Here is a 225181-nt window from a genome sequence, read left to right on the forward strand (position 1 = left end):
CGCTGCGCCTCAAATTGATGTCGGACCTCGATATTTCCGAAAAGCGCTTGCCGCAGGACGGTCGCTTCGCCATCCGCGTAAAAAACCAGCGCATCGACGTGCGTATTTCCACCATGCCGACGCAATACGGCGAATCGGTGGTAATGCGGCTGTTGAACCAGGGCGGCACTTCGCTGCGCCTGGACGCGATCGGCATGCCGCCGGCGCTGGTCAAGAAATTTCGCGCCATCGTGCAGCGCCCGAACGGCCTGGTGCTGGTGACGGGCCCGACCGGTAGCGGCAAGACCACCACCCTGTATTGCGCGCTGGCCGAACTGAACTCGGTGGAAAAAAAGCTGATCACGGTCGAAGACCCGGTCGAATACCGCCTGCCCGGCATTAACCAGGTGCAGGTCAACGACAAGATCGAGCTGAACTTTGCACGCGTGCTGCGCTCGGCCCTGCGGCAAGACCCGGACATCGTGCTGGTGGGCGAGATGCGCGACCAGGAAACAGCGCAGATCGGCCTGCGGGCCGCCATGACCGGTCACCTGGTGCTTTCCACCCTGCACACGAATGACGCGGCCAGCACCCCGCTGCGCCTGATGGACATGGGCGTGCCGCGCTATATGGTCGGCAGCTCGCTGCAAGCGGTGCTGGCGCAGCGACTGGTGCGCGTGATCTGTGAAAGCTGCACCACGCCATATGTGCCGACACCGACCGAAGCCGAATGGCTGCGCATGGAACTGGGCGAGCTGGTCGACCGTACCCAGTATCACCACGGCAAGGGTTGTTCGCACTGCAACGGCATGGGTTACCGCGGCCGTACCGGCGTGTATGAACTGCTGGAAATGACGCGCGCAGTGGTCGACGCCGCCAACCATGCCGACCCCTCGCACTTTTTGAAGGCCGCGAACGCCGAGATGGCCGGCGAAACCCTGCGCCGCCACGCGGTGCAACTGGTGGTCCAGGGCCGCACGACGATCTCCGAAGCGATGCGCATCAGCAACCAGAACGAGGAGTAACGTGCCGTTTTTTGCCTACAAAGCCCGCAGCGCCAGCGGCGAACTGCTGCAAGGCGTGATGGAGGGCGCCGATAGTGGCGCGGTGGCCAACCAGCTGTTCGCCACCGGCGCCACGCCGGTCGATATCGTGCAGACTAAAAAAGCGGTGACCGCCAGCAGCGATATCGGCCTGTGGCAGCGCCTCTCCGAGAAAAAAGTCACCTCGATGGATGTGCAGCTGTTCAGCCGCCAGATGTACACCCTGCTGAAAGCCGGCGTGCCCATCATGCGCGGCCTGGCCGGGCTGCAGGAGTCGGCCGTCAGTCCCGCATTTGGCCGCGTGATCAAGGACGTGCGCGAATCGCTCGACGCCGGGCGCGAACTGTCGGCTGCGATGGCGCGCCACCCGGCAGTCTTTACGTCGTTTTACCTGTCGATGGTGAGGGTGGGCGAAATGACGGGACGCCTTGACGAGGTCTTCCTGCGCCTGTTCGACCACCTGGAGTTCGACCGCGACATGCGCGCCCGCGTCAAGTCGGCCACGCGCTACCCGACCTTTGTGATTGTTGCCATGATCCTGGCGATGGTGATTGTCAATGTGTTTGTGATCCCCCAGTTCGTCAAGGTGTTCGCCAGTTTCAAGGCCGAACTGCCGCTGATGACGCGCATCCTAATCGGTACGTCTTCGTTTACAGTCAATTACTGGCCAGCACTGCTGGCCCTGAGCATCGCCGGCGTGGCCGGTTTCAAGGCATGGCTGCGCACGGTGCCTGGGCGCTATAAATGGGACCGCGTGAAGTTGCGTTTTCCTGTGGCGGGCAAGATTCTGCTCAAGGGCACCATGGCCCGTTTTGCGCGCAGCTTCGCCTTGTCCAGTTCCAGCGGCGTGCCCATCGTGCAGGCGCTGACGGTGGTGTCGCAAACCGTGGACAACGCCTATCTCAGCTCGCGCGTGGACCAGATGCGCGACGGCGTCGAGCGCGGCGAGAGCATCTTGCGCACTTCGGTGGCCGCCGGCGTTTTCACGCCGGTGGTGCTGCAGATGATCGCGATTGGCGAGGAATCGGGTTCGCTCGATGAGCTGATGGATGAAATCGCCGCCATGTACGAGCGCGAAGTCGATTACGAACTGAAAACCTTGTCGGCACAGATCGAGCCCATCCTGATCGGCTTCCTGGGCGCCATGGTGCTGGTGCTGGCGCTGGGCATCTTCCTGCCGATCTGGGACCTGGGCCGCGTGGCCATGAACAAATGACAGGGCGTATGTCGATACCGCAGAAGCTGGTGCGCGGCCAGCGGGCAGGGCAGGGCTTTACCCTGTTCGAGCTGGCGGTGGTGGTGGCGGTGATCGGCGTGCTGATGGTGGTGCTGCTGAGCCGGCTTGCCTTCTACCGCGACCAGGCCGAGCGGCTGGCCTATGAACAAACGGTGATGGCCTTGCGCACGGAAGTGCAGTTGCAAGCCTATGCCTTGATGATTGCCGGGCGCACGAAAGACATTGCCGCGCTGGCCGGACAGAATCCCATGAACTGGCTGGCGCAGAAGCCGGCCAATTATCTGGGAGAATTTTATTCCCCGGATGTCAAAAAACTTGCTTCAGGTAATTGGCTTTTTGACAGGAGTGATGGAAAATTGGTATATTTGTTAAATCAAAGAACTATTTTTGACCCCGAGGATTCCGAGTTGCCTAAATTCAAGGTAAGCTTGACGAAGGGATCAGAAAGCGTCGCCGGCAGCGTTGAAAAGCTCGCGTTGGTACCAGTTCAAGTCCGCAAGGAAGTGCCTTTAAGTAGGAAAACAAGTTGACGCAAGCAGTTTTTCTGTTTGTGGATGAAACATTTACATGATTTTGGAGATCCGCATGAATAAGTCGTTACGCAGTTTCAAACAAGGTGCCCAGGCGGGTTTCACGCTGATCGAGTTGGTGGTCGTGATCGTCATCTTGGGCATTCTGGCAGCGACCGCCATTCCACGTTTCGTGGACATGGCGGTCAATGCACGTACGGCCAAGGTCGATGCCGCAGTTGGTGCCCTGCGTAGCGCTTCGGCATTGGCGCACGCGCAGTGGGTGGCCGGTGGCGGTACTGCGACTCAGATCACAATCGAAGGCCAGACAATCACCATGACGAATGGCTATCCCGCCGCTTCCAGCATCGCCAATGCCGTCAACCTGGATGGTTACAGCGTAACCGGTACCGGGCCTGTCGTGGTCGCAGAGGACGCTGCTCGTACTGCTTGCCAGGTGACCTATACCGACTCTACCGCTGTCAATACGCCGCCGGCCATCACAGCGCTTAAAACCGGCTGCTGATCGTCAAGGATGCGCACCGCTGCGGTGTGCGTCTCAAACCGAGCCCAACATGAAGTATCCATGGTTGGGCTTTTTTATTGGCACGCCTCGCATGCACCAGGTTTAATGATGCCGCGTCACAAGCTAATGCCCCAATTCAGTGCTTTTTCCGCCCAGCGTGTGCGCGGCTTCACCATGATCGAACTGGTGGCTGTGATCGTGCTTGTCGGCATACTGGCCGCCTTTGCAGCGCCGCGCTTCGTGCGCAATGAAAGTTTCGATGCGCGCACCTTTGCCGACCAGAACATGAGCATGCTGCGTTATGCGCAAAAGCTGGCCATCGCGCAGAACCGGCCCGTGTTTGCCGTGCTCGGCGCCAACCGCATTGCCCTGTGTTTCAACGCCGCTTGCGATGCGTCCAACCGCGTGCTGGCGCCAGCCGGTGCCAATTCGGGCAGCAGCGCGACAGTGGCGCAGTGCGGCGCATCCACCACTTGGTTCTGCGAGGGACGGCCGGCCAATGTGAGCTATGGCGTGCCTCCGGCGGGCCTGAGCCTGTATTTCAACGCGCTAGGCCGACCTTTCCTGAGTACTGACGTCGATCCGACGTCGAGCTTTGTACTGCAGCAAATTGCCATCGCCGGCGGTGGCAATACGCGTACTGTGGTCGTCGAAGCGGAGACCGGCTATGTCCATTTGCTGTAAGAAGGCGCCAGTCGGTGTGCAACACGGTTTCACTTTGATCGAGCTGACGGTGTTTATCGTGATCGTCAGCGTGGCCGTGCTGGGCGTGCTGCGTGTGATCAGTTTTACCACCGCCAACAGTGCCGATCCGCAGTTGCGCAAGCAGGCGCTGGTGCTGGCCGAATCCATGCTGGAAGAAGTGCAACTGGCACGCTACACCTTTTGCAACCCGATTCAAGACCCGGCGGTTGAGACGGCGGCCAATGCGGCCGGCTGCAGCGTGCCGCAAAACGTGGCTGCGGCGCCATCGACCGTTGATCGTCCTTATTACAATGTGACCGATTATGTGCGGGCGTTCAACACACCGCTGAGATATACCCAGGATGCCTCGAAAATCGATTTTCCGGCGCAATACACCGTGACGGTGGCGGTGGCACCCGAGTCCGCGCTGGGGCCTGCCGACGCCCGCATCGCGCCGGCCGACGCCACGCCGGCCAACATGAATGCGCTGCGCATCACGGTAGTGGTGGCGTATGGCAATGAGTCCGTCACCCTGGTCGGCTACCGCACGCGCTATGCGCCCAACCTGATATGAGCGGCTTGCGTTTGCGCCGCGCAAGCGGTTTTACCCTGGTCGAGCTGGTGGTGGTGATCGTCATCCTCGGCATCGTGTCCAGCATGGTGGCGGTGTTTGTCACCGTGCCGGTGCGCAGCTATATCGATACTGCCGCGCGCGTCGAGCTGGCCGATATCGCCGACACGGCCACGCGCCGCATCACGCGCGATGTGCGCCTGGCGCTACCCAACAGCGTGCGCATCGACCCTACCGGCCGTTACCTGGAGCTGCTGCTGACCAAGACCGGCGGGCGTTACCTGTCCGTCAACGACAATACGCCCGGCAATGTGCTGGCCTTCGATACCGATCCGCTACCCGCGACCGCCACCAATGTCTTCACCATCGTCGGCGCCGCGCCCACCGGTGCGCAAGCCATCGTGCCAGGTGACTTTATCGTGGTCAACAACCTCGGTGGCGGCACCTCGCCGGTCGACGCCTATTTTTGCAATACCAAATGCAACCGGGCCACGGTGTCCGCCGTCAACGGCAACAATATCAGCCTGGCGGCCAATCCTTTCCTGGTCAGCGATGCCAGCACGCTGTCGATACCGTCGCCGGGCAACCGCTTCCAGGTGGTGACCACGCCTGTCACCTATTTTTGCGCACCCGATGCGAATGGCGGCGGCACCTTGCGGCGCTTTTCCGGCTATGCGATCGGGCCGGACCAGCCGGTCAATGCGGGCGCCGCGCCACTCAGCAATGCACCCGTCGGCGCCTTGCTGGCCGGCCAGGTAAACGAATGCCGGTTTGTTTTCACCGAACTGGCCAACGTCCAGCGCGGTCTGGTGTCCATCAGGCTGGTGCTGGGTGCCAAGGGCAGCAGCAGCGGCCAGATCACATTGCAACAGCAGGCCCAGGTCAACAACACGCCATGAAGACCCTATTTCAAGCCCACCGCCAGCGCATCTGCCGGCCCGCCCGCGGTTTCGGCATCGTCACCGCGGTGTTCCTGCTGGTGGTGCTGGCCGGGCTGGGCGCCGCGCTGGTCAACCTGACTACGGTGCAGCACACCACCTCATCGCTCGATATCCAGGGGGCGCGCGCTTACCAGGCGGCGCGCGCCGGCATCGAATGGGGCTTGTACCGCCAGTTGCGCAACGGCAGTTGCGTGGCGCCCAGCAGCTTCGTGGTGCCGGCCAATGGCTTTACGGTGACCGTGCAATGCATTCTGACGAACGGGCCAGGTGCCTTGCAGCGCTACCAGGTGGTGGCCGTTGCGTGCAACCAGCCGGTCAATGGCGCATGTACGGCGGCAGCGACCAGCAACAGCACGGATTATGTGCGGCGCAGGTTGCAGGCGGAGTTCTAGCAAGCTGGCGCAGCTTGTGCAAGTGCTTGATTAACCGTGGTCTTTTCGGGAATATTTATTGTCAATTGTTAATTTTTTAGACTGCAATGCGGTGCGATGAATTAAAATTGATTCAATGCATTATTCTGGTGGCAACATCGCTGCCGGTACTTTGATCGTGGATTGGTCGCATGGGTTTATTCGCAAGAGCAAAAAAACGGGAAGGATTGCTGGCCACGGCATGGACGAACGAGGGAGTGTGCGCCGCGCTCGTCCAACCGAACACTGGCGACAAGCCGCAAGTGAAGGCCGTCATGTGGCATGCCGGCGCAAAAATGGCCATGGCGCCGGCACCGGCCATGGAAAAACTGAACAAGGAGCTGCAGGCTGGCTCCTACCGCTGCACTACCTTGCTCGGCGCGGCTGACTACCAATTGCTGTCGCTGGAAGCGCCCAATGTGCCGCCGGAAGAACTGAAGACGGCAGTGGGCTGGCGCCTGAAGGACATGCTCGATTTTCCTTTGGCGGACGCCACCATCGACGTGTTCGACATCCCGCCCGACCAGAACGCGCCGGTACGCGGCCAGTCCGTGTTTGCCGTGGCCGCCAGGAATGCCGCCGTGGCCCAGCGCCAGGCCATGTATACGGCCGCCAGGATCAGCCTGGCGGTGATCGATATTCCTGAAATGGCGCAGCGTAATATTGCCGCTCTGTTGGAAACCCCGGGGCGCGGCCTGGCCATGCTGTCGTTTGACGGCGATGGTGGTTTGTTGACGGTCAATTTCAATGCGGAGCTGTATCTGTCGCGCCGTATCGATGTCAAGCTGGCCCAGCTGGTTGAAGGCAGCGACGATCAAAAGCAGCAATACTACGACAAGATCACGCTGGAATTGCAGCGCTCGTTCGACCATTTCGACCGCCAGTTTCACTTCATCAATGTGATCAAGCTGGTGCTGGCGCCGACCGGCACCGACGGCCTGCACGGCTACCTGGCCGATAATCTGTATATGCCGGTCGAGGTGCTGGACCTGGCCGCCGTGTTCGACTTTGCCGACCTGCCGCAATTGCAGGATGCGGCTGGCCAGGCGCGCTTTTTTCTGACGCTGGGCGCCGCATTGCGCCAGGAAGTGGCCGCGCCATGAGCCAGCAGATCAATCTGTTCAATCCCGCTTTCGAGAAACGCAAGCAGGTGCTGGCGGCCGCCACGATGGGCCAGGGGCTGTTGCTGATCGCGCTGCTTGGGGCATGCCTGTACTGGTACGGCGCGCGCCAGGTGGGCTTGCTGGAAGGCGCAGCGGCGCAATCGAAAGAGCTGCTGGCCGCGCGCGAGGCGCGCCGCACCATGGTATTGATCCAGTATCCGGCGCGCGTCAAGGACCCGGCCGTCGGCCATGCGCTGGCGCAGGGCGAGGCCGACCGCTCCGCCTTGCTGGAAGCGCAAAAAATTCTCGCTGGCGGCAGCATTGGCAATACACAAGGTTATTCCCCGTATTTCCGCGCTTTTGCCCGCGCCCGGGTCGACGGCTTGTGGCTGACCGGCGCCAGCATCGTCGGCGCGGGCCGCCATATTGGCTTGCAGGGCCGGGCCTTGCAGCCGGCGCTGGTGCCGGCGTATATCAATGCGCTGGGCCGCGATCCGGTGCTACGTGGCAAATCGTTTGCGCGGCTCGAGATCGCCGCCAGCGTGCCGAAAACCTCGGCCGATCCTTCCGTCCAGACTGCTTCGGCGCCTGCTGCGCCATCCGTACCGCTGTCGGCCTTGCCAGCGCTGGCCGGCTTGCCGCCCGATGTATTGCGTACGCCAGCGGCAGCCCCGGTGGCGCCAATTCCCCGGCGCCTGCCCATATCGTATGTGGAATTCGACTTGCAATCGATGGCCGCGCCAACCGAAGCGGGAGCGCCGACACCATGAAAGACGAAAGCTTGAAACAGGGCTGGCGCAAGCTGGCCGCCAAAATCGATGCCTTGAGCCTGCGCGAACGCGTGATGGCGTTTGGCGCTTGCGCCGCGCTGCTGATTTTCCTGCTGTTTTCCTTGCTGCTCAATCCGTTGTTTGCCAAACAAAAGATGCTCAACGAATCGATCGCGCAGCAACAACAGACGATGGCCAATATCGATGCCGAGATCGTGCTGAAAATACGCGGCAACAGCGTCGACCCGGATGCGCAGGAGCGCCAGGCGCTTGATCGCCTGCGCCAGGAAATGGCGGGGCTGAGCACGACCTTGCGCACCGCCCAGAGTGGCCTGGTGCCGCCGGACCGTATCGTCTTCCTGCTCGAACGCCTGCTGCGACAGCATTCCAGGCTGCGCGTCGAGTCTCTCAAGACCTTGCCGTCCGCACCGATGGGCGGCGCCAGCGCCAGTGCGCCGGCCCTGGCAGCAGTACCGCCCGCAGTTGCGCCGGCGGTGGCCGTGCCGCTGGCGCCCGCCATCAAGACGGCGCCTCTGCTATACCGCCATGGCGTGGAAGTGGTGCTGCGCGGCAGCTATATCGATATGGTCAACTACATGGAAGCGCTTGAAGCGATGCCAACCCGTGTTTTTTGGGGAGATGCCAGCCTGGTAGTGGACCAGTATCCGAACGCCAGCCTGCGCCTGACCCTGTTTACCCTTAGCCTGGATGATAAATGGATTTCACTGTGAACGTCGGCGCGCCGGTGGCGTTGTTTGCCCTGCTGGCGGCGTTGCTGTCGGCACCGGCGGGCGCGCAGGGACTGGTCGATCCGACCCGGCCGCCGGATGCGCCACTGCCCGGCAATGATGCCGCTCCTGTTGCCGCGCGCGCCGTGCCGCAGCTGCAATCGGTGCTGGTGGCCAGCAGCGGACGGCGTGTGGCGGTGATCGACGGGCGCACGGTGCGGGTGGGCGACAAGGTAGGCGAGGCCAGCGTGGACGGCATCGGCGAAACGAGTGTCACGCTGCGTCGTGGCAAGACACTGGACACCATCAGGCTGTATCCGAAAGCTGCGGAGCGAAACAATGCAGGGAAGAAGCAAGCATATGTACATTAATCATCACAAGGCGAGCATGCTCAAGTTAACCAGAATGGCTGCCGCAATGGGCCTGTCCGCCAGCCTGTGCGCCTGTGTCGCGCCGGCCCAGCGCGATACCTATGACGCGATCAAGGCGCAGGTGGCGACCGCCAGCGCCACCACCACTGCCGCCACGCAGGCCGACGCCGTCGATAACGCCCTGCTGCCGCCGGTCTCCACCTTTGCCAGCCAGTTGCCGAAAGCGCGCGCGGTGCTCGACGAGCGCTTCAACGTGGCCTTCAACAATGTCTCGGCGCGCCAGTTCTACAATTCCATCGTTACCGGCACGCGCTACAACATCCTGGTGCACCCTGACGTGCAGGGCAATGTGTCGGCCAACCTGAAGGACGTGACCCTGTTCGAAGCGCTCGACGCCGTACGCGACATGTACGGCTACGATTACAAGGTCGAAGGCACGCGCATTTCGATCCGTCCGCTGACCATGCAGACGCGCATGTTCCAGGTCAATTACCTGACCGGCAACCGCAAGGGCAGCTCCAACCTGCGCGTCTCGTCGACTTCCGTCAACAGCGCCGGCACCAGCACCAGCGGCCAGAGTTCGGGCAGCGGCAACAACCAGTCGCAGCCCCAGCAGCAACCGGGCCAGCCGGGCCAGGGCGGACAGGTGCAGGACAGCGCCAACGTCAGCACCAGTTCCGACAGCGATTTCTGGAAGGAACTCAAGGAATCCCTGGTTGCCATCGTCGGCGGTGATGCCGATGGCCGCAAGGTGGTGCTGAGCCCGCAGTCGGGCGTGGTGGTGGTGCGCGCCATGCCGGAAGAGCTGCGCAATGTCGACGCTTATCTGAAGGCAACCCAGCTGTCGGTTGACCGCCAGGTGATCCTGGAGGCGAAGATCATCGAAGTGGAACTGAACGACAACTTCCAGACGGGCGTGAACTGGGCCTCGTTTGCCTCCATCAAGAGTGGCCATGCGAACCGTATTTCGACCGGCTTCCTGGCGCCGGGCAGCAGCCTGGCGCCGCTGCCGTTTGCCGGCGGCCAGCCGCCCGTCATTACCAATGGCGCCAGCGGTCTCGCGGCCAGCACCGGTTTCGGCCTCAGTTCGGCGGCCAACGCGGCCGGCTCGATGTTCGGGCTGGCGCTGCAGACCAGCAATTTTGCCGCCATGATTTCCTTCCTGGAATCGCAAGGCAGCGTGCATGTGCTGTCGAGCCCGCGCATTGCCACCATGAACAACCAGAAGGCCGTGCTGAAGATCGGTACCGACGAGTTTTTCGTCACCGGCGTGAGCACCACCGTGACCTCGACCGGCACCAACGGTGGCAACACCTCCAGCCCGAATGTCACCTTGCAGCCGTTCTTTTCCGGCGTGGTGCTGGACGTGACGCCGCAGATCGATGAAAACGGCAATATCATCCTGCACGTGCATCCGTCCGTCAGCCAGGTCACCACCGTCACCAAGGATGTCGACCTGGGCAGCGCGGGTTCGCTGAAACTGCCGCTGGCGGCGTCGAGCACCTCCGAGATGGACAGCATGGTGCGCAGCCAGGACGGGCGCATCGTGGCGATTGGCGGGCTGATGCGCCAGTCGACCACCAACGACCGCTCGCAAGTGCCGGGCGCCGGCAATGTGCCGCTGCTGGGCGCGTTGTTCCGCAATACCGGCCAGACCGTCCAGAAGCGCGAACTGGTGGTGCTGATCAAGCCCACCATCGTCGAAGGCGCCAACAGCTGGAACGAGGATTTGCTCGATTCAGGCAAGCGCATCGAGGCGCTAGACCCGCGCCGGCCGGCGGAGCGGCGCTAAATGTACCAGGCCCATTTCGGCTTGCGCGAGGCGCCGTTCGGCCTCACGCCCGATACCAGTTTCTTTTTCAATGGCCCGCAGTCGCAAAAGGCGCTCAACACCTTGCTGGTGGCGGCGCGCAATGGCGAGGGCTTTATCAAGATTACCGGCGAAGTGGGCACCGGCAAGACCTTTTTATGCCGCAAGTTCATGCAGTCGCTGGGGCCGGGTTTTGTCACCGCCTATATTCCGAATCCCAACCTGCCGCCGCAGGCGCTGATCCTGGCGCTGGCCGACGAACTGGCCGTGCTGCTGCCGAAAGAGGCCGACCAGCATCAGTTATTGAAATCGATCAACCTGCGCCTGCTGAACCTGGCGGCGCAGGGCAAGCAGGTGCTGCTGTGCCTCGATGAAGCGCAGGCGATTCCGGTTGACAGCCTGGAAGCGCTGCGCCTCTTGACCAACCTGGAAACGGAAAAGCGCAAGCTGCTGCAGATCGTGCTGTTTGGCCAGCCGGAACTGGACGACAAGCTGGCGCGCCCGGAAATCCGCCAGCTGGCCCAGCGCATCACCTTTCACTACCACCTGGGGCCTTTGTCGCGCGACGATGTCGAGTTCTACGTGGCGCACCGCCTGCGCGTGGCCGGTTTCGACGGCGCGCGCCTGTTCAGCCACGGCGCGGTGGCAAGGCTGTACGGCGCCAGCGGCGGCATCCCGCGGCTGGTCAACATCCTGGCGCACAAGTCGCTGATGGTGGCGTATGGCGAAGGGCGCCAGCAGGTCAGCCGGGGCCACGTGGTGCTGGCCGCCAGCGATACGGTGGCCAGCCTTCCGCATTGGCGCGCGCGCTGGCCGTGGCTGGCAGGCGCCGGCGTGCTGGCCGCCGCCTGCACCCTGAGCTGGACCTTACTGAACCGATGAAGACGAGATTGTAGATGAGCCTGATTAACAAGATGTTGCAAGATCTCGATGCCCGCAGCAAGGACGGCCATGGCCAGGGCGCTGACACGGGCGGCATCCGCTCGGTGCCGGAACGCGAGCGTGGCCTGCCGCGCGCGGTGGTGTTCGGCGGCGCCGCCGGCCTGACGGCGATCGCCATCGCGCTGGGCTGGCTCTACCTGAAGCGGCCGGATGTGCCGCCGGTGCTGGTGAACGTGGCGCAGATGCCGGTCCCAGTGGCGATCCCGCTGCCAGTGGCTGCGCCGGTGCCAGCGCCAGTGGCGATCCCGCTGCCAGTGGCTGCGCCGGTGCCAGCGCCAGTGGCGGTTTCTGTGGCGGCGCCTGAACCTGTTGGCGAAGCGCCGCCTGCCGCTGTCGCACCGATGGCGCGCGAGCTCAAGGCCACCGAGCCGCGCCGCGTGGCGCCCAAGCCGGTCGCCTTACCTGTAATCAAGCCGGTGCCAGCCGTCGTGGAAAAAATCATCGAAGGCAAGCAGGTCACGCCGCAGCAAAGCATCGACAATACCTGGCGCCGCGCGCTGGGCGACTTGCAGGATGGCCGCGTCGACGAGGCCATCGTCGGCTTGCAGCGTACCTTGCAGCGCGATCCGCGTCACCAGGGCGCGCGCGAAACCCTGGTGCGCCTGCTGCTCGAAGCGCAGCGCCCCGACGAAGCCATGCGCCAGTTGCAGCAAAGCCTGGCGCTGGACCCGAAACAGCCGGCGCAGGCGATGATGCTGGCCCGTTTGCAGCTCGATAAAACCGGTGGCGGCGCGGCCGCGCTCGACACCCTCAAGCGCAGCCTGCCGTTCGCTGCAGACCATCTCGACTACCGCGCCTTTCTGGCCGGCGTGCTGCAGCGCGAACAGCGCTACCGCGAAGCGGCCGAGCAATACCAGCTGGCCCTGCAGGCCGCGCCCGACAACAGCGTCTGGTGGATGGGCCTGGGGATCGCCTTGCAGGCCGACAACCAGCCGGCGCAGGCGAGGGCGGCGTTCGAGCGGGCCAGGGGTTTGCAAACGCTTTCGCCGCAATTGCAGGCGTTCGTCGAGCGCAAGCTGGTGCAGCTGGCGGCGGCTGGAAAATAGACACGCGATGGCCCTGTACTTCAATCTGGCGCATGGAACGAAACCGCTGCCTCATGCGGCAAACTTTCCATGGCCCTTCGATATCGATATCTGTTTTGAACAGGTGCCGCATCCCGTCACCTTCAGCGAAGGCGTCGGCCATGGCGCCGCTGGCTGTGCCGTGTCCGCCAGCGACGCGCTGCAGCCAACATGGCGGCCGCATTTCGACATCACGCAGTCATGGTGGCTAATTCCTTATATCGAGCAACTGTCGCAAGGCATGCCGCTGCCGCGTGATGAAATGCTGCGCCGCTATGCAGAGCTGCATGGCAGCGAGCCAGAGTGCTATGCCTCAACTTACTCCTGAGTTCGTGCTGTTCACGGTGCGCCGGGCATGGCGTGCGGTCGAACGCCAGGTGCCTGGCATGCGCACATTCAGGCTGCTTTGTCTTATACTGGTTACGGCAGTCGTCGTCGCAGTCGTGACGTGGGCAGCAAATGAAATCAGGATGGACCGGTGCCTGGACAATGGCGGGCGCTGGAATACAGAGGTGGCAGCTTGTGAAGGATTGCCGCTGCCCACGCAGAATAATTAAACTGAAGGTAAAACTGATGACATCCGAGAAAAAACACACGAAACTGCCCGGTATTGCGCTGGTCGTCTGCGGTCTCTTGTCCATGTCCGCCTATCAGATCATGCTGCATGTCCAGCATCCGGCCATGTTCGACAACGATCTCGTGCATGGCCTCTGGCTGGGCGCCAGTTTCGGGCTGGAGCTGCTGGGGCTCTACCTGCTGGCCAGGCAAAACAGGGTGCCGGTATCGCGCCACCAGGCAGCGCCCAAACCAGGGCAGCGTGATGGCAATCACAAACAAAGGTAGCCGCCGCATCGTGGTCGATGCCACGCCGTATCGCTGGATCGTGCGGCCACGCCCGAGCTATTGCCAGGGTTTGGCATGGACGAGTTTGTCGTTTGCGGTTGAATGTGAGGCCGGTGGTGGCAGCAGGCTGCATGTCAACACCGACATGGCGCGTCCCGATAACTGGGTTGAAGCCCGGGCTGGCACCGTCACGCCTTCGGTCGTGTCGCAGGCGATACGCCAGGCTGACCCCGCGAACAAGCTGCCTCAGATCACGCGGGGCAGCAGTGAGGGCACGGTCACAGTGCATGGCAAGCAGCCGCAGCGCTACCAGTCGAGTTACGCTTGACGCCAATATCAGTGGCTGGCCGCCGGCAGCACCCGCCGTATCGCGTCGATCACGATCTCGGGCGAGGTGAGTGGCATCTGGTGGCTGGAGTCGGCCACGATCCTGGTGGCGTTCGGGTACAACGCGCGGACCGCGTCCCTGGTCGCCTGGTCCATCCTGAAGGCGCCAAAATCGACCGCGATCGCGGTGCTCGATGTCGGTTGATTTACCAGTCGCACGATTGGTTTGTCGTCGATGCCGGGCAGGCGCAAGATCATCTCGCCGGTGTCGTCAATCTGTTCGATCTCGCGCCACACCGGGCGCGAAAACGCCAGCTGGCCGGCGAGGCGGCTCCATAGTGGAAAATCCTGCGTCTTCCTGATCATGCGCGGGTACAGCGAATCGATCAGCACCAGGCCTTTTACTTCCTGCGGATAGGCCCTGGCGAACAGCTGCATGTACAGGCCGCCCAGGGAATGGCCGACCAGCACATACGGCGGCGGCAAACCCTGGTGGCGCAGCAGAGCGCGCAGTTCGTCGACGATGGTCAGGCCATCGCGCGGCGTGGCGGCCGCCTCGCTGTTGCCATAGCCTGGCCGGTTATACACAAACACCGACGCGTCGGCCGCCAGCCGTTCCGGCACCGTGCCCCATTTGGCGATGGTACCGCGCGAACCGCTTTCGAACACCACGATCTCCTGCGACGAGGCATGGCGCAGGGTGATCGACTCCACCTGGCGTCCGGCGATGGTGTCGATCCGCGGTGCGCAAGTTGCGGCGCCGGCGGCGCCGAGGCAGGTCAGGGCGATTGCGAGGAACTTGAACATGGGCGTCTCCATCAATGAAAACGCCAGCATCGCCGATGGCATCGTGCCGCGCAGCCGCCGTGCGACGAATCGACAGCCGGCGCGACAAATGGCGACCGCGCCGTCTACATGGCCTTGAACAGGTGCACGAAGGCGCGGCTGACCGGCAACTCGCTGGCGTGGCCGCGCATGCGCAGCCACAGGCGGCTGGCGTCGTCGCGGCGCGTGCCTTCCAGCCAGGCCAGGTTGACCAGGGTGGAACGGTGCACCTGCCGGAACTGCTGCGGGTCGAGCTGGGCCGCCAGTTCGATGATCGGGGTGCGGATCAGGAATTCGCCGTCGACGCTGGCCACCACCGTGTACTTGTCGTCGGCCTGGAAAAAGCGCACGTTCGCCACGTCCAGGTGGTGGCTGCGCTCGCCCTGCGAGGCGAGGATGTAGCGCAGCCGGGGGCCGGGTAGGATGGCCGTGGCCATCAGTTGTTGCAGCACCTGCGCCATGGCCGCTTCCGGCGGTGGCGTGGTGGATGCGGAGCGCAGGCGCGCCACGGTGCGTGCCAGCCGGTCGGTGCTGACCGGCTTGAGCACATAGTCGAGCGCCGCATGCTCGAAAGCCTGCAGCGCAAATTCATCAAACGCGGTGACGAACACTACCCGCGTATGGCCCTCGATGCCCTGCGCCACCTCCAGGCCCGACAAGCCCGGCATCTGGATGTCGAGGAAGGCGATATCGGGTTCCAGTTCGGCGATGCGGGCGGCCGCGTCGACGCCATTGCGCGCCACATGGATGATGTGCAGTTCCGGCCACAGGGCCAGCAGCTGGTCGCGCAGGTAGAGCGCAAGGTGCGGTTCGTCGTCCGCGATCAAAGCGCGCGTCATGCCGCCGCCTTCGACGGCGCTGCGGCGCAGCGCACGTACGGCAGTTCCAGCACGGCTTCGGAGCCAGTGCCGGCGCCGGCGTCGCGCGCCAGCAGCCGCAGGCTGGCCTGTTCGCCATATTGCGCCTGCAGGCGCGAGCGCAGGTTGGCCAGCGCCATGCCGGCGCCCGGCCGCAGCTGTCTGCCGCTGGCGCCCGGCGAGTGCAAACCGATGCCGTCGTCGATCACGCGTACCTGCAGCCGCTCGCCAGTCACGCTGGCCTGCACCAGCAGGCTGCCGCCTTCGAGCTTGGGTGCCAGGCCATGATGAATCGCGTTTTCGAGCAGCGGCTGCAGCATCAGGGTCGGCATCACCGCCAGCCGCGCTTCGTCGCTGGCGTCGATGCGAAAGCGCAGCCGGTCTTCCATGCGGATCTGCAGCAGCGACAGGTACTGGCCGGCCATGTCGAGTTCCGCCTCCAGCGTGCTGTCACCCTGGCGCAGCTGCGACAGGCTGGTGCGCAGATAGCTGGAAAAGGTTTCCAGCATCCGCTTGGCGCGCGGCGGGTCGTAGTCCATCAGGCTCTGGATATTGGCCAGCGTGTTGAACAGCAGGTGCGGCTCGATCTGTCCCTGCAGCAGGCGCAAACGGGCTTGCGTCACTTCGCCCAGCAGTTGCTGCTGGCGCAGGCGAGAACGCCACCAGGCCCAGTTGACGCCCAGCACGAAAAGGATAAACACGGCAAACTTGGTCAGCGCGGCCGGCAGCGAGATGAACATGCCCCACACATTGAAGCCCACCAGCATCGGCACGATGGTAAAGCCGATGGTCATGCCAAGGATGATCGCCGCCAGTGACAAGGAGCTCAAGGCCATGCCGGCGCGGATATCGCGCACCTCGGACATGCGTGCCACCAGCGGCGCCGGCAATACCCGCTCGGCCAGGCGCAGCACGCCGAACAGGGTATGCACGATGCACAGGCAGATGCCGATATTGGGCAGCATGGACGCCCACCACCAGCCCGGCCGGTCGACTCGGCCGAAAATGGCGACAAAGGCCATCAGGCCCAGCGCCAGGACGATGGCGATCAGCGACGCCACCAGCAGGCGCGCGGCAAGCGAAACATCATGATGCGGGCGCAGCTCCCATAGCGAGCGCCAGCCCTGGAGCAAGGTGTTTTTTCCGGTCATGAACGCGGGTTCAGATCGTCCGCAGCCGCGCCAGAGCCAGGTTCAGGGTCTCGTCCTTCTTGGCAAAGCAGAAGCGCACGATGCCGGATTCTTTCGCTTCGGCATAAAACGCCGAGACGGGGATCGCCGCTACTTTCAGTTCCGTGGTCAGCCACTCGGCGAACTGCGCCTCGCTGTCCTGCGAGATGGCGTCGTAGCGTACGCATTGGAAATAGGTGCCGTCTGCCGGCAGCAGTTCGAAGCGGCTGCCGGCCAGTCCGGCGCGGAACAGGTCGCGCTTGCGCTGGTAGAACGCCGGCAGCTGCAAATACGGTTGCGGATCCATCATGTAGCTGGCCAGGCCGTGCTGCATCGGCGTGTTGACGGTAAATACATTGTACTGGTGCACCTTGCGAAACTCCGCCGTCATGGTCGACGGCGCCGCCACATAGCCAACCTTCCAGCCCGTCACATGGTAGGTCTTGCCGAAGCTCGACACGATAAATGCGCGCGCCGCCAGTTCCGCGTGGCGGCTCAACGAGGCGTGCGGCACGCCGTCATACACCATGTGTTCATACACTTCATCGGACAGCAGCAGGACATGCGTGCCGCGCACGATGTCGGCCAGTTTCTCGAGATCGGCCGCGCGCAAGATGGTGCCGGTCGGGTTGTGCGGCGTGTTGATGATGATCAGGCGCGTTTGCGCGCTGACGGCGGCGGCCAGCTTGTCCCACGGCACGCTGTAGCCGCGCTCGTCCACTTCCATGGAAACCAGCACCGGCACGCCGCCGGCCAGCGCGATGGCCGGCAGGTAACTATCGTAGGCCGGTTCGATGACGATCACTTCGTCGCCCGGGTGCACGCAGCACAGGATCGCGGTGGTCAAGGCCTGGGTGGCGCCTGCGGTAACCGTGATTTCGCTGGCGGCATCGTATTCATGGCCGTACAGGCTGGCGATCTTTGCGGCAATCGCCTCGCGCATGGGCGCTGCGCCCGTCATCGGCGGATACTGGTTGTGGCCGGCGCGCATGGCCTCGCCGACGGCCTCGATCAGTGCCGGCTCGCAGTCGAAATCGGGAAAACCCTGGCCCAGGTTGACGGCGCCGTGCTGGGCCGCCAGGGCCGACATGCGGGTAAATACCGTGGTGCCGACGGCGGGCAGGCGGGTTTGCAGGGCGGGGGTCAGGATCGGATGTTGTGAGTGGTTCATGGCTGTGCGGAAGTGGAAACGTTGCTTATTCTAGCCTAGCGTCCAGCCTTCCGGCACCATGATCCTGAACATGCCGGCCTTTGCGGTCTTGCGCGCCAGTTTCAGCAACGCCTTGTCCTTGGTGATCAGGGTGTCGGCGCTGGCGTCGCGCGCCAGTTCGAGGAATTTCTGGTCATCCTTGTCGGTGCAGACCGGCAGGCGCACGCCAGATACTGCTGGCGCCACCACCGTAATGAGCGCATCGAAGCGGGCGGCGGCCAGCGCGCGGCTGTCTTCATCAAGCGGCAAGTGCTTGTAGTGCAATACCACCAGGTATTCGGCGCGGCAGTCCTCACGCGTGATGGCCTGCACCGCACCGCTTTCCATGGCGGCAAGCAAAGGCGCCCAGCGCGGATCGTTGAAGACGAACAGGTCCAGGCAGACATTGGTGTCGAGGACGAGTTTTTGTGGAGCAGGTATCATGTCGGCAATTCTATTTTGTAGTGAATATTATGTTGATCGTGCTTTCGCCCGCCAAGAGTCTCGACCTGGAGACGCCGCCAACCACCTCGTTGCACAGCACCCCCGATTTTCTCGACCATTCCGCGCAGCTGATCGAGCGCATGCGCCAGTTTTCGCCCGCCGAAGTGGGCAGCCTGATGGGCATTTCCGATGCCTTGTCGAGCCTGAACGTGGCCCGCTACGCATCGTGGACGCCGCAATTGATTGACGCGCGCCAGGCCATCATGGCCTTCAATGGCGACGTCTACGCCGGCTTCGAGGCACGCACCTTGCAGCCGCACCAACTCGATTATGCCCAGTCGCAGGTGCGCATCCTGTCGGGCCTGTACGGCTTGCTGCGCCCGCTGGACCTGATCCACCCGCACCGGCTCGAAATGGGCACGCGGCTGTCGACTGCGCGCGGCAAGGACCTGTACGCATTCTGGGGCGACACCATCACCAACGCCCTGAACCGCACCGCCAGCGAGAAGAAAGCCAAAGTGCTGGTCAACCTGGCGTCGGAAGAATACTTCAAATCCGTCAAGCCGCGCCAGTTGAGCGTGCCGGTGATCACGCCGGTGTTCGAGGACTGGAAGAACGGCAAGTATAAAATCATCTCGTTCTACGCCAAGCGCGCGCGCGGCATGCTGGCGCGCTATGCGGCCGTCAACGGTATCCGCGATCCCGAGCAACTGAAGCAATTCGACGTCGATGGCTATGCTTATGTGCCGGAGGCATCGAATGACAGCAGCTGGGTGTTCCGGCGCAAGGTGGCCGAGTAAGAAAAAAACCGGAGCAAGCTCCGGTTTTTTGATGCTTACTGCCAGAAATTCCACCAGCGGCGTTCCTTGTTCACCCCTTCAGGGCTGAGGAAGGCGGTGGTTGGATAGTTCTTGTTCAGCACGCGCAGGGCGTCGTCGCGCAGGTCGGTCATGCCCAGCTTGTCATACGAGCGGTACATGATGAACAGTGCTTCTTCGATCGCCGGCGAGGCGGCAAAGTCGCTCAAGGTCGTTTGCGCGCGGTTGGCGGCGGCCAGGTAGGCGCCGCGGCGGTAGTAATAGCGCGCCACATGGACTTCGTACTTGGCCATGGCGTCGATCAGATAGTTCATGCGCGCCAGCGAGTCCGGCGTGTACTGGCTGTTCGGGAACTTGTCGACCAATTGCTTGAAGGCCGCAAACGCTTCGCGCGTGGCTTTCGGATCTCGTTCGGTCGGATCTTGCTCGTACAGGAAGTTCATGAAGCTGATCTGGTCGTTAAAGCTGATCAGGCCCCGCAAGTAGTACATATAATCCACATTGGCGTGGTTAGGATGCAACTTGATGAAGCGTTCGACAGCGGCCAGTGCCTGCGCCTGGTCTCCCGACTTATAATACGCGTAAGCGATCTCCATCTGCGCTTGCAGAGCGTAGTTGCCGAAAGGGTAGTTAGCCTCCAGCTTCTGGAACAGTCCGATTGCAGCCTCATAGTGCTGACCGGACATTTCTTCACGCGCCTCCGAGTATAATTTCGTAACAGACCAGTTTTTGGTCTCATCCACTTTTTCCGGCAACAAGCTGCAAGCGGACATGCCGAGCAGAACGACTGAAGCGACTACCAACGATAATTTTTTTTGCATGACGTTTTGCAAGAAGGTTTTAACCAAGATTTTACAATAGGCTGATTATAGCCGATGGGAATGCTGTGATATTAACTCCGAAGCCTAATTTGGCTGACTCCGTGTCTGACTCCCTTTCTGAACAAGACGCGGACGACGTCTTTGATGGTGATTTTTCTGCCGACGAGATCATCGACGACATGGCGCCGATCGAACTCGAACTGACGCCGGACGCCTGTGGACAACGCCTCGACAAAGTCATTTCCAAGCTGGTGCCGCAGTACTCGCGCAGCCGCTTGCAGCTGTGGGTCGAGGCCGGATTCGTCACCGTCGATGGAAAAGTTGCCAAGCGCAACATGACCGCCTATGGCGATGAAAAGATCGTCATTCTGCCGCAAAGCGCGCCGGAAGACGAGGCTTTTAAACCCGAAGCGATGGAATTGAACATCGTGCACGAAGACGAGCATATCATCGTCATCAACAAACCGGCCGGACTGGTGGTGCATCCGGGACCGGGCAACTGGTCGGGCACCTTGCTCAACGGCCTGTTGCACCACTGCCCGCAACTGGGCGGCGTGCCGCGCGCCGGCATCGTGCACCGGCTGGACAAGGATACCAGCGGCCTGATGGTGGTCGGCAAGACGCTCGCCTCGCAGACCGACCTGGTACGCCAGTTGCAGGCGCGCACCGTCAAGCGCGAATACTTTGCGCTGGTGTGGGGCACGCCGAAACCGTCCGGCACCATCGACGCCTCGATCGCGCGCCACCCGCGCGACCGCGTGAAGATGGCAGTATCGGAAAATTTCACGGCCAAGCCGGCAATTACCCATTACGAGCTGCTCGATAGTGGCGAGCTGGACCGCCGTCCCGTCAGCCTGATGCAATGCCGCCTGGAAACAGGCCGCACCCATCAGATCCGCGTGCACATGCAGCATCTGGGCTTTGCCCTGGTCGGCGACGCCGTGTATGGCAAGCAGCACCTGGTGTCGGTCTTTCCGCGCCAGGCGCTGCAGGCGCGCCGCCTGGGCCTGGTGCATCCGGGCAGCGGCAAGCAGTGCGAGTGGATCGTGCCGGTGGCCGACGACTTTGCCGAACTGCTGGCCACGGCCGGCATTCCCGAGCCGGAACAGGTCTGATGGCTGCCCCTGCCTTGCCTGTCATCGTGCCGCACTGGCCCGGCCTGCCTGCCAACGTGGGCGCCTTGTCGACCATGCGCGCGGGCGGCGTCAGCCTGGCGCCATATGGTGACGGGCAGGGCGGTGGCGGCCTGAACCTGGGCGTGCATGTGGCCGACGACCCCAACCACGTGGCGCAGAACCGGGCACGGCTGGCGGCGATGTTGCCGGCGCAACCTGCCTGGCTGAACCAGGTGCACGGCGTGGCGGTGGCGGACGCGGCCAGTTTGAACGGCAACGTGCCCGATGCCGACGCCAGCGTGGCGTCCGAGCCCGGCGTGGTCTGCCTGGTGATGACGGCCGATTGCCTGCCGGTGCTGTTCAGTTCCAGCGACGGCCAGGTGGTGGCTGCCGCCCATGCGGGCTGGCGCGGCCTGGCAAACGGTGTGTTGCAGTGCACGGTGCAAGCCATGCGCAAACGCGGCGCGACCGATATCCTGGCCTGGCTGGGGCCTGCCATTGGCCCACAGCAATTTGAAGTGGGGCACGATGTGCTGCAAACGTTTCTCGATAGCGCGCTTGACGCCGCCGAACGGCAGGCATTCCAGACGGCGTTCAATGCCATCGCCGGCAAGCCGGGCAAATACCTGGCTGATATCTACGCGCTGGGGCGTTTGATGCTGGCGCGCGAAGGCGTGACGCAGGTGGCGGGCGGCGAGCATTGCACCGTCAGCGATGCGTCGCGGTTTTATTCCTACCGGCGCGATGGCGTCACGGGACGACAGGCCAGTTTGATCTGGCGCAAATAACCTTGACACACCCCAGCGGCAGGCACTTATGTGTCTGCCGTTTTTGTTTTATCGTCGGTATCTGCCTTTCGCTGCGCCTTGCGTTTGCGCCGCCGCGAACCAGTCAGATAGAATAGGATCGACAGCGGCACCACGCAGTACAGTAAAAACGTCATCAGGCCGGCGACGACCGACGGCTCCGTCAGCGCCATCAGGCCGACGACATAGATCCAGGCGATGGCGGTCATCAGCATCATGATCGGTAAAAACAGTCAGTAAAAGTTTGCATGCAGGGCCCAGGTAGCGGTTGACTTTTTAAATTCTCGAATGGACTTAACCATATGAATATGCCCGATCCTCAAGCAATGACCAAGGAGTGGATGGCGCAGATCAGCGACCCGAACCATTGGAAGACGTGGTTCAACATGGTGCCGCAGCCGGCAAGCAATCCGATTGCGGGCATTTTGCAGGATGCCGGCGCCAGCATCAAGCCGGAAGTGATCGAGCAACTGAAAAACGCCTACATGGCCAAGCTGACGGGCTTGTGGACCGACTTCATGGCAGGCAAGACGCCGGAAGTGAAAGACCGCCGGTTTGCCGCGCCGGCCTGGCACGCCAGCCCGCTGTCGGCCTTCAATGCGGCATCGTACCTCTTGAATGGCGAATTGCTGACTTCCATGGCCGAGGCGGTGGAGGCGACGCCGCACCAGAAACAGAAGATCCGCTTTGCGGTGCAGCAGATCGTCGACGCCATGTCGCCGGCCAATTTCCTGGCCACCAATCCCGACGCCCAGCAAACCCTGATCGAGACCAAGGGTGAAAGCCTGGCCAAGGGGCTGACGAACATGCTGGCCGACATGCAGAAGGGCCGCATTTCGCAGTCCGACGAAAAAGCCTTCGAAGTGGGCCGCAACGTGGCCACCACACCCGGCACGGTGGTGTTTGAAAACGCGCTGTTCCAGCTGATCCAGTACACGCCGACGACCGCCACAGTACACCAGCGTCCGCTGCTGATGGTGCCGCCGTGCATCAATAAATTCTATATCCTTGACTTGCAGCCTGAAAATTCGCTGGTGCGCTATGCCGTGGAGCAGGGCAATACCGTGTTTTTGATGTCGTGGCGCAATGCCGACATGAGCATGCAGCACATTACCTGGGACGATTACGTGGAGCAGGGCGTGATCGAGGCGATCACGGTGACGCAAGAAATTTCCGGCCAGGAAAAACTCAACATGTTCGGCTTTTGCGTGGGCGGCACCATCGTCTCGACCGCGCTGGCCGTCTTGAGGGCGCGCGGACAGGAGCCGGCCGCCAGCCTGACCCTGCTGACGACGTTCCTCGATTTCTGCGATACCGGTGCGCTGGAAGTGTTCATCGACGAGCCGCAAGTTGCCCTGCGCGAGCAAAGCCTGGCCAAGGGCGGCCTGATGTCGGGACGCGACCTGGGCAGCACCTTTTCCAGCCTGCGTCCGAACGACCTGGTATGGAACTACGTGCAGTCGAACTATCTGAAAGGCAAGGAGCCGCCGGCATTTGACTTGCTGTACTGGAATGGCGACGGCACCAGCCTGCCCGGCCCCATGTTCTGCTGGTATCTGCGCAATACCTACCTGGAAAACAGCCTGAAAGTGCCGGGCAAGCTGACGGTGGCCGGCGAAAAGGTCGACTTGTCGAGCATCGACGCGCCCGCCTTTATCTACGGCTCGCGCGAAGACCATATCGTGCCCTGGGGCGCCGCCTACGCCAGCACGGGGCTGCTGAACCCGAAAAAGCCCAAGGCCAACCGCTTTATCCTGGGCGCCTCGGGCCATATCGCTGGCGTGATCAATCCGGCCTCGAAGAAAAAACGCAGCTACTGGAGCAACGATCAACCGACCTCGGCGCGCGCCAAGGCCAAGCTCCTGAGTGCCGAGCAGTGGCTGGAAGGCGCGACCGAGCATGCCGGCAGCTGGTGGCCGGAATGGGCCGCCTTCCTGGCCCAGCACGGCGGCGCAGACGTGAAAGCGCCTGCCAAGCCCGGCAGCAAACGCTATCCTTCCATCGAGGCGGCGCCGGGGCGCTATGTGAAGGTCAGGGCGGACTAGATGTCCAACTTGATGTTCAACTTGTCAAGAACTTACTTTTAGTTGCGTTGCAATAAAACCGGGAAACTTCGGCGCGAATGTGCAACGTCGTCGTTTTCCACTCTATAATGCAAAAAGTAAGCAGGTGCGAAAGCGAACCTTGCGTTCGCTTTTTTTTCGGATCAACTCAGTATGCGTTGCGGCGCAATAAGTGGAACTTCTGATGAGCAGTGCAAAAAAAAGTATAGACCGCCTGATTAAAAAATACCCTAACCGCCGGCTGTACGATACCCAAACCAGTTCCTACATCACCTTGACGGACGTCAAGCAGCTGGTGCTGGACAATGAAGAATTCACGGTAGTCGATGCCAAATCCAGCGAAGACCTGACGCGCAGCATCCTGCTGCAGATCATCCTGGAAGAAGAGGCCAGCGGCGTGCCGATGTTCTCGAGCGGCGTGCTGTCGCAAATCATCCGCTACTATGGCCACGCCATGCAGGGCATGATGGGTTCCTATCTGGAAAAGAACGTGCAAGCGTTTACCGATATCCAGCACAAGTTCACGGGCACCTCGGCCGGCAGCTTCGAAGGCAAGCCGTTCAGCCCTGAAATGTGGACCCAGTTCATGAACGTGCAGGGCCCCATGATGCAGGGCATGATGAACAACTATATCGACCAGAGCAAGAGCCTGTTCGTGCAGATGCAGGAGCAAATGCAGAACCAGAGCAAGAGCCTGTTCGGCAATTTTCCGTTTGTGCCGCCGGTGGTGCCGCCAACGGACAAGAAGTAAGGCCAGCAAACATGCGGCCTGGGTCAGACCCATCGAACGGCACAGCGGAGCGATCCCTGTGCCGTTTTTTCATGCTGCGCAGCAGCAGGCGTCTTGCCGCCCAGTTTCTCCACTCGCTTCCTGTAAATTTGCGTTGACATTGAAAATTCTTCACTGGTACTATTTGAGCACCTTGTGGAAGCGCTTCCACTCCCATCAGAAGCGAAGGAGATTGTGTGAATCAAGCTGCCGTACCGGTTGTGCCAGAGGCGTCTGCCGGACTGGAAACCGCATTTTCGCCACCGGCCGATTCGGTCTTGTGGGACAAGAATTTTTTGCTGGGCGTGGCGACCGCTGCCTACCAGATCGAGGGCGCCGTGCGGGCAGATGGCCGCCTGCCATCGATCTGGGACACTTTCTCTGCCATCCCGGGCAAGGTGCTGGCCGGCGACACGGGCGAAATCGCTTGCGACCACTACCATCTGTGGGAACAGGACATTGAAACCATCGCCGCCCTGAATGTCGGTGGCTACCGTTTGTCGATCGCCTGGCCGCGCGTGATGGATGAGCAGGGCCGGCCGAACGCGGCTGGCATTTCCTTCTACAAGAACCTGCTGCGGCGCCTGAAGCAAAAAGGCCTGAAAACCTTCGTCACCCTGTATCACTGGGATTTGCCGCAATACCTGGAAGACCGTGGCGGCTGGCTCAACCGCGATACCGCCTACCGCTTTGCCGAATATGCCGACCTGATGAGCCGCGAACTGTCCGGCCTGGTCGATGCCTGGGCAACCCTGAACGAACCGTGGTGCTCGGCTTTCCATGGTTATGGCGGCGGCCACCATGCGCCGGGCAGGGCGGACGTACGCTACGCAACGCAGGCGATGCACCATCTGCTGCTGGCGCATGGCCTGGCGCTGGTGCAGCTGCGCCGCAACGATCCGGGCGCGCAAGTGGGGCTGGTGGCCAATGTGGGCCGTGGCACCACCACCGGCAGCAGCGCGGCAGACCTGCGCGCGGCCGAGCTGTTCGAACTGCAGCACAACAACTGGGTCTTCGATCCGCTGTTCAGGAAAACCTATCCGGACGCCTTGTGGGAGTTGTGGCCGGGCGCCAGGCCGCTGGTGCTGGAAGGCGACATGGACATTATCGGCGCGCCGATGGATTTTCTGGGCATCAACTATTATTTCCGCACAAACGTGGTCAGCGATGGCGGCCACGGCTATGTGGAAGTGGAACTGGAAGGCGTGGAGCGCACCCAAATGGGCTGGGAAGTGTATCCGCAGGGCCTGTACGATCTGCTGGTTGGTTTCCACCGCGACTATGCGAACCTGCCGCCGGTCTACATCACGGAAAACGGCACCGCCTCCGACGACGAGGTGGTCGATGGCAAGGTCGATGACAAGCGCCGCATCTCTTTCCTGAACCGCCACCTGGCAGCGGTCGACGCGGCGGTCAAGGCCGGCGTCGACATCCGCGGCTATTTCATCTGGTCGCTGATGGACAACTTCGAATGGGCGTTCGGTTATGAGCGCCGTTTCGGCATCATTCACGTCGATTACGCCACCCAGCAGCGCACCCTGAAGCAGAGCGCCTTGCTGGTGCGTGATTTCCTGGCTCGCCGCAATGCACGGCCCTGAGGAGAAATACTGGCGTTAATGCTCGATTGAGGTTTCATCTGGTAAAGTTTTATGCAGGCGTAGCCGATTCATTCCCATAAAAAGAGCGCTGGACGCTCACAGGAGACAATATGAATAAAACCAATAAAACTGCCGGCGCAATTGCCCTGGCCCTGGCGGCGCAAGCCGCTTTGATGGCGCCGGCCATGGCGCAAAATCCCGCGCCCCTGAAGGCCACCGTGATTCACTGGTGGACCTCGGGCGGCGAATCGGCAGCGATCCGCCAGTTTGCCGATGCCTATAACAAGGCCGGCGGGCAGTGGATCGACCAGGCGATTGCCGGCGCCGACCAGTCGCGCGCCACCACCATCAACCGCATCGTCGGCGGCAATGCGCCGGTGGCGGCGCAGTTCAACACCTCGCAGCAGTTCCGCGATATCGTCGACCAGGGTTTGCTCAATAATATCGATGACGTGGCGATCAAGGGCAACTGGGACCAGATCATGCCGCCGTCCATCCTCAACGCGATCAAGGTCAAGGGCCATTTTTATGCGGCGCCCGTGAGCATCCACATGCCGGCCTGGTTCTTCTATTCCAAGGCCGCTTTCAAGAAGGCCGGCATCGCCGACGAACCGAAGACCTGGGATGAATTCCTGGCCGACCTGGCCAGGCTGAAGGCGGCCGGCGTGGTGCCGCTGGCTTTCGGCGGCCAGGTATGGCAGGAAAAAATCACCTTCGACGCCATCTTCGCCATGGTCGGCGGCCAGGAACTGTACCTGAAAGTCTACCGCGACCGCGACCAGGCGGCCGTCAAATCCGACGCCTTCAAGCAGGTGCTGGTCGCCTTCAAGAAGCTGCGCGGCTTCACCGACGCCGGTGCGCCCGGACGCAACTGGAATGACGCCACCGCCATGGTCATCACCGGCAAGGCCGGCGTGCAAATCATGGGCGACTGGGCCAAGGGCGAATTCTCGGCCGCGAAACAGACGGCCGGCAAGGAATTCGGCTGCTTCCCCGGCTTCGGTCCGAAGTCGCCCTACATCGTCGCCGGCGACGCCTTTGTGTTCCCGAAATCGTCGAATGCCGACGTTCTCAAGGCGCAGAAACTGCTGGCCACCACCATGACGTCGCCGGCGGCGCAAGTGGCCTTCAGCGAGCGCAAGGGATCGATTCCGATCCGTGGCGACATCGACGACAGCACGCTCGATATCTGCGCCAGGCAGGGTATTGCCATCATGAAGGACAAGTCGCGCCAGCTGCCCAATTCGGAGATGCTGACCTCGCCCGACACGAACGGCGCCTTGCAGGATGTGCTGACCAATTACTGGAACAAGAACCAGTCTGCCGACGATGCGCAAAAGGCCTTTGCCAGCGCCTTGAAAGAGTAAGCGCCGCCATCGAAGGGAGAGGCCATGAGTCATGTCAACAAGCCGGCGAAGCGGCGAAGCTTTTCGCTGGCCGCGAATATCGCCCTGCTGCCGATGGCGCTGACGGTATTGTTCGCCTACCTGGGAACGATGCTGTGGACCATGCGCGTGTCGGTGAGCAGTTCGCGCACCTTTCCGGCCGACGATTTTGTCGGTGCCGCGCAGTATGTCCGCCTGTTCAACAACGAGCGCTGGCTGCTGTCGCTGCATAACCTGCTGGTCTACGGCGTGCTGTTCATCGCCGCCTGCATGGTGCTCGGCTTCCTGCTGGCCGTTCTCATCGACCAGAAGGTCGCGGCCGAAGGCGTGCTGCGCACAGTCTTCCTGTATCCGTATGCGATGTCATTTGTGGCCACCGGCCTGGTCTGGCAATGGATGCTGAACCCCGAACTGGGCATCCAGGAAGTGCTGCACAAGCTCGGTTTCGAGCAGGCGCGTTTCGACTGGATCATCGACCAGGACATGGTGATCTACACGGTGGTGATCGCCACTGTGTGGCAAGCCTCGGGCCTGGTGATGGCGCTGATGCTGTCGGGCCTGCGCGGCATCGACGAAGAAATCTGGAAGGCGGCGCGGATTGACGGCATTCCCCGCTGGCGCGTGTATGTCAGCATCGTGCTGCCGATGCTGGGGCCGTCGGTCTCGACCGCCTTCGTGCTGCTGTTCGTGATGGTCGTCAAGGTGTATGACGCGGTGGTCGCCATGACCCAGGGCGGCCCCGGCACGGCCAGCGAAGTGCCGGCCAAGTTCATCATGGATTACCTGTTCGGCCGCGCCAATATCGGCCTCGCTTCGGCAGCTTCGGTGGTGCTGCTGACAACGGTGCTGGCCATCGTCGTGCCGGTCTACTTCGTGCGCAACCGCGCCGGAAAGGGCAAGGCTGCGCGATGACTGCCGCTGTCATGAATCCGGCGCGCCGGCGCCGCTCGCGCTGGACCCCGGCCCGCCTGGGCGTGTATGCCTTTCTATTGTGCGCGGCGCTGTTCTTCCTGCTGCCGCTGTACGTCATGCTGGTCACCTCCGTCAAGCCGATGGCGGAAATCCGCCTCGGCACGCTGTTCGCGCTGCCGGTGCAGGCCACGCTGGAGCCATGGAGCATGGCCTGGCAGTCGGCCTGCACCGGACTCGAATGCAAGGGCATCCGTGGCGGCTTCTGGAATTCGGTCTGGATCGTCGTGCCCAGCACGATCCTGTCGATCGCTGTCGGCGCCGTAAACGGCTATGCGCTGTCGTTCTGGCGGCCGCGCGGCGCCAGAGTGCTGTTTGCCGTGCTGATGATGGGCGCCTTCATTCCGGTGCAGGTGATGGTCTATCCGCTGGTGCGGCTTCTGGCGATGGCGCATCTGTTCAGCTCCTTGCCCGGCATTATCCTGATCCACACCATCTTCGGCATGCCCGTCATGACGCTGCTGTTCCGCAATTACTACGCGGCCCTGCCGCAGGAGCTGTTCAAGGCGGCGCGCATCGATGGCGGCGGCTTCTGGCGCATCTTTTTGCAACTGATGCTGCCCATGTCGACGCCCGTCATCGTGGTGGCGGCCATCATGCAGGTCACCGGGATCTGGAACGACTTTTTGCTCGGCATCGTGTTTGCCGGTGCCGAGCATCTGCCGATGACGGTGCAGCTCAATAACATCATCAACACCAGCACCGGCGAGCGCCTGTACAACGTGAACATGGCGGCCACCATCCTGACGTCGATGGTGCCGCTGGGTCTGTATTTCATTTCTGGCCGCTGGTTCGTGCGCGGGATTGCCTCCGGCGCGGTCAAGGGCTAACAAGGGTCATCATGTCTAATGTAGCGATACGTAATCTTCAGATCCAGCTGGGCGGCAATACCATCATCGACGCTTTGAATCTCGATGTCAGGGCCGGTGAATTCGTGGTCTTGCTGGGGCCTTCCGGCTGCGGCAAGTCGACCTTGCTGCACACCATCGCCGGCCTGATCGACGTCAGCAGCGGCAGCATTGAAATCAGCGGCCACGACATGACCTGGGCCGATCCCAAGGACCGGCGCATCGCCATGGTGTTCCAGTCCTATGCGCTGTATCCGACCATGAATGTGGAGCGCAACATGTCGTTCGGCCTGCGCATCAGCGGCACGCCGAAGGCCGAGGTCGAGCGCCGCGTGGCGCGCGCGGCCGACATGCTGCAGCTGCAGCCGCTGCTCAAGCGCAAACCGGCCGAATTGTCGGGCGGCCAGCGCCAGCGCGTGGCCATCGGCCGCGCCATCGTGCGCCAGGCCGACGTATTCCTGTTCGACGAACCGCTGTCGAACCTGGACGCCAAGCTGCGCACCGAATTGCGCCGCGAACTCAAGCAGTTGCACCAGCAACTGGGCGCGACCATGATCTATGTGACGCACGACCAGGTCGAAGCGATGACGCTGGCCCAGCGCATGGCCGTGATGAAGGGCGGCGTGATCCAGCAGTTCGATACGCCGGCCGCCATCTACCGTGAACCGGCCAATCTGTTTGTCGCCACCTTCCTCGGTTCGCCCGGCATGAATTTGTTCCGTGGCACCTTGCATCACGAGTGGGGCGGCGTGCTTTTCCGCAGCGCCGGCGTGACCCTGGACGTGAGCGCCTATGCCTTCAAGCAGGCGCCCGGGGAAGGGCAGGCCTGCGTGCTGGGGGTGCGCCCGGAAGATATCGGCGTCGGCCAGGGCCTGGCGCACCAGGCCGGCATTTCGCTGGTCGAGGCAATGGGCAATCACAAGGTGATGTGGCTCGACTTCCATGGCAACCAGATCGCCAGCGTGGTGCCGGAGCAGGAGGTGCTGGACACCGGCCACACCACGTTCGAGATCCGCACCGCGCAAGCGTCGCTGTTCGATGGTGCCAGCGAATTGCGCCTGTAGCGGCTAGCCTGCCTGCTCCTGCCGCCGTTTTGCCACCGATTCACGCAAGGTGATGGTGACGGGGAAGTCGCGCTCGATGGCGTAGCTGGTGCCGTAGCACTGATTGAGCAGCCAGCGCACGGCGTTCTGCGTCAGTTCCTGGATCGGGATGTGCACCGACGTCAGGCCGGGGGCCGTGAAGGCGGCCGAATAGTCGTCATCGTAGCCGATCACCGAGACGTCATCGGGCACGCAGATGCCGGCGCGGTGCAGGCAGGACAGGGCGCCCACGGCCATCTCGTCATTGGCGCAGAACAGCCCGGTAAACGGCTTGCCGCCGTCGAGCAGCGACTGCGCGGACGCGTAGCCGCCTTCGCGTGAAAAGTCGGAGCTCATCAGCGGCACATCCTGCCTGGCCACGCCATGGCGCGCCAGTTCATCAAAAAAACCCTGCATGCGGCTCTGATTGTCCGACGTTTCCGGCGGCCCCGAGATGACTGCCAGCTGGCGGTGGCCGGCGTCGAGCAAGGTGCGCGCGGCCAGGGCGCCGCCCTGGTAATGGTCGGGGCAGAACGAGGCTTGCGCCAGCTGCGCGTGGTGCCGGTTCAGGAAGGCCATCTTCGGATGCATGCGCTGCAGCTGCACCAGGTCTTCATCGTGCAAATCGTGGCCCAGCACGACGATGCCGTCGCAGTCGCGCCCGATCAGGAACTTGACCGCTTCGATGGCTTCCTCGCGTGGCGTGCCGTCGCCGCAGCCGGTGGCCACCACCACGTGGCGGCGCAACGCGCGCAGCTCGATATCGGTCTGCTTGAGTATGGTGCCGTAATAGGCGCCAAAGAACGAGGGCGCGAAAATGCCGATCATGCCCAGCGACTTGGCCGACAGCGAGCGGCCGATCGACGAGGGACGGAAATTGAGTTCTTCGATCGCGGCCTGCACGCGCGCCAGCGCATCGGCCGACACCGGGCCGGCGCCGGAAATGGCGCGCGAGGCGGTCGACATGCCGACACCGGCGAGCACTGCGACGTCTTTCAGCGTTGCCACGTAGTCGGGTCTCCTGAGTGGTCAGTCAAGTATTTTCACGATCGGATCGGCCTGGAATACCACAACCGTCGTGCCGGGCCAGCCGATGAAGATCCTAGCACGGATCATGCGCGCAGAATAATGTACAATGCTCGATTGGTCAAAATTTTCCTGGCAACCTATCATGCATTCGATCTCCCGTATTCCTGTCGTCAAATCCGAGCCTGCTGCCGCCATTCCCGGCGCCGCGCCAAAAGTGGGCTTTGTCTCGCTCGGCTGCCCCAAAGCGCTGGTCGATTCCGAACAAATCCTGACCCAGCTGCGCGCCGAAGGCTACGAAACGGCGAAGTCGTATGATGGCGCCGACCTGGTGATCGTCAATACCTGCGGTTTTATCGACGCCGCCGTGCAGGAGTCGCTCGACGCCATCGGCGAAGCGCTGGCCGAAAACGGCAAGGTGATCGTGACCGGTTGCCTGGGCGCCAAGAAAGATGCGGCCGGCGACGACATCATCATGAAGGTGCATCCGAAAGTGCTGTCCGTGACGGGTCCGCACGCGCTGGCCGAAGTGATGGATTCGGTGCATTTGCACCTGCCAAAACCGCATGCGCCTTTCCTCGATCTGGTGCCGCCGCATGGCGTCAAGCTGACGCCGAAGCATTACGCCTACCTGAAAATTTCCGAAGGCTGCAACCACCGCTGCAGCTTCTGCATCATTCCATCGATGCGCGGCGACCTGGTGTCGCGTCCGATCGGCGAACTGATGATCGAAGCGGAAAACCTGTTCAAGGCCGGCGTGAAGGAACTGCTGGTGATTTCGCAGGATACCTCGGCGTATGGCGTGGACGTGAAATTCCGTTCCGGTTTCTGGAATGGCCGTCCGGTCAAGACCCACATGACGCAGCTGACCGAAGCGCTGGGCGAACTGGCCAAGTCCTATGGCGCCTGGGTGCGCCTGCACTACGTGTATCCTTACCCGCACGTCGACCAGATCATCCCGATGATGAGCGGCGGCCATATCCTGCCTTACCTCGACATTCCGATGCAGCACGCCCATCCTGATGTGTTGAAGCGCATGAAGCGTCCGGCCAGCGGCGAGAAAAACCTGGACCGCATCCAGGCCTGGCGCGCGATCAACCCGGACCTGACCATCCGCTCGACCTTTATCGCCGGTTTCCCGGGCGAGACGGAAGCGGAATTCGAATACCTGCTGGACTTCCTCAAGGAAGCGCAGATCGACCGCCTGGGCTGCTTCGCCTATTCGCCGGTAGAAGGCGCGACCGCCAACCAGATCGCCAATCCGGTGCCGGAAGAGCTGCGTGAAGAACGCCGTGGCCGCGTGATGCTGCTGCAGGAAGAAATCTCGAAAAAACGCCTGCAGGCCAAGGTCGGCAAGACCGTGCGTGTGCTGATCGACGAAGTCACCCGCACCGGCGGCGTGGGCCGTTCCAGCGCCGATGCGCCGGAAATCGATGGCGTGGTGTATGTCAAGCCGCCGTATGAGCCGCACCGCAAGCTCGCCGTCGGCCAGTTCGTCGATGTGAAAATCACGTCATCGGATGCGCACGACCTGTGGGGCGCGGCCGAGTAAGCAGATGTAACAGCCATACGGCGCGCAAGGGCTGTAGCCCTTACAATCAAGGCGGACTCGCAATGTGTGGGTCCGCCTTTTTTTATTGCCCATGCCATGACGACAAAAAAATCCTTGCAGACCGCGCTGATCCACAGCGACTATCAGGCGCCGCCAGGCTTTGCCGCCTTTCCCAACGCCATCCATCATGCCTCTACCGTGCTGTTCAAGGACGTGGCGGCGATGCGTTCGGGCAACTGGAAGGACAAGAACGCTTATACCTACGGCTTGCACGGCACGCCCACCACGTTTACGCTCGAAGCGCGGCTGGCCGAAATCGAAGGTGGCGAGTATTGCCTGCTGGCACCGTCGGGCCTGGCGGCAATCGCCATGGCTGACTTTGCCTTGCTCAAAAGCGGCGACGACGTGCTGCTGCCGGAAAACGTGTATTACCCGAATAGCGAGCTGGGGCGCTGGCTGTCACAGGACTTCGGCATTACCACGCGCTATTACGATCCGCTGATCGGCGCCGGGATTGCCACACTGATTCAAGCCAATACCAAACTGATCTGGACCGAGGCGCCCGGTTCCGTCACCATGGAAGTGCCGGACTTGCCGGCCATTTGCGCGGCTGCCCATGCGCGCGGCGTGATCGTTGCGCTGGACAATACCTGGTCGGCCGGCCTGGCGCTGCGCGGCTTTGACCTGGGCGCCGACATCGTCATGCAGGCGCTGACCAAATACCAGTCGGGTGGCTCGGACGTGCTGATGGGTTGTCTGACCACCCGCGACCGCGCACTGCACGACCGCCTGGCCACGGCGCACATGCGACTGGGCATGGGCGTGGGTGCCGACGATGCCTATCTGGTGCTGCGCAGCCTGCCGACCATGAAACTGCGCTTCGACGCGCACGATGCCGGCGCACGCGCAGTGGCGCTCTGGCTCAAGGACCGCAACGAAATTGCGACGGTGCTGCATCCGGCTTTCGAGGACTGCCCGGGACACGACATCTGGAAGCGCGATTTTAACGGTGCCGGCGGCTTGTTTTCCGTGCTGTTCGACGCCAGCTATACGGAAGCGCAGACCGACCGCTTTGTCGACGCCTTGAAATTGTTCAAGATCGGCTACAGCTGGGGTGGCGCCAACAGCCTCGTGATGCCGTACCGCATCGCCGGCATGCGCAAGGGCTGGCAGCAGGGTGGCCAGCTGGTGCGTTTCAATGTGGGGCTGGAAGCGCCGCAGGATCTGGTTGCCGATATCGAACAGGCGTTCGCGGCGATGTAGCGACAAGCGGCGGACCGGCCGGCCCGCCGTGAAACTGAATTACGGCATCGGATTATTGTTGTTCAGGTCGATGAAACCACGCACCAGGCGGTAGGCCTTCCACAGCCAGGCCAGGCCCCAGACAAGCAGGGCGGCTGGGATGCCGATCAGGGTGATCCAGAAGACGGCGCCGACCACGACCCAGAACACGTACCACCAGAACGAACGGATCTGCCAGCTGTGATGGCTGTGTACAAACGTACCCGCCGATTCGCCCCGTTTCAGGTAATTGATGATCAACGGAATGAAGGACAGCGCGCCCAGCGAAAACACGAAGCTGGCGCCATGCACCAGGTACAACCACCAGGCCAGGGTTTTGGCTTGTTGGACATTGTTATCCAGAATAAGTTGTTGTGACATGCGTGCTCCTTGCCTGCAAAGGTTTTGATTGTAGCAAGTTAAACCGGCAAGGGGCGGTCGCCATGCGCGAAAGAGAGGGCTATCAGTGCAATATAGAAACAAGTTATCGGCCATGCGGCGCTGCCTGCGCCGCGCTTGCCAGGCGCTGCTGCTGTGCGCCGTGGCGCAAGCGGCCCATGCCGCCGGCGGCACCCTGGCAGGCGATATCGGCGCTGCCTTGCAGGAAGAAGGCCTGGCCGGCGCCGTCTGGAGCGAGGTGCGCGACGATGGCGCGATCGGCACCGGTGCCGCCGGTCTGAAGAACGCCGCCAGCAAGACGCCCATGCAGGCCGATACCAGGGTGCAGGTGGGCTCGGTGGCCAAGGTCGGGGTGGCGCTGGGCGTGCTGCGCCTGGTGACGGAAAACAGGCTGGCGCTCGATACGCCGCTGGCGCAGGTGCTGCCCGAACTCAAGCTCAAGAATGCCTGGCAGGGCAGCGATCCGGTGCGCATCCGCCATTTGCTGGCCCATACCTCGGGGCTGGACAATGTGCGCTTCTGGCAGGCCTTCAGCAGCAACGCCGCGTTTGACGCGCCGCTGGCGCAAGCCTTTGACGGCAGCGGCAATCTGCTGCGCGTGCGCGACCGCCCGGGCAGCCGCTATGCGTATTCGAACATGGGCTATGGCATCCTGGGCATGGTGATCGAAAAAATCACCGGCCAGCCCTACGAGCGCTATCTCGATGCGCAGGTGCTGGCGCCGTTGGGCATGCAGGACAGTACCTTTGCCTTCGTCACGCAAACCGGCGCCAGGCCGGACAATCGCCTGGCCATGGGCCACTTCGAGCACGGTGTCACGCATGCGGCCGTGCCGATGTACCTGCGCCCGGCCGGGCAACTGACCACCACCGCACGCGACATGGGCAAGCTGGCGCGATTTTTGCTCGGTGACGGCAGCGCGCAGGGCGCGCCCTTCATCGCGCCGGCCCTGATGCAGATGCTGTCGCGGCCAAGCGGTACCGAAGCGTCGCAAGCGGGGCTCGATGCCGGCCATGGCCTGGCGCTGGCCGTGCGCGACCGCCACAATGTGGTCGGTGAATGCCACCCCGGCACAACCGCCGGTTTTCGCGCAATGCTGTGCATTTACCCGGAGCAGAAAAGCGCGTTTTTCATCGGCTTCAATACCGATGCCGAAAGCGCCGACTATGAACGTTTCAACCGGCTGCTGATGCGCGACCTGGAACTGCCGCTGCGCCCGCCGGCCGCGCATGGCATGCCGGCGCCCACGGTGGAGAACTGGCAGGGCGTCTATGTGCCGGCACCGAGCCCGATGGCCAGCATGGCCTGGCTCGATGCGGTATTCGGTTTCGTGCGCGTGAAATGGGATGGCGATTCGCTGTTCCTGATTCCGTTCCAGGGCGAGCCGAAGGAACTCGAACCGGTCGGCGGCTTCCTGTTTCGTGCCAGCGACCGCAGCGCACCGTCGCATGTGCTGCTGCAGGCCGATGGCCGCCATGTACTCAGTGATGGCCTGCACAGCTATGAACGCGCGTCCATGCTGCGCATGCTGGTGCTGTGGGGCAGCCTGGCGCTGGGCGTGATCGGTTTGCTGTACGTGCTGCTGGTGGGCTTGTGGCGTGCCGCTGGCCGCAAGCTGCGCCGCACCGATCATTTGTTCGCGCCCTTGCTGTCGCTGCTGGCGCTGTTGCTGCCGCTGCCGTTCTTCTATTTTCAATCGTTCATGCGCCTCGGCGACGTAACGTTTGCCAGCGTGCTGGCCGCCATTGTCACGGGCGCACTGCCGCTGGCGATGGCCTTTGGCCTGGCCCGCTGCTGGCGCACGCGCGGCACTGCGACGGTGGAAAAACTGGACTGGATCGGTTTATTGGCGGCGCTGCAATTGCTGCTGGTGCTGGCCTGGTGGGGGCTGCTGCCGCTGCGCATGTGGCAGCTGTAGCTGGTTCAGTGCCAGCATTCCAGCAGCCGGCGCCACCAGTTTTGGCGTGGTCTGGCATGGCCGGCGTGCGCCGCGCGCTTGTGACGAAAACTGGCGGCCGCCATCTGCAGGCCGACGCGGTCGATCGCCGCCATCGCCGCGGCTTCCTGTGGCGACAAGCCGTGCAGCAGCGCCTGTGCGTGTGGCTCCTGCAAGAAAGCGTGGCGCGCAGCGTCGTCGGTGTACAGCACCGCCAGATAGGCTTCGAGCGCCGGAGAACTCATGTGCTGCGGCCCTTGCGCAAGGCTGCGCGCGCCAGCTCCAGCTGGCCCAGCACATGCTCGAAACACGGGTAGTTGCCGTCGCGTTCAAGGATGACCGTCAGCGGCTGCGGCGCCGCGCGCGCCAGCACGGCGAGCAAATCGAATACTTCTGGCGGCACGTCGTGCAGATGGTCGTCCAGCAGGCGCCGGCCGCCATCTGGCGCATCGATCCAGTGGCCGCCACTCAGGTGCACGGCGCCCACCGTGGCCAATGGCAAGCGCAGCAGCAGTGCTTGCGGGTCCTGGCCGGTATTGACGGCGTTCGCATACAGATTGTGCAGGTCGAGCAGCAGCGGCACTTGCGCGCCCTCGACGATACGCGCCAGCCATTCGGCTTCGTCCTGCGTGCTGGCCGGTGGTTCGATCAGGGTGGCGATATTTTCCATCAGCGGCGCGCTGCCGATGATGCGCGTGGCCAGCGCGATATTGGCGATCGCGCCCGCTGCGCTGGCTGGCGTGCGTGGCGGCGCGGCCAGGTGGCCGATCTCGACCCCGCCGGCGCGCACGAAACTGAGGTGCTCGGACCAGGACTCGGCTGCGACCTGCCGCATCAGGCGCGCCATCGCATGCAGCCGGCGCGGTTCGGCGGGAATCGTCGACGCCAGTCCCATGCCGACGCCATGCAGGCTGAGGGGAACCTGGCGCGCCAGGCTGCGCAGGGCGGCAATGCTGGCGCGCGAGGCGCGGTAATAATCGTCGGCGATCACTTCCAGCACGTCGATCTGCGCCAGGTTGGACACAATGCCCGCCGCCAGTTCGCCGCGCCAGCCCAGGCCAACCCGGTCAGCTGCCACAGCCGCCACCACCGCCGCAGCCACCACAGCCGCTGCCGCAGGACGAACCGCCGCTGTCGCCGCCGCCGTCACCGCCAGACGAGGAATCGCCCGAACTGCCGGACGATGAATCGCCGCTGTACGCCTGGCGCGGCGGTACCGGGTACAGCTCGGCGACATACGCGTAGACGGACAGCGGCAGGGCGCCGATGCCGAAGATGGCGGCCAGCAGCGCCATGTCCGCGCTGCCGTTGCCCGCTTGCAGGCGCGACGAGCGCATGTTCAGGCGGCTGAACAGCATGCGCAGGTCATTGAGCAGCCGCTGCGCGGCCAGGCTGGTGGGGTTGGTGCGCAGGCCGCGCAGTTTCAGCAAAAATACCGCCGTCAGTATCGCCAGGAACAGCAGGTTGTAATGGCCGGTGCTGACCGCAATGATGGCTTTGACCAGGGCCACCGTCAGCAGCACGTAATGGGCGACCCAGGTGATGCGCTCGCGCCGGCGCAGCAGCGGCGCGCCGACCAGCAGTTCCTGCTGCGTCAGCGACTGCGCATAAGCCTGGCAGGACGGGAAAGCCTCGGCCTGCACCGCCAGTTCCTTGCTGTGGCCCTGGCGGCCCAGGTACAGCCGCAGCACGTCGCGTTCGATCTCGTGATTGGCAAAGCGCAGGCTGTCGGCGCTGGTGTTTTCCAGCAGCGGCCCGTCGGCGCGCAGCAGGCCGCGGTCGACCAGCACGATGGCGGCCACCTTTACCGCTTCGAGCGCGCCGCCGCGCAAAAAGGCAATCCGGTACGGGTCGTCCGCCAGGCTTAGTTGCGCATGCGGATTGCGCAGTTCCTGGCGCAGCAGCAGCTCGCGCACGCCGTAGTACACAACAAGGCCGAAGACCAGGTAAGCTGCCAGGAACCATGGTCCGGTCCAGTAAAACGGATTCGGGCCGGTCACCGCATCTGCTCCGCATGGCTGCGCAAGCGTTCGGTAATCACCATCAGGCCGGTAAAGGCGGGCAGGGCCAGCCCCGGCGCCAGGCGCGCCGTTTCGCGCGCCGCCGACATGCTCTCCAGGGCGGTGTGCAAGGCAGGGTCGCCGAGCGTGTCGACAAATGCTTCGAGCGCCTGCTTGCCATGCGAGGAAGTCAGTCCGTCAAGCTGTGCCAGCGAGGCGGCGGCCGAACGCAGCGGCCCGGCGGCGTCGGCGATGGCGCTGGCCAGCTGTTCTTCATTCAGGCTCAGCAGCAAATAGCGTTCGCGCATGCGCAGCTGCTGGTTCAGCAGCACTTGCCGCAGGCGCCGCAGCACGGCCTCGCGACTGGTATGCAGGCTGGCGAACGGATCGCTACCCAGCAACACCCTGTGGCGCGCGATGATATCGCTGAACTTGACGGCAAAGGCGTCGGCGGCGTCCGCCAGTTCGCTTTCAAGCAGGAACATCACCTGCAGGTCGATGGCGGCGTGCGCCATGCGCAGAGGCCCGCGCAGCGCGTCGGCCGATGCTGGCGTAAAGCGCTTGAGCAGGAGCAGCAGATTGACATCGGAGGTGGCCCGCAACTGGCCGTCGGCGGCAGAGCCGAACAGCACGGCCGCGGCAAGATCGGGCCCAAACGCGTTTTGCGCGGCAGCGACAAACAGCTGCAGATGGCGTTCGATATCGTCCGGCAGGGAAGGCTGCATGGTGGCGTCTTTCATGGTGAAGTGATGGCGCGTGGTTTTGATATTTTGCAATATAGCAAGAATATTAAAAACCGTGCGCGCGCGCCATCAGGCCGCCATCAATATGCGCCGTGGTTCAGGACAAGACGTTCAGCAAACCATCGAGGCCGACAAAGTTCAGCGCCACGTCGGCTTGGGCGCGTACCACCGGCTTGGCGCGGAAAGCCACCGACAGGCCGGCGATGCCCATCATTTTCAGGTCGTTGGCGCCGTCGCCCATGACGATCGCCTGCGACGGCGAGATGCCCAGCTCCTTGCACACCCTTTCGACGGTGCGCTGTTTTTCTTCAGCGTCGACAATGCCGCCAATCACCTTGCCGGTCAGCTTGCCGTCGACGATTTCCAGTTCATTTGCGTGCGTGTAATCCAGGCCCAGGCGCTCTTTCAGGCGTTCGGTAAAGAAGGTGAAGCCGCCCGACACCAGCAGGGTTTTCAGGCCGGCCGCCTTCACGGCCGCCAGCATCTTCTCGGCACCCGGCGACAGCTTCAGGCGTTCGTCGTAGACACGCTGCAGGGCCGAGGCGTCCAGGCCTTCAAGCAGCGCCACGCGCTGCGTCAGGCTGGCGGCAAAATCGAGTTCGCCGCGCATGGCCGCTTCCGTGATCGCCGCCACCTGCGGTTTCAAGCCCTGCATGTCGGCTATTTCATCGATGCATTCGATGGTGATCACGGTCGAATCCATATCCATCGCGACGAGCTTGAATTCGCTCAGCGTTCGCTGGCCCATGATGTAGGTGGCGTCCAGCTGCGCCGCCTGCGCCGCCACTTCGATGGTCGGCAGCAGCGCCTGCGAATAGCTGATTTTTTCGCAGCGCAGCGCATGCGTGCCCAGTCGCGTGATACCGGTCGGCGCGGCCAGCGCGGCGATGCGCTCAAGGCGCGCCGGGTCGCCATCGACGCCCTGCAGTATCAGATTCATGGTCATGGAAGAGGTATTGGTCATGGTAGCCTGCGGTAAAAGTCTAAACGGTCAATTGCTTGATGGTGGTCTTGATCTGCGTCACGCGCGCCGCCAGGTCGGGCATGGCGGCGCTGATTTTCAGCTTGTCCTGGCCATGCAGCTTGATGTGGCGGTTCTTCTGTATCAGTTCGATGATGCGCATCGGGTCGATCGGCGGCTGCGCCATGAACTGCAAAGTGGCCGCTTCGCCATGCACGTCGATCTTGACGATGCCGACGGTTTTGGCCGCAATGCGCAGGCGGTGCGTTTCGATCAGCGCTTTCACCGGGTCGGGCAGCTTGCCGAAACGGTCGATCAGCTCTTCCTGGATATCGTCGATCTTCTCCTGCGTGGCGCAGTTGGCCAGGCGCTTGTAGATCGACAGGCGTTCGTGCACGTCACCGCAGAAGTCGGCCGGCAGCAGTGCCGGCACATGCAGGTTGATCTCGGTGGTCGAAGCCAGCGGCGCGGCCAGGTCGGGTTCCTTGCCGGCCTTGAGCGAGCGCACCGCTTCGTTGAGCATGTCGGAATACAGCTGGAAGCCGATTTCGGTCATTTCGCCGGACTGGCTCTCGCCCAGCACTTCGCCGGCACCGCGAATTTCCAGGTCGTGCATGGCCAGGTAGAAGCCGCTGCCCAGTTCTTCCATTTGCTGGATCGCGTCGAGCCGGCGCTGCGCCAGTTTGGTCAGGCCCTGCACATCGTGCACCAGCAGGTAGGCATACGCCTGGTGGTGCGAGCGCCCCACGCGGCCGCGCAACTGGTGCAGCTGCGCCAGGCCGAACTTGTCGGCGCGGTGCATGATGATGGTGTTCGCGGTCGGCACGTCGATACCGGTCTCGATGATGGTGGTGCACAGCAAAATGTTAAAGCGCTGGGCAACGAAGTCGCGCATGACTTTTTCCAGGTCGCGCTCGTGCATCTGGCCGTGGGCGACGGCGATGCGCGCCTCGGGCAGCAGTTCGGTCAGCATGGCCAGCCGGTTCTGGATGGTTTCCACCTCGTTGTGCAGGAAGTAGATCTGGCCGCCCCGTTTGAGCTCGCGCAGGCAGGCTTCGCGGATGATCGCTTCGCCTTCGCTGCGCACAAACGTCTTGATGGCCAGGCGCTTTTGCGGCGCCGTGGCGATAATCGAAAAGTCGCGCAAGCCTTCGAGCGCCATGCCCAGGGTGCGCGGGATCGGCGTGGCGGTCAGGGTCAGCACGTCGACTTCCGCGCGCAAGGCTTTCAGCGCTTCCTTCTGGCGCACGCCGAATCTGTGTTCCTCGTCGATGATCACCAGCCCCAAACGCGTGAATTTCACGTCGTCGGACAGCAGTTTATGGGTGCCGATAATGATATCGAGCGTGCCGTCGGCCATGCCCTTGAAGGCCTGCGTGATCTCCTTGCCGCTGCGAAAACGCGACAGCTCGGCGATGCGCACCGGCCAGTCGGCAAAGCGGTCGGCAAAGGTTTGCGCATGCTGCTCGGCCAGCAGGGTGGTGGGCGCCAGAATCGCCACCTGCTTGCCGCCCATGACGGCAATAAAGGCCGCGCGCAGCGCCACTTCGGTCTTGCCGAAACCGACATCGCCGCACACCAGGCGGTCCATCGGTTTGCCCGACGTCATGTCGCGGATGACGTTGTGGATGGCCTCGGCCTGGTCCGGCGTTTCGTCGAAGCCGAAGCTGTCGGCAAAGCGCTCGTAGTCGTGCGATGAATATTCAAACGCATGGCCCTGGCGCAGCGCGCGGCGCGCATACAGGTTGAGCAGTTCGGCGGCCGTGTCGCGCACCTGGTCGGCTGCGCGTTTCTTGGCTTTTTCCCACTGGCCCGAGCCCAGCGAATGCAGCGGTGCGTCTTCGGGTGAGGCGCCCGAGTAGCGCGAGATCACGTGCAATTGCGACACCGGCACATACAGCTTGGTGTCTTTCGCGTATTCGAGGTGCAGGAATTCGGTTTCGCCTTCGCCCAGGTCCATGCTGGTCAGGCCCATGTAGCGCCCGATGCCATGGTTGATGTGGACTACCGGGTCGCCGATCTTCAGCTCCGACAGGTCGCGCACCATCGACTCGACTTGGGTCACGCCTTCCTGTTTCTTCTTGCCGACACGGCGGCCCGAGCCCGCATACAGCTCGGTCTCGGTGATGAACGCCAGGTTGCCTTCATCCGTGTACAGCTCGAAGCCCGCATGCAGCGGCGCCACGCCCAGCATCAGTTTCGCATCGGACTGCAGGAAGCCGTCGCTGCCTTCGACCGGCGTGAGGTGCAGATCGAATTCGGCAAAGTACTGCTGCAAGGTTTCGCGCCGGCCGTTCGATTCGGCGCAGACCATCACCCGGCGGCCCGGTTGCAGCAAAAAGCTGCGCAGGTTGGACAGCGGGTCGTCGGCGCGGCGGTTCACCGCGATATTCGGCAGCGGCGCCGACAGTTCCGACGCCAGCGCATCGTTCGACTTGGCGATCGCCAGGCGCGCATACGGTTTCGCCAGCGCAAAGAACTGCTCGTCGCCCAGGAACAGCGACTCGGGCGGCAGGATTGGCCGTTCGCGGTCGGCCTTCAGGAAGCGGTAGCGCGACTGCGTGTCGGTCCAGAAGCGGCCGATCGCCGCGTCGATCTCGCCCACCAGGGCCAGCGAGGCGTCGGGTGGCAGGTAGTCGAACAGGGTCGCGGTTTCCTCGAAAAACAGCGGCAGATAGTATTCGATGCCGGCCGAGGCGATGCCGCTGCTGATGTCCTTGTAGACCACCGAGCGCGACGGGTCGCCTTCGAACTGTTCGCGCCAGCGGCTGCGAAAGGTGGTGCGCGCCGCCTCATCCATCGGAAATTCGCGGCCCGGCAGCAGGCGTACTTCATGTACCGGGTACAGCGAGCGCTGGGTGTCGGCGTCAAACGTGCGGATGGTCTCGATGGTGTCGCCGAACAGGTCGAGCCGGTAGGGCAAAGCTGACCCCATCGGGAACAGGTCGAGCAGGCCGCCGCGCACCGAGTATTCGCCGGGCGACATCACCTGCGACACATGGCTGTAGCCGGCCAGGGTCAGCTGCGACTTCAGCCGCGCTTCATCGAGGACTTCACCCTTCTTGAAAAAGAAAGTGTAGGCCGCCAGAAAGGACGGCGGCGCCAGGCGCACCAGCGCCGTGGTGGCCGGCACGATCAGCACGTCGCACTGGCGGCTGCGGATTTCGTGCAGCGTGGCCAGGCGTTCGGAGACCAGGTCCTGGTGCGGCGAAAACGCGTCGTAGGGCAGGGTTTCCCAGTCCGGCAGCAGATGGCAGCGCAGCTCCTTGCCGCCAAACCACGGGATTTCATCGAGCAGGCGCTGGCCGTCGCTGGCCTGCGCCACCACCACCGCCAGCATCTGGCCGCGTGACTTCAGTTCGAGCGCGGCCAGCGCCAGCGCATAAGCGTCGGATGAACCATACAGGGCCGGCAGCGCGTAGCGGTTGCCGGGCTTGGGGAGCGATTTTTTCAGGGCTAGGGACATGCAGGCGATGATACTGGTGACAGAAGCAGTTGACAGGGGCGGCTGGAAAGCCATGCACGATTATAGACCATCGCCCGTTCGCACATTGGCGATGCCGAACGGTACATGCACCATCGGAATGGTGCCGCCGCTGGACTTCAAATGGCTCAGCTGGTCGTCGAAAAAAATATGCGGCCTGAACACTGCCAGTACGCGCGACTTGTCCATGCCGCCGAGGAAAAACGTTTCGTCGGCCGCCACGCCCCAGCTTTTCAGGGTGGTGACCACCCGTTCGTGCGAGGGCGCGTTGCGCGCGGTGATGATGGCGATGCGCAGGATCTTCTTGTAGGCCGGGTCGCGTTTTTGCGCGCGCTCTTCGAGGCGTTGCATGGTGGCCAGTTTCTGGAACAAGGCGGCCAGCGGCCCAGGGCGGTGCGGCGTGCCCACGTTCAGGGTTTCATGGGCGTGGAATTCGTCGACATCGTTGTTGCGCTTGAAGACGGTTTCCGCTTCGTCGTCGGCGATCACGCCATCGAAGTCGAACGCTACCCGCAGTTCGTCGTCTGCTTCGTCGTCCTCGGTGCGCGACGGCAGCACCAGGCCGGCAGGAAAATTGCATGCCAGCGCGCCGCGCACGTCGTCTTCATTCGCGCTCAGGAACAGCGAGGCATTGAACGCGGGCAGGTAGGGGTAGGGCGACTTTCCGGTCATGAAGGCGGCGCGCGAAATGTCCAGCCCGTAGTGGGCGATCGAGTGCATCACGCGCAGGCCCGTCTCCGGCGAGTTGCGCGAAAACAGCACCACTTCCACCGGCGCCTCGTGCGGATGGTGCTTGTTGATGTTCAAAAAGCGGCGGATGAAAGGAAACGCCACGCCGCGCCCCAGCACGGCATCAAGGTGCGCCTCCTGATACTTGCGGTACTCCTCGGGGCCGCTGTCCAGGTAGACCTGGTGCGATTCGGACAGGTCGAACAGCGCGCTCGAGGCGACGCCAATGACCAGTTTTTGTTCGATAAGATAAGCCATGGTGCTTTCGATGTGTGCTTTCCGACCATCTTATACGAGTATCAACGGCGCAGCCAGCGGCGTCGTTCCCCGCCCGATGGACGAGGCCGTCGCCCGACAGCAAAAGAGTGTTGTTAAAATGCGTTTTTTATTGCCTAACTAAAATTTCGTACACACTAATCGCGACATTGTCGGTAGGATAAATTACGCTTGCCTGCCTGGCATCCTGCGCCTGGGGCGAGCGATGGCGCACACCATCCTCGCTCCTGTCTTTGCCCACTCCCGGCCGACCCGCCTTATCTTGAAGAATGTGAAAATATGGGGAATATGAATATAGGAACGCGCCTGCGCTGGTCGTTCGCGCTGCTTACCTTGCTGTTGCTGGCCACCGCCGCGCTCAGTGTGTCGCGCCTGTCCGCGCTGGACGAGCGCATGCGCGAGGTGGTCGACCTCGACTATCCGAAAACCGTGCTGGCCAACGACATCATCAACCAGGTCAACCTGGTGGCGCGCACCACGCGCAATTTGTTCCTGATGTACGATTTTGATCAGGTGGCGCTGGAGCGCGATGTCATCGCCAAAGCCGGCGCCGTGGTCGAACAGAAGCTGGGCGAGCTGGATAAATTGGTCACCTCCGACAAGGGCAAGGAACTGATGACGGCCGTGAAGAGTGCGCGCAGTGTCTTCAATGTCGGACGCGACAAGGTGCTGGCGCTGCTCAACGACGGCGCGCGCGATGAAGCCAGTGCCTTGCTGCTGCAAACCGTGCGCGACGATCAGTTGCGCTACATGGGCGCACTCGACGCCCTGATCAGGCACCAGCACATGCGCATGGTGGAATCGGGCCAGCGGGTGCGCGAGGAATACCTGGCCGCGCGTGCTCTGGTGGTGGCGCTGAGCGCGGCGGCCATCTTCTTTGCCATGATCACCGCCTGGCTGGTCACGCGCAGCATCGTGCGGCCGCTGCAACACGCGCTGGGCGTGGCGCAGACCGTGGCCGCGGGCGACCTCAGCTCCACCTTTGGCCGCCATGCCACCGATGAAACGGGCCGGCTGCTCGACGCGTTGTCCACCATGAACGGCAATCTGCAAGAGATCGTGCGGCAGGTACGCAGTGGCACCGATACCATCGCCACCGCCTCGACCCAGATCGCGGCCGGCAATATCGACCTGTCCTCACGTACCGAAGAACAGGCCAGCTCGCTCGAAGAGACGGCGTCGGCAATGGAGGAACTGACTTCCACGGTGCAGCAGAACGTCGACAACGCGCGCGAAGCGAGCACCCTGGCGTTGGCCGCGGCGCAGATCGCCAACCGTGGCGGCGAGGCGGTCGGGCAGGTGATCAGCACCATGCAGGCGATCAGCAGTTCGTCGGCGCAGATCGCCGAGATCATCGGCGTAATCGACGGTATCGCCTTCCAGACCAATATCCTGGCCCTCAATGCGGCGGTGGAAGCGGCGCGCGCCGGCGAGCAGGGACGCGGTTTTGCCGTGGTGGCCTCCGAAGTGCGTAACCTGGCCCAGCGCAGCTCCTCGGCAGCGCGCGATATCCGTGCCCTGATCGCCACCTCCGGCGAACAGGTGTCGGCAGGTTCTGCGCTCGTCACGCGCGCCGGCGCCACCATGGACGAGGTGGTGGTGGCAGTGGAAAAGGTCAGCCGCATGGTGCATGACATTACCACCGCCAGCGCCGAGCAGAGCACCGGTATCGGCCAGGTCAGCGACGCCGTGACGCAGATGGATGAAGTCACGCAGCAAAATGCGGCGCTGGTCGAAGAAGCGGCGGCCGCTTCGCAATCACTGCAAAGCGAGGCAGCGCGGCTGCAGGAAGTGGTCAGCGTATTTCGCCTGAACCACGAGCAGGCCAGTTTGCCGCCGGCCGGCAGCGGCGCGCCCGCCCGGAAGCAGCTGCGCTTGCCGAGCTAGTGGCTGATGTGATGCCTGCCGGCTGGTCTACTCATAGGCGCCCAGGCGGCGTTGCTCGTCCGGCGAGAACATGGTGTTGGTCACCTGCTGTACCTGCGCCGCATCCTGTGCAGCGGCCCCAAGCGCCGCTTTCTGCGCGCGCCAGGCCTCAATGCGCTGCTGCCAGTGCAATTCTTCGCGGTCCAGTTCGGCCAGGCGGGCCGCCGCCTCGGGCGTGAAAGTGGCCGCGCGCAGGCGGTAGACTTCATTGTCGCCGCCGCCTTGCGCGCGCAGGGCGCGTACCGCGTCGTCGAGCGCGCTGACCTGCAGCGGCGCGTCGCGTTCCAGGCGCTGGGCTGGCGACAGGGCTGCGTCGAGCGCGGCCAGCTTGTGCTGCCGCCCGGCCTCGTCCAGCGTGTCGTCGGCCAGAAGCGCCATGCGCGCCACGGCATCGTCATCGCGCGCGTCATCAAGGCCGAACAGGCCGGCGCTTTCCTGCGCCGTGAAGTAGGTGGGGCGCAGCGCGCGCATGGCCTGTAGTCTGGCCTGCGCCGCTTGCGGCGCATCTTTGGCTGGCGGCAAGGCTTGCTCGATGCCGGCCAGCGCCTGCTTGTAGGCCAGATACGCCCCCAGCAAACGCTTCGCTTCGCGCGCCGGTGCCGGCGCCAGACGCCGCTCCAGTTCCAGCTCGATCTGGCTGCGGATCGCGGCGAGCGGCTTTTCGCCAAGGCCGGCCAGATAGTAGTCGAACAGGTGGCCCAGCTCCGCATCGACCACCAGCGTCTCGCCGGCGGCCACGAGCTTGCCGTCGGGCCGCGTGCCCTCCATCGAGCGCACGAACGCGAACAGGTCGGGGTCTTCCTTTTGTGGCGGCGCCGCCGGCGCTTCGCCGGGCGCCAGCGACCAGTACAGCGCCAGGGCGGCCAGTGCGCCGGCCGCGATCAGGGTCGTGTGCGTGCGCATGGCCGCCTCCTTACAGGCCCAGGCCTTGCAATCGGTTGGCCTGCTGGCGGAACACGGTGACCGGGGAAGTCTCGAACAGGTTGACGATGCCGATGAATTGGTTGACTTCATCGAGGTGGTTCATCGCATAGTCGTCGCGGATTACTTTCCCCAGGTGGCTGGAACAGCTGCTGACCAGGCCATCGTTTTTCGCGCCGCCAAAGGCCAGGCTGATGGCCGCCAGCGCCGGATCGCCCACGTCGAGCGCGTTGGTGTAGGGCTGCGCGCCGCTCCATGAAAAATAATACACGCCGCGTTCCTGGTAGGCGCCTTCGCCGCAGGCGGTGGTCGGCACGCCCTGCGGATGGCGGCTGTTGAAGGCCAGCGAACCGGCGGTCGACAGCGAAGCCAGCGCCGCGCCGGCGTTTTGCGGCAAGCCCTGGTTGCCCGAAATGATGCCGATCAGCGAGGCGAGGGCGGTGCCCAGCGCGCCGCTGGTATTGGGTATCGTGCCGGCCAGGATATCGGCCACTTTCGAACCCTTGTTGACGCCCGCCACGCTGGTCACCGAGGCCACCAGGTCGGGTCGCACCGAGGCGACATAGCGCGCGGTGGGGCCGCCGTGGCTATGGCCGATCAGGTTGACCTTGGCCGCGCCGGTGGCGGCCAGGATTTGCCGCACCTGCGACAGCAACTGCTCGCCGCGCACTTCGGTGCTGTTGGCGGCCGAGACGGTGGTCAGGTAGACATTGGCGCCGCCGCTGCGCAGGGCGGCGGGAACGCCGTAAAAGTACTCGACCGGTCCCAGCTTGTCGAAGCCGAACAGGCCGTGCACCAGCACGATGGGGTATTTTGTTTGGGTATAGCCGGCGGCGCCGGCGGTGGCAGGCAGGCCGATGCAGCAGGCCAGGACGAGGGTGGACAGCAATTGCCAGAAGCGAGTCTTCATTTTGTCTCCGTTATTTTAATAGTCATTAAAAGGAAATGTCGATGCTGCAGCGGTACCGGCGCCGCCATCTGTCGCAATCTGTGTTGCAGATAATATAGCGAGCGCTCGGTCTATTGAATGTAGCACTGTCGTGCCGCAATAGCTTGTCAATTCCATATTGCAGTGCAATATGACGGACCGTGCTGTTGCTCGGATGTTGCTCGCATGTTGCGCTTGCCTTGCGTGGCCAAATTGAAAAGACTGGCAGCGATTTTGCTGCGCTATAATCAGGGCCGATTTCCGAACCCGCCGTGGTTGCAGTCGCAGGCGGCGCCGTTTTTACACCGTCTTTTGGGAATGCACTTGTCGACCCATTTCAATTTTGAGCAGTTCCAGCAGATGACGCCTTTGAATGGCGTCAATATCTGGGAATACATCCTCGACCGCCATGCGGGCCGCATCGGCGTCAAGCGCCGCAAGCCCGCGTTGGAAAACCTCGAACGCATCTTTGGCGCCACTTTCAGGCTGGCCAACGACGTGGGTTTCCGCGCCATGAGCTTGCGCGACCTGTGCCGCGAGACCGGCTTGTCGATGGGCGGCCTGTACGGCTATATCACCGGCAAGGATCAATTGGCCGAGATGATCGAAGACGTGGTGCGCCATGCCACGCAAGCCTTGCCGCAGCTGTTCGCCGACGTCAAGTCGCCGCTCGACCGGTTAGAGGCGATGATACGGTCGTCGATCTATTTGTCCGAAATCCTGCAGCCCTGGTTTTATTTTGTCTACATGGATTCGCGAGTGCTGCAGGTCGAGCAGCGCAGCATGGCCAAGCAGTCGGAGTTGTACGTGCAGACCTTGCTGGCAAAAACCATCGGCGAAATCAGCCCGCAGCCGCAGGGCGACCCGACCATGCTCGCCTCGCACTGCCTGGCGCTGTTCCAGGACTGGTATGTCAAACGCTGGAAGTACCGCGCGGCCAAGGTCAGCGTCGATGATTTTGCGGACAGCACGGTGCGCACGGTAAGGGCATATCTGAGCGTGGCGGCGTAAGCCGCACGCACAATGAAAATGGCCGGGAGCGATCCCGGCCATTTTTCGTATTTGCGTACTTTACTGCGCCGTTTCCACCGGCACCGTTTCCGGCACCGCCGCCGGATCGGTCGGCGTTTCGGTGTCCATGTCCAGCGTCCGGACGCCGTTCATGTCGATGAACTCGTCATACAGCCATTCACCGTCGACCTGGCTCAGGCCTGCCGGCACGGCGCGCGTGATTTGCGGGCGCGTGGCCAGCGCCGTCTGCATGTAGTCGATCCAGATCGGCATGGCCAGGGTGGCGCCGAATTCACGGCCGCCCAGCGACTTCGGTTCGTCGTAACCCATCCATGCCACCGCCACGATGCCGCCGCTGTAGCCGGCAAACCAGCCGTCGACGGCATCGCTGGTGGTGCCGGTCTTGCCGGCGATATCGCTGCGCCCCAGTCTTTTTGTCGCCGCCGCACCGGTGCCCGAACGCGTCACTTCACGCAGCATGGTGTCCATCACGAAGGCGTTGCGCGGGTCGAGCGCCAGGGTTTTTTCGTCGCCGGGCGCCGGTGGCCTGGTCTGCATCAGCACCACGCCCTTGGCGTCGACGATGCGGTCGATCAGGTACGGTTCGACCTGGTGGCCGCCATTGGCAAACAGTGCATAGGCGCCGGCCATCTGCACCGGCGTGACCGAACCGGTACCGAGCGCCATGGTCAGGTTGTTCGGCTGGCGCGCCGGGTCAAAACCGAATTTTTCCATGAAGTCGTGGGTGTACGATACGCCGAGCGCGCGCAGGATGCGCACCGACGCCACGTTCTTCGACTGTGCCAGAGCATAGCGCATGGTGATCGGGCCGTCGAACTTGAAGTCGTCATTCTGCGGCGACCAGATCTTGCCGCCGGCCGGCAACTCCAGCGGTACGTCATTGATCAGGGTGGCCGGCGAAAAGCCTTTTTCCAGCGCCGCCGAATACACAAACGGCTTCATGGCCGAACCGGGCTGGCGCCACGCTTGCGTGACGTGGTTGAACTTTTGCAGGTTGTAGTCGAAGCCGCCCACCATGGCGTGGTAGGCGCCGGTGTCGGCGTCGAGCGAGACAAAGGCGGCGGCCACCAGCGGCACTTGCGTGATAGCCCAGTTGTCTTTCGCGTCCTTGCTGACCCTGATCACGGCGCCCGGGCGCAGCTTGATGCCGGCGGCCGCCTTGGCGGACAGCGCAGGGGCGGCAAAGCGCAGGCCGGCTCCCGTGATGACTTTCGCTTCGCCGTCGCCGGTGTCGGCCGTCACCTTGCCATTTTCGACCTCGGTGACCACGGCGGCGATCAGGCCATCGCTGTCGGGGCGCTTTTGCAGCGCCGCGTCGATGGCGTCGTCGCGCAGTTCCGCTTCAGCCGGCAGTTCTATGAAAGTTTCAGGGCCGCGATAGCCATGGCGCTGGTCGTAGGCGATCACGTTGCGGCGGGTGGAGGCATAGGCCGCGTCCTGGTCGGCTTTCAAAATGGTGGTGTAGACGCTGATGCCCTTGGTGTAACTGTCTTCCTTGTACTGCGCAAACACCGCCTGGCGCGCCAGTTCGGCCACGTATTCGGCGTGCGTGTCGAAACCCTGGCTGCCGCGCGTGTTGTAGCGCAGTGGCTGTTTAAGAGCCTGCTGGTACTGGCCGTCGCTGATGTAATCGAGCTCGCGCATGCGCTTCAATACCAGCTGCTGGCGCGCGTGGGCCCGCTTCGGGTTGCTGATCGGATTATGGCGCGACGGGTTTTGCGGCAGGCCGGCCAGCATCGCCATCTCGGCGATCGTCAGTTCACCGAGCGGCTTGCCGAAATAGGTCTGCGCCGCGCTGCCAAAGCCGAACGAGCGCTGGCCCAGGTAGACCTGGTTCATGTACAGCTCGAGAATCTGGTCCTTCGACAGGGCCGCTTCGATCTTCAGCGCCAGCATGACCTCATTGAGTTTACGCGAGGCGACCTTGTCGCGCGTGAGGAAGAAATTGCGCGCCACCTGCATGGTCAGGGTCGAGCCGCCGCCGTGGCCAAAGCCGTGGCGCAGGTTCGACATCATGGCGCCGCCGACGCGCACGAAGTCGATGCCATTGTGTTCGTAGAAGCGGCTGTCCTCAATCGCCATCAGGGCCTTCTTCATCATTTCCGGCACCTGAGCGATCGGCACGAAGTCGCGGTGTTCTTCGCCGAATTCGCCGATCAGCACATTGTCGGCCGTGTAGACGCGCAGCGGTATCTTCGGCTCGTAGTTGGTAATCACGTCGAGCGCGGGCAGGCGCGGTTTCACATACAGGAACAGGTAGGCGGCCAGCCCGATGGCGCAGGCCAGGGCGGCGCAGCCGGTGAGGAGCAGGCCGCGCACCACGGCGCGGCGGGATGGCCAGGGGAAGCCGGATCGGTTAGCAGTCAAGACAGTCTCGTGTGAGCGTGCAAGGGCACGGTGGCAGCGATTATAGACCAAGCGCCTCGCCAGCCGCCTGCCTGGACATGGACGCAAAAAACCTTTTCATGGAAACGCGGCTGTGCGATAGTCACGGCTTCAAGAAAATAGCCCGGGCGCCAATCCGGGCTGTTTTGGTTTATAGATAACGAGGAACCTATGGCGAAAGATGCAAACCCGGGCGTGGTCAAACCGTATATTCCGGCCGACGCGCAGCTCCCCGAGATGACTTTCCGCGCCTTGCTGATGGGCGTCATCCTGGGCATGGTATTTGGCGCGTCGTCGCTGTACCTGGTGCTCAAGGTGGGCCTGACCGTCAGCGCCTCGATTCCCGTCGCCGTGATCGCGATCACCCTGTTCGGCCTGGCCAAGAAGGTGGGCGGCAAGGATTCGTCGATCCTGGAAAACAGCATCACGCAGACCGCCGGCTCGGCCGGCGAATCGCTGGCCTTCGGCCTGGGCGTGACGATGCCGGCAATCCTGATACTGGGCTTCGACCTGGAGATTTCGCGCGTCATGCTGGTCGGTATTCTGGGTGGCCTGCTGGGCATCCTGATGATGATCCCGATGCGCCGCACCATGATCGTCGACCAGCACAAGGAACTCAAATTCCCCGAAGGCACGGCCTGCGCCGAGGTGCTGAAAGCGGCCGCCACCGATGAATCGCGCATTGCCGCCGGCGAGAGCATCGAGTCCGATTCGGCCGCCGCGAAAGACGCCAAGCGCCGCGCCAAGATCATCTTCGGCGGCTTCGCCGTTGGCCTGCTGTATAAAGTATTCAATATCTCGTTCAAGGGCTGGAAGGATACGCCGGGCGTGGAATTCGGCGCACCGCTGAAGGCCGGTTCGATCGGCGCCGAGATTTCACCCGAGCTGCTCGGTGTCGGCTACATCATCGGCCCGCGCATCGCCGCCACCATGGCGGCCGGCGGCGTGCTGTCTTACTTGCTGCTGATCCCGATGATCAAATTCTTCGGCGACAATCTCACCACCGTGCTGTCGCCGGGCACCAAGTTGATCAGCGCGATGGGCGCCGACGATATCCGCAGCGCCTATGTGCTGTATATCGGCGCCGGCGCAGTGGCCGCCGGTGGCCTGATTTCCCTGGTGCGCGCGATGCCGATGATCTGGCGCAGCCTGTCGGCCGGCCTGGCCGGCATCGGCAAGGGCAGCAAGGCCAGTTCGACCTTGCGCACCGAGCAGGATATTCCCTTGAAATGGGTGATGATCGGCTGCCTGGCGATCATCGCCGTGATCACCTTTGCCACGCCGCTGCACATGAATTTGCTCGGTGCGCTGTTGATCCTGGTGTTTGGCTTTCTATTCGCCACCGTGTCGTCGCGCCTGACCGGCGAAATCGGTTCCTCGTCGAACCCGATTTCGGGCATGGCGGTCGCTACCTTGTTGTTTACGTGTCTGATCTTTTTGCTGATGGGCTGGACGGGCGGGCGCTACTACGTCACCGCCTTGTCGGTCGGCGCCATCGTCTGCATCGCCGCCAGCAATGCCGGCACCACCTCGCAGGACCTGAAAACCGGCTACCTGGTAGGCGCCACGCCGCGCCTGCAACAGTATGCGATTTTGGCGGGCGCGCTGTCGTCGGCACTGATCCTGGGACCGATCCTGCTGAAACTGAACGACGCCAGCACCGTCTACGTGCCGGCCGCGCAGGTCGCGCCTGGCTTGAGCGTCGATGCGTCGAAACTGACGGTGACAGGCGTGCTGCAAGGCCCGCAAGCCGAAACGGACCACAATACCTATAAAGTCTGGCAAAAGACCGATACCGTTGGCGGCCCTGCCGGCAAGTATTTCGTCAAGGACGACGGCCAGCTGGCCTACCTGGTCGACCCGGGCATCAACGGCCAGTACAACAAGCGCCCGGATGGCACGGAAGTGAAGAAATACGATGCACCGAAAGCCGTGCTGATGTCCTACATCATCAAGGGAATCCTCGACCAGCAGCTGCCATGGACCCTGGTGCTGTTCGGCGTGATGATCGCGGTGGTGCTGGAAATGGCCGGCATCGCCTCGCTGGCGTTCTCGGTCGGCGTGTATCTGCCGCTGTCGTCGACCCTGCCGATCTTTGTCGGCGGCGTGATCCGCTGGCTGGCCGACCGCCGCAACAACCAGCTCGAACATAACGCGAGCCTGAACGAGGAAGAGCGCCAGCTGGCGGGCGACCGCAGTTCGGGCGTGCTGCTCGCTTCCGGCTATATCGCCGGCGGCGCGCTGGCCGGCATCATCATCGCCATTACGGCGGGCGTGCTGACCCACTTCGACCAGATGATGGCCGACTGGGCAGAGCATGGCAATCCGTTCTATGCCGGCACCAGCTCGGACGCGCTGTCGCTGCTGCCGTATGCGGTGATCATCGTGCTGCTGTATGTGGTGGCGCGCGAGAAGAAAAAGGATGGCGTGCAGGATTGATTTCCCTGCTTTCCCCGAAAGCCGCCCCGATAAAAACGGGCGGCTTTTTTTCGCCCGCGAGGGTAGCTGGCTATATGCCGAACACCTTCAATACCGCGTCTGCAAGTCCCTCGAACCAGCTGCCGGCCTTGCCCGGCTGCTTGCCATGGCGCGGGGTTTCTTCGTACAGGTAGATGCCGTCGCCATCGAAACGGTCGTTGAGCAGCGCCTGCTGGCCGCGCAGGTAGGGGATAAAGGTTTCACTGCGCGTGGTGGAGTACAGCACATCGGTGGAAAAGCCCAGGGTGGCGGCCTGGCTGATGCTGCGGCCGGCGCTGGCCTGCTCCATGCGCACGCCGCGCGTGCCGCGCACGATCAAAGTGACCGGGCCGCGAAACACGATAAAGCGCAGTTGCAAGGTCAGCCAGGCATGCAGGCTGGCCAGGCGCCAGTGGCTGCTGATGACGGGCTTTTGCGTGCCATGAAAGATCAGTCCCACCAACCCGCGCGGCTGGAACACCAGCGCCGCGCCTGGCGGCAGGTGCAGCACCGCCACTTCCATCAGCGGGTCGTCGCTGGCCGACAGCGTCACCGACGCGCTCTGCGTACTGGTGATGCGCGTCAGCGCCGCCATGCCGGCGGCCAGACTGGTCAATGGGTAAGACCAGTCCAGCAGCCACTGCGTGTGTTTGCGGGTGCCGACTGGCGACGATTGCAGGTAGGCCGGGTGGATCAGCATGGTGTCGCCCGGTGCGAGAAGCAAGGCTTGCGACACGCCGGAGATGCGCGATTGTTCCGCCATTGTCAGCGCGCCGCTGGTGCTTTTCAGTCGTAGTTCGTGCGCAATCGACAGCGGTTTCAGGCGCGATGCCAGCGGCGCCAGCACGAAGTAAAAAAAGGCCTTGATGGCGAGCGGTGTCAGGATGGCGGACAGCACCAGCAGGGCGGCCGTTGGTCCGTAGTCCGACAGCAATTGGCGCGCGGTGCGCCAAATGTTGTTGCGCAGCTTGTCATCGAGCCGGGCGGTTTCCCCGGCCAGGTCCTGCAGCGTGGCGTCGAGGCGTTGCTGATCGGGCTGGAATGGGCCGGGAGTGGTGCCGGCGGGTATCGCCAGGATGCGTGCCTGCTGTGCCGCATGGCGCCGGTAGGCATCGAGATTGGCGGCCCGCAAGCCGGTTTCGTCCTTTTGCAGGGCGGCCATCGCCGCCTGCTCGGCGCTGCCCGGCAGGTAAATTTGCAATGGATGGGCCTGCCTTAGCCGCTGTTGCCGTACCAGGTTGTCCATCAGCAACTGATAAGCGCGCTGGTGTTCGTGATGCAAGCGCGCCAGCGCCTGGCGGGCGTTTTCCGCGCCCAGCGCTGCGCGCAGCGCTTGCAGGTAAGCCCGTTCCTGTTTCAGCAGTTCGATCTCGATACGGTGTTGCGCTTGCCCGGCAATGGCGTTGCCCAGCCCGGCTGTATCGGACAGCGCCAGACCGAAGGAAAAAGAGGGAGGGTCTTGCCGCAGCTCCAGGTCGATCTGGGCCAGGCGGGCCAGGATGGCGTCGTCCGAGGCACGCCGCAGGCGGTTGATGCGCGCTTGCGCAGCCATGCCCAGCGTTTGCCTTGCCTCGCCGGCCTGGCGCTCGGCACCGCGCATGGCATCGAGCCGAACCTGGTCTGCCTTGAGCTGCCGAGCCTGTTCCAGCAGTGCGTGGCCGGTGGCGAGCAGGGCGACGAACAGCAGGAACTGAAACAGGTGGCGTCCGAGAAAGCGCAGCAGGGAAGAGAGAATAGTGCGCAATGGTCGACGGATGGCGGCGGCGCCTGAAAATGGTTCGGGGAACGCTCCACATGGAGCATTCCCCGATTCTACAGCAGCGGCGCGGTTGCAGCGCTTGCGCTGACGTCGCCGCTCAGGCGCGGTGCACCATGGCGTCGTTGATCGCCTGGATTACCTGGTTGACGTAGGCGCGGTCCTTGGTTTTGAGGGCCCGCGTTTCACCCGAGGACGTGGCCAGCAGCACATGGTAGACCGGCTTGATCAGGAACAGGACCGCCAAGCCGGCCGCCAGCGCCATCACGCCGAACATGAAGTTCCCGCTTGCCATGATGCCCAAGCCGACCAAGGCAGCGATCACGCCTAGGGCACGCGGCGGTTTCTGCTCGAACGGCTTGACCGAGGTCACGTTGCGCATCGCGTAGGTCTGGCCGTGGCTGATGAAGCGGGCATTGGTGACCTTGACATCGCCTTGTTCAAAAAAAGTGCGCTCTTCCATGGGATTCCTGTCGTAATAAAAAGATGATTATTGTTGCATTTCAACAATCTTTTACTATACACAGGTGCAAAGTATCAATACTCACACATTGTCACAAAAATGGCGCATGGAACATTTTAGTTGGCCAGCTGGCTTGCACCGTTTACATGCCGTCGGCAGCGGCGCAGCATTTCTTGTATTTCTTGCCGCTGCCGCAGTGACAGGGGTCGTTGCGGCCCGTCTTCGGCACTTCTCGCAGTACCGTGCTGCCGGCCTGGCTGTGAGCCTGGCTTTTCAGGTGGCGCTGGCGCGCCCAGGCGGCATTGATGGCGATTACCGAAGGAATCACCGCGTCCATGGCTTCCTCGGCCGCTTCGTCGTCGAGTTCGGTGGCGCTGGCCAGGTGCCTGAACGGCGCCACGTATTCGGGGTGGCTGACGCCCAGGGCAGCCCACTGCGGTTTGTCCAGCGTGGTGCCGAGCACGAAGCCGGCGCACCAGCCGGACACGCTCCATTCGGGGCCGCATACGTAGATCGGCTCGAAGCTGTCCGGGTCCTTGGCCAGCCATTCGACCATATACTCAAAATGGCGCTGCGCCAGCGTTTCGGCGCGTGTCATGTCGGCCGGCGCCAGAGTGGCAGCGGTGTTGCCGGCAGCCTTGTCCCAGATCCATGGCAGCCATTGCGTGCTGGAAAGTTGGTTCGGACTCAGGGCGGCAGCAGTAATCAGGCCTTCCAGCATCGACACGTCCATCGCCCGTCCTTCAAGTTCGGGCCTGGCCAGCAGGATATCGAGCTCGGCGTATTCATCATCGGAGAGGGGCGAGGTGGTGGAGATGCTGGACATGGCTTTCTTCTGGGTGGGGTGAGTTGGCGGTATTGTACCGCCCGGCATGGGCGCGGGCGCCGGACCGGGCAAAAAAACCGCTTATTGCCGAACTAATACGCATGGCGAAAGTCATAACCCAGACAGCTTGAGCATCTTGAAAGGTGCTCAGGGATGGTACGTAACGCTTTTTCATCACCAAGGAGGTCAACCATGCTGAATCGGATCGTGACTGTCGCCGCGCTTGCCGCGGGTGGCATCCTGTTGTCGCAGCAACTGAAAAAAACGCAAGGCCGCGGCGGGGGCGGCTCAGGCAGCAATTCGTCGGTGGAGGAGTCGATCGAGGTCAATGTGCCCTTGAGCGCCGCTTACAATCAATGGACACAGTTCGAGGATTTTCCGCAGTTTATGGAAAGCGTGCACGAACTGCGCCAGATTGACGACAAGCACCTGCATTGGCGGGCTGATGTGGCCGGCAAGGAAAAGGAATGGGACGCCGAAATCACCAGGCAGGTACCCGACCAGTGCATCGCCTGGCGCAGCACCAGCGGCGTCCGCAACAATGGCGAGGTGCGTTTCCAGAAGATATCCGATAACGCCACGCGCATCATCCTGAAAATGGACTACAAGCCGGAGGGCATGATCGAACAGCTGGGCGATGCATTGGGCGCGGTGCGGCTCGAGGCGCGTGGCAACTTGCAGCGCTTCAAGGACATGCTGGAAAGCCGGGGCAAGGAAACCGGCGCCTGGCGCGGCAGTATCGCCCAGCATTGAGACCGGGCAGGCGAAAAAAAACGGCGGCCCGCAGGCCGCCGTCCTGGTGATACACGGCGCGATTATTTCACGCCGTGCATCAGCTTGTTGATCAGCGGTGCGATCAGGAACAGCACCACGCCGGCGCCCAGCAGGGACCAGAAGCCGAAGGTGTAGCCGGCCAGGGCCGACGGTACCGACATGCCGCTGTCGCCGCTGACGTGGCTGGCGAAGATGCCCGACAGGTTGTTGCCGATACCGGTCGACAGGAACCAGCCGCCCATGCCCATGCCGACCAGGCGTACTGGCGCCAGCTTGGTGACCATCGACAGGCCGATAGGCGACAGGCACAGCTCGCCGATCGACTGGATCACGTAGACCATGAACAGGGTCCAGAACGGGATCTTGTTGTCGGCGCCAACCAGGCTCGACAGCGCGAAGATCAGCAGGCCGAAGGCGGCCGCATTACCCAGCAAGCCCAGGCCGAACTTGCGCGGGATCGATGGGTTGACGTTGTGGCGCGCCAGGAATACCCAGACTGCGGCGATGATCGGCGCGAAGACGATGATGGCCACCGAATTGACGGTCTGGAAGTAGGCGGTCGGGAAGGTCCAGAAGCCCAGGTTGCGATTGACGATGTTTTCAGCCAGGAAGGTAAACGAGCTGCCAGCCTGCTCGAAGAACATCCAGAACAAAATATTGAAGGCGAAAATCACCAGCATGGCGATGGTCTTGTCGCGGGCGACCTTGCCGTTGCGGATGCCTTCGATCATCAGCATGATGGCCAGGCCAACAAACAGAACGGTCAGCACGATCTGCAGGTTGGCGGCGCCAACGGTCAGCAGGAAGTACATCACGGGGATCACGCACAGGCAACCGAGCGCCACCCAGACCACGCGCATCGGATTGGCCGCCTGCGCTTCCGGTGCGCCGATGCCCTTGAGTGCGTTGCGGCCGATATAAAACCATACCAGGCTGATCAGCATGCCGAAGCCGGCCGCCATGAATACGACTTTGTACGACGGCATGCCGCCCGTGCCAAAGATCGATTCAGCCAGCCATTGGGTAAACACCGGAGCGACCATCGCGCCCATGTTGATGCCCATGTAGAAGATCGTGAAGCCGCTGTCGCGGCGCGGATCGGCAGTCGTGTACAGCTTGCCGACCATGGTCGAGATGTTCGGCTTGAACATGCCATTGCCGACGATCATGGTGGCCAGGCCCAGGTTGAAGATGTCCTGGTTGGGTACGGCGATGCAGAACAGGCCGGCAGCCATGAAGACGGCGCCCAGCAGGATCGAGCGCTGGTAACCGATCACGCGGTCGGCGATATAGCCGCCGAACAGGGCGCCGGCGTACACCAGCGCGAGGAAGGAACCATAGGTAAGGTTGGCCGCAGCCTGTCCCGATGCATCGCCGCCATGGAATTGGGCAACGATATACAGGACCAGCGCCCAGCGAACTCCGTAGAACGCGAAACGTTCCCAGAATTCAGTCATGAACAACATCCACAGTGGGCTAGGGTGGCCCATGATCTGCTTGAACTCGGGAATTACGGCTTCCTTGTTGGGCGTAGTCGCACCGCTCATGCGGTTCCTCCTGAAAATTATTATAGTCAATCGATAAAACAACCATATGGAATACCGCACGGCTGGCACTCTTGTGAAGTACCAGGCACACGGGAATTCCAATAGGCAGGCATTCTAATCTACAAATTGCGCTGAGCGAAGATTTCGATTTGCATTAGCAAGAATGACTGTTTCATATTGGTCAAACCGGTTGCGGGCAAGCAGGCAGGGCGCGGTTTTTTTCAAGGTGCAGCACAAGCGGCCCGACTTGTCGTATATTGGTGCTGCAACACATCCGAGGATCGATTTTTAAAGGGATTTTTCGCATTATGGAACACGACGTTATCGATGCTCTGGTTTCACCGGAAGGCCGCCTGGACGTGCTCTCCAAGACCGAAGTCAACAAATTGCTCGACACCAGCCAGGGCGGCCTGTACAACACTTTCCGCCGCTGCGCGCTGGCGGTACTGAACTGCGGCAGCACCATCGATGATGGCCGCGCCTTGCTCGAGCGCTATGAATCGTTCGATATTTCCATTATCCAGCGCGAGCGCGGCATCAAGCTCGACATCAAGGGCGCGCCGGTGATCGCCTTTGTCGACGGCAAGATGATCAAGGGCATCCACGAGCATCTGTTTGCCGTGCTGCGCGATATTATCTTTGTCAGCGACGAAGTGACGGGCAATCCGAAATTCGACTTGCACAGCACGGAAGGCGTGACCGACGCCGTGTTCCATATCCTGCGCAATGCCAATGTGCTGCAGACCCAGCTCAACCCGAACCTGGTGGTGTGCTGGGGCGGCCATTCGATCAACCGTGCCGAATACAATTATTCGAAGGAAGTGGGCTACCAGCTGGGCCTGCGCGGCCTCGATATCTGTACCGGCTGCGGCCCGGGCGCGATGAAGGGTCCGATGAAGGGCGCCACCATCGGCCACGCCAAGCAGCGCCTGCACAACGGCCGCTACCTGGGCATCACCGAGCCTGGCATTATCGCCGCTGAATCGCCGAACCCCATCGTCAACGACCTGGTGATCATGCCCGATATCGAAAAACGCCTGGAAGCGTTCGTGCGCGCCGGCCATGGCATCGTCGTGTTCCCGGGCGGCGCCGGCACGGCCGAGGAGATTTTGTATATCCTGGGCATCCTGCTGCACCCGGAAAACGCCGAGATTCCTTTCCCGCTGATTTTCACGGGCCCGGAAACCTCGCGAGAGTACTTCGTGCAGATCAACCAGTTCATCCACGACACCCTGGGACCGGAAGCGCAGCAGCGCTACAAGATCATTATCGACGACCCGGAACTGGTGGCGCGCGAAATGCTCGAAGGCATCAAGCAGGTGCGCGAATTCCGCAAGGCGCACAGCGACGCCTATTATTTCAACTGGCTGCTGAAAATTGACCACGAATTCCAGAAGCCTTTCCACCCAACGCATGAAAACATGCGCAACCTGAGCCTGCACAAAAACCAGGCCACGCATTTGCTGGCGGCCCAGTTGCGTCGCGCGTTCTCGGGCGTGGTGGCCGGCAACGTCAAGGACGATGGCATCCGCTCGATCGAAAAATACGGCAACTTCGAGATCCACGGCGACAAGGCCATCATGGGGCCGATGGATGCACTGCTGGCCTCGTTCGTGGCGCAGCACCGCATGAAGCTGGCGGGTACGGCGTATGTTCCGTGCTATACGGTGATTCAATAAACCCGATCATCCGGATATTGCTGTTGGTGTAAAAAAAAGCCGCCTGATCGCAAGATCAGGCGGCTTTTTTGCAGTGAAGTATCGAACACCTGAAAAATCGTAGCGAGCGGATGGGAGTTGCGGCTAAGAAGCGCAGCTGTGCTATAGCACAGTGAGCATCGCAGGCCGCAAATCGCGACGCGCAGTAGATTTTTCAGGTGTTCATCATTATTCTTCGCGGCGCAGGTGAGGGAACAGCAAGACGTCACGGATATTCGGCGAGTCCGTGATGATCATCATCAGGCGGTCGATGCCGATGCCGCAGCCGCCGGCTGGCGGCATGCCGTATTCGAGCGCGCGGATGTAGTCGGCGTCGTAGAACATCGCCTCTTCATCGCCGGCGTCCTTGGCGGCCACTTGCGCCAGGAAACGGGCCGACTGGTCTTCGGCGTCGTTCAGCTCGGAAAAGCCATTGGCGATTTCGCGGCCGACCATGAACAGCTCGAAGCGCTCGGTGATGCCGGCCACCGTGTCGGAGGCGCGCGCCAGTGGCGACACTTCGACCGGATAGTCGATGATATACGTCGGTTCCCACAGCTGGGCTTCAGCCGTTTCTTCGAACAGCGCCAGTTGCAGTGCGCCCAGGCCGGCGGTGGCGAACGGTTTCACGCCGAATTTCTTCAGCTCTTCCTTGATGAAGGCCGCGTCGTTCAATTGCTCCGCGGTGTAGTGCGGCGCGTATTTGTTGATGGCGCCAACGATGGTCAGGCGGTGGAATGGTTTTGCCAGGTCCAGTTCGCGCCCGCCGTAGGTCAGGGTGGCGGTGCCGTGGGCGTCGATGGCAGCCTGGCGGATCACCGCTTCGGTGAAGTCCATCAACCATTTGTAGTCGGTATAGGCCGCGTAGAATTCCATCATCGTGAATTCAGGATTGTGACGGATCGACACGCCTTCGTTGCGGAAGTTGCGGTTGATCTCGAACACGCGGTCAAAGCCGCCCACCACCAGGCGCTTCAGGTACAGCTCGGGCGCGATGCGCAGGTACATTTCCATGTCCAGCGCATTGTGGTGGGTGACGAACGGCTTGGCCGCCGCGCCACCGGGAATCGTGTGCAGCATCGGCGTTTCCACTTCCATGAATTCGTTCTTTTCCATGAAGCGGCGGATCGACGAGATGGCGGCGGTACGGGCCTTGAAGGTGCGGCGCGTCTCTTCGTTCATGATCAGGTCGACGTAGCGCTGGCGGTACTTGGTTTCCTGGTCGGCCAGGCCGTGGAATTTGTCCGGCAGCGGACGCAGCGACTTGGTGATCAGGCGCAGTTCCGACACCTTGATGGTCAGTTCGTCGGTCTTGGTCTTGAACAGGGTGCCCGTCACGCCCAGGATATCGCCCAGGTCGTAGTGGTGCAGCGCGGCCATGGCCGCTTCGCCGGTCAGGTCCAATGTCGCGTAGATCTGGATGCGGCCGTCGGCTTTCGGGCCCGAGGCATCCTGCAAGGTGGCGAATGCGGCTTTCTTGCCCGCTTCGCGCTTGAGCATCATGCGCCCTGCCAGCACCACGGCGACAGGTTCGGCTTCCAGTTCTTCGCGCGTCTTCGTGCCGTATTGGGCATGCAGATCGGCCGCCTTGTGTTCAGGGCGGAAATCGTTCGGGAAAGCGATGCCTTGTTCGCGCAGGGCGGCCAGCTTGACGCGGCGCTCGGCGATGATCTTGTTTTCATCGGGGGCGGCGGCTTGTTCTTGGATGTCCGTGGTCATGATTGTGGTCTGTTCTTGTTGATTAAATGGGTGTGGCCATGGCGGGCGTGCTGGCGAACAGCGCGTCGAGATCGAGTTCGGCAAAATTGGCGGCGATGCAGATCACGTTGTCGAATTCGGCAAAGGCCGACGCTGGCAAGGTGGTGGTCAGCACCACCGCGCGCATGCCGGCGCGGCGCGCCGCTTCCACGCCCAGCGGCGCGTCTTCGAAGACGATGCAGTTCTCTGGCAGCGCGCCCACTTTCTCGGCGCCGGCCAGGAACACGTCCGGGTTCGGCTTGCCGCGCGCAACGTCGCCGGCGCCGACGATGGCGTCGAACTTGCTGCGCAAGTCCAGGCCATCGAGCGTAAAGACGATGTTCTCGTCCGGCGCGGCGGTGCCGACTACCAGTTTGATACCGGCGGCGGCAGCCCTGGCGATGAGCAGGTCGAAGCCGGGCACGGTGGCCAGGTGCGGCGCGTACAGCTCGCGGTACAGCGCTTCCTTTTCGGCATTCAGGGTGACATGGTCGACATCTTCGCCCAGGTAGCTGCGCATGATTTCATGGCCCTGGCGCCCCGCCGTGTCGAGGAAAAAGGCATCGGGGTCGATCACATGACCACGGCGCTGGAAAAACTCCAGCCACGATTTGGTGTGGAAGGCCATGTTGTCGACGATGGTGCCATCCATGTCGAAGATCAAGGCACGCTGGGAAGTGGTCATCTGTGAGGTCAACTGTTATACGCCTTGTTTCAGGGAAGCGGAAATGAACTCGTCGATGTCGCCATCGAGTACGCCCTTGGTATTGCCCGTCTCGAAGCCGGTGCGCAAGTCCTTGATGCGGGACTGATCCAGCACGTAGGAACGGATCTGGTGGCCCCAGCCGACGTCGGTCTTCGAGTCTTCCAGCTTCTGCTGTTCGCTCATGCGCTTGCGCAATTCATGTTCGTACAGCTTGGCCTTCAGCATTTCCATCGCTTCGGCACGGTTGCGGTGCTGCGAACGGTCGTTCTGGCACTGCACCACGATGCCGGTCGGCGCGTGCGTCATGCGCACTGCGGAGTCGGTTTTATTGATGTGCTGGCCACCGGCGCCCGAGGCGCGGTAGGTATCGACGCGGATATCGGCCGGATTGACGTCGATCTCGATCGAATCGTCGACTTCCGGATACACGAACAGCGACGTAAACGAGGTGTGGCGGCCATTGGCCGAGTCGAACGGCGACTTGCGCACCAGGCGGTGCACGCCGGTTTCCGTGCGCAGGAAGCCATAGGCGTGATCGCCTTCGACTTTCAGGGTGGCGGTCTTGATGCCGGCCACCTCGCCATCGGATTGCTCGAGGATCTCGACCTTGAAGCCCTTGCGTTCGCAATAGCGCAGGTACTGGCGCAGCAGCATCGAGGCCCAGTCCTGGGCTTCGGTACCGCCGGCGCCCGCCTGGATGTCGATGAAGCAGTTGTTCGGGTCCATCGGATTGTTGAACATCCGGCGGAACTCCATGCTTTCGATGACCTTGAGGATCTCCTGCACGTCGCCTTCGATCGCTTCAAGCGTCTCGTCGTCGCCTTCTTCGCGGGCCATGGCAAACAGATCCGCCGTGTCGCGCAGGTCGGCGTCGGCCTTGGTCAGGGTAAAGACGATGGCTTCGAGTGCCTTCTTCTCTTTACCGAGATCCTGGGCGCGCTTGGGATCGTTCCAGACGGTAGGGTCTTCCAGTTCTTCGTTGACTTGCTCTAGTTTCTCCGACTTGACAGTGAAGTCAAAGATACCTCCGAAGTTCGGCTTCGCGGACCGTCAGGTCGGAGAGCAGGGCGGAGATGATATTGATGCGTTCGGCTTCCATGATTTTCTAGTCTTCTATGGTGAAATCAAACCCTGCATTATACGCGAGCACAAACGGTTTCTCACGGCAGCATGGCGCAATTACGGCTTTGGCAAGCAATAATCGGCTATTTTTCTTCCAAACATCACCTGTTCATGCTGGCGGCATGGCAGGGAATCGCTTGATGGCGCCAGCGGTGCTGCGTATGATGCTGGCGATATTGTCTTTCCATAGGAATACATCATGCGTCAACTTCCCTGTCTCGCCCTGTTGCCAATGCTGCTGGCCGGCTGTGGTGTCTTGTCGCCGGCGACCACGCCAGCGTCCACCCCGGCCGGCAGCACGGCTACGCTGGCGCTGCTGGAGACGACAGACTTGCACGCCAATGTGCTCAGCTATGACTATTACAAGCTGCAGGACGAGCCGTCGATCGGCCTGGAACGCACGGCCGCCCTGATCTCCCAGGCGCGCGGCGAATTTCCGAACAACCTGCTGCTCGACAATGGCGACACCATCCAGGGCACGGCGCTGGCCGACTACCAGGCGCTGGTCAAACCGCTGGCCTGCGACCAGACGCTGGCCATCTACAAGGCGATGAATTTGCTGAAGGTCGATGGCGGCGGCATCGGCAACCATGAATTCAATTATGGCCTGGCCTTCCTGAGCCAGGTGACGGGCAACCGCTTCGATGTCGACAGCGTCGATGCAGCCAAACCGCGCTGCGCCGGGCCGCAGTTCCCGCAAGTGCTGGCCAATGTCTACAGCGTAAAAAGCGGCAAGCCGCTGTTCGCGCCGTATCACATTATCGACAAGCAAATCACCGCAGTCGGCGCCGATGGCAAGATGATTACCAGCACGGTGAAGGTCGGCATCATCAGCTTCGCGCCGCCGACCATCATGTCGTGGGACAAGCGCTGGCTGGAAGGGCGCGTCTATACGCAAGGGGTGCGCGAGACAGCGGAAAAATTCATCCCTGAAATGCGCGCCAGGGGCGCCGAGCTGGTGGTGGCCATTTCGCACGGCGGCCTGGACAACAGCCCATATTCGCCGACCATGGAAAACGGCAATTATTACTTGTCGCAAGTGCCGGGCGTGGACGCCATGCTGATCGGCCACTCGCACCAGCTGTTCCCGAACGCGGCCAGCACCGTGCCGCAATTTAATTTGCCTGGCGTCGACAAGGCCCGTGGCCTGGTCAATGGCGTGCCGACCGTAATGGCCAATCTGTGGGGCAAGCACCTGGGCGTGATTGGCCTGCGCCTGCGCCACGATGGCAAGCAGTGGGTCATCGACAAGGCGCAAACCACGGTCGAGGCGCGCGGCATCCAGAACGCCGACAAGAGTTATGTCGAACCGGACGCGGCGATCGCAAAACTGGTGGCGGCCGAACATGCTGCCACCATCGCCTATGTGCAAACGCCGGTCGGCGCTACCGATTTCCGCATGTCGACCTATTTTGCCGACGTCGGCGACATCAGCGCCATCGAAGTGGTGAACCAGGCGCAGACGGCTTACCTGGCAGCCTATGTCAAGGCCAATCTGCCGCAGTACGCCAGCTTGCCGGTGCTGTCGATGTCGTCGCCGTTCAAGAGCGGTTCGGCTGGCGTCACCGACTATACCGATGTAAAGGCCGGCAATGTGGCGCTCAACAATGCAGCCGACCTGTACCTGTATCCGAACGCCCTGTACGGCGTCAAGATGACGGGCGCGGAACTGAAAGCCTGGCTGGAACACTCTGCCCGGCGCTTCAATACCATCGATCCGAACCAGGCGGCGCCGCAGGAACTGATCAATACAGCCCATCCGAGCTACAACTTCGACACCATCACCAGCAAAGATATCAGCTACGAGATCGATGTGACGCAGCCACCCGGCCAGCGCATCAAGGGTTTGAGCTACCAGGGCAAGGCGGTCGACGCGCAACAGGAATTTCTGATCGCCACCAATAACTACCGCGCCAGCGGCGGCGGCAATTTCCCTGGCCTGGACGGCAGCAAGACGGTGCTGGCCTCGCCCGACAACAACCGCGACTTGCTGATCGCCTATGTCACGCAAGAAAAGGCGCTGACGCGCGCGAAAAACGGCGCAGCACGCAGCTGGCGCTTTGCCAGGGCCGCCACCAAGGGCCCGGTAGTGTTCCATACGGCGCCCAACGTGCTTGATCTGGCGCAAGCGGCCGGCATCGGCAATGTGACACAGCTGAAGGCTGACGATGGCGCGGGCAAGGGCTTTGCGCTGTATCAGCTCGACCTGTCCAAGTGAGGTTGCATGCGCTGCTGATGGCCGCGCTGCTGGCACTCGCCCCAGCTGCTGCTGCGCAGGACATCAGCGCGCAAGTGGCGCAGGCCAGGCTTTTGATGCGCTCGGGCGAGGCCGGTGCACCGCAGGCGCGGCTGCTGTTCGAACAGGCGGCCGGCAAGGGTAGCGGCGCGGCCGCATATTACCTGGGGCTGATGCTCAAGAACGGCATGGGTGGCGCGCAGGACAGTGCTGCCGCCTTGCACTGGCTGGAACTGGCGGGACAGCGCCAGGTGGCGCCAGCGATGTTTGTCGCGGCCAATATGTTGATGGCTAGCGATGCGGCCCGGGCGCGCCACTGGCTCGACGCCGCCTGCGCGCTGGACTATCCGGAAGCGCTGATGCAAAAGGCCATCGCCTTGCAGGAGGGTACGATGGGCCATGCGGTGGACCCGAAGCAGGCGGCCTTGTACTTCAAGATGGCGGAACATGCGATGGGACACCGCCAGCCGGAGCCCTAGTCAGGATGGCGCATCATCTTTTTTCGGCTTGCTGCGCAGGCTGGCGGCCGCCTCCAGCAACGCGCCCGGATCGCGCGACAAGATGGCGGCGCCCAGGTTGACCAGCTTGGCTGCCGTGTCAATGCCGGCCTTGATGTCGGTGATGCGCTTGAGCCTGGCCTTGCCCTTGTCTATCGCCTGTAACACGTCGCCGCTGGCTTGCTGCGCATCCTCGGTGATCAGATAGATGCCGTAGGCGCGAAACAGCGATACCAGCATGTCCAGGTGGTCTTCATGTTTTTCCAGCAGCACCTGTTCTTCCTGCGACAAGGTGGCGCGCTGGCGGATACGCAAGTCCAGCAGCAGGCTCGATGCCTGGGCCAGGCTGTCGGCGATGGCGTAGGTCTCTTCTTTCGTCAATGCATGGGGCGTGGCCATGATGGGCTCCTGTCAGTTACCAGCGTGAGGGCGAGGGCAGGGCGACCTGGCGTTCCAGCACGGCGACGCGCTGCGCAAAATCGTCGACCTGGGCCAGCGCTTGCGGATCCTGCAGGTTGTCGAGATGCGCGGCCAGTGCCGCCAGGCTCTGTTGCATGGCCGTGATCGCCTCCACATAGGCGGTGGCGGCCTGTTGCCGCTGCGCCAGCAGCTTGCTTTCCTGATACAAATGGGTACCGACATAATTGGCAGCCAGCGGTTCCGTGCCCGACATGGCGCCGACGGCGCCACGCAACTGGCCTACTTCGCGCGCCTCCTCGCGCAGATTGGGCAGGTGGATGCGCAGCGCATATTCCTTGAGCGCATTGCTGGTGATATTGACGGCCTCTTGCTGCGCCAGCAGCTCGCGCAGGCTGGCTTTCTGCATGCGCTGGGTTGCCATGGCGCTCAGGTAGCGCGCCAGTTTCATGACAATCGACAATTGACTGGCGTCCAGCAACGGCGTGCCGTCGCCTGGTTGCTCCAGTCCACCGAGCGCCTCGTCCAGCCCCTTGAATTGTTCTTTGTAAGACGGTAATTTTTTGTCGGAGGTGTCCGCCAGCACCTTGCCATACGCGATCAGCACATCGTTGAGCGCGACCAGGCGCGGACTCATCTTTTCTTCCATGATGCAGCGCTGGCGCGCCGCCTGTTCGCTGGCCTGTGCGTCAAAGCGCGTCGCCGTGATCAATTGCCGGCGCATGGCTTTTGCCATGCAACTGTCGGCCGCACCAGCGAGCACGGGATGGATGGCGGCGGACATTTTTTGTGTCTGTTCGCCCACGCTGCGCACGGAACCGAGATTGCTGGCGCAGCCGCTCAGCAGCAGGCCTGCAAGCAGGCCGATGGCGGCCGGGCGATGAAGGAATGAACGGCTTTGCATGGGGCCTCCGGACGATGTTGTTGGCGAGACAGCCTTGCCTGCGAGCGCTGGCATCGCTGACCTTAGCATGGGCGTGCAGCGTCACATTGCGCCAGGTCAGTCCGTTTGAAGAGTGCAGGACACCCATTTTGAGTCATAGATTCCTTACAGAATACTGACAGCCGTTCATGCAATATGTTGTTTTTGATATGTTGCGACGCGTCATATGTAGTTGTTGCTGGGGGTACATTACTAACCTACAATGATTTATCGATGGGGCGGTTATCCAGCGTACGACTATAAAAATAAGTGGCTTAAAAACGTTGTATCAGAGGAGATGACAATGAAGTTCAAACAGAAATTGCTTGTGGCAAGTTTGGTGTTGGGTTTCTCGCAAATGGCGGTCGCAGCCGACCCGATCAAGATTGGCGTATCGGGTCCGTTTACGGGCGGCTCTGCGCCGATGGGCGTGTCGATGCGCGACGGCGTGAAGCTGGCCGTAGCCGAAATCAATGCCAAGGGCGGCGTGCTGGGCCGTTCGCTGCTGCTGATCGAGCGCGACGACGAAGCCAAGAACGAACGCGGCGTGCAGATCGCCCAGGAACTGATCAACAAGGAAAAAGTCGCCGCCACCGTCGGCTATATCAACACGGGCGTGGCGCTGGCCTCGCAGCGCTTCTACCAGGAAGCCAAGATTCCCGTGATGAACAATGTGGCCACCGGCTCCATCGTCACCAAGCAGTTTGCCGACCAGCCTGAAAACTATATCTTCCGCAACGCCGCCAACGACCAGATCCAGTCGCACATGATCGTCGAGGAAGCCGTCACGCGCCGCAATTTCAAGAAAGTGGCGATCCTGGCCGACTCCACCAACTACGGCCAGCTGGGCCGTGAAGACCTGGAAAAAGCGCTCGACAAAAAGGGCCTGAAAGCGGTGGTGGTCGAGAAATACAACATCAAGGACGTCGACATGACGGCCCAGCTGCTCAAAGCCAAGCAGGCCGGCGCCGAAGTGGTGCTGACCTACGGCATCGGCCCGGAACTGGCGCAAATTGCCAACGGCATGGAAAAACTGGGCTGGAAAGTGCCGCTGATCGGCAGCTGGACCCTGGCCATGGGCAACTTCATCGACAATGCCGGCAAGAACGGCAACGGCACGCGCATGCCGCAAACCTTTATCCAGGACGCCAGCACGCCCAAGCGCAAGGCCTTTATCGACGCCTATGTAGCCACCTACAAGCCATCGGGCGGGCGCATGCCGTCGGCCGTGTCGGCTGCGCAAGGCTACGATTCCATCTACCTGCTCGCTGCGGCCTTCAAGCAGGCCGGTGGCACCGATGGCCCGAAAGTGCGCGCCGCACTGGAAAACCTGACGGAAAAAGTGGAAGGCGCCGTCACCACCTACGACAAACCGTTCAGCAAGACCGACCATGAAGCGATTACCGCCGACCTGACGGTGTTTGGCGAAGTCAAGGACGGCAAGGTCGTGCAGGCCAAATAAGCCCGCGTTCAGATCTTGTCCCGTGGCCAGCCTTGAGTGAATCAAGCCTGGCCATTCTTTTGTCGTCCGTCGGCAGATACTTTCCTGCCGCCACCCGGGGAATACCATGGAAATCTTCCTGCAGCTAGTCTTTAGCGGCGTTGCATTGGGCATGATTTATGCCGTCATCGCTTTTGGCTATCAACTCACCTTTGCCACTTCCGGCACCCTCAATTTCGGCCAGGGCGAGTCCCTGATGCTGGGCGCGCTGGTTGGCCTGTCACTGGTGGGCACCATCCACGGCGGCCCCTACATGAGCTATCTGCTGATGATCCCGATCGTCATCGCCTTCGGCGCGCTGCAGGGCGTGTTCGTCGAGTGGATCGGCGTGCGGCCCGCGATCAAGATCAAGTCCGAATTCGGCTGGATCATGTCGACCATCGCGCTTGCAATCATCTTTAAAAACGTGGCGGAAAACATCTGGGGCAAGGATGACCTGATGTTCCCTTCGCCGCTCAGCTCGGCGCCGTTCCAGCTATTCGGCGCCAATGTGCAACAGATGCAGGTGGCGGTGATCATCGGCGCGCTGGCCATCATGCTGGCGGTCGAACTGTTCAACCGCAAGTCGATCTACGGCAAGGCCGTGGTGGCCACCGCCAACGACCGCGACGCGGCCGGTTTGATGGGTATCAATACCGGCATGGTGATCACGTTTTCTTATGCGCTGTCGTCCGCCACGGCTGCGTTTGCCGGCGTGCTGGTCGCACCCCTGACACTGACCGGCGCCACCATGGGCGCTTCGCTGGGCCTGAAAGCGTTTGCGGTGGCGATTATCGGCGGGCTGACCTCGGGCGTGGGCGCCATCGTCGGCGGCCTGATCCTGGGCATCGCCGAGACCACTACCGGCTATTACATCTCCACCGGCTACAAGGAAGTGCCGGGCCTGCTGTTGCTGCTGCTGGTGTTGGCCATCAAGCCGTCCGGCCTGTTCGGCAAAGCCGCGATCAAGAAAGTCTGAGGAATATATGAACAACATCACCAAGCTGGCGCTAAGCCTGGCAGGGCTGGCCGTGCTCGCGCTGTTCCCGGTCGTTATCCCGAATCCCTACTATATTCACCTTGCCGAAACCATATTGATCTACGCCATCCTGCTGTTCGGCCTCGATATCGTGGTCGGCTACACGGGCCAGGTGTCGCTGGGCCACGCCGGCTTGTTCGGCATCGGCTCGTACGCCACGGGCGTGCTGGTATTCAAGCTGGGCCTGCCGTTCTGGCTGGCCATGCCCGCCAGCATCGTGGGCGCTGCCGTATTCGGTGCCATCCTGGCCTTGCCGGCCTTGCGCGTGACGGGCCCGTACCTGGCCATGGTCACCTTGGCTTTCGGCACCATCGTACAAATTTTGATCAACGAGATGAGCTTCCTGACTGAAGGCCCGATGGGCATCAAGATCCACAAGCCGTCGATGTTCGGCCATAAACTGTCGGAAGTCGAGTATTACTACATGGTGGCCGCGCTGATGGTGATCTCGCTGATCGTGGTGCACCGCATCCTGAAATCGAACCTGGGCCGCGCCTTCGAGGCGCTGCGCGACAGCCCGATCGCCTCGGACTGCATGGGCGTATCGGTGTATCGCTACAAGGTCTATGCGTTTGTCATCAGCGCCGGTTTCGCCGGCCTGGCCGGCAGCCTGTATGCGTACTCGGAAGAATATATCTCGCCGAATACCTACAACTTCGAGCTGACGATATTGTTCCTGCTGGCCGTGATCATGGGCGGACGCAAGACGCGCTCGGGTTCATTGATCGGCGCGCTGATTGTCGTGATGCTGCCCAGCCTGCTGTCGGACATCGAATTGTTCCGCAAGATTGCGGTGGCCGCCGCCGTGCTGGGTGTGATCGGTTCTGCATTCATGCTGGCCAGGAAACGCACTACCGTGCGCGGCGTGATCGTGCCGGTGGTGGCCACCATCGGCCTGGCCGCGTTTTCCTACAAGCTCGACAATATGGTCGACTGGCGTTTGACCATCTTTGGCCTGATGACCCTGTTCGTCGTGTACTACCTGCAAGACGGCATCGTCGGCTTCCTGATGAGCTTTGTCGGCAAGGGCCGGCGCCATGTGGCTGCCGTGGCCGCCACGGGGGTGGCGCCATTTGACCACGCGCAAGGTGGCCAGCAGGGTGCGACCTTGCTGCGGGTGGACCAGGCGCTGATGCAGTTCGGCGGCCTGAAAGCGCTGAACCAGGTCGACCTGAACGTCACGCAAGGCTCGGTCCATGGCCTGATCGGGCCGAACGGCTCCGGCAAGAGCACCATGATGAATGTGCTGACCGGCATCTACAAGCCGACCGCCGGCAAGGTGGAATTTGCCGGCGCCGTGATTTCGGGCCGCACGCCGTCCGAAATTGCCTTGGGCGGCGTGGCGCGCACGTTCCAGAACGTGCAGCTGTTCGGCGAAATGACGGCCACCGAAAACGTGCTGGTGGGACTGCACAACACGTTTCAGTCCAACGTGCTCGACGTGATGCTGCAGACGCCGCGCTACAAGCGCGAGGAAAAGGCGGCGCGTGCGCGGGCCGCCAGCATCCTTGAATTCGTCGGCCTGGCGGACCTGGCCAACGAGGAGGCGCGCAACCTGCCGTATGGCAAGCAGCGGCTGCTGGAAATCGGCCGCGCGCTGGGGCTCAATCCACGTTTGCTGCTGCTCGATGAACCGGCCGCGGGGCTTACCGCGCCCGATATCAAGGAACTGATGGCGATCATCCGCAAGATCCGCGAACACGGCATCACCATCATTCTGATCGAGCACCATATGGACGTGGTGATGGCCTTGTCCGACGTGGTGACGGTGCTGGACTTTGGCCAGAAGATTGCCGAAGGCATCCCGAGTGCCGTGCAGAGCGATCCGAAAGTGATCGAAGCCTATCTGGGCGGCAGCGAAGAGACCCTGGCCACCGCGCCCCATTGAGAGGAAGACCATGCTGACCATTAACAATCTGCATGCCGCCTACGGCAAAGTCGAAGTGCTGCACGGCATTTCCCTGGAGGTGCCCAAAGGCAAGCTGGTCACCCTGATCGGCTCGAACGGCGCCGGCAAGACCACCACCATGCGCGCCATTTCCGGCATGATCAAGCCCAAGTCGGGCAGCGTCACCCTGGGTGGCAAGGACGTGACGGGTCTCGATTCGCACAAGATCGCCCGCGCCGGCCTGGCCCATTCGCCGGAAGGGCGGCGCGTGTTCGCCTCGATGTCGGTCACCGACAATCTGCTGCTGGGCGCTTTTCCCCGCTTTACGCGGGCGCGGCCGAAAGGCGATATCAAGCGCGACCTGGAAAAGGCGCTGGAACTGTTTCCTCGCTTGAAAGAGCGCCAGCACCAGCTGGCCGGCACCTTGTCCGGCGGCGAGCAGCAGATGCTGGCCATGGCGCGCGCCGTGATGCTGAACCCGGAAGTGATTTTGCTCGACGAACCGTCGATGGGCCTGGCGCCGATCCTGGTGGAAGAAGTGTTCCGCATTATCACGCGGCTGAAGGGCGAGGGCGTGACCATGCTGCTGGTGGAACAGTTCGCCGCCGCCGCCCTGAACGTGGCCGATTATGGCTATGTGCTGGAAAACGGCAGCATCTCGGTGCATGGTCCCGCGCACAGCCTCAAAACCGATCCGAAGGTGATTGCGGCCTACCTGGGCGGCGGGCACTGAGCGAACATTTCCTCCAGTCGCGCATCGCGTGCATGCAGCAACAGCACGCAATGCATGGATGGGGAGGGCTCAAAAAACAGGCTGTAGCCGTTGCCAAAAATGCCGGGGCCGGCCAGGGTGCGCGTCCAGCGTACCGTGCCGGCTGCCTTTGTGATGCGGGTATAGGTAACCTGCCTGGCGTCGCCATCGATATCATCAATATCGTACTGTGCCTCGAACGGCGCCAGTGCGCGCGCACTTTTCAGCTGTTGGTTGACCAGGCGCCGTGCCAGGGTGCGCCACAGCCATTCCCACGGCTGCTGCTGCCAGCTGATCACGCGCGGCACCAGCACCAGCAAGGCAAAAATCAGGCCGAAAAAAGCCAGGCAAACAAGGTCCAGCCGAACGCCGTGCACCAGCAGGCCGCCACCCACGGCAAACGCCAGCGCCGTCGCCAGGCCGATCACGCTGCTCCATACCATCACGGCGTGCATCTTGGGCGCGCGCGCAAATGCCTGCTGCATCTGCCGCTCACTGGCCTGCAGTCGCTGGTCGACGCCGCCGCGCACCCGGTTCGCCAGCAGCCTGGCGTGGAAGTGCGCTTCGAGGGCTGGCGCCATGCGTTCGAGCGCGGCCGCGTCGATCAGCGTGCGCAGGCGCAAAGGAGGGTGAGCTGGGGTGGTTTGCATGCGGTATCAGTTCGCCAAGTGCGGGGCCCGCCATGTTAGCCGACAGACGCGGTTTTGGCGAACACTGCCCGGGGCAGGCGTGACCGGCAAGCTGGCTTTGGCTTGGCCTTCTTGATCGTGTTTGTGACGAAACCCCGCCTTGCCGGGTTGATTTGCCGCCGGCAGGCGCCATGCCGCTGCTATACTCGGCGCGCATGAAGACCCCCAATGCGCCCTTGTTTCCGGCCTGGCCAGCCTTGCTGACCATCGTCAGCGCCATCGTCTCGCACAGCGCCGTCTGGGCGGCGATTTGTGCGGTCGGCGCACTCGGCTCCTGGCGCGACCAGGCAGTCCAGGGCTGGCACGGCTATGGCCATTTCCTGCTGCGCTGGCTGGTATATCACGTGCCCATGATGATGCTCAGCTGTGGCCTGTCATTGGCGCTGGGCCGCTGGCATGCCCTGTTCGACAGCGCCCGGCGCAGCGCCCTGGTGTATGTGGCCCTGCTGCTTTCCTTCTTGCCGCTGGAATGGCTGTATGTGGCGTTCTGCGATGTGTTTTTCCGGGGTGCTGGCGTCTCGCTCGCGGCCATGCGGTCAGCCTTCGGATCCATGTCCATGTTTAACTTGTTTACAGAATTTGCCTGGATGAGCGGCACGGTGGTGGCGATGGCGGCGATCGGCAACCGACGTCTTGCGCGGGCGCGCGAGGCTGCCTGGCGGCTTGCGCAAAGCGATAACCTGGCCTTGCAACTGGCCCTGGAACAGCAGCGCATGCTGGCGCTGCGTGCGCAACTGGAGCCGCATTTTATCTTCAACGCCCTCAATGCGATCAGCGCGCTGGTGCGTACGGGCGACGGCCCGCTGGCGCTGTCGGGCATCGCGCGCTTGAGCGACTTGCTGCGTTATGCGCTGGCGGCGGGCGCACGCGAGACAGTGACCATCGGTGAAGAACTGCGATTCGTGCATGACTACCTGTCGCTGCAAAGGCTGCGCTACGGTGCGCGACTGCGGTTTTCCATCGACGGTGACAGCGAGCAGGTACGGCATGGCGACTGTCCGCCGCTGCTGTTGCAGCCGCTGATCGAAAATGCGCTGCGCCATGATCTCGACAGCCATGACGGCGAGAGCGATATACGCCTGTCGTTCGCGGTGTCCGGCAACGAGGTGCTGATACGCGTGTCGAACCCGCTGCAGCCACACGCTACACCGAATCCCGGTGCCGGACTGGGCTTGCAAAACACGCGCGAGCGCCTGCATTCATCGAGCCAGCAGGGCAGGCTGCAGACGCAGCGTCTCGATGGCCGCTTCCTGGTCGAAATCCGCATGCCGCTGCAGGTGGCGTGTTGATGATCAACACGATGATCGTCGACGATGAAGCCCCGAGCCGCACCAATTTGCGTTATGCACTGGCTGCGCACGCCCAATGGCGTGTCGTCGCCGAATGCGCGAGCGCCGCTGCCGCCCGGACCGCGCTGGCCGCCCAGGCGGTCGATGTGGTTTTCCTCGATATCCAGATGCCACAGGAGTCGGGCCTGGCGCTGGCGCGCAGCCTCGCCGCACTGGCCGAGCCGCCGCTGATTATTTTCGTGACGGCCTACAGCGAATATGCGGTGGCCGCCTTCGACGTGCATGCGCTCGATTACTTGCTCAAACCACTCGACGATGCGCGCCTGGCGCAAGCGGTGGAACGTGCCGCGGCGATGCTGGCGCTGGCCCAGCGCGGCGCGTATGCGCGCGCCTTGCGCGGCTATCTGGCGCCAGCGGCGTCGCCATGGCTGTCGCATGTCAGCGTACGCTCCGTCGGTCGAATCGAGCGTATCGCCGTCGAGGAAATAAACTGGCTGGAGTCGGCCGGCAACTATGTACAACTGCATGCGGCACGGCGTACCATCCTGCATCGCGTGGCACTGGGTAAATTGGAAACCTGCCTCGACCCTGCCCACTTTTTGAGGGTGCACCGGCGTGCCATCGTGCGCCAGACCCAGTTGCATGGCCTGGCCGTGACGGGCGACGGCACCTATGCCGTCACCTTGCATTGTGGCGCGCAGGTGCCGGCCAGCGAGCGCTATCTCGATGCCGTGCGTCGCGCCTTGAGGTAGCCGTCACACGGATGCGGTGATTCGTCACACGCTGGACGACGGCCAGCACGGTTTTGGCAATACTGCAGTTCTCACCTTTACCCGAATCGCCATCCCATGCCATCGAACAGCCGTTGCAGCATCCCTCCCTTTGTTTTCTTGTGCCTCTGCGCCATGGCCACCACCAGCCATGCGCAGGACAGCGCCGTCAGCCAGGACAGCGTGACGATGGCGCGCGTGGAAGTGTCGGCCGCCAGCGGCGCCGCGCAGCGCGAAGCCGATACGGCCGCCAGAATCATTATCGGCCGCGACGATATCGGCCAGTATGGCGACAATAATCTCGCCGCCGTATTGAAACGCCAGCCCGGCGTATCGGTGGTCGGCAACGAGGTGCGCATGCGCGGCCTCGGCGCAGGCTATACGCAGATACTGATCAATGGCGACCCGGCACCACCGGGCTTTTCCATCGAGTCGGTGGCGCCCGAAATGATCGAGCGCATCGAAATCATGCGCAGCGCGACCGCCGAATACAGCATGCAGGCCGTCGCCGGCAGCATCAACCTGGTATTGCGCAAGGGCGCCAGCCGTGCCGAGCGCGAATGGAAGCTGGGCAGCGGGCGTGTCGACGATCGCTGGAACCCTTCCGCCTCGCTGCGCGTGGCCGACAAGTCGCCAGGCTTTGCCTACGCACTGACGGGCGCGCTGGACCGCACCGCGGACGATACCTCGCCTCTGAATATCGAGCGCGCATTCGGCCCGCAGGGCCAGGCGCTGGCGCTGCGCCGCATGCAGTCGCGCAATGCCTCGTCGGTCAACAAGGCCAGCTTGACGCCGCGCCTGAACTGGACGCTGGACAACGGCGACACCGTCACCTGGCTCAGCCTGCTGGACTGGTACCGCACCGGTTTTGATGGCGCCTCGCGGGAAACGCTGGTGCTGGGGCCTGCCAGCGACTATCCGCGCAATGCCGTCACTTCCCAAGCCAGTATTTTTTCGGCGCGCAGCGATGTCGGCTGGACGCATTCGTTCGGCACGGCCGGCAAGCTGAGCGCCAAGCTGGGCCTCACCCACAGCCGGCGCGACACGGATTATGCATTTCACGGCAACGACCCGGACGATGTGCCGCTGCTGTTGCGCTCGGTACTCTCGAACGCCATCGACGACAGTGCCACCAGCAGCGGCAAATACCTGGCGCGGCTGGCGGCCGGCCACACCCTGAGCATGGGCTGGGATGGCAGCGCGATACGCCGCAGCGAAGCGCGCCACCAGCGCGACACTTTCTTTGCCGGCAGCCAGCCGTATGCGCTCGATGAAGACTACGTGGCCAACGTGAAACGCCTGGCCGTCTTCGCGCAAGACGAATGGGACATGACGCAACGGTTGCAACTATATGCGGGCGTGCGCTGGGAAGGGCTGCGCACCACCACCGAAGGGCGTACCTTGCCTCCAGTGCAAATCAACTCGGGCGTGTGGAGCCCGGTGGCGCAGTTGCTGTGGAAGCTGCCGGAAACCGCCCGCGACCAGCTGCGCCTGGCTGTGGCGCGCACCTACAAGGCGCCGATCACGCGCAACCTGGTACCGCGCCGCTATACCGTCAACAACGCCAACAGCGCCACCAATCCCGATTTCCAGGGCAATCCCGCGCTGCGCCCGGAACTGGCCTGGGGACTCGATGCGGCCTATGAGCATTATTTCGGCAAGAGCGGCGTGGCCAGTGTCTCGGCATTCGCGCGCCGCATCAGCGACGTCACCGTGCAGCAACTGTATTTACAAGATGGCGTATGGATCGCCAGCCCGTTCAACCACGGCGTGGCGCAGGTGCGCGGCGTCGAGATGGATTTGAAATTTCCCTTGCGCACCTGGTTTGCAGACGCGCCCGAGATCGACCTGCGCGCCAATGCCGCGCGCAACTGGTCGAGCGTCGAGGCAGTGCCGGGTCCGGGCAACCGGCTGGCCAGCCAAGTGCCGGCGACCTTGAACCTGGGAATCGACTACCGGCTGTCGGCGCTGGCGAGCGTGGGCGGCAACCTGAACGTGCAGGCCGGAGGCTGGACGCGGCTTGATGCGCAGGCCGGCAGTTACACCGGTGTGCGGCGCACGCTGGACGCCTATGCCTTGTGGCAGCCCGATGGCAAGACGCGCGTGCGGCTGTCGCTGGCCAATCTGCTGCGTCAAAGCCAGGTGCAGGGTCTGTCGTATGACGATGATGAAGGCCTGCGCGACAGCATGACGGCCACGCCAGGCAGCGCCACGATACGGCTGATGCTCGAGCACAGCCTGTAGGGGGTGTCAGTGTTTGGTGGGCTTGTCCTGCTGCACCAGGATAAACGGACTGACGACCACCGCCCACAACGAAGCGTCGGAAGTTTGCCAGTCCAGCGCCTGCTGGTCCGATACCTTGGCCAGCTGGCCGTTGGCCATCCACTGGGTGATGGTTGATTTGTCGTCGTGCGAAATGCGCACGGCCACTTCGACCAGGTCGAGTTCATTGGCGATCCACACCACATTGCCTTGCGCAAAATGCTTTTCCAGCTCGCGCCAGGGCAGGCGGGCCGTTTCGCTGTTCACTTTCAGGCGCAGGTCGGTATCTTTTTCAGGGTTGGTTTGCATGCGAATAATCTGGTTTGATAGGAAAATGCTTGTCCGCTAGAGTGTTTCGACACTCGGCACGGGCGTACCCTGCCATGTTAACCGATAGGCCGCGCCTTTGCGAACATTGCCCACCAGGGCCGGGCGGAAACAGGCCAGGTTGGTGCCCTCCGGGCGGCGCGTGCTGGGAAAGATCACGCCCATCGAGCCCGCTTCCAGCAAGGTGGCCGCCAGTTCCTGCGAGGCAATATAGCTGGCCGGGTCCAGGCAGGCCTGGAAACGGGGCTGGTCGCGCAGGTCGTGAAAGGTGGCGGAAAAATCGGCCAGCAGCGACTGGTAGCTGACGCTGTCGGTAAAATAATCGATCTCCTGGTATTCCACCGTCTTGTGGAAAATGATCTCGGCCAGCGCCGTCTCCATATCGAAGGCGCAATACCAGGCGCCCCGTTCGCCATCGTTGAAACGCGCTCCTTCCGGCCGCGCATAGGTGTAGGCCGCATTGATGATGCGAAAGTTCGGCACGCCAAAAACCAGCTCGTCCACGCCAATTCCTGGCGTGCCGCCGTACTCGGCGATGAGGCGCGCATTGGTGGCGTTATCGAGCTCGAACAGCTCGGCCAGATGATCATTGTCTTCGGCCAGCGGCGCCAGCACCGAGTCTTCCATGTCGGCAAAGCGCGACGGGATCAGGCGGCAGGTATCGATCTGGCGCAGCGCCGAGCGCGGCGGCAGGCCATCAGGCAGCAAGCGCGTCATTGTTACAACCCGCCACGCCGCGCATCGAGCAACTTGCGCACGGTCTGCATGGCCAGCAGGCCGCCGGCCAGCATCTGCGACAAGGGCGTGCGCCCGCCAAAGATGGCGTTCTTGTTCGGCAGACTGACCCATTCGTCGGCCAACTGGTCGCCGTACAGAATATGCAGCGCCTTGTAGATGCCGAGCAGATAGGAAATGCGCGTGATGCGGTCCACTTCCAGCACCCGGTCCGGATTCTTTTTCCATTCGTACCAGGCGCTGCTTGACAAGCCGCCGAGCAACTCGCGTGCATCGTCGTCACGCAGCTTCCATGCGGCCGCCAGCTTGAAAAAGCCTTTCAGCGCCGCCTGCGACAAGCGCTCGCGCTCGGCTTTGGCGTTCAGGTCGACAAGGACAGCCGGTTCGAAGCGGCTCTTGGGGTAGGCATAGGCTAGATTCATAATTACTCCTTTTATGGATGTATATTACTCCATTTTTGTAAAATCGTTCGATGCGGCGCAATCGTGCGCCACATCGGTCTCGGCATGCAGGAGTTACAGCCAGGGATAGCCGAGCTTAGCTCCCTTGGCGGTGACAAAGCTTGCCTTGGCAACAACGGTTCCGGCCATGAAATCCTGTTGGCCCCGGCGTTTTTTATTGAATAAAAGGACGACGAATTCGCCATAGATCCACAGTTGTGTGAGCAGCGAAATTGACTTGGCCCAGGAAGGTTGCAGGCGTGCCACTTCCGCTGTGATCTGTGTTGTGCTCAACGACAGATAAGCGGTTTCGGCTATCTGCAAACTGCCAATCACGCCACCGATGCCCGCCAGTGCGCCCAGAATCAGCAGCACGCAATAGCGCAGCGTTGCGGCCTTGAGCGTGACCGGGGAATGATCGAGCATGCGTATGCGTAGTTTGAATACCAGCAACCCTGGCGTGCCACCCCAGCGTTTGACGCAATAAATATTGTAGGCGGCGTTAATCGCGATGCCCGGCACCAGCCAGTACGCCAGGAAGAACTGGGTTTTCGGCAGTCCCCAGTACACCACCGCGGCGACCACCGGTAACATGACTACGATATCGACAACAAATGCGCCCACGCGGCGCCAGAATCCCCCATATTCCATGTGATTCTCCAAGTAAAGCGGCAACCGGCGGCTGCCTGCCTTACTTGATACACTTTTGCTCAGGGGAAATGTTGGCTATCGTGATAGGGATTGAGTTGCGGCAATAAGCAGCCTGGATCAGGCCGGCTCGGCGTGCTCGACCATGAGTTGCACCTTGGTGGTGCCATTGTATTCATTTGCATCGAGTCGGAACGCCACCCGCGTACGCTCTCCCAGCGCATCCGTATGGCCGAACCAGATGGCATCGAAGCGCACGCCGTTTTTTTCCAGCAGCAGCTTCAAGTGGCGTTCCTTGAGGATGCGCTGGCTGACGACGCGAAATTCATCGCAGAACACCGGTGGCGCAAAGCCCTGGCCCCACACTTGCCCATCCATCAGCTCGATGAATGCGGTGGTGTAATAGGCGTCTTCCAGCGGGCCGTCGGTTTCCACCACGCGCTCCAGCTGCTGCTGGCTGAGCCATGCCTGGCCGACGGCTTCGAATGCCTTGGAGAAAGCGTCAAAGGCATCGGCGCGGATGGTCAGGCCGGCCGCCATTGCATGGCCGCCGAACTTGTCGATCAGGCTCGGCGCGCGCTTGGAGACCAGGTCGAGCGCGTCGCGCAGGTGAAAACCGGGAATCGAGCGGCCGGAACCCTTGATCCAGCCCTCGGCGCCCGGCGCAAAGGTGATGGTCGGGCGGTAGAATTTTTCCTTCAGGCGCGAGGCAACAATGCCGATTACGCCCTGGTGCCACGACTCGTCAAAGACGCTGATGGTGCTGCTGTTGGCTGGCTCGAACTCGTCGAGGTGCAGCAGGGCGGTGTCCTGCATTTCCGCTTCGATCTCGCGGCGTTTCAGGTTGATCTCGTTCAGTTGCTGGGCCAGCGCCCAGGCGCGGCCTTCATCGTCGGTGATCAGGCATTCGATGCCGAGCGACATGTCCTGCAGGCGCCCGGCCGCGTTCAGGCGCGGTCCCAGCGCAAAGCCCAGGTCGAATGGCGTGGCGCTGCGCGCTTCGCGGCCGGCCACGCGGAACAGGGCGGCGACTCCTGCGTGCATATGGCCCTTGCGCATGCGCTTGAGGCCCTGTGCCACCAGGATGCGGTTGTTGGTATCGAGGCGCACCACGTCGGCCACCGTGCCCAGCGCCACCAGGTCGAGCAGGTTGTCGAGCTTGGGTTGCGGCTCGGTTTCATAAGCGCCGCGCCGGCGCAATTCCGCGCGCAGGGCCAGCAGCACATAAAACATCACGCCCACACCGGCCAGGTGCTTGGACGGAAAGCCGCAGGCGGGCTGGTTCGGGTTGACGATGACGGCCGCGTCGGGCAGGGTGTCAGCCGGCAAGTGATGGTCGGTTACCACCACCTGGATGCCGCGCCGGTTCGCTTCGGCCACGCCATCGATGCTGGCGATGCCGTTGTCGACCGTGATAATGATGTCGGGCGACTTTTCGCGCGCGGTCAGCTCGACGATCTCCGGTGTCAGGCCATAGCCATATTCAAAACGGTTCGGCACGATAAAGTCGACATTGGCGCCCATCGCGCGCAGGCCGCGCAGGGCCACGGCGCAGGCGGTGGCGCCGTCGCAGTCGTAGTCGGCCACGATCACCAGGCGTTTGTTGGCGGCGATGGCATCGGCCAGGAACACGCCTGCGGCATCGACATGCAGCAGGCCGGCCGGCGGAATCAGGTCTTTCGCTTCAATCGACAGTTCCTTCGCGTCGGACAGGCCGCGGGACGCATACAGCCGGGCCAGCACGGGGTGGATGCCGCCCTGGCGCAGCAGTTCGGATTCGCGGTACGGACAGGGACGGGTGGCAATGCGGGTGCGGGTCATGATGTACTCAATGTGTTCAGGGTGTGGGCGCGCCAGAATTTGCGCTGCGCATTGCGGCTGGTGGTGCAGTCCAGCCAGCCGTCGCGGTGGCTCAGCACCAGGCGCACCTGGTTCACGCGGCCATCTTTCAGGGCTGCCAGCAGCGGCGCAAACCAGTGCTGTTCCAGTTCCTGCATGTGCGCCAGCCACGTGCCCCAGTCCTGCGCCATGGCCGATTCGACCAGGCCGGCGTGCACCACCAGCGCATCGGCCTGGCCGGCGATGATGCTGGCCGGGTCCGCATCGCGCCGCGCTGGTTCGGCCAGCGCCGACAACCAGCCGGGAGCAAAGCTGACATGCAGCGCTTCGGCGCAGGTGGGCGCGTTTGCCCTGGCCTCCGCGGCGCCCCACAGCCAGTAGCCATTGATGGCTTTCAGGCAGCGCGCCTCGCGCGCTTCATTGACCGGATGTTCATGCCACAGCATCTGCACTTCGTTTTGCAGCCGGCGCGAGGCGCGCGCATGCTCGCCTTCGGGCATCCAGTCGGCCAGGTTCTGGCTGGCGGCCGCGTCCGGCGAGGCGCAGCCCAGGTCGCTCCATTCATTCGCGCGCATGAACCAGGTATGGGCGTCGCCGTAATACAGCGGCTGGCCCAGGCCGTCGAAATACGGCCGCGCCAGCTCGAACAGGGTGCGGCTGTCGGCCTCGCTCAGTTGCAACTGGCGCAGGTCGTCCATCGTCAAATGCTTGCGCGTGATTTCAATATGCACCGGGTGGATCAGGAAATAGCGCGCGCCTGGTTCCGGCGCCAGGCCAAAGCCGCGCATGGCGGCGGCCGCGAACGGCGCCGCAGCAGCGTCGCTGTCGGCCGGCGGCGCCAGCTCGAGCGCGTGCGCCAGCCAGGCCTCGTGCGGCAGCAAGCGGGTGGTGCCGTCAAACTCGTGCAGGGCGGCGCTTGACGTGCGCGATATCAGGGCGGCCAGGGCCGGGGTTTGCAGCGCCTTGATCAGGTCGCCGGCCAGCGCGGCATGCGGCAGGGCAAAGGGAAGAGCGAGGGTAAGTTGATTCATGCCGAGATTGTAGGCCATTGTGGCCGGGTGCGAGAAGCGCGCGCTGTTTTTACGCTTGATTGATACAATGGCAATTGGCGACAATATGGATGAGGCATGCAATGAAATTGAACTCGATGGCGGCTGGTTTGTTATTGCTGACGCAATTTTCCCTGGCGGGCGCGGCGGACCCGGTCCCTGCCGAGGCAGCGAAGACCATCTTCACGCTGTACGACGACGGCGGCGAACACTTTGCGCAAGCTTGCGGCAAGGCCAGGGCCATGCCTGAAAAATTCAAGCGGCTCAAGCGTTTGTACGACCAAAAAGACTACCTGGGATCGAAGCAGACGCAATTTGGCGATCAGAACCAGGCTGGCATCGATGCCTGGGATCATTTTTTCAGTTCCGCCAAAGCCTGCGAAAAAGCGCGGCTGCAACTGGAAAAGGATGCGGCCTCTGGCGGCTGACGGTTTTTGACGCCGCGCTGGTGTGTTTCACGCATGAAATGATGATTGTGTGGCACACTGCGCGCTCGCATATCATCGTTGTCGCGGGAGCGCATAAGTATCAAATGAGCATCATCAAACAATTTCCTTACGAGTGGCAGGTTGGCGTGCGCTACACGCGCGCCGGCAAACGCAGCGGCCGTAACAGTTTTATCTCCTTTATCTCCATGATTTCCGTGGCCGGCATCGCGCTGGGCGTGGCGGCGCTGATCGTCGTGCTGTCCGTCATGAACGGCTTCCAGAAGGAAGTTACCGACCGGCTGATGTCGGTGCTGGCCCACGTCGAGGTGTTCGACACGCGCGGCGCCATGCCGAACTGGCAGGAACAGGAAAAGGCCGCCTATGCCAACCCGCAGGTCAAGGCCGTGGCGCCGTTCGTGGAAACCCAGGGCATGCTGCTGAACGACGAGACCATGCGCCCGTCGGTGGTGCGTGGCGTGCTGCCGCAGCAGGAAGCGAAAGTGTCCAGCGTGGCCGGGCAGATGAAGCAGGGGCAGTTTACCTCGCTCACGCCGGACTCCTACAATATCGTGCTCGGCATCGACCTGGCCAAGGCGCTGGGCGTGACGGTCGGCCAGAACGTGACCCTGATGCTGGAACGCGAACCTCGCGCCGGCGATTCCATGAACAGCATGGTGATGCCGCGCATGCGCGCGCTGAAGGTCTCCGGCATTTTTGAAGCGGGCCACAATGAACTCGACGCCAGCCTGGCATTCGTCAACATGCAGGATGCCGAACAGCTCTTGATGCTCGACGGTCCTTCCGGCCTGCGTCTGCGCCTGCACGACATGAACCAGGCGCCGCAGGTGGCGCGCGAACTCAAGGCGTCGATGCCGGGCGAACTGTGGATGCGCGACTGGTCGCGCGCCAGTGCCAGCTGGTATGCGCTGGTGCAAAGCCAGAAGAACATGATGTTCATTATCCTCAGCATGATCATCGCGGTGGCCGCCTTCAACCTGGTCTCGACCCTGGTGATGTCGGTGACCGACAAGCAGGCCGACATCGCGATTTTGCGCACCCTGGGCGCTTCGCCATTGTCGATCATGAAGATCTTCATGATCCAGGGCGCGCTGGTGGGCTTGCTGGGGAGTGCTTTGGGCGTGGCCGGCGGCGTGCTGCTGGCGCTGAATGTGGGCGTGATCGTGCCGTTTATCGAAGGCATTTTCGGCCTGCACTTCATCTCGAAAGAGATCTACCAGATCAGCGCCGTGCCTTCCGACCTGCACTGGCTGGACGTGGCGCAGATCGGCCTGATCGCCTTTGGGCTGGCGCTGGTGGCGACCATCTACCCGAGCTGGCGCGCGGCGCGCGTCAAACCGGCCGAGGCGCTGCGGTATGAATAAGAAAGTCAGCCCTGGAACAGAAGCCGGGGTCGGACCCTCAGGGTCCGACTCCGGTACTTCGCCGTTGGGTCAGCACGCTGGCATGTCGCTTACACAAGAATCAATCACATCAAAAGCATGTTAAAAAATCTGCCTTTCGAATGGCTGGTCGGCCTGCGCTACACGCGGGCCGGCAAGCGCAGTGGCCGCAACAGTTTTATCTCCTTTATTTCGCTCATTTCCATGGCCGGCATCGGCCTGGGCGTGGCCGCGCTGATCGTGGTGCTGTCGGTGATGAACGGCTTCCAGAAGGAAGTTACCGACCGCATGCTGTCGGTGCTGGCTCACATCGAAGTATTCGATGACAGCGGCAGCATGCAGGACTGGCGCGCCGAAAAGGCCGAAGCGTTCAAGAACCCGGCCGTCAAGGGTGCCGCGCCGTTCGTCGAAACCCAGGGCATGCTGCTGCGCGACGACGCGCTGCGCCCGGCCATCGTGCGCGGCGTGCTGCCGGAAGAAGAGCCGAATGTCTCCGACGTGGCTGGCCAGACGCGCATGGGCAGCTTCAAGGCGCTGCAGCCGGGCACCTACAATATCGTGCTGGGCATCGAACTGGCGCGCGCGCTGCGCGTGAACCTCGGCGAAAAAGTCACGCTGATGCTGGCCCAGGGCCAGGTCACGCCGGCCGGCGTGCTGCCGCGCATGCGCAGCTTTACCGTCAGCGGCATCTTCCAGGCCGGCCACAATGAGTTCGACGCCGGCTTGGCGTTCATCAATATCGAGGACGGCCAGCGCTTGCTGCGCCTCGATGGCCCATCCGGACTGCGCCTGCGCCTGGTTGACATGAACCGCGCACCGCAGGTGGCGCAAGAACTGAAAAAATCGATGCCGGGCAAGCTGCGCATGCGCGACTGGTCGCAATTGAACGCCAACTGGTTTGCCGCCGTGCAGACGGAAAAACGCATGATGTTCATTATCCTCACCCTGATCATTGCGGTGGCCGCCTTCAACCTGGTCTCCACGCTGGTGATGACGGTAACCGACAAGCAGGCCGATATCGCCATCTTGCGTACCCTGGGCGCCTCGCCTGGTTCGATCATGAAAATCTTCATGATCCAGGGCGCGCTGGTGGGTATCCTCGGTACCATTCTCGGCGTCGGTGGCGGCGTGCTGGTGGCGATGAATATCGACGTCATCGTGCCATTCATCGAACACCTGCTGGGCGTGCAGTTCCTGTCCAAGGATATCTATTTCATCAGCACCGTGCCGTCCGACCTGCGCTGGCCCGACGTGACCAAGATCGGCGTGCTGGCCGTGATCCTCGCCTTTCTGGCGACCCTGTATCCAAGCTGGTGGGCTGCGCGCGTGAAACCGGCCGAAGCCCTGCGCTACGAATAAACCCTTGATGACTACCATGACCGATCTGAATAAAAACACCACTGCCGCCGTCCTGTCCTGCCGTGGCCTGGGCAAGACCTTCACCCAGGGCAGCTACAAGGTACAGGTACTGGCCGGCATCGATATCGACATCCATCGCGGCGAGCGCGTCGCCATTGTGGGCGCATCCGGCTCCGGCAAGTCGACCCTGCTGCATCTGCTGGGCGGCCTCGATACGCCGACCAGCGGCAGCGTCACCCTGCTGGGCAAGGACTTTGCCACCCTCAGCGAAAAGGCGCGCGGCGACTTGCGCAACGCTTCGTTGGGCTTCGTCTACCAGTTCCACCATCTGCTGCCGGAATTCTCGGCGCTCGACAACGTCGCCATGCCTTTGATGATACGGCGCATGAAGCGCGCGCCGGCCACCGACCTGGCGCAGCAGATCCTGGCGCGCGTCAACCTGGCCAAGCGCGTGACGCATACGCCCGGCGAATTGTCGGGCGGCGAGCGCCAGCGCGTGGCGCTGGCGCGCGCCCTGGTCACGCAGCCGGCCTGCGTGCTGGCCGACGAGCCGACCGGCAACCTCGATCACGCCACGGCCGAACAGATTTTTGATCTGATGCTGGAGCTGTCGCGCACCCTGGGCACGGCTTTCGTCATCGTCACCCACGATATCGAACTGGCCAAGCGCTGCGACCGCGTGCTGCGCCTGACCGACGAAGGGCTGCAACCTTACCAGTACTGAGGAGCCAGCATGTGGATCGACACGCACTGCCATCTGGACGCCCACGAATTCGGCGATGAATCGCTGCCGGTAGCGCAGCGCGCCGGAGAACTGGGCGTGGCCATGATCGTCATTCCCGCCATCGAAAAGGCCAACTTTGCCATCGTGCGCGATCTGGCCCATGCCGCGCCCAACGGCTGCTATGCGCTGGGCATCCACCCGATCTATGTGCCGCATGCCTCGGAAGATGACTTGCTGGCGCTGCGCGCCACGGTCGAAACGGCGATGAGCGACCCGCGCTTTGTCGCCATTGGCGAGATCGGCCTCGATTTCTTTATTCCCATGCTGACGGAACCGGCGATGCGCGCCAAGCAGGAACACTTCCTGCGCGAACAGCTGAAAATCGCCCGCGATTTCGATTTGCCGGTGCTGGCCCATGTGCGCCGCTCGCAGGACATCGTATTGAAACATGCACGCCAGATCCGCCCGAATGGCGGCATCGCGCATGCGTTCAACGGCAGCTTCCAGCAGGCGCAAGGCTATATCGACCTCGGTTTCAAGCTCGGTTTCGGCGGCGCCATGACGTTTACGCGCGCGCTGCAGATACGCCGCATGGCCACCGACCTGCCGCTGTCTGCCATCGTGCTTGAAACCGATGCGCCCGATATTTCCCCTAGCTGGGTCCACCCGGGCCGCAACAGCCCGGAACAACTGCCGCGCATCGGCGCCGTGCTGGCCGAACTGCGCGGCATCGAACTTGCCGAAGTGGTGGCGCAGACCAGCGCCAACGCCCGTGCGGTAATGCCGCGACTACCCTTGATGGAAATCCCCCATGAATAAACATATCCTCGCCGCCGCGCTGGCCACCTGCTTGTCCGTGCCCGCCATGGCCGCCGACCTGTGTGACGGCGTGCCGCGCCTGAACGTCACCACGCCGGCCGGTTTTTGCGTCGGCGTGCTGGCCGACGGCATGAAATTTCCGCGCGGCGTGCTGCCGCTGACCAATGGCGACGTGCTGGTCACCGACATGGCCGGCTGGACGGCAAATCAGGGCAAGCTGTGGCTGCTCCAGCGCCAGGCCAGCGGCAAGTTCGAACGCAAGCTGCTGCTCGACAAACTCGATCGCCCGAATGGCATCGCGCAAGGCCCGGACGGCATGGTGTATGTCGGCGTGGTGGGGCGCGTTTTCCGCTTCGACCTGCGCGACCCGGCCACCATCACCGACGTGATCGGCGGCACATCGAAGACGCCGCGCTTGCCTGGCCTGGGCCTGCATCTTTTGACCACCATGCGCTTCAGTCCCGCCGGTGACCTGTATGTGAACGTCGGCTCAAGCACCGACCATTGCGAAGGCAAGGACGGCAAGGCGCCCGATGCGAGCAAACCGTGCGCCTCGGGCGAAGGCAAGGAAGCGCTGGGGGCGATCCGCGAATACAAGATGGCCTGGCCGGCCGGCACGGTGACCAGCTGGAGCACTTACGTGCACGGCCTGCGCAATTCGATGGCGCTGGCTTTCCATCCCGCCAGCGGTGCTTTATGGCAGGCGGAAAACGCGCGCGACGCAATCCAGGCCGCCATGCCGCAACTGAAAAGCGACGAGGACCTGCCGCACGAGGAACTGAACCTGATCAAGGCCGGCCAGCACTACGGCTGGCCCTACTGCTACGACAACAATGTGGCCAGCCCCGAGTATCCGAAGACCGATTGCGCCGCCAAATACACCGCGCCACAGCGATTGCTGCCCGGTCACGCGGCGCCGCTGGGCATGACCTTTTACACGGCCAGCCGCTTCCCGGCCACCTATAAAAACAGCCTGATCATCGGCTACCACGGCTACCGTGCCAACGGCCACCGGCTGGTGGCCTTGCTGCCCGATGCAGCCGGCGCGCCGCTGGGCAAGTCGGTCGAATTGATCGGCAACTGGGAGCGCAAGGGCAAGCAGGGCAGGGGCGCGCCGGTCGACGTCAAGCAGGGCCAGGACGGCGATATCTACCTGGCCGACGATCACAATGGACTGGTGATGAAACTCCATTACGAGGCGCCGGCCAAGTAATTACAGCGACCCGCGCAGTGTCAGCACCAGGTTGCGCGGATCGCCATAGTAATTGGCGTTCACAAAGCTCGACAGGGTGCTGTAATAGCGCTTGTCGAACAGATTGTTGACGTTCAGGGTGGCCGACCAGCGCGGGTTGATCTGGTACTTGAGCATGGCGTTCCACACGGCGCGCCCGCTGACGTCGGCCGTCAGCAGGCCGACAGTCCGGTAGCTGGCACTCTGGCTGTTGACGCCGCCGCCAAAGGTGAAGTCGCGCAGCGCGCCCTGCGCGTGGTACGTGCTCCAGATACGCAACATGTGCTTGGGCGTGTAGGTGTTGAACGACAGGCCGCCGCTGTTGACGTCTTCCACATACCTGGTGCGGTTGTAGGTATAGCCGGAAAACAGATTCCAGCCGGCGGCCAGCTTGCCGCTCACTTCCATGTCGACGCCTTCGCTGCGCACCTTGCCCGTATCGATGTAGCAGTAGTAGTCGCTGCGGCAGGTGTCGCTGGTGCTGTAGTCTTCCTGCGCGCGGTTTTTCTGGTCGACGCGGAACAGCGCCAGCGCCGTATTGACGCGCCCATCCAGCAGTTCTCCCTTCACGCCCAGTTCCATATTCGTGCCCGTCAAAGGTTTCAGCGCTTCGCCCGATTCCTTCTGTTCGTACTGCGGCGAGAAGATTTCGGCATAGCTGGCGTAGGCCGACCATTGCGGATTGATGGCGTAGACCAGGCCCGCATACGGCGTCAGCTTGGCGTGCTCGCCCTGGTTGGTGGTCGACACCGAAGGGCTGCGGCCGGTGGTGTCGGTATCCCAGACGGTGCGCGACCAGCCCAGGCGGGCGCCGACGATCAGCTTGAGCGGGTCGCTCAGTTGCAGGCGCACGGTGCCGTAAGCACCGGTCTCGCGCGATTTGCCGACCCGCGCTTCACGCAGGTTGCTGTCGATGAAGGCATCGCTCGGCTCGGGAAAGTCGGCGTTGAAATTGTTGATGTCGAAGGTCTGGTAATTGCTGCTGACGCCATACACGGTGCGGGCCGTGGCGCGCGCATGGTTCACGCCAAACACCACTTCATGCTGGCGCCCGAGCGCGTCGAACTTGCCGGTGACATTGGCGTCGATGCCGGACAGCTCGTTCTCGGCCACCGTGGTCGATGCGCGCAGCGCGCCCCGGTTGGTGACCGGGTTGATGGCCAGGCCCGAGCCGGCATACTTCATGTCGTTCTTTTCCTTCACGTAGGCGCTGCTGACCTTGAGCGTCCAGTCGTCGTTGAAGTGGTGCGACAGGTCCAGGTAGGCGCCGCGGTTGGCATTGTCCTGGCGGTTCCATTTTGCGCCGAGAAAGGTCGAACGCGGCAGGTCCAGGTCGCGCGCATTGCTGTAGCGCGGCAGGCCGTTCAGGAAGGGCAGGCCCTTGACCTGTTCGGAACTGAGGGCCAGGTTGACCTGGGTTTGCGGCGACAGATCGTATTCCAGGGTGGCGAACAGGGTCGGGCTGCGGCGTTCCACGTAGTCGATAAAGGAATGCTTGTCTTCGTAGTCGGCCACCACCCGGCCGCGCAGGGTGCCGGCGTCGTTCAGCACGCGGCTGGCGTCGAGTTGCAGGCCGTAGTTGTCCCACGAGCCGGCCTTGGCGATCACGGTGGTGGCATTGTCGGCCAGCGGGCGCTTGCGCACCAGATTGACGGCGCCGCCCGGACTGCCCGCGCCTTGCAGCAGTCCGGCTGCGCCGCGCAGTACTTCCACGCGGTCGTAGATCGCCGTGCCGGCCGAGAAATTGCTGGCGCGCCCGTACATGCCGCGATTGAGCGGCACGCCCTCGTACTGCACCGTGGTCAGGTCGAAGCCGCGCGAATAGATGTACTTGCCGCCCTGCGGGCTTTGCTGGATGGTCATGCCGGTGGTGCTGGCCAGGGTGTCATACACGGTGGTCAGGTTCTGCTCGTCGAGCAGCTGGCGCGTGACCACGCTGACTGACTGCGGGATGTCCTTGAGCTTTTGTTCACCCTTGCCGATGGTAACAAGCCGTGTGGTGTACGCGCCGCTGCCCTCGGTGGTGGGGCTGATGACGGGTGCCGCGCTGACCGTCACCGGCGCCATCATCTGTTCGGCAGCCTGTTCGCTGCGCCAGGGCCGCACCGTGACGGCTGTACCCTCGATTTCGGCCGCCAGAGCGCTGCCGGCCAGCACGCGCTCGAACGCCACGCGCGGCGTCATGCGGCCCGTCACGGCGGGCGCTGTCTTGCCGGCCACCAGCGCCGGCTGCACCATCAGGTCAAAGCGGGTCTGGCGCGCCAGCGCATACAGCGCCTGCGCCAACGGCTGGGCGGTGATGCTGATCTCGACCGGTGCTTCGGCGCTCGCGACGGCGATCTGGGCGTGCGCATGGCTGATGGGCGAAAAGGCGAGGGCGACAGCCAGGGCCAGGGGAACGGGGTTGCAGCGAAAACGGGACATGCGATCTCCAGAGAGTGTAAATAAGAATCCTTCTCATGCAGACGCACGGCAGGTGCCGATCCCCAACCCGTTGCCGTAAATTTTTTTACAGGCCCACTATTTCGGTGATGGCGCCGTCGCGGCGCAGTTGCACCGGCAGCACGCGCGGCAGCACGCGCAGGAAGTTATCGAGTCGCAGCGGATCGAAGCTGCCCGACACCCGCAACTGCGCCACCTGCGCGCCGCGCAGCACCAGGCCGGTCTGGCGATAGCGTTCGAATTCGGCCAGCACCTCGGCCAACGGCGTGTTGTCGAAATTGACTCTTCCTTCGCGCCACGGCGCAATGCCGCTCTGCGTGACGCGTTTGACTTCACCAAGCCGGCCGGCCCGGTCGGCGGCAATGCGCTGGCCTGCAGCCAGGGTGACACACGGCGCGCCGCCAGGAGTGCTGCTGCGCGCCACCCGCACGCGGCCTTCTTCCACTTCAACCCGCACATCGTCCATGCCACCGATACCGGACACATGGCGCACCGAAAAGCGCGTTCCAACCACGGTGATGCGCATGGCGCCGGCCAGCACGTCGAACGGCCGTGCGGTGTCAGCGTGCACCTGGAACACCGCCTGGCCATCGAGCAGCCGCACTTCGCGGCGCTGCCGGTACAAGGTGACAGCGATGCGGGTAGCGGTATCGAGCCGCAGCACGCTGCCGTCAGGCAGTGTGACGGCCTGCTGCTGCCCCCGTTCGGTGGCAAAGCTGGCCGTGTAAATCGCCTGTTGCTGCCAGTGCTGCCAGGCCAGGTAGCCGCCGCCCGGGACGCACAGGGCCAGCGTGGCCAGCACAGCCTGGGGACCGAGTGCCGCCAGCCAGCCGCGTCGCGCCGCCGAAGCGGGGGCGCTGGCGGCTGCCTGGTCTGCCGCCAGCTGGCGCCGCAGCTGGTCGATGCCGGCCGCCGGCAATGCATCGAGCCGCGCCCAGTCGCCATGCCAGCGCGCATACGCGGCGCCATGCGCAGGTGCCAGCGCCAGCCAGGCCTCGAACTGCGCTGCTTCCTCGTTGGTCAAGGTGCGCTCGCGGCGCGCAAACCAGTCCAGCGCCTGCTGCTCGAGGTCGCTCAGGGGAAGGTCGGATGGCGATGGCTGGTTCATGTCTGGCTCACAGGCTCGAAGGTGGGGGCGCGCCATCCCGGGCGTCCTGGCAGCGCCGGCAAGCCTGCATGGCCAGCTTGATATGGCGTTCGACCATGGTGACGGAGATGCCCATCTGACGCGCCACTTCCGCTTGCGCCAGGCCATCGAATTTATGCAGGATAAACGCTTCGCGGCAGCGCAGCGGCAGTTGCGCGATCACGGCCAGCATGGCCTCGACGGCCTGCGCCGACATGGCGGCCGTTTCCGGTTCGCTGGCGGCGGGGGCGGCCAGGCTGTCGACGATATCAACACCGCCATCATCGTCAAGGTCCGTATCATGCATCTGGCCGCGCACGGCGCTGCGCCGGTGCTGGTCGATCACCAGGTTGCGCGCGGTGCGGTACAGTAGCGCGCGCGGCTCGGCCACGTGCTGGCCTGACTGTTGCAGGGCCAGCACGCGGACATAGCTTTCCTGCGCCAGGTCGGCCGCCGCATGTCGGTCGTTGACCGCGCGCGACAGGAAATTCAACAGTTCTCGGTAATAGCGTGTCAGCACAAATATCCAAAGCCAGGGAAGGGCGCATGTCGCTTGCAGGCTGGCTTTGGTGCGTTGGCTGACCCGGGGGCGCGGGAAGTCCCCCCTTGTTTTTGCGGCGGCCCTGATTCTACAGGCTCAAAGCCGATGCCGTCCATGCTTGACCTCGCTCAGTGCAGGGCCATCGGCGCCGCCTACACTGTCCGAACGCCACTTTGCCAGACCCATCATGCGCTCACTTCTGTTCCTTGCCGCCCTTTGCTCAAGCTGTGCGCACGCGTATCCGACGGCGCCGCGCCTGAGCGGCGCGCAATTGCTGGCCCGGTTCGAGCAGGATACTCGCTACGCCAGCGGCTACCTGGCCGGCGTGGCCGACGCCGCGCAAGGCCGGAAGTGGTGCGATACGGGCAGGGTCAAGACGGTGGAGATCGACGGCATCGTCATCGCCGGCATCAGGGCGCTGCCTGAACCGGCGCGCCAGGGCGACGCGGCGCGCCTGGCCATGGCCATCCTGGCCAGCCGTTTTCCCTGCACCCATCCACAAAGAAGCGAGAGGTTGAGATGAAACCTGCATTCATCAAGCTGCGTGAAAACTACTATAGCGTGGCCGCCGTCGACCAGGCGGTCCTGTTCGGCGAAATCGGCTGGGAAGACCTGGTCGGCAAGGACAGCTTCATCAATACCTGCGCGATCCGCATCAGCCTGGCCCTGATCAAGTCCGGCGTCAAGCTCAAGGGCCGCATGGCGATCAACAAGGGGCCGTTCAAGGGTGCGCTGATCGAGCCGGGCCAGGCCAAGCTGGCGCACATGCTGGCCAGCCCCTCGCTGCTGGGCGAGCCCGAAAAATTCAGCCGGGAAGCGGCGATCGACGGCATCGGCAACCGCAAGGGCATCGTGGCTTTTTTCCGCATACCCGGCTACCTGGGCGGCGCCGGCGGGCATATCGACATCCTGCTGCCATCGAACGGCGTCAAGGTCTGTGGCTCGGAATGCTACTGGACTTGTGGCGAAATATGGTTCTGGGAATTGCGTTAAGAACGAAATTTTTTAGTGCGTCCGCGCGAGGCCGCATTATGCGCGCGCAGGATGGAATCGACCCGCTCGGACGCATCGCGCGACAGATTTTGCGCCACCTCGATATCGGGGAAGAACTCCGGCAGGCGGTAGCTGAGCCAGGCATAGGCCGAATAGTAGCGGCAGGTGTCTTCTACCTGCTGAAGGTTCTGCGTGCCACCACCATACGCATGCTGGCGCAGGGTCGACACCTTGCCTTGCGACAGATTCCTGGCCCAGTGTTCCCATGCCGTTTGCAGGGACGGCACCTTGCTCGATATCGGCACCAGCGACATGGTAAACTTGTCTGCCACCGACAGCGGCAAGTTGTCGAGCCACAGCGCGCGCTCTTTCTGGTCCTCGGTAATGCGCGGGAAGAAAAAACCGTCCGGCACGTCGATATTGTGGATGAAACGGCGCAGCAGTTTGGTCAAGGACTGCTCGCCCGTTACCGAAGAAATGCGGTGCAGGTGTTCCAGCGAAGGCGCCACCGCAAAGCCGCTGGTGTTCAAGGGGTGCAGCTTTTCCTTGAGCAGGGCGCGCATCACTTCATGCGTTTCATTGTCGTAGCCGGCCACCAGGCCCTCTTCATGCACGCCGTAGCGGCCCGCGCGCCCGGCGATCTGGCGTGCCAGCGCTGCCGAAATTTCTTCCTCTTCGCGGCCGTTGTACTTGACGCTGGTGGTCATCACGATGCGCGCGATCGGCATGTTCAGTCCCATCGCCAGAGCATCGGTGCCAACCACCACATCGGCCGTGCCGTCGCGAAAACGCTGCGCCTGCGCGCGCCGTACTTCCGGCGACAGGTTGCCGTAGACGGTGGCCACCGACAAGCCGGTTTCCGTGATCATGTCGCGCCACATCAGCACCTCGCGGCGCGAAAACGCGATCACCGCATCGCCACGGCGCAGGTTGCGCACCTTGCGCACGGCGGTGGGCTCCATCGACAGCGGCGCCATGCGCTTCAATACATGCACCTCCAGCGGGCATTCGAGCCGGTCGGCCAGCGCCTCGATGGCGCGCCGCGCTTCCGGCGCACCGACCAGGTAGACGGTATGCGCTGGCGCACCGCACACGGCCGCCGTCCACGCCGCGCCGCGGTCCGGGTCGGCCAGCATCTGGATCTCGTCGATCACGGCCACTTCCACCACGGTTTTCGTGTCCAGCATTTCCACCGTGCTGGCCACATGGGTAGCGTCGTCCACCATGCGGCGCTCTTCGCCGGTGATCAGGTTGACCGCCAGCGGCTTGCCGTGCGGGCGCGCTTCCTGCAGGCGCTCGTAGTTTTCCAGCGCCAGCAGGCGCAGCGGGGCCAGGTAAATGCCGCTTTTTGCCTTCACCAGCGCTTCCATCGCGCGGTGCGTCTTGCCCGAATTGGTGGGCCCGAGCAGTGCGACAAAGCGGCGCGGCAGCCGGCGCGCCATCTCGAACGAGGCCGGGTATTCGGCCAGGTTGATGCTCTGGCGCGTGCGCGCCGCATGCTGCTCTTCCTGCTGGCGCTCGATGGCGTGGTTGAAGCGCTGGCGGATGCGGTCGAACACCATGCCGGCCGGCTCGGACGTCTGCATGTCGGCCAGGGTATGCAAAAACAGCATCGGGTCGGCATCGACGTCTTCGCTCTGGCCGGCGATATCGGCCACGAAATCGAGCACATGCTGGCGCAGTTCGGCAAACACGGCAGCACTGGCGCGCTCGCGCACCAGCGCCAGCTTGGCCTCGCGTTCCATCTTGCGCCACTTGGCCGGCCGCGCCAGCACGCCCTGCGCGGGCACCAGTGCATACGGCACGCGCAGGCCACCGGCCCGCACCTCGCCAGAAAAGCGCAGGAACACGCGGCCTTCCATCTTGACCAGCCGCACGTGCTCGGCCAGTTCGCCCAGTTCGGCCACCAGGGTGGCGTCGTTATTGTCTTCGGCGAGGTCGGTGCTATCGCTGGGCGTGTTTGCTGGAGGGGTGGAGGAAGTCATGGAATGCCTGTAGGTCGGGGATGCAGGGGCGATTATACCGCGCCAGGCCAGGATGATTTGGCGCAAACCGGCGCTGCTCTGGCAGGTCTACAGTAAGCGACCCACCATACAACCGCCGTACATTGATGATGCGCATCGTCCTCCTTGCCTTTGCTGCCGGCGCCGCATGGCTGCAGACGCAAGCGAGCCTGCCGCAGCAGCCCGGCCTGGTGCTGGCCTCGATACTGGCCGTCTGCCTGGGTGCGCTGCTGTTGCTGCGGCAGCGCCATCCGGTGCTGAAGACGTTTTTTGCGCTGGCCTGCGGCATGGCGCTGGGTTTTTACTGGGCTGCATGGCTGGCGCAACTTGCCCTGGCGCCCCAACTGGCGCTGGCCGACGAAGGCCGCGATATCACCGTGACCGGCACCGTCGCCAGCCTGCCGTATCAGTTCCAGCAGGGCGTGCGTTTCAATTTTGCCGTCGAAAGTGTTGCCGGCGCCGAGCTGCCACCGCTGATCGCCTTGTCCTGGTATGCCGGCTTTCGCGATGAAATCACCAATCAAGTGGGCGACGTGCAGCCGGGCGAGCGCTGGCAACTGACGGTGCGGCTGCAGCGCCCGCACGGCAACGCGAATCCGCACGGTTTTGACTACGAGGTGTGGCTGCTGGAGCAGGGTGTGCGCGCCACCGGCTATGTGCGGCCGGCGCCGCGCGCGGAGACACCGAACCTGCGGCTGGACAGCTTTGTGCCTGCTTTCAACAATGTGGTGCAGGCCAGCCGCGCCGCGCTGCGCGCGCGCATCATGCGCAGCCTGCGGGGCAGGCAATACGCCGGCGTGATCGTCGCGCTGGTGGTGGGCGACCAGCGCGCGATCCCGCAATCGGACTGGCAGGTCTTCAATCGCACCGGTGTCAGCCATTTGATATCAATTTCTGGATTGCATATCACGATGATCGCCGGCATGTTTGCGCTGGCGGCCGGCGCCCTGTGGCGGCGTTCCTTTTTTACGGACTGGCAACTGCCTTTGATCCTGCCCGCGCAAAAAGTGGCTGCGCTGGCCGGCGCCGTGGCCGCCTTGCTGTATGTGCTGCTGGCCGGTTTTGGCGTGCCGGCCCAGCGCACCCTGTATATGCTGGCCGTGGTGGCGCTGGCCCTGTGGCTGGGCCGCCTTACCAGCATCACCCACGTGCTGTGCCTGGCGCTTGGGGTTGTCGTGCTGATCGACCCGTGGGCCGTGCTGTGGCCTGGCTTCTGGCTGTCGTTCGGCGCCGTCGCCACGATTCTGTACGCAACAGTTGGCCGCATGGCCAGCCACCCGGAAGCGAACGCGAGCCGCCGGCAGAAGGCCAGGGCGGCCATTGCGCTGGGGGCGCATACGCAATACGTGGTGACGGTGGGCCTGGTGCCCTTGACCATGCTGCTGTTCGCGCAAGTGTCGCTGGTGTCGCCGGTCGCCAATGCGCTGGCGATTCCGCTCATCAGTCTGCTGGTCACGCCTTTGTCGTTGCTGGGCAGCGTGCTGCCCGCGCCCTTGTCCGACTGGGTGCTGCTGCTGGCGCAAGCGCTGGTGCAGATGCTGGCGCAAGTGCTCGACTGGCTGGGCGCGCGCCGCTTCGCCGTCTGGACCGCGCCCGTGCCGCCGGCCTGGAGCTTTTGCTGGGCTGCTTTTGGCACCTTGTGGCTGCTGGCGCCACGCGGCTGGCCGCACCGCTGGGCCGGCATGCTGAGCTGGATCCCGTTGCTGACGGCCCTGCCATCGAGCCCGCCGCCGGGCCAGCTGTGGGTCACCGCATTTGACGTTGGCCAGGGCATGGCTCTGCTGGTCGAAACGCACAAGCACCGCCTGCTGTATGACACGGGACCGGCCTACGGCATCGATTCAGACGGCGCCAGCAGGGTGATCGTGCCTTATTTGCGCGCGCGCGGCATCGGCCAACTCGATGGCCTCATTATCTCGCACAGCGATACCGACCACGCGGGCGGCGCGGTCTCCTTGCTGGAAAACATCCCCGTTGGCTGGCTGTCGTCCTCCTTGCCCGGCGGCCACCCGGCCGTCGACTTCCAGCGCAAGCTGGCCAAGCCGTATATGCACTGCGTGGCGGGCCAGCGCTGGACCTGGGAAGGCGTGCACTTCGACATGCTGCATCCGCTGGCCGAGGCCCATCACGACATCACCCTGAAACCGAATGCCCGCAGCTGCACCGTAAAGATCACGGCCGGCAAGCATGCGATCTTGCTGGCCGGCGATATCGAAGCGGCGCAGGAAGGCCAGCTGTACATGCGCGCGCGCGAATCGCTGGCGGCCGACGTGCTGCTGGCGCCGCACCATGGCAGCGGCACCTCGTCGACGCAGGCTTTTTTGAATGCCGTCAATCCGTCGCTGGCGATCTTCCAGGTAGGGCACCGGAATCGGTATCGGCATCCGAAGGCGGAGGTGTATGAAAGGTATGGGACGATGGGAATCGAACGCTTGCGTACGGATGTGGAGGGGGCGGTGGGGATGGAGCTGGGCGGCGAGCTCACGGTGGACGCCTACCGCAGCACGCATCGCCGCTACTGGCATGGGCGCTGAGCCTTGCTTGCTCCCGGGGTAGTATCAGGCGCATCAAGCCACGCGCTCATCCGGTATCTCCAACCCCTTTTTCTTCACATATTCCAGAAACAACCTCGCCCCCTTGGCCATGCGCGACGTGCCATACACCGCATGCATGCTGGGATCGAGCTCTTTTGACGAGGTCAGCCGGTAAGCGGGGCAAACGCGGATTAACTTGCCGCTGGCCACCGCCGGTTCCGCCAGCCAGCTGGCCAGGCGGGCGATGCCGGCGCCTTCCAGCGCGGCCTGGAAGGTGGCGATGCCGGAAGTAAAGCGGAAGCGCGGCTGGACCTGGTAGCGCACGTTGCGTTCGCCGGAAACGAAATGCCAGTCTCGCAGGATGCGGGGGGCGGAGTGCATGATGATGTCGTGGGCGGCCAGGTCTTCCGGTTCGGCGGGCATGCCCATGCGCTCGGCGTAATCGGGGGCGGCGTACATGTAGCGGCGGTAGTTCCACAGGGCATAGCCGATCAGTTCGCTAGACTGGGGGAAGGCACCGCGGATGGCGAAGTCGAGCTTTTCCTGGATCGGATCGATCGATTTGTCCGAGAAATGGATGTCGACCGACACGTTCGGATAGTCGCGCGAGAACTGCGCCACCAGTTTCGGCAGGAAGCTCAGCGACAGGATCTCGGGCGCCGAGATGCGGACCCAGCCTTGCGGGGAGTTGCTCAGCTCGGCCAATTGATCTTCCGCTTCGGCCTGGGTTTCCAGCAGGTGCTTGGCCGAGGCGTAATAGGTTTCGCCGGCGGTCGTCAACGTGAACTGCTTTTGCGTGCGCAGGATCAGCTCGGCGCCGATCGCTTCTTCAAGGAACTGGATGGCGCGCGTGACGGCCGACGGCGAGCGGCCCAGCATGCGCGCCGCGTGCACGAAACTGCGTTTTTCCACCACCGTGCAAAAGGCGCGGATTTCCCACATCAGCTTGATCGACATTCCAGTTTCCGCAGTGTAAAAGCGCAGTAGAGCGCACAGTTGCCCATTTCGTCAAGCGTTACGCCTGATTGCGTTTAGCGCAACATGAAGTTGCATCCATAAAAATCCACCACGCCTATACTGCCCCTGTCCCCATCCTACCCTTGCCGCCATGCTGACCATATCACTGCTGTGTTTATTTGCCTTTTTTGCCGGCCTGATCGATGCCGCCGTGGGCGGGGGCGGGCTGATACAACTGCCGGCGCTGTTCAACCTGATGCCGAACATGGCGTCGACGTCCTTACTGGGCACCAATAAACTGGCGTCGGCCTGCGGCACCACCTTTGCCGCGCGCTCGTTTATCGGCAAGGTGCATGTGCCCTGGCTGCTGGTGCTGCCGGCCGTGGCCGCCGCCTTCGTGATGTCGTTTATGGGCGCGGCCGCCGTGTCCTATGTACCGCAGCAGGTGGTGCGGCCGATGGTGCTGGTCTTGATCATCATCATGGCGATCTATACCTTTATCAAGAAGGACTTCGGCAGCCTGCGCGAAGCGCGCACGGTGGGAACCCGCGAGCGCATCCTGGCGGTGGTGATCGGCGGCGCCATCGGTTTTTATGACGGGCTGTTCGGGCCGGGTACGGGCAGTTTTTTGATATTCCTGTTTATCCGCGTGTTCGGCTTTGACTTTATCCTCGCTTCGGCGTGCTCGAAACTGGTCAATATCGCCACCAACGTTGCCGCGCTGGCGTTCTTTATTCCTGCCGGACACGTGGTGTATGCGGTGGCCGCGCCGATGGCGGTGTGCAATATCCTCGGCGCCTTGACGGGCACCTGGATCGCCGTGCGCCGTGGCGCCGCCTTTGTGCGGGTGCTGTTCCTGGTGCTGCTGGTGATGCTGATCGTGAAATTGTCTTACGACATATTTTTCAAGTAAGATTTTCAAGTAAATACTGTCATGAAAACCATCTGCGGCGTGCTGTGGGATAACGATGGCGTGCTGGTCAATACCGAGCAGCTGTTTTACGAAAGCAACCGCGATCTGCTGCTGCCCTACGGTATCGACCTGACGCCGAAGCAGTTTTTCGACTGGTTCCTCGACAACAACTATGGCGCCTGGCATCTGCTGCTGGGGCAGGGGCACGACATCACGCTGGTCGACGCTCTGCGGCTGGAACGCAAGCGGCTGTTCGGTGAACGGCTGCGCCAGGCGCGCCAGCTGGCAATGCCGGGCATGGCCGATTTGCTCGACACGCTGCGCCCGCAGGTCGGCATGGGCGTGGTGACCAGCGCCTATCGCGAACATTTCGAACTGAGCCATGCGCATAGCGGCTTGCGCCAGCAGTTCGATTTCGTGCTGACGCGCGAATCGTACGCGGCCAGCAAACCGGCACCAGACGGTTATTTGCTGGGCTTGCAGCACCTGGGGTTGGCGGCTGACGAGTGCGTGGCGGTGGAAGACGCGCCGCGCGGCCTGCGGGCAGCCAATGCCGCCGGGCTGGAATGCATTATTTTGCGCAACCACATGAACCGCCATTACGCATTCGACGGCGCGTTTTGCGTGGTGGAGTCGGTGGCCGAACTGGCCGAGGTGCTGGCCTCCTTTGTTCCGGGCGCTGCTGTGGCCGCCCCGCAATTAGAGTGCATGCTCTGATCCGTCTTGCCGGGCTGCCATTACAATCAGCCATCGACCAGCCTGCCAGACACCACCATGACACTACCGCAGCTCCACTTTGCCCACGCCAACAGCTACCCGGCCGGCACCTATCGCAAGCTGTTTTCCCTGCTCGGCCAGCACTACCAGGTGCAGGCGCTGGACATGCATGGCCACGATCCGCGTTATCCGGTCACGGCCGGCTGGCCCGAACTGGTGCGCGAACTGGTGGACGACCTGGAGCGCCGCTACAGCGCGCCCGTGATCCTGGTGGGCCATTCGCTGGGTGGCATGCTGAGCGTGATGGCCGCCAAGGCGCGGCCCGACCTGGTGCGTTGCGTGGTGCTGCTCGATTCGCCGGTGGTGGCCGGCTGGCGCGCCATGTTCGTGCGCCTGGCCAGGAACACGGCCATCGGCGAGCGCTATTCACCGGCGCGCTTTTCCGCCCGGCGCCGTAAAGTGTGGCCCGATGCGCACGCCGCCTACGAGCACTTTGCGGCGAAGGACATCTTCTCCATCTGGGCGCCGCAAGTGCTGCGCGACTATATCGACAGCGGCCTGGCGCCGCATGCCGATGGCGTGCAACTGCGCTTTACGCGCGAGGTGGAAACCGAGGTCTACCGGGGCCTGCCGCACCATGTGGGCGCGCTGGTGAAGGACGGCTTGCCGGTGCCGGTGGGCTTTATCGGCGGCCTTGACTCGGTCGAATGCCGGCAGGCGGGCTTGGCCGCGACCAGAAAACTGGTCGGCAAATTCTTCCGGCAAGTGCCGGGCGGTCACCTGTTTCCGATGGAGTCGCCCGAGCTGACGGCGCAGGCAGTGAATGAAATGATCACTGCCTTGCTGGCAAGGCAGGCTTAGGCAATCAATTTGCTGGGCACAGGGCCAAAGCGTGCTGGTTTTCGCGTAAAATCCTGCCATTCCGATATTTAGAAAGATGCCTGCGATGACGATTAAAAGCGATAAATGGATACGCCGCATGGCGGAGCAAACGGGCATGATCGAGCCGTTCGAACCCCAACAGGTGCGCGCCGTCGATGGCCGCAAGGTCATTTCCTACGGTACCTCGTCGTATGGCTATGACATCCGCTGCGCCGACGAATTCAAGATTTTCACGAATATCAACAGCACCATCGTCGATCCGAAAAACTTCGATTCGAATTCGTTTGTCGACGTGAAAAGCGATGTCTGCATTATCCCGCCGAACTCGTTCGCGCTGGCCCGCACCATCGAATACTTCCGCATTCCACGCAGCGTGCTGACGATTTGCCTGGGCAAGTCGACCTACGCCCGTTGCGGCATTATCGTCAACGTCACGCCGTTCGAACCGGAATGGGAGGGCTATGTGACGCTGGAGTTTTCCAACACCACGCCGCTGCCGGCAAAAATCTACGCCGGCGAAGGCTGCGCGCAAGTGCTGTTCTTTGAAAGCGACGAAGTGTGCGAAACCTCGTACAAGGACCGTGACGGCAAGTACCAGGGCCAGAGCGGCGTCACTCTGCCAAAGGCATAAGCTGGCGTTTTGCCAGCCAGGCCGCCTTTACCCGTCTTTACACTTGTGCATGTTTATCTATAGTAGACTCTGCCGATAATTGCAGTATTGAAACAGAGGAGAGGGAAACATCATGGTATCGCCAATCAGTTCGGGTAGCGGAGTCAGCTCGGTAATTACTGTCACCAGCAGCGCCGGGGCCAGCAGCAGTGGGTCGAGCAGCGCCAAGCAGATCGCTGCGCTGCAAGAGCAGATTACGGACGCGCAAGATCAGCTGAAGGCGTCGCAGAAGGGCGAGCAGACGGAAGCGTCGAAAAAGATGCAGAAGGAGCTGGCGCAGCAGATACAGCTGCTCCAGGCGCTGATCGCACAATTGCAGGCGACCGCCGCCCAGCAGGCTCAGCAAAAGCAGGAGAGCAAGGCCGCCAGCAGCGCGGACACCAGCAGCCCGGCGCGCTCGCCCATCTCGACCTTGGGCAGCGTTATCGACACCGAGGCATAACGGTTGACTCTCAGCCCGGCTGTTTTGCGGGCAAGCGTATTTCCACGCACAGGCCACCGCTGCTGCGGTTGCGCGCCGCAATGGCGCCGCCATGTCCCTTGACCACATGCTGGGCAATCGCCAGGCCCAGGCCATGGCCGTCGGTCGATTTCTGCGTATTGCTGGCGCGGAAGAAGGGTTCGAAGATGGCGGTCAGGTCGGACTCGGCCACGCCGGGGCCATGGTCGAGCACGCTCACATGCACTTGCCGGCCTTCGTCGTGGCGCGACAGCACCACGCTGATAACGCTGGCGTCCGGGCTGTGCTTGATGGCGTTGCGCACCACGTTTTCCACCGCGCGTCCCAGCAATTCGGCCTGGCCGTTGACGATGGCGCTGGCGATATCGGCGTCGCCGCTGACGGTGATGCCGACCTGGCGGCCGTCGGCCTCGGCCTCGAAACGGGCGTCTTCGACGATATCGTGCAACAGATCGGCGATGCTGAAGTCTTCGTTGAGCGGATTGACGGCACCCGCCTCCAGGCGCGACAGGGTCAGCAGTTCGCCGACCAGCTTGTCCATGCGCACGCTTTCACGCTCGATGCGGTCCATCGAAGCGGCCAGCTTGTCGGGCTGCTGGTGGGCCAGGCCAATGGCGGCCTGCAGGCGCGCCAGCGGCGAGCGCAATTCGTGCGAGACATCGTGCAGCAGCCGCGTCTGGCTATCCATCAGGCTGCGCAAGCGGCCCGTCATGCGGTCGAAATCGCGGCCCAGGTCGGTCAACTCGTCGCCGCGCTTGGCGGCCGCCTGGAAACGCGGCGCCAGGTCGCCATCGGAAGCGGCTTCAAACGCGGCGCGCAGGTCGCGGATCGGACGTGAAAAATACCAGGCCAGCAGGAAGGCAAACAGCAGGCTGGCCACGGTGGCGGCAATAATCGGAATAAAGGTGCGGTAGGGGCTGTCCATGCGCGGGCCGGGCGGCATGCCCCCCATGCCGTCGCGGCGCGGCGGCTTGTTCATGGCGTTTACGCCGTTCATCTCGGGCGGCGGACCCTGTCCGTCCATGCGCGGCCTTGGCGGCAGGCGGCCGCCGGCCATGTTCATGGCGTTCAGGGTCTCGCGGGCGGCATCGGTCTCGGCGGAACGGAAATGTTCGGAATAGGGCAGGAACAGCAGGTATTGCACGCCATCGCTGCCGGTGACTTCGCGCACGACCGCGCGCGGCTGGCCCTGTGCCAGCAGGGCGCGTGCCTTCTTCATGATGTCCGGATGGACGGCGCGCCCCATCAGCTCGCGGCCATGGCCGTCGATGGCCATCACGCGCATGCGTTCGAGCTTGCCGATGAACTGGCGCAGCGCCTGGCTGCCGCCCGCTTCCAGGGTGGCGGTGGCCGCTTCGATGGCCATCTGCGCTGGCGGGCTGGTATCGATATCCTGCGCCAGGGCCTGCTGGGCGGCGCGGCTTTTCAGCCAGAAGGTACCACCGATGCCGATGGTGGCGGCGACCTGGGCCAGCAAGATGCACAGGAAAAACTTCCAGAACAGACGGCCCACGCTTATTCCTTGATCAGCTGGTAGCCGAGCCGGTACACGGTCTGCAGGCAGGAGCGGCCGTCGTCCAGGCTGCCCAGCTTGCGGCGCAGGCTGCTCAGGTGCACGTCGATATTGCGGTCGAAGCGGGCCATCGGCCGGCCCAGTCCCAGCTCGGACAATTGATTCTTGCTGACCGGCTTGCCGGCATTGCGCACCAGCACTTCCAGCAGATTGAATTCCGTGCTGGTCAATTCCAGCTGCACCCCGGCCCAGGCGGCGCGCCGCTGTTCCGGCCACATCGTCAGGTTGCCCACGATGAGCGGCGCGGTGCCCGAAGTGTCATGCGGCACGGCTTGCGAGCGGCGCAGGATGGCGCGGATGCGGGCCGTCAGTTCGCGCGGCGTGCACGGTTTGGTGACGTAATCGTCGGCGCCCAGTTCCAGGCCGACGATGCGGTCGGTATCGTCGCCGCGCGCCGTCAGCATCAGGATCGGCAGGCGGCTGCCGGCGCGGATGCGGCGCAGGGTTTCCAGCCCATTCATGCGCGGCATCATCACGTCGAGAATGGCGATGGCGTACTGGCCCGTCAACGCTTCAGCGGCGCCGCGTTCGCCGTCATGCACGGCTTTTGCTTCAAAACCTTCCTGCTCCAGGTATTCCTGGAACATGCCGACCAGTTCGATGTCGTCGTCGATTAACAATACCTTGCTCATGCGTCTGCGTCTTCCTGATTTCTTTTCGATGTGGATCGGCCATGATAGCAGCCCCGACCAGCGGCTTTGCTGCGTTTTACCCGCTTTTACATCGCTTCCTTTATACAGTTTTTCACATTGCTTTACACGTTTTTACGTGGCGCTGACGTTGCTTTACACGCAAGCACCGCACAATCGAGTCTCATTGAAACGAGAGGAATTCGAGCATGAAACAAGCAACTGTCATGATGTCGCTGCTGCTGGCCACCGCCCTGGGCGCACCGCTGGCCGCCAATGCCCAGCACGGCCCAGGACCGGGACCGGGGCCGCGCATGGAAGCGCCGGGCGCAGGACTCCCGCCGTTCCTGCGCGAGGTGGAACTGAGCGAAGCGCAGCAGGACAAGGTCTTTGCCGCCACCTACGCCCAGGCGCCGCTGCTGCGCGAACAGCAGAAGATCGCCTTCAAGGCCCATGAGCAATTGCGTGAACTGGCCGCGTCGAACCACTATGACGATGCGAAAGCCGTGGCGCTGGCCAATGGCGCGGCGCAGGCGATGGCGACCATCAGCCTGCAGCATGCGCGCCTGGAACAGCAGTTGCTGGCCGTGCTGACGCCGGAACAGCGTCAGCAGATAGCTTCGCGCCGCAGCGAACAGGCAACAAGGCCATGAACCGCAAGCCAGCCAGCACGGCCGATACCAGCATGGCCCAGCACGCCATGCGCCTGGTGTACCTGTGCGCCAGCCTCAGTCCCGCGCTGGCCGGCTTGCCCCACCTGATGGAGTATGTATGGACTTGCATGATTTCGGCCTGGCGTCCGACCTTGAAGTGATGCAGCAGCAGGCGCTGGAGCGGCGCCGCCTGCTGCGCTGGGCGCTGGCGGGCACCGCCACCTTGTCCCTGATCAGCTGTGGTGGCGGCTCCGGCGCCAGCGATACGGCCGCCACCAGTGCCGCTGGCACCAGCGGCACTGGCACGAGTACCGCCACCACGCCAACCAGCAGCGCCTGCGCGGTGATCCCGGAGGAAACCGGCGGACCGTACCCGGCCGACGGTACCAACACCAATGGCGGCAGCATCATCAATGTGCTGAACCAGTCGGGCGTGGTGCGCAGCGACATCCGCAGCAGTTTCAACGGCGCCAGTGGCGTCGCGGCCGGCGTGCCGCTCACCATCAAGCTGCAGCTGGTGAACGCCAACGCCAGCTGCGCCAGCCTGGCCGGCTACGCGATTTATCTGTGGCATTGCGACCGCGACGGCCTGTATTCGCTGTATTCGAGCGGCGTCACGGCGCAGAACTATCTGCGCGGGGTGCAGGAAACGGACAGCAGCGGCAGCCTGTCGTTTACCACCATCTTCCCCGGCTGCTATGCGGGGCGCATGCCGCACGTGCATTTCGAGGTCTACCCGAGCCTGGCCAAGGCGGCCGCCGCCAGCAACCGCATCAAGACCTCGCAATTCACGTTTCCGCTGGCGACGCTGAATGAGGTCTACACGGCCAGCGGCTACACCTCCAGCGTGCGCAATCTGGCGCAGATCAGCTATGCCACCGACAATGTCTTCAGCGACGGCACCAGCTTGCAGATGGCCGGCGTGACGGGCAACGCCACCGATGGCTATGTCGTTACGCTGACTATCGGCGTCAATGGCTAGGCGCTCATGAAACCCAGGTCGCGCTGGGTAAAATTGGCCAGGTTGGGAAATACCTCGCCCAGCTGGCTGTCCGGCACGCCGAACCATTTGGCCAGGGTGGCGCCATACTGGTCAACCGAGATGGTCGGCAGCAGCGAGCCGGAGCCGACGTCGAGCGCATGGCCCAGGCCGGAGGCCGGGAAGGCGCCGTAGATATCGCGGCCGCGCACGGCGCCGCCGACGACGAAGTGGTGCGCGCCCCACCCGTGGTCGGTACCGTCGCCATTGCTGGTGAAGGTGCGGCCGAAGTCCGAGGCCGTGAAGGTGGTGACTTGGCGGCGCAGGTCGGTCCCCTGCAGCGCCGCCAGGATGGTGTCGAAATAGGCCAGCGCGTGCGCCAGGCGCGCCATCAGGTCGGCCTGCTGGATTTTTTGCCGGTCGTGCGTGTCGAAGCCGCCCAGGGTCACGTAGAACACCTGCCGCTTGGCCCCCAGCGCGCTGCGCCCGCCGATGATGCGCGCCACCGTCTGCAGTTGCACCGCCAGCGGATTGGTGGCCGCCACGCCGGTGGCCGGATTGATGTAGCTGGTCGGATTGGGCACGCCGGTGGGGCCGGCCGCCAGCATGGCGCCGCTGAGGATGGACTGGCTGGAGATGGCGCGCTGCACCGCCGATTTCTGTTCCTGCTCGATCAGGTCGTTGCCGGCGTCGGCCAGGATGGCTTGCAGCGCGCTGGTGCCGGCTGCGCTGCCGTACAGATTGGCGCTGATGCCGCGAATCGGCACGGCGCCCGCCTGGCCGACCTGGAACTGGCGCACCTGCTGGCCGCTGAGGAAGACCGTGTTGCCGGCCGCCGAAATGGTGGTGAACATGGCATTGGCATTGCCGGCCACCGCCAGGTCGCCCAGGCGGCCGCCCCAGCCCACGCTGGCGCCTTCGGGCTGGCCCGATTGCCAGGTCGACTGCTGGTCGTTGTGCGAAAACAGCTTGGCTGGCAGCGCCACGCTTTTCGCCTTGTACTGTGCCAGGGTGGTCGGCGCGATCAGGGTGCCGACATTCGCCACCACGGCCGCGCGGCCGCCATCGAACAAGTCCTTCAGCGGCCCCAGGCTGGGATGCAGTGCAAAGCTGCGGCCGGCCTGCGCGGTGGCGGGCACGATGGGCAGCACGCCGCCGGTTTCGCCGGTGCCGGGCAGGTGGATCGAATCGCTGCCGCCGGTGTTGCGCACGCGCAGGTATTCATTCCACGAGGCGCTGTCGGTGGCCAGCACGGTATTGAAGGCGTCGTTGCCGCCGTTCAGGAACAGGCACACCATGGCCTTGTAGTCGCCGGCAGACTGGGCGGCGGCGTTGCCCATGGCGGCCAGATTCAGCGCGAATGGCGCGGCGCTGGTGCCGGCCAGGGTCAGCATGGAGCCGAGGAAGCGGCGGCGTGAAAAGTGCGGAAGGTGGATGGTCATGACATGGTCCTTTTACTTTTGCACCAGGTAATCGGTCGAGGCCATGGCCAGGAAAATCGCCAGCTTGACCCGGTTGGCCTGCAGATTGGCGATCTGCGGGCCATTGGTGGCGCTGGCGGCAGGCAGGGTGATGCTGTTGACGGCATTGACGATCTGGCCGCGCAGCCTTGACGACATGGCGCCATTCATCAGCAGCAGGTCGACCCGGTCGACCAGCGCGTTGGCGTCGGCGCTGACTGCCAGTTCATTGGTGTAGTCGGGTTTCACCAGACGCGCGTCGCCGACGCCGGAATTGACCGCCTCCTGCATGAAGTTCAGGTAGCCGGTCACCGACGGCTCCGAGGTGATCTGCATTTCAGGCGCCACCAGGCCCGCGCTGGCGATGGCGGAGTTGGGCGGCACATACGAAGGGCGGTAGTAATTGAAGACCGACGGCGCGTTCAGCGGATTGCCCGCCAGGCCGCTCAGGGGATCGTCCAGGTAGTAGATATTGTAGATGCCGTTGGCGGGCTTGGCGTCGAAGGCGCGCATCCAGTTGGCCAGGCGCAGCAGCGGTTCGCGCAGCTTGCCGGTGCGCATGGTGCTGCCGGCCATGGCCGCCGCTTCGGCGTCGAGCAGCACGGCGCGCAGGATGGCCTGCATGTCGCCGCGCACGCCCTTGCCATTGTTGGCAAACACGGCCGAGACCCGGCCGATATAGGCGGCGCTGGGGTTGCTGGTGACCAGGCGCTGGATCAACTGGCGGCTGAAGAAGGGCGCCGCGTTCGGATGGTTGAACAGGGTGTCGAGCGCGACCTTGATGTCGTCATCGCCGCTGGTGGCGCCGGAAATGGTCTGTCCCAGAAAGCGCTTCTCGCTGCTCGAATGGAAGGCCGCATACATCTGCATCGGCTTCGAGTCGCGTTCAGGATCGGCGATGCTGCCATTGAAACGGCCGTTGGCCTGGTCCGGGCCGGCCCAGCTCAGGCCCGTAAATACCTTGGCCAGGCCGGCCACGTCTTCGCGCGTGTAGGTGTCGATCGGTTTGCCGCCAGACATTTTCACGCTGCCGTCCGGGTTCAGCTGGACCAGGCCGATGGTAAATAACTGCATCACTTCACGGGCGAAATTTTCATCGGGCGTGCGGGTGCCCGATTCCTTCTGGTTGCGCAGGTGTGACAGGTAAATGCCCATCATCGGATGGCGCGCCACGCCGTCGAGCAGGTTGCGAAAGTTGCCGAATGCATGCTGGCCCAGCATGTCGTAGTAGCTCGAGGTGCCGCGTACCAGTGGCCTGACCGTTTCGTTCTGCATCGAGATGACGAAGATCTGCGACAGGGCGAACGCCACGCGCTGGCGCAGCTGGTCGTCGCCGCGAATCGCCTGCTGCCAGAAGGTTTCGTAGAACGCCGTGAAGCCGACGCGGGGCCCATTGGCAGCGACCTGGGCCGCGATCAACTTGTCCATATAGCTCAGGTGCAAGTTTTGTGGCTTGGCAAACTGCTCGGCGAACCAGGCGTCGCTGTTGCTGGCGGCCAGCGCCTCGATGGCCGCCATGTTCGGGCCAAACGTGGCGCGGCCGAGAAAGCGCGATGCTTCCTTGCGGGTAAATACGCGCGCGGCCACCGGCGCCGTTGGCATGACCACCACCGGCGGCGTGACCGTGCCGGGATCGGCCGGCACGGTCGGCGTCCCTGGCGTGCTGGTGGCTGGTGGCGGAACGGTCACTACAGGTTGCTGCGCCGCTGGCGTCTGGCTGTCGCCGCCACCGCCGCCACCGCCACCGCAAGCGGCCAGCAGGCAGAGTAAAGTCGACGCCAGCAGGCGGCGCAGGTTGGGCTTGGTCATTTAGTTTCCGTTAGGCAAGTGATTCGTGGCCCTCTCATTGTAGGGCCATGCCCGCCTGGCATCTATTGGCAAAACGATCTTTTCATGTTGCTCACTTCCTTTTTACGTGCAGATAGTGGTGTTTTGAAGGATCTTGTGCCGCAATTCGGCAAAATTTTTATTTTGCCAACAGGAAATATTTTTACGTTTCGATACCAAGTGTCGCATATTGGACACGTAAAAATTTCCCTAAATAAAGCTTGCTTGAAAAGCACATGGCGAAGCGAAACTAGCTTCGCCGGAAACCATGGTTTTTACGCCATGGACGAAGCTTGTTTCGGGACTTTCCCGCCTTTTATCAGTGGCAGGGGAGCTTTTTTTCTGACTTTCTGTTACAGCGGCGCGCCGGACAGCGCTGGCGCCGCTGCCCTGATCGGCGCCAGCGAGCAAGGCCGCTCGACGAGCAAAAAGAGCAGCACCGCCGGCGGCAAGGTGATCGCCAGCATCGGCACCAGCATCAGCAGGAAAAAGCCCAGGCCGTGCGGCAGGGGTGGGGCCAGCAGCGCCAGCGCCATGAATGCGGCTTTCAGCGCCAGGCCATGGATCAGGTAATAGGAATAGCTGATATTGCCCAGCCAGCGCAGCGGCGTCCAGCACAAGGACCGCGCCAGCACGCTGCCCGGGCGTTGGAAGCAGCTCAGGCACAGCAGGAAAAATGCGCCACACAGGGCCGCCAGTTTCAGCCATAGCGCCAGCGGCATCAGCAGCATGGCCCATGCCGCCAGCACCGCAGTGGTGGCGAGCAAGGCGCCCGGCGCAGGGCTGTCTGGCCGCGCCATCGCTTCATGGACGAAAATGCCGGCGATAAACAGCAGCATGCGCGCCGGGCCGCCGAAGGTGGCAAAGCCAATCGCTGCCGCCAAGCCCAGGAAGACGAAAAACAGGCTGCGCCAGCGGCGGCTGCGCAGCCGCAGGCGCAGCGTGCTGATCAGCAAGGCGATCAGCAGGTAGGACAGCATTTCATAGCTGAGCGACCAGGCCACGCTGATCAACGGTGGCGCCGCACCGAAGCCAGTGAGCAGGAAAAAATTGCCGGCCACATAGCGCAGGGCCTCGGGCCAGGGTGCCGGTATCCGGTTTTGCGACGGCAGCGCCCAGGACAGCAGCAGATATAAAGCGAACACAAAAGTATAGACCGGATAGATGCGCCGCACGCGCCGGCGCAGGAAGTGGCGCAGCTTTTGCGGACGCGCCAGCAGCGAACCGTAGATCAGGTAGCCGCTCAGCACGAAAAACAGGTCGACGCCGGCGTTGCCCACCGTATGCAGGCTGCTGGCCACGCCGGCGAGCAGAGCGCCGCCATCACGCCAGGGCGCGCTCAGGCTGACGTAGTGCACCAGGAACACCAGCAGCACGGCCAGGCCGCGCAAGCCTTCCATCGGCCGCAGCGACGCACCGGCACCGGCACGTGACAGTTCGAAATACGGCGACAGGGCTGAACGGATCGACATTCGCCGACTATAGCGGCGTGCTCGGCCCAAGCTTTATTGCGGCGCAAGCGTGAAAGCTGCTTACAACGAAAAACGCCGCCTGACGTGAATCAGGCGGCGTTCAAGCTATGCTCGCCAAAGCTTAATCGTCCAGGCGTACGCAATCGACAAAATAACCACGCTTGCCGTCGACTTCGCGTTTGACCAGGCCGTGCACGTCGGTCTCGAAGCCGGGGAAGCGCTCGTTGAAGTCGCGTGCGAAGCGCAGGTAGTCGACGATGGTCTTGTTGAAGCGCTCGCCCGGGATCAACAGCGGAATGCCCGGTGGATACGGCGTCAGCAGGATTGACGTGATGCGCCCTTCCAGTTCGTCGATGGCGACGCGCTCGATTTCGCGGTGCGCCATCTTGGCGAACGCGTCCGACGGCTTCATGGCCGGGATCATGTCCGACAGATACATTTCCGTCGTCAGGCGGGCCACGTCGTAGGCCTTGTAGAAATCATGGATCTGCTGGCACAGGTCGCGCAGGCCCATTTTTTCATAGCGTGGGTTGGCCGCCGCAAATTCCGGCAGGATGCGCCACATCGGCTGGTTCTTGTCGTAGTCGTCCTTGAACTGCTGCAAGGCCGTCAGCAAGGTATTCCAGCGGCCTTTGGTAATGCCGATGGTAAACATGATAAAGAACGAGTACAGGCCACATTTCTCAATGATCACGCCGTGCTCGGCCAGGTATTTGGTCACGATCGAGGCCGGGATGCCGGTCTCGCCAAACTGGCCGTCCAGCGACAGGCCAGGGTTGACAATGGTTGCCTTGATCGGGTCGAGCATGTTGAAGCCGGGAGCCAGGTCGCCGAAACCGTGCCAGTCGTCCTCGGCGCGTATCATCCAGTCTTCCTGCTGGCCCATGCCTTCGTCGTTGAAGCTGTCCGGTCCCCAGACCTGGAACCACCAGTCCTGGCCCCACTCCTGGTCGATCTTTTTCATGGCGCGGCGGAAATCGAGCGCTTCCATGATCGATTCTTCCACCAGCGCGGTGCCGCCCGGCGCTTCCATCATGGCCGCGGCCACGTCGCACGAAGCGATAATGGAATACTGCGGCGAAGTCGAGGTATGCATCAGGTAGGCCTCGTTGAAGGCATCCTGGTCCAGCTTGACCTGTTCCGATTCGCGCACCAGGATTTGCGAGGCCTGCGACAGGCCGGCGAGCAATTTGTGCGTTGACTGGGTCGAGAAGATCATCGATTCCTTTGCGCGCGGACGATCCTTGCCGATCGCGTGCATGTTCTTGTAGAAATCGTGGAAGGTGGCGTGCGGCAGCCATGCTTCGTCGAAGTGCAGGGTGTCGATCTTGCCGTCCAGCATTTCGCGCAGGGTCTCGACGTTGTAGATCACGCCGTCGTAGGTCGACTGGGTGATGGTCAGGATGCGTGGCTTCTTGTTCTTCGCTTCACGCGCGAACGGGTTCGCCTCGATCTTGCGGGCAATGCTTTCTGGCGTGAATTCAGCCAGCGGGATCGGGCCGATAATGCCCAGATGATTGCGGGTCGGCATCAGGAATACGGGAATCGCGCCGCACATGATGATCGAGTGCAAGATCGATTTATGGCAATTGCGGTCCACCACCACGATATCGCCTGGCGCCACCGTCGAGTGCCACACCATCTTGTTCGAGGTCGAAGTACCATTGGTGACGAAATAGCAATGGTCGGCGTTGAAAATACGCGCCGCATTGCGTTCCGAGGCGGCTACCGGGCCGGTATGGTCGAGCAGCTGGCCCAGTTCTTCGACCGCGTTGCAGACGTCGGCGCGCAGCATGTTTTCACCGAAGAACTGGTGGAACATCTGGCCGATCGGCGACTTCAGGAAAGCCACGCCACCCGAGTGGCCGGGGCAGTGCCACGAGTAGGAGCCGTCGTTGGCGTAGTGCACCAGCGCGCGGAAGAACGGCGGCGACAGGCCGTCCAGGTAGGATTTGGCTTCGCGGATGATATGGCGCGCGACGAACTCGGGCGTATCTTCGAACATATGGATGAAGCCGTGCAGTTCGCGCAGGATATCGTTCGGGATATGGCGCGAAGTGCGCGTTTCGCCGTACAGATAAATAGGAATGTCGGCGTTCTTGTAGCGGATTTCTTCGACAAACGCGCGCAAGGACTTCAACGCATGGTCGGTTTCCTCGACCGAGCCGGCGCCGAATTCTTCATCGTCGATCGACAGCACGAAGGCCGACGCGCGCGATTGTTGCTGGGCAAATTGCGACAGATCGCCGTAGCTGGTCACGCCCAGCACTTCCATGCCTTCTTTTTCCATTGCGGCGGCAAGGGCGCGAATACCCAGGCCGGACGTATTTTCAGAACGGAAATCCTCGTCAATAATGACGATGGGGAAACGAAATTTCATGCATGTCTCCAAAAAAGCAAGCCGCCCCTGAACTTGTGTGGAGGGGCGGATTAGGGCGCGACCGCCAGTTGAACAGTGGCGCGGCAATCGCAGAAAAAAAATAAGAACGGGATTCTCGCAGAAATGCGGCGTCTGCGGGAAAAAAATATCATAACGAAATTACGTAAAGCGCGCGCCAGCATGCCTGAATGGTGTGACGAGAGCATGACGGCGCAAAAAGCACGGTATTCAGGCCTTGCGCTGCAAGGTCACGAAAGCATACGGCAAGCCGGAAGCGGTGGAAACATGCGCCTCGCGCGCCGTTTCGTGCCATTGCTGTCCATCAAGTTCGGGGAAGAAAGCGTCGCAGTTGTAAGTGTTGCCAATTTCGGTGATGATCAGCTGTTCCGTGAGCGCCAGCGACTGCCGGTAGATTTCCGCGCCGCCAATCACAAACCCTTGCGCGCCATCCAGCAGCGCGATTGCTTCTTCCACCGAGCCGACCGCTTCCACGCCCTCATGTTGCCACTCGCTATTGCGGGTAATGACGATATTGCGGCGGTTCGGCAGCGGTCGGCCGATCGAGTCGAACGTCTTGCGGCCCATGATGATCGGGTGGCCGGTGGTCACGCGCTTGAAGTGCGCCAGGTCTTCCGGCAGTTTCCACGGCAAGGTGTTGTCGATGCCGATGCCGCCTTGCTGGTCGGTGGCGACGATAATGGTCAGTGTGCTCATTGAATCAATTCATTTTTGGTGTTCTCGATACTTGCCATTATCGTTGATATTGGCATCACTCTCCAGAGCGCACCTGATTCAGGAAAGCAAGCATGGCGCGCGCCAGTTCGGCGGGCGCTTCCAGCGGGATCATATGGCCGCTGGGCTCCGCCAGCAGATGCAGGGTGGCGCGCGGCAATCGTTCGGTCATCGCCACCAGGTCGCTGCTGGCCACCAGCTGGTCGCCATCTGCGCCAACGATCAATACCGGAAAGGGCAGGCCGTGCAGACGGTCCATCAGGTCGGGGCGGTCGAAAGTCTGGGCAAACTGCGCCACCAGCACGTCCTTGCCCAGGTCCAGCGCCATTTGCCTGATCAGGCCGGTGATCGCGATATCGTCCAGGTGCGACGGGTGCAGCAGTTCGCGCAGGCGCTGGCGCGTGATGCCGGCATAGCTATTTCTTTCCAGAATGGCGATCACGCGCTTGCGGGTGGCGATCTCGTCCGGCGACAAACCCTTGGCCGAATTGGCGATCAGGGTCAGTGAAGCGATCCGTTCAGGATACGTCACCGCATGTTCCAGCGCCAGGTAGGCGCCCAGCGAAAAGCCGACCAGGTGCGATTGCGGCGCGCTGTGCGTGGCGATCAGTTCGCGCATGTCGGCCCGGCTGCGCGACTGGTGCAGGGGCATATGGTTATATAGATAGCGATCGCCAAGGGCCTGCTCCAGGCTGGTCCACAGCCGTTCGTCGCACAGGGTGCCGGGAATCAGGTCAAGCTGGAGGGGAAACGTTGATGTCATCAGGAACGATTGCGGACTGTCTGGAGAGGTATTATCGGCTATTTGGGCGCCAGGCGCAGGGCCAGGTCCGCGATTTTTTGCTTCATGGCACTATTTTCAACAGTGCGCATCAGTCATGCATTTGGTTTATGGTAGGCTCATGGCTCTTACCGAATTGGCATCTCCTTATTCCACTGCAGTTTATTCAATTAGAGGACACATCATGGCGATCAGTTTGCAAAAAGGCGGCAATGTCAACCTGAGCAAGGAAGCTCCTGGCTTGAAAAAAATCGTGGTTGGCCTGGGCTGGGACCCGCGCGCCACCGACGGCGCCGCCTTTGACCTGGATGGCAGCGCCTTCCTGCTGAAAACGGACGGCAAGGCCCGTTCCGATGCCGACTTTATTTTCTATAACAACCTGAAGTCAGCCGATGGTTCCATCGTCCACGCCGGCGACAACACGACCGGTGGCGGCGACGGCGACGACGAGAAAGTCTCGATCGACCTGGCCAATGTGCCGGCCGATATCGACAAGATCGCCGTGGCCGTCACCATCCACGATGCGGAAAACCGCAAGCAGAACTTCGGCATGGTCAGCAAGGCGTATATCCGCTGCGTCAACGGCGACAACGGCCAGGAAATCGCCCGCTATGACCTGTCGGAAGACGGCTCGACGGAAGCGGCCATGATCTTCGGCGAAATCTACCGCGCCGGCAGCGAATGGAAATTCAAGGCCATCGGCCAGGGTTTCAAAGGCGGCCTGGGGCCACTGGCAGTCTCCTTCGGCATCAACGCATAAGAGCACCGGAAAACGGCCCATGGCAGCGTTGCTGCTGCCTCGCCGTACTATTCGTACTGTCTTCGGCAGCGCGCCTTGCCCTGAGCCGTTGTCCGGCGCTCCCTCTTTTCAAATAGTCAAAGCTCAATCCCGCATGGAAACTCTGATCAAAGGGCAGCGCCTGGCGCTGGCCGGCCTCGTCGCGGGCAATGTTTTGCAGCTTGGTATCGCCGGCGAGGGCGTGGCGCTCGATTACGCCTGCTTCGGCCTCGATGCCGCGGGCAAATTGTCCGACGACCGTTACATGACCTTCTTCAACCAGCCGCGCACGCCGTGCGGCGCGGTGGAAGCGCAGGCGCCGGCCGGGGATGCTGCCGGTTTTCATTTCCAGTTGGACCGCTTGCCCGCTTCCATCGAGCGCCTGGTGATCACCGCCGCCGTGGATGGCGCGGCCACCTTGTCGCAGCTGGGCAGCGGCTATCTGCGGCTGCACGATGGTGGCCGCGAACTGGCGCGCTTTGCGTATGCGGGCAAGGATTTTGCCAGCGAAAAAGCTGTCATGCTGGGTGAGTTCTACCGCAAGGATGGCCAGTGGCGTTTCATGGCCGTGGGCCAGGGGTTCAATGGCGGCCTGGACGCGCTGGTTGCGCACTTCGGCGGCGAAGTGGCGCAGGCCGAACCTGTGGCGCCGAAGATATCGCTGTCGAAGATATCGCTGACCAAGGCCGGCCAGACGCACAAGGTGTCGTTGGCCAAGGGCGCCGGCGCGCCGAAAAGACTGATTGTCAAGGCCACCTGGGTCGATAACGGCGATGGCGAGGACGATAACGATGACCTCGACTTGCGGGTCGGCATACTGCTGCCGGACGGGCGCATGCGCTGTATCCAGGCGCCGGAAAAGTCGGGCAGCTTCGACGCCATGCCCCATGTACGCCACCTGGGCGACGTGACCAGCGCGAGTGGCCGTGAGCCAGCCACGGAAACCGTGGAAGTCCATCCGTCCCTGGCGCAGTTCTATGGCGGCACGGTGGGCCTGGTGTTCAGTGTTTACTCGGCCGTCGGCAATGGCGCCGTGTCGGTGGCCTCGATGCGTCCGAAGATGGTGATGGAATATGGCGACCAGGTGGTCGAATGCGCGTTTGATTTCCGCCTGTCGAAGGCAGCCCGGGACGATAACGTCTATACCTATGTGATCGGCCTGGCGCGCGTATCGACCGACAACATCGTGCTTGAACCGTCGGGCAAGACGTCCGCACCGGACAGCGAGGCGACGCCGTGGCTGCGCTGGCGGGGCGAGGCGCTCGATCTGGCGTTCGATGGTCCCGTCGTTTTCAAGGGCGAGGACAAGGAAGACGAAGATGATTTCAATGCGGATAATCCGCGCCGCTATATCGTTTGAAAGGAAAGACCATGGAATCACTGTCCAAGGGCCAGCGTTTGCCGCTGGCGTCATCGGCGCCTGACGGCGTGCTGGAAATCGGCGCCGCCGTGCAGGGCCTGGCGCTCGACTTTGCCTGCTTTGGTTTGGATGCGGCCGGCAAGCTGTCGGACGAGCGCTACATGACCTTTTTCAACCAGCCGCGCACGCCGTGCGGCGCGGTGGAAGCGCGCGCCGGCACGCAAGGCGATGGCGCCGCCTTTGCCTTTCAGTTGGCGCGCCTGCCGGCCAGCATCGAGCGGCTGGTGCTGACGGCCAGCATCGATGGCGGCGGCGTGATGTCGCAACTGCAAACCGGTTATCTGCGCCTGCTGGCGGGCGGACGCGAATTTGCCCGCTTTGCGTTTGCCGGCAAGGATTTTGCCCAGGAAAAAGCCGTCATGTTGGGCGAGCTGTACCGCAAGGATGGCCAGTGGCGCTTCATGGCCGTGGGCCAGGGTTTCAATGGCGGTCTGGACGCACTGGTGCGTCATTTCGGTGGCGAAGTCGACCAGGCGGCGCCTGCCGCCGCGCCTGCTGCTGTCTCGGCCGTGGCGCAAGCGAAGATCAACCTGGAAAAGCGGGTCGAGCGCGAAGCGCCGCAACTGGTGAACCTGGTCAAGCAGGCCGGTGTGTCGCTGCAAAAAGTGGGCCTGCATGAGCATCGCGCCAAGGTCTGTTTGTGCCTCGATATTTCCGGTTCCATGGGCCGCTTGTACCGCGACGGCCTGGTACAGCAGTTTGCCGAGCGCATCCTGGCGCTGGGCTGCAAGTTCGATGACGACGGCGAGATCGACGTTTTCCTGTTCGGCAGGAACGTCCACCAGCCCGATCCGATGGACCTGCGCAACTGTACCACCTATGTCAGCCGCGCGATCGACCATCATCCGCTCGAAGGCGATACGCGCTACGGCAGGGCGATGGAAGCAATCCGCGCGTTTTATTTCCCCGACGCGCGCGGTGGCGAGCGCACGCGCCCCTTGCGCGCCGAGCTGCCCGTCTACGTGATGTTCGTCACCGACGGCGGCACCAGCGACCAGGCAACGACGGAAAAGCAGTTGCGCTGGTCCAGCAACGAGCCGATCTTCTGGCAGTTCATGGGCATCGGCAAGGGCCGCAAGTCGAAAAGCAAATTCCTGGCCGCCTTTGCCGACTCCGACTTCCCCTTCCTGGAAAAGCTCGATGAACTGCAGGGCCGCCTGGTCGACAACGCCAACTACTTTTCCGTCAGTTCTCCCGACGAGCATAGCGACGGCGAGCTGTACGATTTATTGATGACGGAGTATCCAGGCTGGCTGAAGCTGGCGCGCCAGCAAGGCTTGCTGGCCTGAGCCGCACCTGGCAAGACAGGCGCAGGCCGGGCCTGCGCCGCGCACGACTGCCGGCAGAACGCTGCGCAGGCGTTATCGGCGGCCAGATTGATACCTGCCGATACACTTTGATACGTTGTGAGGCCGTCTGGCCACAAGTTGCACGAGATTTGTAAATTAAAGTAAATGGCAATTCTTTCAAGCTGCGCCTGACCCTCAATCCCCCTTAAAATCATGCCAATGATGCAGCTCGCCAAGCAAGCGCTGCGCAGTATCCCATTCCTGGCGTTCTTACTCACTACTTCAGTTCATGCAAAAAATCGTACTTTGCTGCCTCGCCGGCGGCAGCCTTTTGTCCGCCAATACCACCGTCCAGGCGCAGACCCAGGCCGTGGTGACGGCCGCCACGCCTGCCAAGACCGTGCCGGTTGCCAAAGTACCGGCAGCTGACACCACGCCGTCCGTCAGCGTCACGGCCGAACGCCCAACCGGGCGCATCGACCGCCAGGTCTACGACGTCAAGTCCGATGTCGGCAGCACCAACGGTACGGCGGCCGATGCGCTTAACAATGTGCCGTCGGTGGCAGTCGACCCCGATGGCACGGTTTCGCTACGCGGCAGCAGCAATGTGCAGATCCTGATCGACGGCAAGCCGTCGGCCATGCTGCAGGGCGATTCGCGCGGCGCGACCCTGAACGCCATGGCGGCCGACGATATCGAATCGGTGGAAGTGATCAATAATCCTGGCGCGCAATTCGGCAATGAGGCCGGTGGCGGCCCGATTCTGAATCTGGTGATGCGCCGCAACCGCAAACCTGGTGGCTTTGCCACCATTAACGCGAATGCCGGCATCGCCGGGCGCTACAACACATCCACCTCGGGCACGTATAACGAAGGCCCGTGGGGCTTTCAGGGCGGCATCAATTTCCGCCACGACGGGCGCAATTCGACAGGCGAGACCAGCCGCGAGCGGCTTGACCGCCAGACGGGCGCGTTTGCTCCCAGCAGCCAGAGTTCCATCAGCAACGGCCTGAACGATTCGCTGGGCGTGAACGGCACCGTCAACTACAACCTGGGCGCCAACGACACCCTGGCCGCCAGCGTGTCATATAACGGGCGCAGCAATGACGCGCGCTCGACCGACCGCTATATCAATGGCGACAGTTCTGGCAACACGATTGGCGACTATGTGCGCAGCACCTTGCGCAATGGCGACAGCCGCAACTACAGCTGGGGTGCGCGCTATGATCACAAGGGCCAGTTGCCGGGCGAAACCTTGAAGATCGACCTGCGCGTATCGTCGTCCGATAACGAAAACACCAGCGACTACGCCAACATGTATGCCATCGCCACCGGCAACGCGCAAGACAGCCGCGCGCGCCAGCACAGCGATACGGGCAACCGCATCGTCGACTTCAGCGGCGACTACGAGCGTCCGCTGGCCGGCGGCACGGCCAAGCTGGGCTACAAGGTGGCCGACAACAAGAGCAGTTTCGATACGCTCTATACCGACATCAATCCCGTCACCCTGGGCGAGACAGTGAACGCCATGCGCAGCAACCGTTACGAGCTCGACGAGCGCACCATCGCGCTGTATGGCTCGTACCAGATGCGCCTGTCCGAGCGCTGGGGTGCGCTGGCCGGTTTGCGCGCCGAATATACCGACCTCGACATCCGCCAGATTACCGGTGGCATCGAAGCCGGCAACAGCTATGTGAACTATATTCCCAGCCTGTTTGCCACCTACAAGGTCAGCGACGAGAGCAATCTGCGCTTCAGCTATGCGCACCGCATCCGCCGCCCGAATGCAGGCGACCTGAACCCGTACGTGGTGTACCGCGACGAATTCAATGTTTCTTCCGGCAATCCGCAACTGAAACCGACACAGACCGATTCCTTCGAGGTCGGCTATGAAACCAAATTGTTTGGCCTGGAAAGCAGCCTGCGCGGCTACCACCGGCGCGACAAGGACGCCATCGTCGACTACCGTTATTTCATCAGCGACAATGTGTTGCTGACCACGCGTGAAAACGGTGCCGGCAGCCATTCGAGCGGCCTGGAATTCAGCCTGTCCGGCAAGCTGACACCATCCTTGACCCTGAACACCAGCGGCAACCTGGCGCGCAGCCAGCAGACCTCGCAAGACGACCTGGGCAACCGCAGCACGCGCACCGCCAATTCGCTGAGCGGCCGGGCGCGCCTGAACTACCAGCTCAACCCTGCCAACCAGGTGCAACTGGCCTTGCAGATGCAGGGCAAGACCTTGTCGGGCCAAGGCTACCGTTCGCCCAACAACACGCTCAACATGAGCTGGCGCCATGTGCTCACGCCGCAGCTGAACCTGGTGATGAATGTGACGGACGTGCTCAGCACCAACAAGATGGAAACCGTGATCAACAGCGCTTCGCTGCGCGAGACCAGCACGCGCCGCTTCGATGGCCGCATGATCTATGTGGGCCTGTCGTACCGGCTCGGTGGCGCCAGTTCGGCGGCGAAAGACGGCGAGCGCGAGCCGCGCTTCGGTCCACCGGGTGGACGCGGACCGGGCGGGCCAAGTGGTCCTGGGCCGGGTGGGCCGGGTGGCGAGCAGGGGTAATGTCAAGCTTTACCCCAAACGGCGAAAAGGCCAGGGTCGGACCCTGAGGATCCGACACCGGAATTTGCCCTGGGGTGCGAAATCGCTTCAGCGTTTCAGGCCTTGGCGATTTCCTTGAGAAAGTCGACAAAGCTGTCCGCATGGCGTTCAAAACGCCATGCGCCAGCGCCGTGTTCCGCCGTATGGACAGGCGCGTCGCCGTCAGCAATGGCGGACAGGTCCAGGCAGTAGGGATCGGCGCCCGCGTCGGCGATCACCACATAGTGAACGGGCCAGTCGGCGATGGTTTCCTGGTCGACCGGATTATACGAGTAGCCGTGCTGGGCTTTCAGCAGATCCGCCGCGCCGTACAGGTTCAGGCCCTGGAAGTAGTCTTCGCTGTCGATATACACTCCGAGCGGCGAAAAACGTGCGAGAAAATCGCGGTAGATCGCGGGCAGGGTCCAGCGCAGGTCGATGGCGGCCAGGTCGGCTTCGCTGGCGATCACCAGCCAGTTCGAAGGCCGCGCCAGATCCTGGTCTTGTTTGCGTTCCTTCGCCAGCCGTTTCTCCAGCAGGGCCGCGGCTTTTTCCAGCGCGGAGCTTGGACTGGCCAATGACGCATGGGTGGCCGGTGGCGCAAACCCGGCACCGTCCGGATAGCCATCGCGCTGCCAGGCCAGCACATCATCAAGTCGCAGGCTGTCCGCCTTCCAGTGGCCGGGGTCTTGCGACAGGCCCGCATCAAACGGCTGGCGGCTGAACACGGCAAGGCTTTTCACGGCCTTGGCTTTGACTTCCAGTGGCAAACTGTCCGATATCGCCATCGCGACGACGGTGTCATACGCCTCTTTGCCCATGCTTTTCAGCAAGCCGTCAATGCCCCAGTAAGCCAGTTCCGGCACCGTCACGGCCCAGGTAAAAAACTCCTGCAGTTCCTGCGGTCGCATCAGGCCCACGATGGAATTGACCAATGAACTGCGCCAGTGCAGCAACTGGCCGTCGCGCGCATAGGCGCTCAGTATCGCCAGTACGGCCTGCCGATCGCTCTCGCCGTGCTTCTTGATCAGCCTGTCCTTGAGCGTGGCGAACTTGCTGCCATCGGTTTCGTCGAACAGTTTGCGGTGCAGTGCTGCCAGTGGTGTGATCGCCATCATGATCCTGATTATTTCGGTCTGCAGATTTTACAAGAAAAGTGATTATTCAGGAAACAGTGCATGAATATTAATATCAGATGTGCTCGGCGACCAAGCGGTCGCCAACAGGTATTTGCGAGAATAGCGGACAGGTGAAATAATATTTTTATTGTAATATGGTGCCTGTTCATTGATGTCAGGCCCGGTGGAATAATGAAATCCTATTTCAAGACCAGTGTATTTTTATGCTGCTTGCTGTCCATCGTCTATCTGTTCTTGATGCGCAAGACGTTCCCCATGGCCAGTGATGGCAGCGGACCCAATGGCGATGCCTTGATTGCTTATTTTGTATTCGTTATTGCCTGCATTTTGCATGTCCATACTTTTATTCTGGCGATTTTTATGTATGGGAATAACAAGCATGGCACCAGGATCGCACTGGGAATTCTGGCGGCAAGTACGCTGTTACTGTTCTCGCCTGAAATCAGATCCATCGCCAAAAAGCAGCTATCCGATTATCGATACAATTCCAGTGCAACCACCAAAACGTACAAAGCGATCAATTCAGGTACGCCGGCCGAGTTTTTCAGCTATTTCGATCAGATCCCGGACAGGGAAAAAACCTCGCGCTATGTGCGTGACCTGATGGCAGACCTGGCCAAGGCAGGCAGGGTCGATCTGCTCGAACAGCTGGAAACAAAAGGCTTTCCTGTCGCCGAGGCCGGGCAGGAGCAGGAATGGGCTGACGTCGTGTACGCACCTGTCTATAGCGAAACACTGTCACCGGAACAACGTCTGAAGGTGCTGGAATGGCTGTTTTCCAGGGGAGAAGCTTTTCAATTCTCACTTAAACAGTCCGGCCATGCTTTTTTCTCGATTGAAAAATTTTCAAATGCATACAAGGATATCGAACATCCGGCCACCAGAAAGGTCTTTGATCTTCTGATACGCCATGGCGCCGACTTCAAGGGTAGCAATGCCGGATACCTTCTCTGGTATTCGGCCCGCTTCGGAAAACTTGATCACGTCAGGTTTTTAATTGCCCAAAAAGTGGACCTCAATTACGTGGACGAGACCTGGCATACAACGGCTCTGGACGAAGCCATCGATAAAAAGGATCGAGCCATCATGCAGGAACTGTCAAAGGCTGGCGCAAAGAAATCGAGTCAGTTGCAACAATAAGCGCCGGCCGGTTCAGACTGCCATCGCCGCCTTGATCGGCGCATGGTGCTCATAGCCTTCCAATGTGAAATCGGATGGTTCGATTTTTTCCAGCCATTCCGGCTCGTATTTGCCGGTCTTCGCGTAGTCGGGCACGCGCTCGGAAATGACAAAGCGCGGCGCGGCGAACGGCGTGCGCTTCAATTGTTCCTGCACCATGTCGAGGTGGTTTTCGTAGATATGCGCGTCGCCGATGAAGTAGGTGAACCAGCGCGGCGTGTAGCCGGTCAAGCGCGCCACCAGGTGCAGCAGGGCCGCGCCTTCGGCGATATTGAAGGGCGTGCCGAGGCCAATGTCGTTGCTGCGCACATACAGGCACAGCGAGATTTCACGCGTATTGGCGTTCGGGATGAACTGGTACAGCAAATGGCAGGCGGGCAGGGCGACAGCGTCGAGCACGGCCGGGTTCCAGCCATGGAACAGGATGCGCCGGCTGCCCGGGTTGTGCATGATGGTGTCGAGGCATTCGCGCAGCTGGTCGACGGCCTTGTACAGCAGCACTTTCGCTACGCCGTCCTCGTTGATCGGCGCAACCAGCGTAAAGCCGTTGGCCTGGGCATCGGCGATCTGTTCTGGTGCGCTGGCATCGAGCAATTTATAGGCCGGCCACTGGCGCCATTGCACGCCGTACACGGGACCGAGGTCGTCCTCGCCTTCGCGGTAGGGATTGGCCAGCCATTGCGCGTTTTCATTGGCGTTCTGATCCCATACCTTGCAGCCGAGCGCGCGGAACTCGCCAGCATTGCGCGAAGCGCGCAGGAAGGCGCACAATTCGCCGATCACGGATTTGAATGCCAGCTTCTTGGTGGTCACGGCAGGAAAACCGGCGGCCAGGTCGAAACGCATCATGGCGCCAGGCACGCTCAGGGTGCGGATGCCGGTACGGTTGTCTTGCCAACTGCCAGTGTCGAGGACGGTCTTGATCAAATCTTGATATTGCTGCATGGTACGCTCCAACGGTAGGGATGGTGATTGTAACGCAGCTGCCTGTTTCGCCAGCCATCGTGCCTGCAATACCATCTTGAATTCGCGGCAAGCATGACTCTGTGGTAACTTATGTGTACATAGAGAAATAATAAAGAAACGGCAGATCCCCGCACATGTTCTTGCGACAATTTTTCAATCGCCATCACACCGCCATGGTGCAAATGGGCAAGGCCGACTTCCTGAAGGCCAACCTGCGCCTGATCCTCGTCTGGCCCTTGCTGGGCCTGGCCCTGTGCGCCGTGCTGTGGGCGGCCACCATGCTGCAGCTGGAAGCGGAAAAAAAGGTGGCGCAGCAGCAGGCGCTCGATAACGTGGCGTCGCTCTCGAAAGCCTACAGCCAGTATCTGCTGCGCACGCTTGAGCAGATGGACCAGCTGACCTTGCAACTGAAGTATGAATGGGAAAATGCCGATGGCAAGCTGCGCCTGGAGCAGCTGAAAACGCGCGGCATGTACGCCATGCCGCAGTTTGCCCTGGTCGCCATCTTTGACCGCAAGGGCCATGCCGTGACAACCACCGCGCCGGCGCAGCGCCTGCGCGCCAGCGAACGCAGCGATTTTTTGCTGCGCCACTGGCGCAGCAATTCCAGCGCCTTGCGCATCGCACTGGGCAAGGAAGAGGAGGGCACGGGCATGGGCAAGACAGGCACCCTAGTGCATTTCACGCGCCGCCTGGAAGACGCCGATGGCAATTTCGACGGCGTGCTGCTGATCTCCATCCATTCCGCCTATTTTTCCGAGTTCTATGACAGCGTCAATTTTGGCAGGCAGGGCATGTCGGCGATGGTCGGCGAGGAGGGCGAACTGCTGAGCGTGCGCCTGGGCGCCACCGTGCTCCCGGCGCAGGGCGCGCCGTTTCTCGACACCAGTTTCCTCGACGGCGACAGCGGCGCCATGCAGTCCGCCGGGTGTACCGCGTTTGCCGATGCGCAAAGCCGCTATGTGGGCTGGCAAGCCTTGAAAGCCTATCCGTTCACGGCCGTGGTGGCGCTGGCCGACACGCAAGTGCTGCAGCCCTACCAGGAAACGCGGGCGATTTATCTTGGCATCGCGTCGGCCGTCAGCCTGCTGCTGCTGGCATTTACCTGCATCGCCACCTGGCTGTCATTGCGCCTGGCCTGGCGCCATCACCAGTCCGAAGGCGTGCGCAACGCCTACCGGATGGCAACCGAAGGCACCAGCGACGGCTTTTACATCATCGCCGCGCTGCGCGACGCAGATGACAAGATCATCGATTTCGAACTGGTCGACTGCAACGAGCCGGGCGCCGACTTTTTCGGCGTGCGTCGCGAACAGCTGCTGGGCATGCGGCTGCAATCGCGCGCGCACGAGCCGTATTTCCGCGACCTGATGCACAACTACCGAGCCGCCATGGTCTCGGGCTTTTCGGAAGAAGAGATCGAGCTGGCCGATGGCAACCCGTTCAAGCTGCGCTGGATACGCCGGCGCCTGGTGCGCAGCGGCGACCGCCTGGCCGTCACCTTGCAAGATATCAGCGCGGCCAAGCTGCACGAGCAGGACCTGCGGCGCCTGGCCAACGAGGACGGCCTGACGGGCCTGCCGAACCGCTACTGGCTGCAGCAATTCCTGCCTGGCGCGCTGGCGCGCGCGGCGCGCGAAGGCCATATGCTGGCGCTGCTGTTCATCGACTTCGACGGCTTCAAGGACATCAACGATACCCAGGGCCATGCCGAAGGCGACAAGGTGCTGCGCGCCGCCTCGCTGCGCCTGAATGCCGTGCTGCGCCCTGGCGACCATGTGGTGCGCCTGGGCGGCGACGAATTCGTGGTGCTGCTCGATCCGGTCGAGGACGACAGCCGCGCCGAGCAGGTGGCGCAGCGCATCGCCATGGCGTTTGACGAACCGTTTTACCTCGGGCCGGAACGCCACAAGATGGGCGCCTCGATCGGCATCAGCATGTATCCGCGCGACGGCGCCGAGACCGACGTGCTGATGAAGAACGCCGACATCGCCATGTATGCCGTCAAGACGGCCGGCAAGGGCCATCACCGCTTCTTCCAGCCGGCCCTGTTCGAAACCATCCGCCACCGGCGTGAACTGGAACAAAGCCTGGTCACGGCGCTGGAACAGGATCAGTTCGTGGTGGTCTACCAGCCGCGCGTCGACACCATGACTGGCCTGTTGTGCAGCATGGAGGCGCTGGTCCGCTGGCAGCATCCGCAGCACGGCATGGTGCCGCCGCTGGAATTCATCCCGGTGGCCGAGAGCAGCGGCCTGATTTCGCAACTGGGCGAAGTGGTGATCGAAAAAGTGTGCCAGCAGCTGGCGCGCTGGAAGACCTATGGCCTGGAGCTGGTGCCGGTGTCGCTCAATGTCTCGGCGCGCCAGTTTGGCCGCGGCGACGTGCACCAGGTGCTGGCGTCAGCGCTGGCGCGCCATGGCATCGACGCGCGCCTGATCGAGGTCGAGATCACCGAGTCGGCCATGATGGACGAACAGAACCGCGCGGTGGAGCAGCTGGCGGCGATCCGCGCGCTGGGCGTGCGCTTGCTGGTCGACGATTTCGGCACCGGCTACTCGTCGCTGTCGCAGCTGCAGAAGTTCGCCATGGACGGCCTGAAGATCGACCGCGCCTTCACCATGGAACTGGGCCGCTCGGAGCAGGGCGAAGTGTTCGTGCGGGCGATCGTCTCGATGGCGCATGCACTGGGCATGAGCGTGGTGGCCGAAGGGGTGGAAACGCGCGAACAGCTCGACATGCTGCACGCGCTGCAATGCAATGAAGTACAGGGCTATTTCATCTCGCGCCCCGTGCCCGCCGAGCAGATGCTCGAACTGATGCTCAAGCGCTTCCTGATCGACCATCCGGCGCAGCCACGCCTGCATCCTCGCACCCACTACACCCTCGCATCGTAAAAAAGAGCGATCGTTCGCTTTTTTTTCAAATCTCGGCTATGCTTTACGCATGTTGACCTTGACCCACGTCACGGTTGCCATGCCCGAGACAAACACGCATGCCAAAAAATAAAGAGAGACCCACTTGAAACCATCGTATCTGCCATTGATCATCGCTGCCACACTGGCCGGCCTGTCCACCACCGCCCAGGCATCGGGCTACCGCTTCGGCTCGCAAAGCGTGTCCGGCCAGGGTAGCGCCGACGCCAATGGCGCCGAAGCTTCTGATGCCTCGACCATTTTCTATAACCCGGCCGGCCTGTCCCGCCTGGACGGCACGCAACTGCTGGGCGGCGGCACCCTGGTGCTGCCGCATTCGTCGTTCCAGGATAGCGGTTCGCGCACCTTCACCAACCGTGTGCCGGGCGGCACCACCAAGGATTACGCGCCCGACGCGGTGTTCGCGCCGGCGCTGTACGCCAGCAAGAAGATCAACGACCAGTGGACCATCGGCGCGGGCCTGTTCGTGCCGTATGGCGCCAAGCTCGATTACGGCAACGAGTGGAGCGGCCGCTACGCGATCAGCAATATCAAGCTCGAAGCGATTGCCCTGAACCCATCCGCTTCCTTCAAGGTCAATGAACACCATTCGTTCGGCTTTGGCGTAACCGCCGAATTCATGAAGGCCGAACTGGGACAGGCGGTCGACGTGCCCGGTTCCGTGGCCTTCCTGGCGCAGCATGCGCCGGCCACCTCGCAAGCCTTCCTGGCCAATATCGCGCGTACGCAAGGCCTGGCCGCCGCGCAAGCGGCCGGTGCGGCGCTGCAGGGCGCCAAGGACGGCCATGCCGAGATGGATGGCAAGGACTGGGGCGTCGGCTTCAACCTGGGCTATCTGTACCAGCTGAACGAAGGCACGCGCGTCGGCATTGCCTACCGCTCGTCGATCTCGCACAAGCTGAAGGGCAACACGGTGTGGGATTTCTCGCAGGTGTCGAACAATGCGGCCGTCAACGGCTTTATCGCCGCCGCTTCGCGCAAGGTCAATTCGGGCGCGCTGGTGGAACTGCGCACGCCGGAAACCCTGTCGGTCAACGGTTTTCACCAGATGGATGACAAATGGGCGCTGATGGGCGACGTCACCTGGACCCGCACCTCGCGCCTGGAGAACCTGGACATCCAGTTCCCGCCGACGGCCGAAGGCGACGAGCGCATTCGCCAGCAGTGGAAAGATACTTACCGCGTCTCGCTGGGCACCAACTACAAATACAGCGAAAATCTGCTGCTGCGTGCCGGTATCGCCCACGACCAGGCGCCCGTGCGCAGCGCCGAGCTGCGCCATCCGGCCCTGCCGGACAGCGACCGCATGCAGTATTCGATCGGCGCGAACTGGAAGCTGAACGCCAATTCCTCGCTGGACCTGGCCTACAGCTTCATCGACTTCAAGGACGCCGCCGTCAATTACACGAATCAGTGTTCGCCGGTGACGGTCGGTTGCACGGGCAATGGTGAAACCACCAAAGGCCTGTTCAAAACCCGCATGCAATTGCTGGGTGTCGCTTACAACTACAAGTTTTAAGCGGCTGGCGGCGGCCGACATGGCCGCCGTAATTTTTTTGGTAGGTCGGATTAGGCCCGCAGGGCCGTAATCCGACATCACCACCAACGCCAACAATATTGTCGGATTACGCGCGGCTGGGCCGCGCTAATCCGACCTACGATGCAAATCCGGCGGTCAATAAATCAAGTGCCTGGCGCACGGTGTCATCCCCCATCTCCAGCAGCTGATCCCCCACATACCATTCCACCACGCTATGCTCCGGCAGCGCCGCATGGCTGGCGCGGCCGAACAGCCAGATGCCGTGTTCCATAGCCACCTGGTTGCGAATCGCGATCGCCCGTTCGCGCGAGACGGGCAAGTGCAGGTGCAGCATATTGGCTTGCGGGCGCGCCGGATTGACGGCGATTGCCGGGTAGTCCTTCAGCAGCTCGTACAGCCACTGCGTGCGCGCAAAATACTGTGGCATGGCGGCGATGCGCGCGTCGAACTGCATCGCGGCGGCTACCACGTAGGGCGTGCGGTGCACGATATTGCCGCCCTGGCGGTGGAACCAGGCGCGCGCCCTGGCGACAAACGCGGGGCTGCCGGCCAGCACCGCGCCGCCCAGGCCCGCGATGCCCTTGTACAGCGACACATAGACGGAATCGAAGCCATCGCAGATGGCATCGAGCGGCTGGCCAAAACCGGCTTGCGCTTCCCACAGCCGCGCGCCATCCATATGCAGATGGATATTGTGCTCGCGGCAGTGGCGCTTGATGGCGTCCAGTTCTTCCCACGACGGGCACTGGCCGCCGATTTCGCGCATCGGCAATTCCACCTGCGCCGCACCGAGTGCATCGGGCACGGCGCGCAAGTCGTCGACCGTCCATGGCCGGTGCGGGTCGCCAATGAACAGCGCCTTGAAATGATCGAGCAGTTCATGGTTGCCGCGTTCGTGGCGCAGGATATGCGAGGTCGGGTGCAGGGCAACCAAGGGCGAGCCGCGGTCCTGGCAGGCCAGGCGCAGGGCGGTCACCTGCGTCATGGTGCCGGTAATGCAGAATACAGCGGCCTCGAAGCCCAGCAATGTTGCAATTTTCTGTTCGAACGCTTCGATCAGCGCACCTTCGCCATAGGTATCGTGCGCTACATCGTTTGCTTCGCACCAGGCGGCCATGGCGGCAAAGGTCTTTGCTGGCGTAGGCTGGCGCTGGCCGGGCACGATGGTGTGGCAGCGCTGGCGCAGTTCAAGGTCGGTCAATGCAGTCTCCGTGATTTACAGTGTGGCGGTGGCCAGCTTGGCGCCAAAGCCGATGAACAGGGCGCCCACGCCGCCGCCCATGCCGGCCGACAGGCGGCGACGGCGGCGGAAGGTCTCGGCCAGGCGCGCACCGAGGAAGATGATGGCGGTCAGGTAGGTAAAGCTGATCACCTGGCAGATCAGGCCCAGGCCGACAAACGACAGCGCCGGTGCAGCAAATTTGGGATCGACGAACTGGATAAAGAAGGAGATAAAGAACAAAATCGCCTTCGGGTTCATCAGGCTGATGATCAGCGCCTTCTGAAACGGATTGCTTTCCTTGACCGCGACAGGCACCGCAGCCGCCGTATCGGCAGCCTGGTTCGCGCGCAGCTTGCGCCAGCAGCCCAGCAGCATCTGCACGCCGATCCAGGCCAGGTAGGCCGCGCCGATATACTTCACCGCATAAAACAGCGCCGGGCTGGCTTTCAGCAGGGACGCCACGCCGCAAGCCGACAGCACCATCAAAATCAGGTCACCCAGAAAGATGCCGCCGGCGCCCTGGTAGGCCGGCCGCACGCCGCGCTGCGCCGCGACTGCCAATACATACATGGAGTTGGGGCCGGGCAGGATCACGATAAAGATCGTGCCCAGCAAGAAAGTCCAGAAATCGGTAATGCCAAGGCTGGCGTGGAAAAAAGCGTTCATGTTAATACTCAGTTGATCTGTACATGGTGGAACTGCAGCGCGGCCAGGTTGGCGTAGATGCCGCCGAGCGCCACCAGGGACGCGTGGGTGCCGGTCTCGACGATCTTGCCGTCTTCCATGACGATAATGCGGTCGGCGCGCTGCACGGTGGCCAGGCGGTGCGCGATGATGACGGTGGTGCGGCCGACCATGGCCGCTTCCAGCGCCTTTTGCACCAGGCGTTCCGATTCGGCGTCCAGCGCGCTGGTCGCCTCGTCGAGCAGCAGCAGCGGCGGGTTTTTCAGCAGCGCGCGCGCAATCGCGATGCGCTGGCGCTGGCCGCCTGACAGGCGCACGCCGCGCTCGCCGAGGAACGATTTGTAGCCGTTCGGCAGGCGCTCGATGAATTCGTGGGCGGCGGCCATTTTTGCTGCTGCAATCACTTCCTCGTCGCTGGCATTGGCGCGGCCATAGCGGATGTTTTCCATCGCATCGGCCGAAAAAATCACGGTGTCTTGCGGCACGATGCCGATCGCGTCGCGCAAGGTGTGCAGGTCGAGCTGCTTGATGTCGACGCCATCGAGGCGGATGCTGCCGCTTTGCGGATCGTAGAAGCGCAGGAACAGCTGGAACAGGGTGGTCTTGCCGGCGCCCGATGGGCCCACCACGGCCACGGTTTCGCCGGCGCGGATATCGAGGCTGACGTGATCGAGGGCGGCCGTGTCCGGGCGCGATGGATAGGAAAACATCACATCGTCCAGGGCAAGGGCGGCGCCAGTGGCGGCCCGCGCGGGCAGCGCCAGTGGCGTCACTGGCGACTCGATTTCCGATTTGACGGCCATCAGTTCGAGCAGGCGTTCGGTGGCGCCGGCCGCGCGCTGGGCTTCGCCCATCACTTCGGACAAGGCACCGATGGCGCCGGCGACGATCGAGGCGTACAGGATAAACTGGCCCAGGTCGCCGCCCGTCATCGAACCGTCAAGCACGGCGCGCGCACCGAGCCACAGCACGAAGACGATGGCGCCAAACACCAGCAGGATCGCGATCATCGTCAGCAGGGCGCGTGCGCGGATGCGGCGCATGGCGGTCATGAAGGCACCTTCGACCGAATCGCCAAAGCGTTTCGATTCGATATGCTCGTGCGTGAACGCCTGCACGGTCGGCATGGCGTTCAGGATTTCGCCGGCCATGGCCGAGGCGTCGGCGATGCGGTCCTGCGAGTCGCGCGACAGCTTGCGTACCTTGCGGCCAAACACAATGATGGGCACGATCACCAGCACCAGCAGGCCGATGATGATGCCGGCCAGTTTGGCGCTGGTGACAAACAGCATCACCAGGCCGCCGATAAACAGCAGCACGTTACGCAGCGCCATCGAGATGCTGGTGCCGACCACTGCCTGGATCAGGGTGGTGTCGGTGGTGATGCGCGACAGGACTTCGCCAGTCTGCGTGGTTTCAAAAAATTCAGGGCTTTGCGTCACCACATGGCGGTAGACGGCGCTGCGGATATCGGCCGTGACGCGTTCGCCCAGCCACGACACGGTATAGAAGCGTGCGGCCGTGGCCAGCGCCAGGATCGAGGCCACGCCGAACAGGGCCAGGAATACCAGGTCGACGTGCTGGATGCTTTTCGAACCGGCCGCGCCGCCGAAACCGAGGTCGATCATCTGCTTGAAGGCGGCGGGAATGGCCAGGGTGGAGGCGGCTGCCACCACCAGCGCGATGCCGGCCAGCATGAACTGCTTGCGGTAGGGCGTGAGGAAGGGCATCAGGCCCTTGAAGGCGGCCAGGCTGCCTTTTTTTAGTTCGCGGCTGCTGCCGGTGTCGGCGGGTGCGGTGCTGGTGATGGTCTTGCTTGCTTCGGTGCTGGTTGTCATTGGTTTTCGCTTTGATTTACATATCCGGTATTACAGTTTTACAGCTTCATCGGCGCCACATACCCCGTCATTTCCAGGTAGGCGTGGCCGGCTGGCTGGCCATCGCGTTTTACCGTCACCGCGCCTTCCCAGTAGACGGCGCCGGTGGATCTGCGCGAATCGAGTTCCTGGTCCGGCTGCAGCGGCGTGACCTGCCAGCGCGTGGTGCCGGTACGGATCTCGGTGGCGACCGGGTACTCGGCCTTGGTGCGCGGCGAGCGCCACAGCTGCGTCGGCGTGAAATCGACCTCGCCCGGTGCGAACTGCGTCACCTTGCCCTGCGCATCGCGCAAGCTGGCATGGGCCCATAGTTTAGCACCTGTCTTGCTGCGGATCTGGAAGGCCATCAGGGCGCCGCCGTCATCGAGGTTGGCGCCCAGCCAGTTCCAGCCGCTGGCGTTTTCGTCCAGCACCTGGCTCGACCACTCATGGTCCAACCAGGTGGTGCCGGTCACCGCTTCCGCCTTGCCGCCCGCGCGGGCGATGGTGCCGCTGGTAGCGAGCTGCGGCACGCTGTAGTAATAGCTGGCCTGGCTGGCGCGCGGACCCTTGCGCGAAAAGCCGTTTTCACCCTGTAGCAGCTCGCGCTGGGTCGGCGCCAAACGCAGTTGCAGGTTGAAGTCGCGCGCCGCCAGGCTGACCTGGTAGCTGCCGTCTTTGTCGCGCCGCATGCGCCAGTCGTCAAGCTTGACGTCGGTGTCGCCCACCTTGGCATACGCCAGGCCAAAGCCTTCGCGCGCGCTTTTTTCATCGTGCAGCAGCTTGCCCACTTTCGGGTCCGACAAGGCCGCATGGCCGATGATCAGCTGTTTCGGCGCGAATGCGCTGGGGTTGTCGGCGTCAAAGCCGGTGGCGCTGCGAAAGAACGTCACCTGGTAGCCCAGTTGCTCGCCCCCGGCGGTTTTCACCCAGCCGGTGGCATACCACCATTCCGTCTTGAAGGCCGGATGGGCGCCGAAGTCGTGCGGCAGCTGCAGCGAGGCGCCGGCGGCCAGCGGCGTGACGGGGGCAAACGCCGGCGGCGCGGCCAAAGCCGGCAAGGCCAGTGTGATCAACATTACGAACAGACGGCGCATTACCAGTCCTCCCTGACGGCGCGGATGGGGCCACCGGACAGCGCCTGGCGGCCAGACACCAGCGCCGTGGCGGCAGCTGCCGTCAGCAAGGCGCCGGCAACGGTGGCGATCAGGGGCCACGGCAGGTGCAGCTGCATGGTCCAGTGGAACGATTGCGGATTGACGATAAACACCAGCACAAAGCTGATCAACAGGCCCAGCACAAAGCCGGTGGCAATCCCCAGCGCCGTCAGCGCGCCGCCTTCGAACGCCAGGATGCCGAGGATTTGCCCGCGCGTGACGCCCACATGTCGCAGCATGCCGAATTCACGCGCGCGCGCCAGGGTCTGCGCGGAAAACGTGGCAGCCACGCCAAACAGGCCGATCACGATGGCAATCGCCTCCAGCAGATAGGTGACGGCAAAGCTGCGGTCAAAGATCTGCAGGCTGAGCGCGCGGATCGCCGACGGCTCAGACACTTCCAGGCTGTCGCCGAACGGCAGTGACTTCAAGGTTTCTTTCAGTGCGCCGGCCGAGACGCCCTTGTCCAGCCAGATGGCGGCGTCGCTGACATCCATGTCGCGCGTGATGGCGCGGTAGGCGTCGAGCGGCATCTGGATCGAACCGCTGGAACGCGCATAGTCGCGCCAGATGCCGGCCACGAAGAAGGGGTGCAGGCCACCGGCCAGCGGCAAGTCGATCTGCTGGCCCGGCTTGCGGTTGTACAGGTCTGCCGCGGCCTCGGACAGCCACACGGGTTTGGCGCCGGCGGGAACCGGCAGGCTGTCGCCGACCAGCACCAGGCTCTTGCCCGGGTCCTGCAGGTTGACCGGGCGCGCAATCAGCACCACATTGGGCCGGTCGGGCGCCAGCGACATGCTGCGCAGGCGCTGGAAATCGACCTTGGCCACGCCGGGCAGGGCGGCGATCAGCGTCTGCTCGCGCGGATTCATGCCTGCAGTGCTGCCGGCGGCAGCCGTGCGCGCATAGACGTCGGCCGGCAGGATCTGCAGCAGCCAGTCGTCGACCGAGACGCGAAAACTCGACACCATGATGGCCATCGCCACCATCAGGCTGAAACTCGACAGCACGCCACCCAGGGCGATGCCGGCCTGGCCCGAAGCGTTGGCAAGCCGTGCCAGAGTCAGGCTGAGCACTGGCGAGTGGCCGCTGGCGGCCGTGCGCAGCCAGGCGCGGTTCAAAAAGCGGAAGACCAGCGCCGCCAGCTGCGGCATCAGCGCAATTGCGCCGATCAGGAGCAGGGCGATCGACAGGTAGCCGAACAAGGGTAGCTCGAACACGGGCGGCAGCTGGCTCAAGATGCCGGCCAGCAGCAGGCAAGCCAGCGCCGGCCAGCTTTTCGCCAGGCGCGTGGTGACCGCTTCCTCGCTGCCCGACTTCAGCGCGATGGCCGGTGCCGCGCGCGCCGCTTCCAGCGCCGGCGCGGCGCAGCCCAGCAAGGCTACGCCCAGGCCCAGCGCGAAATAGACCAATGCGGCAACGGGTGTAAACTGCACTTCGGGCTGGACGCCCGCAAAATAGCCCGCGCCCAGGTCGCCGCCGAAAAAGCGCAGCGCCACCGCCGCCAGCGCGTAGCCGCAGGCGATGCCCAGGGCCGAGCCGACCACGCCCAGGCTGGCGCCTTCCAGCAGTACCTGGCGCAGCAGGCTGGCGCGCTCCATGCCCAGCACGCGCAGCAGCGCAAACTGGCTGCGGCGGCGGATCACCGACAAGGCCTGGGTGGAAAACACCAGGAACGCACCGGTGAATAATGCCACCAGGGCCAGCACCGTCAGGTTGACGCGGTAGGCGCGGCTGAGGTTATTGTTGCGGCTGTTCTGGTTTTCATCGTTGGGCTGGCTGACCCGGAAGCGGCCCGGATACTGCGCTTCAAGGTCGCGCGCCAGCGCCGCCTGGAAGGCGTCGCGGTTGACGCCATTGCGCAGCTTCAGATCGATGCGCGACAGCTGACCCAGCTTGCCGAAGCGCCACTGGGCCGCGCCGATATCCATCACGGCCAGGCGCTGGCCGGCGCGCGCCCGCTGCAATGACCCTGCCACGCGCAGCGACACGCTGCCGGTGCCGGTGCGCAGGTCCAGCTTGCCGCCCTCGACCAGGTTCAGCCAGCGCAGCGCGGCCGGCGACAAAAAAATCGCATCGTCGGCCAGCGTGTCGAAGGGCTGGCCGTTTTCCGCCGTGCCGATCAGGTCGGGCGAGATAAAGCCGACACGAAACACATCGAAGGCCAGCACATGCAGCGGCTCGCCGCTCTTGTCGGCGCCATTGACGACGCCAACCTGCAGGTCCAGCACGGGCGAGGCGACGGCCACGCCTTCGCGCTGCGCCAGTTGCGGATAGATGCTTTCATCGAACAGCGCTTCGCGCCCGGCCACCTGTACGTCGGCCTGGCCAGACAGGCTTTTGACGGCGCTGGAAAACTCGTTGAAGGCAGCCGCGTTAATCAGGTGGATCGCAAAGCCCAGCGATACGCCGATGGCAATGGCCAGGATGGCGACCAGCGCGCGCACCGGATGGGCGCGCCATTCGCCCAGCAGCAGCCAGCGCGACAGCAAGCGTCTCGACGTGGTTGCTGCGCTAGCGGGGGCGCTCAATGGAGGCATTCGATGGCGAGTTTTTCACCGGCGCGGCGCACCTTGGCCTGCGCCGCATCGCGATTTTTATCACCGGCACCGACGGCGTCCTGCGCCGCCCATTTCTGTTCCAGCCGTAGCTGGGCGCAGCGTTTTTCACGCACTTCGGCCTGCGCGGCGCCACGCGCCCGTGCTGCGTCTTCGCGTGCTTCGCGCTGCTTGCGCGTGGACTCGAGCTGGCTGGCGACGCGCTCCTGGCGCGTGGTGGCGCCCTTGTCGACAGCGGGCGGCGGCGGCGGCACGTCGATGATCTGCAACTGGCCGGCCGCGCACGGCGTATCGCTGTAGCTGGTCTGGCCGTCCTGCACGCATTTGTAGGCGGTCTGCGCGCTGGCGGCACCGGCCGCAGCGAGCAATACGATGGCAGCTAGCACTTTCACAATATCTTCCCCGGATTCATGATGTTCTGCGGGTCCAGCGCTTGCTTGACGGCGCGCATCAGCTGCAGTTCCAGCGGCGATTTATAGTGGGCGAGATCGGCTTTTTTCAGCGCGCCGATGCCGTGTTCGGCCGAGATCGAGCCGCCAAAGGCGTGGACCTGGTCATGCACGATGCGATTGATGGGTTCCTGGTTGGCAAGGAAGTCCCGGTCCGTCATGCCTGGTGGTGGCGCCACGTTGTAATGCAGGTTGCCGTCGCCCAGATGGCCGAAGCACACCAGTTGGCAGCCGGGAAAAGCGCTTGCCAAAGCCACATCGGTGATGGCGATAAAGTCGGCGATGACGGAGATCGGCAGCGAGATATCGTGCTTGATGTTCTTGCCGGCCTGCGCCTGGGCCAGCGGAATATGTTCACGCAGCTGCCATAGCGCTTCGCTTTGCGCCACCGAACTGGCAACCACGGCGTCGTCGATCAATTCGTTTTCCAGCGCCGTGCCGATGCTCGCTTCGAGCAATTCGATCGCGTGCGCTTCGGACTGGCTGCTGGACAGTTCCAGCAATACGTACTGGCCATGCGCTGCGGCAAACGGGCGCGGCAGTTGCGGGAACTGCTCGGCCACCAGTTGCAGACAGTAGCGCGACATCAGCTCGAAACCGGTCAGGCTGGCGCCGCAATGGTCCTGCATCAGGCTCAATAGCCGCAGCGCGTGGACCGGCGATTTCATCGCCGCCAGCGCCGTGATGCAGGCTTTCGGCTGCGGATACAGCTTCATCACCGCACCGGTGATCACGCCCAGGGTACCCTCGGCGCCGATATACAGGTCGCGCAAGTCATAGCCGGTATTGTCCTTGCGCAGGCCGCGCAGGCCGCTCCAGACTTCGCCTTGCGGCGTGACCACTTCCAGGCCCAGGCACAGCTCGCGCGTATTGCCATAGCGCAGCACGGCCGTGCCGCCAGCGTTGGTGGCGAGGTTGCCGCCGATGGTGCAACTGCCTTCGGCCGCCAGCGACAGCGGGAACAGACAACCCGCTTTTGTAGCCGCTTCCTGGACGGTTTGCAGAATGCAGCCGGCGTCCACCGTGATGGTGCGGTTGACCGGATCGACCTGGCGGATGCGGTTCAGGCGCGCCAGCGACAGCACCACGGCCGTGCCGGACGCATCAGGAATGCTGCCCAGCACCAGGCCCGTATTGCCGCCCTGCGGCACCACGGGAATCGCCCACTGGCTGCAGGCGCGCAGCACGCCGGCCACCTGTTCCACGGTAGCGGGACGCAGCACGGCCAGCGCACTGCCGGTAAAACGGTCGCGCCAGTCGGTGAGAAACGGCGCCATGTCGGCTGGTGCCGTCAACACAAAGGCGTCGCCCAGCAGTGCGCGACAGGTATCGAGAAACGTGGATTGATCACTCATTTTCTGGTACTCACCTTGTTTACTTTTTCCAGCAATTCCTTCGCCATGCGCTTGGCGGCTTTTTTATAGGGGCGCACATACAATATGGCGCAGCAGAAATATATGCCAACGATAATCGCTTCGCCCCAGGCCATGAATGCCGAGGTGGCATCGGTATCGCTGTAGCCGCGCACCACGCCTTCGGTGAAATACAGCAGGATCACCATCGATGACCATTGCAGCGTGTACACATCGCGCTTGATCACGCCATACAGGGGAATCAGCAGCGGCACGGCTTTCAGGACCAGCCACGAGCCGCCTGGCTTCAGGGGCGCGACCACGGTTTCCCACAGCACGCACCAGATGATGAGCGTGGCCAGGCTGGCGATCGCGCCCCAGTGGAAATACTTGTGCAGTGGGCCTGTCATCATGTCCTCGCAAGCTTGACGGCGTTGTCGGCCAGGCGGCGGCCCAGGGCCAGCGCCAGGCGCTTTTCATCGTCGCTGATGGCCTTGTCGCCATCGATGCCGGACCAGTGCGTGGCGCCATACGGCGAGCCGCCGGTGGCGGTGGTCATCAGTTCGGGGTGGGTGTAGGGCAGGCCCATGACCAGCATGCCGTGGTGGAACAGCGGTATCATCATCGACAGCAGGGTCGATTCCTGGCCGCCGTGCAGGCTGCCGGTGGACGTAAACACGCAGGCCGGTTTGCCGGCCAGGCTGCCGGCCAGCCAGTCGCTGGCCGTGCCGTCCCAGAAATACTTCATGGCGGCGGCCATATTGCCAAAGCGCGTGGGCGAGCCCAGCGCCAGGCCCGCGCATTCCTGCAAGTCTTCCAACTCAACGTACGGCGCGCCATGCGCCGGCACTTCGGGCGCGGTTGCTTCGGCCACGGTGGAGACGGCTGGCACGGTGCGCAGCCGGGCATCGCAGCCGGGCACGCTTTCCACCCCTTGCGCGATCAGTTCGGCCAACTGGCGTGTGGCGCCATGGCGGGAGTAGAACAATACAAGAATAATCAGATTGGTTGGCTTCATCGTTGGTATTATAGGGCGCTTTGCAGCCCGAGACGAAGCCGACATGGCGCCGTTCTGATTTCGATTACATGTTTTTAAAATATATACAGTCCTTCTTCCTCTACCTGTCGCAGACCGTGCGCTTCGGCGTCGCCGTCATGCGCGGCATGAAGTGGCCCGAAGTGCGCGACCTTCTGCTGTTTGCCGGGCGCCGCGTGCGCGAGGAAAGCCTGCCGCAAGTGGCTGGCAGCCTGACGTTTGCCACCGTGTTCGCGCTGGTGCCGCTGCTGACGCTGGCGCTGGCGATCTTTACCACCTTCCCGCTGTTCAATACTTTTCGCCACGCACTGGAAGACTATTTCATCCAGAGCGTGATGCCCAAGGGTATCTCGAACACCATCCTCGGCTACCTGACGACGTTTGCCTCGAAAGCCACGCGCCTGTCGGCGATAGGCGCCGGTGCACTGATCTTTACCTCGGTGGCGATGATGAATTTGATCGAGCGCGTCTTCAACCGCATCTGGCGGGTGCGCCAGGAGCGGCGCTGGACCAAACGCTTGCTGGTGTACTGGGCGATTGTCACGCTCGGTCCGCTATTGGTCGGCGTGTCGTTGACGGTCACCACGCGCGTATTCATGGCCACCAGCGGCCTGGTCGGCGATGTGCCTTTCCTCGGCGCCGTGTTCTATACCATGGTGTCGATCGGCCTGACGATGCTGGCGTTTACCCTGCTGTACATGACGGTGCCCAACCGCGACGTCGACTGGCGCGACGCCGCCTGGGGCGGTCTGCTGGCCGCGCTGGCGTTCGAGGTGGCCAAGCGCGGCTTTGGCGAATTCATCCAGGACTTCCCCACCTATTCGCGCATCTATGGCGCGCTGGCCGCGCTGCCGCTGTTCCTGGTATGGATCTACCTGAGCTGGATGATCACGCTGGTTGGCGCTTTGCTGGTGGCCGCCTTGCCGGTGGTCAAATACGAACGCTGGTGGTACCAGGCCGCGCCCGGCAGCGAATTTGTCGACGCCGTGGCGATATTGAAGGTGCTGCACCAGGCCTGCCACTGCGCCGATTCGGCGCTGGTCGGTGCGGCCGAGATACGCAGCAGCACGCGCCTGGGTTTCGATGAAATGGAAAAGCTGCTCGACAAGATGGTCGAGCAGGGCTGGGTCGGCCGGGTCAACGTGGAAGCGGCCGTGCGGGTGCAGTGGGGCAAAAGAGTCGCCGACAGTTCCGACCACTGGGTCTTGCTGGGCAATGTCAACCGCATCACCCTGGCCGACGTCTACCGCCTGTTCGTGTTTGGCGGCATGCGCGTCAATTCCGGCTATCCGGCCGGCTCCACCAACGAGCGCGACATCGAGGCTGCCGAGGAAGCTGCCAGGCTGGCGGCGCAGGTCGAGGGCGCGGTGGAAGAGGGGCTGGGCATGACGCTGGCGAAGCACTTTGGCGAAGTGCGCTGCAAGTGAATCAGTAGACCCGCGGCTCGATGGCCGACTGCCGCGCGATCGCATCGAACGCCGCCAGGTCCTGCTCGCGCAGCACCGCCAGCCAGTAGGTGTCTTCGAGGTCATGCATATTGACCAGTTTTAATCCATGCGGCGCCAGATGACGCGCGATGGCCTCGAAACCATCGGTGATGCTGTCGCCATTCTCCTCGCCATCCCAGGTAAAGTCCTGCAGCGCCGGCACGGCGATATGCTGGCCGATGATGGCGATTTCATCGACCGACTTCCAGTCCAGCGTGGTGCCAAACCCCAGTACATCGGCGACGGTGGACCATAGCAGGAACAAACAAGCCGCCTCAATCGTGTCGCCTTCGTATTCTTCTTCCGGGTCGTCTTCCTCCATCTCTTCCAATGTCAGGTCGACGCAGCGTCGCGCCAGTGTTTCATCGCCCTGCAGCAGCAGGGTGGCGATGGCGCGCAGCTGGTCGCGGTCGGCCTGGTCGATGATCTGGGCTGGCGTATAGCTGTTGCGCTCCATCGGTGCTTGCGTGCTCAAGCCCAGGGCCTGGTTCAGCTGCGCCGAGATATCTGCCTTGAAACCGTCCACGGTATCGACCTGCGCCAGCAGTTCGCCGGCGAAGTCCATGCGCCACACCATGTTGTCCCTGATCACGAACAGGAAGTCGCTTTGCGCCGTGATGCCGTGCAGATGGTGGGCGGGGGCATATTTCGGCGTGAACGCGGGCTGGCCGTCCAGGGTCAGCATGCACACCAGACCCTGCGCGTCGATGGCGTAGATCAGGTTCTTGCGCAGCTTCGGTGGCGAGGACGTCGTGGCGCTGTCGATAAAGGTGTACTGGCAGGGCGCCAGCGGCTCGCCCTTGCTGTTGACCAGGCCAAACAGGAAGCGGCCGGCGATATGCTGGCTGACGAGGGCGATTTTTTTCCGCGTGCCGAAGTCCTGCACCGAACTGTAGACGGGCGGCACCACCACCGCGCCGTGAGCATCCATCACGCCGTGCACGTTGCGCTCGTCGTCATCCTGGCTGGGCCGCTCGAAATCGAGCAGGCCGTCATGGCGCTCACAGGTGTTCTCGACGCCCTCCATCACCACCGCGCCATCGGGCAGGTGCAGCAGGCTGCTGGCGCCCTGGTCGCGCAGGCGCAGCGCCAGGTGCGGGCTGATTACGTACAGCTTGCCGGGGGCGGGCGGCAGCACCACGCTGCCGTTCAGGTCCAGCAGGCCCTGGCAGCCCGTTTGCGCCTTTGGCTCGTAGGTGAACCAGCCGTTTTCGGCATCGTGCGTGTACAGTTCCACCGCCTGCAGCGACAGCGGCACGATCCAGCGGCCGTACGGCGTGACCAGCCCATGCACGCCCGGAGCGGCGGCGCTCACGTCGTAGCACTGCGCATCGTTGACCCATTGGTGCACCTGCAACTGCTGCAGGAACGGCAGCTCTTCCACCTCGCGTTCTTCGATATTGCCCAGGTGGGCGGAGGCTGAGGAGCACCAGTAGCCGATCGCGTCCCTGTCCGCCGCCAGCAGCGGCTGCAAGGCCTGCTGTTCGCCACGCAGCAGCGCCGCGTGCAGCGCCGCCGATTCATCGGCGATCGCCCGCAGCTGCGCCGCAAATTCCGGTGTGCCGATATCGTGATCAATCAGCTGGACGCAGTCGAGCACCAGCCACTGTTCGCCGTCAGCCAGCAGGGAAGCGATGGCGCTGCGCGCGACAATCGCTTGCGCGTCGCGCGGCGGCTCCATCAGCGACGACAAGGCCTGCCAGCTGGCGCGCGCCTGCGCCATCGGCGCGGCCAGCGCGCAAACGTGTTCCACGCCATCGTCGTAGAGCGGCCAGGTGATGGCCTGCGCAGCGCCGCCCAGCAGCAGCTTGAACAGCATCGGCGTGGCTTGGCGCCATTCGGCCAGGCCGCTGATGGCCTCGATGTCGAAATCGGGGTGGTCGGGAAGATGGTGGGTGCTGAACAGGACGGCGGTGGAAATCATGAGGTCTTCGTTAAAAAAGCGGGTTTGGTGGCGGCAAAGGCGTACAGGGCGTCGAGCACGGCGTCGGGCTGCTCGGCCATCAATTCATGGCCGGCATCGACCTGTACCAGCTTGCCATGCGCGATGCTGTTTGTCAGCAGTCTGGTCGATTTCGGTGGCGTCATCATGTCGCGTGCGCCGAAGATGAACAGGGTTGGACAGGTAACCGAGGTGGCGGCGACTTCGCCGTTGGCGTAGGCATTGCAGGCGTAAAAATCGGTATGGAACACATGCTGCGGGTTGATGGCCGAAATGCGCTGCTTGAGCCTGCGTGCGCCGCCCATGGCGTAGAAGCCGGGACCGGGAAAAGACGGTTTTTGCGCGATCGACGAATGCGACCAGATGTTGACCATGTCGATCGCCGCCTGTTCGTCGTTTTTCGACGTTTCCAGCAGCGCCGGCGAGACGGTCATCGGATAAGTCGAGCCCAGCATGGCAAGCTGGCTGACGCGCCCAGGCGACTGGTACGCCGCTTCGAGGGCGATCAATGAGCCCATGCTGTGGCCGACCAGCATCGCCTGCGCCACGCCGGCCGCGTCAAGCACGGCCAGTATCCAGCGCGCCAGTTCTTCCACGGTTGTCTTGGCGGCACCGGCGCTCCTGCCATGGCCGGGCAGGTCGACCGCCAGCACGTTCCAGCCGTGGTGGGCAAAATAGCGCGTCTGCAGCGCCCACACGGAGTGGTCGTTCTGCGCGCCGTGGATAAACACGGCGGTGGGCTGGCCGGGGTTGAACGGCTTGCCGCCGGTGTAGCAGTAGGCTGCGGTGTTGTCGATGGTGCAGATCATCTCAAGCGCCTTTCTGCGACAGTTTCAGGCCGCGCGCCAGATCGGCAATCAGGTCGTCCGCGTCTTCCAGGCCGACCGACAACCGCATAGTGCCTTGCGTGATGCCGGCTTTTTCGAGTTGCTCGTCGGGTACCCGGAAGTGCGTGGTGGAGGCGGGGTGGATTACCAGCGACTTGGCGTCGCCGACGTTGGCCAGGTGTGAAAAAATCGCGAGGCTGTCGACGAAGCGCTGGCCGGCCGCGCGGTCGCCGCGCAGCTTGAAGGTAAACACCGCGCCCGCGCCTTTCGGCAGCAGGGTCTTGGCCAGTTCGTAGTCGGGATGGCTGGGCAGCTCGGGATAGGACACCGATTCCACCGCCGGGTTGGCCAACAGAAAATCGATGACCTTGCGCGTATTGGCCACATGGCGGTCCATGCGCAGGCCCAGGGTTTCGATGCCCTGCAGCACGGCAAATGCATTGTGCGGGCTCATCACGGCGCCAAAATCGCGCAAGCCTTCGCGCCGCGCGCGCAGGGCAAACGGCGCCACCGTCGATTCTTCCGCAAACACCATGCCGTGAAAGCCGTCATAGGGCTCGCACAGTTCGGCGAAGCGGCCGGTCTGGTCGTACGCGGCCTGCCAGTCGAAGGTGCCGCCGTCGACCAGCAGGCCGCCGATGGCCGTGCCGTGGCCGCACAAGAACTTGGTGGCCGAATGGAACACCAGGTCGGCGCCGTGGTCAAAAGGCTTGAGCAGGTAGGGCGTGGTAAAGGTCGAGTCCAGCATCAGCGGCAGATGGTGTTCGTGCGCCAGCGCGGCCACCTGGGGAATGTTGAGCACGTCGAGCCCTGGGTTGCCCAGCGTTTCGGCAAACAGCACCTTGGTTTCTGGCCGGATCGCGGCGCGCCAGGCGTCGATATCGCGCGGGTCGACAAACGTCGTTGCTATGCCGAAACGTTTCATGGTGTAGGCCAGCAGGTTGTGCGAGCCGCCGTACAGCGCGCGCGAGGCCACCACGTGCGAGCCGGCGCCGGCAATCGTGCACAAGCCCAGGTGCATGGCGGCCTGGCCGCTGGCCGTGGCGATGCCGGCCACGCCGCCTTCGAGGGCGGCAATGCGCTCTTCGAGCACGGCGTTGGTGGGGTTCGAGATGCGCGAATACACATGGCCGGCGCGCTCCATGTTGAACAGGGAGGCAGCGTGGTCCGAGCTCTTGAAGGCGAACGAGGAGGTGAAATGGATCGGCGTGGCGCGCGCGCCGGTGGCCGGGTCGGGCGTGGCGCCCGCATGCAGGGAAAGAGTGTCGAAACCCAGGTACTTCGGACCGCTCATGATGTCTCCGTCATTATTTTAGTGACCAGATCGTAACCCGATTAGCCAGGCAATAGAAGAGTGGCCGTGCAGGGCGCATGGATGATAGGATGTCGGCGTCAGCGATCTTTGGCATCTGTTTCACTGAAATCCTGGGCTAATGACTACGCTTGCAATCGCACGCGCAGGTGTACTTCCACCAGGAAAGATTTGCCCGATGCTGACGTCGCCCACCGCATGCGCCCTGTCGTTCGATGATTTGCACCGCCAGGGCTGGTCGCGCCATGATGGCTTTCTATCTCATCAACTGAGCAGCTTGCTGGCGGCGCAATGCGTGCAGGCGCGCGATACTGGCCGCATGAAGGCGGCCGGTACCGGCAGCGGCCGCACGCCGGGCCTCGACAGCGCGATACGTGGCGACAGCATCGCCTGGCTGGAGCCGGGCCAGGGCACCGCCAGCGACCAGTACCTGGCCTTGATGGAGGCCTTGCGCCGGCAACTGAACCGCGAGCTGTTCCTGGGCCTGGACGAATACGAAAGCCATTTTGCCGTGTATGCGCCGGGGGCCTTTTACCGCGCCCACCTGGACCGCTTTCGCGACGATGATATGCGCACGGTGTCGGTGGTGATCTACCTCAATGACGACTGGCTGCCCGGCCAGGGCGGCGCGCTGCGCCTGCATCCCGAAGGGGAGGCCAGCCGCGATATCTTGCCCGAAGCGGGCCGCATGGTGATGTTTTTGTCGGCCGAGATGCTGCACGAGGTGTTGCCGACCGCCCGCGAACGGCTATCGCTGGCCGGCTGGTTCCGCCGCCGTGCCTGAAAATTGATCTTTCCTGTGGGATTTGATTGACCGCAAAGCTGGATTTTTTGGCAGGCATAGGCTACAGTCCGAGTCAGGGCTCAGAACAACTACAATACCACTCTCACGCGGACAGGACGGCCAATATGAAAGTATCTGAAATTCTCCAAGTCAAGGGCAACATCCTTTATACGGTAACGCCTGACCAGCCTTTGCTGGATGCGGCCAATACCATGGCGGAAAAAGACATCGGTTCGCTGGTGGTCATGGAATTTGGCGACCTGGTCGGCATGCTGACGTTCCGTGAAGTGCTCAATGCGCTGCACGAAAACGCCGGCCAGATCGGCGGCGGCACCGTGCGCAAGCATATGGATGACCACCCGATCACCGTCACCCCGGACACGGAAGTGAACGAAGTGCGCCGCATCATGCTGGAAAAACATGCGCGCTACTTGCCCGTGATGAACGCCAAGACCTTGCTGGGCGTGATTTCCTTCTATGACGTGGCGCGCGCCGTGCTCGAAGCGCAAAGTTTCGAGAACCAGATGCTGAAAGCGTATATCCGCGACTGGCCGGCCGAAACGCCGGACTGAACTTGACCTGAATGAAACGAAGCGCCGGCAGATGCCGGCGTTGCTGTCTTCAGGCCGCGCCCTGCATGGCCTCGTCTCTGAGCCAGCTGGCCAGCGCATCGTTCGTCATCGGCCGCGCGAACAAAAAGCCCTGCGCGATCGGGCAACCCAGCGATTGCAAGATCTGCGCCTGGCGCTCGTCTTCCACGCCTTCGGCGATCACCGCCAGGCCCAGGTTGCGCCCCAGCTGGATGACCATTTCGGCGATGCTGCTGCCGCGCGCCGAGCCGGTAATTTCCGTCACGAAAGCGCGGTCGATCTTCAGCCGGTCTACCTGCAGCCGCTGCAGGTACGATAGCGAAGAAAAACCGGTGCCGAAGTCGTCGATGGCGATGCTGACACCCGTCTGCTTGATCTGCCACAGCATCTTGATCAAGAGGTCCGGCTCTTCCATGGCCATCGATTCGGTGATTTCCAGTTCGATGAATTCGGGCGGCGCCTGCGTGTCTTCGAGCGCCGTGCGCAGCATTTCCAGGAACAGCGGATGGCGGAACTGCACCTGCGACACGTTGACCGACATGACAAAATTGCGGTGCCCCAGTTCACGCAGGCGCACCAGCTCGCGGCAGGCGGTGCGCAACACCCATTCGCCAAGCTCGATGATGATGCCCGAATACTCGGCGATCGGGATAAAGCGGTCGGGCGAGATGAACTTGCCATCCGGCGTCTGCCAGCGCAGCAGCGCTTCGGCGCCGACCGGTCGGCGCGTCGACAGGTCGATCTGCGGCTGGTACACCACGAACAGCTGGCCTTGCGCAAAACCGGTGCGCAGCGCATGCATCATGCGCACGCGCTCGCGAATCTCGATGCCCATGCTGCGCGAAAAATAGAAGTGGCCGGCGCGCTGCTGGGTCTTGGCGCGTTTCAGCGCGATGTCGGCGTCTTTCAGCGCATCGGCGCCGGTGCCCGCATGTTCGCCCAGGCGCACCAGGCCCAGGGTGGCCGACAATTGCACGTCCTGGCCGTCGATGCCGAACGGCGTCTGGAACAGCGCCAGGATCTGCGCCGGATTGACTTGTGAGGCGTCGCCGAGCACGCAAAAAATGTCGCCACCCAGGCGCGCCACCGTCAGCTGCGAGCCGAGCTGGGTTTGCAGCCGGCCGGCTACGGCGACCAGCAGCAGATCGCCGAACTTGTGGCCCAGTGCATCATTGGTTTCGGCAAAATGGTCGAGGTCGACCAGGCACAGCGTGGCGTCGTCGCGGGCCGGGCCGGCCAGCGCCGCGTCGAGGATCTCGACCAGGCGCGTGCGGTTCGGCAACTTCGACAACTGGTCATAAAACGCCGCGTTATGCAGGTGGCTGACCAGCTCGACATTGTCCAGGCCGACGGCGACATTGCTGCAAAATACTTCAAGCAGGCTTTCCTCGATGGCGCTCAAGGGGCGCGGCAGCAGCAGGTAGGCGGCCGAATCGCGGCTGGACTTGCCGGCGAAATACAGGGTGGCGTAATCGTGGGCGTAGATATTGCGCCGCTGCGCCAGCGCGTGCTCGATGGCGGCGGCGATGCGCGGGTTTTCCACGCTGCACAGGGCGCCGTGGGCCACGCCGGAAAAGCAGCCCGCATGGGCGCATACCAGCAGGCTGCGCTTGCCCTTGTCATTGATTTCCTGGGTGCACAGCACGCCGTCGGCGCGCAGTTGCAGCAGGTCGGCCACTTGCGCCAGCACGCCGGCCGAGAAATTCTGCACGCCATGCAGCGCCATCAGCTCGGTGCTGGCCTGGACGATGCGGTCCAGGCCGCGCCGGCTGTTGCTGATGGAACGGATCTGCTCGTACGAGCGGATCGCCGCTGTCACGGTGGTAAACAGCTTGATGCGGGTCAGCTCGGACTTGGTCTTGTAGTCGTTGATGTCGAAATCGCGGATGGCGTCGATTTCCGGCGCGTAGCCGGGCTGGCCGGTGCGCAGGATAATGCGCACATCGCTCATCTTCAGCGTGTCGCGGATATAACGCACCAGGTGCAGGCCGGCGTCGTCCTGCTCCATCACCACGTCGAGCAGGATGACGGCGATATCGCTTTCATGCTTGAGCAACTCGCGCGCCTGGCCCGCCGAATAGGCGTGTACGAACTCGAGCGGACGGTGCTGCATCTCCAGGTTGCCGAGGGCAAAGGTGGTGGTGGAATGGACGTCTTCATCGTCGTCGATGATCATCACGCGCCACACGCTGCGCGCACCGCTACTGGCCGGCGCGGCAGGCTGCTCGTCAAGGAATACCAGGTCGTCGTGATCGTCCTTGTCGGCATCAAGGGGAGTGATCGGTGCGGGCATGTAGTTAACTTCTCCAGAGCTCAGTGAGGCAGGCATATCGGCAAGTACAGGGAACGACACCGGGGCCGACCATTTTTCCAGCGGTCTTGATCCAAGTATATAGCGATTTAACAAGGCAAAAGTTTTTTTTAGGATTATTCATTGCGACAATATTTGCAGCTTTGCATGATTGTAACTGTTGCTCCACATTTTCAGCCGAAACGCTGCGGCAGCCAGCCGTCGTCAGGGTAGGGCGGGGCACAGGCTGGTAGAATGGTGTTTTCCAGTCTTCCATATTCCCTACTATGTCCGGCAACTCTTTTGGCAAGCTGTTTACTGTTACCACTTTCGGCGAATCGCATGGTCCGGCCATCGGCTGTGTGATCGATGGCTGCCCGCCCGGGCTGGTGTTGTCCGAAGCCGATATCCAGCCCGAGCTGGACCGCCGCAAGCCCGGCACCTCGCGCCACGTGACGCAGCGCCAGGAGTCCGATACGGTAGAGATCTTGTCCGGCGTGTACCAGGGTGTGACCACCGGCACGCCGATCGCCTTGCTGATCCGCAATGAAGACCAGCGCAGCAAGGATTACGGCAATATCGCCGAGAGTTTCCGCCCCGGCCATGCCGACTACACCTACTGGCACAAATACGGCGTGCGCGATCCGCGCGGCGGCGGGCGTTCCTCGGCGCGCCTGACGGCGCCGGTGGTGGGCGCGGCGGCGATCGCCAAGAAATGGCTGCTGCAGCAGTACGGCACCACCTTCAAGGGCTGCATGAGCCAGCTGGGCAATATCGCGGTGCCGTTCCAGTCCTGGGATCACGTGCACGCCAACCCCTTCTTTGCCGCCAGCGATGACGCCGCGCTGATTGCCAGCATGGAAGAGGCGATGGACCAATTGCGCCGCGACGGCGACTCGATCGGCGCCCGTATCGATGTGATTGCGCAGAACGTGCCGGTGGGCCTGGGCCAGCCGATCTATGACAAGCTCGATGCCGACATCGCCTACGCGATGATGGGCATCAATGCGGTAAAAGGCGTGGAAATTGGCGCCGGCTTCGATTCGGTGGCGCAAAAAGGCTCGGAACATGGCGACGAACTGACGCCGGAAGGCTTTGTCGGCAATAACGCCGGCGGCGTGCTGGGGGGCATCTCGACGGGGCAGGACATCAGCGTCTCGATCGCCATCAAGCCCACCTCGTCGATCCGCACGCCGCGCCGTTCGATCGATAAAGAGGGCAATCCGGTGATGGTGGAAACCTTTGGCCGCCACGACCCCTGCGTGGGCATTCGCGCCACGCCGATCGCCGAAGCGATGCTGGCGCTGGTGCTGATTGACCATGCGCTGATGCACCGCGCGCAGTGCGGGGATGTGGCTGTTTCGACGCCGAAGTTGAAATAAGAATCGCGTAGGTCGGATTAGCGCTTCGCGCGTAATCCGACATCATCGTTGGCCGCGTTAACAATGTTGTCGGATTACGGCGCTTCGCGCCTAATCCGACCTACGCGGTAAACGTTACGCCACCTTGTTCGCCACCAGCTCCAGCTGATGCCGCATCTCCACCGACTGCACCAATAACGCCCGGATATCGTTGATCAGGTTGAATTCCGTCTGGTTCAGCTGGATCGGCGGGAAGCTGTCGTCCCAGTCGCCGTATAAAAATCCCGTCGGGTGGCCGTTGGCCGACAGCGGCAGCACCACGAAGCTGCGCGCGTCCGACAGCGTGCTTTTCCACCATTGCGGCAGCTTGGCGGCGAATTTCGGGTCGCGCGCATTGTCGATGAAGATCACGCGGTCGCTGTTGAGGGCGGCATGGAACACGTTCGGCTCGTAGGCGTCGCCGAACACCATCAGGTCCTGCAGTTCGGCCGCGCCTTCGCCCATGCAGATGCGCGCCGAGTACAGGTGTTCCTTGTGGTTGCGCACAAAGGCCACCGAGCGCGAGAAATCAAAGCCTTGGTGCAGGGTTTCGAGCGCCATCGAGACCATCTGGCCCGGATTGGCGGTGCCGATGGCGCCGCGCAGGTCCGACAGGCCGCCGATCAGGATGCGATTGCCTTCGGCGCGCAAACGGGTCGACGCCAGCTGGCGCGCGCGCCGCTCCATCGGTTTCGACAGCGGCGCGATGGTCAGGTCGGCGGCCGCCATGACCTTGGCCTTTTCCACCGCTTCGAGCACCGTTTCAGGCTGCATGCCCAGCATGCCGGCGTAGTTGCCGATCAGTGCTTGCACTTCGGCCGCGCCGTTGGCGTCGTCATGCCACAGCGAGTCGGCGCAGCGCGCCGCCATGGTCGACAGGCCGGCCATCCAGTCGGCGCCGCTCACCACTTCATCGGGCTGCATCGGACCCAAAGGGCGCATGCCGTCGATCAGGTGCTGCGGCAAGCCCCAGTGCGCAGCCGTGGCATAGCCCACTTCGGGAAGGGTGAGACCGAGGATTTCCGGCGCCGCCGCCGCTTCGTTGCCGGGGCCGCCGTGCGCCTGCAGCCGCGCCCAATAGTCGGTCATATAGAAGGTGACCATCATGCGTCCCAGGGTATGCAGCATCGAACACACCACGGCCTGCTCGGCCTGCAGGCTGCCGGCGCTGGTGGCCACCTGCTGGGCTACCATGCCGGCCAATACGGCTTTTTCCATCTCGACGTGGGCGCTGACCGAATCCGGCGTCGCCTGCGACAATTCCTCGATCAGTTTCAGGCCCAGCGCCAGGTGGCCGATGGCGTCCATGCCCAGCACCAGCACGGCTTTCGACACCGTGTTGACGCGCTGGCCGAAGGCCGAGTACATGCCGCTGTTGGCCAGGCGCAGCACCTTGTGCGTCAGGACCGGGTCCGACAGCACCGTTTGCGTCATGTCGAATGCGTGATCGTCTTCGCCGCGCATGGCGCCCAGGATGGCGCTGATGGCCTTGGCAAAGCCGGGCATGTCGCCTTGCTGGCGGGTGCGCGACCACAGCAGTTCCAGGGTGTTCCTGCCGAGCTGAGTCGGCGCGGTGTAGTGGCCTCGGTTCATTGCACGCCTCCGCGCAGCTCGCCGGGAACCAGCGCCGCATAGGTTTTTTCGCTCAAGGCCGATAGCGCCGCGTGGGCGGGCATCGGTTTTCCGGTCAGGTAGCCCTGCACATACTGGCAGCCGCGTGATTCGATGAAATGCATTTGTTCTTCAGTTTCCACCCCTTCGGCCACCACCGACAGGTTCAGGTGTTTGGCCAGGTCGAGAATGGTGTTGCAGATGGCGGCGTCCTTGCTCGATTCGGGCAAGTCCTTGATGAAAGTACGGTCTATCTTCAGCACCGAGATCGGGAAGCGCTTCAGGTAGGCCAGCGAGGAGTAGCCGGTGCCGAAGTCGTCGATGGCGATGCGCGCGCGGCGTTCCGTCATCTTGACCAGGATGGCTTCGGCGTGCACCGGGTCGATCATCAGCGTGCCTTCGGTAATTTCCAGCACCAGGTTGTCGCCGGACAGGCCGGAAAACGCCAGCGCGTCGTCGAGCACGTCGAGGAATTTATCGTTGCGGAACTGGCGCGGGCTGATATTGACCGAGATATACAGGTGGCGCTGCGCTACCTCCTGGAACTGGCGCAGCTGCACGCAGGCCGCTTTCAGCGCCCAGGCACCCAGCAGGTTGATCAGGCCATTGGCTTCGGCGATCGGGATAAAGCGCACCGGCGGCACCAGGCCCAAAGTAGGGTGCTTCCAGCGCATCAGCGTTTCAAAGCCCTGGATCTGGCGAGTGCGCGCGTCGACGATGGGCTGGTAATACAGCAAAAATTCGCCTTCGCGCACGGCCTGGAACATGGCCGCTTCGAGCGAGATATCGTGTTCGGACGGGCCGTTCAGGCGCGGGCTGTAGATCAGGCAGCGCGCCTTGCCGGTTTCCTTGGCGCGCGACATGGCCGCGTCGGCCAGCGCGACGAGGCGCACTTCGTCTTCCGCATGCAGCGGATAGATCGACACGCCGATCGAGGCGCCGACATAGATCTTGTGGCCATCGACCTCGAACGGCGCCTGCAAGGTGGCCAGCAAACGGCCGGTGACCAGCTTGATCTGCGCGTCGGTGGCGCTGCCGGGCAGAACGGCGACGAATTCATCGCCGCCGGCGCGCGCCAGGGTGTCGCTGTCGCGCAAGGTCTTGCGCAGGCGCGCGGCGGCCAGGCGCAGCACGGCGTCGCCGACCGGGTGGCCCAGGCCGTCGTTGACTTTCTTGAAGCCGTCAAGGCCGATGGTGGCCACCGAAAAGCCCTGGCCCGAACGCGCCGCCTGGGCGATCACCATCCGGATGCGGTCCGACAGCAGCAAGCGGTTCGGCAAGCCCGTCAGCGCATCGTGGGTCGCCATATGGCGCAGCCGCTCTTCCGTATTGTGCTGGGCCGAGGTGTCGCGCCCGACCACCAGCAATTCGGCCAGGCCGGCCTGGTTTGCATAGGACGACAAGCGCAGCTCGAACCAGATCTCCTGTTCCGGCGTTTGCAGGCGTACTTCCAGGCGGCCCGGTACTTCGAGCGCGTCTTGCAGCGCCGCCTGCAGCGCGGCGCGCGAAGCTTCGGCCGCCAGCGGCAGCAGCAAATGGCCGACCAGGCCGGCCGCTGCTGCGAACAGGATGGCGGCGCGCTGGCTGGCAAACAGGATCACGCCGTCCGCATCGAGCCGGAACACGATATCGCCGGCCTCTTCCATGAGGTTGTCCAGCTCGTGGCGTGTCTCGCGGTGGGCGGCGGATGGGGTACTGGAAAACATCGTGCTGGCTCTACCTTTATCAGTGCTGCCGCCCAACTATGCGCATGGCGGCAAGCAAAATCATTGCGCATGGCGCGCCGCCTCATGGGCAGTGCGCCTGGTCAGGGGAATCATCTTGACAGGACGGCAATACATCGCCGTAGCCTTCTCGCTGGAACCCGATTTATAGGAAATGTATCATTGAAAACCTGACAAAAACATGAAATTGAGCAACATTCCTTCAAGTAATAGAAAGAGTGTTGTTCATCCTGAAATCCCATGGCCGTGCGGCGTCACGCTTGCCGGCACCGTGCCTTTGCGCTAGTCTCGCAGGCAGGCTGGCGCGATTGCGTGCCGCCTGCCTGCCCAGTCCGCCATGATAGCAAACCGCAATGGGGAACCGCCATGAATGCTTGTCAACAGCAGGAAAATACGCATGAAGTTTTCAACCAGGCCACGCCTTTCGAGAACATCAACCTGTTTGCCTGCGATCCGGCATTGCAGGAGGCGGTGCGGCGCGAAGGAGGCGAGGCGGCAGCGGCCGGGCTGGACGCCTTGGGTGAACGGCTCGCTAGTGCCGAGCTGATCGCGCTGGCGCGACTGGCCAATGTGCATGGGCCGCAATTGCATCAGTTCGACCGCAGCGGACGGCGCATCGACGAAGTGGAATTCCACCCCGCCTGGCATGGCCTGATGGAGGTGTTCATCGGTGCGGGACTGCACGCCGCACCGTGGTCCGCGCCGGGACCGGGTGCGCATGCGGCGCGCGCCGCTGCCTATATATTAGTGGGGCAGCTGGAAAACGGCGCGCAATGCCCGGTCACGATGACCTTTGCGTCGGTGCCGGCGCTGCACCAGGCGGTGGGCCTGCCGCAAATCATGGCGCGCTGGCTGCCGAAGATCCTTTCGCGCGACTACGATCCGCGCTCATTGCCGGTCGAGCAGAAGCGCGGCGCGCTGATCGGCATGGGCATGACGGAAAAGCAGGGCGGCTCCGATGTGCGCACTAATACTACCTGTGCCGAAGCGCTGCCTCTGCTGGAGGCGCAAGCACTGTTCGGCGACGAGGCTGCCGGGGTGTGCCGCATCGTCGGCCATAAATGGTTTTTCTCGGCGCCGCAAAGCGACGCCCATCTGATTCTGGCGCAGGACGGCGACGCTGCGGGCCTGTCGTGCTTCTTCCTGCCGCGCTACCTGCCCGATGGCAGCCGCAACGCCATCCGCGTGCAGCGCCTGAAGGACAAGCTGGGCAACCGTTCGAACGCCTCGGCCGAAGTGGAATTTGCCGGCGCGTATGGCTGGCGGGTGGGGGTGGCGGGCAGGGGCGTGCCGACCATCATCGAAATGGCCAGCCATACGCGGCTCGATTGCGTGCTGGGCAGCACCGGCATCATGCGTGCCGCCCTGAGTCAGGCGCTGCACCATGCGCGCCAGCGCACGGCCTTCGGCAAGGTGCTGGCCGAGCAGCCGCTGATGCAGAACGTGCTGGCCGACTTGGCGCTGGAATCGGAAGCGGCTACCGTATTCGCCATGCGCCTGGCGCGCTGCTTCGATCAGAAAGAAGACGCGGCGCAGGCCGCGCTGGCGCGTGTGCTGACGCCTGCCGGCAAGTACTGGATCTGCAAGCGCGGGCCGGGCTTTGGTGCCGAGGCGATGGAGGTGTTGGGCGGCACCGGCTATGTGGAAGAGGCGCCGCTGGCGCGTCTGTACCGCGAATTGCCCGTCAACTCGATCTGGGAGGGATCGGGCAATGTGATGTGCCTGGACGTGCTGCGCGCCCTGGCCCGTTCGCCGGTTGCGCGCGCGGCGCTGGCGGCCGAGCTGGCGCTGGCCGGCGATGCCAACGCCACCTTCGTGGCCTATCGCGCGCAGCTGCTGCAGGCGCTGGAGCAGGCCGATGCCGACGAATTCGGCGCACGCAGTTTGTCCGAGCGCATCGTGCTGGCGGTGCAGGCGGCCTTGCTGCTGCGCCATGCGCCGGCCTTTGTTTCCACGGCGTTCGTTGCCTCGCGCCTGGCGCAGGCGCCGGGCGGCGCCTATGGCCGCCTGCCCGCCGGCACCGATTGCCCGGCCATCCTGGCGCGCGCCTTGCGCGAATAGTGCACGAATAGTGAACATTACTTGGTGTAATTATTTCGTAAATTCCAGCCACAGCAATGCTTGGGGCTGGGATAATGCGGTCATATATCACCAATAGATAGCGATGCGCAGGCCTGGTCCCTTGCTGCCGCGCCGCGCTTGAAGAAAGAGCACAACCACATGAAACAAGATCCACGCTTTCCCAATCTGTTCATCACCGATCATCCGCTGATCCAGCACAAGCTGAGCCATATGCGCGAGCACGACACCTCGACGCGCACCTTCCGTGAGTTGCTCAAGGAAATCACCCTGCTGATGGGTTATGAAATTACGCGCGACCTGCCGCTGACCACCCGCGAAATCACGACGCCCTTGATGACCGTCGATGCGCCCGTCATCGCAGGCAAGAAACTGGCCATCGTGCCGATCCTGCGCGCCGGTATCGGCATGAGCGACGGCTTGCTGAACTTGGTGCCGTCGGCCAGGGTCGGCCATATCGGCGTGTACCGCGATCCGGCCACCCATATGCCGGTGGAATACCTGGTGCGCCTGCCGGACCCGAGCGAGCGTACCTTTATCCTGTGCGACCCGATGGTTGCCACCGGCAACTCGGCTGTGTACGCCGTCGACGTGCTGAAAAAGCGTGGCGTTTCCGATGAACAGATCATCTTCCTGGCGCTGGTGGCTGCACCGGAAGGCGTGACGGTATTCCAGAATGCCCATCCGAACGTCAAGATGTATGCTGCCGCGCTCGATTCGCACCTGAACGAGCATGCTTATATCGTGCCGGGCCTGGGCGACGCGGGTGACCGCATCTTCGGCACCAAATAATTCACTCACGGGTATCACCAACATGGCAACCTTGATCGACCCCGACTTCCGCGCCCGCTTGCGCGCCCTGAATGACAAATATGCGGCCGGCGTGCCAGCGCTGATGCAGGCGATCGCCGCTGCCCAGGCCCGCTGCGACAGCGAAGGGCCGCGCCTGGAGCAGCTGACCGCCTTGCACCATGCCTTGCACGCGGTAGCCGGTTCGGCTGCCACCTTCGGCTTTGCCACCCTGGGCCAGGAATGCCGGCGCCTGGAGCAGCTGGCGCGCCAGTTATTGAACCAGCCGGCCAATGTGCTGGCCGAGTGGCCATTGCTGAGCGCGCAGGTCGGCGCCTTGCTGCGCTGGGCCGCGATTGACCCGGCCGCCACGCATTTTTCGGCTTGAGCGACAATGTTAGTTGGGCGTGGTTCAAATGATATATTTGATACAACGCAAAGCGTACGCGGCTCGGATTAGGATATAGTGTGTTCATGCCGCAGCATCAGCGGCGCCGCAAGACCGGGATTTTTGGCTGTTTTGACTATGAAAGTAGGCCTCGCAAGTTTATTTTGCGAAAAAATGGTTTTTCCCAGTTTTGTTGGTATAATTGGGCATCGTTGGATTCGAGGTAGTAGTGCAGTTTGTCTGTCATTTCTTTCTTGCTTCAAACGATATAACGGGCGCAAGCCCAACTTAACTGAAATAGGAAATTGTAATGGCAACTGGCATCGTAAAATGGTTCAATGATTCGAAGGGTTTCGGCTTTATTACCCCTGACGAAGGCGGCGAAGATCTGTTCGCTCACTTCTCGGCTATCCAGTCGAACGGCTTCAAGTCCCTGCAAGAGAACCAACGCGTTTCTTTTGAAGTGACCGCTGGCCCTAAAGGCAAGCAAGCTTCGAACATTCAGCCAATCTAATACGCTGGATCAAACGAAATAAAGAAATCCTCGGTCTCCGGGGATTTTTTTTCGCCTGATGCTTTGTAAAAGTTGTGATTGGTGCCGCACCGGTGTCAAATTGCTCGTTCTCTCCAGTAATCGGGCTGCGAATAGCTGTGCCGCAAAAAATCCACAAACGCCCGTATCCGTAGCGGCAAATGCCGGCGCTGCGCAAACACGGCATAAATATCGTTGCCCGGTGCCGCAAACTGGTCCAGCATGGTCACCAGCTGTCCCGATTCAATCTCCGCGCCCACTTCCCACATCGACCGCCACGCCAGCCCTTTGCCGGCCAGCGCCCAGTCGTGCAGCACTTCGCCATCATTACAGACCATATTGCCCGACACTTTCAAGGTTACGTTCTTGCCGTTTTCACGGAAGGTCCAGCCGCGCTGGCTACCCTCACCACTGATCACCAAGCAATTATGCTTGATCAGGTCGGCCGGCACGCGTGGCGTACCGGCCCGCTTCAAGTAGGCGGGGGCACCGACCACCACGCGGTGATTGTCGGCCAGTTTGGTGCTGACCAGGGATGAGTCGGACAGGCTGGCAATGCGGATCGCCACGTCGAGGCCTTCGCCGATCAGGTCGACCAGCCGGTCGTTCAGGTTCAGCGCCACCGTTACATCGCGGTGCTCTGCCACAAACGAGGGGATCAGCGGCGCCACGTGCTGGCGGCCAAAGCCCGCTGGCGCGGAAATCAACAGGTGGCCGCTGGCTTTCACGCTGCGCTCGGCCACCGCCAGTTCCGCTTCTTCCAGCTCGGCCAAAATCCGCTGACAGTCGTCCAGGAAGGCCGCGCCCTCATTGGTCAGGGCCAGCTTGCGCGTGGTGCGCTGCAGCAGCTTGACGCCCAGGCGCTGTTCAAGCGCATCGAGGCGGCGTCCTATCATGGCCGGCGCGATGCCCTCGGCGCGCGCGGCGGCCGACAGGCTGCCCCTGGCGACGACTTCCACGAAGGTCGAAATTTGCCGGAACTGTCCCATGATGCCCTTTCACTTGTGATAAAAACGCATGGATGAAGTGATTTTTAATCTCGTTTCCATGCCTAATAGTGAATATACTATACAACAACAGCACGCGGAACGACCGTGCCGCAACATCGCCACAGCTTATACTTTGCCAGCCAGATTACCTTTACTTATAACGGAGAACATCATGACGCAATCCCCCATCGCTTTGCCGGAAGGCATGCAGATCACTGGCGAAATCGCGCCTGGCTACGAGCAGATCCTGACGCCCGCAGCGCTGGCGCTGGTGGCCAAGCTGACGCGTGAATTCGAGCCGCGCCGTCAGCAATTGCTGGCCGTGCGGCTCGAGCGCGCCAAGCGCCTCGATGCCGGCGAGCGTCCTGATTTCCTGCCAGAAACCGCGCATATCCGTGACGGCGACTGGAAGATCGCACCGATTCCGCAGGCGCTGGAATGCCGCCGCGTGGAAATCACCGGCCCTGTCGAGCGCAAGATGGTCATCAACGCCTTCAATTCGGGCGCCGACAGCTACATGACCGACTTCGAAGACTCGAACACGCCCAACTGGGACAACCAGATCACCGGCCAGATCAATATGTTTGACGCTGTGCGCAAGACCATTTCGCTGGAGCAGAACGGCAAGTCGTACAAGCTCAACGACAAGATCGCCACCTTGGTGGTGCGTCCGCGCGGCTGGCATCTCGATGAAAAGCACGTGCTGGTCGACGGCAAGCGCATTTCGGGCGGCATTTTCGATTTCGCGCTGTTCATGTTCCATAACGCCAAGGAACAGCTGGCGCGCGGCGCCGGCCCGTATTTCTATCTGCCCAAGATGGAATCGCACCTGGAAGCGCGCCTGTGGAACGATATTTTCGTCATGACGCAAAACGAGCTGGGCTTGCCACAAGGCACCATCAAGGCCACCGTGCTGATCGAAACCATTTTGGCCGCTTTTGAAATGGATGAAATCCTGTATGAGCTGAAAGAACACAGCTCGGGTCTGAACGCGGGCCGCTGGGATTACATCTTCTCGTGCATCAAGAAATTCAAGCTCGACAAGGACTTCTGCCTGGCCGACCGCGCCAAGGTCACCATGACGGCACCGTTCATGCGTGCCTATGCCTTGCTGCTGCTGAAAACCTGCCATAAACGCGGTGCGCCGGCGATCGGCGGCATGGCGGCATTGATTCCGATCAAGAACGATCCTGAAAAGAACGATGTCGCCATGGGCGGCGTGCGCAACGACAAGGCGCGCGATGCGACCGACGGCTACGACGGCGGCTGGGTCGCCCATCCTGGCCTGGTGGAACTGGCCATGGGCGAGTTCACCAAAGTGCTCGGCGACAAGCCGAACCAGATCGACAAGCAGCGCCCGGACATTGACGTCAAGGCGGCCGACCTGCTGAACTTCCAGCCGGAAGCGCCGATCACGGAAGCGGGTTTACGCTACAACATCAATGTCGGCATCCACTACCTGGGCAGCTGGCTGGCCGGCAATGGCTGCGTGCCGATTCATAACCTGATGGAAGACGCCGCGACCGCCGAAATCAGTCGCTCGCAAGTGTGGCAGTGGATCCGTTCTGCCAAGGGCGTGCTGGAAGACGGCCGCAAGGTGACGGCCGAGATGGTGCGCGCCATGATTCCGGAAGAACTGGCCAAGGTGCAGCGCGATGCGCCGGGCGGCGATGGCCCGACCTATGTGCGCGCCGGCCAGATTTTCGAGGAGATGTCGACTTCGGAGTCGTTTGCCGAATTCCTGACCTTGCCACTGTATGAAGAAATCTGATTTTTAGCGTACCCAGCATGAAAAATCCCGGCATGCCGGGATTTTTTACGTGCACAGCTGCTGCAGCAACTTAAAAATTGTTTTTCCACATGCGCAGCGCTGCAAACGCTTCCACCGGCGAGGCATCGTTGCCCAGCTTGCCGGCCACTTTCAGGCTGGTCAGGATGGCCGGTTCACGATAGCGCAAAAAGGGATTGGTGGCTTTTTCCAGGCCTATGGTCGACGGCACGGTAGGCAAGCCCTGCTGGCGCTTTTCCGTATCGACGGCCACTCGTTCCTGCAGCGCCAGGTTGCCAGGCTCGACCGCGCTGGCAAAGCGCAAGTTGGACAGGGTATACTCGTGTGCACAATACACCAGCGTATCGTCGGGCAGGGCGGCCAGCTTGCCCAAGGAGTCGGCCATCTGGCCCGGCGTGCCTTCGAACAGGCGGCCGCAACCGCCGGCAAACAGGGTGTCGCCGGAAAACAGCCACGGCGCGCCATTAGTCTCCGTGCCCTGGCGCACATAGGCAATATGGCCTTTGGTATGGCCGGGTACATCGATCACGCTCAGTTGCAGGCCCAGTTCGGCAACAAGGGCGACATCATTTTCTGCCAGCGGTTCCGTGATGGCTGTGATAGCCTCGTTGCGCGGACCGAAGACGGGAACGGTGAAATGCTGTAACAATTCAGGCACGCCACCGGTGTGGTCGGCGTGGTGATGCGTCAGTAGAATGGCGCACAGGTTCAGGCCATGTTGCGCAAGCGCGGCGAGGATGGGCCTGGCGTCGCCAGGGTCGACCACGGCGGCCTGCTTGCCGTCATGGATCAGCCACAGGTAATTGTCGTTAAATGCGGGCACGGCAAGTACCGATAAAGCGTGTTCAGGGGAGTTGGTCATGTGTAAGAGAGAAAACTGAATGGACAGTGCGGCATCCGAAAAATCCATTATAGCGCTTGACGGCTGGTTGCAGACACCGGCCGGCCTGTACGTGCGTCAATGGGAACAGCAATGCCTGGACAGCCTGACGGTCGATATCTTCGGTTTTAACGCCGTGCAACTGGGCCTGCCGCAGTTCGACGCGCTGGCCGCCAGCCGCATGCCCAACAAATGGCAGATTGACGCGCGTCTGCCTGGCAGCCAGCCGCAGGGCAGCGCGCTCAAGCTGGTTTCGGCGTTTGACGAGCTGCCTTTCGATTCGCATAGCCTGGACCTGGTGGTGTTGCCGCACGTGCTTGAATTTGCCGCTGAGCCGCACCAGGTGCTGCGCGAAGTCGAGCGCGTGCTGATCCCGGAAGGCCAGCTGATCATCTGCGGCTTCAATCCGGCCAGCCTGTGGGGCGCGCGCCAGGGCTTGGCCCGAATCACCGGGCGCCATTACCTGCCCAGGGCAGGCGAGCTGATCTCCATGCCGCGCATGAAGGACTGGTTGAAATTGCTGAACATGGGCGTGAGCCGCAGCCATTTCGGCTGCTACGCGCCGGCCTGCAAGACCGATAAATGGCTGCGCCGCCACGCCTATATGGACCGGGCCGGCGCGCGCTGGTGGCCATATCTGGGCGCAGTGTATATAGTGCAGGCCATCAAGCGCGTCAAAGGGATGCGCCTGATCGGTCCGGCGTGGACCAAGAAACCGGCGACGGCGCCCGCAGGCGCACCGGTTACCAATAAAAGGCGGGAACAGGAACATGGATAAGGTTGAAATTTACGCCGATGGCGCATGCAAGGGCAACCCCGGCACAGGCGGCTGGGGCGCGCTGATGGTGGCCGATGGCGCCAAGAAGGAAATTTACGGTGGCGCACTCGATACGACCAACAACCGCATGGAATTGCAGGCCGTGATCGAGGCGCTGACGGCGCTCAAGCGCCCCTGCCAGGTGGTAATGTATACCGACAGTCAGTACGTGCAAAAAGGCATCAGCGAGTGGATCCATGGCTGGAAGGCGCGCGGCTGGAAGACAGCCGCCAAGGCGCCCGTGAAAAACGTCGACCTGTGGCAGGCCCTCGACCTGGCCCAGTCCGTGCACCAGGTGGAATGGCGCTGGGTGCGCGGCCACAACGGCCATCCGGGCAATGAACGAGCCGATCAACTGGCCAACCTGGGCGTGGAAACCGTGCGCGCCTAGCGTTGTATCGGCGTTCGCCATGACGGAATGAAGGACGCAGGTTTGCTATACTGCGTCCTTCGCTTTTTTGCTTTTATGTGAGTGCCTCATGCGTCAAATTGTTCTCGATACTGAAACCACCGGCCTGAACCCGCGCACGGGCGACCGCATCCTGGAAATCGGTGCGGTCGAGATGATCAACCGCATGCTGACCGGGAATAATTTTCACCACTACATCAATCCCGAGCGTGATTCGGAAGAGGGCGCGCTGGCAGTCCACGGCCTGACCACCGAATTTCTCAGCGATAAACCGAAGTTCGCCGAAATCGCCGACGAATTCCGCGCCTACATCGCCGGCGCCGAACTGATCATCCATAACGCCCCGTTCGACATCGGCTTCCTGAACGCCGAATTCAAGCGCATGAATTTGCCACCCGTGCAAGAACAGGTACACGGCGTGATCGACACCCTGGTGCAAGCGAAGGAAATGCATCCCGGCAAGCGCAACTCGCTCGACGCCCTGTGCGACCGCTACGGCGTCTCGAACGCCCACCGCAAGCTGCACGGCGCGCTGCTCGACTCGGAACTGCTGGCGGACGTCTACCTGGCCATGACCCGCGGCCAGAACAGCCTCAGCATGGAAGAAGAAGTGGCCGCCCCCGTCGATGGCGCCATCCTGGAAATCGTGCCGCTGGCCGAAGTCATCTTCCAGGCCGCCAGCGCCGACGAAATCGCCGCCCACGAAGCCACCATCGCCGGCCTCGACAAGGCCGTCAAAGGCCAGTGCATCTGGACCGCCGTCAGCACCGCACCCGCGGCCTGAAAGGAAAGAATGGCCGGTTTACATTTTTTTCTTGCCCCGGCCCTTGCAGATGGCGCAATACGTATGCGATAATTCGCCTCGCTTCGGGAGGTTAGCTCAGGGGTAGAGCACTGCATTCACACTGCAGGGGTCGCAAGTTCGAAACTTGCACTTCCCACCAAGAATTCGCTGTATATCAAGCACGTAAATGAAAGCCGTTCATCTGATTCAGATGCACGGCTTTTTTTATGCATGTAAATGATGCCATTTCGATTGAGTCCGCTGGACTGTCCCTCGTACTGCAAAGTACACTCTATATAACCTGATTGTCTTCGTTTATATAATATTTCTGCTGACTCTTGCATATCTGAGAATAGATTGCCCAGATTCCCTATGTGTCGATTTTGGTCAATCGTTTCCATTTTGCATCAGTAAAGTCAAATTGATAAGCAGGCTTTTGCACCTGAGCTTTGATATTCCGTATTAATCAAAAACGACGTGAGGAAAAATATGAAAGACGTAAAAGTAGATGTGCGCGTCAATGTAGACGTTGATGCGGCAAGCGTGATTTTGATGCTTGCATCTGCTGTAATTTTAAAATTTCTCTACAAGCAACACAAGGCAGAAAAGTTAAAATGACAAGCCCCGTGAGTTTGGGGTGTACATTGGCGTTTAGCGCAGGCTAAAGGTTCTGACTACAAGAGTCTGTTACCAACCTTGGCGCAAACGGAAGGTTTGCCAGCTACCGCGGCGAGCTCAAAGCAGCCCGCGCGCGGAACGGCGCCAACTTCGCCCATGAGGGCGACGTGATGACCAGTACAAAGTTTTGAAAAATTACTTTACCGGCCCATGCAATGCAACCAGGCCCTGGAAAACCGCAGCGATCACAGCGGGGTCATTTTGAAACGCGCTGTCGAAATGAATGCCCACCAAAGTCCGCGCATTTTTAAGCAGGGCCCCGCCAACCGCTTCAATTTCGCGTGCCCTTTCTTGTACCTCAAGTTCGACGTCCGAATCCCATGGTTCTACGGTCATATTCAATCTCCAGTGTCGGTAAAAGGTAATCCTATCATGATCATCAATCCACCCCAGGTTACTCTCCACCACATGGCGAACCAGGCCGCGCCCGCCTTTTCACTGATCCGCAAGGTCTGCACTTGCGGCAAGGCCAGCGCCACCAGGCAACTGTCCCAGCACGGCGAATGCGTCGCCTGCGCGCTGGCTGCGCGCGAGAATGGGTGAAGGAGGGCGCCGCCTGGGACGCGCAAGCTGCCCAGGCACTTTGATGCGCATGCAGTGCAATGCTTGATTCAGCGCAAACTGGTACTCCGACGACTTGGCTCCTGAATGTCAAGTTCCCCCCTCCCTCAAATCTGCTGCAACCCCCCATCCACAAACAACTCAATCCCATTCACAAAACTTGCATCATCCGACGCCAGGAACACCGCTGCTTTCGCGATCTCGTCCGGTTCGCCGACCCGGCCCATCGGGATCAGGGTCGCCAGGTGGTCGAGGAAGCCTTGCTGCTGGCCCGCATCGTCACCGACCAGTTCCACCAGGCCTGGAGTCTTGATCGGGCCGGGGCTGAGGGTGTTGACGCGGATGTCGCGGCCTTTCAGGTCCAGGATCCAGTTGCGGGCAAAGGCGCGCACTGCTGCTTTTGACGCCGCGTAGACGCTGAACGCTTCGGTGCCGCCGCTCGCTGCGGTCGAGCCGGTCAGTATCACCGACGAGCCCTTGCCCAGCAGGGGCAGGGCGGTCTGCACGGTGAACAGGGTGCCCTTGACGTTGCGCGCAAAGGTGTCGTCGAAGTGCTCTTCGGTAATCTGGCCCAGCGGCAGCAGGGAGCCGCCACCGGCATTGGCGACCAGGACGTCGAGCTTGCCGTGTTTTTCCTTGACGCGGTCGAACAGGGCTTGCAGTTGCGCCAGGTCGGTCGAATCGACGCGGGCGCTTTCGGCGGTGCCGCCGATGGCTTGCACTGCGGCATCGAGCTCGGCCTGGCGGCGGCCGGTGATGTAGACGTGGGCGCCTTCGCTGACAAAACGTTTTGCGATGGCCAGGCCGATGCCGGTGCTGCCGCCGGTGATGACGGCTACTTTTTCTGCGAGTTTCATGATGTTTTTCCTTGATCTGGTGAATGGGTATGGCTGCAGTGTGCCTCGCGAACGCCGCCGTGATAAGACAGGCCACGCTCATATCAGCTATGCTTCAGTTGCATGAATTGATCGTGGAGAGGTATGAAAATGGATAAATTGCTGTGGATGCAGTGCCTGGTGCGCGCTGTCGAGACAGGCAGCTTTTCGGCGGTGGCGCGCGAGCTGGGCATCGGCCAGCCGAATGTCAGCCGGCATATCGCGTCATTGGAAAAATCGCTCGATACGCGGCTGCTGCATCGCTCGACGCGCCAGCTGGTCGCGACGCCGGAAGGGCAACGCTATTACGCGCAGGCACGCCAGGCGCTCGATCTGATCGCGCAGGCGGACGCCGATGCGCGCGGCCAGCAAAAGCCACATGGCTTGCTGAGGGTGTCTTGTGCGCCTACGCTGGGCACGGAAAAAATCATCGTCGCGCTGCCGGATTTCCTGGAGCGCTATCCTGATGTCGAGGTGGAGCTGCGGCTGGGCGACGATTACATCGATCTGGTCGCGGAAGGCGTCGATATCGCCATTCGAGGCGGTGTCCTCAAGGACAGTTCCTTGCGGGCGCGCCGTGTCGGCACCTCCGAGCGCATTTGCGTGGCCAGCGCGACCTATCTGGAAAAACATGGTGTGCCAGAGCAACCGGCCGATCTGCTGCAGCACCAGTGCCTGATCTATACCTTGATGACGGGTGGCGGCGGCTGGCCGTTCAAGGACGGCGAGGTGCATGTACAGGGCCGCTTGCGGCTGAACAGCCTGGAAGGCATACGCAAAGCGGTGCTGCAGGATATCGGCATCGCGTATTTGCCATCGTGGACCGTGGCCGAAGAGCTGCGTATCGGCAAGCTGCGTGCCGTGCTGAGCACGCATGCGGCCGGGCGCTCCCCACTCAATGCCGTCTACGCTGCCGAGCGCTTGCTGCCCCGGCGCGCCGCCGTGTTCATCGATTTTATTACTGCCTTGTTTGCGGCCACGCCCGGGCTCGATGGCAATTCGATTTCCTGATTCTCTTGCCGTGTGTCAGCGCGCCGTGCCGTCGCTCTCGCGCACCGTCGTCACATAGGTCGGCAAGTCCCAGGCGCCGCCAGGCGCGACCAGGCGGCACATGCCGGTCGACGATTCCTTGGTCCAGACAAATTGCTGGCCATCCCAGGTATGCACGGCCGAATTCCAGCAGTCGCCCAGGCCGCGTCCTTTGTGCGACGCTGAAATCTCGCCAACGCTGTAGTCGCTGGCATCGCCGGCGACACTGGCCGGCGCATACGGTGCTGCGGGATTGATCATCCAGAACATCACCGACTGATTGTAGGCAAACGTCTCGCAGACCATGCCCGCCAGCCATTTGGTCGCCGACAAACGATGGACGCGCAGTTCGCCCGCCGCCTCCTGGCCTGCGGACGGAAACATGCCGGGACATTCGTCTTGGCTGGAAACCTTGCGCAGCGCCTGCACGATGTCGGCCCGCTGCGCCGGCTGCAGAAACAGATCTTTCCTGTTTTCACGCGGCATGGGGCCGGCGACCACCACTGGCGCCACGCTCGGCTGCAGCACGCCGGTTTCAGGCTTGCCGCCTTTGCGCACCAGAGCGCCGATGGTGCCGATGCGGCCCTGGGCTTCGTCCATTTTCAACAGAACGGCACTGGCGCCGGCGGTGGACAAGGTCCAGTCCTGCTTGCCATTGGAAAATACCAGGTTTGTGGACTGCAACAGCGCCGGCAAGATGACGGCCAGCGTTGCGCCGTTCAGGGGGCTGGACTGGGCGCCAGGGACCAGGTCGATTGTCCCGAGTTTGCGTGCGCCGGACTTGATCACCAGGTGAGTGGCATTGGCGGCCAGTGCAACATCGCTCTCGGCATAGGAGCCCAGCTGGATCTTCGCGCTCACCGCCTGTTTGGCGCCTGCGTCGCGCACCAGCAGCAAGGATACGGCCGGCTCGGCGCCCTCGACCTGGTAACCGGCGGCGCGGCAGGTGCCCGTGTTGTCGCAGGCCAGTTCCCAGTCCTTGTGCGAGAAACTGATGCCCGGCTTGTCAGCGGCATGGCCGAGACCGGGAAGGGCGGATGCGCCACTCAACAAGATGATGGCCAGGCCTATGTTCATTTCAACTCCACTGATCGATCGATCCCCATTATAGGGCCGGATGGGCCCGGCTTCGAACTCAGTTGGCTGGCACCTGCCGAGGGGAATGCATCAAGGTTTGGCCGGATCGAAATGCTTGCCGATGCCCATCCAGCACTCAAAGTAGTCAGGCTGCAATTGCGGCGAGGCCAGCGCGTGGGCGGTCGGGCACAGCACGCTGCGCGTTTCGAACATGAAGGCCATGGTGTTGTCGACCTTTTGCGGCACCCTGGTATCGATGCTGCTGGCCTTGTCGAAGGTGCCCGAGTCGGGGCCGTGGCCGCTCATGCAGTTGTGCAGGCTGGCGCCGCCGGGGCGGAAACCGGCGGATTTCGCATCGTACTGGCCGTGGATCAGGCCCATGAATTCGCTGGCCACGTTGCGGTGGAACCAGGGCGGGCGGAAGGTGTCTTCGGCCACCAGCCAGCGCGGCGGGAAGATCACGAAGTCGAGCGTATCGACGCCGGGGGTGTCGCTGGGCGCCTGCAGCACCAGGAAGATCGACGGGTCGGGGTGGTCGTGGCTGATCGAACCGATGGTGTTGAAGTGGCGCAGGTCGTATTTATACGGTGCGTAATTGCCGTGCCAGGCGACGACGTCGAGCGGCGAGTGGCCGATTTTGGCCGTCCACAGGTTGCCGCAGAACTTGGCCACCAGTTCGAACTCGCCTTCCACGTCTTCATAGGCCGCGCAGGGTGTCAGGAAATCGCGCGGATTGGCCAGGCCGTTCGAGCCGATCGGACCCAGGTCGGGCAGGCGCAGCAGGGCGCCGAAATTTTCGCAGATATAGCCGCGCGCCTCGCCGTCCGGCAGCAGGGCCTGGAAGCGGATGCCGCGCGGGATCACGGCGATTTCCTGCGGTTCGATGTCGATCACGCCCAGCTCGGTGCGCAATTGCAAGCGGCCCTGCTGCGGCACGATCAGCAGTTCGCCATCGGCCGAATAGAAATAACGGCCCTGCATGTCGCGGTTGGCCGCGTACAGGTGGATGGCGCAGCCCGTTTGAGCGGCCGCCGAGCCGTTGCCGGCCATGGTCACCCAGCCGTCGATAAAGTCGGTGGCATCGACAGGCATCGGCAGCGGATCCCAGCGCAGCTGGTTCGGCGGCGCTTCGACCCGCTCGAAATCGGTGGCGATGCGGCCATTGTCCAGGCGCTGGAACGGCCGGTGTATGGCGGCCGGGCGGATGCGGTACAGCCACGATCGGCGGTTATGGCTGCGTGGCGCGGTAAACGCCGTGCCCGACACTTGCTCCGCGTACAGGCCATAGGCGGCGCGCTGCGGCGAGTTGCGGTGGGCGGGCAGGGCGCCGGGCAGGGCCTCGGTGGCAAATTCATTGGCAAAGCCGGATTGGTAGGATGCATTCATCGTGTTTGTCTCCATGGTGATGGCAGGCCCTACTCTAGAACGTGGGATAATATTTGACGAGATAAATAGGTGAATACAGAGTATTTACAATATGAATAGCCCCCGCTTGAAAGCCTCGCCATGATCGACGTTCGCAATATCGACCTGAACCTGCTGGTGGTATTCCACGAGGTGTACCGCGAACGCCAGATTTCAAACGCGGCCAGGCGGCTGCGCCTGAGCCAGTCGGCCGTCAGCAATGCGCTGGGGCGGCTGCGGCGCACCTTTGACGATGAACTGTTCGTGCGCACCGCGCAGGGCATGCAGCCCACGCCCTACGCGCAGCTGCTGGCCGAGCCGGTGGCCAGCGCCCTGGCAACACTCGCCGAGGCCTTCAGGCCGCCGCAGGCCTTCGACGCCGGCAGCAGCGCGCGTCATTTTCGCCTGGCCATGAGCGACGTGGGCGAAGTGTATTTCATGCCGGTACTGATTGAATTGCTGCGCCAACAGGCGCCCACCGTGCAGGTCAGCACCGTGCGCGCCGGCGCCATCGACATCAAGACCGAGATGGAGGCGGGCCGGGTCGACCTGGCGATCGGCGCGTTTGATGATGTGTCGGGCGCGCTGTACCAGCGGCGGCTGTTCGAGCAGGCCTATGTGACGATGTTCCGCAAGGGCCATGCGCTGGCACGCGGCAAGCTGACCCTGAAGCGTTTTTTGGACTGTGAACACCTGCTCGTGGCCTCGTCGGACAGCCCCTACGACAAGGTCAATGCGCTGCTGGAAAAAGCCGGCGTGCGCGCCGCCACCAGTTTCCAGGTGCCGCATTTCACGGCCGTGCCGTATATCGTCGGCAGCACCGACCTGGTGGTGACGGTGCCCGAAAAGCTGGCGCAGCGCGCGGCCGCCCCGTTCAACCTGGCTTATTTGCGCCCGCCTCTAGAGTTGCCCTCGCTGCAAACGAATATCTTCTGGCACCGGCGCTATACCCAGGATGCGGGCAACCAGTGGCTGCGCAACCTGCTGGCCGAAACGTTCGCCGAATAGCGCTGATTCTGCATTACCATGGTGCTTTGCTTACAAGGAACACCATGGCCATCCGCATACATCATCTGAATCAAAGCCGCTCGCAACGCATCGTCTGGCTGCTCGAGGAACTGGGGCTGGACTATGAACTGGTGCGCTACCAGCGCGACGCCGTCACCCATTTCGCGCCGCCGGAACTGAAAGCCATCCACCCGCTGGGCAAGTCGCCGCTGCTGGAAGTCGATGGCGTGCTGATCGAAGAGTCGGGCGCCATCGTGCAATATTTGTGCGAACAGCATGGGCGGTTTTTGCCGGCCGCCGGTTCGCCGGACGCGCTGCGCCATCTGCAACTGATGCATTTTGCCGAAGGCTCGGCCATGATTCCGCTGCTGCTGCGTATTTATGTGTCACGCTTGGGTGACGGCGGCGCGCCGCTGCACGGGCGCATCGATGGCGAGGTGGTCAGCCATTTTGACTATCTGGAAAGCATCGTGCAGCCGTCCGGCCATTTTATCGGCGAGGGACTCACCGGCGCCGACATCATGCTCAGCTTCCCGGTCGGGATTGCCGTCAAGCAGCCGGAAGGCGCACGCTGGCCGAATCTGCAGGCGTTTATGCGCGCCATCGAAGCGCGCCCGGCCTGGCAGAAGGCCATGGCCATCACCGAAGGCTGATCAGGGCGCGCGATGGACAACTTCCCGAGAGACTTGACTTGAACGGTCCGGACGCCGTGGCCTTGCTGGCGGCGCTGCGCCAGGGCACATTGAGCGTGGAGCAACTGATGCAAAGCCAACTGGCGCGGCTCGACCAGGTGCAGCCGCAGATCAATGGCGCGACGCGGATTTTTCACGATCAGGCGCTGGCGCAGGCACGCCTGCTGGACGCCAGCGGCGACAGGTCGCTGCCGCTGTTCGGTTTGCCATGCAGCGTCAAGGAAACCTTTGGCCTGGCCGGCGAGCCGCTGACGGCCGGTTCCCTGCGCATGGCGCCGCAAGTCCCCACGGAAGACGCGCAGATCGTGCGCCGCCTGAAGGATGCCGGCGCGATCGTGATTGCGCGCAGCAATGTGCCGGAGTTCGCCATGACGGCCGAGAGCGTCAATCCGCGCTACGGGCGCACCCGCAATCCGCTCGATGTCGATCGCGTGGCCGGTGGGTCGAGCGGTGGCGAGGGCGCGTTGGTCGGCTCGGGCAGCTCGGTGTTTGGCGTCGGCTCCGATATCCTCGGCTCAATACGCATCCCCGCCGCCTTTTGTGGCGTGGTCGGCTTCAAACCCCATTCCGGCGCCGTCGACCAAAGCGGCACCTGGCCGGTGGTCACCGGCAACACACAATCCTGGCTGGGCCTGGGGCCACTGACGCGCAGCGTGCGCGATGCGCGGCTGGTCTACGACGTGATTGCCAGGCAGCCGGTTCCTGCTGCGCTGCCCGCCACTGGCCGCATGGTGATCCCGGGCGGTTTTCCGCTGGCAATGCAGCAGCCCTGCATGGCCGGGGCGCTGGCCGCCGCCAGGACCGCCTTGCTGGAAGAAGGCTATCGCCAGGAGGCGCAGGATTTTTCGGACGTTCCCTATTTATACAACCAGATACCCAAACTGATTCTCGATGATTTCTACGACGGCTGGCTGCGCCTGCTGTCGACACCCGAGGCAGGGCGCTTTTCGCCGTGGGCCGAGTTGCTGCGCCAGCTGATGAAAAAGCCGACCATCGACGAAGGCCTGCTGCGCTGGATGCTGATTGCGCCGCTGATGAAGCCGCGCAGCGCGGCGAAGGTAAGCACGATCGCGGTGCGGTTTGCCGAAGCCAGGTCGCGCTACCAGGCAATGCTCGGCAGCGATGGCGTGATGGTGTTGCCGACCCTGGGGCTGCTGGCGCCCCGCCATGGGCAGATGAACCGGCTGTCGTTGAAGCCTGGTGTGAATGGCTGGTTTACCGCCCATACGCTTGGCAATTACCTCGACTTGCCGGCGATTGCCATTCCAGCCTGGAAATTTACTGACCCGGCCAGCGGCTTGCCGCCGAGCATATCCGTGATGTGCGCACCGGGCGCGGAAACACAGCTGTTTGCAGCCGCCACACGCATCGAGGCCGCGCTGAACTGAGCTTGTTTTCATGTTGATATTATCAATATTGCATTTCAGCAGGTGAAATTTCGTTTTATTGCATGAAATTGGCGCTTGCGCACTGGCTTGGCCGTCTAATTTGCTGTCTTATATAAGATTCCGCGCCATCGTGTACACAAATGGCGGCAGGACAGTCTAAAATACGTGGTGGGCCAAGCACGGCGTCACCGCCGGTACACTAGCCGTCCAAAGCAAGGTCAACCACCCTGTGTTTGGAACGAAGAAAGTTAACCACCAAGCATCACCGCATACAAGGGACTGAACATGGCAACACAAAAATCCAAGATCATCTACACGCTGACCGATGAAGCGCCCATGCTGGCGACGTATTCCCTGCTGCCGATCATCAAGAAGTTCACTGCGCCGGCCGGCGTCGACGTCGTCGCCAGTGATATTTCGGTCGCCTCGCGCGTGCTGGCTGAGTTCCCCGAGTACCTCTCCGACGACCAGAAAGTCCCGAACACCCTGGCCGAGCTGGGCGCCCTGACGCAAAACCCCGACACCAACATCATCAAGCTGCCGAACATCAGCGCTTCGGTAGGCCAGCTGGTATCGTGCATCCGTGAATTGCAAGGCCGCGGCTACAAGCTGCCGGACTATCCGGAAGACGCAAAAACCGACGAAGAAAAGGCCCTCAAGGCGCGCTACGGCAAATGCGTCGGCAGCTCGGTCAATCCGGTGCTGCGCGAAGGTAACTCCGACCGCCGCGCACCAAAAGCGGTGAAGGAATTCGCCCGCAAGCACCCGCATTCGATGGGCGAGTGGAGCCAGGCATCGCGCACCCACGTGTCGCACATGCATCATGGCGACTTCTACCATGGCGAAAAATCGCTGACGATTGCCGCCGCGCGCGACGTCAAGATGGAACTGGTCACCAATTCCGGCAAGACTATCGTGTTGAAACCGAAGGTCTCGCTGCTGGCCGGCGAAATCATCGACAGCATGTTCATGAGCAAGAAAGCGCTGCTGGAATTCTACGAGAAGGAAATCGACGACGCGTTCAAGACCGGCGTGATGTTCTCGCTGCACGTCAAGGCAACCATGATGAAGGTCTCGCACCCGATCGTGTTTGGCCACTGCGTGCGCATTTTCTACAAGGATGCGTTCGAAAAGCACGCCGCGCTGTTCGATGAACTGGGCGTGAACGTCAACAACGGCATGGTCAATCTGTACGACAAGATCGAAACCCTGCCGGCGTCGAAGAAAGAAGAGATCCTCAAGGACCTGCACGCCTGCCACGCCAACCGTCCGGAACTGGCGATGGTCGATTCGGCCAAGGGCATTACCAACTTCCATTCGCCGAACGACATTATCGTCGACGCGTCGATGCCAGCCATGATCCGTATCGGCGGCAAGATGTGGGGCGCCGATGGCCGTCCGAAAGATGTCAAGGCCGTGATGCCGGAATCGACTTTCGCACGCATCTACCAGGAAATGATTGGTTTTTGCAAATGGCATGGCAACTTCGATCCGAAGACCATGGGCACCGTGCCGAACGTGGGCCTGATGGCGCAGCAAGCCGAAGAATACGGCTCGCATGACAAGACGTTCGAAGTGTCGGAAGCCGGCGTGGCCAACATTACCGACATCGCCACCGGCGAAGTGCTGCTGTCGCAGAACGTGGAAGAAGGCGATATCTGGCGCATGTGCCAGGTCAAGGACGCACCGATCCGTGACTGGGTCAAGCTGGCCGTCACCCGCGCGCGCAACTCGGGCATGCCTGCCGTGTTCTGGCTCGATACCTTCCGTCCGCATGAGAACGAAGTCATCAAGAAGGTGCAGACCTACCTGAAGGATCACGACACGAGCGGTCTGGACATCCAGATCATGTCGCAGACGCGCGCCATGCGCTACACGCTCGAGCGCGTGGCCCGTGGCCTGGACACCATCTCGGTGACCGGCAACATCCTGCGCGACTACCTGACCGACCTGTTCCCGATCCTGGAACTGGGCACTTCGGCCAAGATGCTGTCGATCGTGCCGCTGATGGCCGGCGGCGGCATGTACGAAACGGGCGCTGGCGGTTCGGCACCGAAACACGTCAAGCAACTGGTCGAAGAAAACCACCTGCGCTGGGATTCGCTGGGCGAGTTCCTGGCGCTGGCCGTGTCGCTGGAAGACATGGGCATCAAGACCGGCAACGACAAGGCCAAGATTTTGGCCAAGACGCTGGACGAAGCCACCGGCAAGCTGCTCGACAACAACAAGTCGCCATCGCCACGCACGGGCGAGCTGGACAACCGCGGCAGTCATTTCTACCTGGCGCTGTACTGGGCCCAGGCACTGGCTGCGCAGAACGACGACGCCGAACTGAAAGCCCATTTCACGCCAGTGGCCACCGCCCTGAGCGAAAATGAGACGAAGATCGTCGAAGAACTGCTGGCGGCGCAAGGCGCGGCGGCCGATATCGGCGGCTACTACATGCCTGATCCGGCAAAAACCGACGCCGTGATGCGTCCTAGCGCCACCTTGAACACGGTGCTGGGCAGCATCTGATAGCGTAGCAAGAACGTGTGGCGCAGAAAGTAAAGGCGCCGCATCACGACGCCGCCGGGAGTGATCCCGGCGGCGTTTTTTTATGGCTTGGTCACCTGAGCCTTGGCCGCATACATGGCCTGGTCGGCATGGCGCAACAGCAGCTGCGTGCTGTCGCCGTGTTCGGGATAGTGCGCGTTGCCGATGCTCGCGCCGATGCGCAGGCAGCAGCCGTTATCGAGCGCAAAGTCCAGCGCCAGCGCCGCATGGATTTTCTGCTCGACCAGCAACACGCCGCTGCCAGGCATGCTGTTTTCCAGCAGTACCACGAATTCGTCGCCGCCCAGGCGCGCCAGGGTGTCGCTCTCGCGCAGGCACTGCCTGAGCCGCGTGGCCACCGCCTGCAGCAGCAGGTCGCCGCAGGCATGGCCATGTTCGTCATTGACCAGTTTGAATCCGTCGAGGTCCAGGAACAGCAGCGACAGCCGTTGCTGCTTGCGCTGGGCATGCGCAAAGGCAGTTTGCAGGCGGTCGTGGAACAGGCGGCGGTTCGGCAGGCCGGTCAGTTCGTCGTGCATGGCCATGAATTGCATGTGGGCATGCAGTTGCTTGCGTTCGATGACGGTGGCGATCTGCTTGGCAACGAACTGCAGCAGTTCCTGGTCCTGTTCCGTATAGGCGCCGGTGTCGCTGCCGCCATGCAGCAACAGCGCGCCCAAGGTGCGCCGCGCGGTGGTCAACGGCACGGCCAGCCAGTGTTCGTGGCCAGGACCGGAACCGAGCAGCATAGGCAGGCCACTGGCCAGTACCTCGCCGGCCAGCAGGCGCGCCAGGTCGCACGGTGGGGCGGTTTGCTGCTCATCGGCGCGCGAGGCAAATTCTTCCGGCTGGCCGTGCTGGTCCAGCAAGGTCATGTACAAGCCGGCCGCCGGCAATAGTTCGCCGAGGATCTGGTGGATATGATGGAACAGGGTTGCCAGGTCTTCGGAGGCGTGGGCCGCTTCGGAAATCGCGTACAGCGCCGCCTGTTTTTGCCGCGCCTGCTTCAATACCGTGATGTCGCGCGCCACCGCCACCCGCAACTGGTCAGCCTCGGACCAGCGGGCCGACCACATGATATGCGCCAGGCTGCCGTCCTTGCGGATGTAGCGGTTCTCGAAATGCGCCTGGGCGTGACCGTCCATGATGGCGCGCGCCGCCGCCACGGTGCGCTGGCGGTCGGCCGGCGCAACCAGGTCGAGCATGACCATGCCGATCATTTCGCGCTGGGTGTAGCCAAAGATGCGTTCACAGGCGGCGCTGACAAACACGAAGCGTCCGTCCGTGTCGACCATGCAAACGGCATCTAACAGCAGGTCGGCAAAGCTGGCCATCGGGGCGCGAATGAGGGGTTCCATCAGCGCATTCTAATGGACATTTCAGCACCGCACAGAAAATGTTCATTATGGAAATAATTTCAATATTTACATTTTCACAGCGCCAGCAGCTGGCGCATGCGTGCGCTGCTGTTCCAGCGCCTCGTAGCCAGGCGCAATGTGAGCGGCCAGCTGCGCCAGCCGCTCTGCCTGCGGCGGGCGCGCATCGCCACCGTAGGCATTGCCGGTGTACTTGGAGTGGAACTGCGAGCGCTGCCGCATTGCGTCGAGCTGCGTCGGCGTGCAGCTTATCTTCAGTCTGGCCAGCAGGTCCGAAAAGACAATTCCGGGCAACTGCTTGTAATTGATCAGTTCGATCCGTCCGGCCGCCGCATGGGCCAGGGCGGCGGTGTAAAAACTGTCCAGCACCAGGCCGGCATAGGCATCGAGGTCGCCGGGGACAATCTGGTGTGCCGGCAAGGGCAGCAGGGCGGGATGGATCAGGCCAGGCACCATCTGCGGGCCGCGCTGGCGCTGGTGCGAGGCCAGCACCGCCTGCGGCTCGCGGTACAGGAACAGGCAGGGCGTCGCGGGGAAGGCTGCCTGCAGCAGTTCCAGGCTGTGGATGTGCCAGCAGTCGAACTTGATGACAAAGTGTTTTTCCTGCCCCGTTCGGCGCTGGCCTAGGGCGCCGATGGCCTGGCGCAGCAGGTCGATGGTAGTGCCGGGCGCTCGCTGGTCATGGTGCAGGCGCAGCACCGAGTCGATGATGGGCGGCTCGGACATGACGATGCATTGCGGCAGCGACGCCAGCAACTGCGTCAGCAGGGTCGAGCCGCAGCGCGAGACGTGGAAAATAAAGGCGTCAGGCGCCGTGACGTGATTGCCTTGCGTGAACTGCGCCAGCGCCGCCAGCGGCGCATGGCAGACCCGGCGTTCGTCGCGGTGCTGGCGTGCCAGCGTGTTTTCAAAGAAGGAATCGGTAAACGCGATGTCCGCCATGTCGCGCCAGGCCAGCGTGGTTTCGCCATGCTGATGGGTGGCGGTGAGCGGATACCAGTTGCGCAGGTCCATGCCCGGTTGCCAGTCGACTTGCAGGCCCCTGGTCAGCAGGCGTTCCTGCACTGCGAAGCCGTTATGCGCGTTCATGCCGCCCCCGCGCGGTAAATTGCATCGAGCCGCTCGGCCTGGGCCAGCACGGCCGGCGCGCCGGTCGCGCGCAGGCTGGCGATGATGTGCTGCACATTGCCGTCGTTGATGCTGGCGTCGCCATACTTGGGCGGCGCTTTCGGCACGAAGCCGGCGCCGGCGAACAACTGTTCCAGCCAGTCGTTGGTGACGCAGTCGATCACCAGGTGCACACGTGGCGCCGTGCCACGGTTTTCCACCGCGTGGCGGCAACTGGCGTCCATGTACCAGGCGTGGCCGGCGCTGAAATGCACGCTGACGCCATCGATGCGGAACAGCACCTGCGGCGAGGTATGGATCGGGATATGAATGCGCGTGACGCCGTCGGCCAGCGCCGTGCCGGCATCGCGGTGCTCGCGGATCACGGCGCCGGCTTCGAGTGCCATCAGGCGCGCGGCGCCGACCTCGCAGTCGAAACTGGCGATCACCTGCCGCAGATACGGGCAGTGCGCCAGGTGCGGCGTGTCGGCATACGCGATGTCGTCAAGCGACATGATATGGCGCGCATCGCCGCCAGCCGAACGCAGCGGCAGCACGCTCCAGCCGTTTTCATACGCGCCAGTGTTGAAATGTGCCAGCCAGTCGGTGGCAAGGAAGCGGGCGATTTCCTGCTGCATGCGCGCCACGTCGAAGAGCATGGGCAGGCGCAGATGGGTGCTGGGCGCCGTCATGGCGCGCTCCAGCGCAATTGTTGCTGGATCGGGTCTTCGCTCTCGGCAACAAAGCCCAGCCGCGCATACAGGCGGCGCGCGGCCAGGTTGGCGTGATTGACGCCCAGGCTGATGCTCCACCGCTGCGCGGCGGCATGGGCCTGCAAGCCGGCCAGCACGGCGCTGCCCGCGCCCTGGCCCTGCGCCTGCGGCAGCAGCGTGATGTCGACCACGCGCAGCGCCTGCTCGCCGGGGTTGACGATCAGCCGGCCGATGGCTGCGCCGCCGCGTTCGATCATCAGGTGGCGCGCCTGCGGATAGGACTGGCGGTAGCCCTGGTCGTGCATGCGCTGCTGCATGGCGATCAGCTGTTCGATGAAGTCGGCCTCGGCCTGCATCTGCAGCAAATCGCCGCGGCTGCTGCGGTACAGCACGCGCACGAAAGCCTGGTCGCTTGCGCTGTCGGCATCGAACTCGCGCAATTTGAAAGGGGAGGGTAAGGAATACACCGGCGCTCCAAAAAAGGGGTGGTTCAAATGGCTGTCTATTTGCTATGCTGCCAATGTTTACGTCGTCTTGCAATCACATTTACAGGATTTCTCCTATGGACATCACTCTTGAACTGGTCTCTCCGCTGGTCGACAGCGTCTTCATGGCCCATACGGCGGCCGGCGTGGTTCCCTTGATCCTGAGCGAAGCGAAGGAACTGCCGCGGCGCGGCTTGCCGGAGCAGTTTCGTACCCCGCTCAGCATGATCTTCGCGGGCCCGGCCGAACTGGTGCTGTCAGACGGCAATTACACGCTCGATCATGCACAACTGGGCCGGCTGGAACTGTACTTGTGGCCGATCTCGGCGCCTTTGCCGGCCAATCCCAGCGAGATCGGCAAGCAGTGCTACCAGGTATCGCTGTCGTGAGCGGCGCCGATCGCGATGCCTGGCAGGCGGAACTGGCGCAGATCGCCCGCGCCATCGCCGATCCGGCGCGGCCACTGGCTTCGCTGATCGGCGAAACCGGGCAGCTGCGCGCCTTTGTCGAGCGCCATTCGCAGCTGTCGATGGCAGGCTCGGACCGCATGACCGAGGGCGAGAGCACCTTGCCCAGCGGCTGGGCGATTTCACCAGTGCAAGCGGCGCTGTGCGCACGCGAACCGCTGCGCAGCGCCGCCTTTATCCAGGGCCTGGCGGCAGCCATCAACGCTGCCCTCGATGCCGGGCGGCCGGTATCGGTGCTGTATGCGGGATGCGGCCCGTTTGCCTTGCTGGCCTTGCCGCTGATGGCGATTTTTTCTCCGCTGCAGGTGCGCTTCACCATCCTCGAGGTGCACCAGGAAGCACTCGACTATGCGCGCGCGCTGATAGAAGAGCTCGGTTATGGCGCGCACGTGGCGGCATTTGTCTGCGCCGACGCCGCCACCTGGCGCATCGCGCCCGACGCGATGCCTGACGTGATCGTCAGTGAAACCATGAATACCGCATTGGGCAAGGAACCACAGGTGGCCATCATGCGCAATCTGCTGGTGCAGGCGCCGCAAGCGGCACTGGTGCCTGCCGCCATCGCGGTACACCTGGGCCTGCCGGGGCGCGCCATGGGCGAGCCGTGTGCCGACTGGGGCCGCATCTTTGAAGTGAATGCCGCCAGCATCCTGGCGTGGCAAGGGCAAAGCGGCAGTTCGCTGCCGGCCGCCAGCATCCGCCTGCCGGCGGAACTGGGAAGCGGCCCGAAACTGCTCACGCGCATCCGGGTGCATGGCGCGATCGTGTTGCACGACTATGACTGCAGCCTGAATCTGCCGCTGCACCTGCCCGGCAAGCCGCAGCTGACGGGATCGGAAACACTGGCCTTTTCCTATCAGCTGGGCAGCACGCCGGGCCTGGCGTGCGAGGTGCTGCGGTGATTCTTAATTACGGGTAGGGAAGTAGCCGTTGACCGCGATCAGGTAATTCATCGCCAGGAACGGTGGCGTCGGCGCGCTCTGCGCCGTCAATGTAACCGGCGTGGTGATCGCCTGGCCGCTACCGGTAGTGGCATTGGTGACGGCCGGATTGAAGCTCACTTGCGCGCTGGCCTTGGCCAGCGTGACACTGCCGCTGGCGCCCAGCGCGGGCAGGTACATATTGGTCACCGAAGTACCCGCCGATGCCGCCGTGGCCAGGTAGCCGCCGGCCGTCGGCCCGGGATCGCTGGCTTCATCGAGGGCGGCGGACAGGCTGACGTCAACCGTCGACGAACCGCTCGACACGGTGGCGGCGTGGGTGTGCGCCGGCAGGTTGGCCACCGTCAGCGTGATGTTGGCGGGACCGGTGCTGACCAGGCGCACATTGGCGCCCAGGGTGTCGCCGTTTTGCGATGCCCGCGTGGGCGCGCCTTGTGCATTGACCGGCGCCGTCACGATCCGGTCAGGCGCGACCGTGTCGTTCAGCGCCACTGGAATGCGCCCGCGCAGGTCTGGCAGCGCAAACGTGGTCTTGCCGTCGCCGCCGAATTGCGTGCCCAGCAGTGCAAACAGCGCGGTGTTGGAGGTGACGTTGAGTATCTGGCCATTGCAAAACATCCAGCCCTTCGGTGCGAAAGGGAATGCCGCCAGCATGATGGTGCCAATGAGTGGATCCATAGTGTCTCCGGTGAGGTGATGGTGTGTGAGATGGTTAGCTGAACTGATGCGACAGATGCAACCGCTGCGGAACCGGGGCGCGCGTTGCATGCCCCGGTTCGTGCTGCGTGGTTTAGTTGCGGCTAGGGAAAATGCCGTCGATGCAGATGATGTACTGTATCGTCTGAAACGGTGGCACGATGGCCACGTTGCCGTTGGTGGTCACGGTAACCGGTGCCACCACGGCCGTGCCGCCGCCGGTATTGCCAACGGTGACCGTCCCGCCGCCACCGCCGCCAGACACTGTTGCCGTGGCGGAATTGAGTTTGGTCAGCGTGCCGCCAGCGGCATACAGGAACGGCGTGCTGGTGCCATCGGTAGCGCCGGCGGCCAGGTAGCCGGCGGCCAGGGGATTTGCCGACGTGCCATCGGCGGTGCTGACATTGATGTCGACGGTGATGGGCGAGCCGCCGCTGCCGGCCGTAAACGTCGCCGGATGGTTGTGGGCCGGCAGGTTGGCGACGGTCAGGGTGGCGGTGGCAGTACCGGTGCCGGACGCGATGAACGTGCTGGACACGGTGCCGCCGGCGGCGCCATTGCTACCCGGAATGCGGCCCGCCATGTTGCCCTGATTCTGGCCGACGGCCACGCGGCCGCGCAAATCGGGCAAGGCAAAGGTGTTGACGCCATCGCCGCCATATTGCGTGCCGAGCAGTGCATACAGGGCGGAGTAAGTATTAATGCTCAACATTTGGCCGTTGCACGACATCCAGCCGCGTGGTGGAAAAGAAAAACCTACGCCAAGAATGGTACCCATAAATGCATCCATGTTTGCTGCCTTTCAAATGAGAGCTTCGATATTATGTGGCCAGGCTCGCCAGACCGGCTTTGGTAAAGTGCGTGCTGCCTGGCTATGTTAATTCAAATTTAAAAACATGATGCTGAAATTTGCACTACGGTGTTATTTTTAAAAATGCAATATGCCATTGCATGGTCAAAATATGTAAACCATAATAATCAATCGCCGCATGCCGCACGTTTTTATCAGTTACGTTGTGGGAAAACGCCCTCCACGGCAATAATGTATTGCAGCGCCAGGAAAGGCGGCGTTGGCGCGCTCTGCGCTGTCAGCGTGACCGGCGTGGAAACCGCCTGGCCATCGCCGGTAGGGCCATTGGTGACGGCCGGATTGAAGCTCACTTGTGCGCTGGCCTTGGCCAGCGTGACGCTGCCGCTGGTGCCCAGCGCGGGCAGGTACATATTGGTCACCGAAGTGCCCGCCGATGCCGCCGTGGCCAGGTAGCCGCCGGCTGTCGGCCCAGGGTCATTGGCCTCATCGAGGGCGGCGGACAGGCTGACATCGACCGACGACGAACCGCTCGACACGGTGGCGGCGTGGGTGTGCGCCGGCAGGTTGGCGACCGTCAGCGTGAAGCTGGCAGCGCCGCTGCTGACCAGGCGTACATTGGCGCCCAGGGTGTCGCCCACCACGCCTGGCCTGGTCGGCGCGCCTTGCGCGTTGACCGGGGCGGTGACGATGCGGTCGGCGGCGACGGTGTTGTTGACCGCCACCGGAATGCGGCCGCGCAGGTCTGGCAGATTGAAGGTGGTCTGGCCATCGCCGCCAAACTGTATGCCGATCAGTGCGTACAGCGCGACATTGGTTTGAATGCTGAGGCTCTGGCCGTTGCAAAACATCCAGCCCTGCGGTGCAAAGGTGTAGGGGCACAACATGACACTACCTAAAATCGGATCCATGCGTGTTCTCTTTCAGATGATGGGAATGAAAAGACAGGCAGCGCGACAACGCAGCCGGGACGATGCCGAGGCTTCTGCGTGCAAGGATCAGCTTGCCTGGATTTGAAAAGAAAAATCCGCATGAATTATGCTGGCGGCATGGGCTTGCATGTTCTTCCTTTCGAATCGGGAATACGGCAGTATCTCGCTGCCGATCACGCGGCGCGGCATGGAGTGGATATATTAATTCAAAATTTTAAAAATATCTATTAATTATCGCTGCCATATTATTATTGAAAAAAATGCAATTACTTCGATGGCAACTGCTTGTGCAAAGCCGGGCATAATCATGGAATGCCGTGCGGCGGCCTCATGTTTCGACCCGGCCTGCCGTTATAGCTGTGTCTGCCTTGCATGCGTCGGCGTGCCTGGCGGTAAATAATTATCAAAAACTGAAAGTTATCAGTTTTGCCCATGCACACGACCGCGTTCAGCAAGGTATGAAGGCCATGACTACTGTTTCTTCCATCGCAAGTTGGAATGCCAACCCCATCCGCGGCGGCACCACCACCAACACTGCCAGCCGTGCAGAGGCTGCCGCCATGCCCGCGACCTCGCCGTCGAGCATCGTCGCGCTTGGCGTCACCGCCGGCCAGGGCGCCACGCCGACAGCTGCCGCACCGCTGCAGTGGGAACGCACCTCACGCGACGCCGTCAGCGACCAGATGGCGAAAAATTTTTCGGCGCAAGGCGCGGCCGGTCGGTTCAACGGGCTGGGCGCGGCGCTGCTTGACCAATTGAAGGGTGGCGTGACGCAGTTGTCGCAAACGGCGCAGCGAGCCCCGGGCGGCGCGCCGGCCGCGACCTATGCCAGCATCGCCGGTGGCGTGTCGGGCGCCTTGCATGGCATGGGCGACGACAAGTTCAGCCTCGGCATCACCACCAAAAGCGGGGTCGAGGTCAAGCTTTCGCTCGACAGCGATGGCGACGCGCTGGCCGTGCAGATGACGGCCAGCGGTGACTTGACCGACGACGAAACGCGGGCGCTGGGCCAGTTGTCGAAAGCCTTCCAGGAAGCGATCGACGGCATGGCGCAGGATCCGCCGCAGCTCAAGCTGACCGGCCTGATGCAGTTCGACAGCAAACAGCTGGCCTCGCTTGACCTGCGCGCGCAGGTGGGCCTGAACACCGAACCGCCCAGCGTGCAGACCTTGTCATTCCAGGCCGACGCCACGCAGCGCAAGGTGGCGTTCAGCGGCGCGGCCGGCAGCGTCGACGTGAAGGTGGACGCCAGCAAGCTGGCCAGCCTGGGCAGCGCCGAGCAGCAGGCGCGCGCCCTGAAAAGCTACATGAGCCAGTTCGACCAGGCAGCCACGCGCGGCCACGCCGACGGCGCGCTGATGACCATGTTCAAGGAAACCTTCGGCGCCCTGCACAGTACCGTCGGCGATGCAGCCCAGCTTTCCACCGGTGGCGCCACGCCAGGCAAATGGCAGCTGGCGGCGCAGGACAAGGCCATGCTGACCGGCCTGGCCGATTTTTTCGCGTCCGTGTCGCAAACGCCGAAGATGGACAATCCGATGCGCCTGTCCGAGCAGGACGCGTTCAACTATGAAGTGGGGCAGAGCACCAGCCTGGGCGGGCGCAGCTACGATGACCGTTCGATTGCGCAGAAGCAGACCAGCGCGCTGAGCGCCAGCTTCCATATGCCGCTGGTGGCCGGTACTTCGCTGCGCCTGACCGGTGACGCCGAATCGCAGAACTACACCTACCACCAGATCGACGACACGGCCAGCAGCCTGGCCAGCATCGCCTACCAGGACGGCAAGCTCGCCAAGGCCAGCCTGGAGCAGTCGTCCAGCCAGTCCACGCGCATCGAGCGCTATGAAATGGGCAAGCTCAAGTCCGATCTCTCCAACCCGAGCGTACACTCGCTGGCGCGCGACCTGTTGGCAGCCTTGGCGCCGTACCAGGCTGGCCAGACGAACCTGAACGCGGAACAAAAGACGCAGCAGCGCACGCAGATGCTGTCGGCGCTGAACGACGATGTGTTCCTGACGGCGACAGCGGGGCGTTAAGCGGGCAGTTGAGTCAGCCCTTTGCGCGGCTTTGCCTGATTGCGTAGCCGATGCCAAGCACGCCCAGCCAGACGGGAATCAGGTAGACGGAAATGCGCAGCCCCGGCGTGAGAAACATGATCACCAGGATGCCGGCCAAAAACGCCAGGCACAGGTAGTTGGTCAGCGGGTAGCCCAGGCTTTGGAACGCGGTGGTCTTGCCCTCGATTTTCTTCTGCGCGCGAAAGCGCAGGTGGATCCAGCTGATCATGGCCCAGTTGATGATCAGGGCCGAGACCACCAGTCCCATCAGCACTTCGAACGCTTCGCCCGGCATGAAATAATTGACCACCACGCAGATGCCGGTGGCCAGCGCCGATACGCCCAGCGCGACCAGCGGCACGCCGCGGCGGTTCAGATGCAGCAGCGCGCGCGGCGCATTGCCCTGTTTCGCCAGGCCGAACAGCATGCGCGTGTTGCAGTACACGCCGCTGTTATAGACCGAGAGGGCGGCTGTCAGCACCACCACGTTCAACGCCGTGGCCACCAGGTTGCTGTCGAGCGCATGGAAAATCAGCACGAACGGGCTGCCGCCGGTGACCACGTTCTGCCAAGGATACAGCGACAATAAAATGCCCAGCGCGCCGATGTAAAAGATCAGGATGCGGTAGATGGCCTGGTTGGTGGCGCGCGGAATGGTGGTGCCAGGGTCGTCCGCTTCGGCCGCCGTGATGCCGACCAGTTCCAGCCCGCCAAACGAGAACATGATCACGGCCATCGCCATGACCAGCCCCTGCCAGCCGTTCGGGAAAAAGCCGCCGTGCTGCCACAAATTGGCCACCGAGGCCTGCGGCCCGGCGTCGCCGGAGGCCAGCAAGTAAGCGCCGAACACGATCATGCCGATGATGGCCACCACCTTGATCAGCGCGAACCAGAATTCCATTTCGCCAAACGCCTTGACGTTGAGCAGGCTGATGGCATTGATCACGCAAAAGAACACCAGCGCCGAGACCCAGGTCGGCACGTCCGGCCACCAGTACTGCACATAGATGCCGACGGCCGTCAGTTCGGCCATGCTGACGAGCACATACAGCACCCAGTAATTCCAGCCCGACAAAAAGCCGGGCAGGTGGCCGCAGTATTTATCGGCAAAATAGCTGAAGGAGCCGGCCACCGGTTCATCGACCACCATCTCGCCCAGCTGGCGCATGATCAGAAAGGCGATCACGCCGGCAATGCCGTAGCCGAGCAGCACTGACGGCCCCGCCATCTTGATGGTTTGCGCGATGCCCAGGAACAGGCCGGTGCCGATCGCGCCACCCAAGGCGATCAGCTGGATATGGCGGCTTTTCAGGCCGCGCTTGAGTTCCGTTGTTTCAGTACCGCTGACTGCCGTCATCTTGTTTTATCCTGTTTTCATGGGTGGCCAAGGCCAGTGATTCTAATGCATGAAACGCATGAACAGCAGGGAAAAGCATGTTGCATTGCGGGCAGGCCAGCCACACCGCGTTCAGGCGGGCCTGGCGCCGGCGATGGCCGGCTCGTAGACGGCCAGGAACTCGGGAGGCAGGCGGCGCGCCCGCCCGCTGGTCAGTTCAATGCAGACCAGTTCCCAACGAGCGCGCACCACGGTGGCGCCGTCGCTGGCGCGCACCAGCTGGAAGGACCGCTCCATGCTGGAGCGGCCATCGCTGGCGCACAGCCAGGTGGCCAGGCTCAAGGCTTCGCCTTCGCGGGTGGGCAGCAGGTAGTCGTATTCGCTGCGGCGGATTGCCATGGCCCGGTCCAGCCGGCGGTAGTCTTCCAGGTCCAGTCCCAGCGCCTTTGAATGCTGCCAGGCAGCGTGTTCGCACCAGCGCACGTAAACAGCATTATTGGTGTGCTGCAGGCCGTCGATATCGCCGGCTTGCGGCGTGACGGCAACCAGGTGAGGCTGCGGATAATCCCAGTTCACGACAGTCCTTGTGCGAGTGATGGTGGCCGGTATTGTAGCCTTGCGCACGCATGATTGAGCTTGTTTTTTGCGATTGATGTATGATGCATCATGATTTGAATGAGGGATGGCATGGCTTTTCAGCTCGATCCACTGGCGCACGCCAACCTGGGCAAATCGGCGCATGCGCGCCTGCGCGAGGCGCTGGCAGCGGGGCGCTTCCGGCCCAATGACCGGTTGCGCATTCGCGAACTGGCAATGCAGCTGGGTACCAGCGTCACCCCGGTGCGCGACGCCATGCTGCAGCTGGTGCAGGAAGAAGCGCTGGTGCTGCGTTCACCGCGCGACTTTCGGGTGCCCATGCTGAGCGAAAAACGCTACCTGGAAATCCGCGCCCTGCGGGTGGAACTCGAAGGATTGGGCGCGGCGATGGCGGCGCGAAATATCGACGCCGCCAGCCTGGCGCAGCTGGAACAGCTGTTGCAGGACAACGAAGCAGCGATCGCGCGCCAGGACCTGGCCGGTGCCCTGCAGTGCAACCAGGCCTTCCACCTGGGGCTGGCGCAGGCGTCTGCCATGCCGACCTTGAAACGCTTTGTCGACCATCTGTGGATGCAGATCGCGCCACTGATCGCCGCCGGGTACGCGGCATTTACGCCCACCATGCGCGTAGGGCATCACCGCGCCATCCTCGACGCCCTGCATGCGCGCGACGAAGATGCCGCCCGGCAGGCGATACAGCGCGACATCCTCGACGGTGGCGCGCAGTTGCTGGCGTATGTACGGCAGATGGAACAGCCAGGCTTGGCAGATGAAAAGGAGCAAGATGAATAGCACCGAACAGAAAACCGCCATCGTCACCGGCGCCAGCCGGGGCATCGGCCACGCCGTCGCCGAGCGTTTCCGCAGCCTGGGCTGGCGCGTGATCACGGTCTCGCGCAGCCCGATACCGCTCGGCTGCCCGCGCAGCCAGGAACACAATACGCATTTTTGCATGGACTTGTCGGACCTCGGCCAGATTGGCCAGATGGTTGACATGCTGCGCCCGATGCTGGTCGGCGGCAAACTGCATGCGCTGGTCAACAATGCAGGCGTGTCGCCGAAAGGGCCGGGCGGCGCGCGCGTCAATTCGCTGACCACCGACCTGCAGACCTGGCAGGAAATGTATAACACCAACTTTTTCGCGCCGCTGGCGCTGACGCGCGGCTTTGCCCAGGAACTGTCGAACGCGGCCGGCTCGGTGGTCAACCTGTGCTCGATCGCCGGCTACCGCGTGCATCCGTTCGCCGGTTCGGCCTACGCCAGTTCGAAGGCGGCGCTGGCGTCCTTGACGCGCGAAATGGCCAACGACATGGCACCGATGAAGGTGCGCGTCAACGCGATTGCGCCCGGCGAAATCGATACGGCCATTTTGTCGCCAGGCACCTCGCATATCGTTGACACCCAGATCCCGCTGCGTCGCCTGGGCACCACGGCCGAAGTGGCCGACCTGGTGGAGTTTTTGTGCAGCGAACGCGCCTCGTATATTACCGGCGCCGAGATTCCCATCGATGGCGGGCAGCGGATCTAGAAAATCACAACGGGCCTTCATTGCCATCCTGGCAAGTCATGCGCTACACTGGGCATGCAGGAGGCACCATGTATAGCAGCAATAGCAGCAATATCAGCAACATCCATCGACATGCCGACCTTGCCGCGCTGGCGTTTGCCGCGCTATCCGTTCCTGTCGCCAAAATTGTGCTGATGTACTGGCAGTATCAATTGCATTGGCCTCTGACGCGGCAGGTTGACACCGTTGTTCCCTATCTGGCGCTGGTCCTGGCGGTGCTGGCGGCAGCTACTTCCCGCGTTCGTGGATGACGAAAGTGCTGCGGATGGCCGCTGTCGCCGTGTGGTCTTGCATCGCGTACTTTGCCTCAGCGATCATCCCTGGCTGTCTGTGGGCGCCGGCTTGCCTGTAGGTTCGGTTGGTAGCGCTGGCGCAAGAACAAAGGAGAAAGAAATGCAGCACTACGTATTTGCATCGTCTGAAAAATCAGCCATGTTGGCGACGACTTCAATCGATACATTGATGGGCGCTTCGCCAGAATTATTTGACGTCGTGTTGGCTGATGATGAGGAGCTTGAGCTGCTGCTGGGTTTGCTGGGCATCAGACCGCCATCCCCCGTATTGTTGTCGCCGGCTGCTGACTTTTCGGCCATCTTCGACTATTCCACCGATTTGTTGCCGGTATTTACGCAGGAAGAGTTTGATGCCTTCTATTCGGAGTGGTTACGCTTGAGCAAGCGTGAATCGACCATGGACGAATATGGACAACTGCTTTTCCTGCAGGGACATGGCAAATGCTGGAACAGCAAGGCCAGCCGCTTCATTCTTCGAGAGAATGCATGAAACGATATTTGCGTTAATGATGAGGTTCACGCCCTTTGGACGGATACCATGGCCCGCTCTGCAGCCTGGTTAAAATAGGATGGAACGATGGTCATGGGATGGTGTTTTCAAATGAAGCGTATTTATGTGCAGACGCTGTCGGCGGCAGCCGGCATGTTGTCTCTTGCCTGCTGTCCGGCAATTGCGCAATCGCAGGTGGCTGCAAAGTCCGTCGATTGCGCCGCCACCGCCGAACGTGCAAGCGGCTTGACACTGGTGGAGACCGGGCAGTCGTTGGCCGACCTGTCGATCACCGTTGCCACGGATCAGGCGAAGAGATTCCTGCTGGCCCGCGTCACTTTGCTCGAAGGTCCATGCGCACACGACCTCCAGGCATTTCGCATGAGCCAGCTTGTGTTCAGCGATAGCGCTGTCTTCACCGTCCAGCTGGACGGCCGCCTGGTGCATGCCACCGACCCCGCAGGGTTGACGGCGTACCGGGATGGGCAGCGTGCCACCGACCATCCGGAGATCAAGCAGGCGCGCTTTATCATGGCCTACGATGTTGATACTACCAGCACGCCCGGCGACAGGCCGGTACTGCGCGTTGGCGTGTGGCAAGCTGGCGAGACCTGGCTGGTGGCAGCGTTCATTCGGCGCAGTGGTGGCTACAGCGAGCCGATCGAGTTGCTGCGTTCGCGCCAGCCCATCAGGGGCGTCAGCTATTTTCCTTCTCCCGACACGAATACCGGCAGATTGGGACTGGTGGCCGATACCGGCCACGGCATCGCACTGGTGAGCCTGGATTGGGATCATATTGCGCTCTCCAGGACACTCAGAGTGGCAAAATAATGCTGGCTTGGCGTAGCTGGCGACACCAAATCGAGGCCTGACTACAATAACAATCTTGTATGACGAGGCCGCTTCTGGCGACTGTCGTTCCAAACCTACCACCTGTACAGGAGTCAACCAGATGAATATTCGCAGCCTGCTTTCCTCGATCCTGATTGGCGCTGTCGCCAGCGCCCGCTCGATGACGCCGATGGCCACCATCGCCGCCGCACGCCTTGCCGGGCGCCACACCACGGGCCAGCTGGTCCTGCTCGACCGTCCCGTATTCAAGGCCGGCGCGCTGCTGATGGGCGCCGGCGAACTGTATGGCGACAAGATGAAGACGGCGCCCGACCGCACCGTGTTCCTGGGCTTGCTGGCGCGCGTGATGAGCGCCGGCATAGCTGGTGCGGCGCTGGCGCCCGAGGGCCGTGAAAAGGCTGGTGCAGCGGTCGCGGTCGCCACCGCCGTGCCGCTGGCCTACCTGACCCTGGCCGGCCGCAAGCAGGCCATGGCGCGCATCGGCCAGACGCGTAGCGGACTGATCGAAGATGCGCTGATCGTGGCGGCGGGTGTAGCGATCGTGGCCTTGTCGACCAGGCCGAAGTAAGCGCATGACAGAGCGGATAAGCACGCAGCGGCTGGTACTGGCACGGCCCGCTGCCGATGACGGGCCTGCTCTGTTGCATTACCGTCAGTCGAACCGGATGCACCTGGCCCTCTGGGAGCCGCTGCGTGCCGCGTCGTTCTACACTATCGAAGATGTCGAATTGCAACTGCGCCAGATGCGCGAGCATATGGCTGGCGGCAGCGCAGTGCACTGGTTGCTGGCAAGGCAGGGCAGCGCGGAACTGATCGGCCTGTGCAGTTTCACGAATATCGTGCTTGGTCCGTTCCAGGCCTGCCATCTTGGTTTTTCACTATCTGAAGAGCATCAAGGCAACGGTTATATGGCCGAAGCGCTGCAAGCGGCGATTGCCCACATCTTCCAGTCCATCGGGCTGCACCGCATCATGGCAAATTACCAGCCCGCCAACGTCAGGAGCGAGGCCTTGCTGCAGCGGCTGGGATTTGAAAGGGAAGGCTTGGCCAGGCGCTACCTGAAAATCAACGGGCACTGGGCCGACCATGTGCTGACCTCGCTGATCAACCCATCCTGAGCGCCAGCCGGAGCCTTCACTTGTACCCAGCAACTGTCACCATAGACCGTGTTTTCAGCGTCGCCTACCGCTGGGGCAAGCCTGGCCCCAGGACGGAGTTTGGTTTTGCTTCCGGCAACAAGCGGTATTACGGGCTGGAACTGCCAGGCAAGCCTGCGATCGAGGCTGGCATGCAAGTCACTGCGATTCTGGAGAAGGAAGGGGACTGGAGCTCGCTGCAGGGCTGGTTCAATCACACGACTGGCGAGGTGGTGTCGCCGTCAAGAGGCGGCCATGTGTTTCAACTGCTGGTTTGCTTCATGCTTGCCTGCGGCTTGTTCAGCTCGTTGTACCAACCGTTCGCCATTATCTTGCTTGCAATCTTGTTGCTGATCGCATTGCTGAGTGGTTCGATGCTGTTGCGCGCACATCGCGCGCAAAAGGCATTGGCAGCACTGTCGCGCGCCGCTCCGGCATCCTGATCAGTGCGCGTCCAGCTGCGCCTGCAAGGCCGCCACCACCAGCGCATGGTCATCGGCCTGCGCCAGGCCCGACACGGTAATCGTGCCGATCATGCCCACGCCGCGGATCAGCAAGGGGAATGCGCCGCCATGGCCGGCATATTCCAGGGTGTCCAGGTAAGCCACCTCTTCGAATGTGGCGCCCTTGTTTTTGTAGGTAATGCCCATCGCGTACGAGCTGCGCGCAAAGCGCTGCACCGTGTTGTTCTTGCGCCGTATCCAGTCGGCCTGGTCGATGGTGGCGCCGCTCATGGCGTAGTGGAACAGCACCTGGCCGTTGCGCGTGATATTGACGGTGACGGCTTTGCCACGCTTGCGCACTTCCTCGACGATCCACAGGCCGACGGCCAGCGCGGTGTCGTTGTCGAAGCGGTCGAATTGCAGGGTTTCTTCCTGCTGTGCCAGGGTGTTGAGCAAATCGGCGTAATGATCCATCATAGTGATCCAGGTAAGGTGCTGTTGAGTGGTCGGAAACGCTACTGTAACCGACGCCACGGCTTTTTTCACGGCGCGCTAGAATAAGGCATGAACCTGTCCCTGTTTGCCGACGACGATTACCCAGCCAGCGGCCCGGTACCACTGGTGCCTGGCAGCACCGCGTCCGTGCTGCTGCGCGGTTTTGCCTTGCCCAGGGTCGGGCAATTGCTATCTGCTCTTGATGCCATCGTGCAGGCGGCGCCGCTGCGCCATATGGCCACGCCGGGCGGCTTGCGCATGTCGGTGGCGATGAGCAATTGTGGTCAGCTGGGCTGGGTCACCGATGCGCGCGGCTACCGCTATGTGCGTCAGGATCCGGCCAGCAGCGCACCGTGGCCGGCGATGCCGCGCGTATTTTTGCAGCTGGCGCAGGACGCAGCCGAGGCCGCTGGCTACCCCAGCTTTGCGCCCGATGCCTGCCTGGTCAACTGCTACGTGCCCGGCGCGCGCATGGCGCTGCACCAGGACAAGGACGAGTGCGACTTCACCGCGCCCATCGTCTCGGTCTCGCTGGGCCTGCCCGCCACCTTCCTGTTCGGCGGCGCACTGCGCGCCGACCGCGCCGCGCGCATTGCCTTGTTGCATGGCGATGTAGTGGTATGGGGCGGCGAAGACCGCCTGCGCTTTCACGGCGTGGCACCCTTGAAGGACGGGCAGCACGCGCTGCTGGGCGCGCAGCGCATCAACCTGACTTTCCGCAAAGCCCTGTAGTCTAGCGGGCCATCGAGCTGTCGAGCGCCTGGGCAAACGCGATATGGTTGCCGTCCGGATCGGTCAGCATGATGATGCGTACCTGCGGCGTGGAGCTGAGCGCGCCATGCGCCACGCCGACCTGTTGCAAATGCGTCGCCAGTGCCTCGATATCGTCCACGGCCAGGGTCACCGAGCCACCGCCGGCACGGTCCGGCTGCTGGTACAGCTGCAGCCAGCCGCCCCGGTCAAATTTCCATTCTGCTACGTCAGGCATGGGCTGCGATGCCGCTTTCTTGCCCAGCAGGCGGGCATACCACAAGGAAGAGGCTGGCAGATCGCTGACGGCAAGGCTGGCGATGGCGTTCAAGATGGTCATGGGGGACTCGCTTTCAGTCGTCAAAAAAGCGCGGCAATCATGCAATTCTAGCCTACACTGGTTTTCATGCAAGCAAAGGAGAATCATCATGGCGCACAAGAACGGCGAATCCGACCTGGACGAGGTGGAGTACGAAGTGGAGGCGGACGTGGAGCGCGAACGGCGCGAACATGATTTGCTTGACGAAGAAAAAATGGGCATGGGTGAACTCGAGGAAGAGCGCATGAAACCACAGCGCTCGCCGGCAGACGGAAAAGAAGAGCGAGGCTAAAGCGCCGGGCACTGGCAAGTACCGCCGCAGGTGGTTACAATTTTGCTTTGCCATCTGCACGCAACCCGGAGGCCCATGAAATTTCGCTCTGCCCTGATTCTACTTTTACCGCTGGCGTTCAGCGTGTCCCCGGCGGCCCAGGCCGCCACCATCTGCACCGCCATCGCCGATGCCGTGTCCGGCACGGTGGTGCTGCAAGAGGGCAATTGCGTCGACCGGGTCACGCCTGCATCGACCTTCAAGATCGCACTCAGCCTGATGGGCTACGACGCCGGCTTCCTCAAGGACCAGCACGCGCCGCGCCTGCCGTACAAGCAGGGCTATGTGGACTGGGGCGGCGATGCCTGGCGCCAGGAGACCGATCCTGCGCGCTGGATGCAGTATTCCGTGGTCTGGTATTCGCAGCAGATCACGCAGGCGCTCGGCACGGTGCGCTTTCAGAAGTACGCGCGGGCGCTGGGCTACGGCAATGCCGATGTGTCGGGTGACCCCGGCAAGGACAACAGCCTTGAGCGTTCCTGGATCAGTTCCTCGCTGAAAATTTCGCCACTGGAGCAACTGGGCTTCCTGCGTAAACTGGTCAACCATCAACTGCCTGTCAGCCGCCAGGCGATGGACCAGACGGCCCACCTGACGCGCCTGGCCGACCTGCCTGATGGCTGGCAGTTGCACGGCAAGACGGGCGCGGCCTTTCCGCGCAAGCGCGACGGCAGCTTCGATGAAGCGCATGGCTACGGCTGGTTTGTCGGCTGGGCCAGCAAGGGCGAGCGCACCTATGTGTTTGCGCGGCTGGTGCAGGACGAACAGGCCGGCCAGCAGTCGGCCGGCCTGCGCACGCGCGAGGCCATGGTCAAGGAGCTGCCGGCGATGCTGGCCAAGCTGCCTTAGGCGTTCACGCCTGCTGTAATTTCCGCCAAGCTACGCCTGCGTTCTATATACTTGCCGAAACGGATCATCCGGCAACAAACAAGGGTAAGGCATGGCGTCAAGCATGGAGCAGTTACGGGCAAAGGCAAGGCAATGGACGGCGCGCGGCAAGGATAGTGCCGCACGCCTGGGTCGGCATGGTGGAGCACGCCTGGCGGCCCTGTACCGGCGCGGCCATGCCCACCTGATGAGCTTGCCGCCGGGGCGGCGCGCCGCAGTGATGGCGCTATGGTCGTTTCTCACCTTGCTCACGCTGCTGGTCGCTTATCTGCTGCTGCTGATACCGTTGACGCCCAGCATCCACGACCTGCGCCAGGCCCGCTCGGCCGCACCCAGCACCATGGTGGCTGCTGGCGGCGAGGAACTGGCCCGCTTCGACCAGGGCTTGCAGGAGCGCGTCACCTTGCAGCAGATTTCGCCCAATGTGGTCAGCGCGCTGATCGCCACCGAAGACCACCGTTTTTACCAGCATCATGGCGTCGATTTCAAGCGCCTGGCCGGCGCCATCGTGCATAGCCTCAGTGGCGACCCGCAAGGCGGCTCGACCATTACCCAGCAACTGGCGCGCAATATGTTCCCGGCCGAAATAGGGCGCTCGCGCAGCCTGAACCGCAAGCTCAAGGAACTGGTCACGGCCCTGAAAATCGAGGCCACCTACAGCAAGACGGAAATCCTCGAAGCCTACCTGAACACCGTGCCTTTTCTGTACAACACCTTCGGCATCGAAATGGCGGCCCGCACGTATTTCGACAAGCCGGCCGCGCGCCTCGATATCCTCGAAAGCGCAACCCTGGTCGGCATGCTCAAGGGCACGAATTACTACAATCCGGTCGGCAACCCGGAGCGCTCGCTGCAGCGCCGCAACGTGGTGCTGGGCCAGATGCGCAAGCACGAGGTGATCGACGAGAAGCGCTACAGGCAACTGGTCAAGCGCCCGCTGCGCCTGCACTTCGAGCGCCAGAGCGAACGCGCGCAGACCGACAGCCACTTCACGGCCTATGTGCGCAAATGGCTGATCGACTGGGCCGACGAAAACGACTACAACCTGGAACTCGATGGCCTGGTGGTCCACACCACGCTCGACAGTGACCTGCAGCAGGCGGCCGAGCGCGCCGTCGAACGCCAGGCCAATGCCTTGCAGGCGATTGCCGACGTGGAATGGAGCCGCGCCGGCGTGCCGTCGTCGACCTCGACCGGCATGTACGCCTCGATGCAGTCGGGTAGTGTGCCGTTCGATTATTTCTGGAAGTCGCATCCGGCCCTGGTCGACGCCTTCGTCAGGGAAACCGCCGACTACCGCAAGCTGGTGGCGGCCGGCGGCACCGCCGAAGATGCGCTGGCGCAATTGAAGGGCGACCGCGCCTTTATTGCCGCCTTGCGCAAGTCCAAAACGCGGTTGCAGGCCGGTTTCGTGGCGATGGACCCGGCCACCGGCGCCTTGCGCGCCTGGGTCGGCAGCCGCGACTTCGCACGCGAGCAGTTCGACCATGTGGCCCAGGCCGCGCGCCAGCCCGGTTCCACCTTCAAGCCTATCGTGTACGGCGCGGCGCTGGAAAAAGGCCTGAGCCCGGAACATGTCTACCGCGATGCAGTGATGGACATCAAGGCCGCCGACGGCACCAAATGGCGCCCGACCGACATGGGCGGCAGCACCGGGCGCGAGATGACCATGCGCGAGGGCCTGGTGTACTCCAAGAACACGATTACCGCGCAAGTGATGCAGGACGTCGGCCTGCCGCCGATTATCAAGCTGGCGCGTGCGCTGGGCGTGCGTGACAGCAAGCTCGCTTCCGTGCCGTCGCTGGCGCTGGGCACCAGCCCGGTCACCTTGCTGGAAATGGTCAACGCCTACGCCAGCATCGCGGCCCAGGGCCAGGCGCGCAAGCCATATGTGGTCACGCATATCACCGACCGCGACGGCAAATTGATTGCGCGTTTCGGCGAAGACAAACCGGTGCAGGCAATGAAGGCCGAGTCGGCCGATACGCTGACCGACATGATGCGCGGCGTGATCGACCGCGGCACGGGCACGGCCATCCGCAACCGCTTCGGCATCCGCTCCGACGTGGCCGGCAAGAGCGGCACCACGCAGAACAATGCCGACGGCTGGTTCATCCTGATGCACCCGCAACTGGTCGGCGGCGCCTGGGTGGGCTTCAACGACGCGCGCGTTACCATGCGCAGCAACTACTGGGGCCAGGGCGGCCACAACGCCGTGCTGGTGGTGGGCGACTTCTTCAAGACGGCGCTCGACACGGGCAAGCTGGCGCGCGACGCCATCTTCGCCGGCGGCAAGCCGCCGCCGCCACCGCGCCGCATCGAAGCGATGGAGCCCGAAGGCGAGCCGGTGGAAGAGGGCGGCGACATGCAGCAGGAAGGCGCGCCGCCCGCGCCGCTTGCCATGCCGGCCGAGGAAAGTGGTGGCCAGGAATCGAATGGCCGCGCGGTGCCGCAGGAGTCCCCGGTCCCGGTGCCGGTCCCGGCGCCATTGCCGACACCGGCCTTGCCGCCGCCACCGCAAGGCTGAGCATGACGATCGCTTTCCGTCACGCTGAGATCATTACCGAGATCGGCATCGATGTGGTGCTGCACTCCCTGCTGTCGACGGTGGCGGTGCGCCTGGCTGGAACTGCGGCAGATCGGGCAAGGCCTGGCTGCGCTGGCGCCGGACCAGGTCGTCTGGGACTTCAATGACCTGTCCAGGCAGCCGCCGTGGGCGCGGCAATCGCACCGAGGACCACATCGATGGACAGCTACGACACTACCAACGACGGCTATAACATGGTCGACCAGATGCTCGCTTGCGTGGCGTCGCTAAAGGATGCGGGCGGTGTGCTGGAAATCATTGCGTTTGACGGTATCGCGCCGTTTTATTAGGCTCTGTCACCATAAACAGTGGGAACACGCCGACATTACCGAGGTCTAACTAATCAGTTACTTCCTTTCAGGAGCTGATCATGGACCTTATCCAGTGGCAGATTTTCATCAAGCAATTCGAGCTACTGTCGCCGCGCCAGCGGGTTGTCAGCGGCAACCTGTTGCGTAGCAGCGCGGCGCAGGATGCCAGCGTGACCTTGATCGAACAAGTGGCACAACGGCAGTTACATTGCCCAGCCTGCCAGTCGGTACATTTTCACCGGCATGGTCTTGCCCACGGCCTGCAACGCTACCGATGCGTGCCTTGCGGCAAAACCTTCAATGCCCTGACGGGCACCCCGCTGGCGCACTTGCGCTACAAGGCTCGCTGGCTGGCCTATGCCGATTGCCTGCTCAATTCGTTTTCGGTGCGCAAGGCTGCAAGCGAAGTCAATATCCATCGCAATACCAGTTTTCGCTGGCGCCACCGCTTCCTGGCCCTGGCTAAAACCGACCGGCCGCGCTGCCTGCATGGCATATCCGAGGCCGACGAGATGTATGTGCTGGAGTCGCAGAAAGGTTCACGGCACCTGATGCGTCCGGCGCGCAAGCGTGGTGGTGTGGCCCGCCAGCGCGGCATTTCGAATGAACAAGTGTGCATCCTGGTAGCCCGTGACCGCACCGGGCAGACCGTCGATTTCGTTACCGGCCTGGGCCCACTGACCAAGGCCAAGCTGCACGCCTGCCTGCCAGCGGTGATCGACCGTGACATTCTACTGGTCAGCGATGGGCATCCGGCCTATCCGGTGTTTGCGAAGGAAATCGGCATCCTGCATGCTGCAGTGAACTTGCGCGCCGGCATCCGCGTGCGTGGCACAGTCCACGTGCAGAACGTGAACGCCTATCACAGTCGCTTGCGCGAATGGTTGCGCGCCTTTCATGGCGTGGCAACGCGCTACTTGCCCAACTACCTGGGCTGGCGCTGGATACTCGACGCAAAGAGGATATTGTCCTCCGAAAGCTTGCTCAGGGCTACCTTGGGTACGTTCCCACATTTGACAGTGACATAGCCTTTTATTACGTGGATTGAATCAGCCCTGAACCGCCGCAGAATTTTTGCTTGCCTGCCGCCTGTGCATGCCAATTGTCTACCCAATCCATCGTTTACAACTCTTCGCCCCGTCACCATTTGGGCTGCCGTGACCAGCGCTGCGCGGTCGCCAGCCTGACCCTGACTGTTTGACAGCCGACGGTTTCATATTCCAGCCACCGCACTCCGTTGTCGATGATCACCCATGCGTTGACGATCAGGGTGTCAAAAGGCGTTGCGCTGTCCTTTATATCAATCTTCAGTCGTCCGGCTTCGGTGTCGATGGATCGCAGGACCCGCGTTGTGCGTTGCGTAAATTCAATAGTGTACATGGGGCGGCAATTTTATTTACGTGATCAGTTTGGTGCATGTTTGATATTACTATACAAAAATTTTTCCATGCGCACGCGATAATGGACGGTTTGAAATTTGATAATTGAAAGTTTTCAAATTGCAACAACTATTCAATTATAAAAAAATAAAAGTTATCTTTATATTTCATTTTGTAATGCGCAAATTAAAATTGCAAAAATTTAATAAATATTTATTTTAAGAAATTTTTTGATTAATCGTTACCATAAGAAGATTGTTGTTTTTATTTTAATTTGATATATATCAATGCTACATCACATGTCAACCGAATGGGAAATTCTTGCTGATAGGATACGACATTAACCTTTGCTGACGCGTGAGGCAATCATGTCTGATAATAATAAAAATTTCTTTTTGGAAAGAGTGCGAACTGGCGATGAGCAGGCCTTTACCGCCCTGTATCTGGCATATCGGACACGGGTATCGAATGTTATTCGCCGCCATATTAAAAACCAGCAGGATATCGAGGATTTAATTCAGCTTGTCTTTTTCAGGGCTTATCAAGGTTTGAAGAATTTTCGGGGCGATGCCGAATTTTTTACCTGGATTTATTCCATCACCATGAATTGCATAAGATTTCATGCCAGGAAAGAGACCAGGAGATTTTGTTTTTTACCCGAAATGGATGAGTTATCCGGCAAGGCAATTGAAATGGATGCCTGCCACGAAGACGGGCCTGAAGCCATTTGCATTGCCGTTCAGCAGAAAATGGAAGTCATAGGCGTCATCACGAACTTTCCACCGTTCCTGGGCGAAATTTTCATGTTGCGCGAAAGCGAAGGACTAAGTTATGCCGAAATCGCCAGGAGAGTGAATTGCCCTGTAGGCACGGTGAAAAGCCGTCTGCATCGCGCCAGGGAGTCCATCATGATGGTATTGGAAAAAGACGATGAATTCGGTGGGGAAACAAACAAGTGAATATGCATATGCCGGAAGCTGCCATAAAGTGGTTTCGTCCCATGAAAAATGTTCATGCTGTTTCAGTTCGGCAGGAAGCTGAATCAGGCTTGCACAGACGAGCAGACGCACTGATGGCTCAAAAAATAGATGTCGCACTTATTTTCCAGCAAATGCTGGGGACTTTCACTGCGGCCAAATACCTGCGAGAGCAGCAAGTGCCATTGCAGGTCGCCTTGCGCGTGCTGGTTCATTGCCGCAGGAATAGCCCTTCGCCGCCGACGCTGATCGGCCACGGGGAGCCTGCCTGTCCATCGCAGGCTGGCTGAACATGGCAAATCAATCAAGGCCCGCCATTGCCGCCGACCGCCGCATACACCTGGCCCGTCGCATAGCTGGACTCGCCCGACGCCAGCAGCACATAGACGCCCGCCAGTTCCGCTGGCTGGCCTGGCCTGCCCATCGGCGTGTCCTTGCCGAATTCAGGCAGCTTCTCGGGCGGCTGGCCGCCAGTCACTTGCAGCGGGGTCCAGAACGGGCCAGGTGCGACGGCGTTGACGCGGATGCCCTTGCTGGCCAGCTGCTTGGCCAGGCCCTTGCTGAAGATCATGATGGCGCCCTTTGTGGCGGCATAGTCGAGCAGGTTCTCGCTGGGGTCGTAGGCGTTGACGGACGCGGTGTTGATGATGGCCGAGCCGGGCTTCATCAGTGGCACGGCCGCCTTGGTGATCCAGAACATGGCGTACACATTGGTCTTGAAGGTTTCGTCGAAACGGGCGGTGGTCATGTCCACGATGGAATCCGCCGAAAACTGGCGCGCCGCGTTGTTGACGAGGATGTCGAGGCCGCCCAGTGCGCGCGCCGCGTCCGCCACCAGCTTCTGGCAGAACGCTTCATCCTTGATGTCGCCAGGAATGGTGACGGCCTTGCGGCCGGCGGCGCGGATCAGCTGCGCCACTTCGCGCGCGTCTTCCTCTTCGGCTGGCAGGTAGTTGATGGCGACGTCCGCGCCTTCGCGCGCATAGGCGATGGCGGCGGCGCGGCCGATGCCCGAGTCGCCACCCGTGATCAGGGCGCGCCGGCCCGTCAGGCGGCCAGAACCCTTGTAGCTGGTTTCGCCATGGTCGGGGCGGGGATTCATCTTGCTCGTCAGGCCAGGCCAGGGTTGCTGCTGGACGGCGAACGGCGGCTGCGGATATTGCGTGACGGGATTGGGCGGCAGGCCGGCAGGGCGCGCGGCGCTGCCAGACTGCGCCATGGCGGGCGCGACGACCGAGGCGATGGCCCCGGTGGCAGCCACGCCGACAAACTGGCGGCGTGAGCGGTTGGTGTTATCAGCATCCATGGTGTGACCTTTCTTGAAAGCATGCGTGGACAAAATACCAGCACGTTCAAGCATGGACGACGCAGCGCCTGGCCTCCGTTCGATAGCTCACATGTCAGTGATTTTGCTATTTGGCATCATTCAGCCTGGCAAACGCCGCCGCAAACGCCAGCGCGGCCGATTCCACACGCAGCGCGCCGACGTCAAACGTGCAATGGCGCAGCAGCGGTTCGCGTGCCAGGCCGGTGTCGGCCAGCAGCCATTCGGCGGCCAGTGCACCCAGCATGCCTTCCAGCATGACTTCGGGCATGTCCAGCGCGGCATTGTCGGTGTGCCCCGCGTCGAGCACGCTGGGCGCAAACGCCATCGAGCGCGCGCCGTGGCGTATCGCTTCGCGCATGGCCACGCGGGTGGCGCGGCGCAGCACCTCGGAGGTCAGCAAGCCAGGGTCGCCCAGGCCAATTACCAGTATCGCTCGTGGCACCATGGTGGCAGGCGGCACGGTGATCAGCAGGGTTTCCATCGGCTGAGCGCGAAAGGCGCCGCTGGCGCGCAGCAGCGTCAACTGGCCGCCCAGCGCCTGATCCAGGGCCAGCAGGCCGCCGGCGATGGGAGCGCCACCAACTTCGTGTTCGAACATGCAAGCGACGCTGAGGTCGACGTCGGCCATCGCCGGACCCCAGGCCACCACGTCGAAGGTGACGCCGCGGACGATGCCGATCGGGTGGCGTACGGGAAGATGGCTGGCTTGATGGCTGGTCATGGCGGTGTTTCCTTGCGTAAGAGGGTACGCCCATCCTAGCTGCTTGCCATGTCTCGCACACCTGCCAGAAGGCAGGCGGCGTTAGACCGTATTGCGCATCAGGCCGGCATGGCGCACGAACACCTGCATGGCCGGCATGGTCTGCTCGTGCAGCGCTTCGAGTTCCTTTTCAAGCGCGGGCGTGACCGCCAGGATGCCGTCCGGCCGCTTGCGCACGGGCAAGCCCAGCGCCTGCGCCATCTCGACCGGGTAGTTGGTGAAATCGCCATACGGCCGCTTGCCATCGACCGACGGCGTGGGCCAATAGCCTTCGCCCAGATAGTCTTCAGCTTCCAGGCCCAGCATTTCCAGCGAGCGCCACGATTGGCGGCGCAGCAGCAACTGGTGGCGTTCGGTAAATGCAAAGCTGGCCTTGCCAAGCGCGTAGCTGCCCGGTTTCAGTTTCGCCATCTGCATGAAATGGGGCAGCAACTGCGCCGCTTCCATCAGGCGCTGCGCGGCCAGGGGCGTGTCGTTGCCGGCGGTCGCCTGCATGGCCAGCGCCAGGGTGTCGCCTTCGCCCAGCGGCTGGGCCGGGTTCAGCATCGGCGCGCCACTTTCCACCGGCGACCAGGCGATATTGAAGCGCCGTATCAAAGCCAGGTGCTGTACGTTCAGCACCCTGGGCGCGGCCAGTTCGATGGTGGACAGGATGCGCTTGCGCACGGGGCCGCTCAAGCCCGTTTCTGCCGCGCGCACCAGCACCGGAGAGCACAGCAAGGTGCCGGCCAGGCGCAGCAACTGGCGCCGCATCATGGTTTCACGCTGGCTTGCTGCTGGAATTCGATGCGGTTTTCCTTGTAGTCCCATTTGTTGTAGGGGCCGAAGACGCGGCGGTTTTCCTTGCTGTCGGCATTGCCCTGTTCGCGCTTCATGCGCCGCACCAGGGCCGTATCGGTCAGTGGGGCGGTGGTGGCGGCGAACACGTCGTGGCGCACGCTGGCCTTGGCGTCGGCGCCACGCGAAATAATGGTGAGCTTGCGCGAAGCGGGATCGAAATACAGGCGCATGGCGAAGGTATTCATGTCCTGCAGGTACAGGCCGTCGTCGCGCCACTGGGCGTAGAAATAATCGCCGCAGACAGCCTTCGGTTCGCGTTTCCATTCGCACGACAGGACAATCAGCAGGTGCTTGTCATCGAGCTGCTTGATGGCGATGCGTCCCTTGGAATAGCCCCAGGTGCTGGCCGGCACGGTGGTCGAGGACGCCAGATTGTAGTCGCCCACCAGATTGGGCATGGGAGCTTGCGCAAAGGCGCCAAGGCTGAAGGTCAGGGCGGCAAGCGCGGCGGTGGCGCGTAGGGCAGGAATAGTGATCATGGCAAGTATCGAGAAAAGTTGCCACATTCTATATGGCAACGTTTCAGCAGGCGCGCGCGATTGAAGCCGGCGCCAAATTCAGGCCAGTTTGCTCAGTTCCGCCACGTCGATCTTGACGACCTTGTCGCCGACGGCATCAACCAGTTGCTTGAAATGCGGCGTCGCTTCATGCGCGCGCAAGGCGGGTTCGCTGGCCCATTCTTCCAGCATGATGAAGCGGGTGGGGATTTTATTATCCAGGTGCAGCTCGTAGCGCAAACAAGTGCTCTCTGCGCGGCTGGGCGGCACCACCGCTTCCAATGCGGCGCGCACGGCGGCGATATGGTCGGCTTTGGCATCGATGGTGGCGACGACGATCAGGGTCATGGTGTTCCTTGTGTGAGGGTGGGCTCAAGAGCTTAGCGCATCTGGCGCCTTTCTGCCCAGCCCCCACCACAATGGCCCGGTTCCCTATGCCGCCTTCAGCTGTGCGATCTGCTCGAACGCCGACGCCAGCGCCTGCGCGCGGACCTCGTCGCTGACCTTCAGGCCTTCGGCACGCACGATTTCGAGCTGGCTTACGCCGAGGAAACCGAAAAAGCTCTTCAGGTAGTTTTCCTGGTGGTCGAGGCTGGCCATCGGCGTGCCAGGCGTATAGATGCCGCCGCGCGCCGAGGCAACGATCACGCGCTTGGCGCCAAGCAAGCCTTCGGGGCCGCTGGCGCCGTACTGAAACGTCTTGCCCGGCACTGCCAGCGCGTCCAGCCACGATTTGAGTTGCGAAGGAATGCTGAAGTTGTACAACGGCGCGCCGATCACGATCACGTCGGCGGCCAGTACTTGCTCAAGTGCAGTCGCCAGCGCCGCTGCATCATCGGCGCCGGGGGCCGCCGTGAATTGCGGTAGCGGATCAAACGCCAGGTCGCGGTAAGTGACGTGCGCGCCGGGCGCGGCCGCTTGCAGGCGCGCGGCGATGGCCGCCGTCAGCTGGCGCGTGGTGGAATGGTCGCCCAGGATGCTGGAATCGATATGCAAGATATTCATTTGGAGCCTTGTAATTTGGTCGGTTCAGGGTGGTATCATTTTGTACCTGAGGCTCATAGTGATGAAAAAAAATTGAACGCACAAGAAGGCACTTTTTCCATACCCGGGCACATGGATGTGACCGATGGCGGCGCAGCGCTGGAACAGCGCATGCGCACGGCAGGCGGCTATCCGGCCGTGGCGCATTCCTGCCAGCCGGCGACCGATATCCTGGCGCGCGTGGGCGACAAGTGGAGCGTGCTGGTGGTGATCTTGCTGGGCAACGGCACCAAGCGCTTCAATGAAATGCGCCGCCTGATCAACGGCATTTCGCAGCGCATGCTGACCTTGACCCTGCGCGGCCTGGAGCGCGACGGCCTGGTCACGCGCACGGTATTTCCCACCGTGCCGCCGCGCGTCGACTATGCGCTGACGGACCTGGGCCGGTCCTTGCTCGGCCCCATCAGCGCACTGGGCGCCTGGGCTTTTGGCCACCGCGCGCAGATAGACGCGGCGCGGCTGGCGTATGACATGCAGCATGCCGATGGCGCCGGCGACACGGAACAGGCCTAGAGCGGTTTGAGGCATCCTGGTCAAATTCTCGCGTGCTGGCGGCCGTGGCGCTCAAGCAGAACGATGTGATGGCCGGCGTGAGGCGCTTTTTCTGACGTGGCTTTTTTACCTGGCGCTGGCCACTTCTGTCTGATTCTCCGGCGCCTGCCAGCCGCCGCCCAGCGCCCGGTAAGTGGCCACAGCCGCGCGCGCCGACGCCGTTTGCGCCTGCGTGCGCGCGTCGGCCGCGCGCAGCAGTTGGCTTTCTGCCTGCAGCACGTCGATGCGGCTGGTCACGCCCTTGTCGTAGGCGGCCAGCGCGGCGGCGCGGGTGCGCTCAAACGCTGCCACGCCTTGTGCCAGAAAGGCCGCCTGTTCTTCATGCCGCAGCAGTGCCGAACAGGCGTTTTCCACGTCTTCGGTGGCGCGCAGCACGGCCAGCCGGTAGGCCGCCAGCAGCTCGGCTTCCCGGCCCCGGGAAGCGTCGATCTGCGCGTCGATGCGGCCGAAATCGAACAGGCGCCAGCGCAGGCCCAGCACGCCGGCGGCCTGGCCTGAACCGCTGCCGAACAGGGCGCCGCCGGCAGTGGCGCTGCCAAGCAGGGCGCCAATATCGAATTTCGGGTAGTACTCGGCCACGGCCGCGCCGGTGCGCGCGCTGGCGGCGGCCAGACGCCGTTCGGCGGCGATCAGGTCGGGCCGGCGCCGCAGCAGCTCGCCCGGCGCGCCGCCTGCCGTGATGCGCGGCGCGGCCGCCAGCACGCCGGCGGCGGCCATTTCCGCACCGTAGGTGCCGGGCGCCGCACCCAGCATCACGTCCAGCGCATGCAGCGCCACCTCGCGCGCCGTGTCGAGGCCAGGCACGACGGCGCGCGCCTGCGCCAGCGCCGCTTCGGCCTGGCGCAGCGACGGCTCGTTCACCAGCCCCTTGCCATGTAACAGGGTGGCGATCTGCAGCAGCGCCGCCTGGGTCTCGACTTGTTTGCGCGCCAGTTCCAACCGCGCCTGCAGGCCCTGGACCGCCAGGTACAAGTCGGCCGTTTGCGCCGCCACCGCCAGCCGCGTCGCGGCCCATCCCGCTTCGATGGCGGCATAATCGGCACGCGCCGCTTCGCGTTCGCGGCGCAGGCCGCCGAACAGGTCGAGTTCCCACGACGCTTGCAGGTTCAGTTCGCGCGCGCTGCCGGCACGCTCATAGCCTGGCGTGGCGTTCAGCACCTGGCCCAGCGGCGTTTGCACCGATTGATAGGCGCGCGCCGCCTGGCCGCCAAGGCTGGCCGATGGCAGCAGCGCGGCGTCGGCCGCACCGATGGCGGCGCGCGCCTGGCTGACTTTGGCCTGCGCCTGCGCCAGATCGAGGTTTTGCGCCAGCGCCACGGTTACCAGCCGCGTCAGGCGCGGATCGCCGAATGCCGTCCACCACTGCCGCAGTTCGGCGGCGCTGTCGTCCCTTGACTCGCCCAGCGCCGCCTGGTGCAGATAGCTTGCCGCTTGCGGCAGTTCGGGCCGGCGGTAATCCGCGCCGGTGGTGCAGCCGGCGGCCAGGCCGGCGGCGATCATCAGGAAGGGGAGGCGCAGGCGTGGCAGTGGCATGATGGTCATCCAGTTCAAAAGAAATAAAATGTGACTATAATACATATTGGTCACTTATTGTGAATTCTGGCGCGGCGCGTTAAGCTGTCGCCATGAATCCGACCACACCCGACACACCCACCCCTGCGCGCGGCCCCGCCGGCCATGACGTGCGCGACCAGATCGTCGCCGCCGCCACCGATTACTTCAGCCGCTACGGCTATGAAAAGACCACCGTCTCCGACCTGGCCAAGGCGATCGGCTTTTCCAAGGCCTATATCTACAAGTTCTTTGAATCGAAGCAGGCCATCGGCGAGCATATCTGCGCCAACTGCCTGCGCCAGATCGAAACCGAAGTGAGAAACGCGGTGGCGGCGGCCGGGCGGCCGCCAGAGCAGCTGCGGCGCATGTTCAAGACCAGTGTCGAGGCCAGCTTGCGGCTGTTTTTCCAGGACCGCAAGCTGTACGATATCGCCGCCTCGGCCGCTACCGAGCGCTGGCCGTCCGTGCTGGCCTACGAGCTGGCGATGGGCGATTTGCTGCAGGATATCTTGCAGCAGGGGCGCAAGACGGGCGACTTCGAACGCAAGACGCCGCTCGATGAGACGGCCAGCGCGATCTACCTGGTGATGCGTCCCTACGTCAATCCGCTGCTGCTGCAGCACAGCTTCGACACCAGCGAAACAGCGGTGGTGCAGCTGTCGAGCCTGGTGTTGCGCAGCCTGTCGCCATAATCACTTTGTCAATATGTGACCATTGACTTATTTGGTCACTAGTACCAGAATGAGAACCCTGATCAATTCGTTCACAGGATTCTTATGCACTGGCGCCGCCTCGCTTCATCTGTAGTCATCTCCGCCTTGCCGCTGGCCCTGGCCGCCTGCGCCGACAAGGCGCAGGCCGATCCGCGCACCGCCACGCCGCTGGTGCGCGCCGTCGCGGTGCAGGGCGCCGAATCGGGCGCGCGCAGCTTTACCGGCGTGGTCGCGCCGCGCGTGCAAAGCGACCTGGCTTTTCGGGTGGCCGGCAAGGTGCGCGAACGGCTGGTCGACGCCGGCCAGGCCGTGCGCCGTGGCCAGCCATTGATGCGCCTCGATGCCGACGACCTGCAGTTGCAGGCGCAGGCGCGCCAGGAGGCGGTCATGGCCGACCGCGCCCGTGCGCGCCAGGCGGGCGACGAGGAAGCGCGCTACCGCGACCTGCGCGGTACCGGCGCCATTTCGGCATCACAGTACGACCAGGTCAAAACGACGCTGGACGCGGCCAGTGCCCAGCTGAAGGCCTCCGAAGCGCAGGCCGAAGTGGCGCGCAATGCGCTGCGCTACGCGGTGCTGCTGGCCGACGCCGACGGTGTCGTGATGGACACCCTGGCCGAACCTGGCCAGGTGGTCGCCGCCGGGCAGGTGGTGGTGCGCCTGGCCCAGGATGGCCGGCGCGAAGCGGCGATCCAGCTGCCGGAAACCCTGCGTCCCGCGCTGGGGTCGACCGGCCAGGCCACGCTGTTCGGCCGTCCGGGTGCCGGCGTGCCGGCCACGCTGCGCCAGCTGTCGCAGACGGCGGACCGGCAGACGCGTACTTTCGAGGCGCGCTACGTGCTCGATGCGGCGTTGTCGAACGCGCCGCTGGGCGCCACCGTCACCTTGCGCCTGGCCGGCGGGCCAGCTGGCGGCGCCAGCGTGCAAGTGCCGCTGGCGGCGCTGCATGACGCCGGCAAGGGGCAGGGCGTGTGGGTGATCGGCGGCGCTCCGGCGCAGGTTAGCTGGCGGCCGGTCAGGGTGCAAAGGCTGCACCAGGATGGCGCCGATGTGGATGGCCTGAAGGCGGGCGAGCGCATCGTCGCGCTGGGCGCCCATCTGCTGCACCAGGGCGAACAGGTCAGGGTCGAGCAGGCGCCGCTGGTCGAACTGGCCGCCGGCGCCGGGGCGCGTCCATGAGCGCGGGCGGCTTCAACCTGTCGGCGCTGGCCGTGCGCGAGCGCTCCGTCACCCTGTTCCTGATCTGCCTGATTTCCCTGGCCGGCCTGCTGTCGTTCTTCAAGCTGGGGCGGGCGGAAGACCCCGCCTTTACCGTCAAGGTGATGACCATCGTCACCGCCTGGCCCGGCGCCAGCGCGCGCGAGATGCAGGACCAGGTGGCCGAAAAGATCGAAAAGCGTCTGCAGGAACTGCGCTGGTATGAACGCGCCGAGACCTACACCACGCCCGGCCTGGCCTTCACCACCTTGACGCTGCTCGACGGCACGCCGCCCGACCAGGTGCAGGCCGAGTTTTACCAGGCCCGAAAAAAAGCCGGCGACGAGGCGGCCAATTTGCCGGCCGGCGTGATCGGCCCCATGATCAACGATGAATACGCCGACGTCACGTTTGCCCTGTACGCGCTGAAAGCGCGCGGCGAGCCGCAGCGCCTGCTGGTGCGCGAGGCGGAAACCCTGCGCCAGCGCCTGCTGCACGTGCCGGGAGTGAAAAAGGTCAATATCATCGGCGAGCAGGCCGAACGCATCTATGTGGAGTTTTCGCAGGAGCGCCTGGCCACCCTCGGCGTGCGCGCGCAGGATGTGTTCGCCGCGCTCAATGGCCAGAACGCCCTGACGCCGGCCGGCTCGGTCGAAACGCGCGGGCCGCAGGTGTTCATTCGCCTCGACGGCGCGCTCGACGCGCTGCAAAAGATCCGCGACACGCCGGTGGCGTCGCAGGGGCGCACCCTGGCCCTGTCCGATATCGCCACCGTGCGCCGTGGCCAGGAAGACCCGGCCAGTTTCATGGTGCGCAATGGCGGCGAGCCGGCGCTGCTGCTGGGCGTGGTGATGCGCGACGGCTGGAACGGGCTGGACCTGGGCAAGGCGCTGGACAGCGAAGTGACGGCCATTGGCGCCGCCATGCCGCTGGGCATGAGCCTGGCCAAGGTCACCGACCAGGCCGTCAATATCGGCGCGGCGGTCGACGAATTCATGCTCAAGTTCCTGGCCGCGCTGCTGGTGGTGATGCTGGTGTGCTTTGTCAGCATGGGCTGGCGGGTCGGCATCGTGGTGGCCGCCGCCGTGCCATTGACGCTGGCGGTGGTGTTCATCGTGATGGCGGCGACCGGCAAGAACTTCGACCGGATTACCCTGGGTTCGCTGATCCTGGGCCTGGGCCTGCTGGTGGACGACGCCATCATCGCCATCGAAATGATGGTGGTGAAAATGGAGGAGGGCTACAGCCGCATCGCCGCCTCCGCCTACGCCTGGAGCCACACGGCCGCGCCCATGCTGGCCGGCACGCTGGTCACGGCGGTGGGCTTCATGCCGAACGGCTTTGCGCGTTCGAGCGCCGGCGAATACACCAGCAATATGTTCTGGATCGTCGGCATCGCGCTGATCGCCTCGTGGGTGGTGGCGGTGGTGTTTACGCCCTATCTCGGCGTGAAACTGCTGCCCGAACTCAAACAGGTCGCCAGCGGCCACGAAGGCTTGTACGATACACCGCGCTACCACCGTTTTCGCCGGCTGCTGGGGCGCGTGATCGCCGGCAAGTGGCTGGTGTTCTGCACCGTGATCGGCCTGTTCGTGCTGGCGGTGCTGGGCATGGCCATCGTCAAGAAGCAGTTTTTCCCAGTCTCGGACCGCCCTGAAGTGCTGATCGAAGTGCAACTGCCATATGGCAGCGCGATCGGGCAGACCAGCGGCGCGGCCGCCAAAGTCGAAGCGTGGCTGGCGCGCCAGAGCGAGGCGAAGATCGTCACCGCCTATGTGGGCCAGGGCGCGCCGCGCTTCTACCTGGCGATGGGACCGGAATTGCCCGACCCGTCGTTTGCCAAGATCGTTGTGCGTACCGACAGCCAGCAGGCGCGCGACGCCCTGAAACAGCGCCTGCGCGTGGCGGTGGCCGCCGGGCTGGCGCCCGAGGCGCGCGTGCGCGTGACGCAACTGGTGTTCGGCCCGTATTCGCCGTTTCCGGTCGCCTACCGGGTCAGCGGCCCGGACCCCGAGGTCTTGCGCGGTGTCGCCGGCCAGGTGCGGCAGGTAATGCAGGCCAGCCCGATGATGCGCACCGTCAATACCGACTGGGGCACGCGCACGCCGACCCTGCATTTCAGCCTGCAGCAGGAGCGCTTGCAGGCGATGGGATTGACCTCCGCCGCGGTGGCGCAGCAGCTGCAGTTCATGCTCAGCGGCGTGCCGGTGACCGCCGTGCGCGAAGATATCCGCACGGTGCAGGTGATGGCGCGCGCGGCCGGCGACGTGCGCTTTGACCCGGCGCGCATCGCCGACCTGACCCTGGCCGGCGCCAATGGCGAACGCATCGCGCTGTCGCAGGTGGGCACCGTCGAGGTGCGTTCGGAGGAGCCCGTGATGCGCCGGCGCGACCGCCAGCCGACCATCACCGTGCGTGGCGACATCGCCGACGGCCTGCAGCCGCCCGACGTCTCGGGCGCCATCACGGCGCAGCTGCAAGCCATCATCGACAAGCTGCCGGCCGGCTATCGCATCGAGCAGGCCGGCTCGATCGAGGAATCGGCCAAGGCGACGCAGGCCATGCTGCCGCTGTTTCCCATCATGCTGGCATTGACCCTGCTGATGATTATCCTGCAGGTGCGCTCGATCTCGGCGATGGTGATGGTGTTCCTGACCAGCCCGCTGGGCCTGATCGGCGTGGTGCCGACCTTGCTGCTGTTCCAGCAGCCATTCGGCATCAATGCGCTGGTTGGCCTGATCGCGCTGTCGGGTATTTTGATGCGCAATACGCTGATCCTGATCGGCCAGATCCACCAGAACGAGGCGGCCGGCCTGGCGCCGTTCGATGCCGTGGTTGAAGCGACGGTACAGCGTGCACGGCCCGTGATACTGACCGCGCTGGCGGCCATCCTCGCGTTTATTCCGCTGACGCATTCGGTGTTCTGGGGCACGCTGGCCTATACCTTGATTGGTGGTACTTTTGCCGGCACGGTGCTGACCCTCGTGTTCCTGCCGGCGATGTATGCGATCTGGTTTCGCATACGGCCGCAGGCAAGGGCGCTGGCGCAGTCCTAGACTGGCGCGGCAGGAGCGGCAGCGGCGTGCGCCAGGCGGGCGCGCCGCAGTTCCGCCCACTCGATCAGCGCCTGCATCGACGGTCCCAGCGCCTGGCCGATCTCGCTCAAGGCGTATTCCACCCTGGGCGGCACCTGGGCGTAGACCGTGCGCACGACGATGCCGTCCTTTTCCAGCTGCTTGAGCTGCTGGATCAGCATTTTCTGGTTGACGTCCTCGATCAGCCGCTCCAGGTCGGAAAAGCGCAGGGGCGCCTTGGCCGCAAACAGCTGGCACAGGATGATGATCTTCCATTTGCCTTCGAGGACACGCAAGGTCTCGGTGGTGGCCTCGGCCCAGTCGCGGCGATTTTGCGGATCGCCACAATTCCATTCCCGTGGTTCTGCCATGATATGTGGGTTACTTACTTTTTGGTGGGTACTTCCTATTATTGCATGAGCCACCTAAAATCGCAGCATATTGAGTTATCTGGAGCTAGTAAACATGAAGATCGGCATTATTGGGACGGGAAATATCGGCGCCACACTGGCGCGCAAGCTGCTGGCCGCCGGCCATGCGGTCAAAGTGGCCAATTCCGGCGGCGTCAAAGGCGTGCAAAGCCTGGCCGACGACATGGGAGCGGAGCCGGCCGACGTGCATGGCGCCGTCGATGGCGTGGACGTGGTGGTGCTGGCCATTCCGCTGCCGGCCATGGCCAGCCTGCCGGACGACCTGTTCGACGCGGTGCCGGCGCAAGTTGCCGTGATCGACACCAGCAACTATTACCCCGGCATGCGCGACGCGGCGATTGCCCAGATCGATGCCGGCCTGGCCGAAAGTGTCTGGGTGGCACGCCAGCTGGGGCGTCCGGTGGTCAAGGCTTTCAACAATGTGCTGGCGCACACCCTGGCCGCGCTGGGCCAGCCAGCGGGCACGCCGGGCCGCCTGGCGATTGCAGTCGCCGGCGATGACCCCATGGCCATGCAGACGGCGATGATCCTGGTCGACCAGGCCGGTTTTGACGCGGTCGATGGCGGCACCCTGGCACAGTCCTGGCGCCAGCAGCCATGCACGCCCGCCTATTGTTGCGATCTCGATGCGCCGGCCATGACAAAGGCGCTGGCTGCGGCGGTACCTGGCAAGGCGCGGGCGATACGCGAACAGATGCCGGCGCAGTTCGCCCAGCTGGGCGCGCACCCAGGCCATGACGACATCGTCGCCATGAACCGCCGTCTGAACATCTAGGCCCCGGCCGCGTCCTGCCGGTAGCGCGCCGGTGGCAGTTCGAACTGGGTCTTGAAAAAGCGGGTGAAGGCGCTTTGCGAGGAAAAACCCAGGCGGTCGCTGATTTCGGCCACGCTGAGCGTCGTTTCGCGCAGCAGCCGGCGCGATTCGCGGCTTTTGGCGCGCAGCTCGAGCGCGCGAAACGAGGTTTGTTCCTGCTGCAGTTGGCGGCGCAAGGTCCAGCTGTTCATCGCCAGGCCGTCGCACAGGGCCGGCAGCAGCTTGGCGCCATCGGCTGCTGCGCCTTCCTGCCGGCCCAGCAGGTCGATGATGGCCTGCTCCACGCGCGCGGAAAACAGCTGCGCGCCCTGCAGGCTTTGCAGCTGCGCGTGGGCGTGGCGCAGCGCGTGCGGCGCCAGGGTAGCGTTGAACTGGCCGAACGGGAGATCCAGCGCGGGCGCCCGGAAGCGCAGGGTATTGCGCGCCTGGCCAAACGTGGCGGGCGCGCCGAAGCACTCGGAGATGGCGTGCGCAAAGCGCGGTGCGGCGCCGCAAAAGCCGGCCTGGAATACGCTGGGCGTGCCCTGGTCATAGGCGCGCGTGACCAGGGACAGCATGCGGAAATTGGCCAGCGCCTGCATGGCGCCGCCGGCCGGGCAGAACTCGGACAAGTACTCGATTTCGATCGCGTGGCCGTTCTCGCTCATCAGCATGAAATCGAACTGGCCGATCAGTCCCCGCAAATGCAGGAACTCGTTCAGCGCGCCGCGCAGGGTGGGGCGGTTGAAGCAGACGTGGGCCATGCCCGAAAAATGCGCAAACCAGTGCGTGACGTCGAGGTCCAGTATGCCGCGCTGTGGCGGCAGCTGATGCGCATAGCTGACCATGCGGCGGTGCCGCTCGGCACTGATGCGCCCGCCAGGTTCGTCCAGCTGCGTCTGGTTGATGCCCGTATGGCGGAAAAAACTGGCAGGATCGTGGCCATCGGCCAGCATGGCGCGCGCGCATTGCTGCGCGATCCGGTTGGAAACCGTGCGCGTGTCGGGTTTGTGCATGGCGTCTCCAGTTCTGCGAACTTGTAGTAATTTTTCACAAATACTAGCACTTTTGTTGGAAAGCGATGTTGTATGTTGCTTAACTTGCATCAATATCAAAAATTGTTCTCGGCAGTATAAACAGTGTTTTGTGCAGTCAAAAAACTCACGCAATCTCACGTTATATTGCATCCGGGCCGACCTGCAAGGCGGACCCTGATTTTTATAAAAACCACAGGAGACAAGCATGAATCACCCTTTGAAACCGATGGCCCGCGTGGTCGCCGGCTGCCTCGCCACGCTCGCCCTGGTCGCCTGCGGCAGCAGTGATAACGACAGCGCGGGATACACCCAGCCCGTGTTCGGCACCACCACCTACAGCCAGCTCAAGGTCGACAGCTACATGTTCAAGGACATGAACCGCAACGGCAAGATCGACCCTTACGAGGATTGGCGCCTGACCGCCGAGGCGCGTGCCGACGACCTGATTTCGCGCATGTCGCTTGATGAGAAAGCCGGCCTGATGATGCACGGCACGGCGCCCACCGTGGCCGACCCGACCGGCATCGGCCAGGGCAGCGGCTATGACCTGACCGCGCTGCAAGACCTGATCGTCAAGCAGTACGTCAACACCTTCATTACCCGCATGGCCGGCGACTCGGCCAATATGGCGGCGCAGTACAACAAGGTGCAGGCGTTGAGCGAAACCTCGCGCCACGGCATCCCGGTGTCGATCAGCACCGATCCGCGCCACCATTTCCAGTACACGGTGGGCGCCAGCGCATCGACCAACGGCTTCTCGCAATGGCCTGAAACGCTGGGCCTGGCCGCGATCGGCGACAATGCGCTGGTGCGCCGCTTCGGCGATATCGCGCGCCAGGAATACCTGGCCGTCGGCATCACGCAGGCGCTGTCGCCACAGGCCGACCTGGCTACCGAGCCGCGCTGGTCGCGCATCAACGGCACCTTCGGCGAAGACGCCGACCTGGCCAAGCGCATGGTGCAGAACTATATCGAGGGCTTCCAGGACGGCAATACCGGCCTGCACGACGGCAGCGTGGTGGCCGTGGTCAAACACTGGGTCGGCTATGGCGCGACCAAAGAAGGTTTTGACGGCCACAATTACTATGGCCGCTACATGACCTACCCGGGCAACAATTTCGCCTATCATGTGAAACCGTTCGAAGGCGCGTTCAACGCCAGGGCCGCTTCGGTGATGCCGACCTACGCCATGCCGGAAGGCAATATCACGATCGATGGCATCACGCTGGAACAAACGGCGGCTGGCTTCAGCAAGACCATGCTGACCGACCTGCTGCGCGGCAAATACGGTTTCGAAGGCGTGATTTTGTCCGACTGGGGCATCACCTCGGACTGCGATGCCAACTGCCGCAACGGCACTGCGCCCGGCGTCGCGCCATCGTTCTTCGGCTTTGGCACGCCGTGGGGCATGGAAAACGCCACCAAGGCCGAGCGTTATGTGAAGGCCGTCAATGCCGGCATGGACCAGTTTGGCGGCGTGACGGAGGCGCCTTATTTGACCCAGGCCGTGCAGCGCGGCCAGTTGACGGAAGAGCGCATCAACGCTTCGGCGCGCCGCATCCTGGTGCAGAAATTCAAGCAGGGCCTGTTCGAGCATCCATTTGTCGATACGGCGAAAGCCGCCGCCACGGTGGGCAAGGCCGATTTTGTTGCCGCCGGCCTGGAAGCGCAGCGCCGTTCGCTGGTGCTGCTGGAAAACAAGGACAAGGTGCTGCCGCTGGCCACCAGCGTCAAGAAGGTGTATTTGTACGGCATCGACGCTGCCGTTGCCCGCCAGTACGGCTACACCGTGGTGGCCACCCCGCAGGAAGCCGACGTGGCCTTGCTGCGCGTGGCCGCGCCATATGAAATCCTGCACCCGAACTATATCTTCGGCAGCATGCAGCACGAAGGCCGCCTGAACTTCGTCGACGGCGACGCCGACTACGAGGCGATCAAGAATGCCGCCCGCCTGGCGCCGAAAACCGTCGTCACGGTCTACCTGGACCGCCCGGCCATCCTCGGCAATGTGCAGGACAAGGCCAGCGCGATTATCGGCAACTTCGGCGTCAGCGATGGCGCGCTGTTCGATGTGTTGACCGGCAAGGCCAAACCGGAAGGCAAGCTGCCGTTCGAGCTGCCCTCGTCGATGGCCGAAGTGCAGGCGCAGAAGTCCGACGTGCCGTATGACACGGCGCGGCCGCTGTACAAGTTCGGGTATGGGCTGGGATATTGACGCAATTAGTCGGGTTGACTATGGCTACGTCTATGCAATCAAAAGAAGCCTGTTTTTTTAGGTGACGATGATTTGTTGGATAGGCATGGCTCAATACGCAATTACTCGACGGTACCCTGGTCGCTTCGCAAATGAACTGACCAAGGGTTACTTATTTCTAACTATATATAGTCAAAAAGATATTTTGCATCGTAAATCTCATTCTCGGAAAAATTTCTCAAAAATCCGGGCTGAATATTAATGGGAATAAATGACAACCCCCGTCCCTTAATGCTAGTTAAAACTCCGTCGCAACCGCCCCCTGGAATGCTGATCCATCGAACTTGAGATTTTGCATTATAACTAATTTCTTTTAAGGAATTAATTTTGGAAAATTCATATAAAGAAAATAGTAAGGGAGAGGAATCATTTTCTGTTGGGGAAGAAATGCCAATTTTTATTTGAATTTCATTTGTGTTTGGAATTTTCAAAGAGACAATATGTTGATCTCGCATTGTTGAATCAAGAATCAACGTATTTTCTCTTCCAGGCAGAGACCATTTTGAAAATATCCGAGTCGACTCATTTCTTTCCTTGATGCACCATTCCCGCATCGATAGCGAAATATCGTAATTTATTTCAGTTTCATCTTGCAATTCCTGTGCAATATTTGCATGAAAATACAAGGATTGCATGCTGAATTAATTCATCAATCTTTTCTAGGTTTTCTTTGGAGTAATTGAGAAAAAATCTTGAGTTCATTTTTTTACTTTCCATGTTTCTTTCCAAGTTCCATTTTTCAAACAAAAATCGGCAATATCAATTATGTCGCGGTTTTGCTTGTCTGGGTCATTAATTAATAATAGCGTATTTGTAAAAAAGAACTTCGTGATGATGCCTGTTATGATAACGAAGTGGCCCACAGACGTGCCATAATCTTTATAAGCCATTAGGGGGCTTTTATCGATCATACTTTCCCTGATGAATGAAGTATCTACATGGGATTGAAAATGACTGCTATTTCCATATCCAATTTTAACGAGATCCTTAATAATTTCAGTATTTTTTCTGGCATTATCGCATTCATTGCATGGAATTATTTCGCAAGTAAAACGTTTACATGCTGGGTTTTTTAATTCAAGATATTTCTTGAAGGCGGCATCTTTTTTTTGATAGCTATCAATCATCCTGTAGCATCCCGCCCAGCAAGTCAATTTTCCACTTTTTTGAATTTGTGGGACAGCTATAGTTATGTTTGCAATTTTATTAATTAGTAATTTTAGTTTCTTTCCTGTAATTATTCGCATTGCAGCCTTAAGATGGAGTGGTTAGTGTATGTTTATGACTAAAATAATTTTAATTGTATTTAATTCGAAGAATATATAAATTTTTATAAAAATAAATAATTTTGAATAAAGCGGTTTGTTTAATTTATGATTCTCCAATAATTTTTCGTGTGCCTGTTAAAATTATTATGAGTAATTTTTTTTCTTGGTATGCTTATGATGAATGAAATACTCAACTTCAGTTGTTAAACTCTCTTGCTATCCAATGCGTGGTTGCGGCCGCCAATTGATTTATCCAACAGGCAATAATAAAAGAGAAAACGAAAAATAAAATAAAATCTGGAAGTGGCAGCCTAGAATATCGCATATTTTATCTTTTGACAACGGGAAGGAAGTTAATGACGAAATTCAGTCGATCATGTAGTCGTAAATTCGGTGAAAATGCTCACTGGCGAACCAGGCGTTGCGGTGGCAGATAGTCGTTGCCAAGGCGGGATAAATTGATAATGCAGCTTGTTGGCCGAACTGCATCTGTCAGGGGAACATTTTGGTCGAAGCGGCCGTGGGACAGGCTTCTATATCGGTAGTTAAGTTAGCAAGCGGGAAAACCCACAAGAAAAATATATAGCCAAACTTGTGGAAGGTTATCTATTTGAAAGAATGTTACAATGTTTTGTTGTTAAATAACTACTTCATGCGGTGGCGCAGCTTCCAATGTCAAGTAAGTCACAACCTCGCGTCGGACACGAACGCGTGTGAAATGGCGCGAAATGCACTCTATTCTATTGACCGGCCAGGAAATGGAACGGCACGACTAAAATAGTGGAGGACGCCTTTCCGTCCCTGAAAAAGGCGCTGGCTTTGACTGTCATTCCAGATTGACTCGCAGTGCAAGTTGCTGGCGCTGACAGTTCCTTAAGCATCAAGGCCGCTGGCCGCATCAAACTGTTCGATATCCTCTATGCCTAGCAGCAGCTGCGTGGCCGTCGCTAAGTCGGCCACCTGTTCCAGCCGCGTGGCGATGGTGATCGGCGCGCTGATGCTGGGGCGTGCCGTCAGCCAGGCCAGCGCGACTTGTGTCGGAGTTGGCCTGGTGACGTCGTCGAGCGCCGTTAGCACGCGCAGACCACGCGGCGTCAGGTAGTTGGCACCGCGCGTGGCGTTGTCCGTGCTCGCGCTGCTGGGGTATTTGCCGCTCAGGAAGCCTGATGCCAGGGAGTAAAACGGCATCACGCCTATGCCCTTATCGCGCACCAATGGTTTCATCTCACGTTCATAATCGCTGCGTTCGACCAAGTTGTATTGCGGCTGCATGCTGACATAGCGCGCCAGGCCCAGGCGCTCGCTGGTATCGAGCGCTTCCCTGAAGCGCGCCGCGCCATAGTTTGAAGCGCCGATGGCGCGCACCTTGCCTGCCTTGATCAAGTCGTCTAAGGCGGCTAGCGTTTCTTCGAGTGGCGTGTCCGGATCATCCGCATGCGTTTGGTACAGGTCGATGTAGTCGGTGTTCAGGCGGCGCAGCGAATCGTCGGCCGCCTTTTCTATTCACACTTTCGACAAGCCTTTGCAGTGGCCACCGCGTGCCACAGCCATGTGCCGATCAAGGTTTCCGATTCGCCACCCGTGTGGTCGGGCACCCATGCCGAATACGCGTCGGCCGTATCGATGATATTGATGCCGGCGTCGACGATGGCGTCGAGCATTTGCAGCGGCTGTGCCTCGTCAGCCGTCTAGCCCAATACGTTGCCGCCAAAAACCAGCGGCGAGATTGCGATGCCGCTCTTGCCCAGAACGCCGTGTTTCATTGCGCTGTTCCTTTTCGTGACGGGGGAGGGACTATGGTAGCCAATTGACAGGCCCTCATCGCTGGCCGATACTCGCCGCTTCGCTCCGTACTTCGCTCATTGCTTACCTCAGGAAGGAAACCCCCGATGTCCGTACGCCCATATTTACGCCAGACCGTGTTTGCCATCGCGCTGGCCAGCGCGTTTCCTATCGCTTCAATCGCCGCTCCCGCAGCGCCGGCCGCCGCCTGGGTCGAGGCGAGCAACCGCAATGCCGCCATCGTGCTTGAAGCGCAGGCGAAATTTTCGCCTGAAAACGCGTCCGATACGGGCCTGTCGCAATACGATGGTCTGGCCGCGGACCTGGGGCCGAATATCGTCGAACGCCAGGTCGCTGCCCTGCAGCAGGCGCGTGCCAGGCTGCAGCAAAAACTGGAACTCGAACGCGATGAACGCATCCGCCAGGACCTCGAAATCCTGATTGGCGCGGTTGACCAGGAAATCGCCGGCGCGCAGATCGACGCCAAATACAGCCTGCCGTGGATCGATGTGCCGCAGATGGTGTTCGGCTCCATGCAAAGCCTGCTGCAGGAGCAGCGTCCGGCCGCGCGCCGGGCCAAGGCGCTGGAACGGCTGCAGCGTTATACGGGCCAGTTTGCGGGCAGCACTTCGATCACGGAACTGGCAAAAGCACGCTTTACCGAAAAAATCGGCCAGCCTGGCCTGAGCGGCCCGGTGCGGCTGCAAGTGGAGCAGTCGCTGGACAACGTGCCGACCTATATCGCCGGCATCCGCAAGCTGTTTGCCGACATGAAGATCGCGGGTGCCGAACCGGCGCTGGCGGCAATGGAAAAGCAACTGAACAGCTACGCCGCCTGGGAACGCGAGGTGGTGCTGCCACTGTCGCGTACCGATTTCCGCATGGCGCCCGAGCAGTATGCGTTTCGCCTGAAGCAGGTCGGCATCGATATCGAACCGCGCGCGCTGGTCGAACGGGCCGAGGTGGCTTACCTGGAAACGCGCTCGGCGCTGCAGGCGCTGGCGCCGGTGGTGGCGGCCAAACTTGCTTTGAAGGGCGTCGATGGCAGCGACTATCGCCAGGTGCTGCGCGCGCTGAAAAGCGAGGCGATTGCCAATGACAAGCTGGAAGCCCACTACAAGGACGTCAATACCGAGCTGGAAAAACGCATCCGCCAGCAAGGCGTGGTCGATGTTCCGGCGCGCGCGATGACCATGCGCCTGGCTTCGCCGGCCGAATCGGCGGCCCAGCCGGCGCCGCACATGCGTCCGCCTCCGCTGATCGGCAATACCGGCGAGCATGGCCAGTTCGTGCTGCCGGTGGGTAACCCGGCCGCCAGCGGCAAGGGCGAAGCGTATGACGATTTCAACTTCGCCGGCGCCGCCTGGACACTCAGCGCGCACGAGGGCCGTCCCGGCCACGAGTTGCAATTCAGCGCCATGGTCGAACGCGGCGTGTCGCAGGCGCGCAGCCTGTATGCCTTCAACAGCGTCAACGTCGAAGGCTGGGCGCTGTATGCGGAAGCGGAGATGATTCCCTACGAGCCGGTAGAAGGCCAGTTTATCGCGCTGCAGTTCCGCATGCTGCGCGCCGCGCGCGCCATGCTCGACCCGATGCTGAACCTGGGCCAGGTCACGCGCGAAGAGGCGGGGCGCATCCTGACCGACGAAGTGATGCTGTCGAAACCGATGGCGCGCCAGGAACTGGACCGCTATACCTTCAATATGCCGGGCCAGGCGGGCAGCTATTTCTACGGCTATACGCGCATATTGCAACTGCGCGCCGAAACGGAGCTGGCACTTGGCGCGAAGTTCGACCGCCTGGCCTTTAACAACTTCCTGCTGGGCCAGGGCCTGCTGCCGCCGGAGCTGCTGGCCAAGGCCGTGCGCGAACAGTTCATCCCGGCGCAGAAGTCGCGCAGCTGAGGTAGCTTCATGGGGCGCGCGCGATCCTGCGCGCGCCGTATAATTGTCAGTATTGTCATTTGTTCAGGAGTCCAGTTTGCAGCTACCGATCCGCTATCCCAATATGCCGCAGCTGCTGCTCAAGGCGCGCGATAGCCTGCTGCAGCATTTCCGGCCCATTCTCAACCACTACGGCGTGACGGAACAGCAGTGGCGCATCATGCGCGCGCTCAATGAGGCAAACATGCTCGAGCCGCGCGAATTGTGCGATATCTGCCAGATATCCAGCCCCAGCATGAGCGGCATCCTGGCCCGCATGGAAGAGACGGGCTGGCTGGCGCGCAGCAAATTCGAAGGCGACCAGCGCCGCCGCAAGGTGCATCTGTCGGAGGCGGGCGCGGCCTTGCTGATAGAGATGGGCAAGCTGATCGACCAGCAATATGAAAACCTCGAAGCGGCCTACGGCAAGCAGGTATTCGAAGACATGCGCCTGGCGCTGGAAGCATTTGTTGCGCTCGATACCTTGCCGGTGGCGCCGGCGATCTTGCATCGGTCCTGACAGTCAATCACTTACATGTTAGTGAAAAGGCGTATAATTTCCTGCACTTGATGTAAATCAAGAAAGACGCGATGTCATGGCTTTGGTTTGCCAGGCAATAACGCGCTACCTCACCCCAGGAATAGTCAGGAAAAAAATAATGAATACCCCATGCATGCGCATTGCCGCGCTGGCCGCCTCCACGCTCGTCTGCGCAAACGTTTGCGCGCAGAGTAATGTCACCATTTACGGTGTTGTCGACGAGGCCGCTGCATACGCCAGCAACCAGGCCGGCCATTCGAACACCTATATGCGCAGCGGCAGTTTGTCGGCCAGCAAGATCGGTTTCCAGGGCACCGAAGACCTCGGTGGCGATCTGCAAGCGCTGTTCTTGCTGGAAAGCGGCTTCGAAGCCGATACCGGCGCGCAAAGCGTGGCAGGCTCCTTGTTCAACCGTCAGGCTTACGTGGGCCTGCAGTCGCGCGCCTGGGGCAGTTTGACGGCCGGGCGCCAGTACACGCCGTATTATTTGCTGGTCGGCTCGCTTGCATCGAGCAATATCCTGACCGGCGCCACCGGCGCGCATCCTGGCGACTTCGATGGCCTCGATACCACCGTGCGCGTCAGCAATTCCCTCACCTACAGCTCGCCCGTCTGGCGCGGCCTGCAGGCCAGCACGCAATATGGTTTTGGCGAAGCGAAAGACGGCAATGGCGCCGGCAGCAGCTTCAGCGCCGCCGTCAAGTACAGCGCCTCGCCGGCCGAATTTGCGCTCGGCTACCTGAAACTGAAAAACGGCAGCAACGCCGCCGGCTGGAGCAACACGGCGTCGGGCAACTTCGGCGTCTCGGCCATCAACCAGGGCTATGTTTCAGCCGAATCGATCCAGTTCATCGCCGCCAGCGCGCGCTACAGCTTCGGCAAGTTCATGGTCGGCGCCAACGCCAGCAACGTGCAGTTCCAGGCCGCCAGCGCATCTGTTTTCCGCGACACGGCGGTGTTCAACACGGCCGGCCTGGTTGCCAGCTATCAGGCGGCGCCCGCGCTGTTCCTGTCGGCCGGCTACAGCGACACGCGCGCAGCCCACGCCAATGACATCGGCAACCGCGCGCGCTACCGCCAGCTGTCGTTCGAGCAGAACTACGCGCTGTCGAAACGCACGGCCCTGTACGCGATCGAAGCGCGCCAGCTGGCCCGTGGCCAGACCCTGGGTACCAGTGGCAATGTCGTCGCTGCGGTGGCCTCGATCGGCGACTCGCAAAACGGCACGCCGTCGTCGAATGGCGGCCAGACGGTGCTGATGCTCGGTCTCAAACACGCCTTTTAAGCTGTCCCCATCCAAAGGAGCTGCAATGAAAACGCATACCAATGAGGGCAGCGGCCCGTTCAATCCTGGCCGCCGCATGGTGCTGGCCGGTTTGCTGTCGGCCTCGGCCGCGGCGCTGATACCGTGGGCGCTGGCCGAGCCGGTCGCCAATGCGGAAGAGGGCGCTTTCCTGGCCGTGTCCGCCGTGCTGGTGGGGCGCCAGGCGCTCGAGCCTGGCCTGGCCCGCCGCCTGTACAAGGCACTGGTGGCGCAGGACGCCGCTTTCCCGGCCAATCTGCGCGCCTTGCTGGCGCTGATCAATGCCGAAGGACTGACCAGCGCCGGCATCCAGGCCGCGCTCGATGCGGCGCAGTCGCCGGTGGCGGCCCTGCCGCGCCAGATCGCCGGCGCCTGGTACCTGGGCATCGTCGGCACCGGCGAGGCGGCAGTCTGCGTGGCCTATGAAGAGGCGCTGAACGCGGCTGTCGTGGCCGATGTGCTGGTACCTCCCTCGTATTCCTACGGCGCCTACGGCAGCTGGGCCAGAAAACCAATCTAAGGAGCCATTATGGCTGAACAATATACTGCCGATTACATCGTGATCGGCTCCGGCATCATCGGCTCGCTGGCCGCGCGCAAGCTCGCGCTGGCCGGCGCCTCGGTGCAGATCCTGGAAGCGGGGCCGCGCGTGACGCGCGGCGAGATCGTCGGCCGCTTTCGCAATTCCACGCGCCGCAGCGACCTGATGTCGCCCTATCCGTCGGTGCCGACCGCGCCGCACCCGATCTACCAGCCCAGGGACAGCGGCTACCTGGTGCAGGCCGGCCCGTATCCTTATCCGGCCGAATATATCCGCCAGTTCGGCGGCACCTCGTGGCACTGGGCCGCGCAAGCGTGGCGCAATGTACCTAACGACTTCCGCATCCACAGCCTGTATGGCGTCGGCGTCGACTGGCCGATCAGTTATGAAGACCTGGAACCGTTCTACCAGGAAGCCGAAGAGATCATGGGCGTATCCGGTCTTGCCAACACCGGCTCGCCACGCAAGCAGGCTTTCCCGATGGCGCCGGTGACCGAGCCGTACGCCATGCGCCGCATCCGCGAACGCCTCGACCCGTCCTACAAGGTGGTCGGCAACACGGTGGCGCGCAACAGCGTCAGCTACGATGGCCGCCCGGCCTGCTGCGGCAACAACAGCTGCCAGCCGATCTGTCCGATCGACGCGCAATACCACGGCGGCATCGCCGCCCTGCAGGCAGAAGACGCCGGCGTCAGGATCCTGTGCAACGCCAATGTCTACAAGCTCGAACACGACGAAAAGGGTCGTATCACCGCCGCGCTGTACTACGATGTCGACCGCAAGAGCCACCGCGTCACCGCGAAAACCTTCATCCTGGCCGCCAACGGCATCGAAAGTCCGCGCCTGCTGTTGTTGTCCGCGTCGGACAAATATCCGAAAGGCCTGGCCAACAGCAGCGACATGGTGGGCCGCAACCTGATGGATCACCCGAGCACCTCGCTGACCTTTGACGCCGACGAAGACCTGTGGCTGGGCCGGGGCCCGCAAAGCCCCAACTCGATCAACACCATGCGCGACGGCGATTTCCGCGGCGAGCATGCGCCATACCGGCTGGACTTCACGAATATTTCGCGCGTCGATGGCGCGACCAAGGAGCTGATCGGCAAGGGCGTGTTCGGCGAAGAATTCGAACAGCAGCTGCGTTTCCGCTCGGCGCGTGAAATGAGCCTGAAGACCGTGCTCGAGGTGCTGCCCCATCCTGACAATCGCATCACTTTGAGCGAGGAAAAGGACAGCATGGGCATACCCAAGCCGCAGGCGCACTATGCGATCGACGCGTACACCAGGCGTGGCCACGAGCGCGCGAAACAGGATTTCGAACGCATCGCCAGGCTGATGGGCGGCACCAATC

Annotated in this window: 214 protein-coding genes, 1 tRNA gene and 1 pseudogene (2 of these 216 running past the window's edge); 121 read left to right on the forward strand and 95 right to left on the reverse strand. The window is 62.5% G+C overall.

The genetic code is table 11. The annotated features are described in order from the left end of the window. From AC0Z42_RS01040 to AC0Z42_RS01125, 18 genes are all read left to right on the forward strand, one after another. Nucleotides 1-1004: the 3' portion of a GspE/PulE family protein gene (locus AC0Z42_RS01040; protein ID WP_485466369.1), read on the forward strand. It extends 700 nt beyond the left edge of the window; the window shows 1004 of its 1704 coding nt (coding positions 701-1704); its start codon lies off the left edge, out of view; the stop codon is at nt 1002-1004. A gap of 1 nt (nt 1005) precedes the next feature. Next, entirely contained in the window at nt 1006-2238 is a 1233-nt protein-coding gene (locus AC0Z42_RS01045) for a type II secretion system F family protein (protein WP_485466370.1), read from the forward strand. Between the two features lie 8 nt (nt 2239-2246). Then, nucleotides 2247-2789 (forward strand): type II secretion system protein, encoded by a 543-nt coding sequence (locus tag AC0Z42_RS01050; protein ID WP_485466371.1) that lies wholly within the window; start codon nt 2247-2249, stop codon nt 2787-2789. A 55-nt stretch (nt 2790-2844) separates the two neighbouring features. Continuing rightward, a complete protein-coding gene (locus AC0Z42_RS01055; RefSeq protein ID WP_485466372.1) occupies nt 2845-3294 on the forward strand; it encodes a type II secretion system protein in 450 nt (149 codons plus the stop codon). Nucleotides 3295-3420: 126 nt separating this feature from the next. Continuing rightward, nucleotides 3421-3978, forward strand: coding sequence for a pilus assembly FimT family protein (locus tag AC0Z42_RS01060; RefSeq protein WP_485466373.1), 558 nt, complete (start codon nt 3421-3423; stop codon nt 3976-3978). Between the two features lie 16 nt (nt 3979-3994). Next, on the forward strand, nt 3995-4552 hold the full coding sequence (locus tag AC0Z42_RS01065; RefSeq protein WP_485466374.1) for a prepilin-type N-terminal cleavage/methylation domain-containing protein: 558 nt from the start codon (nt 3995-3997) through the stop codon (nt 4550-4552). Further along, entirely contained in the window at nt 4549-5448 is a 900-nt protein-coding gene (locus AC0Z42_RS01070; RefSeq protein ID WP_485466375.1) for a prepilin-type N-terminal cleavage/methylation domain-containing protein, read from the forward strand. Before AC0Z42_RS01065 ends, AC0Z42_RS01070 begins: the two co-directional genes overlap by 4 nt. Further along, entirely contained in the window at nt 5445-5882 is a 438-nt protein-coding gene (locus AC0Z42_RS01075; RefSeq protein ID WP_485466376.1) for a pilus assembly PilX N-terminal domain-containing protein, read from the forward strand. The genes AC0Z42_RS01070 and AC0Z42_RS01075 overlap by 4 nt, the downstream gene beginning before the upstream one ends. A gap of 170 nt (nt 5883-6052) precedes the next feature. After that, entirely contained in the window at nt 6053-7003 is a 951-nt protein-coding gene (locus AC0Z42_RS01080; RefSeq protein WP_485466377.1) for a type IV pilus biogenesis protein PilM, read from the forward strand. Next, nucleotides 7000-7773, forward strand: a complete 774-nt coding sequence (locus AC0Z42_RS01085) for an MSHA biogenesis protein MshA (protein WP_485466378.1) — start codon at nt 7000-7002, stop codon at nt 7771-7773. Before AC0Z42_RS01080 ends, AC0Z42_RS01085 begins: the two co-directional genes overlap by 4 nt. Next, nucleotides 7770-8504 carry a hypothetical protein gene (locus tag AC0Z42_RS01090; RefSeq protein WP_485466379.1) on the forward strand — a complete coding sequence of 245 codons (735 nt, stop codon included), beginning with the start codon at nt 7770-7772 and terminating at the stop codon, nt 8502-8504. Before AC0Z42_RS01085 ends, AC0Z42_RS01090 begins: the two co-directional genes overlap by 4 nt. Beyond that, on the forward strand, nt 8489-8872 hold the full coding sequence (locus AC0Z42_RS01095) for an MSHA biogenesis protein MshK (RefSeq protein WP_485466380.1): 384 nt from the start codon (nt 8489-8491) through the stop codon (nt 8870-8872). The genes AC0Z42_RS01090 and AC0Z42_RS01095 overlap by 16 nt, the downstream gene beginning before the upstream one ends. Before the next feature lie 16 nt (nt 8873-8888). After that, a complete protein-coding gene (gene mshL / locus AC0Z42_RS01100; RefSeq protein WP_485466381.1) occupies nt 8889-10664 on the forward strand; it encodes a pilus (MSHA type) biogenesis protein MshL in 1776 nt (591 codons plus the stop codon). After that, a complete protein-coding gene (locus AC0Z42_RS01105) occupies nt 10665-11564 on the forward strand; it encodes an ExeA family protein (protein ID WP_485466382.1) in 900 nt (299 codons plus the stop codon). Nucleotides 11565-11578: 14 nt separating this feature from the next. After that, a complete protein-coding gene (locus AC0Z42_RS01110; protein WP_485466383.1) occupies nt 11579-12670 on the forward strand; it encodes a tetratricopeptide repeat protein in 1092 nt (363 codons plus the stop codon). Between the two features lie 7 nt (nt 12671-12677). Further along, nucleotides 12678-13016, forward strand: coding sequence for a hypothetical protein (locus tag AC0Z42_RS01115; RefSeq protein ID WP_485466384.1), 339 nt, complete (start codon nt 12678-12680; stop codon nt 13014-13016). A gap of 245 nt (nt 13017-13261) precedes the next feature. Continuing rightward, a complete protein-coding gene (locus AC0Z42_RS01120; RefSeq protein WP_485466385.1) occupies nt 13262-13531 on the forward strand; it encodes a hypothetical protein in 270 nt (89 codons plus the stop codon). Beyond that, nucleotides 13509-13859, forward strand: coding sequence for a hypothetical protein (locus AC0Z42_RS01125; protein WP_485466386.1), 351 nt, complete (start codon nt 13509-13511; stop codon nt 13857-13859). The genes AC0Z42_RS01120 and AC0Z42_RS01125 overlap by 23 nt, the downstream gene beginning before the upstream one ends. Nucleotides 13860-13867: 8 nt before the next feature. Here the strand turns inward: AC0Z42_RS01125 and AC0Z42_RS01130 are convergent, their stop codons facing one another. The 5 genes from AC0Z42_RS01130 to AC0Z42_RS01150 all read right to left on the reverse strand — a co-directional run bounded on the left by AC0Z42_RS01130 (nt 13868) and on the right by AC0Z42_RS01150 (nt 18342). Beyond that, on the reverse strand, nt 13868-14665 hold the full coding sequence (locus tag AC0Z42_RS01130; protein WP_485466387.1) for an alpha/beta fold hydrolase: 798 nt from the start codon (nt 14663-14665) through the stop codon (nt 13868-13870). A 104-nt stretch (nt 14666-14769) separates the two neighbouring features. Beyond that, nucleotides 14770-15522, reverse strand: coding sequence for a LytR/AlgR family response regulator transcription factor (locus tag AC0Z42_RS01135; protein WP_485466388.1), 753 nt, complete (start codon nt 15520-15522; stop codon nt 14770-14772). Beyond that, entirely contained in the window at nt 15519-16691 is a 1173-nt protein-coding gene (locus tag AC0Z42_RS01140; protein ID WP_485466389.1) for a sensor histidine kinase, read from the reverse strand. The genes AC0Z42_RS01135 and AC0Z42_RS01140 overlap by 4 nt, the downstream gene beginning before the upstream one ends. A gap of 10 nt (nt 16692-16701) precedes the next feature. Further along, complete coding sequence (locus AC0Z42_RS01145; RefSeq protein WP_485466390.1) at nt 16702-17880, reverse strand: pyridoxal phosphate-dependent aminotransferase; 1179 nt, start codon at nt 17878-17880, stop codon at nt 16702-16704. Nucleotides 17881-17910: 30 nt separating this feature from the next. After that, nucleotides 17911-18342: a putative toxin-antitoxin system toxin component, PIN family gene (locus AC0Z42_RS01150; RefSeq protein WP_485466391.1), complete on the reverse strand. Its 432-nt coding sequence runs from the start codon at nt 18340-18342 to the stop codon at nt 17911-17913. 29 nt (nt 18343-18371) lie between these two features. Between AC0Z42_RS01150 and yaaA the strand changes: the two genes are divergently transcribed. Further along, entirely contained in the window at nt 18372-19142 is a 771-nt protein-coding gene (gene yaaA, locus AC0Z42_RS01155) for a peroxide stress protein YaaA (RefSeq protein ID WP_485466392.1), read from the forward strand. Nucleotides 19143-19177: 35 nt separating this feature from the next. Here the strand turns inward: yaaA and AC0Z42_RS01160 are convergent, their stop codons facing one another. After that, the gene (locus AC0Z42_RS01160) at nt 19178-19981 is read right to left on the reverse strand and encodes an outer membrane protein assembly factor BamD (RefSeq protein WP_485466393.1); all 804 of its coding nucleotides are present in this window, start codon (nt 19979-19981) and stop codon (nt 19178-19180) included. Between the two features lie 89 nt (nt 19982-20070). Between AC0Z42_RS01160 and AC0Z42_RS01165 the strand changes: the two genes are divergently transcribed. Continuing rightward, nucleotides 20071-21096: an RluA family pseudouridine synthase gene (locus tag AC0Z42_RS01165; RefSeq protein WP_485466394.1), complete on the forward strand. Its 1026-nt coding sequence runs from the start codon at nt 20071-20073 to the stop codon at nt 21094-21096. Further along, nucleotides 21096-21884: a peptidoglycan editing factor PgeF gene (gene pgeF / locus AC0Z42_RS01170; protein ID WP_485466395.1), complete on the forward strand. Its 789-nt coding sequence runs from the start codon at nt 21096-21098 to the stop codon at nt 21882-21884. Before AC0Z42_RS01165 ends, pgeF begins: the two co-directional genes overlap by 1 nt. A 26-nt stretch (nt 21885-21910) precedes the next feature. On the opposite strand, the gene AC0Z42_RS01175 is transcribed toward pgeF, so the two are convergent. Next, on the reverse strand, nt 21911-22111 hold the full coding sequence (locus AC0Z42_RS01175; protein ID WP_485466396.1) for a hypothetical protein: 201 nt from the start codon (nt 22109-22111) through the stop codon (nt 21911-21913). A gap of 93 nt (nt 22112-22204) precedes the next feature. On the opposite strand from AC0Z42_RS01175, the gene phaC reads away from it, so the two are divergent. The 7 genes from phaC to AC0Z42_RS01210 all read left to right on the forward strand — a co-directional run bounded on the left by phaC (nt 22205) and on the right by AC0Z42_RS01210 (nt 30598). After that, nucleotides 22205-23947 (forward strand): class I poly(R)-hydroxyalkanoic acid synthase, encoded by a 1743-nt coding sequence (gene phaC, locus AC0Z42_RS01180; protein WP_485466397.1) that lies wholly within the window; start codon nt 22205-22207, stop codon nt 23945-23947. Nucleotides 23948-24149: 202 nt separating this feature from the next. Continuing rightward, entirely contained in the window at nt 24150-24716 is a 567-nt protein-coding gene (gene phaR / locus AC0Z42_RS01185) for a polyhydroxyalkanoate synthesis repressor PhaR (RefSeq protein ID WP_094445143.1), read from the forward strand. 215 nt (nt 24717-24931) lie between these two features. Then, nucleotides 24932-26332, forward strand: a complete 1401-nt coding sequence (locus tag AC0Z42_RS01190) for a GH1 family beta-glucosidase (protein ID WP_485466398.1) — start codon at nt 24932-24934, stop codon at nt 26330-26332. 173 nt (nt 26333-26505) lie between these two features. Further along, nucleotides 26506-27699 (forward strand): ABC transporter substrate-binding protein, encoded by a 1194-nt coding sequence (locus AC0Z42_RS01195; protein WP_485466767.1) that lies wholly within the window; start codon nt 26506-26508, stop codon nt 27697-27699. 24 nt (nt 27700-27723) lie between these two features. Continuing rightward, nucleotides 27724-28629 carry a carbohydrate ABC transporter permease gene (locus AC0Z42_RS01200; protein ID WP_485466399.1) on the forward strand — a complete coding sequence of 302 codons (906 nt, stop codon included), beginning with the start codon at nt 27724-27726 and terminating at the stop codon, nt 28627-28629. After that, nucleotides 28626-29516, forward strand: a complete 891-nt coding sequence (locus tag AC0Z42_RS01205; protein WP_485466400.1) for a carbohydrate ABC transporter permease — start codon at nt 28626-28628, stop codon at nt 29514-29516. Before AC0Z42_RS01200 ends, AC0Z42_RS01205 begins: the two co-directional genes overlap by 4 nt. An 11-nt stretch (nt 29517-29527) precedes the next feature. Continuing rightward, nucleotides 29528-30598, forward strand: coding sequence for an ABC transporter ATP-binding protein (locus tag AC0Z42_RS01210; protein WP_485466401.1), 1071 nt, complete (start codon nt 29528-29530; stop codon nt 30596-30598). Between the two features lie 3 nt (nt 30599-30601). Here AC0Z42_RS01210 and AC0Z42_RS01215 read toward each other — a convergent pair whose 3' ends face one another. Then, the gene (locus AC0Z42_RS01215; protein WP_485466402.1) at nt 30602-31624 is read right to left on the reverse strand and encodes a LacI family DNA-binding transcriptional regulator; all 1023 of its coding nucleotides are present in this window, start codon (nt 31622-31624) and stop codon (nt 30602-30604) included. A gap of 163 nt (nt 31625-31787) precedes the next feature. Between AC0Z42_RS01215 and rimO the strand changes: the two genes are divergently transcribed. Both rimO and AC0Z42_RS01225 read left to right on the forward strand, forming a co-directional pair. Then, a complete protein-coding gene (rimO, locus tag AC0Z42_RS01220; RefSeq protein ID WP_485466403.1) occupies nt 31788-33194 on the forward strand; it encodes a 30S ribosomal protein S12 methylthiotransferase RimO in 1407 nt (468 codons plus the stop codon). A 96-nt stretch (nt 33195-33290) separates the two neighbouring features. Continuing rightward, on the forward strand, nt 33291-34457 hold the full coding sequence (locus tag AC0Z42_RS01225; protein WP_485466404.1) for a cystathionine beta-lyase: 1167 nt from the start codon (nt 33291-33293) through the stop codon (nt 34455-34457). A gap of 39 nt (nt 34458-34496) precedes the next feature. Here the strand turns inward: AC0Z42_RS01225 and AC0Z42_RS01230 are convergent, their stop codons facing one another. Next, complete coding sequence (locus AC0Z42_RS01230) at nt 34497-34856, reverse strand: DUF4870 family protein (protein ID WP_485466405.1); 360 nt, start codon at nt 34854-34856, stop codon at nt 34497-34499. 112 nt (nt 34857-34968) lie between these two features. On the opposite strand from AC0Z42_RS01230, the gene AC0Z42_RS01235 reads away from it, so the two are divergent. Then, nucleotides 34969-36792: a serine hydrolase domain-containing protein gene (locus AC0Z42_RS01235; RefSeq protein ID WP_485466406.1), complete on the forward strand. Its 1824-nt coding sequence runs from the start codon at nt 34969-34971 to the stop codon at nt 36790-36792. A 5-nt stretch (nt 36793-36797) separates the two neighbouring features. Here the strand turns inward: AC0Z42_RS01235 and AC0Z42_RS01240 are convergent, their stop codons facing one another. The 7 genes from AC0Z42_RS01240 to AC0Z42_RS01270 form a co-directional block, all read right to left on the reverse strand. Then, nucleotides 36798-37055: a hypothetical protein gene (locus AC0Z42_RS01240; RefSeq protein WP_485466407.1), complete on the reverse strand. Its 258-nt coding sequence runs from the start codon at nt 37053-37055 to the stop codon at nt 36798-36800. Then, entirely contained in the window at nt 37052-37888 is an 837-nt protein-coding gene (locus AC0Z42_RS01245; RefSeq protein ID WP_485466408.1) for an MbnB/TglH/ChrH family RiPP precursor modification enzyme, read from the reverse strand. The genes AC0Z42_RS01240 and AC0Z42_RS01245 overlap by 4 nt, the downstream gene beginning before the upstream one ends. Further along, nucleotides 37878-38810 carry a TIGR04222 domain-containing membrane protein gene (locus AC0Z42_RS01250; RefSeq protein ID WP_485466409.1) on the reverse strand — a complete coding sequence of 311 codons (933 nt, stop codon included), beginning with the start codon at nt 38808-38810 and terminating at the stop codon, nt 37878-37880. The genes AC0Z42_RS01245 and AC0Z42_RS01250 overlap by 11 nt, the downstream gene beginning before the upstream one ends. Further along, on the reverse strand, nt 38807-39550 hold the full coding sequence (locus AC0Z42_RS01255) for a hypothetical protein (RefSeq protein ID WP_485466410.1): 744 nt from the start codon (nt 39548-39550) through the stop codon (nt 38807-38809). Before AC0Z42_RS01255 ends, AC0Z42_RS01250 begins: the two co-directional genes overlap by 4 nt. A 100-nt stretch (nt 39551-39650) precedes the next feature. Next, nucleotides 39651-40493 carry a phosphoserine phosphatase SerB gene (serB, locus tag AC0Z42_RS01260; protein WP_485466768.1) on the reverse strand — a complete coding sequence of 281 codons (843 nt, stop codon included), beginning with the start codon at nt 40491-40493 and terminating at the stop codon, nt 39651-39653. A gap of 43 nt (nt 40494-40536) precedes the next feature. Further along, nucleotides 40537-43980 (reverse strand): transcription-repair coupling factor, encoded by a 3444-nt coding sequence (mfd, locus tag AC0Z42_RS01265; protein WP_485466411.1) that lies wholly within the window; start codon nt 43978-43980, stop codon nt 40537-40539. Between the two features lie 60 nt (nt 43981-44040). Then, nucleotides 44041-44985 (reverse strand): 5'-nucleotidase, encoded by a 945-nt coding sequence (locus AC0Z42_RS01270; protein ID WP_485466412.1) that lies wholly within the window; start codon nt 44983-44985, stop codon nt 44041-44043. Between the two features lie 306 nt (nt 44986-45291). Here AC0Z42_RS01270 and AC0Z42_RS01275 point away from each other — a divergent pair, with 306 nt between their 5' ends. Next, on the forward strand, nt 45292-46890 hold the full coding sequence (locus AC0Z42_RS01275; protein WP_485466413.1) for a methyl-accepting chemotaxis protein: 1599 nt from the start codon (nt 45292-45294) through the stop codon (nt 46888-46890). Nucleotides 46891-46917: 27 nt separating this feature from the next. On the opposite strand, the gene AC0Z42_RS01280 is transcribed toward AC0Z42_RS01275, so the two are convergent. Both AC0Z42_RS01280 and AC0Z42_RS01285 read right to left on the reverse strand, forming a co-directional pair. Then, on the reverse strand, nt 46918-47832 hold the full coding sequence (locus tag AC0Z42_RS01280) for a lipase secretion chaperone (protein WP_485466414.1): 915 nt from the start codon (nt 47830-47832) through the stop codon (nt 46918-46920). A gap of 10 nt (nt 47833-47842) precedes the next feature. Beyond that, entirely contained in the window at nt 47843-48760 is a 918-nt protein-coding gene (locus tag AC0Z42_RS01285; protein WP_485466415.1) for a lipase family alpha/beta hydrolase, read from the reverse strand. A 336-nt stretch (nt 48761-49096) separates the two neighbouring features. Here AC0Z42_RS01285 and AC0Z42_RS01290 point away from each other — a divergent pair, with 336 nt between their 5' ends. Next, nucleotides 49097-49789, forward strand: a complete 693-nt coding sequence (locus AC0Z42_RS01290; protein WP_485466416.1) for a TetR/AcrR family transcriptional regulator — start codon at nt 49097-49099, stop codon at nt 49787-49789. A gap of 60 nt (nt 49790-49849) precedes the next feature. On the opposite strand, the gene AC0Z42_RS01295 is transcribed toward AC0Z42_RS01290, so the two are convergent. Continuing rightward, a complete protein-coding gene (locus tag AC0Z42_RS01295) occupies nt 49850-52177 on the reverse strand; it encodes a penicillin-binding protein 1A (RefSeq protein WP_485466417.1) in 2328 nt (775 codons plus the stop codon). A gap of 189 nt (nt 52178-52366) precedes the next feature. Here AC0Z42_RS01295 and AC0Z42_RS01300 point away from each other — a divergent pair, with 189 nt between their 5' ends. Next, entirely contained in the window at nt 52367-54634 is a 2268-nt protein-coding gene (locus AC0Z42_RS01300; protein WP_485466418.1) for an OPT family oligopeptide transporter, read from the forward strand. 70 nt (nt 54635-54704) lie between these two features. Here the strand turns inward: AC0Z42_RS01300 and AC0Z42_RS01305 are convergent, their stop codons facing one another. Then, nucleotides 54705-56204 (reverse strand): hypothetical protein, encoded by a 1500-nt coding sequence (locus AC0Z42_RS01305; RefSeq protein ID WP_485466419.1) that lies wholly within the window; start codon nt 56202-56204, stop codon nt 54705-54707. Between AC0Z42_RS01305 and AC0Z42_RS01310 the strand changes: the two genes are divergently transcribed. Then, a complete protein-coding gene (locus AC0Z42_RS01310; RefSeq protein WP_485466420.1) occupies nt 56193-56423 on the forward strand; it encodes a hypothetical protein in 231 nt (76 codons plus the stop codon). The genes AC0Z42_RS01305 and AC0Z42_RS01310 overlap by 12 nt on opposite strands. An 85-nt stretch (nt 56424-56508) precedes the next feature. On the opposite strand, the gene AC0Z42_RS01315 is transcribed toward AC0Z42_RS01310, so the two are convergent. Together AC0Z42_RS01315 and AC0Z42_RS01320 are read right to left on the reverse strand one after the other, a co-directional pair. After that, nucleotides 56509-56871: a DUF6232 family protein gene (locus AC0Z42_RS01315; RefSeq protein ID WP_485466421.1), complete on the reverse strand. Its 363-nt coding sequence runs from the start codon at nt 56869-56871 to the stop codon at nt 56509-56511. Between the two features lie 142 nt (nt 56872-57013). Continuing rightward, nucleotides 57014-57697: a UPF0149 family protein gene (locus tag AC0Z42_RS01320; protein ID WP_485466422.1), complete on the reverse strand. Its 684-nt coding sequence runs from the start codon at nt 57695-57697 to the stop codon at nt 57014-57016. Nucleotides 57698-57889: 192 nt separating this feature from the next. Here AC0Z42_RS01320 and AC0Z42_RS01325 point away from each other — a divergent pair, with 192 nt between their 5' ends. Continuing rightward, nucleotides 57890-58450 (forward strand): SRPBCC family protein, encoded by a 561-nt coding sequence (locus tag AC0Z42_RS01325; RefSeq protein ID WP_485466423.1) that lies wholly within the window; start codon nt 57890-57892, stop codon nt 58448-58450. A 62-nt stretch (nt 58451-58512) separates the two neighbouring features. Here the strand turns inward: AC0Z42_RS01325 and AC0Z42_RS01330 are convergent, their stop codons facing one another. Beyond that, nucleotides 58513-60018: a peptide MFS transporter gene (locus AC0Z42_RS01330; RefSeq protein WP_485466424.1), complete on the reverse strand. Its 1506-nt coding sequence runs from the start codon at nt 60016-60018 to the stop codon at nt 58513-58515. Nucleotides 60019-60326: 308 nt separating this feature from the next. On the opposite strand from AC0Z42_RS01330, the gene ppnN reads away from it, so the two are divergent. Then, nucleotides 60327-61697, forward strand: coding sequence for a nucleotide 5'-monophosphate nucleosidase PpnN (gene ppnN / locus AC0Z42_RS01335; RefSeq protein WP_485466425.1), 1371 nt, complete (start codon nt 60327-60329; stop codon nt 61695-61697). A gap of 207 nt (nt 61698-61904) precedes the next feature. Here ppnN and lysS read toward each other — a convergent pair whose 3' ends face one another. From lysS to prfB, 3 genes are all read right to left on the reverse strand, one after another. Further along, entirely contained in the window at nt 61905-63434 is a 1530-nt protein-coding gene (lysS, locus tag AC0Z42_RS01340) for a lysine--tRNA ligase (RefSeq protein WP_485466426.1), read from the reverse strand. Between the two features lie 22 nt (nt 63435-63456). After that, the gene (locus AC0Z42_RS01345; RefSeq protein WP_485466427.1) at nt 63457-64137 is read right to left on the reverse strand and encodes an HAD family hydrolase; all 681 of its coding nucleotides are present in this window, start codon (nt 64135-64137) and stop codon (nt 63457-63459) included. Nucleotides 64138-64152: 15 nt separating this feature from the next. Further along, a protein-coding gene (gene prfB, locus AC0Z42_RS01350; protein ID WP_485466428.1) for a peptide chain release factor 2 occupies nt 64153-65257 on the reverse strand; the annotation gives its coding sequence in 2 pieces (ribosomal slippage) (nt 64153-65175 and nt 65177-65257; 1104 coding nt in all). 222 nt (nt 65258-65479) lie between these two features. On the opposite strand from prfB, the gene AC0Z42_RS01355 reads away from it, so the two are divergent. Further along, nucleotides 65480-67498 (forward strand): bifunctional 2',3'-cyclic-nucleotide 2'-phosphodiesterase/3'-nucleotidase, encoded by a 2019-nt coding sequence (locus AC0Z42_RS01355; protein ID WP_485466429.1) that lies wholly within the window; start codon nt 65480-65482, stop codon nt 67496-67498. 17 nt (nt 67499-67515) lie between these two features. Further along, on the forward strand, nt 67516-67995 hold the full coding sequence (locus tag AC0Z42_RS01360; protein ID WP_485466430.1) for an SEL1-like repeat protein: 480 nt from the start codon (nt 67516-67518) through the stop codon (nt 67993-67995). Here AC0Z42_RS01360 and AC0Z42_RS01365 read toward each other — a convergent pair whose 3' ends face one another. Together AC0Z42_RS01365 and AC0Z42_RS01370 are read right to left on the reverse strand one after the other, a co-directional pair. Next, entirely contained in the window at nt 67996-68412 is a 417-nt protein-coding gene (locus tag AC0Z42_RS01365; RefSeq protein ID WP_485466431.1) for a hypothetical protein, read from the reverse strand. 16 nt (nt 68413-68428) lie between these two features. Beyond that, nucleotides 68429-69334: a hypothetical protein gene (locus tag AC0Z42_RS01370; protein WP_485466432.1), complete on the reverse strand. Its 906-nt coding sequence runs from the start codon at nt 69332-69334 to the stop codon at nt 68429-68431. Nucleotides 69335-69656: 322 nt separating this feature from the next. Here AC0Z42_RS01370 and AC0Z42_RS01375 point away from each other — a divergent pair, with 322 nt between their 5' ends. The 4 genes from AC0Z42_RS01375 (at nt 69657) to AC0Z42_RS01390 (ending at nt 74492) form a co-directional block, all read left to right on the forward strand. Then, nucleotides 69657-70814: an ABC transporter substrate-binding protein gene (locus AC0Z42_RS01375; protein ID WP_485466433.1), complete on the forward strand. Its 1158-nt coding sequence runs from the start codon at nt 69657-69659 to the stop codon at nt 70812-70814. 106 nt (nt 70815-70920) lie between these two features. Beyond that, on the forward strand, nt 70921-71811 hold the full coding sequence (locus AC0Z42_RS01380) for a branched-chain amino acid ABC transporter permease (RefSeq protein WP_485466434.1): 891 nt from the start codon (nt 70921-70923) through the stop codon (nt 71809-71811). 7 nt (nt 71812-71818) lie between these two features. Then, the gene (locus AC0Z42_RS01385) at nt 71819-73759 is read left to right on the forward strand and encodes a branched-chain amino acid ABC transporter ATP-binding protein/permease (protein ID WP_485466435.1); all 1941 of its coding nucleotides are present in this window, start codon (nt 71819-71821) and stop codon (nt 73757-73759) included. A gap of 10 nt (nt 73760-73769) precedes the next feature. Continuing rightward, nucleotides 73770-74492 (forward strand): ABC transporter ATP-binding protein, encoded by a 723-nt coding sequence (locus AC0Z42_RS01390; protein WP_485466436.1) that lies wholly within the window; start codon nt 73770-73772, stop codon nt 74490-74492. Here the strand turns inward: AC0Z42_RS01390 and AC0Z42_RS01395 are convergent. Continuing rightward, nucleotides 74471-75160: a hypothetical protein gene (locus AC0Z42_RS01395; RefSeq protein ID WP_485466437.1), complete on the reverse strand. Its 690-nt coding sequence runs from the start codon at nt 75158-75160 to the stop codon at nt 74471-74473. The genes AC0Z42_RS01390 and AC0Z42_RS01395 overlap by 22 nt on opposite strands. 194 nt (nt 75161-75354) lie before the next feature. On the opposite strand from AC0Z42_RS01395, the gene AC0Z42_RS01400 reads away from it, so the two are divergent. The 3 genes from AC0Z42_RS01400 to AC0Z42_RS01410 all read left to right on the forward strand — a co-directional run bounded on the left by AC0Z42_RS01400 (nt 75355) and on the right by AC0Z42_RS01410 (nt 79502). Next, entirely contained in the window at nt 75355-76488 is a 1134-nt protein-coding gene (locus AC0Z42_RS01400; protein ID WP_485466438.1) for a sensor histidine kinase, read from the forward strand. Next, complete coding sequence (locus AC0Z42_RS01405) at nt 76488-77240, forward strand: LytR/AlgR family response regulator transcription factor (RefSeq protein ID WP_485466439.1); 753 nt, start codon at nt 76488-76490, stop codon at nt 77238-77240. Before AC0Z42_RS01400 ends, AC0Z42_RS01405 begins: the two co-directional genes overlap by 1 nt. Before the next feature lie 153 nt (nt 77241-77393). Beyond that, nucleotides 77394-79502 (forward strand): TonB-dependent receptor plug domain-containing protein, encoded by a 2109-nt coding sequence (locus AC0Z42_RS01410; protein WP_485466440.1) that lies wholly within the window; start codon nt 77394-77396, stop codon nt 79500-79502. A gap of 6 nt (nt 79503-79508) precedes the next feature. Here the strand turns inward: AC0Z42_RS01410 and AC0Z42_RS01415 are convergent, their stop codons facing one another. The 6 genes from AC0Z42_RS01415 to AC0Z42_RS01440 all read right to left on the reverse strand — a co-directional run bounded on the left by AC0Z42_RS01415 (nt 79509) and on the right by AC0Z42_RS01440 (nt 84540). After that, nucleotides 79509-79829, reverse strand: coding sequence for a DUF2288 domain-containing protein (locus AC0Z42_RS01415; protein WP_485466441.1), 321 nt, complete (start codon nt 79827-79829; stop codon nt 79509-79511). 36 nt (nt 79830-79865) lie between these two features. Continuing rightward, entirely contained in the window at nt 79866-80564 is a 699-nt protein-coding gene (locus AC0Z42_RS01420; RefSeq protein WP_485466442.1) for an RES family NAD+ phosphorylase, read from the reverse strand. 2 nt (nt 80565-80566) lie between these two features. Continuing rightward, complete coding sequence (locus tag AC0Z42_RS01425) at nt 80567-81004, reverse strand: antitoxin Xre/MbcA/ParS toxin-binding domain-containing protein (RefSeq protein ID WP_312436086.1); 438 nt, start codon at nt 81002-81004, stop codon at nt 80567-80569. Between the two features lie 93 nt (nt 81005-81097). Further along, nucleotides 81098-81673, reverse strand: a complete 576-nt coding sequence (locus tag AC0Z42_RS01430; protein ID WP_485466443.1) for an RDD family protein — start codon at nt 81671-81673, stop codon at nt 81098-81100. Between the two features lie 117 nt (nt 81674-81790). Beyond that, nucleotides 81791-83491, reverse strand: coding sequence for a single-stranded-DNA-specific exonuclease RecJ (recJ, locus tag AC0Z42_RS01435; protein ID WP_485466444.1), 1701 nt, complete (start codon nt 83489-83491; stop codon nt 81791-81793). After that, nucleotides 83488-84540, reverse strand: a complete 1053-nt coding sequence (locus tag AC0Z42_RS01440; RefSeq protein ID WP_485466445.1) for a hypothetical protein — start codon at nt 84538-84540, stop codon at nt 83488-83490. Before AC0Z42_RS01440 ends, recJ begins: the two co-directional genes overlap by 4 nt. Before the next feature lie 101 nt (nt 84541-84641). Between AC0Z42_RS01440 and AC0Z42_RS01445 the strand changes: the two genes are divergently transcribed. From AC0Z42_RS01445 to AC0Z42_RS01470, 6 genes are all read left to right on the forward strand, one after another. Continuing rightward, complete coding sequence (locus AC0Z42_RS01445) at nt 84642-84986, forward strand: hypothetical protein (protein ID WP_485466446.1); 345 nt, start codon at nt 84642-84644, stop codon at nt 84984-84986. A 104-nt stretch (nt 84987-85090) separates the two neighbouring features. After that, nucleotides 85091-86368 carry a lipoprotein-releasing ABC transporter permease subunit gene (locus tag AC0Z42_RS01450; RefSeq protein ID WP_485466447.1) on the forward strand — a complete coding sequence of 426 codons (1278 nt, stop codon included), beginning with the start codon at nt 85091-85093 and terminating at the stop codon, nt 86366-86368. A gap of 117 nt (nt 86369-86485) precedes the next feature. After that, complete coding sequence (locus AC0Z42_RS01455; protein WP_485466448.1) at nt 86486-87745, forward strand: lipoprotein-releasing ABC transporter permease subunit; 1260 nt, start codon at nt 86486-86488, stop codon at nt 87743-87745. Nucleotides 87746-87761: 16 nt separating this feature from the next. Then, nucleotides 87762-88469 carry a lipoprotein-releasing ABC transporter ATP-binding protein LolD gene (gene lolD / locus AC0Z42_RS01460; RefSeq protein ID WP_485466449.1) on the forward strand — a complete coding sequence of 236 codons (708 nt, stop codon included), beginning with the start codon at nt 87762-87764 and terminating at the stop codon, nt 88467-88469. A 9-nt stretch (nt 88470-88478) separates the two neighbouring features. Then, nucleotides 88479-89288 carry a TatD family hydrolase gene (locus tag AC0Z42_RS01465; RefSeq protein WP_485466450.1) on the forward strand — a complete coding sequence of 270 codons (810 nt, stop codon included), beginning with the start codon at nt 88479-88481 and terminating at the stop codon, nt 89286-89288. Next, nucleotides 89281-90501 carry a PQQ-dependent sugar dehydrogenase gene (locus tag AC0Z42_RS01470; RefSeq protein WP_485466451.1) on the forward strand — a complete coding sequence of 407 codons (1221 nt, stop codon included), beginning with the start codon at nt 89281-89283 and terminating at the stop codon, nt 90499-90501. Before AC0Z42_RS01465 ends, AC0Z42_RS01470 begins: the two co-directional genes overlap by 8 nt. Here AC0Z42_RS01470 and AC0Z42_RS01475 read toward each other — a convergent pair whose 3' ends face one another. From AC0Z42_RS01475 to AC0Z42_RS01485, 3 genes are all read right to left on the reverse strand, one after another. After that, complete coding sequence (locus tag AC0Z42_RS01475; RefSeq protein WP_485466452.1) at nt 90502-92943, reverse strand: TonB-dependent siderophore receptor; 2442 nt, start codon at nt 92941-92943, stop codon at nt 90502-90504. An 85-nt stretch (nt 92944-93028) separates the two neighbouring features. After that, complete coding sequence (locus AC0Z42_RS01480) at nt 93029-94069, reverse strand: FecR family protein (RefSeq protein ID WP_485466453.1); 1041 nt, start codon at nt 94067-94069, stop codon at nt 93029-93031. A 7-nt stretch (nt 94070-94076) separates the two neighbouring features. Next, a complete protein-coding gene (locus tag AC0Z42_RS01485; RefSeq protein WP_485466454.1) occupies nt 94077-94607 on the reverse strand; it encodes a sigma-70 family RNA polymerase sigma factor in 531 nt (176 codons plus the stop codon). A 208-nt stretch (nt 94608-94815) separates the two neighbouring features. Here AC0Z42_RS01485 and AC0Z42_RS01490 point away from each other — a divergent pair, with 208 nt between their 5' ends. Together AC0Z42_RS01490 and AC0Z42_RS01495 are read left to right on the forward strand one after the other, a co-directional pair. After that, nucleotides 94816-95151, forward strand: a complete 336-nt coding sequence (locus AC0Z42_RS01490; protein WP_485466455.1) for a Rap1a/Tai family immunity protein — start codon at nt 94816-94818, stop codon at nt 95149-95151. Next, nucleotides 95148-95621 carry a T6SS effector amidase Tae4 family protein gene (locus AC0Z42_RS01495; RefSeq protein ID WP_485466456.1) on the forward strand — a complete coding sequence of 158 codons (474 nt, stop codon included), beginning with the start codon at nt 95148-95150 and terminating at the stop codon, nt 95619-95621. Before AC0Z42_RS01490 ends, AC0Z42_RS01495 begins: the two co-directional genes overlap by 4 nt. Here the strand turns inward: AC0Z42_RS01495 and AC0Z42_RS01500 are convergent. Further along, on the reverse strand, nt 95618-97606 hold the full coding sequence (locus tag AC0Z42_RS01500) for a helicase-related protein (RefSeq protein ID WP_485466457.1): 1989 nt from the start codon (nt 97604-97606) through the stop codon (nt 95618-95620). The genes AC0Z42_RS01495 and AC0Z42_RS01500 overlap by 4 nt on opposite strands. 128 nt (nt 97607-97734) lie before the next feature. On the opposite strand from AC0Z42_RS01500, the gene AC0Z42_RS01505 reads away from it, so the two are divergent. Continuing rightward, nucleotides 97735-100158, forward strand: a complete 2424-nt coding sequence (locus AC0Z42_RS01505; RefSeq protein WP_485466769.1) for a DNA internalization-related competence protein ComEC/Rec2 — start codon at nt 97735-97737, stop codon at nt 100156-100158. Nucleotides 100159-100191: 33 nt separating this feature from the next. On the opposite strand, the gene AC0Z42_RS01510 is transcribed toward AC0Z42_RS01505, so the two are convergent. Next, a complete protein-coding gene (locus tag AC0Z42_RS01510) occupies nt 100192-101115 on the reverse strand; it encodes a LysR family transcriptional regulator (protein ID WP_485466458.1) in 924 nt (307 codons plus the stop codon). Between the two features lie 151 nt (nt 101116-101266). On the opposite strand from AC0Z42_RS01510, the gene AC0Z42_RS01515 reads away from it, so the two are divergent. The 5 genes from AC0Z42_RS01515 (at nt 101267) to AC0Z42_RS01535 (ending at nt 104739) form a co-directional block, all read left to right on the forward strand. Further along, the gene (locus AC0Z42_RS01515) at nt 101267-102028 is read left to right on the forward strand and encodes a sulfite exporter TauE/SafE family protein (RefSeq protein ID WP_485466459.1); all 762 of its coding nucleotides are present in this window, start codon (nt 101267-101269) and stop codon (nt 102026-102028) included. Between the two features lie 21 nt (nt 102029-102049). After that, on the forward strand, nt 102050-102745 hold the full coding sequence (locus tag AC0Z42_RS01520) for an HAD family hydrolase (RefSeq protein ID WP_485466460.1): 696 nt from the start codon (nt 102050-102052) through the stop codon (nt 102743-102745). A 57-nt stretch (nt 102746-102802) separates the two neighbouring features. Next, entirely contained in the window at nt 102803-103606 is an 804-nt protein-coding gene (locus AC0Z42_RS01525; protein ID WP_485466461.1) for an alpha/beta fold hydrolase, read from the forward strand. Nucleotides 103607-103691: 85 nt separating this feature from the next. Continuing rightward, nucleotides 103692-104258 (forward strand): dCTP deaminase, encoded by a 567-nt coding sequence (gene dcd / locus AC0Z42_RS01530; RefSeq protein ID WP_094444194.1) that lies wholly within the window; start codon nt 103692-103694, stop codon nt 104256-104258. Nucleotides 104259-104370: 112 nt separating this feature from the next. Continuing rightward, nucleotides 104371-104739, forward strand: a complete 369-nt coding sequence (locus tag AC0Z42_RS01535) for a FlxA-like family protein (protein ID WP_485466462.1) — start codon at nt 104371-104373, stop codon at nt 104737-104739. A 10-nt stretch (nt 104740-104749) separates the two neighbouring features. On the opposite strand, the gene AC0Z42_RS01540 is transcribed toward AC0Z42_RS01535, so the two are convergent. Both AC0Z42_RS01540 and AC0Z42_RS01545 read right to left on the reverse strand, forming a co-directional pair. Continuing rightward, nucleotides 104750-106270 carry a sensor histidine kinase gene (locus AC0Z42_RS01540; protein WP_485466463.1) on the reverse strand — a complete coding sequence of 507 codons (1521 nt, stop codon included), beginning with the start codon at nt 106268-106270 and terminating at the stop codon, nt 104750-104752. Between the two features lie 2 nt (nt 106271-106272). Further along, nucleotides 106273-106962, reverse strand: a complete 690-nt coding sequence (locus AC0Z42_RS01545; protein WP_485466464.1) for a response regulator transcription factor — start codon at nt 106960-106962, stop codon at nt 106273-106275. A 206-nt stretch (nt 106963-107168) separates the two neighbouring features. Here AC0Z42_RS01545 and AC0Z42_RS01550 point away from each other — a divergent pair, with 206 nt between their 5' ends. Genes AC0Z42_RS01550 through AC0Z42_RS01560 form a run of 3 tightly spaced genes read left to right on the forward strand, consistent with a single transcriptional unit; the run spans nt 107169 to nt 108594 of the window. Next, the gene (locus AC0Z42_RS01550) at nt 107169-107612 is read left to right on the forward strand and encodes a Spy/CpxP family protein refolding chaperone (RefSeq protein ID WP_485466465.1); all 444 of its coding nucleotides are present in this window, start codon (nt 107169-107171) and stop codon (nt 107610-107612) included. After that, complete coding sequence (locus AC0Z42_RS01555) at nt 107609-107773, forward strand: hypothetical protein (protein WP_485466466.1); 165 nt, start codon at nt 107609-107611, stop codon at nt 107771-107773. Before AC0Z42_RS01550 ends, AC0Z42_RS01555 begins: the two co-directional genes overlap by 4 nt. Continuing rightward, on the forward strand, nt 107731-108594 hold the full coding sequence (locus AC0Z42_RS01560; RefSeq protein ID WP_485466467.1) for a dioxygenase family protein: 864 nt from the start codon (nt 107731-107733) through the stop codon (nt 108592-108594). The genes AC0Z42_RS01555 and AC0Z42_RS01560 overlap by 43 nt, the downstream gene beginning before the upstream one ends. On the opposite strand, the gene AC0Z42_RS01565 is transcribed toward AC0Z42_RS01560, so the two are convergent. From AC0Z42_RS01565 to AC0Z42_RS01590, 6 genes are all read right to left on the reverse strand, one after another. After that, nucleotides 108591-110033: a DUF1501 domain-containing protein gene (locus tag AC0Z42_RS01565; RefSeq protein ID WP_485466468.1), complete on the reverse strand. Its 1443-nt coding sequence runs from the start codon at nt 110031-110033 to the stop codon at nt 108591-108593. The two genes, AC0Z42_RS01560 and AC0Z42_RS01565, sit on opposite strands and share 4 nt — an antisense overlap. Before the next feature lie 12 nt (nt 110034-110045). Next, a complete protein-coding gene (locus AC0Z42_RS01570; RefSeq protein WP_485466469.1) occupies nt 110046-111860 on the reverse strand; it encodes a DUF1800 domain-containing protein in 1815 nt (604 codons plus the stop codon). Between the two features lie 371 nt (nt 111861-112231). Continuing rightward, on the reverse strand, nt 112232-113350 hold the full coding sequence (locus tag AC0Z42_RS01575; protein WP_485466470.1) for an acyltransferase family protein: 1119 nt from the start codon (nt 113348-113350) through the stop codon (nt 112232-112234). Nucleotides 113351-113471: 121 nt separating this feature from the next. Continuing rightward, nucleotides 113472-115730, reverse strand: coding sequence for an Orn/Lys/Arg family decarboxylase (locus AC0Z42_RS01580; protein ID WP_485466471.1), 2259 nt, complete (start codon nt 115728-115730; stop codon nt 113472-113474). Nucleotides 115731-115958: 228 nt separating this feature from the next. Then, complete coding sequence (locus AC0Z42_RS01585; protein WP_485466472.1) at nt 115959-116444, reverse strand: dihydrofolate reductase; 486 nt, start codon at nt 116442-116444, stop codon at nt 115959-115961. 55 nt (nt 116445-116499) lie between these two features. Then, a complete protein-coding gene (locus AC0Z42_RS01590; RefSeq protein WP_485466473.1) occupies nt 116500-117225 on the reverse strand; it encodes an alpha/beta fold hydrolase in 726 nt (241 codons plus the stop codon). A gap of 202 nt (nt 117226-117427) precedes the next feature. On the opposite strand from AC0Z42_RS01590, the gene AC0Z42_RS01595 reads away from it, so the two are divergent. The 4 genes from AC0Z42_RS01595 (at nt 117428) to AC0Z42_RS01610 (ending at nt 123305) form a co-directional block, all read left to right on the forward strand. Next, nucleotides 117428-118003, forward strand: coding sequence for a TerD family protein (locus AC0Z42_RS01595; RefSeq protein ID WP_485466474.1), 576 nt, complete (start codon nt 117428-117430; stop codon nt 118001-118003). Nucleotides 118004-118136: 133 nt separating this feature from the next. Further along, nucleotides 118137-119381 (forward strand): TerD family protein, encoded by a 1245-nt coding sequence (locus tag AC0Z42_RS01600; protein ID WP_485466475.1) that lies wholly within the window; start codon nt 118137-118139, stop codon nt 119379-119381. A gap of 11 nt (nt 119382-119392) precedes the next feature. Next, a complete protein-coding gene (locus AC0Z42_RS01605; protein WP_485466476.1) occupies nt 119393-120730 on the forward strand; it encodes a VWA domain-containing protein in 1338 nt (445 codons plus the stop codon). Between the two features lie 331 nt (nt 120731-121061). Beyond that, a complete protein-coding gene (locus AC0Z42_RS01610) occupies nt 121062-123305 on the forward strand; it encodes a TonB-dependent receptor domain-containing protein (RefSeq protein WP_485466477.1) in 2244 nt (747 codons plus the stop codon). Between the two features lie 95 nt (nt 123306-123400). On the opposite strand, the gene AC0Z42_RS01615 is transcribed toward AC0Z42_RS01610, so the two are convergent. Continuing rightward, nucleotides 123401-124441 carry an SMI1/KNR4 family protein gene (locus tag AC0Z42_RS01615; protein ID WP_485466478.1) on the reverse strand — a complete coding sequence of 347 codons (1041 nt, stop codon included), beginning with the start codon at nt 124439-124441 and terminating at the stop codon, nt 123401-123403. A 192-nt stretch (nt 124442-124633) separates the two neighbouring features. On the opposite strand from AC0Z42_RS01615, the gene AC0Z42_RS01620 reads away from it, so the two are divergent. Then, entirely contained in the window at nt 124634-125602 is a 969-nt protein-coding gene (locus AC0Z42_RS01620) for a hypothetical protein (protein ID WP_485466479.1), read from the forward strand. A gap of 12 nt (nt 125603-125614) precedes the next feature. On the opposite strand, the gene AC0Z42_RS01625 is transcribed toward AC0Z42_RS01620, so the two are convergent. Further along, complete coding sequence (locus AC0Z42_RS01625) at nt 125615-126586, reverse strand: thymidylate synthase (RefSeq protein WP_485466480.1); 972 nt, start codon at nt 126584-126586, stop codon at nt 125615-125617. A gap of 155 nt (nt 126587-126741) precedes the next feature. Here AC0Z42_RS01625 and AC0Z42_RS01630 point away from each other — a divergent pair, with 155 nt between their 5' ends. Both AC0Z42_RS01630 and AC0Z42_RS01635 read left to right on the forward strand, forming a co-directional pair. Continuing rightward, nucleotides 126742-129504, forward strand: coding sequence for a bifunctional diguanylate cyclase/phosphodiesterase (locus tag AC0Z42_RS01630; RefSeq protein WP_485466481.1), 2763 nt, complete (start codon nt 126742-126744; stop codon nt 129502-129504). 124 nt (nt 129505-129628) lie between these two features. After that, entirely contained in the window at nt 129629-131062 is a 1434-nt protein-coding gene (locus AC0Z42_RS01635; RefSeq protein WP_485466482.1) for an OmpP1/FadL family transporter, read from the forward strand. A gap of 136 nt (nt 131063-131198) precedes the next feature. Here the strand turns inward: AC0Z42_RS01635 and AC0Z42_RS01640 are convergent, their stop codons facing one another. Genes AC0Z42_RS01640 through wrbA form a run of 9 tightly spaced genes read right to left on the reverse strand, consistent with a single transcriptional unit; the run spans nt 131199 to nt 141379 of the window. Continuing rightward, the gene (locus AC0Z42_RS01640; protein ID WP_485466483.1) at nt 131199-132284 is read right to left on the reverse strand and encodes a threonine aldolase family protein; all 1086 of its coding nucleotides are present in this window, start codon (nt 132282-132284) and stop codon (nt 131199-131201) included. Between the two features lie 15 nt (nt 132285-132299). Next, nucleotides 132300-132971: a leucine efflux protein LeuE gene (gene leuE, locus AC0Z42_RS01645; RefSeq protein ID WP_485466484.1), complete on the reverse strand. Its 672-nt coding sequence runs from the start codon at nt 132969-132971 to the stop codon at nt 132300-132302. Between the two features lie 8 nt (nt 132972-132979). Beyond that, nucleotides 132980-134827: an ABC transporter transmembrane domain-containing protein gene (locus AC0Z42_RS01650; protein WP_485466485.1), complete on the reverse strand. Its 1848-nt coding sequence runs from the start codon at nt 134825-134827 to the stop codon at nt 132980-132982. Between the two features lie 38 nt (nt 134828-134865). Continuing rightward, on the reverse strand, nt 134866-135942 hold the full coding sequence (locus tag AC0Z42_RS01655) for a lipocalin-like domain-containing protein (protein WP_485466486.1): 1077 nt from the start codon (nt 135940-135942) through the stop codon (nt 134866-134868). Continuing rightward, a complete protein-coding gene (locus tag AC0Z42_RS01660) occupies nt 135942-138542 on the reverse strand; it encodes an FtsX-like permease family protein (protein ID WP_485466487.1) in 2601 nt (866 codons plus the stop codon). Before AC0Z42_RS01660 ends, AC0Z42_RS01655 begins: the two co-directional genes overlap by 1 nt. Further along, entirely contained in the window at nt 138530-138946 is a 417-nt protein-coding gene (locus tag AC0Z42_RS01665) for a DUF4124 domain-containing protein (protein WP_485466488.1), read from the reverse strand. The genes AC0Z42_RS01660 and AC0Z42_RS01665 overlap by 13 nt, the downstream gene beginning before the upstream one ends. A gap of 2 nt (nt 138947-138948) precedes the next feature. After that, a complete protein-coding gene (locus tag AC0Z42_RS01670; protein WP_485466489.1) occupies nt 138949-140364 on the reverse strand; it encodes an FAD-binding oxidoreductase in 1416 nt (471 codons plus the stop codon). Continuing rightward, the gene (locus AC0Z42_RS01675) at nt 140361-140774 is read right to left on the reverse strand and encodes a DUF2069 domain-containing protein (RefSeq protein WP_485466490.1); all 414 of its coding nucleotides are present in this window, start codon (nt 140772-140774) and stop codon (nt 140361-140363) included. Before AC0Z42_RS01675 ends, AC0Z42_RS01670 begins: the two co-directional genes overlap by 4 nt. Continuing rightward, nucleotides 140771-141379, reverse strand: a complete 609-nt coding sequence (wrbA, locus tag AC0Z42_RS01680) for an NAD(P)H:quinone oxidoreductase (protein WP_485466491.1) — start codon at nt 141377-141379, stop codon at nt 140771-140773. The genes AC0Z42_RS01675 and wrbA overlap by 4 nt, the downstream gene beginning before the upstream one ends. Before the next feature lie 68 nt (nt 141380-141447). Between wrbA and AC0Z42_RS01685 the strand changes: the two genes are divergently transcribed. After that, nucleotides 141448-142824, forward strand: coding sequence for a YihY family inner membrane protein (locus AC0Z42_RS01685; protein ID WP_485466492.1), 1377 nt, complete (start codon nt 141448-141450; stop codon nt 142822-142824). A 1-nt stretch (nt 142825) separates the two neighbouring features. On the opposite strand, the gene AC0Z42_RS01690 is transcribed toward AC0Z42_RS01685, so the two are convergent. The 3 genes from AC0Z42_RS01690 to AC0Z42_RS01700 are packed head-to-tail and all read right to left on the reverse strand — an operon-like array spanning nt 142826 to nt 146947. Beyond that, complete coding sequence (locus AC0Z42_RS01690; protein WP_485466493.1) at nt 142826-144808, reverse strand: DUF6630 family protein; 1983 nt, start codon at nt 144806-144808, stop codon at nt 142826-142828. Continuing rightward, a complete protein-coding gene (locus AC0Z42_RS01695) occupies nt 144805-145635 on the reverse strand; it encodes an alpha/beta fold hydrolase (RefSeq protein WP_485466494.1) in 831 nt (276 codons plus the stop codon). The genes AC0Z42_RS01690 and AC0Z42_RS01695 overlap by 4 nt, the downstream gene beginning before the upstream one ends. A 1-nt stretch (nt 145636) precedes the next feature. Beyond that, nucleotides 145637-146947: an O-acetylhomoserine aminocarboxypropyltransferase gene (locus AC0Z42_RS01700; protein ID WP_485466495.1), complete on the reverse strand. Its 1311-nt coding sequence runs from the start codon at nt 146945-146947 to the stop codon at nt 145637-145639. A 196-nt stretch (nt 146948-147143) separates the two neighbouring features. Between AC0Z42_RS01700 and AC0Z42_RS01705 the strand changes: the two genes are divergently transcribed. Together AC0Z42_RS01705 and AC0Z42_RS01710 are read left to right on the forward strand one after the other, a co-directional pair. Then, nucleotides 147144-147749, forward strand: coding sequence for a 2OG-Fe(II) oxygenase (locus tag AC0Z42_RS01705; protein WP_485466496.1), 606 nt, complete (start codon nt 147144-147146; stop codon nt 147747-147749). 125 nt (nt 147750-147874) lie between these two features. After that, on the forward strand, nt 147875-148321 hold the full coding sequence (locus tag AC0Z42_RS01710; RefSeq protein WP_065309015.1) for a CBS domain-containing protein: 447 nt from the start codon (nt 147875-147877) through the stop codon (nt 148319-148321). A gap of 49 nt (nt 148322-148370) precedes the next feature. On the opposite strand, the gene AC0Z42_RS01715 is transcribed toward AC0Z42_RS01710, so the two are convergent. Beyond that, nucleotides 148371-150632 carry a putative bifunctional diguanylate cyclase/phosphodiesterase gene (locus AC0Z42_RS01715; RefSeq protein ID WP_485466497.1) on the reverse strand — a complete coding sequence of 754 codons (2262 nt, stop codon included), beginning with the start codon at nt 150630-150632 and terminating at the stop codon, nt 148371-148373. A 284-nt stretch (nt 150633-150916) separates the two neighbouring features. On the opposite strand from AC0Z42_RS01715, the gene aroC reads away from it, so the two are divergent. After that, nucleotides 150917-152011 carry a chorismate synthase gene (gene aroC / locus AC0Z42_RS01720; RefSeq protein WP_485466498.1) on the forward strand — a complete coding sequence of 365 codons (1095 nt, stop codon included), beginning with the start codon at nt 150917-150919 and terminating at the stop codon, nt 152009-152011. A gap of 114 nt (nt 152012-152125) precedes the next feature. Here aroC and AC0Z42_RS01725 read toward each other — a convergent pair whose 3' ends face one another. Both AC0Z42_RS01725 and AC0Z42_RS01730 read right to left on the reverse strand, forming a co-directional pair. After that, on the reverse strand, nt 152126-153622 hold the full coding sequence (locus AC0Z42_RS01725) for an HDOD domain-containing protein (protein WP_485466499.1): 1497 nt from the start codon (nt 153620-153622) through the stop codon (nt 152126-152128). Further along, on the reverse strand, nt 153619-155346 hold the full coding sequence (locus AC0Z42_RS01730) for a putative bifunctional diguanylate cyclase/phosphodiesterase (RefSeq protein ID WP_485466500.1): 1728 nt from the start codon (nt 155344-155346) through the stop codon (nt 153619-153621). The genes AC0Z42_RS01725 and AC0Z42_RS01730 overlap by 4 nt, the downstream gene beginning before the upstream one ends. A gap of 384 nt (nt 155347-155730) precedes the next feature. Here AC0Z42_RS01730 and AC0Z42_RS01735 point away from each other — a divergent pair, with 384 nt between their 5' ends. The 4 genes from AC0Z42_RS01735 to AC0Z42_RS01750 all read left to right on the forward strand — a co-directional run bounded on the left by AC0Z42_RS01735 (nt 155731) and on the right by AC0Z42_RS01750 (nt 159134). Then, nucleotides 155731-157425 (forward strand): isovaleryl-CoA dehydrogenase, encoded by a 1695-nt coding sequence (locus AC0Z42_RS01735; RefSeq protein WP_485466501.1) that lies wholly within the window; start codon nt 155731-155733, stop codon nt 157423-157425. A 159-nt stretch (nt 157426-157584) separates the two neighbouring features. Continuing rightward, nucleotides 157585-158235, forward strand: coding sequence for a uracil phosphoribosyltransferase (gene upp / locus AC0Z42_RS01740; RefSeq protein ID WP_485466502.1), 651 nt, complete (start codon nt 157585-157587; stop codon nt 158233-158235). 22 nt (nt 158236-158257) lie between these two features. Next, nucleotides 158258-158620: an Hpt domain-containing protein gene (locus AC0Z42_RS01745; RefSeq protein ID WP_485466503.1), complete on the forward strand. Its 363-nt coding sequence runs from the start codon at nt 158258-158260 to the stop codon at nt 158618-158620. A 310-nt stretch (nt 158621-158930) separates the two neighbouring features. After that, nucleotides 158931-159134 (forward strand): cold-shock protein, encoded by a 204-nt coding sequence (locus AC0Z42_RS01750; RefSeq protein WP_010398811.1) that lies wholly within the window; start codon nt 158931-158933, stop codon nt 159132-159134. A gap of 95 nt (nt 159135-159229) precedes the next feature. On the opposite strand, the gene AC0Z42_RS01755 is transcribed toward AC0Z42_RS01750, so the two are convergent. Then, nucleotides 159230-160141 (reverse strand): LysR family transcriptional regulator, encoded by a 912-nt coding sequence (locus tag AC0Z42_RS01755; RefSeq protein ID WP_485466504.1) that lies wholly within the window; start codon nt 160139-160141, stop codon nt 159230-159232. 172 nt (nt 160142-160313) lie between these two features. Between AC0Z42_RS01755 and aceB the strand changes: the two genes are divergently transcribed. Beyond that, complete coding sequence (gene aceB / locus AC0Z42_RS01760) at nt 160314-161912, forward strand: malate synthase A (protein WP_485466505.1); 1599 nt, start codon at nt 160314-160316, stop codon at nt 161910-161912. 70 nt (nt 161913-161982) lie between these two features. On the opposite strand, the gene gloB is transcribed toward aceB, so the two are convergent. Then, the gene (gene gloB / locus AC0Z42_RS01765) at nt 161983-162792 is read right to left on the reverse strand and encodes a hydroxyacylglutathione hydrolase (RefSeq protein WP_485466506.1); all 810 of its coding nucleotides are present in this window, start codon (nt 162790-162792) and stop codon (nt 161983-161985) included. Nucleotides 162793-162811: 19 nt separating this feature from the next. On the opposite strand from gloB, the gene AC0Z42_RS01770 reads away from it, so the two are divergent. From AC0Z42_RS01770 to AC0Z42_RS01790, 5 genes are all read left to right on the forward strand, one after another. Continuing rightward, on the forward strand, nt 162812-163588 hold the full coding sequence (locus AC0Z42_RS01770) for a class I SAM-dependent methyltransferase (RefSeq protein ID WP_485466507.1): 777 nt from the start codon (nt 162812-162814) through the stop codon (nt 163586-163588). After that, entirely contained in the window at nt 163581-164018 is a 438-nt protein-coding gene (rnhA, locus tag AC0Z42_RS01775; protein ID WP_485466508.1) for a ribonuclease HI, read from the forward strand. The genes AC0Z42_RS01770 and rnhA overlap by 8 nt, the downstream gene beginning before the upstream one ends. 88 nt (nt 164019-164106) lie before the next feature. Then, nucleotides 164107-164820 (forward strand): DNA polymerase III subunit epsilon, encoded by a 714-nt coding sequence (gene dnaQ / locus AC0Z42_RS01780; RefSeq protein WP_485466509.1) that lies wholly within the window; start codon nt 164107-164109, stop codon nt 164818-164820. A gap of 85 nt (nt 164821-164905) precedes the next feature. Continuing rightward, a tRNA-Val gene (locus AC0Z42_RS01785) sits at nt 164906-164980 on the forward strand. Nucleotides 164981-165309: 329 nt separating this feature from the next. Beyond that, nucleotides 165310-165438 (forward strand): hypothetical protein, encoded by a 129-nt coding sequence (locus AC0Z42_RS01790; RefSeq protein ID WP_485466510.1) that lies wholly within the window; start codon nt 165310-165312, stop codon nt 165436-165438. A 195-nt stretch (nt 165439-165633) separates the two neighbouring features. On the opposite strand, the gene AC0Z42_RS01795 is transcribed toward AC0Z42_RS01790, so the two are convergent. Next, entirely contained in the window at nt 165634-165834 is a 201-nt protein-coding gene (locus AC0Z42_RS01795; protein WP_485466511.1) for a hypothetical protein, read from the reverse strand. Nucleotides 165835-165870: 36 nt separating this feature from the next. Between AC0Z42_RS01795 and AC0Z42_RS01800 the strand changes: the two genes are divergently transcribed. After that, complete coding sequence (locus AC0Z42_RS01800; protein ID WP_485466512.1) at nt 165871-166041, forward strand: hypothetical protein; 171 nt, start codon at nt 165871-165873, stop codon at nt 166039-166041. A gap of 125 nt (nt 166042-166166) precedes the next feature. On the opposite strand, the gene AC0Z42_RS01805 is transcribed toward AC0Z42_RS01800, so the two are convergent. Further along, entirely contained in the window at nt 166167-166916 is a 750-nt protein-coding gene (locus AC0Z42_RS01805; protein ID WP_485466513.1) for an SDR family NAD(P)-dependent oxidoreductase, read from the reverse strand. 123 nt (nt 166917-167039) lie between these two features. Between AC0Z42_RS01805 and AC0Z42_RS01810 the strand changes: the two genes are divergently transcribed. Further along, the gene (locus tag AC0Z42_RS01810) at nt 167040-167945 is read left to right on the forward strand and encodes a LysR family transcriptional regulator (RefSeq protein ID WP_485466514.1); all 906 of its coding nucleotides are present in this window, start codon (nt 167040-167042) and stop codon (nt 167943-167945) included. Nucleotides 167946-167960: 15 nt separating this feature from the next. On the opposite strand, the gene AC0Z42_RS01815 is transcribed toward AC0Z42_RS01810, so the two are convergent. Together AC0Z42_RS01815 and hmgA are read right to left on the reverse strand one after the other, a co-directional pair. Next, nucleotides 167961-169040, reverse strand: coding sequence for a DUF1176 domain-containing protein (locus AC0Z42_RS01815; RefSeq protein ID WP_485466515.1), 1080 nt, complete (start codon nt 169038-169040; stop codon nt 167961-167963). A gap of 90 nt (nt 169041-169130) precedes the next feature. Beyond that, a complete protein-coding gene (gene hmgA, locus AC0Z42_RS01820; protein WP_485466516.1) occupies nt 169131-170426 on the reverse strand; it encodes a homogentisate 1,2-dioxygenase in 1296 nt (431 codons plus the stop codon). Nucleotides 170427-170546: 120 nt separating this feature from the next. On the opposite strand from hmgA, the gene AC0Z42_RS01825 reads away from it, so the two are divergent. From AC0Z42_RS01825 to AC0Z42_RS01840, 4 genes are all read left to right on the forward strand, one after another. Continuing rightward, entirely contained in the window at nt 170547-171452 is a 906-nt protein-coding gene (locus AC0Z42_RS01825; RefSeq protein ID WP_485466517.1) for a LysR family transcriptional regulator, read from the forward strand. 44 nt (nt 171453-171496) lie between these two features. Then, on the forward strand, nt 171497-172105 hold the full coding sequence (locus AC0Z42_RS01830) for a glutathione S-transferase family protein (protein ID WP_485466518.1): 609 nt from the start codon (nt 171497-171499) through the stop codon (nt 172103-172105). A gap of 38 nt (nt 172106-172143) precedes the next feature. Then, the gene (locus AC0Z42_RS01835; protein ID WP_485466519.1) at nt 172144-173532 is read left to right on the forward strand and encodes an amidase; all 1389 of its coding nucleotides are present in this window, start codon (nt 172144-172146) and stop codon (nt 173530-173532) included. 285 nt (nt 173533-173817) lie between these two features. Beyond that, entirely contained in the window at nt 173818-176049 is a 2232-nt protein-coding gene (locus tag AC0Z42_RS01840; RefSeq protein ID WP_485466520.1) for an NADP-dependent isocitrate dehydrogenase, read from the forward strand. A gap of 80 nt (nt 176050-176129) precedes the next feature. On the opposite strand, the gene AC0Z42_RS01845 is transcribed toward AC0Z42_RS01840, so the two are convergent. The 4 genes from AC0Z42_RS01845 to AC0Z42_RS01860 form a co-directional block, all read right to left on the reverse strand. Further along, nucleotides 176130-177425, reverse strand: a complete 1296-nt coding sequence (locus AC0Z42_RS01845) for a diguanylate cyclase domain-containing protein (RefSeq protein ID WP_485466521.1) — start codon at nt 177423-177425, stop codon at nt 176130-176132. Nucleotides 177426-177491: 66 nt separating this feature from the next. Next, nucleotides 177492-178532, reverse strand: a complete 1041-nt coding sequence (locus AC0Z42_RS01850; RefSeq protein WP_485466522.1) for a hypothetical protein — start codon at nt 178530-178532, stop codon at nt 177492-177494. Beyond that, complete coding sequence (locus tag AC0Z42_RS01855; protein ID WP_485466523.1) at nt 178529-179242, reverse strand: aspartyl/asparaginyl beta-hydroxylase domain-containing protein; 714 nt, start codon at nt 179240-179242, stop codon at nt 178529-178531. Before AC0Z42_RS01855 ends, AC0Z42_RS01850 begins: the two co-directional genes overlap by 4 nt. Next, nucleotides 179239-179730 carry a GNAT family N-acetyltransferase gene (locus tag AC0Z42_RS01860; protein WP_485466524.1) on the reverse strand — a complete coding sequence of 164 codons (492 nt, stop codon included), beginning with the start codon at nt 179728-179730 and terminating at the stop codon, nt 179239-179241. Before AC0Z42_RS01860 ends, AC0Z42_RS01855 begins: the two co-directional genes overlap by 4 nt. Before the next feature lie 95 nt (nt 179731-179825). Between AC0Z42_RS01860 and AC0Z42_RS01865 the strand changes: the two genes are divergently transcribed. Next, nucleotides 179826-180137, forward strand: a complete 312-nt coding sequence (locus AC0Z42_RS01865; RefSeq protein ID WP_485466525.1) for a DUF6916 family protein — start codon at nt 179826-179828, stop codon at nt 180135-180137. Beyond that, a complete protein-coding gene (locus AC0Z42_RS01870; RefSeq protein WP_485466526.1) occupies nt 180134-181117 on the forward strand; it encodes an SAM-dependent methyltransferase in 984 nt (327 codons plus the stop codon). The genes AC0Z42_RS01865 and AC0Z42_RS01870 overlap by 4 nt, the downstream gene beginning before the upstream one ends. 3 nt (nt 181118-181120) lie before the next feature. On the opposite strand, the gene AC0Z42_RS01875 is transcribed toward AC0Z42_RS01870, so the two are convergent. The 3 genes from AC0Z42_RS01875 to AC0Z42_RS01885 form a co-directional block, all read right to left on the reverse strand. After that, nucleotides 181121-181834 (reverse strand): phage tail protein, encoded by a 714-nt coding sequence (locus AC0Z42_RS01875; RefSeq protein ID WP_485466527.1) that lies wholly within the window; start codon nt 181832-181834, stop codon nt 181121-181123. 112 nt (nt 181835-181946) lie between these two features. Beyond that, complete coding sequence (locus AC0Z42_RS01880) at nt 181947-182642, reverse strand: phage tail protein (RefSeq protein WP_485466528.1); 696 nt, start codon at nt 182640-182642, stop codon at nt 181947-181949. Nucleotides 182643-182857: 215 nt separating this feature from the next. Beyond that, nucleotides 182858-183571 carry a phage tail protein gene (locus AC0Z42_RS01885; protein WP_485466529.1) on the reverse strand — a complete coding sequence of 238 codons (714 nt, stop codon included), beginning with the start codon at nt 183569-183571 and terminating at the stop codon, nt 182858-182860. Between the two features lie 488 nt (nt 183572-184059). Between AC0Z42_RS01885 and AC0Z42_RS01890 the strand changes: the two genes are divergently transcribed. Continuing rightward, entirely contained in the window at nt 184060-185628 is a 1569-nt protein-coding gene (locus tag AC0Z42_RS01890; RefSeq protein WP_485466530.1) for a hypothetical protein, read from the forward strand. A 13-nt stretch (nt 185629-185641) separates the two neighbouring features. Here the strand turns inward: AC0Z42_RS01890 and AC0Z42_RS01895 are convergent, their stop codons facing one another. Together AC0Z42_RS01895 and AC0Z42_RS01900 are read right to left on the reverse strand one after the other, a co-directional pair. Next, the gene (locus AC0Z42_RS01895; protein ID WP_485466531.1) at nt 185642-187006 is read right to left on the reverse strand and encodes an amino acid permease; all 1365 of its coding nucleotides are present in this window, start codon (nt 187004-187006) and stop codon (nt 185642-185644) included. A 111-nt stretch (nt 187007-187117) separates the two neighbouring features. Continuing rightward, nucleotides 187118-187561, reverse strand: a complete 444-nt coding sequence (locus tag AC0Z42_RS01900; protein ID WP_485466532.1) for an acyl-CoA thioesterase — start codon at nt 187559-187561, stop codon at nt 187118-187120. A 111-nt stretch (nt 187562-187672) separates the two neighbouring features. Between AC0Z42_RS01900 and AC0Z42_RS01905 the strand changes: the two genes are divergently transcribed. The 8 genes from AC0Z42_RS01905 (at nt 187673) to AC0Z42_RS01940 (ending at nt 192363) form a co-directional block, all read left to right on the forward strand. Then, complete coding sequence (locus tag AC0Z42_RS01905; protein WP_485466533.1) at nt 187673-188374, forward strand: GntR family transcriptional regulator; 702 nt, start codon at nt 187673-187675, stop codon at nt 188372-188374. Continuing rightward, a complete protein-coding gene (locus AC0Z42_RS01910; RefSeq protein WP_485466534.1) occupies nt 188367-189110 on the forward strand; it encodes an SDR family NAD(P)-dependent oxidoreductase in 744 nt (247 codons plus the stop codon). The genes AC0Z42_RS01905 and AC0Z42_RS01910 overlap by 8 nt, the downstream gene beginning before the upstream one ends. Nucleotides 189111-189178: 68 nt before the next feature. Continuing rightward, nucleotides 189179-189400, forward strand: a complete 222-nt coding sequence (locus tag AC0Z42_RS01915; protein WP_485466535.1) for a hypothetical protein — start codon at nt 189179-189181, stop codon at nt 189398-189400. Between the two features lie 142 nt (nt 189401-189542). After that, nucleotides 189543-189932 carry a hypothetical protein gene (locus tag AC0Z42_RS01920; RefSeq protein ID WP_485466536.1) on the forward strand — a complete coding sequence of 130 codons (390 nt, stop codon included), beginning with the start codon at nt 189543-189545 and terminating at the stop codon, nt 189930-189932. A gap of 111 nt (nt 189933-190043) precedes the next feature. Next, nucleotides 190044-190763, forward strand: a complete 720-nt coding sequence (locus AC0Z42_RS01925) for a hypothetical protein (RefSeq protein WP_485466537.1) — start codon at nt 190044-190046, stop codon at nt 190761-190763. A 121-nt stretch (nt 190764-190884) separates the two neighbouring features. Continuing rightward, entirely contained in the window at nt 190885-191352 is a 468-nt protein-coding gene (locus AC0Z42_RS01930) for a hypothetical protein (RefSeq protein ID WP_485466538.1), read from the forward strand. A 4-nt stretch (nt 191353-191356) separates the two neighbouring features. Continuing rightward, nucleotides 191357-191902, forward strand: a complete 546-nt coding sequence (locus AC0Z42_RS01935; protein WP_485466539.1) for a GNAT family N-acetyltransferase — start codon at nt 191357-191359, stop codon at nt 191900-191902. Between the two features lie 20 nt (nt 191903-191922). Then, entirely contained in the window at nt 191923-192363 is a 441-nt protein-coding gene (locus AC0Z42_RS01940; RefSeq protein ID WP_485466540.1) for a hypothetical protein, read from the forward strand. Here AC0Z42_RS01940 and AC0Z42_RS01945 read toward each other — a convergent pair whose 3' ends face one another. Next, nucleotides 192364-192840 (reverse strand): heme-degrading domain-containing protein, encoded by a 477-nt coding sequence (locus tag AC0Z42_RS01945; protein WP_485466541.1) that lies wholly within the window; start codon nt 192838-192840, stop codon nt 192364-192366. Nucleotides 192841-192927: 87 nt separating this feature from the next. Here AC0Z42_RS01945 and alkB point away from each other — a divergent pair, with 87 nt between their 5' ends. Then, on the forward strand, nt 192928-193590 hold the full coding sequence (alkB, locus tag AC0Z42_RS01950) for a DNA oxidative demethylase AlkB (protein WP_485466542.1): 663 nt from the start codon (nt 192928-192930) through the stop codon (nt 193588-193590). 1 nt (nt 193591) lies between these two features. Here alkB and AC0Z42_RS01955 read toward each other — a convergent pair whose 3' ends face one another. After that, complete coding sequence (locus AC0Z42_RS01955; RefSeq protein ID WP_485466543.1) at nt 193592-193948, reverse strand: VOC family protein; 357 nt, start codon at nt 193946-193948, stop codon at nt 193592-193594. A gap of 88 nt (nt 193949-194036) precedes the next feature. Between AC0Z42_RS01955 and AC0Z42_RS01960 the strand changes: the two genes are divergently transcribed. The 6 genes from AC0Z42_RS01960 to AC0Z42_RS01985 all read left to right on the forward strand — a co-directional run bounded on the left by AC0Z42_RS01960 (nt 194037) and on the right by AC0Z42_RS01985 (nt 199072). Then, on the forward strand, nt 194037-194219 hold the full coding sequence (locus AC0Z42_RS01960; RefSeq protein ID WP_485466544.1) for a hypothetical protein: 183 nt from the start codon (nt 194037-194039) through the stop codon (nt 194217-194219). 75 nt (nt 194220-194294) lie between these two features. Further along, complete coding sequence (blaOXA, locus tag AC0Z42_RS01965; RefSeq protein ID WP_485466545.1) at nt 194295-195107, forward strand: class D beta-lactamase; 813 nt, start codon at nt 194295-194297, stop codon at nt 195105-195107. A gap of 103 nt (nt 195108-195210) precedes the next feature. After that, on the forward strand, nt 195211-197673 hold the full coding sequence (locus tag AC0Z42_RS01970; RefSeq protein WP_485466546.1) for a penicillin-binding protein 1A: 2463 nt from the start codon (nt 195211-195213) through the stop codon (nt 197671-197673). Between the two features lie 2 nt (nt 197674-197675). Next, nucleotides 197676-197840, forward strand: a complete 165-nt coding sequence (locus AC0Z42_RS01975; protein ID WP_485466780.1) for a hypothetical protein — start codon at nt 197676-197678, stop codon at nt 197838-197840. Then, the gene (locus AC0Z42_RS01980; protein WP_485466770.1) at nt 197806-197964 is read left to right on the forward strand and encodes a hypothetical protein; all 159 of its coding nucleotides are present in this window, start codon (nt 197806-197808) and stop codon (nt 197962-197964) included. Before AC0Z42_RS01975 ends, AC0Z42_RS01980 begins: the two co-directional genes overlap by 35 nt. Nucleotides 197965-198103: 139 nt before the next feature. After that, on the forward strand, nt 198104-199072 hold the full coding sequence (locus AC0Z42_RS01985; protein WP_485466547.1) for an IS1595 family transposase: 969 nt from the start codon (nt 198104-198106) through the stop codon (nt 199070-199072). Nucleotides 199073-199184: 112 nt separating this feature from the next. Here the strand turns inward: AC0Z42_RS01985 and AC0Z42_RS01990 are convergent, their stop codons facing one another. Next, on the reverse strand, nt 199185-199424 hold the full coding sequence (locus AC0Z42_RS01990) for a hypothetical protein (RefSeq protein ID WP_485466548.1): 240 nt from the start codon (nt 199422-199424) through the stop codon (nt 199185-199187). Nucleotides 199425-199791: 367 nt separating this feature from the next. Between AC0Z42_RS01990 and AC0Z42_RS01995 the strand changes: the two genes are divergently transcribed. Together AC0Z42_RS01995 and AC0Z42_RS02000 are read left to right on the forward strand one after the other, a co-directional pair. Then, the gene (locus AC0Z42_RS01995) at nt 199792-200382 is read left to right on the forward strand and encodes an RNA polymerase sigma factor (RefSeq protein ID WP_485466549.1); all 591 of its coding nucleotides are present in this window, start codon (nt 199792-199794) and stop codon (nt 200380-200382) included. Between the two features lie 41 nt (nt 200383-200423). Next, the gene (locus tag AC0Z42_RS02000; protein WP_485466550.1) at nt 200424-200690 is read left to right on the forward strand and encodes a hypothetical protein; all 267 of its coding nucleotides are present in this window, start codon (nt 200424-200426) and stop codon (nt 200688-200690) included. 14 nt (nt 200691-200704) lie between these two features. Here the strand turns inward: AC0Z42_RS02000 and AC0Z42_RS02005 are convergent, their stop codons facing one another. From AC0Z42_RS02005 to AC0Z42_RS02030, 6 genes are all read right to left on the reverse strand, one after another. Next, nucleotides 200705-201706 carry an SDR family oxidoreductase gene (locus AC0Z42_RS02005; RefSeq protein ID WP_485466551.1) on the reverse strand — a complete coding sequence of 334 codons (1002 nt, stop codon included), beginning with the start codon at nt 201704-201706 and terminating at the stop codon, nt 200705-200707. A gap of 106 nt (nt 201707-201812) precedes the next feature. Next, a complete protein-coding gene (locus AC0Z42_RS02010; RefSeq protein ID WP_485466552.1) occupies nt 201813-202448 on the reverse strand; it encodes a M17 family peptidase N-terminal domain-containing protein in 636 nt (211 codons plus the stop codon). An 81-nt stretch (nt 202449-202529) separates the two neighbouring features. Then, nucleotides 202530-203243 (reverse strand): hypothetical protein, encoded by a 714-nt coding sequence (locus AC0Z42_RS02015; protein WP_485466553.1) that lies wholly within the window; start codon nt 203241-203243, stop codon nt 202530-202532. Continuing rightward, a complete protein-coding gene (locus AC0Z42_RS02020; RefSeq protein ID WP_485466554.1) occupies nt 203240-203806 on the reverse strand; it encodes a hypothetical protein in 567 nt (188 codons plus the stop codon). Before AC0Z42_RS02020 ends, AC0Z42_RS02015 begins: the two co-directional genes overlap by 4 nt. Nucleotides 203807-203884: 78 nt before the next feature. Next, nucleotides 203885-204172 (reverse strand): putative quinol monooxygenase, encoded by a 288-nt coding sequence (locus AC0Z42_RS02025; RefSeq protein WP_485466555.1) that lies wholly within the window; start codon nt 204170-204172, stop codon nt 203885-203887. A gap of 84 nt (nt 204173-204256) precedes the next feature. Further along, nucleotides 204257-204829 (reverse strand): FMN-dependent NADH-azoreductase, encoded by a 573-nt coding sequence (locus tag AC0Z42_RS02030; protein ID WP_485466556.1) that lies wholly within the window; start codon nt 204827-204829, stop codon nt 204257-204259. 72 nt (nt 204830-204901) lie between these two features. Here AC0Z42_RS02030 and AC0Z42_RS02035 point away from each other — a divergent pair, with 72 nt between their 5' ends. After that, nucleotides 204902-205381, forward strand: coding sequence for a winged helix-turn-helix transcriptional regulator (locus AC0Z42_RS02035; protein WP_485466557.1), 480 nt, complete (start codon nt 204902-204904; stop codon nt 205379-205381). A gap of 105 nt (nt 205382-205486) precedes the next feature. On the opposite strand, the gene AC0Z42_RS02040 is transcribed toward AC0Z42_RS02035, so the two are convergent. Further along, nucleotides 205487-206962 carry an efflux transporter outer membrane subunit gene (locus AC0Z42_RS02040; protein WP_485466558.1) on the reverse strand — a complete coding sequence of 492 codons (1476 nt, stop codon included), beginning with the start codon at nt 206960-206962 and terminating at the stop codon, nt 205487-205489. An 83-nt stretch (nt 206963-207045) separates the two neighbouring features. On the opposite strand from AC0Z42_RS02040, the gene AC0Z42_RS02045 reads away from it, so the two are divergent. From AC0Z42_RS02045 to AC0Z42_RS02055, 3 genes are all read left to right on the forward strand, one after another. Then, nucleotides 207046-207666 (forward strand): TetR/AcrR family transcriptional regulator, encoded by a 621-nt coding sequence (locus AC0Z42_RS02045; RefSeq protein ID WP_485466559.1) that lies wholly within the window; start codon nt 207046-207048, stop codon nt 207664-207666. An 84-nt stretch (nt 207667-207750) separates the two neighbouring features. Next, nucleotides 207751-208866 carry an efflux RND transporter periplasmic adaptor subunit gene (locus AC0Z42_RS02050; RefSeq protein ID WP_485466560.1) on the forward strand — a complete coding sequence of 372 codons (1116 nt, stop codon included), beginning with the start codon at nt 207751-207753 and terminating at the stop codon, nt 208864-208866. Then, nucleotides 208863-211940 carry an efflux RND transporter permease subunit gene (locus tag AC0Z42_RS02055; RefSeq protein ID WP_485466561.1) on the forward strand — a complete coding sequence of 1026 codons (3078 nt, stop codon included), beginning with the start codon at nt 208863-208865 and terminating at the stop codon, nt 211938-211940. Before AC0Z42_RS02050 ends, AC0Z42_RS02055 begins: the two co-directional genes overlap by 4 nt. On the opposite strand, the gene AC0Z42_RS02060 is transcribed toward AC0Z42_RS02055, so the two are convergent. Next, nucleotides 211937-212329, reverse strand: coding sequence for a winged helix-turn-helix transcriptional regulator (locus AC0Z42_RS02060; protein WP_485466562.1), 393 nt, complete (start codon nt 212327-212329; stop codon nt 211937-211939). The genes AC0Z42_RS02055 and AC0Z42_RS02060 overlap by 4 nt on opposite strands. Nucleotides 212330-212399: 70 nt before the next feature. Here AC0Z42_RS02060 and AC0Z42_RS02065 point away from each other — a divergent pair, with 70 nt between their 5' ends. Continuing rightward, nucleotides 212400-213164, forward strand: coding sequence for an NADPH-dependent F420 reductase (locus tag AC0Z42_RS02065; protein ID WP_485466563.1), 765 nt, complete (start codon nt 212400-212402; stop codon nt 213162-213164). Here AC0Z42_RS02065 and AC0Z42_RS02070 read toward each other — a convergent pair. Then, nucleotides 213161-214198 carry a helix-turn-helix transcriptional regulator gene (locus tag AC0Z42_RS02070; RefSeq protein ID WP_485466564.1) on the reverse strand — a complete coding sequence of 346 codons (1038 nt, stop codon included), beginning with the start codon at nt 214196-214198 and terminating at the stop codon, nt 213161-213163. The genes AC0Z42_RS02065 and AC0Z42_RS02070 overlap by 4 nt on opposite strands. 226 nt (nt 214199-214424) lie before the next feature. Between AC0Z42_RS02070 and AC0Z42_RS02075 the strand changes: the two genes are divergently transcribed. Then, nucleotides 214425-216434 (forward strand): glycoside hydrolase family 3 protein, encoded by a 2010-nt coding sequence (locus AC0Z42_RS02075; protein WP_485466565.1) that lies wholly within the window; start codon nt 214425-214427, stop codon nt 216432-216434. A gap of 161 nt (nt 216435-216595) precedes the next feature. Here AC0Z42_RS02075 and AC0Z42_RS02080 read toward each other — a convergent pair whose 3' ends face one another. From AC0Z42_RS02080 to AC0Z42_RS02090, 3 genes and pseudogenes are all read right to left on the reverse strand, one after another. Next, complete coding sequence (locus AC0Z42_RS02080; protein ID WP_485466566.1) at nt 216596-217108, reverse strand: hypothetical protein; 513 nt, start codon at nt 217106-217108, stop codon at nt 216596-216598. 63 nt (nt 217109-217171) lie between these two features. Next, complete coding sequence (locus AC0Z42_RS02085) at nt 217172-217720, reverse strand: papain-like cysteine protease family protein (RefSeq protein ID WP_485466567.1); 549 nt, start codon at nt 217718-217720, stop codon at nt 217172-217174. A gap of 894 nt (nt 217721-218614) precedes the next feature. Then, nucleotides 218615-219402: pseudogene (locus AC0Z42_RS02090) on the reverse strand (aldo/keto reductase). A 228-nt stretch (nt 219403-219630) separates the two neighbouring features. Between AC0Z42_RS02090 and AC0Z42_RS02095 the strand changes: the two are divergent. The 5 genes from AC0Z42_RS02095 to AC0Z42_RS02115 form a co-directional block, all read left to right on the forward strand. Further along, entirely contained in the window at nt 219631-221427 is a 1797-nt protein-coding gene (locus AC0Z42_RS02095; RefSeq protein WP_485466568.1) for a DUF885 domain-containing protein, read from the forward strand. 76 nt (nt 221428-221503) lie between these two features. Beyond that, a complete protein-coding gene (gene hpaR / locus AC0Z42_RS02100) occupies nt 221504-221965 on the forward strand; it encodes a homoprotocatechuate degradation operon regulator HpaR (RefSeq protein WP_485466569.1) in 462 nt (153 codons plus the stop codon). Nucleotides 221966-222104: 139 nt separating this feature from the next. Beyond that, nucleotides 222105-223271: a porin gene (locus AC0Z42_RS02105; protein WP_485466570.1), complete on the forward strand. Its 1167-nt coding sequence runs from the start codon at nt 222105-222107 to the stop codon at nt 223269-223271. Nucleotides 223272-223296: 25 nt separating this feature from the next. Next, nucleotides 223297-223809, forward strand: coding sequence for a sugar dehydrogenase complex small subunit (locus AC0Z42_RS02110; protein WP_485466571.1), 513 nt, complete (start codon nt 223297-223299; stop codon nt 223807-223809). Nucleotides 223810-223818: 9 nt separating this feature from the next. After that, on the forward strand, nt 223819-225181 hold the 5' portion of the coding sequence (locus tag AC0Z42_RS02115; RefSeq protein WP_485466572.1) for a GMC family oxidoreductase. It continues 245 nt past the right edge of the window; only the first 1363 of its 1608 coding nucleotides appear in the window; its start codon is at nt 223819-223821; its stop codon lies beyond the right edge, outside the window.

This window comes from Janthinobacterium sp. 1L-D-8-B-C4 (assembly GCF_057291295.1).

Excerpts from the sequence above, each read along its gene's own strand:
- AC0Z42_RS01050 (WP_485466371.1), top strand. The coding sequence starts at position 2,247 with ATGTCGATACCGCAGAAGCTGGTGCGCGGCCAGCGGGCAGGGCAGGGC.
- AC0Z42_RS01055 (WP_485466372.1), top strand. The coding sequence starts at position 2,845 with ATGAATAAGTCGTTACGCAGTTTCAAACAAGGTGCCCAGGCGGGTTTC.
- AC0Z42_RS01060 (WP_485466373.1), top strand. The coding sequence starts at position 3,421 with ATGCCCCAATTCAGTGCTTTTTCCGCCCAGCGTGTGCGCGGCTTCACC.
- AC0Z42_RS01070 (WP_485466375.1), top strand. The coding sequence starts at position 4,549 with ATGAGCGGCTTGCGTTTGCGCCGCGCAAGCGGTTTTACCCTGGTCGAG.
- AC0Z42_RS01075 (WP_485466376.1), top strand. The coding sequence starts at position 5,445 with ATGAAGACCCTATTTCAAGCCCACCGCCAGCGCATCTGCCGGCCCGCC.
- AC0Z42_RS01080 (WP_485466377.1), top strand. The coding sequence starts at position 6,053 with ATGGGTTTATTCGCAAGAGCAAAAAAACGGGAAGGATTGCTGGCCACG.
- AC0Z42_RS01085 (WP_485466378.1), top strand. The coding sequence starts at position 7,000 with ATGAGCCAGCAGATCAATCTGTTCAATCCCGCTTTCGAGAAACGCAAG.
- AC0Z42_RS01090 (WP_485466379.1), top strand. The coding sequence starts at position 7,770 with ATGAAAGACGAAAGCTTGAAACAGGGCTGGCGCAAGCTGGCCGCCAAA.
- AC0Z42_RS01095 (WP_485466380.1), top strand. The coding sequence starts at position 8,489 with ATGGATTTCACTGTGAACGTCGGCGCGCCGGTGGCGTTGTTTGCCCTG.
- mshL (WP_485466381.1), top strand. The coding sequence starts at position 8,889 with ATGCTCAAGTTAACCAGAATGGCTGCCGCAATGGGCCTGTCCGCCAGC.
- AC0Z42_RS01105 (WP_485466382.1), top strand. The coding sequence starts at position 10,665 with ATGTACCAGGCCCATTTCGGCTTGCGCGAGGCGCCGTTCGGCCTCACG.
- AC0Z42_RS01110 (WP_485466383.1), top strand. The coding sequence starts at position 11,579 with ATGAGCCTGATTAACAAGATGTTGCAAGATCTCGATGCCCGCAGCAAG.
- AC0Z42_RS01115 (WP_485466384.1), top strand. The coding sequence starts at position 12,678 with ATGGCCCTGTACTTCAATCTGGCGCATGGAACGAAACCGCTGCCTCAT.
- AC0Z42_RS01120 (WP_485466385.1), top strand. The coding sequence starts at position 13,262 with ATGACATCCGAGAAAAAACACACGAAACTGCCCGGTATTGCGCTGGTC.
- AC0Z42_RS01125 (WP_485466386.1), top strand. The coding sequence starts at position 13,509 with ATGGCAATCACAAACAAAGGTAGCCGCCGCATCGTGGTCGATGCCACG.
- AC0Z42_RS01130 (WP_485466387.1), bottom strand. The coding sequence starts at position 14,665 with ATGTTCAAGTTCCTCGCAATCGCCCTGACCTGCCTCGGCGCCGCCGGC.
- AC0Z42_RS01135 (WP_485466388.1), bottom strand. The coding sequence starts at position 15,522 with ATGACGCGCGCTTTGATCGCGGACGACGAACCGCACCTTGCGCTCTAC.
- AC0Z42_RS01140 (WP_485466389.1), bottom strand. The coding sequence starts at position 16,691 with ATGACCGGAAAAAACACCTTGCTCCAGGGCTGGCGCTCGCTATGGGAG.
- AC0Z42_RS01145 (WP_485466390.1), bottom strand. The coding sequence starts at position 17,880 with ATGAACCACTCACAACATCCGATCCTGACCCCCGCCCTGCAAACCCGC.
- AC0Z42_RS01150 (WP_485466391.1), bottom strand. The coding sequence starts at position 18,342 with ATGATACCTGCTCCACAAAAACTCGTCCTCGACACCAATGTCTGCCTG.
- yaaA (WP_485466392.1), top strand. The coding sequence starts at position 18,372 with ATGTTGATCGTGCTTTCGCCCGCCAAGAGTCTCGACCTGGAGACGCCG.
- AC0Z42_RS01160 (WP_485466393.1), bottom strand. The coding sequence starts at position 19,981 with ATGCAAAAAAAATTATCGTTGGTAGTCGCTTCAGTCGTTCTGCTCGGC.
- pgeF (WP_485466395.1), top strand. The coding sequence starts at position 21,096 with ATGGCTGCCCCTGCCTTGCCTGTCATCGTGCCGCACTGGCCCGGCCTG.
- AC0Z42_RS01175 (WP_485466396.1), bottom strand. The coding sequence starts at position 22,111 with ATGACCGCCATCGCCTGGATCTATGTCGTCGGCCTGATGGCGCTGACG.
- phaC (WP_485466397.1), top strand. The coding sequence starts at position 22,205 with ATGAATATGCCCGATCCTCAAGCAATGACCAAGGAGTGGATGGCGCAG.
- phaR (WP_094445143.1), top strand. The coding sequence starts at position 24,150 with ATGAGCAGTGCAAAAAAAAGTATAGACCGCCTGATTAAAAAATACCCT.
- AC0Z42_RS01195 (WP_485466767.1), top strand. The coding sequence starts at position 26,506 with ATGGCGCCGGCCATGGCGCAAAATCCCGCGCCCCTGAAGGCCACCGTG.
- AC0Z42_RS01200 (WP_485466399.1), top strand. The coding sequence starts at position 27,724 with ATGAGTCATGTCAACAAGCCGGCGAAGCGGCGAAGCTTTTCGCTGGCC.
- AC0Z42_RS01205 (WP_485466400.1), top strand. The coding sequence starts at position 28,626 with ATGACTGCCGCTGTCATGAATCCGGCGCGCCGGCGCCGCTCGCGCTGG.
- AC0Z42_RS01210 (WP_485466401.1), top strand. The coding sequence starts at position 29,528 with ATGTCTAATGTAGCGATACGTAATCTTCAGATCCAGCTGGGCGGCAAT.
- rimO (WP_485466403.1), top strand. The coding sequence starts at position 31,788 with ATGCATTCGATCTCCCGTATTCCTGTCGTCAAATCCGAGCCTGCTGCC.
- AC0Z42_RS01225 (WP_485466404.1), top strand. The coding sequence starts at position 33,291 with ATGACGACAAAAAAATCCTTGCAGACCGCGCTGATCCACAGCGACTAT.
- AC0Z42_RS01230 (WP_485466405.1), bottom strand. The coding sequence starts at position 34,856 with ATGTCACAACAACTTATTCTGGATAACAATGTCCAACAAGCCAAAACC.
- AC0Z42_RS01235 (WP_485466406.1), top strand. The coding sequence starts at position 34,969 with ATGCGGCGCTGCCTGCGCCGCGCTTGCCAGGCGCTGCTGCTGTGCGCC.
- AC0Z42_RS01240 (WP_485466407.1), bottom strand. The coding sequence starts at position 37,055 with ATGAGTTCTCCGGCGCTCGAAGCCTATCTGGCGGTGCTGTACACCGAC.
- AC0Z42_RS01255 (WP_485466410.1), bottom strand. The coding sequence starts at position 39,550 with ATGAAAGACGCCACCATGCAGCCTTCCCTGCCGGACGATATCGAACGC.
- serB (WP_485466768.1), bottom strand. The coding sequence starts at position 40,493 with ATGAATCTGATACTGCAGGGCGTCGATGGCGACCCGGCGCGCCTTGAG.
- mfd (WP_485466411.1), bottom strand. The coding sequence starts at position 43,980 with ATGTCCCTAGCCCTGAAAAAATCGCTCCCCAAGCCCGGCAACCGCTAC.
- AC0Z42_RS01270 (WP_485466412.1), bottom strand. The coding sequence starts at position 44,985 with ATGGCTTATCTTATCGAACAAAAACTGGTCATTGGCGTCGCCTCGAGC.
- AC0Z42_RS01275 (WP_485466413.1), top strand. The coding sequence starts at position 45,292 with ATGAATATAGGAACGCGCCTGCGCTGGTCGTTCGCGCTGCTTACCTTG.
- AC0Z42_RS01280 (WP_485466414.1), bottom strand. The coding sequence starts at position 47,832 with ATGCGCACGCACACGACCCTGATCGCGGCCGGCGCACTGGCCGCCCTG.
- AC0Z42_RS01285 (WP_485466415.1), bottom strand. The coding sequence starts at position 48,760 with ATGAAGACTCGCTTCTGGCAATTGCTGTCCACCCTCGTCCTGGCCTGC.
- AC0Z42_RS01290 (WP_485466416.1), top strand. The coding sequence starts at position 49,097 with ATGCACTTGTCGACCCATTTCAATTTTGAGCAGTTCCAGCAGATGACG.
- AC0Z42_RS01300 (WP_485466418.1), top strand. The coding sequence starts at position 52,367 with ATGGCGAAAGATGCAAACCCGGGCGTGGTCAAACCGTATATTCCGGCC.
- AC0Z42_RS01305 (WP_485466419.1), bottom strand. The coding sequence starts at position 56,204 with ATGGCTGCGCAAGCGCGCATCAACCGCCTGCGGCGTGCCTCGGACGAC.
- AC0Z42_RS01315 (WP_485466421.1), bottom strand. The coding sequence starts at position 56,871 with ATGGAAGAGCGCACTTTTTTTGAACAAGGCGATGTCAAGGTCACCAAT.
- AC0Z42_RS01320 (WP_485466422.1), bottom strand. The coding sequence starts at position 57,697 with ATGTCCAGCATCTCCACCACCTCGCCCCTCTCCGATGATGAATACGCC.
- AC0Z42_RS01325 (WP_485466423.1), top strand. The coding sequence starts at position 57,890 with ATGCTGAATCGGATCGTGACTGTCGCCGCGCTTGCCGCGGGTGGCATC.
- AC0Z42_RS01330 (WP_485466424.1), bottom strand. The coding sequence starts at position 60,018 with ATGAGCGGTGCGACTACGCCCAACAAGGAAGCCGTAATTCCCGAGTTC.
- ppnN (WP_485466425.1), top strand. The coding sequence starts at position 60,327 with ATGGAACACGACGTTATCGATGCTCTGGTTTCACCGGAAGGCCGCCTG.
- lysS (WP_485466426.1), bottom strand. The coding sequence starts at position 63,434 with ATGACCACGGACATCCAAGAACAAGCCGCCGCCCCCGATGAAAACAAG.
- AC0Z42_RS01345 (WP_485466427.1), bottom strand. The coding sequence starts at position 64,137 with ATGACCACTTCCCAGCGTGCCTTGATCTTCGACATGGATGGCACCATC.
- AC0Z42_RS01355 (WP_485466429.1), top strand. The coding sequence starts at position 65,480 with ATGCGTCAACTTCCCTGTCTCGCCCTGTTGCCAATGCTGCTGGCCGGC.
- AC0Z42_RS01360 (WP_485466430.1), top strand. The coding sequence starts at position 67,516 with ATGGCCGCGCTGCTGGCACTCGCCCCAGCTGCTGCTGCGCAGGACATC.
- AC0Z42_RS01365 (WP_485466431.1), bottom strand. The coding sequence starts at position 68,412 with ATGGCCACGCCCCATGCATTGACGAAAGAAGAGACCTACGCCATCGCC.
- AC0Z42_RS01370 (WP_485466432.1), bottom strand. The coding sequence starts at position 69,334 with ATGCAAAGCCGTTCATTCCTTCATCGCCCGGCCGCCATCGGCCTGCTT.
- AC0Z42_RS01375 (WP_485466433.1), top strand. The coding sequence starts at position 69,657 with ATGAAGTTCAAACAGAAATTGCTTGTGGCAAGTTTGGTGTTGGGTTTC.
- AC0Z42_RS01380 (WP_485466434.1), top strand. The coding sequence starts at position 70,921 with ATGGAAATCTTCCTGCAGCTAGTCTTTAGCGGCGTTGCATTGGGCATG.
- AC0Z42_RS01385 (WP_485466435.1), top strand. The coding sequence starts at position 71,819 with ATGAACAACATCACCAAGCTGGCGCTAAGCCTGGCAGGGCTGGCCGTG.
- AC0Z42_RS01390 (WP_485466436.1), top strand. The coding sequence starts at position 73,770 with ATGCTGACCATTAACAATCTGCATGCCGCCTACGGCAAAGTCGAAGTG.
- AC0Z42_RS01395 (WP_485466437.1), bottom strand. The coding sequence starts at position 75,160 with ATGCAAACCACCCCAGCTCACCCTCCTTTGCGCCTGCGCACGCTGATC.
- AC0Z42_RS01400 (WP_485466438.1), top strand. The coding sequence starts at position 75,355 with ATGAAGACCCCCAATGCGCCCTTGTTTCCGGCCTGGCCAGCCTTGCTG.
- AC0Z42_RS01405 (WP_485466439.1), top strand. The coding sequence starts at position 76,488 with ATGATCAACACGATGATCGTCGACGATGAAGCCCCGAGCCGCACCAAT.
- AC0Z42_RS01410 (WP_485466440.1), top strand. The coding sequence starts at position 77,394 with ATGGCCACCACCAGCCATGCGCAGGACAGCGCCGTCAGCCAGGACAGC.
- AC0Z42_RS01415 (WP_485466441.1), bottom strand. The coding sequence starts at position 79,829 with ATGCAAACCAACCCTGAAAAAGATACCGACCTGCGCCTGAAAGTGAAC.
- AC0Z42_RS01420 (WP_485466442.1), bottom strand. The coding sequence starts at position 80,564 with ATGACGCGCTTGCTGCCTGATGGCCTGCCGCCGCGCTCGGCGCTGCGC.
- AC0Z42_RS01425 (WP_312436086.1), bottom strand. The coding sequence starts at position 81,004 with ATGAATCTAGCCTATGCCTACCCCAAGAGCCGCTTCGAACCGGCTGTC.
- AC0Z42_RS01430 (WP_485466443.1), bottom strand. The coding sequence starts at position 81,673 with ATGGAATATGGGGGATTCTGGCGCCGCGTGGGCGCATTTGTTGTCGAT.
- recJ (WP_485466444.1), bottom strand. The coding sequence starts at position 83,491 with ATGACCCGCACCCGCATTGCCACCCGTCCCTGTCCGTACCGCGAATCC.
- AC0Z42_RS01440 (WP_485466445.1), bottom strand. The coding sequence starts at position 84,540 with ATGAATCAACTTACCCTCGCTCTTCCCTTTGCCCTGCCGCATGCCGCG.
- AC0Z42_RS01445 (WP_485466446.1), top strand. The coding sequence starts at position 84,642 with ATGAAATTGAACTCGATGGCGGCTGGTTTGTTATTGCTGACGCAATTT.
- AC0Z42_RS01450 (WP_485466447.1), top strand. The coding sequence starts at position 85,091 with ATGAGCATCATCAAACAATTTCCTTACGAGTGGCAGGTTGGCGTGCGC.
- AC0Z42_RS01455 (WP_485466448.1), top strand. The coding sequence starts at position 86,486 with ATGTTAAAAAATCTGCCTTTCGAATGGCTGGTCGGCCTGCGCTACACG.
- lolD (WP_485466449.1), top strand. The coding sequence starts at position 87,762 with ATGACCGATCTGAATAAAAACACCACTGCCGCCGTCCTGTCCTGCCGT.
- AC0Z42_RS01465 (WP_485466450.1), top strand. The coding sequence starts at position 88,479 with ATGTGGATCGACACGCACTGCCATCTGGACGCCCACGAATTCGGCGAT.
- AC0Z42_RS01470 (WP_485466451.1), top strand. The coding sequence starts at position 89,281 with ATGAATAAACATATCCTCGCCGCCGCGCTGGCCACCTGCTTGTCCGTG.
- AC0Z42_RS01475 (WP_485466452.1), bottom strand. The coding sequence starts at position 92,943 with ATGTCCCGTTTTCGCTGCAACCCCGTTCCCCTGGCCCTGGCTGTCGCC.
- AC0Z42_RS01480 (WP_485466453.1), bottom strand. The coding sequence starts at position 94,069 with ATGAACCAGCCATCGCCATCCGACCTTCCCCTGAGCGACCTCGAGCAG.
- AC0Z42_RS01490 (WP_485466455.1), top strand. The coding sequence starts at position 94,816 with ATGCGCTCACTTCTGTTCCTTGCCGCCCTTTGCTCAAGCTGTGCGCAC.
- AC0Z42_RS01495 (WP_485466456.1), top strand. The coding sequence starts at position 95,148 with ATGAAACCTGCATTCATCAAGCTGCGTGAAAACTACTATAGCGTGGCC.
- AC0Z42_RS01500 (WP_485466457.1), bottom strand. The coding sequence starts at position 97,606 with ATGACTTCCTCCACCCCTCCAGCAAACACGCCCAGCGATAGCACCGAC.
- AC0Z42_RS01505 (WP_485466769.1), top strand. The coding sequence starts at position 97,735 with ATGCGCATCGTCCTCCTTGCCTTTGCTGCCGGCGCCGCATGGCTGCAG.
- AC0Z42_RS01510 (WP_485466458.1), bottom strand. The coding sequence starts at position 101,115 with ATGTCGATCAAGCTGATGTGGGAAATCCGCGCCTTTTGCACGGTGGTG.
- AC0Z42_RS01515 (WP_485466459.1), top strand. The coding sequence starts at position 101,267 with ATGCTGACCATATCACTGCTGTGTTTATTTGCCTTTTTTGCCGGCCTG.
- AC0Z42_RS01520 (WP_485466460.1), top strand. The coding sequence starts at position 102,050 with ATGAAAACCATCTGCGGCGTGCTGTGGGATAACGATGGCGTGCTGGTC.
- AC0Z42_RS01525 (WP_485466461.1), top strand. The coding sequence starts at position 102,803 with ATGACACTACCGCAGCTCCACTTTGCCCACGCCAACAGCTACCCGGCC.
- dcd (WP_094444194.1), top strand. The coding sequence starts at position 103,692 with ATGACGATTAAAAGCGATAAATGGATACGCCGCATGGCGGAGCAAACG.
- AC0Z42_RS01535 (WP_485466462.1), top strand. The coding sequence starts at position 104,371 with ATGGTATCGCCAATCAGTTCGGGTAGCGGAGTCAGCTCGGTAATTACT.
- AC0Z42_RS01545 (WP_485466464.1), bottom strand. The coding sequence starts at position 106,962 with ATGAGCAAGGTATTGTTAATCGACGACGACATCGAACTGGTCGGCATG.
- AC0Z42_RS01550 (WP_485466465.1), top strand. The coding sequence starts at position 107,169 with ATGAAACAAGCAACTGTCATGATGTCGCTGCTGCTGGCCACCGCCCTG.
- AC0Z42_RS01555 (WP_485466466.1), top strand. The coding sequence starts at position 107,609 with ATGAACCGCAAGCCAGCCAGCACGGCCGATACCAGCATGGCCCAGCAC.
- AC0Z42_RS01560 (WP_485466467.1), top strand. The coding sequence starts at position 107,731 with ATGGACTTGCATGATTTCGGCCTGGCGTCCGACCTTGAAGTGATGCAG.
- AC0Z42_RS01565 (WP_485466468.1), bottom strand. The coding sequence starts at position 110,033 with ATGACCATCCACCTTCCGCACTTTTCACGCCGCCGCTTCCTCGGCTCC.
- AC0Z42_RS01570 (WP_485466469.1), bottom strand. The coding sequence starts at position 111,860 with ATGACCAAGCCCAACCTGCGCCGCCTGCTGGCGTCGACTTTACTCTGC.
- AC0Z42_RS01575 (WP_485466470.1), bottom strand. The coding sequence starts at position 113,350 with ATGTCGATCCGTTCAGCCCTGTCGCCGTATTTCGAACTGTCACGTGCC.
- AC0Z42_RS01580 (WP_485466471.1), bottom strand. The coding sequence starts at position 115,730 with ATGAAATTTCGTTTCCCCATCGTCATTATTGACGAGGATTTCCGTTCT.
- AC0Z42_RS01585 (WP_485466472.1), bottom strand. The coding sequence starts at position 116,444 with ATGAGCACACTGACCATTATCGTCGCCACCGACCAGCAAGGCGGCATC.
- AC0Z42_RS01590 (WP_485466473.1), bottom strand. The coding sequence starts at position 117,225 with ATGACATCAACGTTTCCCCTCCAGCTTGACCTGATTCCCGGCACCCTG.
- AC0Z42_RS01595 (WP_485466474.1), top strand. The coding sequence starts at position 117,428 with ATGGCGATCAGTTTGCAAAAAGGCGGCAATGTCAACCTGAGCAAGGAA.
- AC0Z42_RS01600 (WP_485466475.1), top strand. The coding sequence starts at position 118,137 with ATGGAAACTCTGATCAAAGGGCAGCGCCTGGCGCTGGCCGGCCTCGTC.
- AC0Z42_RS01605 (WP_485466476.1), top strand. The coding sequence starts at position 119,393 with ATGGAATCACTGTCCAAGGGCCAGCGTTTGCCGCTGGCGTCATCGGCG.
- AC0Z42_RS01615 (WP_485466478.1), bottom strand. The coding sequence starts at position 124,441 with ATGATGGCGATCACACCACTGGCAGCACTGCACCGCAAACTGTTCGAC.
- AC0Z42_RS01620 (WP_485466479.1), top strand. The coding sequence starts at position 124,634 with ATGAAATCCTATTTCAAGACCAGTGTATTTTTATGCTGCTTGCTGTCC.
- AC0Z42_RS01625 (WP_485466480.1), bottom strand. The coding sequence starts at position 126,586 with ATGCAGCAATATCAAGATTTGATCAAGACCGTCCTCGACACTGGCAGT.
- AC0Z42_RS01630 (WP_485466481.1), top strand. The coding sequence starts at position 126,742 with ATGTTCTTGCGACAATTTTTCAATCGCCATCACACCGCCATGGTGCAA.
- leuE (WP_485466484.1), bottom strand. The coding sequence starts at position 132,971 with ATGAACGCTTTTTTCCACGCCAGCCTTGGCATTACCGATTTCTGGACT.
- AC0Z42_RS01650 (WP_485466485.1), bottom strand. The coding sequence starts at position 134,827 with ATGACAACCAGCACCGAAGCAAGCAAGACCATCACCAGCACCGCACCC.
- AC0Z42_RS01655 (WP_485466486.1), bottom strand. The coding sequence starts at position 135,942 with ATGCGCCGTCTGTTCGTAATGTTGATCACACTGGCCTTGCCGGCTTTG.
- AC0Z42_RS01660 (WP_485466487.1), bottom strand. The coding sequence starts at position 138,542 with ATGCCTCCATTGAGCGCCCCCGCTAGCGCAGCAACCACGTCGAGACGC.
- AC0Z42_RS01670 (WP_485466489.1), bottom strand. The coding sequence starts at position 140,364 with ATGAGTGATCAATCCACGTTTCTCGATACCTGTCGCGCACTGCTGGGC.
- AC0Z42_RS01675 (WP_485466490.1), bottom strand. The coding sequence starts at position 140,774 with ATGATGACAGGCCCACTGCACAAGTATTTCCACTGGGGCGCGATCGCC.
- wrbA (WP_485466491.1), bottom strand. The coding sequence starts at position 141,379 with ATGAAGCCAACCAATCTGATTATTCTTGTATTGTTCTACTCCCGCCAT.
- AC0Z42_RS01685 (WP_485466492.1), top strand. The coding sequence starts at position 141,448 with ATGTTTTTAAAATATATACAGTCCTTCTTCCTCTACCTGTCGCAGACC.
- AC0Z42_RS01690 (WP_485466493.1), bottom strand. The coding sequence starts at position 144,808 with ATGATTTCCACCGCCGTCCTGTTCAGCACCCACCATCTTCCCGACCAC.
- AC0Z42_RS01695 (WP_485466494.1), bottom strand. The coding sequence starts at position 145,635 with ATGATCTGCACCATCGACAACACCGCAGCCTACTGCTACACCGGCGGC.
- AC0Z42_RS01700 (WP_485466495.1), bottom strand. The coding sequence starts at position 146,947 with ATGAGCGGTCCGAAGTACCTGGGTTTCGACACTCTTTCCCTGCATGCG.
- AC0Z42_RS01705 (WP_485466496.1), top strand. The coding sequence starts at position 147,144 with ATGCTGACGTCGCCCACCGCATGCGCCCTGTCGTTCGATGATTTGCAC.
- AC0Z42_RS01710 (WP_065309015.1), top strand. The coding sequence starts at position 147,875 with ATGAAAGTATCTGAAATTCTCCAAGTCAAGGGCAACATCCTTTATACG.
- AC0Z42_RS01715 (WP_485466497.1), bottom strand. The coding sequence starts at position 150,632 with ATGCCCGCACCGATCACTCCCCTTGATGCCGACAAGGACGATCACGAC.
- aroC (WP_485466498.1), top strand. The coding sequence starts at position 150,917 with ATGTCCGGCAACTCTTTTGGCAAGCTGTTTACTGTTACCACTTTCGGC.
- AC0Z42_RS01725 (WP_485466499.1), bottom strand. The coding sequence starts at position 153,622 with ATGAACCGAGGCCACTACACCGCGCCGACTCAGCTCGGCAGGAACACC.
- AC0Z42_RS01730 (WP_485466500.1), bottom strand. The coding sequence starts at position 155,346 with ATGTTTTCCAGTACCCCATCCGCCGCCCACCGCGAGACACGCCACGAG.
- AC0Z42_RS01735 (WP_485466501.1), top strand. The coding sequence starts at position 155,731 with ATGAATGCTTGTCAACAGCAGGAAAATACGCATGAAGTTTTCAACCAG.
- upp (WP_485466502.1), top strand. The coding sequence starts at position 157,585 with ATGAAACAAGATCCACGCTTTCCCAATCTGTTCATCACCGATCATCCG.
- AC0Z42_RS01745 (WP_485466503.1), top strand. The coding sequence starts at position 158,258 with ATGGCAACCTTGATCGACCCCGACTTCCGCGCCCGCTTGCGCGCCCTG.
- AC0Z42_RS01750 (WP_010398811.1), top strand. The coding sequence starts at position 158,931 with ATGGCAACTGGCATCGTAAAATGGTTCAATGATTCGAAGGGTTTCGGC.
- AC0Z42_RS01755 (WP_485466504.1), bottom strand. The coding sequence starts at position 160,141 with ATGGGACAGTTCCGGCAAATTTCGACCTTCGTGGAAGTCGTCGCCAGG.
- aceB (WP_485466505.1), top strand. The coding sequence starts at position 160,314 with ATGACGCAATCCCCCATCGCTTTGCCGGAAGGCATGCAGATCACTGGC.
- gloB (WP_485466506.1), bottom strand. The coding sequence starts at position 162,792 with ATGACCAACTCCCCTGAACACGCTTTATCGGTACTTGCCGTGCCCGCA.
- AC0Z42_RS01770 (WP_485466507.1), top strand. The coding sequence starts at position 162,812 with ATGGACAGTGCGGCATCCGAAAAATCCATTATAGCGCTTGACGGCTGG.
- rnhA (WP_485466508.1), top strand. The coding sequence starts at position 163,581 with ATGGATAAGGTTGAAATTTACGCCGATGGCGCATGCAAGGGCAACCCC.
- dnaQ (WP_485466509.1), top strand. The coding sequence starts at position 164,107 with ATGCGTCAAATTGTTCTCGATACTGAAACCACCGGCCTGAACCCGCGC.
- AC0Z42_RS01790 (WP_485466510.1), top strand. The coding sequence starts at position 165,310 with ATGAAAGACGTAAAAGTAGATGTGCGCGTCAATGTAGACGTTGATGCG.
- AC0Z42_RS01795 (WP_485466511.1), bottom strand. The coding sequence starts at position 165,834 with ATGACCGTAGAACCATGGGATTCGGACGTCGAACTTGAGGTACAAGAA.
- AC0Z42_RS01800 (WP_485466512.1), top strand. The coding sequence starts at position 165,871 with ATGATCATCAATCCACCCCAGGTTACTCTCCACCACATGGCGAACCAG.
- AC0Z42_RS01805 (WP_485466513.1), bottom strand. The coding sequence starts at position 166,916 with ATGAAACTCGCAGAAAAAGTAGCCGTCATCACCGGCGGCAGCACCGGC.
- AC0Z42_RS01810 (WP_485466514.1), top strand. The coding sequence starts at position 167,040 with ATGAAAATGGATAAATTGCTGTGGATGCAGTGCCTGGTGCGCGCTGTC.
- AC0Z42_RS01815 (WP_485466515.1), bottom strand. The coding sequence starts at position 169,040 with ATGAACATAGGCCTGGCCATCATCTTGTTGAGTGGCGCATCCGCCCTT.
- hmgA (WP_485466516.1), bottom strand. The coding sequence starts at position 170,426 with ATGAATGCATCCTACCAATCCGGCTTTGCCAATGAATTTGCCACCGAG.
- AC0Z42_RS01825 (WP_485466517.1), top strand. The coding sequence starts at position 170,547 with ATGATCGACGTTCGCAATATCGACCTGAACCTGCTGGTGGTATTCCAC.
- AC0Z42_RS01830 (WP_485466518.1), top strand. The coding sequence starts at position 171,497 with ATGGCCATCCGCATACATCATCTGAATCAAAGCCGCTCGCAACGCATC.
- AC0Z42_RS01840 (WP_485466520.1), top strand. The coding sequence starts at position 173,818 with ATGGCAACACAAAAATCCAAGATCATCTACACGCTGACCGATGAAGCG.
- AC0Z42_RS01845 (WP_485466521.1), bottom strand. The coding sequence starts at position 177,425 with ATGGAACCCCTCATTCGCGCCCCGATGGCCAGCTTTGCCGACCTGCTG.
- AC0Z42_RS01850 (WP_485466522.1), bottom strand. The coding sequence starts at position 178,532 with ATGAACGCGCATAACGGCTTCGCAGTGCAGGAACGCCTGCTGACCAGG.
- AC0Z42_RS01855 (WP_485466523.1), bottom strand. The coding sequence starts at position 179,242 with ATGACGGCGCCCAGCACCCATCTGCGCCTGCCCATGCTCTTCGACGTG.
- AC0Z42_RS01865 (WP_485466525.1), top strand. The coding sequence starts at position 179,826 with ATGGACATCACTCTTGAACTGGTCTCTCCGCTGGTCGACAGCGTCTTC.
- AC0Z42_RS01875 (WP_485466527.1), bottom strand. The coding sequence starts at position 181,834 with ATGGATCCACTCATTGGCACCATCATGCTGGCGGCATTCCCTTTCGCA.
- AC0Z42_RS01880 (WP_485466528.1), bottom strand. The coding sequence starts at position 182,642 with ATGGATGCATTTATGGGTACCATTCTTGGCGTAGGTTTTTCTTTTCCA.
- AC0Z42_RS01885 (WP_485466529.1), bottom strand. The coding sequence starts at position 183,571 with ATGGATCCGATTTTAGGTAGTGTCATGTTGTGCCCCTACACCTTTGCA.
- AC0Z42_RS01890 (WP_485466530.1), top strand. The coding sequence starts at position 184,060 with ATGACTACTGTTTCTTCCATCGCAAGTTGGAATGCCAACCCCATCCGC.
- AC0Z42_RS01895 (WP_485466531.1), bottom strand. The coding sequence starts at position 187,006 with ATGACGGCAGTCAGCGGTACTGAAACAACGGAACTCAAGCGCGGCCTG.
- AC0Z42_RS01905 (WP_485466533.1), top strand. The coding sequence starts at position 187,673 with ATGGCTTTTCAGCTCGATCCACTGGCGCACGCCAACCTGGGCAAATCG.
- AC0Z42_RS01910 (WP_485466534.1), top strand. The coding sequence starts at position 188,367 with ATGAATAGCACCGAACAGAAAACCGCCATCGTCACCGGCGCCAGCCGG.
- AC0Z42_RS01915 (WP_485466535.1), top strand. The coding sequence starts at position 189,179 with ATGTATAGCAGCAATAGCAGCAATATCAGCAACATCCATCGACATGCC.
- AC0Z42_RS01920 (WP_485466536.1), top strand. The coding sequence starts at position 189,543 with ATGCAGCACTACGTATTTGCATCGTCTGAAAAATCAGCCATGTTGGCG.
- AC0Z42_RS01925 (WP_485466537.1), top strand. The coding sequence starts at position 190,044 with ATGAAGCGTATTTATGTGCAGACGCTGTCGGCGGCAGCCGGCATGTTG.
- AC0Z42_RS01930 (WP_485466538.1), top strand. The coding sequence starts at position 190,885 with ATGAATATTCGCAGCCTGCTTTCCTCGATCCTGATTGGCGCTGTCGCC.
- AC0Z42_RS01935 (WP_485466539.1), top strand. The coding sequence starts at position 191,357 with ATGACAGAGCGGATAAGCACGCAGCGGCTGGTACTGGCACGGCCCGCT.
- AC0Z42_RS01945 (WP_485466541.1), bottom strand. The coding sequence starts at position 192,840 with ATGATGGATCATTACGCCGATTTGCTCAACACCCTGGCACAGCAGGAA.
- alkB (WP_485466542.1), top strand. The coding sequence starts at position 192,928 with ATGAACCTGTCCCTGTTTGCCGACGACGATTACCCAGCCAGCGGCCCG.
- AC0Z42_RS01955 (WP_485466543.1), bottom strand. The coding sequence starts at position 193,948 with ATGACCATCTTGAACGCCATCGCCAGCCTTGCCGTCAGCGATCTGCCA.
- AC0Z42_RS01960 (WP_485466544.1), top strand. The coding sequence starts at position 194,037 with ATGGCGCACAAGAACGGCGAATCCGACCTGGACGAGGTGGAGTACGAA.
- blaOXA (WP_485466545.1), top strand. The coding sequence starts at position 194,295 with ATGAAATTTCGCTCTGCCCTGATTCTACTTTTACCGCTGGCGTTCAGC.
- AC0Z42_RS01970 (WP_485466546.1), top strand. The coding sequence starts at position 195,211 with ATGGAGCAGTTACGGGCAAAGGCAAGGCAATGGACGGCGCGCGGCAAG.
- AC0Z42_RS01975 (WP_485466780.1), top strand. The coding sequence starts at position 197,676 with ATGACGATCGCTTTCCGTCACGCTGAGATCATTACCGAGATCGGCATC.
- AC0Z42_RS01985 (WP_485466547.1), top strand. The coding sequence starts at position 198,104 with ATGGACCTTATCCAGTGGCAGATTTTCATCAAGCAATTCGAGCTACTG.
- AC0Z42_RS01990 (WP_485466548.1), bottom strand. The coding sequence starts at position 199,424 with ATGTACACTATTGAATTTACGCAACGCACAACGCGGGTCCTGCGATCC.
- AC0Z42_RS01995 (WP_485466549.1), top strand. The coding sequence starts at position 199,792 with ATGTCTGATAATAATAAAAATTTCTTTTTGGAAAGAGTGCGAACTGGC.
- AC0Z42_RS02000 (WP_485466550.1), top strand. The coding sequence starts at position 200,424 with ATGAAAAATGTTCATGCTGTTTCAGTTCGGCAGGAAGCTGAATCAGGC.
- AC0Z42_RS02005 (WP_485466551.1), bottom strand. The coding sequence starts at position 201,706 with ATGGATGCTGATAACACCAACCGCTCACGCCGCCAGTTTGTCGGCGTG.
- AC0Z42_RS02010 (WP_485466552.1), bottom strand. The coding sequence starts at position 202,448 with ATGACCAGCCATCAAGCCAGCCATCTTCCCGTACGCCACCCGATCGGC.
- AC0Z42_RS02015 (WP_485466553.1), bottom strand. The coding sequence starts at position 203,243 with ATGATGCGGCGCCAGTTGCTGCGCCTGGCCGGCACCTTGCTGTGCTCT.
- AC0Z42_RS02020 (WP_485466554.1), bottom strand. The coding sequence starts at position 203,806 with ATGATCACTATTCCTGCCCTACGCGCCACCGCCGCGCTTGCCGCCCTG.
- AC0Z42_RS02025 (WP_485466555.1), bottom strand. The coding sequence starts at position 204,172 with ATGACCCTGATCGTCGTCGCCACCATCGATGCCAAAGCCGACCATATC.
- AC0Z42_RS02030 (WP_485466556.1), bottom strand. The coding sequence starts at position 204,829 with ATGAATATCTTGCATATCGATTCCAGCATCCTGGGCGACCATTCCACC.
- AC0Z42_RS02040 (WP_485466558.1), bottom strand. The coding sequence starts at position 206,962 with ATGACCATCATGCCACTGCCACGCCTGCGCCTCCCCTTCCTGATGATC.
- AC0Z42_RS02045 (WP_485466559.1), top strand. The coding sequence starts at position 207,046 with ATGAATCCGACCACACCCGACACACCCACCCCTGCGCGCGGCCCCGCC.
- AC0Z42_RS02050 (WP_485466560.1), top strand. The coding sequence starts at position 207,751 with ATGCACTGGCGCCGCCTCGCTTCATCTGTAGTCATCTCCGCCTTGCCG.
- AC0Z42_RS02055 (WP_485466561.1), top strand. The coding sequence starts at position 208,863 with ATGAGCGCGGGCGGCTTCAACCTGTCGGCGCTGGCCGTGCGCGAGCGC.
- AC0Z42_RS02060 (WP_485466562.1), bottom strand. The coding sequence starts at position 212,329 with ATGGCAGAACCACGGGAATGGAATTGTGGCGATCCGCAAAATCGCCGC.
- AC0Z42_RS02070 (WP_485466564.1), bottom strand. The coding sequence starts at position 214,198 with ATGCACAAACCCGACACGCGCACGGTTTCCAACCGGATCGCGCAGCAA.
- AC0Z42_RS02075 (WP_485466565.1), top strand. The coding sequence starts at position 214,425 with ATGAATCACCCTTTGAAACCGATGGCCCGCGTGGTCGCCGGCTGCCTC.
- AC0Z42_RS02080 (WP_485466566.1), bottom strand. The coding sequence starts at position 217,108 with ATGCAATCCTTGTATTTTCATGCAAATATTGCACAGGAATTGCAAGAT.
- AC0Z42_RS02085 (WP_485466567.1), bottom strand. The coding sequence starts at position 217,720 with ATGCGAATAATTACAGGAAAGAAACTAAAATTACTAATTAATAAAATT.
- AC0Z42_RS02095 (WP_485466568.1), top strand. The coding sequence starts at position 219,631 with ATGTCCGTACGCCCATATTTACGCCAGACCGTGTTTGCCATCGCGCTG.
- AC0Z42_RS02105 (WP_485466570.1), top strand. The coding sequence starts at position 222,105 with ATGAATACCCCATGCATGCGCATTGCCGCGCTGGCCGCCTCCACGCTC.
- AC0Z42_RS02110 (WP_485466571.1), top strand. The coding sequence starts at position 223,297 with ATGAAAACGCATACCAATGAGGGCAGCGGCCCGTTCAATCCTGGCCGC.